The sequence below is a fragment of the Acidisarcina polymorpha genome, from assembly GCF_003330725.1.
Lineage (GTDB): Bacteria > Acidobacteriota > Terriglobia > Terriglobales > Acidobacteriaceae > Acidisarcina > Acidisarcina polymorpha.
Map to the genome: position 1 here is coordinate 6,156,146 of NZ_CP030840.1, position 230,686 is coordinate 6,386,831.

General features: G+C 58.4%; 194 protein-coding genes (2 of these 194 cut by a window edge). 107 read left to right on the forward strand and 87 right to left on the reverse strand.

The features are described 5' to 3' along the window. The 5 genes from ACPOL_RS26220 to ACPOL_RS26240 all read right to left on the reverse strand — a co-directional run. Nucleotides 1-2,140, reverse strand: partial view of an ABC transporter permease gene (locus tag ACPOL_RS26220; RefSeq protein ID WP_114209667.1) — the 5' portion only. Its footprint begins 293 nt before the window's first position; 2,140 of the gene's 2,433 nt are visible here — the first part of the coding sequence; it begins with the start codon at nt 2,138-2,140; its stop codon lies beyond the left edge, outside the window. A 333-nt stretch (nt 2,141-2,473) separates the two neighbouring features. Further along, nucleotides 2,474-3,763 (reverse strand): MFS transporter, encoded by a 1,290-nt coding sequence (locus ACPOL_RS26225; protein WP_114209668.1) that lies wholly within the window; start codon nt 3,761-3,763, stop codon nt 2,474-2,476. Beyond that, nucleotides 3,760-4,089, reverse strand: coding sequence for a hypothetical protein (locus ACPOL_RS26230; RefSeq protein ID WP_114209669.1), 330 nt, complete (start codon nt 4,087-4,089; stop codon nt 3,760-3,762). The genes ACPOL_RS26225 and ACPOL_RS26230 overlap by 4 nt, the downstream gene beginning before the upstream one ends. A gap of 56 nt (nt 4,090-4,145) precedes the next feature. After that, nucleotides 4,146-4,715, reverse strand: coding sequence for a cysteine hydrolase family protein (locus tag ACPOL_RS26235; RefSeq protein ID WP_114209670.1), 570 nt, complete (start codon nt 4,713-4,715; stop codon nt 4,146-4,148). A gap of 54 nt (nt 4,716-4,769) precedes the next feature. Beyond that, entirely contained in the window at nt 4,770-5,219 is a 450-nt protein-coding gene (locus ACPOL_RS26240; protein ID WP_236657049.1) for a MarR family winged helix-turn-helix transcriptional regulator, read from the reverse strand. Nucleotides 5,220-5,433: 214 nt separating this feature from the next. On the opposite strand from ACPOL_RS26240, the gene ACPOL_RS26245 reads away from it, so the two are divergent. From ACPOL_RS26245 to ACPOL_RS26265, 5 genes are all read left to right on the forward strand, one after another. Then, nucleotides 5,434-6,039 (forward strand): RNA polymerase sigma factor, encoded by a 606-nt coding sequence (locus ACPOL_RS26245; RefSeq protein WP_114209671.1) that lies wholly within the window; start codon nt 5,434-5,436, stop codon nt 6,037-6,039. Nucleotides 6,040-6,194: 155 nt separating this feature from the next. Next, nucleotides 6,195-6,809, forward strand: coding sequence for an IS110 family transposase (locus tag ACPOL_RS26250; RefSeq protein WP_114209672.1), 615 nt, complete (start codon nt 6,195-6,197; stop codon nt 6,807-6,809). After that, complete coding sequence (locus ACPOL_RS26255; RefSeq protein ID WP_161557577.1) at nt 6,793-7,116, forward strand: transposase; 324 nt, start codon at nt 6,793-6,795, stop codon at nt 7,114-7,116. Before ACPOL_RS26250 ends, ACPOL_RS26255 begins: the two co-directional genes overlap by 17 nt. Then, nucleotides 7,064-7,258 carry a hypothetical protein gene (locus ACPOL_RS34285; RefSeq protein ID WP_414633322.1) on the forward strand — a complete coding sequence of 65 codons (195 nt, stop codon included), beginning with the start codon at nt 7,064-7,066 and terminating at the stop codon, nt 7,256-7,258. Before ACPOL_RS26255 ends, ACPOL_RS34285 begins: the two co-directional genes overlap by 53 nt. A 248-nt stretch (nt 7,259-7,506) precedes the next feature. Then, nucleotides 7,507-7,833 (forward strand): hypothetical protein, encoded by a 327-nt coding sequence (locus ACPOL_RS26265; protein ID WP_114209675.1) that lies wholly within the window; start codon nt 7,507-7,509, stop codon nt 7,831-7,833. A gap of 88 nt (nt 7,834-7,921) precedes the next feature. Here the strand turns inward: ACPOL_RS26265 and ACPOL_RS26270 are convergent, their stop codons facing one another. Beyond that, nucleotides 7,922-8,437, reverse strand: a complete 516-nt coding sequence (locus ACPOL_RS26270; RefSeq protein ID WP_114209676.1) for a GNAT family N-acetyltransferase — start codon at nt 8,435-8,437, stop codon at nt 7,922-7,924. A 121-nt stretch (nt 8,438-8,558) separates the two neighbouring features. Between ACPOL_RS26270 and ACPOL_RS26275 the strand changes: the two genes are divergently transcribed. The 3 genes from ACPOL_RS26275 to ACPOL_RS26285 all read left to right on the forward strand — a co-directional run bounded on the left by ACPOL_RS26275 (nt 8,559) and on the right by ACPOL_RS26285 (nt 10,295). After that, entirely contained in the window at nt 8,559-9,320 is a 762-nt protein-coding gene (locus tag ACPOL_RS26275; protein WP_114209677.1) for a class I SAM-dependent methyltransferase, read from the forward strand. A gap of 279 nt (nt 9,321-9,599) precedes the next feature. After that, on the forward strand, nt 9,600-9,980 hold the full coding sequence (locus tag ACPOL_RS26280; protein WP_114209678.1) for a response regulator: 381 nt from the start codon (nt 9,600-9,602) through the stop codon (nt 9,978-9,980). A gap of 126 nt (nt 9,981-10,106) precedes the next feature. Beyond that, the gene (locus ACPOL_RS26285) at nt 10,107-10,295 is read left to right on the forward strand and encodes a YqaE/Pmp3 family membrane protein (protein ID WP_114209679.1); all 189 of its coding nucleotides are present in this window, start codon (nt 10,107-10,109) and stop codon (nt 10,293-10,295) included. 91 nt (nt 10,296-10,386) lie between these two features. On the opposite strand, the gene ACPOL_RS26290 is transcribed toward ACPOL_RS26285, so the two are convergent. From ACPOL_RS26290 to rhaT, 9 genes are all read right to left on the reverse strand, one after another. Continuing rightward, entirely contained in the window at nt 10,387-11,250 is an 864-nt protein-coding gene (locus tag ACPOL_RS26290) for a cytochrome c oxidase assembly protein (RefSeq protein WP_114209680.1), read from the reverse strand. Nucleotides 11,251-11,401: 151 nt separating this feature from the next. Beyond that, entirely contained in the window at nt 11,402-12,925 is a 1,524-nt protein-coding gene (locus ACPOL_RS26295) for a cytochrome b N-terminal domain-containing protein (RefSeq protein WP_114209681.1), read from the reverse strand. After that, complete coding sequence (locus tag ACPOL_RS26300) at nt 12,913-13,584, reverse strand: QcrA and Rieske domain-containing protein (RefSeq protein WP_114209682.1); 672 nt, start codon at nt 13,582-13,584, stop codon at nt 12,913-12,915. Before ACPOL_RS26300 ends, ACPOL_RS26295 begins: the two co-directional genes overlap by 13 nt. 14 nt (nt 13,585-13,598) lie before the next feature. After that, on the reverse strand, nt 13,599-14,378 hold the full coding sequence (locus tag ACPOL_RS26305) for a c-type cytochrome (protein WP_114209683.1): 780 nt from the start codon (nt 14,376-14,378) through the stop codon (nt 13,599-13,601). Continuing rightward, nucleotides 14,375-15,277 carry a cytochrome c oxidase subunit 4 gene (locus tag ACPOL_RS26310; RefSeq protein ID WP_236657050.1) on the reverse strand — a complete coding sequence of 301 codons (903 nt, stop codon included), beginning with the start codon at nt 15,275-15,277 and terminating at the stop codon, nt 14,375-14,377. Before ACPOL_RS26310 ends, ACPOL_RS26305 begins: the two co-directional genes overlap by 4 nt. A gap of 9 nt (nt 15,278-15,286) precedes the next feature. Beyond that, a complete protein-coding gene (locus ACPOL_RS26315) occupies nt 15,287-15,883 on the reverse strand; it encodes a cytochrome c oxidase subunit 3 (RefSeq protein WP_114209684.1) in 597 nt (198 codons plus the stop codon). Between the two features lie 39 nt (nt 15,884-15,922). After that, a complete protein-coding gene (gene ctaD, locus ACPOL_RS26320; RefSeq protein ID WP_114209685.1) occupies nt 15,923-17,602 on the reverse strand; it encodes a cytochrome c oxidase subunit I in 1,680 nt (559 codons plus the stop codon). 27 nt (nt 17,603-17,629) lie between these two features. Next, nucleotides 17,630-18,703, reverse strand: a complete 1,074-nt coding sequence (coxB, locus tag ACPOL_RS26325; RefSeq protein ID WP_236657051.1) for a cytochrome c oxidase subunit II — start codon at nt 18,701-18,703, stop codon at nt 17,630-17,632. A 361-nt stretch (nt 18,704-19,064) separates the two neighbouring features. Then, nucleotides 19,065-20,252, reverse strand: a complete 1,188-nt coding sequence (gene rhaT, locus ACPOL_RS26330) for an L-rhamnose/proton symporter RhaT (protein WP_114209686.1) — start codon at nt 20,250-20,252, stop codon at nt 19,065-19,067. Nucleotides 20,253-20,498: 246 nt separating this feature from the next. On the opposite strand from rhaT, the gene ACPOL_RS26335 reads away from it, so the two are divergent. From ACPOL_RS26335 to ACPOL_RS26350, 4 genes are all read left to right on the forward strand, one after another. Further along, on the forward strand, nt 20,499-21,689 hold the full coding sequence (locus tag ACPOL_RS26335) for a sugar isomerase (protein ID WP_114209687.1): 1,191 nt from the start codon (nt 20,499-20,501) through the stop codon (nt 21,687-21,689). Between the two features lie 160 nt (nt 21,690-21,849). Beyond that, a complete protein-coding gene (locus ACPOL_RS26340) occupies nt 21,850-22,923 on the forward strand; it encodes a Gfo/Idh/MocA family oxidoreductase (RefSeq protein ID WP_114209688.1) in 1,074 nt (357 codons plus the stop codon). A 183-nt stretch (nt 22,924-23,106) separates the two neighbouring features. Continuing rightward, complete coding sequence (locus ACPOL_RS26345) at nt 23,107-26,220, forward strand: DUF7948 domain-containing protein (protein WP_114209689.1); 3,114 nt, start codon at nt 23,107-23,109, stop codon at nt 26,218-26,220. 309 nt (nt 26,221-26,529) lie between these two features. After that, nucleotides 26,530-29,538, forward strand: coding sequence for a DUF7948 domain-containing protein (locus tag ACPOL_RS26350; RefSeq protein ID WP_114209690.1), 3,009 nt, complete (start codon nt 26,530-26,532; stop codon nt 29,536-29,538). 79 nt (nt 29,539-29,617) lie between these two features. On the opposite strand, the gene ACPOL_RS26355 is transcribed toward ACPOL_RS26350, so the two are convergent. Together ACPOL_RS26355 and ACPOL_RS26360 are read right to left on the reverse strand one after the other, a co-directional pair. Next, nucleotides 29,618-30,976 carry an inositol-3-phosphate synthase gene (locus ACPOL_RS26355; protein ID WP_236657052.1) on the reverse strand — a complete coding sequence of 453 codons (1,359 nt, stop codon included), beginning with the start codon at nt 30,974-30,976 and terminating at the stop codon, nt 29,618-29,620. Between the two features lie 263 nt (nt 30,977-31,239). Further along, on the reverse strand, nt 31,240-31,878 hold the full coding sequence (locus tag ACPOL_RS26360) for a DedA family protein (RefSeq protein WP_114209691.1): 639 nt from the start codon (nt 31,876-31,878) through the stop codon (nt 31,240-31,242). 123 nt (nt 31,879-32,001) lie between these two features. On the opposite strand from ACPOL_RS26360, the gene nth reads away from it, so the two are divergent. Next, entirely contained in the window at nt 32,002-32,778 is a 777-nt protein-coding gene (gene nth / locus ACPOL_RS26365; RefSeq protein WP_236657053.1) for an endonuclease III, read from the forward strand. 49 nt (nt 32,779-32,827) lie between these two features. Beyond that, on the forward strand, nt 32,828-33,085 hold the full coding sequence (locus tag ACPOL_RS26370; RefSeq protein ID WP_114209692.1) for a PIN domain-containing protein: 258 nt from the start codon (nt 32,828-32,830) through the stop codon (nt 33,083-33,085). Here ACPOL_RS26370 and ACPOL_RS26375 read toward each other — a convergent pair. The 4 genes from ACPOL_RS26375 to ccsA are packed head-to-tail and all read right to left on the reverse strand — an operon-like array spanning nt 33,082 to nt 37,137. Further along, nucleotides 33,082-33,984 carry a uroporphyrinogen-III synthase gene (locus ACPOL_RS26375; protein WP_114209693.1) on the reverse strand — a complete coding sequence of 301 codons (903 nt, stop codon included), beginning with the start codon at nt 33,982-33,984 and terminating at the stop codon, nt 33,082-33,084. The genes ACPOL_RS26370 and ACPOL_RS26375 overlap by 4 nt on opposite strands. Then, a complete protein-coding gene (gene hemC / locus ACPOL_RS26380) occupies nt 33,981-34,904 on the reverse strand; it encodes a hydroxymethylbilane synthase (RefSeq protein ID WP_114209694.1) in 924 nt (307 codons plus the stop codon). Before hemC ends, ACPOL_RS26375 begins: the two co-directional genes overlap by 4 nt. Beyond that, entirely contained in the window at nt 34,901-36,289 is a 1,389-nt protein-coding gene (hemA, locus tag ACPOL_RS26385) for a glutamyl-tRNA reductase (RefSeq protein ID WP_236657054.1), read from the reverse strand. The genes hemC and hemA overlap by 4 nt, the downstream gene beginning before the upstream one ends. Nucleotides 36,290-36,321: 32 nt before the next feature. Continuing rightward, entirely contained in the window at nt 36,322-37,137 is an 816-nt protein-coding gene (ccsA, locus tag ACPOL_RS26390; protein WP_114209696.1) for a cytochrome c biogenesis protein CcsA, read from the reverse strand. Between the two features lie 278 nt (nt 37,138-37,415). On the opposite strand from ccsA, the gene ACPOL_RS26395 reads away from it, so the two are divergent. The 6 genes from ACPOL_RS26395 (at nt 37,416) to ACPOL_RS26420 (ending at nt 45,701) form a co-directional block, all read left to right on the forward strand. Next, a complete protein-coding gene (locus tag ACPOL_RS26395; RefSeq protein WP_114209697.1) occupies nt 37,416-37,685 on the forward strand; it encodes a hypothetical protein in 270 nt (89 codons plus the stop codon). A 336-nt stretch (nt 37,686-38,021) separates the two neighbouring features. Continuing rightward, nucleotides 38,022-40,640, forward strand: coding sequence for a DNA mismatch repair protein MutS (gene mutS, locus ACPOL_RS26400; RefSeq protein WP_114209698.1), 2,619 nt, complete (start codon nt 38,022-38,024; stop codon nt 40,638-40,640). Then, a complete protein-coding gene (nagZ, locus tag ACPOL_RS26405; RefSeq protein ID WP_114209699.1) occupies nt 40,640-41,710 on the forward strand; it encodes a beta-N-acetylhexosaminidase in 1,071 nt (356 codons plus the stop codon). Before mutS ends, nagZ begins: the two co-directional genes overlap by 1 nt. A gap of 33 nt (nt 41,711-41,743) precedes the next feature. Beyond that, nucleotides 41,744-42,925 (forward strand): anhydro-N-acetylmuramic acid kinase, encoded by a 1,182-nt coding sequence (locus ACPOL_RS26410; protein ID WP_236657055.1) that lies wholly within the window; start codon nt 41,744-41,746, stop codon nt 42,923-42,925. Continuing rightward, the gene (locus tag ACPOL_RS26415; RefSeq protein ID WP_236657056.1) at nt 42,918-44,453 is read left to right on the forward strand and encodes an ABC transporter substrate-binding protein; all 1,536 of its coding nucleotides are present in this window, start codon (nt 42,918-42,920) and stop codon (nt 44,451-44,453) included. The genes ACPOL_RS26410 and ACPOL_RS26415 overlap by 8 nt, the downstream gene beginning before the upstream one ends. A 117-nt stretch (nt 44,454-44,570) precedes the next feature. After that, a complete protein-coding gene (locus ACPOL_RS26420; protein ID WP_114209701.1) occupies nt 44,571-45,701 on the forward strand; it encodes a serine/threonine protein kinase in 1,131 nt (376 codons plus the stop codon). Nucleotides 45,702-45,709: 8 nt separating this feature from the next. On the opposite strand, the gene ACPOL_RS26425 is transcribed toward ACPOL_RS26420, so the two are convergent. Beyond that, nucleotides 45,710-46,591, reverse strand: a complete 882-nt coding sequence (locus ACPOL_RS26425) for a c-type heme family protein (protein WP_236657057.1) — start codon at nt 46,589-46,591, stop codon at nt 45,710-45,712. A gap of 177 nt (nt 46,592-46,768) precedes the next feature. Here ACPOL_RS26425 and ACPOL_RS26430 point away from each other — a divergent pair, with 177 nt between their 5' ends. Continuing rightward, nucleotides 46,769-47,551, forward strand: a complete 783-nt coding sequence (locus ACPOL_RS26430) for a 4'-phosphopantetheinyl transferase family protein (protein WP_161557578.1) — start codon at nt 46,769-46,771, stop codon at nt 47,549-47,551. Here the strand turns inward: ACPOL_RS26430 and ACPOL_RS26435 are convergent. Next, nucleotides 47,548-47,928: a winged helix-turn-helix transcriptional regulator gene (locus ACPOL_RS26435; protein ID WP_114209703.1), complete on the reverse strand. Its 381-nt coding sequence runs from the start codon at nt 47,926-47,928 to the stop codon at nt 47,548-47,550. The two genes, ACPOL_RS26430 and ACPOL_RS26435, sit on opposite strands and share 4 nt — an antisense overlap. 207 nt (nt 47,929-48,135) lie before the next feature. On the opposite strand from ACPOL_RS26435, the gene ACPOL_RS26440 reads away from it, so the two are divergent. Then, complete coding sequence (locus ACPOL_RS26440) at nt 48,136-49,005, forward strand: SDR family oxidoreductase (RefSeq protein ID WP_161557579.1); 870 nt, start codon at nt 48,136-48,138, stop codon at nt 49,003-49,005. Between the two features lie 17 nt (nt 49,006-49,022). Further along, nucleotides 49,023-49,445 carry a nuclear transport factor 2 family protein gene (locus tag ACPOL_RS26445; RefSeq protein WP_201758970.1) on the forward strand — a complete coding sequence of 141 codons (423 nt, stop codon included), beginning with the start codon at nt 49,023-49,025 and terminating at the stop codon, nt 49,443-49,445. A 137-nt stretch (nt 49,446-49,582) separates the two neighbouring features. Here ACPOL_RS26445 and ACPOL_RS26450 read toward each other — a convergent pair whose 3' ends face one another. After that, on the reverse strand, nt 49,583-50,104 hold the full coding sequence (locus ACPOL_RS26450) for a hypothetical protein (protein ID WP_114209705.1): 522 nt from the start codon (nt 50,102-50,104) through the stop codon (nt 49,583-49,585). A 93-nt stretch (nt 50,105-50,197) separates the two neighbouring features. Between ACPOL_RS26450 and ACPOL_RS26455 the strand changes: the two genes are divergently transcribed. Continuing rightward, entirely contained in the window at nt 50,198-50,797 is a 600-nt protein-coding gene (locus ACPOL_RS26455) for a TetR/AcrR family transcriptional regulator (RefSeq protein WP_150133139.1), read from the forward strand. Nucleotides 50,798-50,958: 161 nt separating this feature from the next. On the opposite strand, the gene ACPOL_RS26460 is transcribed toward ACPOL_RS26455, so the two are convergent. The 5 genes from ACPOL_RS26460 to ACPOL_RS35085 all read right to left on the reverse strand — a co-directional run bounded on the left by ACPOL_RS26460 (nt 50,959) and on the right by ACPOL_RS35085 (nt 55,485). Next, the gene (locus tag ACPOL_RS26460; protein ID WP_338026804.1) at nt 50,959-52,959 is read right to left on the reverse strand and encodes an Ig-like domain repeat protein; all 2,001 of its coding nucleotides are present in this window, start codon (nt 52,957-52,959) and stop codon (nt 50,959-50,961) included. Further along, entirely contained in the window at nt 52,923-54,137 is a 1,215-nt protein-coding gene (locus tag ACPOL_RS26465) for a DUF7948 domain-containing protein (RefSeq protein WP_114209708.1), read from the reverse strand. The genes ACPOL_RS26460 and ACPOL_RS26465 overlap by 37 nt, the downstream gene beginning before the upstream one ends. A 292-nt stretch (nt 54,138-54,429) precedes the next feature. Beyond that, the gene (locus ACPOL_RS26470; protein WP_114209709.1) at nt 54,430-54,984 is read right to left on the reverse strand and encodes a carbonic anhydrase; all 555 of its coding nucleotides are present in this window, start codon (nt 54,982-54,984) and stop codon (nt 54,430-54,432) included. A gap of 235 nt (nt 54,985-55,219) precedes the next feature. Continuing rightward, nucleotides 55,220-55,351, reverse strand: a complete 132-nt coding sequence (locus ACPOL_RS36570) for a zinc-binding dehydrogenase (protein ID WP_201758971.1) — start codon at nt 55,349-55,351, stop codon at nt 55,220-55,222. After that, nucleotides 55,336-55,485 carry a hypothetical protein gene (locus tag ACPOL_RS35085; protein ID WP_236657058.1) on the reverse strand — a complete coding sequence of 50 codons (150 nt, stop codon included), beginning with the start codon at nt 55,483-55,485 and terminating at the stop codon, nt 55,336-55,338. Before ACPOL_RS35085 ends, ACPOL_RS36570 begins: the two co-directional genes overlap by 16 nt. Before the next feature lie 144 nt (nt 55,486-55,629). Between ACPOL_RS35085 and ACPOL_RS26480 the strand changes: the two genes are divergently transcribed. From ACPOL_RS26480 to ACPOL_RS26500, 4 genes are all read left to right on the forward strand, one after another. After that, nucleotides 55,630-57,813: a hypothetical protein gene (locus tag ACPOL_RS26480; protein WP_236657059.1), complete on the forward strand. Its 2,184-nt coding sequence runs from the start codon at nt 55,630-55,632 to the stop codon at nt 57,811-57,813. Between the two features lie 73 nt (nt 57,814-57,886). Beyond that, complete coding sequence (locus ACPOL_RS26485) at nt 57,887-59,143, forward strand: FtsX-like permease family protein (RefSeq protein WP_114211085.1); 1,257 nt, start codon at nt 57,887-57,889, stop codon at nt 59,141-59,143. A gap of 187 nt (nt 59,144-59,330) precedes the next feature. After that, nucleotides 59,331-60,119 carry an ABC transporter ATP-binding protein gene (locus ACPOL_RS26490; protein ID WP_338026718.1) on the forward strand — a complete coding sequence of 263 codons (789 nt, stop codon included), beginning with the start codon at nt 59,331-59,333 and terminating at the stop codon, nt 60,117-60,119. A gap of 265 nt (nt 60,120-60,384) precedes the next feature. Further along, nucleotides 60,385-62,844 carry an ATP-dependent Clp protease ATP-binding subunit gene (locus ACPOL_RS26500; protein WP_114209711.1) on the forward strand — a complete coding sequence of 820 codons (2,460 nt, stop codon included), beginning with the start codon at nt 60,385-60,387 and terminating at the stop codon, nt 62,842-62,844. A 530-nt stretch (nt 62,845-63,374) separates the two neighbouring features. Here ACPOL_RS26500 and ACPOL_RS26505 read toward each other — a convergent pair. Together ACPOL_RS26505 and ACPOL_RS26510 are read right to left on the reverse strand one after the other, a co-directional pair. Next, nucleotides 63,375-63,713 carry a hypothetical protein gene (locus ACPOL_RS26505; protein WP_114209712.1) on the reverse strand — a complete coding sequence of 113 codons (339 nt, stop codon included), beginning with the start codon at nt 63,711-63,713 and terminating at the stop codon, nt 63,375-63,377. A gap of 147 nt (nt 63,714-63,860) precedes the next feature. Beyond that, complete coding sequence (locus ACPOL_RS26510; RefSeq protein ID WP_114209713.1) at nt 63,861-64,136, reverse strand: YtxH domain-containing protein; 276 nt, start codon at nt 64,134-64,136, stop codon at nt 63,861-63,863. A gap of 119 nt (nt 64,137-64,255) precedes the next feature. On the opposite strand from ACPOL_RS26510, the gene ACPOL_RS26515 reads away from it, so the two are divergent. Next, on the forward strand, nt 64,256-66,874 hold the full coding sequence (locus ACPOL_RS26515) for an AMP-binding protein (protein ID WP_114209714.1): 2,619 nt from the start codon (nt 64,256-64,258) through the stop codon (nt 66,872-66,874). Nucleotides 66,875-66,993: 119 nt separating this feature from the next. Here the strand turns inward: ACPOL_RS26515 and atpB are convergent, their stop codons facing one another. Next, the gene (atpB, locus tag ACPOL_RS26520) at nt 66,994-67,710 is read right to left on the reverse strand and encodes a F0F1 ATP synthase subunit A (RefSeq protein ID WP_114209715.1); all 717 of its coding nucleotides are present in this window, start codon (nt 67,708-67,710) and stop codon (nt 66,994-66,996) included. A gap of 321 nt (nt 67,711-68,031) precedes the next feature. Here atpB and ACPOL_RS26525 point away from each other — a divergent pair, with 321 nt between their 5' ends. From ACPOL_RS26525 to ACPOL_RS26615, 19 genes are all read left to right on the forward strand, one after another. Next, a complete protein-coding gene (locus ACPOL_RS26525; protein ID WP_114209716.1) occupies nt 68,032-68,439 on the forward strand; it encodes an NADH-quinone oxidoreductase subunit A in 408 nt (135 codons plus the stop codon). 3 nt (nt 68,440-68,442) lie between these two features. Then, a complete protein-coding gene (locus tag ACPOL_RS26530) occupies nt 68,443-68,931 on the forward strand; it encodes an NADH-quinone oxidoreductase subunit C (protein ID WP_114209717.1) in 489 nt (162 codons plus the stop codon). Further along, complete coding sequence (nuoD, locus tag ACPOL_RS26535) at nt 68,931-70,154, forward strand: NADH dehydrogenase (quinone) subunit D (RefSeq protein WP_114209718.1); 1,224 nt, start codon at nt 68,931-68,933, stop codon at nt 70,152-70,154. Before ACPOL_RS26530 ends, nuoD begins: the two co-directional genes overlap by 1 nt. After that, the gene (locus tag ACPOL_RS26540) at nt 70,151-70,552 is read left to right on the forward strand and encodes a hypothetical protein (protein ID WP_114209719.1); all 402 of its coding nucleotides are present in this window, start codon (nt 70,151-70,153) and stop codon (nt 70,550-70,552) included. Before nuoD ends, ACPOL_RS26540 begins: the two co-directional genes overlap by 4 nt. Beyond that, entirely contained in the window at nt 70,549-71,079 is a 531-nt protein-coding gene (locus ACPOL_RS26545) for an NADH-quinone oxidoreductase subunit NuoE family protein (protein WP_114209720.1), read from the forward strand. The genes ACPOL_RS26540 and ACPOL_RS26545 overlap by 4 nt, the downstream gene beginning before the upstream one ends. Before the next feature lie 3 nt (nt 71,080-71,082). Further along, nucleotides 71,083-72,396, forward strand: a complete 1,314-nt coding sequence (gene nuoF, locus ACPOL_RS26550; RefSeq protein WP_114209721.1) for an NADH-quinone oxidoreductase subunit NuoF — start codon at nt 71,083-71,085, stop codon at nt 72,394-72,396. After that, nucleotides 72,359-72,544, forward strand: a complete 186-nt coding sequence (locus ACPOL_RS36575) for a type II toxin-antitoxin system HicA family toxin (protein ID WP_414633393.1) — start codon at nt 72,359-72,361, stop codon at nt 72,542-72,544. Before nuoF ends, ACPOL_RS36575 begins: the two co-directional genes overlap by 38 nt. 113 nt (nt 72,545-72,657) lie before the next feature. Next, a complete protein-coding gene (locus tag ACPOL_RS36580; RefSeq protein WP_114209723.1) occupies nt 72,658-72,843 on the forward strand; it encodes a type II toxin-antitoxin system HicA family toxin in 186 nt (61 codons plus the stop codon). Further along, nucleotides 72,840-73,142, forward strand: a complete 303-nt coding sequence (locus ACPOL_RS26565; protein WP_114209724.1) for a type II toxin-antitoxin system HicB family antitoxin — start codon at nt 72,840-72,842, stop codon at nt 73,140-73,142. Before ACPOL_RS36580 ends, ACPOL_RS26565 begins: the two co-directional genes overlap by 4 nt. 11 nt (nt 73,143-73,153) lie before the next feature. Continuing rightward, nucleotides 73,154-75,520 carry an NADH-quinone oxidoreductase subunit NuoG gene (nuoG, locus tag ACPOL_RS26570; RefSeq protein ID WP_114209725.1) on the forward strand — a complete coding sequence of 789 codons (2,367 nt, stop codon included), beginning with the start codon at nt 73,154-73,156 and terminating at the stop codon, nt 75,518-75,520. Between the two features lie 140 nt (nt 75,521-75,660). Then, a complete protein-coding gene (gene nuoH, locus ACPOL_RS26575) occupies nt 75,661-76,710 on the forward strand; it encodes an NADH-quinone oxidoreductase subunit NuoH (RefSeq protein WP_114209726.1) in 1,050 nt (349 codons plus the stop codon). A gap of 91 nt (nt 76,711-76,801) precedes the next feature. Further along, nucleotides 76,802-77,296 carry an NADH-quinone oxidoreductase subunit J family protein gene (locus ACPOL_RS26580; RefSeq protein WP_114209727.1) on the forward strand — a complete coding sequence of 165 codons (495 nt, stop codon included), beginning with the start codon at nt 76,802-76,804 and terminating at the stop codon, nt 77,294-77,296. 1 nt (nt 77,297) lies between these two features. Then, nucleotides 77,298-77,603, forward strand: a complete 306-nt coding sequence (gene nuoK, locus ACPOL_RS26585; RefSeq protein ID WP_114209728.1) for an NADH-quinone oxidoreductase subunit NuoK — start codon at nt 77,298-77,300, stop codon at nt 77,601-77,603. Continuing rightward, entirely contained in the window at nt 77,600-79,660 is a 2,061-nt protein-coding gene (nuoL, locus tag ACPOL_RS26590; protein WP_114209729.1) for an NADH-quinone oxidoreductase subunit L, read from the forward strand. The genes nuoK and nuoL overlap by 4 nt, the downstream gene beginning before the upstream one ends. Before the next feature lie 53 nt (nt 79,661-79,713). Continuing rightward, nucleotides 79,714-81,252 (forward strand): complex I subunit 4 family protein, encoded by a 1,539-nt coding sequence (locus ACPOL_RS26595; RefSeq protein WP_236657060.1) that lies wholly within the window; start codon nt 79,714-79,716, stop codon nt 81,250-81,252. Further along, entirely contained in the window at nt 81,249-82,739 is a 1,491-nt protein-coding gene (locus ACPOL_RS26600; protein ID WP_114209731.1) for an NADH-quinone oxidoreductase subunit N, read from the forward strand. Before ACPOL_RS26595 ends, ACPOL_RS26600 begins: the two co-directional genes overlap by 4 nt. Before the next feature lie 490 nt (nt 82,740-83,229). After that, the gene (locus ACPOL_RS26605; protein WP_114211087.1) at nt 83,230-84,510 is read left to right on the forward strand and encodes an RNA polymerase sigma factor; all 1,281 of its coding nucleotides are present in this window, start codon (nt 83,230-83,232) and stop codon (nt 84,508-84,510) included. Between the two features lie 142 nt (nt 84,511-84,652). After that, the gene (locus tag ACPOL_RS26610; protein ID WP_114209732.1) at nt 84,653-85,021 is read left to right on the forward strand and encodes a YciI family protein; all 369 of its coding nucleotides are present in this window, start codon (nt 84,653-84,655) and stop codon (nt 85,019-85,021) included. A 144-nt stretch (nt 85,022-85,165) separates the two neighbouring features. Further along, nucleotides 85,166-85,567, forward strand: coding sequence for a YciI family protein (locus ACPOL_RS26615; protein ID WP_114209733.1), 402 nt, complete (start codon nt 85,166-85,168; stop codon nt 85,565-85,567). Nucleotides 85,568-85,871: 304 nt separating this feature from the next. Here ACPOL_RS26615 and ACPOL_RS26620 read toward each other — a convergent pair whose 3' ends face one another. The 5 genes from ACPOL_RS26620 to ACPOL_RS26640 form a co-directional block, all read right to left on the reverse strand. Continuing rightward, complete coding sequence (locus ACPOL_RS26620) at nt 85,872-86,672, reverse strand: hypothetical protein (RefSeq protein WP_114209734.1); 801 nt, start codon at nt 86,670-86,672, stop codon at nt 85,872-85,874. A 52-nt stretch (nt 86,673-86,724) separates the two neighbouring features. After that, nucleotides 86,725-87,342, reverse strand: a complete 618-nt coding sequence (locus tag ACPOL_RS26625; protein ID WP_114209735.1) for a class IV adenylate cyclase — start codon at nt 87,340-87,342, stop codon at nt 86,725-86,727. 174 nt (nt 87,343-87,516) lie between these two features. Then, the gene (locus ACPOL_RS26630) at nt 87,517-89,508 is read right to left on the reverse strand and encodes an Ig domain-containing protein (RefSeq protein ID WP_161557581.1); all 1,992 of its coding nucleotides are present in this window, start codon (nt 89,506-89,508) and stop codon (nt 87,517-87,519) included. Nucleotides 89,509-89,710: 202 nt separating this feature from the next. After that, complete coding sequence (locus ACPOL_RS26635) at nt 89,711-90,463, reverse strand: hypothetical protein (protein WP_150133140.1); 753 nt, start codon at nt 90,461-90,463, stop codon at nt 89,711-89,713. Nucleotides 90,464-90,614: 151 nt separating this feature from the next. After that, nucleotides 90,615-91,910 carry a M48 family metallopeptidase gene (locus ACPOL_RS26640; RefSeq protein WP_114209738.1) on the reverse strand — a complete coding sequence of 432 codons (1,296 nt, stop codon included), beginning with the start codon at nt 91,908-91,910 and terminating at the stop codon, nt 90,615-90,617. Nucleotides 91,911-92,235: 325 nt separating this feature from the next. Between ACPOL_RS26640 and ACPOL_RS26645 the strand changes: the two genes are divergently transcribed. Beyond that, nucleotides 92,236-92,682 carry a hypothetical protein gene (locus tag ACPOL_RS26645; RefSeq protein WP_114209739.1) on the forward strand — a complete coding sequence of 149 codons (447 nt, stop codon included), beginning with the start codon at nt 92,236-92,238 and terminating at the stop codon, nt 92,680-92,682. Nucleotides 92,683-92,871: 189 nt separating this feature from the next. Further along, entirely contained in the window at nt 92,872-95,334 is a 2,463-nt protein-coding gene (locus ACPOL_RS26650) for an ABC transporter permease (protein ID WP_114209740.1), read from the forward strand. Between the two features lie 146 nt (nt 95,335-95,480). On the opposite strand, the gene ACPOL_RS26655 is transcribed toward ACPOL_RS26650, so the two are convergent. After that, the gene (locus ACPOL_RS26655; RefSeq protein ID WP_114209741.1) at nt 95,481-97,025 is read right to left on the reverse strand and encodes an Hsp70 family protein; all 1,545 of its coding nucleotides are present in this window, start codon (nt 97,023-97,025) and stop codon (nt 95,481-95,483) included. A gap of 415 nt (nt 97,026-97,440) precedes the next feature. Between ACPOL_RS26655 and ACPOL_RS26660 the strand changes: the two genes are divergently transcribed. From ACPOL_RS26660 to ACPOL_RS26670, 3 genes are read left to right on the forward strand one after another with little or no spacing between them, the layout of a single operon-like run. After that, nucleotides 97,441-98,796, forward strand: coding sequence for an FG-GAP-like repeat-containing protein (locus ACPOL_RS26660; protein WP_114209742.1), 1,356 nt, complete (start codon nt 97,441-97,443; stop codon nt 98,794-98,796). Nucleotides 98,797-98,799: 3 nt separating this feature from the next. Beyond that, a complete protein-coding gene (locus tag ACPOL_RS26665; RefSeq protein WP_161557582.1) occupies nt 98,800-99,042 on the forward strand; it encodes an FG-GAP repeat domain-containing protein in 243 nt (80 codons plus the stop codon). Next, nucleotides 99,039-100,550, forward strand: a complete 1,512-nt coding sequence (locus ACPOL_RS26670) for an Ig-like domain repeat protein (protein ID WP_114209744.1) — start codon at nt 99,039-99,041, stop codon at nt 100,548-100,550. The genes ACPOL_RS26665 and ACPOL_RS26670 overlap by 4 nt, the downstream gene beginning before the upstream one ends. Nucleotides 100,551-100,617: 67 nt before the next feature. Here ACPOL_RS26670 and ACPOL_RS26675 read toward each other — a convergent pair whose 3' ends face one another. Next, the gene (locus tag ACPOL_RS26675) at nt 100,618-101,598 is read right to left on the reverse strand and encodes a bifunctional enoyl-CoA hydratase/phosphate acetyltransferase (RefSeq protein WP_201758975.1); all 981 of its coding nucleotides are present in this window, start codon (nt 101,596-101,598) and stop codon (nt 100,618-100,620) included. A gap of 156 nt (nt 101,599-101,754) precedes the next feature. On the opposite strand from ACPOL_RS26675, the gene ACPOL_RS26680 reads away from it, so the two are divergent. Further along, nucleotides 101,755-102,825 carry an aldo/keto reductase gene (locus ACPOL_RS26680; RefSeq protein WP_114209746.1) on the forward strand — a complete coding sequence of 357 codons (1,071 nt, stop codon included), beginning with the start codon at nt 101,755-101,757 and terminating at the stop codon, nt 102,823-102,825. Between the two features lie 181 nt (nt 102,826-103,006). On the opposite strand, the gene hypF is transcribed toward ACPOL_RS26680, so the two are convergent. Then, the gene (hypF, locus tag ACPOL_RS26685; protein WP_114209747.1) at nt 103,007-105,415 is read right to left on the reverse strand and encodes a carbamoyltransferase HypF; all 2,409 of its coding nucleotides are present in this window, start codon (nt 105,413-105,415) and stop codon (nt 103,007-103,009) included. Nucleotides 105,416-105,586: 171 nt separating this feature from the next. Here hypF and ACPOL_RS26690 point away from each other — a divergent pair, with 171 nt between their 5' ends. From ACPOL_RS26690 to ACPOL_RS26715, 6 genes are read left to right on the forward strand one after another with little or no spacing between them, the layout of a single operon-like run. Then, the gene (locus ACPOL_RS26690) at nt 105,587-106,087 is read left to right on the forward strand and encodes an NAD(P)H-dependent oxidoreductase subunit E (protein WP_201758976.1); all 501 of its coding nucleotides are present in this window, start codon (nt 105,587-105,589) and stop codon (nt 106,085-106,087) included. 10 nt (nt 106,088-106,097) lie between these two features. Then, nucleotides 106,098-107,732, forward strand: coding sequence for a NuoF family protein (locus ACPOL_RS26695; protein WP_275066497.1), 1,635 nt, complete (start codon nt 106,098-106,100; stop codon nt 107,730-107,732). After that, nucleotides 107,729-108,442 (forward strand): bidirectional hydrogenase complex protein HoxU, encoded by a 714-nt coding sequence (gene hoxU, locus ACPOL_RS26700; RefSeq protein ID WP_114209750.1) that lies wholly within the window; start codon nt 107,729-107,731, stop codon nt 108,440-108,442. The genes ACPOL_RS26695 and hoxU overlap by 4 nt, the downstream gene beginning before the upstream one ends. Then, the gene (locus tag ACPOL_RS26705) at nt 108,439-108,972 is read left to right on the forward strand and encodes an NADH-quinone oxidoreductase subunit B family protein (protein ID WP_114209751.1); all 534 of its coding nucleotides are present in this window, start codon (nt 108,439-108,441) and stop codon (nt 108,970-108,972) included. Before hoxU ends, ACPOL_RS26705 begins: the two co-directional genes overlap by 4 nt. 11 nt (nt 108,973-108,983) lie before the next feature. Continuing rightward, nucleotides 108,984-110,405, forward strand: coding sequence for a Ni/Fe hydrogenase subunit alpha (locus ACPOL_RS26710; protein ID WP_114209752.1), 1,422 nt, complete (start codon nt 108,984-108,986; stop codon nt 110,403-110,405). Next, nucleotides 110,402-111,004: a hydrogenase maturation protease gene (locus tag ACPOL_RS26715; protein WP_114209753.1), complete on the forward strand. Its 603-nt coding sequence runs from the start codon at nt 110,402-110,404 to the stop codon at nt 111,002-111,004. The genes ACPOL_RS26710 and ACPOL_RS26715 overlap by 4 nt, the downstream gene beginning before the upstream one ends. A gap of 30 nt (nt 111,005-111,034) precedes the next feature. On the opposite strand, the gene ACPOL_RS26720 is transcribed toward ACPOL_RS26715, so the two are convergent. The 3 genes from ACPOL_RS26720 to nifJ are packed head-to-tail and all read right to left on the reverse strand — an operon-like array spanning nt 111,035 to nt 116,866. Next, nucleotides 111,035-112,132 carry a glycoside hydrolase family 88/105 protein gene (locus ACPOL_RS26720; protein ID WP_114209754.1) on the reverse strand — a complete coding sequence of 366 codons (1,098 nt, stop codon included), beginning with the start codon at nt 112,130-112,132 and terminating at the stop codon, nt 111,035-111,037. A 56-nt stretch (nt 112,133-112,188) separates the two neighbouring features. After that, complete coding sequence (locus tag ACPOL_RS26725) at nt 112,189-113,208, reverse strand: dihydroorotate dehydrogenase-like protein (RefSeq protein WP_114209755.1); 1,020 nt, start codon at nt 113,206-113,208, stop codon at nt 112,189-112,191. A 1-nt stretch (nt 113,209) separates the two neighbouring features. Next, a complete protein-coding gene (nifJ, locus tag ACPOL_RS26730) occupies nt 113,210-116,866 on the reverse strand; it encodes a pyruvate:ferredoxin (flavodoxin) oxidoreductase (protein WP_114209756.1) in 3,657 nt (1,218 codons plus the stop codon). A gap of 221 nt (nt 116,867-117,087) precedes the next feature. Between nifJ and ACPOL_RS26735 the strand changes: the two genes are divergently transcribed. From ACPOL_RS26735 to ACPOL_RS26775, 9 genes are all read left to right on the forward strand, one after another. Next, nucleotides 117,088-117,423: a YciI family protein gene (locus ACPOL_RS26735; protein WP_114209757.1), complete on the forward strand. Its 336-nt coding sequence runs from the start codon at nt 117,088-117,090 to the stop codon at nt 117,421-117,423. A gap of 86 nt (nt 117,424-117,509) precedes the next feature. Further along, nucleotides 117,510-118,082: a DinB family protein gene (locus ACPOL_RS26740; RefSeq protein ID WP_161557583.1), complete on the forward strand. Its 573-nt coding sequence runs from the start codon at nt 117,510-117,512 to the stop codon at nt 118,080-118,082. Nucleotides 118,083-118,116: 34 nt separating this feature from the next. After that, nucleotides 118,117-118,488: a YciI family protein gene (locus ACPOL_RS26745; protein ID WP_114209759.1), complete on the forward strand. Its 372-nt coding sequence runs from the start codon at nt 118,117-118,119 to the stop codon at nt 118,486-118,488. Continuing rightward, nucleotides 118,478-119,728 (forward strand): RNA polymerase sigma factor, encoded by a 1,251-nt coding sequence (locus ACPOL_RS26750; protein WP_114209760.1) that lies wholly within the window; start codon nt 118,478-118,480, stop codon nt 119,726-119,728. The genes ACPOL_RS26745 and ACPOL_RS26750 overlap by 11 nt, the downstream gene beginning before the upstream one ends. 174 nt (nt 119,729-119,902) lie before the next feature. Continuing rightward, on the forward strand, nt 119,903-121,621 hold the full coding sequence (locus tag ACPOL_RS26755; RefSeq protein WP_150133141.1) for a tetratricopeptide repeat protein: 1,719 nt from the start codon (nt 119,903-119,905) through the stop codon (nt 121,619-121,621). Between the two features lie 307 nt (nt 121,622-121,928). Next, nucleotides 121,929-124,142 carry a tetratricopeptide repeat protein gene (locus ACPOL_RS26760; RefSeq protein ID WP_114209762.1) on the forward strand — a complete coding sequence of 738 codons (2,214 nt, stop codon included), beginning with the start codon at nt 121,929-121,931 and terminating at the stop codon, nt 124,140-124,142. Nucleotides 124,143-124,170: 28 nt separating this feature from the next. Continuing rightward, a complete protein-coding gene (locus tag ACPOL_RS26765; protein ID WP_114209763.1) occupies nt 124,171-126,042 on the forward strand; it encodes a CRTAC1 family protein in 1,872 nt (623 codons plus the stop codon). Between the two features lie 2 nt (nt 126,043-126,044). After that, a complete protein-coding gene (locus tag ACPOL_RS26770; protein ID WP_114209764.1) occupies nt 126,045-126,515 on the forward strand; it encodes a hypothetical protein in 471 nt (156 codons plus the stop codon). Nucleotides 126,516-126,764: 249 nt separating this feature from the next. Then, entirely contained in the window at nt 126,765-127,718 is a 954-nt protein-coding gene (locus tag ACPOL_RS26775) for a dienelactone hydrolase family protein (protein WP_114211088.1), read from the forward strand. 165 nt (nt 127,719-127,883) lie between these two features. On the opposite strand, the gene ACPOL_RS26780 is transcribed toward ACPOL_RS26775, so the two are convergent. The 11 genes from ACPOL_RS26780 to ACPOL_RS35090 all read right to left on the reverse strand — a co-directional run bounded on the left by ACPOL_RS26780 (nt 127,884) and on the right by ACPOL_RS35090 (nt 141,198). Then, nucleotides 127,884-128,351, reverse strand: coding sequence for a ferritin-like domain-containing protein (locus ACPOL_RS26780; RefSeq protein ID WP_201758978.1), 468 nt, complete (start codon nt 128,349-128,351; stop codon nt 127,884-127,886). A gap of 79 nt (nt 128,352-128,430) precedes the next feature. Beyond that, nucleotides 128,431-129,936, reverse strand: coding sequence for a glycoside hydrolase family 1 protein (locus ACPOL_RS26785; protein ID WP_114209765.1), 1,506 nt, complete (start codon nt 129,934-129,936; stop codon nt 128,431-128,433). Nucleotides 129,937-130,136: 200 nt separating this feature from the next. Next, nucleotides 130,137-132,248: a glycine--tRNA ligase subunit beta gene (glyS, locus tag ACPOL_RS26790; protein ID WP_114209766.1), complete on the reverse strand. Its 2,112-nt coding sequence runs from the start codon at nt 132,246-132,248 to the stop codon at nt 130,137-130,139. Between the two features lie 31 nt (nt 132,249-132,279). Further along, nucleotides 132,280-133,329, reverse strand: a complete 1,050-nt coding sequence (locus tag ACPOL_RS26795) for a glycine--tRNA ligase subunit alpha (RefSeq protein ID WP_236657061.1) — start codon at nt 133,327-133,329, stop codon at nt 132,280-132,282. An 81-nt stretch (nt 133,330-133,410) separates the two neighbouring features. After that, the gene (gene pstS / locus ACPOL_RS26800) at nt 133,411-134,856 is read right to left on the reverse strand and encodes a phosphate ABC transporter substrate-binding protein PstS (RefSeq protein ID WP_236657062.1); all 1,446 of its coding nucleotides are present in this window, start codon (nt 134,854-134,856) and stop codon (nt 133,411-133,413) included. A 116-nt stretch (nt 134,857-134,972) separates the two neighbouring features. Further along, nucleotides 134,973-136,352: an ankyrin repeat domain-containing protein gene (locus ACPOL_RS26805; protein ID WP_114211092.1), complete on the reverse strand. Its 1,380-nt coding sequence runs from the start codon at nt 136,350-136,352 to the stop codon at nt 134,973-134,975. Between the two features lie 111 nt (nt 136,353-136,463). Then, on the reverse strand, nt 136,464-137,207 hold the full coding sequence (gene recO, locus ACPOL_RS26810) for a DNA repair protein RecO (protein WP_114209767.1): 744 nt from the start codon (nt 137,205-137,207) through the stop codon (nt 136,464-136,466). Nucleotides 137,208-137,370: 163 nt separating this feature from the next. Further along, nucleotides 137,371-138,963, reverse strand: coding sequence for a PQQ-binding-like beta-propeller repeat protein (locus ACPOL_RS26815; RefSeq protein WP_201758979.1), 1,593 nt, complete (start codon nt 138,961-138,963; stop codon nt 137,371-137,373). A 436-nt stretch (nt 138,964-139,399) separates the two neighbouring features. Next, a complete protein-coding gene (locus ACPOL_RS26820; RefSeq protein ID WP_114209769.1) occupies nt 139,400-139,663 on the reverse strand; it encodes a 4Fe-4S dicluster domain-containing protein in 264 nt (87 codons plus the stop codon). Between the two features lie 132 nt (nt 139,664-139,795). Further along, nucleotides 139,796-140,686: an inositol monophosphatase family protein gene (locus ACPOL_RS26825; protein ID WP_114209770.1), complete on the reverse strand. Its 891-nt coding sequence runs from the start codon at nt 140,684-140,686 to the stop codon at nt 139,796-139,798. Beyond that, entirely contained in the window at nt 140,683-141,198 is a 516-nt protein-coding gene (locus tag ACPOL_RS35090; protein ID WP_414633323.1) for an RNA chaperone Hfq, read from the reverse strand. Before ACPOL_RS35090 ends, ACPOL_RS26825 begins: the two co-directional genes overlap by 4 nt. 258 nt (nt 141,199-141,456) lie before the next feature. Between ACPOL_RS35090 and ACPOL_RS26835 the strand changes: the two genes are divergently transcribed. Beyond that, nucleotides 141,457-143,190 (forward strand): glycoside hydrolase family 57 protein, encoded by a 1,734-nt coding sequence (locus tag ACPOL_RS26835; protein WP_114209771.1) that lies wholly within the window; start codon nt 141,457-141,459, stop codon nt 143,188-143,190. A 120-nt stretch (nt 143,191-143,310) separates the two neighbouring features. Here ACPOL_RS26835 and ACPOL_RS26840 read toward each other — a convergent pair whose 3' ends face one another. Beyond that, on the reverse strand, nt 143,311-147,099 hold the full coding sequence (locus tag ACPOL_RS26840; RefSeq protein WP_114209772.1) for a protease pro-enzyme activation domain-containing protein: 3,789 nt from the start codon (nt 147,097-147,099) through the stop codon (nt 143,311-143,313). 10 nt (nt 147,100-147,109) lie between these two features. Between ACPOL_RS26840 and ACPOL_RS26845 the strand changes: the two genes are divergently transcribed. Further along, nucleotides 147,110-147,292, forward strand: a complete 183-nt coding sequence (locus tag ACPOL_RS26845) for a hypothetical protein (RefSeq protein WP_150133142.1) — start codon at nt 147,110-147,112, stop codon at nt 147,290-147,292. A gap of 287 nt (nt 147,293-147,579) precedes the next feature. On the opposite strand, the gene ACPOL_RS26850 is transcribed toward ACPOL_RS26845, so the two are convergent. The 5 genes from ACPOL_RS26850 to ACPOL_RS26870 form a co-directional block, all read right to left on the reverse strand. After that, nucleotides 147,580-149,418, reverse strand: a complete 1,839-nt coding sequence (locus tag ACPOL_RS26850) for an acyl-CoA dehydrogenase family protein (RefSeq protein ID WP_201758980.1) — start codon at nt 149,416-149,418, stop codon at nt 147,580-147,582. Nucleotides 149,419-149,479: 61 nt separating this feature from the next. Beyond that, nucleotides 149,480-149,905, reverse strand: coding sequence for a type II toxin-antitoxin system VapC family toxin (locus ACPOL_RS36585; RefSeq protein ID WP_114209774.1), 426 nt, complete (start codon nt 149,903-149,905; stop codon nt 149,480-149,482). Next, nucleotides 149,902-150,150, reverse strand: a complete 249-nt coding sequence (locus ACPOL_RS26860) for a hypothetical protein (protein ID WP_150133143.1) — start codon at nt 150,148-150,150, stop codon at nt 149,902-149,904. Before ACPOL_RS26860 ends, ACPOL_RS36585 begins: the two co-directional genes overlap by 4 nt. Before the next feature lie 57 nt (nt 150,151-150,207). Further along, nucleotides 150,208-151,386: an acetyl-CoA C-acyltransferase gene (locus ACPOL_RS26865; protein WP_114209776.1), complete on the reverse strand. Its 1,179-nt coding sequence runs from the start codon at nt 151,384-151,386 to the stop codon at nt 150,208-150,210. Nucleotides 151,387-151,442: 56 nt separating this feature from the next. Next, nucleotides 151,443-153,977 (reverse strand): 3-hydroxyacyl-CoA dehydrogenase/enoyl-CoA hydratase family protein, encoded by a 2,535-nt coding sequence (locus ACPOL_RS26870; RefSeq protein WP_114209777.1) that lies wholly within the window; start codon nt 153,975-153,977, stop codon nt 151,443-151,445. 149 nt (nt 153,978-154,126) lie between these two features. Between ACPOL_RS26870 and ACPOL_RS26875 the strand changes: the two genes are divergently transcribed. The 6 genes from ACPOL_RS26875 (at nt 154,127) to ACPOL_RS26900 (ending at nt 164,677) form a co-directional block, all read left to right on the forward strand. Further along, nucleotides 154,127-155,665, forward strand: coding sequence for a M16 family metallopeptidase (locus ACPOL_RS26875; protein WP_114211094.1), 1,539 nt, complete (start codon nt 154,127-154,129; stop codon nt 155,663-155,665). Further along, nucleotides 155,662-157,149 (forward strand): M16 family metallopeptidase, encoded by a 1,488-nt coding sequence (locus ACPOL_RS26880; RefSeq protein WP_114209778.1) that lies wholly within the window; start codon nt 155,662-155,664, stop codon nt 157,147-157,149. Before ACPOL_RS26875 ends, ACPOL_RS26880 begins: the two co-directional genes overlap by 4 nt. Before the next feature lies 1 nt (nt 157,150). After that, the gene (gene glmU, locus ACPOL_RS26885; RefSeq protein WP_114209779.1) at nt 157,151-158,545 is read left to right on the forward strand and encodes a bifunctional UDP-N-acetylglucosamine diphosphorylase/glucosamine-1-phosphate N-acetyltransferase GlmU; all 1,395 of its coding nucleotides are present in this window, start codon (nt 157,151-157,153) and stop codon (nt 158,543-158,545) included. 219 nt (nt 158,546-158,764) lie between these two features. After that, nucleotides 158,765-159,934: a P-loop NTPase family protein gene (locus tag ACPOL_RS26890; RefSeq protein ID WP_114209780.1), complete on the forward strand. Its 1,170-nt coding sequence runs from the start codon at nt 158,765-158,767 to the stop codon at nt 159,932-159,934. Further along, on the forward strand, nt 159,931-161,466 hold the full coding sequence (locus tag ACPOL_RS26895; RefSeq protein WP_114211095.1) for a DNA polymerase Y family protein: 1,536 nt from the start codon (nt 159,931-159,933) through the stop codon (nt 161,464-161,466). Before ACPOL_RS26890 ends, ACPOL_RS26895 begins: the two co-directional genes overlap by 4 nt. Next, entirely contained in the window at nt 161,459-164,677 is a 3,219-nt protein-coding gene (locus tag ACPOL_RS26900) for a DNA polymerase III subunit alpha (RefSeq protein WP_114209781.1), read from the forward strand. Before ACPOL_RS26895 ends, ACPOL_RS26900 begins: the two co-directional genes overlap by 8 nt. Before the next feature lie 23 nt (nt 164,678-164,700). Here the strand turns inward: ACPOL_RS26900 and ACPOL_RS26905 are convergent, their stop codons facing one another. Continuing rightward, nucleotides 164,701-165,612, reverse strand: a complete 912-nt coding sequence (locus ACPOL_RS26905; protein ID WP_114209782.1) for a beta propeller repeat protein — start codon at nt 165,610-165,612, stop codon at nt 164,701-164,703. Nucleotides 165,613-165,683: 71 nt separating this feature from the next. Beyond that, nucleotides 165,684-167,672, reverse strand: a complete 1,989-nt coding sequence (gene uvrB / locus ACPOL_RS26910) for an excinuclease ABC subunit UvrB (RefSeq protein ID WP_114211096.1) — start codon at nt 167,670-167,672, stop codon at nt 165,684-165,686. 122 nt (nt 167,673-167,794) lie between these two features. On the opposite strand from uvrB, the gene ACPOL_RS26915 reads away from it, so the two are divergent. From ACPOL_RS26915 to ACPOL_RS26925, 3 genes are read left to right on the forward strand one after another with little or no spacing between them, the layout of a single operon-like run. Further along, nucleotides 167,795-169,264, forward strand: coding sequence for an ATP-binding protein (locus ACPOL_RS26915; protein WP_114209783.1), 1,470 nt, complete (start codon nt 167,795-167,797; stop codon nt 169,262-169,264). 39 nt (nt 169,265-169,303) lie between these two features. Next, nucleotides 169,304-169,852: a P-loop nucleotide/nucleoside kinase family protein gene (locus tag ACPOL_RS26920; protein ID WP_114209784.1), complete on the forward strand. Its 549-nt coding sequence runs from the start codon at nt 169,304-169,306 to the stop codon at nt 169,850-169,852. Next, nucleotides 169,782-170,336: a nuclear transport factor 2 family protein gene (locus ACPOL_RS26925; protein WP_236657064.1), complete on the forward strand. Its 555-nt coding sequence runs from the start codon at nt 169,782-169,784 to the stop codon at nt 170,334-170,336. Before ACPOL_RS26920 ends, ACPOL_RS26925 begins: the two co-directional genes overlap by 71 nt. Nucleotides 170,337-170,352: 16 nt before the next feature. On the opposite strand, the gene vapC is transcribed toward ACPOL_RS26925, so the two are convergent. Both vapC and ACPOL_RS26935 read right to left on the reverse strand, forming a co-directional pair. Beyond that, the gene (gene vapC, locus ACPOL_RS26930; protein WP_114209786.1) at nt 170,353-170,748 is read right to left on the reverse strand and encodes a type II toxin-antitoxin system VapC family toxin; all 396 of its coding nucleotides are present in this window, start codon (nt 170,746-170,748) and stop codon (nt 170,353-170,355) included. Continuing rightward, nucleotides 170,745-170,963, reverse strand: a complete 219-nt coding sequence (locus ACPOL_RS26935) for a type II toxin-antitoxin system VapB family antitoxin (RefSeq protein ID WP_114211097.1) — start codon at nt 170,961-170,963, stop codon at nt 170,745-170,747. The genes vapC and ACPOL_RS26935 overlap by 4 nt, the downstream gene beginning before the upstream one ends. Nucleotides 170,964-171,058: 95 nt before the next feature. On the opposite strand from ACPOL_RS26935, the gene alaC reads away from it, so the two are divergent. The 10 genes from alaC to kdpC all read left to right on the forward strand — a co-directional run bounded on the left by alaC (nt 171,059) and on the right by kdpC (nt 182,241). After that, nucleotides 171,059-172,255, forward strand: coding sequence for an alanine transaminase (gene alaC, locus ACPOL_RS26940; RefSeq protein ID WP_114209787.1), 1,197 nt, complete (start codon nt 171,059-171,061; stop codon nt 172,253-172,255). Nucleotides 172,256-172,364: 109 nt separating this feature from the next. Beyond that, a complete protein-coding gene (locus ACPOL_RS26945) occupies nt 172,365-174,026 on the forward strand; it encodes an NAD(P)/FAD-dependent oxidoreductase (protein ID WP_114209788.1) in 1,662 nt (553 codons plus the stop codon). 76 nt (nt 174,027-174,102) lie between these two features. Then, complete coding sequence (locus tag ACPOL_RS26950) at nt 174,103-174,942, forward strand: FkbM family methyltransferase (protein WP_114209789.1); 840 nt, start codon at nt 174,103-174,105, stop codon at nt 174,940-174,942. Between the two features lie 80 nt (nt 174,943-175,022). Further along, nucleotides 175,023-176,195: a Gfo/Idh/MocA family protein gene (locus ACPOL_RS26955; RefSeq protein WP_114209790.1), complete on the forward strand. Its 1,173-nt coding sequence runs from the start codon at nt 175,023-175,025 to the stop codon at nt 176,193-176,195. A gap of 104 nt (nt 176,196-176,299) precedes the next feature. Continuing rightward, nucleotides 176,300-176,632 carry an STAS domain-containing protein gene (locus tag ACPOL_RS26960; RefSeq protein WP_114209791.1) on the forward strand — a complete coding sequence of 111 codons (333 nt, stop codon included), beginning with the start codon at nt 176,300-176,302 and terminating at the stop codon, nt 176,630-176,632. A 127-nt stretch (nt 176,633-176,759) separates the two neighbouring features. Further along, nucleotides 176,760-177,449, forward strand: a complete 690-nt coding sequence (locus ACPOL_RS26965; RefSeq protein WP_114209792.1) for a response regulator transcription factor — start codon at nt 176,760-176,762, stop codon at nt 177,447-177,449. A 300-nt stretch (nt 177,450-177,749) separates the two neighbouring features. Further along, the gene (gene kdpF / locus ACPOL_RS36590; RefSeq protein WP_114209793.1) at nt 177,750-177,839 is read left to right on the forward strand and encodes a K(+)-transporting ATPase subunit F; all 90 of its coding nucleotides are present in this window, start codon (nt 177,750-177,752) and stop codon (nt 177,837-177,839) included. Nucleotide 177,840: 1 nt separating this feature from the next. Then, nucleotides 177,841-179,571 carry a potassium-transporting ATPase subunit KdpA gene (kdpA, locus tag ACPOL_RS26975; protein ID WP_114209794.1) on the forward strand — a complete coding sequence of 577 codons (1,731 nt, stop codon included), beginning with the start codon at nt 177,841-177,843 and terminating at the stop codon, nt 179,569-179,571. Nucleotides 179,572-179,593: 22 nt separating this feature from the next. Continuing rightward, complete coding sequence (gene kdpB / locus ACPOL_RS26980; protein ID WP_114209795.1) at nt 179,594-181,630, forward strand: potassium-transporting ATPase subunit KdpB; 2,037 nt, start codon at nt 179,594-179,596, stop codon at nt 181,628-181,630. Between the two features lie 29 nt (nt 181,631-181,659). Next, entirely contained in the window at nt 181,660-182,241 is a 582-nt protein-coding gene (gene kdpC, locus ACPOL_RS26985; protein WP_114209796.1) for a potassium-transporting ATPase subunit KdpC, read from the forward strand. A 16-nt stretch (nt 182,242-182,257) separates the two neighbouring features. Here kdpC and ACPOL_RS26990 read toward each other — a convergent pair whose 3' ends face one another. The 6 genes from ACPOL_RS26990 to pheA form a co-directional block, all read right to left on the reverse strand. Then, entirely contained in the window at nt 182,258-183,166 is a 909-nt protein-coding gene (locus ACPOL_RS26990; protein ID WP_150133145.1) for an NADP-dependent oxidoreductase, read from the reverse strand. A gap of 110 nt (nt 183,167-183,276) precedes the next feature. Beyond that, nucleotides 183,277-184,908: an alpha-L-fucosidase gene (locus ACPOL_RS26995; protein WP_201758981.1), complete on the reverse strand. Its 1,632-nt coding sequence runs from the start codon at nt 184,906-184,908 to the stop codon at nt 183,277-183,279. Nucleotides 184,909-184,963: 55 nt separating this feature from the next. Next, nucleotides 184,964-188,083 carry a DUF3857 domain-containing protein gene (locus ACPOL_RS27000; RefSeq protein WP_161557585.1) on the reverse strand — a complete coding sequence of 1,040 codons (3,120 nt, stop codon included), beginning with the start codon at nt 188,081-188,083 and terminating at the stop codon, nt 184,964-184,966. Nucleotides 188,084-188,364: 281 nt separating this feature from the next. Then, the gene (locus tag ACPOL_RS27005) at nt 188,365-190,539 is read right to left on the reverse strand and encodes a S53 family peptidase (RefSeq protein ID WP_114209799.1); all 2,175 of its coding nucleotides are present in this window, start codon (nt 190,537-190,539) and stop codon (nt 188,365-188,367) included. A 489-nt stretch (nt 190,540-191,028) separates the two neighbouring features. After that, the gene (gene lon / locus ACPOL_RS27010) at nt 191,029-193,473 is read right to left on the reverse strand and encodes an endopeptidase La (protein ID WP_114209800.1); all 2,445 of its coding nucleotides are present in this window, start codon (nt 193,471-193,473) and stop codon (nt 191,029-191,031) included. A 314-nt stretch (nt 193,474-193,787) separates the two neighbouring features. Then, complete coding sequence (gene pheA / locus ACPOL_RS27015; protein ID WP_114209801.1) at nt 193,788-194,657, reverse strand: prephenate dehydratase; 870 nt, start codon at nt 194,655-194,657, stop codon at nt 193,788-193,790. Between the two features lie 106 nt (nt 194,658-194,763). Here pheA and ACPOL_RS27020 point away from each other — a divergent pair, with 106 nt between their 5' ends. After that, nucleotides 194,764-194,916, forward strand: coding sequence for a lmo0937 family membrane protein (locus ACPOL_RS27020; protein ID WP_114209802.1), 153 nt, complete (start codon nt 194,764-194,766; stop codon nt 194,914-194,916). 70 nt (nt 194,917-194,986) lie between these two features. Beyond that, nucleotides 194,987-195,277, forward strand: a complete 291-nt coding sequence (locus ACPOL_RS27025; RefSeq protein WP_114209803.1) for a CsbD family protein — start codon at nt 194,987-194,989, stop codon at nt 195,275-195,277. Nucleotides 195,278-195,421: 144 nt separating this feature from the next. On the opposite strand, the gene ACPOL_RS27030 is transcribed toward ACPOL_RS27025, so the two are convergent. From ACPOL_RS27030 to ACPOL_RS27050, 5 genes are all read right to left on the reverse strand, one after another. Next, nucleotides 195,422-196,297: a UbiA-like polyprenyltransferase gene (locus ACPOL_RS27030; protein WP_114209804.1), complete on the reverse strand. Its 876-nt coding sequence runs from the start codon at nt 196,295-196,297 to the stop codon at nt 195,422-195,424. Nucleotides 196,298-196,465: 168 nt separating this feature from the next. Next, nucleotides 196,466-197,272, reverse strand: coding sequence for a BON domain-containing protein (locus ACPOL_RS27035; protein WP_236657067.1), 807 nt, complete (start codon nt 197,270-197,272; stop codon nt 196,466-196,468). 221 nt (nt 197,273-197,493) lie between these two features. Then, on the reverse strand, nt 197,494-201,726 hold the full coding sequence (locus tag ACPOL_RS27040; RefSeq protein ID WP_114209805.1) for a translocation/assembly module TamB domain-containing protein: 4,233 nt from the start codon (nt 201,724-201,726) through the stop codon (nt 197,494-197,496). Continuing rightward, nucleotides 201,726-202,514 (reverse strand): SurA N-terminal domain-containing protein, encoded by a 789-nt coding sequence (locus ACPOL_RS27045; RefSeq protein ID WP_114209806.1) that lies wholly within the window; start codon nt 202,512-202,514, stop codon nt 201,726-201,728. The genes ACPOL_RS27040 and ACPOL_RS27045 overlap by 1 nt, the downstream gene beginning before the upstream one ends. Then, nucleotides 202,514-205,639 carry a POTRA domain-containing protein gene (locus tag ACPOL_RS27050; protein ID WP_150133146.1) on the reverse strand — a complete coding sequence of 1,042 codons (3,126 nt, stop codon included), beginning with the start codon at nt 205,637-205,639 and terminating at the stop codon, nt 202,514-202,516. Before ACPOL_RS27050 ends, ACPOL_RS27045 begins: the two co-directional genes overlap by 1 nt. Before the next feature lie 334 nt (nt 205,640-205,973). Between ACPOL_RS27050 and ACPOL_RS27055 the strand changes: the two genes are divergently transcribed. The 10 genes from ACPOL_RS27055 to ACPOL_RS35095 all read left to right on the forward strand — a co-directional run bounded on the left by ACPOL_RS27055 (nt 205,974) and on the right by ACPOL_RS35095 (nt 213,884). Next, the gene (locus ACPOL_RS27055) at nt 205,974-207,038 is read left to right on the forward strand and encodes a ThiF family adenylyltransferase (protein WP_114209808.1); all 1,065 of its coding nucleotides are present in this window, start codon (nt 205,974-205,976) and stop codon (nt 207,036-207,038) included. 197 nt (nt 207,039-207,235) lie between these two features. Further along, the gene (locus ACPOL_RS27060; protein WP_236657068.1) at nt 207,236-207,865 is read left to right on the forward strand and encodes an RNA polymerase sigma factor; all 630 of its coding nucleotides are present in this window, start codon (nt 207,236-207,238) and stop codon (nt 207,863-207,865) included. Continuing rightward, entirely contained in the window at nt 207,862-208,176 is a 315-nt protein-coding gene (locus ACPOL_RS27065; protein WP_114209809.1) for an anti-sigma factor, read from the forward strand. Before ACPOL_RS27060 ends, ACPOL_RS27065 begins: the two co-directional genes overlap by 4 nt. A gap of 100 nt (nt 208,177-208,276) precedes the next feature. Further along, nucleotides 208,277-208,846, forward strand: a complete 570-nt coding sequence (locus ACPOL_RS27070; protein WP_161557586.1) for a shikimate kinase — start codon at nt 208,277-208,279, stop codon at nt 208,844-208,846. Between the two features lie 3 nt (nt 208,847-208,849). Then, nucleotides 208,850-209,935 carry an AI-2E family transporter gene (locus tag ACPOL_RS27075; protein ID WP_114209811.1) on the forward strand — a complete coding sequence of 362 codons (1,086 nt, stop codon included), beginning with the start codon at nt 208,850-208,852 and terminating at the stop codon, nt 209,933-209,935. A 210-nt stretch (nt 209,936-210,145) separates the two neighbouring features. Next, on the forward strand, nt 210,146-211,075 hold the full coding sequence (gene cyoE, locus ACPOL_RS27080; RefSeq protein ID WP_114211101.1) for a heme o synthase: 930 nt from the start codon (nt 210,146-210,148) through the stop codon (nt 211,073-211,075). A 10-nt stretch (nt 211,076-211,085) separates the two neighbouring features. Beyond that, a complete protein-coding gene (locus tag ACPOL_RS27085) occupies nt 211,086-212,132 on the forward strand; it encodes an ABC transporter ATP-binding protein (RefSeq protein WP_236657069.1) in 1,047 nt (348 codons plus the stop codon). A gap of 3 nt (nt 212,133-212,135) precedes the next feature. Further along, nucleotides 212,136-212,957 (forward strand): ABC transporter permease, encoded by an 822-nt coding sequence (locus ACPOL_RS27090; RefSeq protein ID WP_114209812.1) that lies wholly within the window; start codon nt 212,136-212,138, stop codon nt 212,955-212,957. Between the two features lie 12 nt (nt 212,958-212,969). Next, nucleotides 212,970-213,524, forward strand: a complete 555-nt coding sequence (locus tag ACPOL_RS27095; RefSeq protein ID WP_114209813.1) for a DUF420 domain-containing protein — start codon at nt 212,970-212,972, stop codon at nt 213,522-213,524. Nucleotides 213,525-213,557: 33 nt separating this feature from the next. Further along, nucleotides 213,558-213,884: a hypothetical protein gene (locus ACPOL_RS35095; protein ID WP_236657070.1), complete on the forward strand. Its 327-nt coding sequence runs from the start codon at nt 213,558-213,560 to the stop codon at nt 213,882-213,884. 27 nt (nt 213,885-213,911) lie between these two features. Here ACPOL_RS35095 and ACPOL_RS27105 read toward each other — a convergent pair whose 3' ends face one another. Then, complete coding sequence (locus ACPOL_RS27105; RefSeq protein WP_114209814.1) at nt 213,912-214,976, reverse strand: zinc-dependent alcohol dehydrogenase; 1,065 nt, start codon at nt 214,974-214,976, stop codon at nt 213,912-213,914. 66 nt (nt 214,977-215,042) lie between these two features. Here ACPOL_RS27105 and ACPOL_RS27110 point away from each other — a divergent pair, with 66 nt between their 5' ends. Both ACPOL_RS27110 and ACPOL_RS27115 read left to right on the forward strand, forming a co-directional pair. Beyond that, complete coding sequence (locus ACPOL_RS27110) at nt 215,043-215,693, forward strand: TetR/AcrR family transcriptional regulator (protein ID WP_150133147.1); 651 nt, start codon at nt 215,043-215,045, stop codon at nt 215,691-215,693. Further along, entirely contained in the window at nt 215,677-216,159 is a 483-nt protein-coding gene (locus tag ACPOL_RS27115; protein ID WP_114209816.1) for a single-stranded DNA-binding protein, read from the forward strand. The genes ACPOL_RS27110 and ACPOL_RS27115 overlap by 17 nt, the downstream gene beginning before the upstream one ends. Nucleotides 216,160-216,204: 45 nt before the next feature. Here ACPOL_RS27115 and ACPOL_RS27120 read toward each other — a convergent pair whose 3' ends face one another. Beyond that, on the reverse strand, nt 216,205-217,131 hold the full coding sequence (locus ACPOL_RS27120) for a hypothetical protein (RefSeq protein ID WP_114209817.1): 927 nt from the start codon (nt 217,129-217,131) through the stop codon (nt 216,205-216,207). A 51-nt stretch (nt 217,132-217,182) separates the two neighbouring features. On the opposite strand from ACPOL_RS27120, the gene cyaY reads away from it, so the two are divergent. Further along, nucleotides 217,183-217,695 (forward strand): iron donor protein CyaY, encoded by a 513-nt coding sequence (cyaY, locus tag ACPOL_RS27125; RefSeq protein WP_338026720.1) that lies wholly within the window; start codon nt 217,183-217,185, stop codon nt 217,693-217,695. 104 nt (nt 217,696-217,799) lie between these two features. On the opposite strand, the gene ACPOL_RS27130 is transcribed toward cyaY, so the two are convergent. From ACPOL_RS27130 to ACPOL_RS27160, 7 genes are all read right to left on the reverse strand, one after another. Then, nucleotides 217,800-218,600 carry a hypothetical protein gene (locus tag ACPOL_RS27130; protein WP_114209818.1) on the reverse strand — a complete coding sequence of 267 codons (801 nt, stop codon included), beginning with the start codon at nt 218,598-218,600 and terminating at the stop codon, nt 217,800-217,802. 149 nt (nt 218,601-218,749) lie between these two features. Then, complete coding sequence (locus ACPOL_RS27135; protein WP_114209819.1) at nt 218,750-219,055, reverse strand: GNAT family N-acetyltransferase; 306 nt, start codon at nt 219,053-219,055, stop codon at nt 218,750-218,752. 112 nt (nt 219,056-219,167) lie between these two features. Beyond that, nucleotides 219,168-219,407, reverse strand: a complete 240-nt coding sequence (locus tag ACPOL_RS27140) for a hypothetical protein (RefSeq protein ID WP_114209820.1) — start codon at nt 219,405-219,407, stop codon at nt 219,168-219,170. A 344-nt stretch (nt 219,408-219,751) separates the two neighbouring features. Next, nucleotides 219,752-221,269, reverse strand: coding sequence for a sugar transferase (locus ACPOL_RS27145; protein WP_114209821.1), 1,518 nt, complete (start codon nt 221,267-221,269; stop codon nt 219,752-219,754). A 512-nt stretch (nt 221,270-221,781) separates the two neighbouring features. Then, nucleotides 221,782-222,621, reverse strand: a complete 840-nt coding sequence (locus ACPOL_RS27150; RefSeq protein ID WP_114209822.1) for a WecB/TagA/CpsF family glycosyltransferase — start codon at nt 222,619-222,621, stop codon at nt 221,782-221,784. Beyond that, a complete protein-coding gene (locus tag ACPOL_RS27155; protein ID WP_114209823.1) occupies nt 222,582-223,571 on the reverse strand; it encodes an NAD-dependent epimerase/dehydratase family protein in 990 nt (329 codons plus the stop codon). The genes ACPOL_RS27150 and ACPOL_RS27155 overlap by 40 nt, the downstream gene beginning before the upstream one ends. Before the next feature lie 375 nt (nt 223,572-223,946). After that, nucleotides 223,947-224,900 carry a UDP-glucuronic acid decarboxylase family protein gene (locus tag ACPOL_RS27160; RefSeq protein WP_114209824.1) on the reverse strand — a complete coding sequence of 318 codons (954 nt, stop codon included), beginning with the start codon at nt 224,898-224,900 and terminating at the stop codon, nt 223,947-223,949. A gap of 107 nt (nt 224,901-225,007) precedes the next feature. Here ACPOL_RS27160 and ACPOL_RS27165 point away from each other — a divergent pair, with 107 nt between their 5' ends. Further along, entirely contained in the window at nt 225,008-226,117 is a 1,110-nt protein-coding gene (locus ACPOL_RS27165) for a LacI family DNA-binding transcriptional regulator (protein WP_114211105.1), read from the forward strand. A 12-nt stretch (nt 226,118-226,129) separates the two neighbouring features. On the opposite strand, the gene ACPOL_RS27170 is transcribed toward ACPOL_RS27165, so the two are convergent. From ACPOL_RS27170 to ACPOL_RS27180, 3 genes are all read right to left on the reverse strand, one after another. After that, entirely contained in the window at nt 226,130-227,488 is a 1,359-nt protein-coding gene (locus tag ACPOL_RS27170; protein ID WP_114209825.1) for a homoserine dehydrogenase, read from the reverse strand. A 141-nt stretch (nt 227,489-227,629) separates the two neighbouring features. Next, nucleotides 227,630-228,175 carry an NUDIX hydrolase gene (locus ACPOL_RS27175; protein ID WP_114209826.1) on the reverse strand — a complete coding sequence of 182 codons (546 nt, stop codon included), beginning with the start codon at nt 228,173-228,175 and terminating at the stop codon, nt 227,630-227,632. Between the two features lie 41 nt (nt 228,176-228,216). Beyond that, nucleotides 228,217-229,275, reverse strand: a complete 1,059-nt coding sequence (locus ACPOL_RS27180) for an aminopeptidase (RefSeq protein ID WP_114209827.1) — start codon at nt 229,273-229,275, stop codon at nt 228,217-228,219. 511 nt (nt 229,276-229,786) lie between these two features. On the opposite strand from ACPOL_RS27180, the gene ACPOL_RS27190 reads away from it, so the two are divergent. After that, on the forward strand, nt 229,787-230,686 hold the 5' portion of the coding sequence (locus ACPOL_RS27190) for an ATP-grasp domain-containing protein (protein WP_114211106.1). Its footprint extends 141 nt past the window's final position; 900 of the gene's 1,041 nt are visible here — the first part of the coding sequence; the start codon lies at nt 229,787-229,789; the stop codon falls past the right edge of the window.

The following is a 230,686-nucleotide window of genomic DNA, read 5'->3' on the forward strand; positions in this document are numbered from 1 at the left end:
GCTTGCTCACTGAATATGCCGCCAGTCCAAAGATGCCGGTGATCGACAGCATGGCGCCCATGATGCCCAGCACGCCGAGCGAAACTGTCGCCATGCGCGAGGGGAACAAAGTTCCTCCCAGTTCTGTGCTCCAGGGCCGAATCGCCAAAACCATGCCGGGGTCGATGTCGCGAAGCACCCCTCTTACCGCCGCGGCAAGTTCCTGGGGGTCGCGGTTTGAACGCACCACCAGCCATGTCCAACTAGCCGGCGACTGCAGAAGAGGCAGGAACATCGCGGGCTTCCGGGCTTCGGTGAGGTTGGCGTATTTTCCGTCTTCGACCAGCCCCACCACCCGCACGCGGGCACCATCCTGCAGCTTGAAATACCGGCCGACCGCGTCTGGTACGGAGCCCAGTATCCTGCGTGCGAACTCGCGGTTCACCACGGCTACGCGCGGGGCATTTGCGTCGTCATGCCAAGAAAAGGCCCTACCCGCCAATAAAGATGTCCCGGATGCGCGGAAGTAGTCTGGAGATATGTTGAACATATTCGGGTCGGCCGCAGCATTCGATGGCCTCAGATCTTCGGTTGTGTCGGTATAGACAAGCCCCTGCCAAGTACCGGGAGGTTCTAACGGCGGATAGTTCACCGATCCTACGGAGTCCACGCCAGGAATCGCTTGCACGGCATCGATCATGCGCCGCTGCATTGCGGGTACTCTGTCGCCGCTGTAGCCGGCCGTGGTCAGATCGGTATCCACCAACATCGCATTCCGCGGCTCAAAACCAAAGTTGCTGTGCATAGCGCGCAAGAGTCCACGCACAGCAACCATCGATGAAGTGACCAGCACGGCACAGATCGCAATCTGGACGACAAGCAATACGTCTCGCACGGTCATTCGGCGTCCGAACGCGCCGGCCGCTCCAGCTTTGACGATCTCGTAGGGATTCGCCCGGAGGATCTGGCGGACTGGAACAATTCCGGAAAGAACTCCGCTGACCAATGCCAGGACGAAAGCTACCAGATAGACGTTCCCATCCGGAGTTACCGGCACATGGAGTGGGTATCGGGGAAATGGCTGCCACACGCTCAGCCGGCGCAATAGCAGGAGGCTTGCCGCGAGTCCGGCTACGCCTCCTGCCAACGAAAGCAGGAAGGATTCGGTGAACAACTGGCGCAAAATGCGATTCCGGCTCGAACCAAGAGCCAGCCGCAAGGCCAATTCGCGAGAACGGTCAGCGGCCCGCGCAGCAAACAGACTGCCCAGGTTGGCACAGGCCGCTAACAGGATCAATACCGAGAGCAGCATCAATCCGGCGAGAAAAGCGCGCGTTGGCCCGTTCAAATAGTCGCCGTGAAGACCTGGCCGCGCCAGCGTATAGGAGCCGTCACTTTCTTCTTTGGGATAGCTTTTCTTAAGATAGGAATTCACGGAGTTCAGATCAGCGGTGGCCTGCGCCGGAGTGACTCCCGGCCTCAGACGCCCCACCATCTCAAACATCCAATGGGCTCCGCGCGCGTTCAATATCGTCGCGTCGCCGGATAACTGCTCGTGATTCAAGATGGGCACGAAGACATCCGATGCGAAGAAGAGAATGGTCCCCTGAAATCCGGGAGGCGCAACGCCAAGGATGGTGAATGGGTGCCTGTTCAGCCGAACAACGCGGCCCACCACACCTCGATCATCCTGAAAATGGCTGTGCCAATATGCGTAGGAGAGGACGATATACGGCGCGCTGTTTGGGCCATGCTCATCGGACGCGTGGAAGAATCGCCCAAGGTAGGGTTGAGTACGCAATACGTCGAAATAGTTTGCGCTGGTCTCGTATTCCCACACATTGGATGGATCGTTGCCGGTATCCAGCCCGGATTGAGAGATAGCAAAGACAGCGACATCGTCGAAGCTCTGATTGCGCTGGCGAAGGTCGCGATAGTCGGGATAGGAGTGTGAGGCGACGTCGCTCCCGTGCTGGATCACGAAAAGCCGCTCGGCCTGAGGCACATTCAGCGGGCGCAGAATGAGGGCATTTAGTACGCCGAAGACGAGGGCATTCGCTCCAATGGCAAGTGCCAGCGTCAACACTGCGGCGATGGCGAAGCCGGGAGACTTGCGCAGTTGGCGTAGGGCGAATCGCAGATCCTGCAGCAGGGTGGTCATGTCAAGCTCCGGTTATCGACTGTCCATTGAGGAAAAGGATGGCAATTCGAGAGCCATAGTGGCTTTGACGCAAGTCTCTGGAAATCGATCGGCTTACGAAATTTAGCAGGCGCATGGGAACCGATCCAGTGTCCGGTTTCACCGAAGAGTGTCCGTGAATGAACCGGGTCGGCGGCGGGGAGGAGAACCATCGGGACGCGAGCGCAAGGTCCGAACCCACTTAAGCAAACGGTCTCACGCAGCACGATGCCCAACACGCCCGGCCATCAGCTGAGGTCCAAATCCCGGTAGTGGATTAGTTCCAAGCAGACCTATGATCCAAGTCCAAGGCACTCAGCGAAGTGGCTGCTGCGGTGTTCCGGAAGCACTTTGTTTGCGTAAGCTGGCGCCTGCATGCTTGTTTCGGCGGGCAAGAACGTAGACTGCTGCGACCAAGGCGGCGGCGAAGCCTGCTGCGGCACCGGCGGCGAGCGACCAACGGGGACCGAAGTGGTTGGCGATCCAACCAACGATGGGAGCGCCCATCGTCATTCCACCGAGGGCAATGCCGACTCGCAGCGCCATGACCCTGCCGCGCATGGAAGGTTCAGTCGAGAGCTGCATGATGCTGTTGGTGCCGTTGGTCAAGGTCAGGACAGCCGCGCCGCTAATTGCGAGTGCGGCCGCAAACCACCAGTATCCGGGTGCGAGCGCACCGAGGGTACAGCCCAGCCCGAAGACGCCGGCGCCGGCCAGCAGAGACGATAAGCCTGGTCGCTTTTGCCCGGCAGCAAACAACCCTCCCGAGAGCGAGCCCACGGCCATGATCGAGGAGAGCAGGCCGAAGGCGCGGGCGCCGGAGTGGAAGACATTCACGGCCATCGTCGAAATGAAGATGGGAAAATTCAGACCAAAGGCGCCGATCAGAAAGAGCATGATGAGGATGGCCCGCAGATCCGGTTTCCGCCACACATAGCGAAGCCCCTCCCGAAATCCTGAGGCGCTGCGGTGGGCTCGAGCGCTTGTACGCAGCTCTGAAAGACGAAAGAACGACATCGAGATGAGAACCGCTGCGAACGAGAGCCCGTTCAGAAGAAAGGCCCAGCCGATGCCAACCTTTGCGATGAGCAAACCGGCAACGGCAGGACCAATCATCTGGGCTGCATTGAACGAAGTTGAATTCAAGGCCACGGCATTGGGGAGGTCTTCGTCACCCACCATCTCCGCGACAAAGGTCTGTCTCACCGGAGCATCGAGCGCCGCGGCGGAGCCGGACAGGAAGGTGAACACATACAAGTGCCAGAGCCGGATGACTCCGGTGATGGTGAGAACTCCCAGGCCGAGCGCCAGCACTCCCATGGTTGCCTGGGTGAACATCAGGAGCTTGCGCTGATTGAGCCGGTCGGCAGCCGAGCCTGTCCAGGGCAGGAACAGAAGCTGCGGCGCGAACTGCAGGCCCATCACGATACCCAGTGCGGACGCATCATGATGGGTCAGCTGGGTCAGCACAAGCCAGTCCTGAGCGACGCGCTGCATCCAGGTACCGACGTTGGAAATCAGGCCGCCTGCCGTCCATAGGCGAAAGTTGAAGCTTCGCAGAGAGCGAAATGTGGAGCGACGGGCGCCGGAGACTGGGATTTTCATGGGCGCGACGACGGGTTGCCTCCATGGAACTGGCCGAAGTGACGCGCCGAAAAGATGCTGATGGGCAGCGCTCCCAGGCCGAACGCAACGATGTGGCTGGTCGTGCGCGGGTGAAATTCACCGACATGCGCGACTAGCAGATAGGCAACTACGGCGTTGAAGAAGCCCCAAACGACATTGACGGTTGACGAGGAGAGCCCTCGGCCGGGCGGTTTTGCGAAGGGACTCTGGAAGGCGCGTCCCATTGTGCCGGCGACAAAGTGAGGGATGGCGTTTGCGGTAAAAACGCCCCCGAAGAAGTACGACACAAGCCATGGCCAATTCATGTGCAGTGGTCCTTTCTTCTGACGAACTCTCCGCCGGTCTTCTGACGAACTCTCCGCTAATCTTCCGACGGGCTCTCCAGCAGCGAAATGATTTCCTGCGTAAAGCCGGTCTCGCCGAGACGGGGAAAGACGTTCTGGATGCTGTAGGCGTGGGTTTCCTCGCGAAGATCGGTCATCGCATCGAGGACGAGGGTCACATTGAATCCCTGCTCGTAGGCCTGGCGGGCGGTGGCTTCGACGCCGACGGATGTCGCCACTCCAGTCACAACAACCTGGGTAGCGCCTCGCTCGCTGAGCTGGCGTTCAAGATCAGTGGTTGCGAAGGATCCCCAGCTTCGCTTGGTGATGACGATGTCGCCCGGCTGCTGATCCAGCTGGGGCAGAAGGTCGGTCCATCCTGCGGGAAACATCTGGCTGCTGCGCGGACGCAGTTCGGTGCGGCCTGATGGCCGGCCCGCTACATTGACTAGCACTACCGGGAGGTTCTTCGCACGGAAGATATCGAGCAATGCCCGCGTCCGATCGATGATCTCGCCGAGCGGATGTAGGAACTTCTGATCGGCTATTCCCTTTTGCAGGTCGACGACGATCAACGCGGTTATGGGATCGAGAGCAGTAAGCGGCATGTTGGTTCTTTCTCCGTGTAAAGGAAGTGGAGGTCGGCTGAAAGGAAGGGCTGACTAATCCTCAGCAAGCCGTTTCAGCAGTTCAAGCGCCTGCTCAAGCTTTTCCTGATCGCGAGCCGAGAGTTTCTGCGAAATAGTTGCAGTCAGCCAATCCTGCCTCGCGGTCCTGCCCTCTTCAAGCCACCTTAGGCATTTTGGCGTGAGAGACATCAGAGTCTGGCGGCCGTCGCCTGGATCAGGCGCGCCGATGACCAAGCCGGCTTGCTGCAGTGGCTTCACCACTGCGCTCATGGACTGCGGGCGCATGCCTTCCACTCGCGCCAGACTTGAAACCGTCGCCGGTCCGTGCTCTTCGAGCCGAAGAATAACCGCGACCTGGGATGGGGTGAGTTCGCTGCGGCCGCCGTATTCGCGTAAGCGCAGCTTGAGCTTGCGGAATATTGCGCGGATCTCGGCAGCCAGTGTCGATGGAAGACTGATCTGGGTAGATGACTTGCGGCTCACCAGATCAATCTCTCATATATGCAGGTAATCTGTAAAGATTGCCTGTTCATATCTATGAGTCTGATTTTCAATTCTTTTGCGCGGGAGGCCCACGTTTGCGGATTCGAATGAAGTGATCACAGAGCTAGACAGTAATCGGCAGGCGAGCCATCTCGCGCCCATAATTATTTGTCGGTGAACCGAACTCTCACTCACTCCGATCTCTCTCTCAAGCATGCGCACGCTAACTCAACGCGAGAAGCCGCCTACCCAGGACCAGACCCTGCTGGTGCTTCTCGCCCAAGCCGGAGACCGGGGCGCGCTGGAACAACTTCTCCATGACACCTATCCTCCGTTGCGTCGCTACATCACCCGCCTCGTCGGCGTCGCTCTCGCCGATGACGTACTCCAGGAGACCTCGCTCCAGATCTTCCGCAAGCTTCCCTTCCTGCGTGAGCCCGCCGTCTTCCGCCCCTGGGCCCTGAGGATCGCCTCGCGCATCGCCTTTGCCCATCTCAAACGTGCACGCCGCTGGCAGCCCCTCGAAGACGCTCCTCCTGAACCCGTCACCACCCTAAGCACCGGCCTCGGCGAGGCGCCCGATGAAGCATTCCTTACCCTGCTCGAGCATGTTTCGCCGGCCAGCCGAGCCGTTCTCCTTCTCCATTACCAGCAGGATTTTTCGCTTGAAGAAAGCGCCGCCATTTTGGAGATTCCGGTCGGCACCGCCAAGTCGCGCCTCCATTACGGAGTCACCACCCTTGTATGTTGCGTTCAGAGGCGTGACGATAGGTTACGTTTCGGCGGAGAGGCCGTTCCCACCCGAGGCCAGCCTTGCTGAGCCTGATGCGAAGATCGGCCGCCGTCCCTCTCTTTTTATGCTGTGGAGAATCGGAGGCCTTTGGAGCCTGCATGTTCAAGGTCAGCAGAAAGAGGAAGCCCGTGGACGCGGACAGGGACGGCTGCTGAAGCCCATCCTAGTGCCGAAGGAGGTCTATGAGCAAGCAGATCGTTGCTCTTGGTAAGCCCGCAGTTTCAACCGAGAAATACCCAGATCGCCAAGTGAAGAAGTTGTTTTGCGGTATTGATATAGGCGCGGAAACTCTGGCGATTGCAGTGATGGAGGTGGACCATCCGTGGGTGCAACGCGAGTTTGCCAACACCGTTGCGGGACACAAGGCGCTGCTCAACTGGCTGGGAAAGATGAAGGCGCCGGTGCGGGTATCGCTGGAGGCCACCGGCATTTATTCGATGGACCTGGCCTTGGCCCTGGATGCGACCGAGTTTGTGGAGGTAGCGGTGCTGAACCCAAAAAGGGTTCACGACTTTGCGCGGACACTTCGCCGGTCCAAAACGGACTCAGCAGATGCTCAGGTGCTGGCAGAGTTCAGTCTGCGCATGCCCTTTGCAGCCTGGCAAAAGCCCAGTCAAAGCGCCCTCGCTCTGCGCGCCATCAGCCGGCATCTGGAGGCGTTGGTGGTCCAGCAAAGGCGGGAAGGTAATCGCCTGCACGCCGCCGAAAGATCGTTAGCCACGCCGCGCTGTGTGATCGCGGACCTGAAGCGTTCGCTGGCCGGAGTTGACCGGGCGCATCGTGAAGCTGCGCCGTGAGGCCCTGACGTTGATCGCCGCTGATGCCCACTTGAGCCAGCGTTTCAGGCTGTTAACAAGCGTTCCGGGCATCGCGGCCGTCAGCGCGTTGCAGATCCTGGGCGAACTGGTCCTGCTGGCCCCAGACATGAAGGTGCGTCAATGGGTCGCGCGCAGCGGGCTCGATCCGGTACACCAAGACTCTGGCACTTCGGTGCATAAAACCATCGCGCATCAGTCGCGCTGGCAGTCGCCACCTGCGCCGGGCGCTTTATATGCCGGCTCTGGCCGCAGTGCGTTGGGACCCACATCTAAAGGCGTTCTATGAAGCCTTGCTTGCGCGGCACAAACGCAAACTGCAGGCACTGATCGCGGTCGCTCGCAAACTGCTTCACGCCATCTACGGCATCTTCGGCAGCCAAACTCCCTACGACGGAAGCAAGCTCTTCCCGCATCTGCTGACCATATAAACGCTACAATCGCCTCATCAAGTGAAACGGAAGCGGGCTCTGCTGGGAAGCAACCATGCCGAGGGATAACTTGGTGGGCTCATCCCGACGATGAACCAACAGCCGAGCGGGGATATCCTCGCTCGGCCCAGACAGGCATCGGAGGGAAAGACCCACCATGCCTTGAAAATCCATTCCATCCCCACCGAAAATGCTTGCACTACAAGAGAGAATCTTCGCAAACACCTCACCCCGGAAAGGAAACCTGTATGAGTCCTGATTACCAGCAGCCCAACTCCGAAAACCCCAACGCGGAGATCGCCTTTGTCCAGCAAGCCCTGGCAGCCGCCGACCGCTCGGAACGGTCCTCCCGCATCATCGTGGGCGTGCTCGCCATTCTCGCCATCGTGGTGTTCGTGTGGATGCATCTTCACATGTTCCCGCCAGAGACCCTGGGCGCGCTTCTGCATTCTCTCCTGCGCGTTGACCTTTTCTTCCTGGTACTGATGTTCGCTATTGCTATGTACCTTCGCCAGGTCATGAACAAGAACACTCGCACCATCCTGCGGGCGCTTGCCAACACCCGCGTACGCTAACTTCATCGCAGGCGAGGCGCGGGCCCGAGGGCCCTCCTGCTCTATGCGCAGGGACGATTCGCATCGTTGATGCGAAAACCCACGTGGGCTAACTCTGAGTGAGGGATCTTTGCATGAGCAGCACGTCCAATGCTCTACCGAATTTCTCGCCGACGCCGCGAAGCAGGCCAACTTCAGCAAAGCCGAGCGAACGATGCAGCGCCACCGAAGCCGTGCTGTTCGAAGGGTCGGCGATGACTGCGATCATTTCCCGCATCCCTGCGGCCGCGCATTGTTCGATCAACTGCCGCATCAGCAGGCGCGCTACACCACGTCTTTGATGGCGTTCTGCGACATAGACCGAATTCTCAACAGTGAAACGATAGGCGGCGCGCGGGCGAAATTGGCTTGCATAGGCATAGCCCGCGATCTCTCCGCCGATCTCCGCAACGATGTAGGGAAGACCAAGATCTAGAACCGCTGCTCTACGCCGTAGCATCTCCGCGGGATCGGGCACAACTGCTTCGAAGGACGCTACGCCGTGAAGCACGTACGGAGCGTAAATGGAAGTGATCGCATTGACGTCTTCTGGCAAAGCCATGCGCACATGTACGTCGACCGGCATCAAGAACGATCATAAAAGCAGAGGAAGTCATGATCGTAGAAGGAAATAGAAGCGTCGGAACCCTCCGCTTTGGGCGGGTTATCGTAAAGGTTGAGGATGTTGATGTGAGGGGGCGAGATTGATGGCGCAGAGTTGGGATGCGGCGCAGTATGCGAGGCAAGGGCGGTTTGTCGCGGACATGGCCGGCGGGGTCTTCGACCTGCTTGCGGCGCAGGCCGGGGAGACAATCCTCGACCTGGGCTGCGGCGATGGCGCGTTGACCGCAAAGATCGCAGCGACCGGAGCGCGCGTGGTGGGCGTCGACAGCTCCGCTTCGATGGTCGAAGCCGCGCGTGGACTTGGGCTGGAGGCTCATCTGTTGCCGGGCGACGAGTTGACATTTGATGGAGAGTTCGACGCGGTGTTTTCGAATGCGGCGCTGCACTGGATGCACAATCAGGACGCGGTGCTGGCCGGAGTCAAACGTGCGCTGAAACCGGGCGGGCGGTTTGTGGCGGAGATGGGCGGCCACGGCAATATCGCTTCCATTCGAGTTGCCCTGGCCGCGGTGTTCGCGGACTGGGGGTTGGACGCCTATGGCATGGATAACAACTTCTTTCCTACGGCGACGGACTATCGCGCCCGGCTCGAGGCGGCGGGATTCTCGGTGGAGACGATCGCGCTCATCCCGCGCCCGACTCCGCTTCCAGAGACAGGGATGCGGGGATGGCTCGAGACCTTTCGCCGGGGATTGCTCGACCGACTGCCGGAGCAACATCGGGAAGCGGCTATTGAGAAGACGGTCGCGCTGCTGAAGCCGGTTTTGCATAGTCCAGAGGAGGGTTGGGTGGCCGACTATGTGCGGCTTCGCTTTGCTGCCTGGGTTTTAGTGGCATCGCCCTGATGGTGGATTCGGTAAGAAGGCATTCGATCGATGCTTTCCTCACCTTTTTTCAAGGGATTGCGACGGTTTAGGTTATGCCCTGAAAATCAATGACAAATCTTCGGTCACTAGTGGCATTGTTACATATGTGCCGATGGTCACAGCGAGGTGGCCTCCGCGGTGTAGGATCGTGTGAACTGTGGCATTTGGCACCCTGTCTTCTCTTTGCGTCGCGCCAATCAGGGAAATCAATATGCATGACCACGAAGTACCTACTCGTACTACGGCAGGGAGCATTTCATGCAAAGGGAGAGCCGACGTGTCCTGGTTGTTGATGATGAGCCGATCATTGCGACGACATTAGCCACAATTCTGCGAATGAATGGATTCTTCGCCACTGCCTTCACCGATCCAGTGAAAGCCCTTGCAAGTGCGCTTGTCGACACGCCAGACCTGCTCATATCGGATATCGTGATGCCGGGTTTGTCGGGGATTGACCTGGCCATTCAGATCAAAGCTCTCTGTCCTAAATGCAAAGTGCTGCTTTTTTCGGGGCAGGCACGCACGGTGAACTTCCTGTACGACGCTGAACGGCTTGGTGAGAACTTCCATATTCTGCCAAAACCGGTGCATCCTATCGACCTGCTGAAGGCCATCCGGGAACAAGGAGCGGAGAACTAGGATCAGAGAACTGGCGCTTGCTTCCCTTGGCTCAGAAGTCCGGTTTTGGAGTCGGATGAGCCGACCCAGACTGGCGTACGAATTTGATCTTTGGTTTAATGATCCCTACAAGGATGTGTACTTGATATGAGGTTGGCGATTGCGATCATCCTTCCCTGGCTGACCTTCTTCACGATTGGGCGGCCGCTGGCGGGAATCCTTTGTCTGATCCTGCAAGTGACGGTGATTGGCTGGATTCCGGCGGCGATTTGGGCGGTCTATGCGCTGAGCCAGTGGAATACCGATCAGAAGATCCGGCACGCGCTGGGCCGATAACGGTCTTGAATTTTCGTCTCTTCCCCTTTGAAAACCCCTCTATTCCGCGCTGAACCGGAGAGTAGCCGGGTCAGAACGCTGCCGTCATTCGTTACCCGACGGTTCGTCCGCGCTGCCCTATGGGAGAGCGGTCGATCTCCATCCTGCCACTGAGCAAATTCAAGGTAAGCAGCACTGCGGGCAGAAGGAAGATCATCGATCCCAGCACCCACATGATGGCTGCTCCGACGACCTGGTCATCGAGCGGGTTGACGTGGAACGGATTGGGGTTCTGCAAGTAATAGCTGTAGACGGGTCGATCGCAGAAGGCGAGGAAGGCCGAGAGCGCGGTGTTGACGAAGTCCGCGGTGATCAGGTAGAGGAGCATTCCCCAGCGGTAGTCGTGATGATGAGCCGGCCATGGCTGAACGACCGGCCACCAGAAGAGCAAAGCGGCGGTGAGGAAGCAGATGTGTTCGACACGATGCCAGCCTTCGTTCCAGAGCGCGAAGTTGTAGGCAGCGGGCGTATGCCAGAGCAGGAAGGTCAGATTCAACGCCAGCCACGCGACCAATGGTTTGGTGAGGAAGCGTCCGATGTTGAGAAGAGGTTTCGACGCAAAGAGCGGGCCCAGGATGACTCGGGTAAAGGCCCGGGGTAGACCGCGGAGGATGGGGACGACCGGCGAACCAAGCAGAACCAGCGGTGGAACCGCGGACATGAGCAGCAGGTGCTGCACCATATGGGCGCTGAGCAGCGCATCGGCAAAGCCGTCGATGGGCGAGGCAATCGACAGCCACAGGGTGGCAAGGCCGGAAAGATAAGCAACGAGGCGCCACTCGGGAAAGAGCTGGGGCCGGGTTTTGCGGATGGCGAGAAAGCCGCGTACGTAGATAGCGGCGAAGACAAGGATGCTGGCGGTGAGCAGCCAGGGCGGGGACCACTCTGCGAGGATGGCATCGGTCGCGCTGTTCATGATTCGCCTCTCAGGAAGAGACGTTCCGGGGTTTCGGGAGATGGGGCCGGGATGGTGGCGTTCCGAGCCAGAATTGGGACGCTCGAATTTGTGCTGCGCTGCTCAATCCCGTGCTTTGGGGAGAGAGTCGATCGCGGTTGGGGTCGCGTGCTTATTTTGGATGTCCTAAGTACTTCGACCGGTCGGCTTCGGCGGAAGGCTTGACGCTGCGAGGATCGGTGAGCTTACCGGAGACATCTTCGGCCGGACTGAGGTCGTTCCCGCGCAAGGTGCTGAGAAAGCCGACCAGGGCGGTGGTTTCGTCGGCATTGAGGGCGTTGCCGTAGGCGGGCATATTGCCGCCTCCCTGGACGACCTGGCGCACGATCTGGTCATAAGTCATGTGGGCGGCGACGGCGTCGAGCGCCGGACCGCGCATGCCGCCGACATTGCCGATGGAGTGACAATTGCGGCACTGCTTGTTCTGAAAGACGATTGCTCCTTGAAGCTGAAGCGGGGTGCGGTCGTGGAGATAGCGGGCGGGGATGGCGTCGCTGCTCCAGGCATTCATGATGGGGCTCCATGGAGTGTAGGTGCCGAGCCGGGTGAAGATGCCGAGGGCGACGGCGATGATGGCGACCATGAGGACGGCGACCGGACGCCGCGACCAGTGCTTCTCTCCCTCAGGAAAGACCAACGGCAGAAGCAGCATGCCGCCGATGGCGAGGACGGGGACGATGAACATCACCGGCGTCTCGATGCTGGGCGGCAGAAAGGCGAGGACGGCGTAGATCCAAAGGAAGGCGAAGTCGGGTTTGGGAGCGGTCTGGATGATGGTCGGATCAGGCTGGCCGGTGGGACCGAAGGGGCCGAAGAAGAGCGCACAGGCGATGACCGCGAGAATGATGGCAGCGGCAAAGACGCCGTCTTTCCAAGCGCCATCGGGAACGAAGGGAATGCCTTCCTTTGCAGTCAAGGAGTGGTATTCGCGCTCGTAGGTAGCCTTGCGAACGATGCGGCCGGGCATCGGCCATTCATTGATGCCGAGGCGAAGGACCATCCAGACATGGACGCCAACGGCGCCGATCAAGATGCCGGGAATGACGAAGACGTGCAGCGCGAAGAAGCGGGAGAGAGTGGCTGCTCCGATGATGGGTCCACCCAGCATCAGGTTGACCGCCGGGCCACCGATGAGGGGCACGCGGCTGAGGATGGAAGCGCCGATGCCGAGGCCCCAATAGGCGTCCTGATCAAAGCGCAGGACCTGGCCGGTGAATGCCATACCCAAAGTCAGCAGGAGCAGGAAGACACCGATGATCCAGGTGAGTTCGCGGGGAAACTTATAAGCGCCGAAGAGGAAGACCTGGCACAGATGAATGAGCACAACGGCGACCATGAAGTCGGAACCCCAGCCGTGAATGGCGCGGAGAAACCAGCCGAGGGCGATGTTGTGATTGAGGAACTGGAGGCTCTTCCAGGCATCGCTGGCGGAGGGCGAGTAGACGAGCGCCAGCAGGATACCGGTGACAACCTGCAGGCCGAGCAGAATGGTGGCGGCGCTGCCAAAGACATACCACCAGCTCTCGGTCTTGACGGGAATGGGGTGGGAGGCGGCTTCGAGGGTTGGCTTGACGAGGCCGAGCCGGTGCTCGAGCCAATCGTAGATGCCGATGGCATTCTGCTTCAGGCTGGCCATGGCTTGCCTCCATCGGGCTGGGTAGATTCGCTGGCGATCTGGACCAGGGGGGCTTGAGCAAGAGGCTTGGCGGCTCCCGGACATTCGGAGACCTTGGTACCGGGACGAGCGAGGGTGGGGAGATCGCCTACGCTGATGATCAGGTTGTTTCCATCGATTTTGTAGGCGTATTCGAAGAGACCGCGTTCGGGCGGCCCGGAGGCGCGAGAGCCATCCTGGTAATAGGCGCCCCCATGGCAGGGACACATGAAGAGCTTCGACTGGGCGAACCAGCGCACCGGGCAACCGAGATGGGCGCAGTTGATGGCGAAGACCTGGAATTGATTTCCGGCTATGCGGCGGACCCAGGCAGGGATATCGCCGGTCTGACCGTCCCAAGGGGTGGTCGAGGGATTGCGGAAGTTGACCAGCCTGGTCTCGCCTTCGGGAAATTGATCGACGGGTCCGAGGCCGACCCAGAAATCGCTATTCTTCTGCTTCTTCATGGCGGGGCCGAGCAGGTAGCCGAGGATCGGCACGGCGAAGATGGCTCCGACCAGACCGTTGGCCGCAATCGAAAGCTTGAAGAGGAAGCGGCGCCGGGAAACTTCTTCAGGCCGCTGGTGCTTCTCCAGTTCTTCTGGCTTGGGACTGTCGGGGGGCAAGGCCGTGGTGGTCATTGGTTATTCGGCTCCTATCGAACGGATGAAGGTTCGTGCTTCACTTTGGTGGAAGCGGCATGTGGGGTATTGGATTCAGGGACGGGGGCGGAGGCGGCGGCCAGAGAACTGGTGCTGCGATGAGAGGCCACCCAGGCCACGACGTCGGTAATGTTCTGGTCAGTGAGGGGATGGTCAGGATCCTGCTCATGGAAGTTAGGCATGTCGGAGGAATGGCCTGCGATGACGATGCTGCGCAGGTTTTGATCGCTGATCAGGTCAAGGAAAGCGGGATCGAAGAGCGCACCGACGACATCCGCGCCCTGGCCGTTATCGCCGTGGCAGTGGGCGCAGTAGGTCACGAATACTTTTTGTCCGGCAGCGGGATCCGGTTTCAGCATGGCCTTGTAGGTCGGCGCATTCAGACCGTCGAGGACCCCGGGTTTGCCCCAGGTCGTGATCAGGCCTTTGGCGAGAACCTCGACCTGCTGCTCGGTGAGCATGCCGCCGCCGACCTGGCCGAAGGCGGGCATGAGGCCGCCGGGAACTCCGTGGTTGAGAACATTTTCTATATTGCTCTCCCCCGCTACGGCAAGATATACAGGGTTCGCGATGGTAATCGCCGGTCCCCGATGCTGGTTGTTTCCGTGACAGGCGATACAGTTTTCCTGGTAAAGCGTGGCGAAGTCGAGGACCCGATCGGGCCGGGGGACTTCGGGTTCAGGGCCGGGTTTGCCCGGTGCGTCGTGGCAGCCGATCGCGGCGAGGGAGGCAGTCGAGAGAAGCCCGAGGAGAAAGAGTCTGAAAGCCCTCATTTGTTCTTGTCCCCTAGTGATTCGTCGACTCGCGGCGCATCGGTATGCAAGCCGGCACGAACGGCGAACGGGAGCGCCCGGAACTGGGGAGTGCGCACCCTGACCTGGAGATTGACGACGAAGCCGGCCACCAGTCCGAAGGCGAACTGCGAGACGATGAACCACAGCCAGTTGATGCGGGCATCGAGGATGGGGCTGAGAATGCCAAGAGACGTGTAGAGCAGACCGGTCCAAAATAGCGGGGCGATAAAACCGGCGGTCAAGATCGGTCTTCTCGGGAACATGGGAAGGATCGCGCCGTATAGCAGGCCTACCAGGACCGAGGAAAATGCGTGGATAGCGAAGCCAGCGAGCAGACCATATAGGTGGAATTGGGCGAGGAAGGCATCGCTTTCACTGGCCCAGCTTACAAAGCCGCCGGCGGCGAGCAGATTGATCGGATACCAGACGCTGTGATATTTGAGCAGCCCGAAGATCGCAGCGGGCACGGTCATGGCGATGCCGCCGGCAATGCCTCCCTTGACGCCGACAAAGAGGCTGTAGCTTTCCAGCGGCAGCACCTGTCGGCGGCCAGTGGTGGCGGCGGAGGGCTCGATCTCCGGCTGCGGCCGGACATGAACGATCCATTCGGTGGATATGGGAACGATCTGGGTGCTGACCGCGACCGGTTCGTGGCGTTCGTGGGGGAAGATCTGGACAAACCAGCCTACGATGGCGGGAAGGACCAGACAGACTCCCAATACGGTGATTGCCCAGTGAGTCACCAACCCGGCCAAGGACAGACTCACGCCCAAGGCAAGGATCAGCGGCCAGATGGTTGGAGCCGGAAGCTGGACAAAGCCTTCCGATTCCGCATGACCGGTTCCGTCGTTATGCGCCATGGCCGCCCTTTCTGACATTTTCTTGATTCATCTTCCCAGCACGTAAACGACGGTAAAGACGACCACCCAAACGGCGTCGACGAAGTGCCAATAGAGGGACAACACTTCGAGCTTTTCGGCATGATGCTCGTTCATTGCTTTGCGCAGCCCGGCGATCAGGGCGACGGTAAGCATGATCAGACCGACGACGACGTGAGTGGCGTGCAGACCGACGAGCGAATAGAAGGTGGTGCCGAAGAGGTTGGTGCGGATGGTCAATCCGTAGTGATAAATGAGTTCGTACCATTCCTTCGCCGTATAGAAGAGGAAGACGAGGGCGAGGAAGATGGTGGCGCCGAGCCATGCGGTGCAGGCACTCACCCGATCTTTGCGGAGCGAAGATACGGCGGCGTGTGCAGTGATGCTGCTGGAAAGCAGGCAGATGGTCGCGACGATGGGAAGTTCCAGCACCTGCTTCGGCGTCGGCCCACTCAGACTCTTGCCGATGTAATAGACATAGGCGACGACGAAGATGATGAAGATGGCCGACTCGGCAAGGATCAGGCATGCCATGCCGACGATGCCGCGGCTGGGCAGCGTCCATGGAGCTTCGCTTACCTCGCGAGTGACGGGGATTGTGCTCATAGAGGCATAACTGCGTCTCTGTCGGCGTTGATGATCAGGCTAGTATTCATAATGGCTATCCACATCTTCGGGATGTTTGAGGTCCCATAGCGGGCGGCGGCTGCTGATCGATGGCGGCACGGCGAAGTTGTAGTCGGGCGGCGGGGACGTGGTCGCCCATTCGAGGGTCCACGCGTCCCATGGATCGGGTCCTGCGACACGGCCGCGGTAGAACGCCCATACCATGTTGACGACGAAGATGACGGTGGCGATCGCCTGGATAAAGCCGCCGGCGCTGACGAGCATGTTCCAGCTGTCCCAGCCTCGTCCTGCCTCGTAGGTATAGATACGGCGAGGCATGCCTAGAATGCCTGGCACATGCATGAGGTCGAAGGTGAGATGGAAGCCGATGACGAAGAGCCAGAAATGCCACTTGCCAAGCCGCTCACTGAGCATGCGTCCGGTCATCTTCGGATACCAGTAGTAGAACGCGGCGAAGAGCGCAAAGAGAATGGCTCCGACGAGCACATAGTGGAAGTGAGCGACGACGAAGTAGGTGTTATTCAACTGCCAATCCATGGGCGCGGAAGAGAGGACGATGCCGGTAAGTCCGGCCCCGAGGAACTGGAAGAGAAAGCCGGTGGCAAAGAGCATGGGGGTTTTGAATTGAATCTTGCCGCCCCACATGGTTGCCAGCCAATTGAAGATCTTGATGCCGGTGGGCACCGAGATGACCATGGTGGCCGCGGTGAAGAAGATGTTCCCTCCCGCACCCAAGCCGTCGATGAACATGTGGTGGGCCCACACGCTGAGGCTGATGAAACCAATCGAGACCGTCGCGGCGACCATGGCGGGATAGCCGAAGATGGCCTTGCGGGAGAAGACGGGAATGATCTCATTCATGAAGCCGAAGGCGGGCATGACGAGGATGTATACCTCGGGATGGCCGAAGATCCAGAAGAAGTGGAACCATAGGATTGCCGAACCGCCGGCCTGGGTATCAAAGAAGTGGGCGCCGAGATAGCGATCGATGGTGATCATGATCTGGGCGGCGGTGAGCGGGCTGACGGCGACGAAGACCAGGAAGCTGGTGACCAGATAAATCCACGGCAGCAATGGCAGGCGAGTCATGGTCATGCCCTTGCACCGCATGGAAAGAATAGTGGCGACGATGTTGATCGCCGTACCGGTAGTACCGATACCGGACAAGAGGATGGAGAAGGTCCAGTAATCGGTGCTATGTCCGGGAGAAAAGACCTTTTCGGTCAGCGGCGCGTAGGCCCACCAGCTGACATCCGGGGCCGAACCAGCGCCGTAGAGTCCACTCCCCCCGACATAGCTGTAATACAGGAGGATTCCACCAAAAGCCGAAATCCAGAAAGAGAAGGCATTCAGCCGGGGAAAGGCCATGTCCCGCGCGCCGATCATCAGCGGGATCAAGTAATTGCCGAAGCCGAAGAGAATCGGCATGCCCACGAAGAAGACCATCGTGGTGCCATGCATGGTGAATAAGCGATTGAATACCTGCGGGGAAAGGAAATGGTTATTGGGCACGGCCAGCTGGATGCGGATCAGCATCGCCATGAATCCGGCGATGACCAAAAAGACAAGCGCATACACGATATACATGATGCCGATCTTTTTGTGATCGACCGTAGTGAGCCAGTCGTGGGCGACCTGGAGCAGAAGCTTCTTTGGTTTGGTCTGGCTGGTCAGATCGACTGCGGTGGTCGTTGCCATAGCTCTCTCCTTTCTGCTGATCCTGTATTAACGCAGCGTGGTTAAGTACTCGGTGACGGCGTTGAGGTCCTTCTCGTTGAGGTGCATGGGCGGCATGAGAGCTCCGGGCTTTAAGGAATCAGGGTTGTCGATCCATTGATGGAGATTCTGCCGATTGTTGGCGAAGGCCCCGGAGCCGAGGGTATCGCGGCTACCCATGTGGGTGAGATCGGGACCGAACTTCCCCTGGGCGCTGGTTCCCTTCACGGTATGGCAATTGGCGCAGGCATTGTGTTCAAAGACCGACTTGCCCTCCAGCTGCTGGGGGCTGAGAGTTGACGGGTCAGCGGCCGGAGCCTGTTGATGCTGGATCCAGGCGGAAAAATCGGCGGGTGAGTCCGCGTAGACACGCAACAACATCTTGGCGTGCTGGGTGCCGCAATATTGCGCGCATTGGCCGAGGTAGAGACCGGCTGCCTGAGGATCGATCCAAATGGTGTTGACCCGATTGGGGATCACGTCGATGCGGCCAGCGAGCCGCGGCACGGAGAAATTATGGGTCACATCGGCCGAGGAGGTGTTGAGGTAAGTGGGGGTGGGATGGGCGGGATCACTGACCGGGACATGAAGTTCATTCGCAGTGACGACGCCGAGTGATGGATAACGATATTCCCACCAGAACTGGTGGCCAATGACGGCGACATCGAGAGCGCCGGCTGGCTTAGGAATACGCTCGGTGCCGAGAATGACGCGCGCCGTGGTGAGAAAGAGCATGAAGACGAGAAGGATCGGGATGACCGTCCACGACAGCTCAATCTGGTTGCTTCCGTAGATCTGGGTTGGCTCGATATTGTCGTCAGTCGCGCGCCCACGATAGCGCAGCACGATAAAGGTCAGAAGGCCGCCGACGACCACGAAGATGCCTAACACCAGGCCGCCTACAAACCAGGTGAGATTAAAGATGGAGCGGGCAGGCGTTCCGGCCGGGTCCAACATGTTTGTCGGAGACAGCGATGCGAGCGGCGGCAGGAAGCGCCAGGCCGCCAAGGTCAAGGATGAAATGGTGCGAAGGGTCATCCAATGAGCCGCGAAATCCGGCATCGCCCACAACCCCGTCACCATAAATGCCTAGACCTCCACCGAAAAGTATGAGCGCTCTCAGGCGCATATGAATCGGAGTTCCATTGCCATGAAGCTAACACAACCAGATTACCCCGATTTGTGACTGAGGACACAGAACTCTACGGCGATCTTTGTTCTATTCCACAGATACGGCTGTTCCGTAATAGGAGCGCGAAATCATGGATTCTTGCGCATGCAGAGTCGATGACTATCGATGAGCAATTCTGCTGCAGTCAGGGAGCAATAGTCAGGGAGCAATCCGGCTACAGTCAGGACAAGGAGGGTGGCAAAGCTATAACAGCGTCGTCAGAGCCGGTGACCATCGCCCGCCCGGCATCTACCCGCGATCCGACGCGGGGCGCTAACGGTTGGTGGCGGAGACGCTGTCTTCGTGGCCCTTCATGTAGTTGCCGTAGCCAACGACCACGGTAGAGAGGACGAGGAAGAAGAGGCCGCCGGCGACCAGGCCGCGGGTGCGGGGGCTGGTGCCGCGCCATTCTTTGAGGAAGATGCCGATGATGGTTGCGAAGATCATGATGCTGGCCATGTGGAGGGTCCAGCTGGAGAAGTCATACTTTCCCATCTTCGTCTGGCCCATGCTGTAGAAGAAGAACTGGAAATACCAGGTGACCCCGGCGAGCGCGGCGAAGGCGTAGTTGAGCGACATGATCCGGGATGCGAGGCGAGGCCGCGGATGGTCGTCCGGATGCGCAAGCTCATCGATTAGCGGCGTGGAGAGCTTCGCCTTGAGAAGATTCTGGCCGCTCTCGCGGGCGGGCGTTCCCAGGTACTGGCCGGCAGAGCGGTTGCGAATGAGAAGGATTGCGCACCAGATGAAGTTGGTCGAGAAGCCACCGAGCATAACCACGATAAGGACGGGCAGGTTTTGCCAGATGTCGGAGCCGCCGTTGGCCAACAGCTGGGCTTTGGCGATCTCGCCGATGGGCTTGCCTGCAGCGAGACCATAGGCGAAACACGCGCTCATGATTCCCGAGAGCACAGCGACGGCAAGCCCTTTGCCGTATTGAAATTCCTGGACCGTCTCTTGCTTCTGGCTCTCGGTCAGCTCATTTTCCTTGGAGCGTCCGGCGAAGCCGCTGAAGAGGATGCCGAGGACGCAGACTGCCAGCCCGAGGAGGATGACGTGACCGGAGTTCTCGCGCAGGATGGCGCTCATGGTCCCGCTGAAAACAGGCGGCATGATGGTGCCGAAGACAGTGCAGAGTCCCAGCACGATAGGATAGCCGAGAGCGAAGCCGAGATAACGGATCGAGAGGCCGCAGGTGAGGCCGCCGATACCCCAGAGGCATCCCCAGAAGTAGGCGAAGAAGAGGCTGGATGAAGGAGCGGCGTGCAGCACCGAGTAGACGTGAGGAACCAGAAGCGAGGCGATGATGATCGGAGCGAGGATCCAGCTAAAGGTACCCTGCACCAGCCAGTAGGTCTCCCAAGACCAGCGTTTGATTCCGCGGAAGGGCAGGTAGCAGCTGGCGGAGGCGAGTCCACCGAGCCAGTGGTAGAAGACGCCCATCAACGGATTGAATTGCAAGGAGCTCCTCCCGGAGGTGCATTGAAGCGACACCATCATAACCAACTGAATGGATACTGGGAAGGAAATGAAATGCCTATTGAATTGCACCGTGGGTTTTCTTGAGGAGAAGCGAGAGGCGATAGTGCTCTGGTTTATATTGCGTTACCGGAGAGGAAGAATCTGCTATGATCTGCAGTCAAGTTTCAATAGAGATTTTGTTCTCACTTTTTCACTATCGATCTGGGCTTGGTCGTGGAGAGCATAATGGCGGACGGGCAGACAAAGGCAGAGCGGATTGCGCGGGCGTTAGACCACTTTTCGATTGAAATTCCCTCCTGGGGATTTGCCAACACCGGAACCCGATTCGGCAAGTTTCTGCAGCCGTCGGCGGCGACCTCGATCGAGGAGAAGTTTGCCGACGCCTCACAGGTGAATGCACTCACCGGGGTCAACCCGACGCTGGCTTTGCATGTGGAATGGGATTTGCCGAATGGCACCGACGATGTTCCGGCGATCCAGCAGTTGGAGCGAAAGTATGGCATTCGCGCCGGGTCGATCAACCCGAATCTGTTTCAGGACCAGGCCTACAAATACGGATCGATCTGCAATCCCGATCCGGAGGTGCGCGAAAAGGCGACAAGCCATATGCTCGATTGCGTTGAGATCGCGAAGCGTCTGGATGCGCGCGATATCTCCCCCTGGGTCTCGGATGGTTCGAATTACCCCGGAACGCAAAGCATTCGCAAGCGGATTGTGTGGATGGAGGAGTCGTTCAGCCGCATTCATGCGGCACTCGGTCCGGCGCAACGCCTGCTGATCGAGTACAAGCCTTTCGAGCCGGCGTTCTATCATACCGACATCGCTGACTGGGGCATGGCGCTTGAGTTGGCGCGCTCGGCGGGCCCGCAGGCGCTGGTGCTGGTCGATACGGGACATCATTACCAGTCGCAGAACATCGAACAGATCGTGGCCTGGCTGCTGCACTTAAAGATGCTCGGCGGCTTCCATTTCAATGACCGGCGCTATGCGGATGACGATCTGACTTTGGGGTCGATTGATCCCTATCAAGTCTTTCGCATCTTTCATCAGATTCTGAGCGACCCCGACCTCAACTCGCTCGAGATTGCTTTCATGATCGACCAGAGTCATAACCTTAAAGGCAAGATGGAGGCCATGGTGCAGACTGTGGCCACGGCAGAAGAGCTCTACGCAAAAGCCGCTCTGGTCGATCTGGAAGAGCTAGAGGTGCTGCAGCAGGGGTGCAAGCTGGTCGAGGCGGAGGAGTGCTTCCGGTCGGCATTCTGGGAGGATGTGCGGCCGATGGTGCGCGATTGGAGGCGGTCGCGGGGGCTTCCCGAAGACCCCCTGCTGGCACTCGCGGAGAGCGGGTATGTGGAGCAGATCACGGCTGAACGGGCGGCGAGAAACATGAAGGCGATTACTTCATACGCGTGATGCTTTCTCTGACTCAGCCCTTTGGACGTGTACTTTGGCTGCGCTCCGTTCACGATGACAACTCTACCGGGCTGTAGTTAGCTTGGGAGAACAAGGTTGCCGACGGCTTCCGGTACGAACACTCGAAGGAACAATAAGGCAGTTGCTGTACCCTGTCTTCATGACAGAACCGATTCGTGCTGCGGTCATTGGCTTCGGCCTTGGTGGACGCGTCTTCCATACGGCATTTATCCATGCGGTCGACGGGCTTCAACTGGCAGCGATTGTGCAGCGCAGGGGCGACGAAGCGGCGCAGGCTTATCCGGACGCGACTATCTACCGTTCGGTCGACGAAATGCTTGCCGACGAGAGCATCCAGCTGGTCGCGGTGACGACCTCGAACCACACCCATTTTGAGCTCGGGCGGCAGGCCCTGCTGGCCGGCAAACACGTGGTGATCGATAAGCCGTTCGCGCTGACTTCGGCCGAAGCGGCGGAGTTGATCCATATCGCACGAGAGCGAAAGCTGGTGCTTTCCGCCTTTCAGAATCGACGCTGGGATGGGGATTTCCGCACGCTTCGCGAGCTAGTCAGCCGCGGTGTGCTGGGGCGCCTGGTTGTCTTCGAATCGCACTATGACCGGTTTCGGCAAGAGCCTCGGCTTAACATGTGGAAGGAAGATGGGGTGACGCCGGGTGGCGGGATGCTCTATGACCTGGGCAGTCACATTATCGACCAGGCGCTGGCGCTCTTCGACGTGCCGGAGACGATTACCGCGGACATTCGGATCGACCGTGATGCAGGCCTGACTGACGATGCATTCGACCTCCGGCTGAGCTATCCGGAGGGGAATGGGAGGAGGCTCACGGTGCTGCTGCGATCGACGATGACGGCGGCGATTCCCGGAGCGCGATTCACGCTGCATGGGACGCAGGGGAGCTTTGTGAAGTTCGGGATCGATCCGCAGGAGGACGCGATCAAGGCGGGGGTGACGATCGGCTCGCCGGGTTGGGGTGAAGAGCCTGAGTCGTTGTGGGGGACCCTCAAGCTGGCGGATGGAAGCGAGAGCCGGATCCGGACCGAAGCTGGGGATTATCGCGGCTACTATGAGAACATTCGCGACGCTATTTTAGGGGAAGCGGCGGTTGCGGTCCCGGGCATAGACGCCTGGCGGACAACGCGCATCATCGAACTGGCGCGGCAGAGCAGCGCGGAGGGACGGACGCTGCCTGTCGAGTTAGGGCCTCTGCCGTAGGCCTTGCCTGGCATTCAGCATAAGTTTGAGTTGACATTCAGGTTGTTTCGGCGCATTGTCGCAGCCGAGATGCATTCGCGTTCCTGAGCGGGTCGATGCATCTTTGCGCCAGTGACAATTCACTAGAGCAGCGGCACGCGAGAACGATGCTGTCCTGCTTCCTTTCCCCCCAAAGGAGCAATCATGAAGGCCCTTCTGCCTGTTACCTTATCTTTGTCTGTCCTTAGTTCCCTCTTCTCATACTCCCAAACAACATCACAAAATCACCAAGTTAATCGGGCATCTGGAGCAGCCGCCGCGGGTGTTACGGCGAACTACGGCAAGCTTCCGCTGACCTTCGAAGAGAACCAAGGGCAGACGGATCCGCGGGTGCGGTTCGCGTCGCGCGGCCAGAACTATTCGCTCTTCCTCACCGACTCGGAGGCCGTGCTTGCCTTGACCAAGCGGGATTCGACTCGTATGAGTTCTGCTAAGACATTTCCCGCGGCGGTGAAGACCGATGTAATTCGGATGGAACTGGCCGGTGCTTCGCATGAGTTGAAGGTAGATGGCGCGGAGGCGCTGCCGGGTAAGGTGAATTACTTTGTCGGCAACGATCCCGCAAAGTGGCATCGCAATGTCCCGACCTTCGCAAAGGTGAAGTATAGCGGTGTTTATGCCGGAGTGGACCTGGTCTACTACGGCAACCAGCGGCAGCTGGAATATGACTTTGTGGTTGCACCGGGCGCCGATCCGAAGATTGTCCGGCTGCATTTCGGGGGCGCGAGCAAATTGACGCTGGGCAGCGGTGGGGATCTCAATATCGCGGCGAAAAACGGCACGGTGGTTTTTCACAAGCCGGTTGTCTATCAGGTGAAGGATGGAGAACGAGAGAGGGTCGATGGCCGATTCCAAATGCTGGCCAAAAACACGGTTGGATTTCAGCTCGGTGCTTTCGATCCTAGCCGGGAGGTAGTGATTGATCCGACGGTGGTTTATTCGACTTATCTGGGCGGCAGCGGGATTGGCTATGACGATGGCGGTGACGGATCTTCTTCCGGGGATGGGATAGGGGGCGTGGTGGTGGATGCCGAGGGCTGCGCCTATGTAACGGGAGCGGCAAATTCGTTGGATTTCCCAGTTACTCCCCACGCGTTCCAAAAAACAAACCCAATCACCAAGCCTGGTTACTATGAACAGGTGACCGAATCGTTTATCACTAAGTTCAACCCGGCCGGCTCCGCCTTGGTCTACTCGACGTACTTTGGGGGAACCGGAACGGATTACACCGATCTCAGTAATGGCATCGGTGACATCGCAATCGACGCTTCTGGAAATGTCTACGCTACGGGTACGGCAAGCACGCTTGATTTTCCAACTACGCCGGTCGCTTACGACCGAGTAGCCAGCCAAGCTGGCAAGGCATTTGTGAGCAAGTTGGATAGCACCGGTTCCACTCTTATCTACTCCACGCTGCTTGGGGGAAGTCAAGGGGAATTCGGTCTCGGTATTGCAGTGAGTCCGGCGGGGAATGCCTATGTCAGCGGAAGGACTTACTCGACTGATTTTCCGATAACGCCAAACGCCTTTCAGAGGGTAGACAAGGCCGCTCGAGGTTCCGCAACCGGTTTTGTCACGGAATTAAACTCGACAGGCTCTGGTCTTATCTACTCCACATTTCTGAGTGGAAGCAGTTACGTCAGCGCTGAAGCTATTTTTCTCGATAAGGCTGGAGACGCCTTCATTGGCGGAACTACCGATTCGACTGATTTTCCGATCACTCCGGGAGCATACGACAGGGTCTTCAAGTTCACGGGAGACAATCTCACGGGCTTTGTGACCAAGCTGAACCCCGAGGGCTCAAAGCTGATCTATTCCACTTATTTCCCCCAGGGTTCGATTGCGGTCGACCCCTCCGGGAATGTTTATGGGGTTGCGACCGCTGGCCCGGTTACCGCTCGCGCTATTCAAAGCAAAGGTGGCGACTGGGTAGGCAAACTCAACGCCAGCGGCACTGCTCTAGTCTATGGTACTTACCTTCTTCCCTCCGATGCCTATGTAGATGGAGAAGATGGTCTAAGTGCGATCGCCGTTGATCCGCTAGGCCATGCGTTTGTTGCCGGCTATGACTCCGCACCCGGTTTTCCGGTGACCCCGGATGCCTTCCAACCTACTTTCAAAGGTGCTTTGAATGAGGAGGGGTCTTATCCGCCCAACGCCGTCTTCGCGGAGCTCAACACGGATGGCACGGCTGTCCTCTATGGCACTTATCTCGGCGGCTCGGGCAGTCTCATCGGCGCGGCGTCGCCCATTGTCCTTGGGGATGGAGCGACGGCAATCGGATTGGATACAGCAGGGAACGCCTATGTTGTAGGAACAACTGCATCCGCTGATTTCCCGGTTACGCGTGGCGCCTTTCAAAGCACGAACCATGCGGCAGCGATAGGCAATGGGTTCATCACCAAATTTGCTCTCCATGGCGGCACCACCACCACTCTTACATCGAACAGCGCTATCTATCAGCGGGGAGAGAACGCGATCCTAACCGCCCACGTGACGCCTCTGACCGGAAGCAGCGTGCCGCCGGGCAACATCGACTTCATCATCAATGGAGCGAGCGCAGCCAAAGTTCCTCTGGATAACACTGGCCGGGCAGTCTATACGACCGATAGCCTGCCGATCGGAGAGAACGCCATTGTGGCCAGCTACTTCGGCGATCTTCCAGAGTATTCGTCCAGCAACGGCGCGATTACGGTTGCGGTCCCTGGCCAGGTGGCTACGCCGACCTTTCCAAAACTTGGAGGGACCTATCCCGCATTATTCCAAGTGGCGATCGAGTGTTCGACGCCCGGGGCGCTTATCTACTACACCACCGACGGTTCCACGCCGGTAGTATCGCCCTACGGGCTCTATACCAACCCCGTATTTATTTTTTATCCGGTGAATACAGTGAAGGCGATCGCGCTGTTGCCAGAGAGCGGCTTTACCCCGAGCGCGGTCGCTACGGCCGTCTACACCATCAATGCGAAAGCTATTCCAACGACAACAACGGTGAAGTCGTTGAGCAATCCGTCGGCGCTGGGAGAGCCAGTGACCTTCGTGGCCACGGTGACTGCGGCTTCCGGTCCGACGCCGACGGGGGCGGTGACCTTCAAGAATGGGGCTGCCTCGGTAGGAACCGCTCCGCTGGTGAAGGGAGTGGCAACCTTCTCGCTGAGCGGGCTTGGCCTTTACGGACATAGCATCACCGCCTACTACACGGGCAGCGCGACTAATACGGCAAGCGCGGTGGGATTTACTCAGGAGGTGACGGAGTAGCGCTCGTGTCCTCTTGGGATTTTCGCTCTCGATTGCGAAAGCTGACGACGGCGATCCATGTGGCTGGCCGTCGTCAGTAAAGAAAGAGATCAAGTCGTAGTATTCACGTCCGAGTTCGTTGATAGTTCCCGAAGCTTAACAGAATGGCATTCTCTTGATCTGGGTAAATTGACATTCTTTTGCATTTGGGTGGACTATCTTTGGCGAAGACGTTTGCTTCTGCCGGACGCACGATCCCGGCTCAGTTGCCCACGCGAGCAGCGGATGCGTAATAATGAATCGTAACTGCTTCCTTTCTAAGGAGCCAATATGAAACACATCCTTCCCTGCAGTCTTGTCGTCGCCTTGAGTCAAGCAGTTGTTTTTGGCCAGTTAACTTTACCCAGCTCTCCGCTCTCTAAACCGACTCCGCCTCCAACCGCGAGCAACAGCGCCGCAACGATGGCGAGCGTTGGCAAATTGCCGCTCAGCTTTGAGGCCAACCAGGGACAGACCGATCCTCGGACAAAGTTCCTGTCCAGAGGTCCGGGGTATTCGCTCTATCTTACGGATACTTCGTCTATTTTGGCCTGGACTAAGGTTGACGGCGACCAGCCAGTGGCCAAGGATCTCCACACCAAAACCGGCATCTTGCGTATGGAACTGGTTAGTCCGAACCGTCTACTACGGGTCAGCGGAAGTGATGAGCTACCAGGAAAGGCGAACTACTTCACCGGCAGCGTCGCGGCTAATTGGCGCGTCAATATTCCGACTTATGCGAAGGTGAAGTATAGCGGTGTTTATCCCGGAGTCGACCTTGTCTACTACGGGAATGAGCGGCAGTTGGAATATGACTTTGTGGTCGCACCCAGGGCTGAGGCGAGACCGATCCGTATCCACTTCGCGGGAGTTAAATCGCTACGACTCACTGAAGGTGGAGATCTGATGGTGGGTGCACCCCACGGTTCTATCGCCTTCCATCGACCAGTTGTTTACCAAATGAAGAACGGTCAACAACAATCCGTCGAGGGAAGATTTTCCCTACTGGCAAGGAACACGGTTGGATTCCGAATTGGCGACTATGACCATAGCCGAGAATTGGTGATTGATCCTGTCTTGGCTTACTCGACTGGTGTCCCCGATTTCGGTCCCTTCCTAGCGATCGACTCGAGCGGGTCTGCCTATACGGCCGCATTTAATGGATCTGGCATACTCGTCTATAAGATCAATCCTGCCGGCACAGCACTGGCTTATTCGAGCTATATAGGTCCGGCTTCTCCATCGGCAATTGCAGTGGACCCGGACGGCAATGCTTACGTTGCCGGCTTTAATGGGCAGGCAGGCTTTCCGATCACGCCCGGCGCTTTTCAACAGTCTTGCAAGACCAAAGCAAGCCCTTGCGTCAGCGGGACTATTACAAAGCTCGATCCCAATGGCTCCGCGCTGATCTTCTCCTCTTACCTGGGCGGCAGTGGAGGAGGGGTGGATTACGATAACCCCTACAACGGATCGAACTCTCCTGATACCCCTACGACAATTGCAGCGGATAAGGAGGGAAATGCTTACGTAGGAGGCTACGCCTACTCCGCTGATTTTCCAGTGACTCCCGGCGCTTATCAGACCACTTTGAGTGATTGCCCGGGTGGTTGCTCGAACGCGTTTGTCACAAAGATCAACCCTGCGGGTACAGCTCTTGCGTATTCAAGTTATATCGGCGGGTCTGGTGGTGCGAGCGTAACCAGCATTGCCGTCGATAGCTCCGGCTCGACATACTTAGCCGGAAGTGCAGGCCCCGCGTTCCCGACGACGCACGGCGCATTTCGGACGACCGCTACACTTAACAGCGGCTTTGTGAGCAAGTTCAATCCAAGCGGCTCGGCTCTGGTTTATTCCACCTATCTTGGAAGTCTCTCTGGCGGCGGCTACGATTACAACGGATTGAATGGGCTTGCCGTCGATTCTTCGGGGAGCGCCTATGTGACTGGTTCGACGTCGTCGACGGATTGGCCGGTCAGCAGCACTGCATTTCAAAAAGTGAACCATGCCGCTTCGAACAACTCCTACAATATGTTTGTTACAAAACTCAATCCTGCGGGTTCTGGTCTATCTTATTCCACTTACCTTGGTGGGTCGGGAGAACCCTTCAATATCTACAATAACCCTACGGGCGATGAGGCAAACAGCATTGCTGTCGATAGTGACGGCAACGCCTCTATCAGCGGACTTGCCGCTTCGTCTGACTTTCCGGTGACCAGCGACGCCTATCAGAAGAAGCTTGCCTCTGGATATCCCTACAGTATTGTTGCTACGAAGCTGAACAGCGAAGGTTCCGCTCTGATCTACTCCACTTACTTTGGTGGCATTAGGAATATCTTATCTAACGAAAGCAGCGCTGTCGCTACAGACAGTCTCGAGAACCTCTACTTCTCAGGATATGGGACTGGTGTTCCATTCACCAAAGACGCTTTGCAGCCATATGGCACGGCATTTCTAGCCAAGTTCGTCTTCAATGGTGCAACTACAACGACCGTCTCTGCCGATGTGCCGAGCCCATACGTTGGCGAACTTGTCACCTTCACCGCACATGTGGAGCCACTTTCCAGCGGAGCGACTCCCGAAGAGACGGTGACTTTTCTGGTGGACGGCACCGTGGCAGGCAATGTCAGTGTGCTGGATGGCGGCTATGCCCTTTTCTACAGCAGCACCCTGACGCCAGGCAGTCATAGCATTGTGGCCAGCTATGAGGGCGAACCGGGTAAATACTCGGCCAGCACCGGAACCTTGACCGAGACAATCCTCGATCAAGTGGCGACGCCAACTTTTCCGCGACTGGGTGGGACATACTCCCTGCCGGTTCCGGTCAAGATTGATACGGCTACAGCCGGTGCGGCAATCCATTACACGGTAAATGGAAGCATGCCGACAGCCTCTTCGCCACTCTATACCGGCCCGGTGACGGTTTTTGGGCCTACGACTACCGTGAAAGCAATCGCTGTCCGCAGCGGCAATACGAATAGCGCCGTGGGCACGGCCGTCTACACCATCCTTCCGCATGCCCTTCCAACCACAATTGCGATTCGATCGCTGAGCAATCCCTCAACCCTGGGGCAGCCAGTGACCTTTGTGGCCACGGTGAAGGGTGAGTCCGGACCCACACCTACGGGCACGGTCATCTTTAAGCATGGTGCCAAGACTGTGGGCAGCGCTCCGCTCGTCGATGGAGTTGCCACCTTCACCATCCCGAATCTGACCCTTCTCGGGCATAGCATCACCGCTGCCTACACGGGCAGCGCGACGAATGCGGCCAGCGCCATCGGCCTGACCCAGGAGGTTGATTGATGAATCTTTCGCCTCACAAGTAAACAAAAACGGCGAGCCTATGAGGCTCGCCGTTTCTGGTGCATTGATGGAACGGGGATCAGTCGTAATACTCGAGTCCGAGGTGGGTGATCAACTCTTCGCCCATGATGTGGCGGAGGGTGTTCTTGAGCTTCATCGACTGGATGAAGAGATCGTGTTCGGGATAAAGACCGGGGGCGGTCATGGGCGACTTGAAGTAGAAGCTGAGCCACTCCTGAATGCCGATGCCGCAAAGGCCGGTGGTGCGCTTGGCGAGGTCGAGGAAGAGGACGAGATCGAGGGCGATCGGAGCGGCGAGGATCGAATCCCGGCAGAGGAAGTCTACCTTGATCTGCATTGGATAGCCGAGCCATCCGAAGATATCGATGTTATCCCATCCCTCTTTGTTATCACCCCTCGGCGGGTAATAGTTAATTCTTACCTTATGGTAGATGTCCTTGTAGAGGTCGGGGTAGAGCTCGGGCTGGAGGATGAAGTCGAGCACGCCTAGCTTCGACTCTTCCTTGGTCTTGAAGGACTCCGGATCGTCGAGGACTTCGCCGTCGCGGTTGCCGAGAATGTTGGTGGAATACCACCCGGCGATGCCGAGCATGCGGGCCTTGAAGGCCGGGGCGAGCACGGTCTTGATGAAGGTCTGTCCGGTCTTGAAGTCCTTGCCGCAGATGGGAGCGAAGTTCTCTTTCGAAAGCTCCTGAATGAAGGGCAGGTCGACGGAGAGGTTCGGAGCGCCATTGGCGAAGGGTACGCCTTCCTTCATGGCCGCGTAGGCGTAGATCATGGATGGAGCGATGTTGATGTGGTCCTCTTCGAGGCCCTTTTCGAAGGCGGCGATGGAGTCGTGGACTTCGGAAGGCTCGAGGAAGATTTCGGTCGACCCGCACCAGATGATGACCACGCGGCTGACGGTCTTCTTAAACGCCTGGATGTCGGCGCGAAGCTGGTTGGCGAGATCCATCTTGTTCTTGCCGGTCTTGATGTTGGTGCCGTTGAGGCGCTTGACGTAGTACTGGTCGAAGACGGCGGGCATCGGCTTGATCGCTTCGAGGTAGGGGCGGATCTGCTCCAGCTGCTCTTTGTCGAGGACCTTAGCGTGGGCGGCGGCTTCGTAGACGTTGTCGTCGAAGATGTCCCAACCGGTGAAGACGATGTCGTTCAGGTCGGCGAGCGGCACGAAATCCTTAATCAGCGGGGTGTTGCCTTCGGTGCGCTTGCCGAGGCGGATGGTGCCCATCTGAGTAAGCGATCCAATGGGCTTGGCCAGTCCCTTGCGGATGGCCTCTACGCCGGCGATGAGAGTGGTGGCGACGGCGCCCAGGCCGACAACCATCACTCCTAGCTTGCCTTTGGCGGGCTGAATCTGGGATGCGGAGGCGGCGCCTTCATTTGCGGAATAGCCGCTGGGGTTTGCTGTGGGCATTGCTGTGGTTCCTTCCTATTGAATCCAAAAATTGCTCGAGCTTGCGATTTGCTCGAAACTGCTATGGGGAAAGTCAAGTTTGACGCCGGTAACTCTTGCGTCCCCTGGCCAGAAGCTGGATATGCCAGGAAGCGCAAAATCAAAACACCTTAGTCTCTCCCCTCGAAGGGACGATACGCAAACCGGCCAGTCCGAAACAGCGGAAAAGGTGCCTCAACGGTCACTACGGATGCTCCGCCAGGTCCATCCTGTGATGTGGTTGGCTAGGCCTCGCTGGTACGGTTGCGCGACTTGAGGTGGGTCCAGAGAAACCATATGATCCCTGCGAGCAGCGCGATCTCGACGGCCAGGTGGAAGCGATGGAATGCCTCTTTGAAGGCCGGGTTAGTGTCCCATTGCTGGCCGAGCTTCATGCCGACGTAGGCGAGCACGAAGCACCAGGGCCAGGAGCCGACAAAGGTATAGATGTGAAAGCGGAGCTGCGACATGCGGGCAATGCCCGCAGGCAGGGCGATAAAGGTGCGCACGACCGGCAGCAGACGGCCGATGAGCACGGTAATGGAGCCGTATTTCTCAAAGAAGCGGGTGGCGCGGTCGAGGTCGTGCACATCAATAAGGACGAATTTTCCGAAGCGCTCGATGAAGGGGCGACCGGCCCATGCGCCAATCCAATAAGCGACGACAGAGCCGAGATTGCAGCCGATCGCGCCCGCGGTGGCCACGAAGAACAGGTTGAAGCGGCCCGTCGAGACGAGGTAACCGGCGAAAGGCATGATGACTTCAGAGGGGAGAGGAATGCAGGCCGACTCGATGGCCATGAGCAGGGCGACGCCCGCATAGCCAGAGACGGAGATGGTGGCCACAATGAAGCTGGCTACTATGGCGAGAATTTTTTCTGTCATGTTTTTGGAGTTGGTGCAGGTTGAGTATACCTTCAGACCATCAATTTCAATGCTGCGACCGGGAGGCAGGTGTCTGCCACTGGGCCCTTTGCTACGATGGCGACGGGAGCGCTTTCCTCAATCATGCTCAGCAAAACTGCGATGCCCGGCAAAACTGCCGCGAAGAAATCCACTAAGAAGTCCGCCGCGAAAGCGACACCAGCTAAGTCAACCATCAAGCCGCGCAAAGCCACCGCCGCCTCGCGCAAGCAGGCGCTCGCTCCGGAGCGCATTCAGACTATCCTCGACTTGCTGGCTGCCGCTTATCCGGGCGCGGAGTGTGCGTTGATTCACAAAGATGCATGGCAGCTGCTGGTCGCAACGATCCTCTCGGCGCAATGCACCGACGCGCGGGTAAATATGGTGACGCCGGTGCTCTTCAAGACCTATCCCACGCCCGCCGATATGGCGGCGGCGCCGATTGATGAGATCAAGGAGATCATTCGCACGACCGGTTTCTACAACAACAAGGCGAAGTCGATCCAGGGCGCCGCGAAGAAGATTCTGACTGACTTCCATGGCAAGGTTCCGCGCAAGATGGAAGAGCTGCTGACGGTTCCCGGAGCGGCGCGGAAGACGGCAAATGTGGTGTTGGGCGTGGCCTATGGGCTGGCCGTTGGGGTGGTGGTCGATACCCATGTGCTGAGGCTCTCGCGGAGATTGGGGCTCACGACCGAGACGACTCCTGAAAAAGTCGAACAGGACCTAATGAAGATTATTCCGAAGGACCGGTGGATTGCTTTCTCGCATGAACTGATCCATCATGGGCGGCTGATTTGTATCGCGCGGAAACCTCGGTGTGTGGATTGTTCGCTCGAGAAGGTTTGTAATTCGGGGGACAAGACCTGGAGCACGCACTAGGAATTCCTAGGTAAGAGCGCTGGGAGTTCCCAGGTAAGATTTGGTAGACATGCGTACAGAAGGCGTCGGACATGACTTCCAGGCTGTTGGAAGCGTCGTTGAGCGAATTCCCGCAGCAGACTATTCCGCTTTCGATGAGGCCGCGATGCGACGCGTCGCAACGCGCGATTCCGACGACTGGCCGGTGTTGGCGATCGCCCTGCTTCTCAAAGCACCCATCTGGACAGAAGACCGGGATTTCTTCGGAACCGGCGTCGCTACGTGGACCACGAACAACGTGGAAATTTATCTGCGGGGTGAGGATTAGTCTTCTGGCTCATTGCTCTGCTCAGATTCCCACCATGTCTCAGCTTCGGCGAGATCTTCCGGGTATCGCAAATATCCTTCCCGTTCGCGCTCTTCCAATATCCTTACCTCTACATACCGAACCGTCGCATCGACCAATCCTTCGACATCGTGTCTCTTTGCCTCACGAGCAGGTTCCCAGCCGTGCTCGCGGAGGGTCTGGCTGGTGATGGGCCCGATCGAGAGGGCGGCGACTTCTTTGGGGATTCCGGAGAAGCCTGCTTCGTTCCAGAGAGTGAAGAAGTTCTTCACCGTGGACGAGCTGGTAAAGGTGATGGCGTCGGGTAGCCTGGCAGGGCTGGCAAAGACTTGCTGGATGCGCTCGATCGAACCTTCGGGGAGGACGGTTCGGTAGGCATCGACGATGTCGACGGTGGCACCTTGACGAGCGAGTGCTTCGGGGATGAGGTCCCGGGCGATGGCAGCGCGGGCGAGCAGGATGCGGCTTCCGGCGACTTGATCGCCCAACGCGCTCACCAGCGACTCGGCGACATATTGTTCGGGGATGAGATCGACTGCGATTCCCTGCTCGCGCATGGCCCTGGCGGTTGCCGAGCCGATTGCTACTTTCTGGGGAGGGTCGAGGGTTGAAGGCGAAAGCTTGAGGACGGCGAGGCGTTCGGCGAGGACACGCACCGTGTTGGCGCTGGTCACGAGGAGCCATTGGTAGTTCGCGATGTTCTTGAGGGCGTCGTCGAGCATCTCGTAGGAGTCGAGCGGAATGGTTTCGATGGTGGGGATTTCGATGACTTCGGCGCCTAACTCCTGTAGCGAGGTGACGAGAGAGCTGGCCTGGGTGCGGGCGCGGGTGACGATGATCCGTCTGCCTTCAAGCAGAGGTTTCGGAGACGGTTCGCTCATGGTTTGTACTGGTTGGCGAAGAGGATGCTTTCTGCGCCGTTTCTGAGCAGCACGGCGGCGAGCGTGCGGCCGAGTTCTTCGGCTTGTGAGCCGGTGGTGCTGGCGGAAATATGGGCTTCGCCGCCTCGGCTACTCCCTGGGTTGCTGGCGACGACTCCGTGGATGCGGAAGGTGTCGCCTTCGCGGCGGCAATAGACGCCGATGGGAACCTGGCAGCCGCCACCGAGGGCGTTGAGGGCGGCGCGTTCGGCGGTAACGGCGAAGCGGGTATCGGGGTGGTCGAGGAAGGCGAGCGCCTGGTGGGTGGCGGCGTCGGCGGCGCGGCATTCAATGGCCAGCGCACCCTGCCCGGGCGCCGGACAGAGCTGCTCAGGATCGAAGCGCTGGCGAATCCACTCCGTGCGACCGAGGCGATCGAGGCCGCTGGCGGCGAGGATGATGGCCTGCGCCTGGCCTTCCTGGAGTTTGCGCAGCCGGGTATCGACGTTGCCGCGAAATTCGATGTATTCGAGATCGTGACGCAGTGTGCGCAGCTGGGTTTGGCGGCGCGGACTGCTACTGCCGACCTTCGCGCCGGCAGGCAGGTCGAAGAAGGAGTGAAAGTCGACGGAGACGAAGGCATCGCGCGGGTCGGCGCGCTCCGGTAGAGCGGCGAGAGTAAATTCAGGCGCGAGCTCGGTGGGCAAATCCTTGAGGCTGTGGACGGCAAGGTCGATGCGCTCGGCGATCAGCGCCTCTTCGATCTCCTTAGTGAACATGCCTTTGGTGCCGACCTCGGCAAAGGTGACCTCTTGCAGCCGGTCGCCGGTGGTGCGGATGATCTCGATCTCGACGTGATGCCCGTTCGCCCGCAATGCTGCGGCGATGTGGTTGGATTGCCAGAGGGCCAGTTGGGAGCCGCGCGAGCCGATCCGGATCAAGATTCCTTCTCCGGATCGGAGGATCGTTCCGGGCGCGCGGACGACTCGGAGTCGACAGAGGCATCTGCAAGCGCGGGCGGAACGGCGTGCGAGGGCAGGTAGGCGGCAGCCCGCTGCACGTCGAAGGTGGAGCGAAAGGTCTCCAGCCGAGCGGTGTCGCCCTCGGCGGCAGCGGCCTTGATGGCCTGGAGCGTGGGGTGCAGGAACTTATTCATCAGCCCGCGGGTCATGGCCTCGACGGCTGCCCACTGAGCGTCAGAGAGTGGCTCGGCGGAGACACTGCGCAAGCGGCTTTCAGCCTTGCGGAGTTCGGACTGGCGCATGGTTTCGGCGGCCTGCTGGAGATTGCGGATGACGGGCACGGCGTCCAGAGTGTTGAGGTGGCGTTGATAGCGTTCGACTTCGAAGGCGATGATGGACTCGGCCTGCTCCGCCTCTCGGACGCGGTCGATCTGGTTGGTCGCCGCCACCGATTGCAGATCGTCGATGTCGTAGAGGAAGATCCCTTCAACCCGGTTCATCTCGGGGTCGACATCGCGGGGTACGGCGATATCGATGAAGAACATCGGCCGGTTGCGACGCCGGTGAATGAACTGGGCTCCGTGCTCGGGACGGAAGATGGGCTGCGGCGATCCGGTCGAGGTGATGATGATGTCGGCGCGATCGGCGGTCGTGTAGAGGTCGTCGAAGCGGATAACCTGTCCGCCAAACTGCGCGGCCAGGCGGATGGCGCGATCGTGAGTGCGGTTGGCAACGTAGATGGAGCTAGCCCCACGCTGGACGAGATGGCGAGCAGCGAGTTCGCTCATTTTGCCGGCGCCGACGAGGAAGACCTTCTTATTTTCGAGCGAACCGAAGATCTTTTCGGCCAGGTCGACGGCTATCGAGGCAATGGAGACGGACGAACTGCCGATCTGGGTTTCGTTCCTGACTCGTTTGGCGACATTAAAGGCGTTCTGGAGCAGCTTTTCGAGGCCGGATTGGACGGCGCCGACGGAGCGGGCGACGGCGTAGGCTTCTTTCACCTGGCCGAGAATTTGGGGTTCGCCGAGGACCATGGAGTCGAGGCTGGAGGCGACGCGGAAGAGGTGCCGGACGGCCTCGTCCTGACGGTACTCGTAGACGTGCGGTTTAAGGAGGGTGTGGTCGACGTCAAAGAAATCGTTGAAGAAGCCGAGCAGGTCGGGCGCTCCGGCCTTTGGACAGACGAGCAACTCAACCCGGTTGCAGGTGGAGAGGATCATCGCCTCGCGCACGCCGGGGGTCTGGACGAGCCAACGGGTGGCCTCGGCGAGGCGGGATTCCGGGATGGCCAACTGCTCGCGCAATTCGACGGGAGCGGTCTTGTGGTTTACCCCAAACAGCAGCAGGCCGCCAGAACTCATACCTGGCTTATCGGGTGGTATGGGGGCGTTCTTCATGGGACGGAAAACCTGTGCACTGAACTGAATAGATTCGCGGCCCAGACAGTGAGCATCACTAAAAAGACCAGACTCGACCAATAAACCGCCCGGCGGCCGCGCAGGCCGGTGCTGCGCCGCACCAGCAGCATGCCGATATAAAGCAGCCACATGGCAAAAGATAAGAGTACTTTAGGATCGAGAAAGTAGGCAGGGCCGACGCTGGACTGGGCCATGATCGAACCGATCAGCAGGCCCGCCGTCATGCAGTGGAAGCCAATGACCAACGCCCGCTGGCCGATCTGGTTGATGGTTTCGAGGGGTGGCAGCCAGGTCAAGAAGGACGGCTTCCGGCGGTCCTTAAGCCTTCGTTCCTGAACGAGATAGAGAAAGCTGGCCAGGAGGCTGAAGAGCAGCGCCGCATAGGCCGCGAGCAAGGCGCAGACGTGGACGATGATCCATCCGTTGCGAACCACCGGCGAGGTGAAGGTGTATCTTTCCAGCCCGATGGCGGGAAAGAGAATCAGCAGCAGCGCCAGCGGCAGGGCGAAGAGTCCGAAGGACAGGGCTCGATAGCGCAGCCAGATCATCAGGAATGCGGCAACGATCAGTAACCCGAGCAGAGACTGCATTTCGCGGGTGCCGACCGGCATCCAGCGATGGGCCTCGCCCAGCATCTCGGCGATCGAAACAAAATGGAAGACGAAACCGGCGGTAGCCGCCATCAGGAAGACGCGGGTCCAGCGAGGCAGGGTATAGAGCACGGCAGGCAGAGCGCAGACGGTCGCTATTCCGTAGCAGAACGCGGCGACCCTGAGCCATAGAATAAACATGCCTGTGTCATGATACTTGGTTTGAGTTCGGGAGGATGGGCCGCGGAGCAGACCCGTGGGTTCGGGAGGCGGCAGGACCGGGGGTTGAAAAAGGGATATAAAAATCAATTCAGATCATTGATTTCACGAATCTTTGCGATTTTACGAATCCTTCGCTTTCTATGTCTCCCTTAATCAGATAAGGTGCATCTCTGTTGGAAGATTTATAAGCGGCGAAGCCGACGCCTCGGCGCGGGTCAGCCAGGAATTCTGAAATTAACGATATGGAGAGATAGACAATGTCAGATTATCGCGTGAAAGCCGGAGAGATTTCGGAAGATCAGATTACCGCCCTTCTTGAGAGCCAAACAGCGAAGTGGCCGACCAGCTTTTTTCTCGGAGCTTCAGTAGCTTCGATGGCTGCTTCCCTCATCTTGAAGGCGCAGAACAAGGACAACCTCTCGTTGTTTGTGGGCCAGTGGGCCGCTCCTTTTCTCCTCCTGGGTATCTACAACAAGATGGTCAAGCAGCATGGTTCGGACGCGTTGACTCGCGACCAGGACGCCTAGATCCTCAAGAACCATCGACTTCGGCGGAGTGCGGTCTCCCTGAGGTTGATGGCCTAGGCAAAAGCTGAAGGACAAATCTTCAGCTGAAGAGCAACTCTTAAGCTGAAGGGCAGATCTTAAGCTGAAGAGCAGATTTTCGGCCAGGACCGGCGCAGATACTGCGCCGGTTTCCCGTCAGGACCAGATCCAATTCTGGTCGATTTTCGGGAACGGGCCCGAGGACCAGAGCAAACAATCCTAGCGGTCGAAACGCCAGTCCGCCGTTCGCGGTATTCTGGCGTTTCCGTGTCTATTCAATCACCAGTTGAAGCCTCCGACGCCTCTCTCACGCCCGCGATGCGTCAGTACGCGGCAGCCAAGCGCCTGCATCCCGATGCTCTGCTGTTTTTCCGGATGGGCGATTTCTACGAATTGTTCTTTGAAGACGCCACGATCGCGTCGCGTGAACTGCAGATCCAGCTGACCTCCCGCGACCGGGAGCGGTCGGTGCCGATGTGCGGAGTTCCCTACCATGCCGCAGAAGGATATCTAGCACGGCTGTTGAGAAAGGGCTACCGGATCGCCATCTGCGAGCAGATGGAGGACCCTAAGCTAACTAAGAAAATTGTCCGCCGCGAGGTGACGCGGGTGCTGACGCCGGGGACGGCGATCGACTCCGGGCTAAGCGCCGAACAGAACAACTTCCTGGCATCGCTGTATCTGGACGAGGGTGTGGCAGCGATCGCGCTGCTCGATCTCTCGACCGGGGAGTTTCGGACGACCGAGTTTACAGGCGCGGCGGCAATCGAGCAGGCGGTCGATGAGCTAACGAAAACCAAGCCGGCGGAGCTGCTCTATGAAGCGGCGCACCCGCTGTTCAACGACGCCGCGAGCGCGGAATCGCTGAAAGCGCTGGCCGGGATCCGCACCAAGACGGCAATTGATGCCTATGCCTTCACGGCGGAGTATGCGATTCCGCTGCTGGAACGGCAGCTGGGAACGCATTCGCTCGATGGCTTTGGACTGACGGGACATGGAGCGGCGGCAATTGCGGCGGGCGCGGTGCTCCACTATGTGCGGAATACCCAGCAGTCGGAGCTGGGGCACATCGACAGCATCCGGTTTTACGAGCGGTCGGAGTGCCTGCAGCTAGACCAGGTCACGGTCCGCAATCTGGAGCTGGTCGACACCCTGTTCAGCGACGGCTCCGCGCAGGCGACCTTGTTCCACGCCCTCGATTGCTGTTGCACACCGATGGGCAAACGGCTGCTCCGCTCGTCACTGCTGCGGCCTCTGGCGGATCGAGGCGAGATTCTGCGCCGCTACGATGCGGTCGAGTCGCTGTGCGCGGAACTGATCATTCGCGAAAAGCTACGCAGCGCTCTGGATGGCATTCTCGATCTGGAACGGCTTTTAGGACGGATCTCGCTCGAGACGGCGAAGCCTCGCGACCTGCTGGCCTTGGCAGTTTCGCTGCGAAAGCTGCCCACCTTGCGTGGTGCGCTCGAGGGGTTGACCGCGGATCTTTGGCGAAGCAATCTCGATCGGCTGGATGCGCTGGAAGACGTCCAGAGCCGGGTGGAATCGACCATTGTGGCGGAGCCGCCGGTGACGCTGGCGGATGGCGGAGTGATTCAGCATGGGGTGCATGCGGAACTCGATGAGCTGCGGGCGATCAGTCACTCGGGACGCGAGTCGATTGCGGCGATCGAGCAGCGGGAGCGGACGCGTACCGGCATTCAGTCCTTGAAGGTCCGGTTCAACTCAGTCTTCGGCTACTACATCGAGATCACCAAGTCACAGCTGGGAAATGTCCCGGACGATTATCAGCGGAAGCAAACTCTGGTGAACGCGGAGAGGTTTACGACTCCCGAACTGAAGGATTTTGAGAGCCGGATCTTGACCGCCCATGAACGCTGCATTGAGATCGAGAAGCAGCTGGCCGAGGAGCTGCGGCAGTTTGTGCTGGCTGCGGGCGGCCGCATTCGCAAGAGCGGGGCGGCGATTGCGGAGATCGATTTGCTGACGAATTTTGCGCACCTGGCTGCGCTCCGCAACTACACTCGGCCGTCGATTGAGGACCGCTGCGTTCTGGAAGTGATTGGCGGGCGGCATCCGGTTGTGGAATGCATGATGGAGGATGCCGGGGAGGGGCGTTTTGTGGCCAACGACCTCTATCTGGACGCAAGCCGGGATGCGGGAGGACCCGCGATTCTGCTGGTGACCGGGCCGAATATGGGCGGCAAGTCGACCTACCTGCGGCAGGCGGCGCTGCTGGTGATTCTGGCGCAGCTCGGGTGTTTCGTTCCCGCGCGAAGCCTGCGGTTTGGGATCGTCGACCGGATCTATACGCGCATCGGCGCGAGCGACAACCTGGCGCGCGGGCGGTCGACCTTTATGGTCGAGATGACGGAGACGGCGACCATTCTGAATACGGCGACGGAGCGCTCGTTGATCCTGCTTGATGAGATGGGCCGGGGGACGGCGACCTTCGATGGGCTCTCGCTGGCCTGGGCGGCGCTCGAGCACCTGCATGCGAAGATCGGCGCCCGAACTCTCTTCGCGACCCACTATCACGAGTTGACGCTGCTCGCCGACCAGCTGCCGCGTTTGAAGAACGTTCGCGTGGGGGTGAAGGAGACGCCGCAAGGCATTGTCTTTCTTCACGCGATTGAAGCAGGGCCGGCAAGCAAGAGCTATGGAATCGAAGTGGCGCGGCTCGCCGGATTGCCGGCCTCGGTGCTGCAGCGGGCGCGCATGGTGCTGAAGCAGCATGAACGCTCGGAGCGGCATAATGTGGCGGTTGAGACCGAAGCGCCCCTGCAGATGACCATGTTTACGCCACTCTCGCAGACGATCGTCGATCGGCTGGAGTCGACGGACATCGACACGCTGACGCCGCTCCAGGCATTGAATTTGCTGGAACAACTGAAAGCGGAGATCCGCGGCTTGCGCGACGGGAAAGGCAGCGGCTGATGATCGCGATTCGCAAACAAGTTGGGCAATTGCTGATCGTCGGTCTCGAAGGCGCGGTGCTTACGGCTTCGGAACGGGGGTGGTTGAAGATCCTCGATCCGGGCGGGGTGATCCTCTTTCGGAGGAACATCGAGACAGTTGAACAGACTCTTCGTCTGCTCGAAGAGGCTAGTTCGGTTGCCAGCACAGTTCTCTTTCGCTGCGTTGATCTGGAGGGCGGACTGGTCGACCGGCTTCGCGATTTGCTTGCGCCGATGCCTTCGGCGGCTGCGGTGGGCGCGGCGAAGAAGAGGTCCGCAGCCGTGAAACATGGCAAGCTGATCGGTCGCGAGGCGAAGATGCTGGGCTTCAACACGGTCTTTGCTCCGGTGCTCGATCTCGGCCTGGAAGAGTCGCGAACGGTGATGCGGACGCGGACGGTTTCGGCCGATCCGGAAGAAGTTGCGGCCTACGCAGATGGCTTTCTGTCAGGCCTTGAACAATGCGAAATAGTGGGCTGCGGGAAGCACTTCCCCGGGCTAGGAGGCGGGACGCTGGACTCGCATCAGGCGACGCCGGTGATCGAGCGCAGCGGGGAGACGCTCTGGAAGAATGATCTCTTCCCTTTTCGCAAGCTCAAGGCGCGGATGCCGCTGGTGATGGTCTCGCACGCATGCTACCCGGCGGCGGGGGAGCAGAAGCCTGCCTCGATCTCACGCTATTGGATCACGGATGTTCTGACGAAGCGGATGGGATATCGCGGCTTGATTCTCTCCGATGACCTGGAGATGGGGGGAGTCCTGAGCGCGTCCTCGATTGAAGAGGCTTCCATTCAGAGCGTACTTGCGGGGACGCATTTGATTGAAATCTGTAAGGAGCCTTCGCTGATTTTCCGGGCCTACGAAGCGCTGCTTTCGGAAGCGGAGAGATCGACGGTGTTTCGGCGCATGGTGGAGGCGGCGTCTCGCAAGATTTCACGGGCAAAGCGCAGACTACTGTCGGCCGCCGCGGTTAAGCCACCGTCACAGTTACAGATGCGCGCAATGGTCGCCGACGTCAATGCATTTCGAGCCAAATATCCTGAGCCGTAGAAACATCTTGAGCCGTAGGCATTTGGAGGGACGATGACCAGGAACGCAACGATCTTGCGACCGATGAATGTGGCGGGCATGATGAGTGGAACATCCGCCGATGGCATCGATGTCGCTATCGTTCGGATAGCGCCGGGGGCGAAGGGGCTCAGAATGAAGCTGCTGGCCCACCATGCTGTTCCCTTCTCAACGAGCGTTCGGGCAGCGGTGCTGGCGGCGATGGATGCCGGCAACATTTCGACGGCTGAACTCGCTCGGCTCAATTGGCGTCTCGGGATCGCCTATGCCGACGCGATCAAAGCGACGCTGGCCGAATATCCGGTCAAGCTTCAGCTGATTGGCTGCCATGGACAAACCATCTACCACCAGGGCGTCCCCGCGAAGTATGCAGGAGTGAAGCTTGCCTGTACCTGGCAGATTGGCGAGATGGCGATGCTGGCGGCAGCGTCTGGAGTTCCGGTGGTGTCGAACTTTCGCCCAGCGGACATGGTGGCCGGCGGACAGGGGGCGCCGCTGGTATCGCTGCTCGATTTTGTGATGTTTCGCCACGCGGGGCGCGGACGCGTTTTGCAGAATCTTGGCGGGATTGGCAACCTGACGGCGATGCCGGCGGGCGCTTCGTTGAACGATCTCATCGCCTTCGACACTGGTCCAGCAAACATGCTGATTGACGCGGTGACCCAGAGCTTGTTCGGTAAGCCGTTCGACAGGCGGGGGGCCATTGCCGCTCGCGGGATGGTTTTGGAAGCCGTCGTGGTATCGGCGTTGAAGCATCCTTTTTTCGGGCGCAAGCCGCCCAAGAGCGCGGGGCGCGAGGAGTTTGGCTCGAGCTTCGCAGCGCAATTTTTGAAGCAATGCAAAGCCGCCAGCCGTCGTCCGGAAGATGCAGTTGCCACTGCCACGGCGTTAACAGCTCGGAGCATCGGCCTTGCCTATTGCCGCTTTGTGCAGGATCGAATGGAGGGCGCGGTCGATTATCTGCTCTCTGGAGGGGGCGCGCACAATGCCACTCTGGTCGAGATGCTGAGCAGTGAACTTGATCCCCTGGGCTGCAAGCTGGGCACGACCGAGGATGCAGGTCTTCCGGCCCAGACGAAGGAGGCAGCGGCGTTCGGACTGCTGGCCTATGAGACCTGGCACCGGCGCCCCGGCAATGTGCCTGCCGCGACCGGCGCGGTGCGTTCGGCAATTCTGGGCGAGATCACCTATGCGTAACCGTCGCTGTAGCTTGTTCCTGACGCCGGTGTGGTTGGGGTTCATTGCCCTGGCGGGTTGCCGACCGGCGCGGAAACCGGCGGGAACGGTGACGATGGTGATCGAGAGCAGTCCGACGAACCTCGACCCGCGGATCGGCACGGATGGACAGTCGGAGCATATCGACGCGCTGATCTTCGACGCGCTAGTGCGGCGCGATGAGCACTTCAACATTCAGCCGTGGCTGGCGCAGAGCTGGGAGACGCCCGATCCGCTGACCGTTGTTTTCCATTTGCGGAGTGGAGTTCATTTTCATGATGGGCGGCCTCTAAGTTCGAAGGACGTGCAATGGACGATTATGTCGATCCTCAATGGCAAGGTTCCGACGGTGAAGTCGCAGGCCTATCGCAATGTCGACCACATTGATACGCCCGACCCGCTGACCGCGGTCTTTCATCTGAAGAAAGCCGACCCCGGGCTGCTGCCTAGTCTTTCGGATGGAGCGATCGGCATTGTTCCTGCCGGGAGCGGACGCGACTTCGGGCTGCATCCGATCGGCAGCGGGCCATTCCGGTTCGTCTCTCAGGAGCAGGACAAGGAAGTGGTGATTGAGCGAAATCCGATGACGTGGGGAACGCCTCCGGCGATCGAGCGGGTGCGCTTCGCCGTAGTGCCCGATTCGATCACCCGGGCGCTTGAGCTGCAGAAGGGTTCGGCGGACATCGGGGTGAACGCGCTCACCGCCGACCAGGTCTACGCGATGCGCAACGATGCTCGGATCGTGGTCGAGAGCGGTCCGGGTACGATCCTGAACTACATCTCCTTCAACACTCGGGATTTTGTTCTCAAGGATGCCCGGGTGCGCCAGGCGATTGCTTTTGCCATCAACCGTCCGCTGATTGTCTCGGCATTGTGGCGCGGTAGGGCGCGTATCGCGGAAAGTCTGCTACCGACGGAGCATTGGGCCTGGTCAAGCAACGTCGATGCGCACGAGTACGATCCGACGCGCGCCAACGCGCTGCTGGATGCGGCCGGATTCAAGCGGGGACGCGACGGCGTCCGCTTTCATCTCACGATCAAAACTTCGACTGACGAAACCGGCCGGACGCTCGCGGTCGTGCTCCAGCAGCAGCTGCGTGCGATCGGTATCGATCTTGAGGTTCGCAGCTTCGAGTTCGCTACCTTTTATGCGGACATCGCCAAAGGCGCTTTTCAGATGTATACGCTGCGCTGGATAGGCGGCAACGAAGATCCGGATATTTTTCGTTATGCCTATGCGACGGCGAGCGCGCCGCCGCATGGCGCGAATCGCGGCTACTACAGTAATCCCGAGTTTGATGCGCTGGTCGCCGAAGCAGCTGTGACTCCGAGCCAGAGCGGCCGCGCGGCGATCTACGCGAAGATGCAGCAGATCGTGGCTAAGGAGCTTCCAGCGATCAACCTCTGGTATCTGGACACGGTGATTGTGCACAACCGGCGATTGCGCAACGTCCATCTTTCCAGCTCGGGAACCTTTGACTTTCTAAGGGAGGCGACGGTCGATCAGTAGGACGGAGTTTGATCCAGCATTGGTTTTGCCTGGGAGACTCTGGATGAATTCCAACTATCAACTCATAAGCGTTCCAGAGCAACGAATTATGATGAATTCTGCAAGCTACAGCCGCCTATGTCGTTTAGCGTTGGAGATCGGATCGGGGAATACGAGGTAGTCGGCACACTAGGTTCCGGTGGGATCGGACAGGTTTACCAGGTGCGGCACGCGATTTCAAACCGGGCCGAGGCGATGAAGGTGCTGTTGACCGATCGCGCAGGAACGGAGGAGATCAGCGAACGCTTTCTTCGCGAGATCCGAGTGCTGGCTTCTCTCGACCATCCCAACATCGCGGGGCTGCATACGGCTTTTCACCACCAGGGCCAGTTGGTGATGATCATGGAGTTCGTCGAAGGGATGACGCTTCGGACGAAGCTCGGGCAGGGCTCCATCATGATGAGCCAGAGCCTGGACTACTTGCGGCAGATCCTGGCTGGGCTGGCGTATGCGCATCGCCGGGGCATCGTTCATCGGGATATCAAGCCAGCAAACATCATGGTCACTCCCGACGAGCGGATCAAGCTGCTCGACTTCGGGCTGGCATTCCAGGGGCTGAGGTCGGATATTACGCGAACCGGTCTGATCCTAGGATCATTGCACTATATGTCTCCCGAACAGGTGATGGGCGAACGGGTGGATGCGCGCTCCGACATTTACTCGGTGGGAGTGACGCTCTATCAGTTGTTGACGGGACGGGTGCCGATCGATGGCTTTGGAGAATATGCGATTGCCAGCGGACATTTAAAGAATACTCCGGAAGACCCGACGAGCATCAACCCGAATATTCCATCTCAGCTTGCGGCCATGGTGATGAAGGCGTTGGCCAAGGCGCCGGAGGAGCGCTTTCAGACCGCGCAGGCCTTCTATGACGCGCTGGGATCGCTGAACAGCGATGAGACGATGTCGCTGCTGCCGACGCCCGCGCTCAACCGGGAGGCACACGACTCTGAGGCAAGAAAGACGGGTGCTACTGCCCAGCCGGCCGGGGCGGCCACCGGGACGAGGACGCTGAGTGGCGCAAGCGTTCTGGCTGCGGTCTCTCGCGAACTCGCCCATTATATTGGACCGATCGCGAAGGTGGTGGTGAATCGCGCCGCCAAACAGGCGGCCACGCTCGACGAGCTTTACGCGCTGATCGGGGGGGAAATTGGGGCCGAGACGGAGCGCAAGACATTCATGGCGACCCGGCAGAAGTACTCCGTGTAAAGCTTGGCTCAGTCTTCGAGCATCTTCATGGCTTTGACCAGGCTCACATACATCCGATTGAAGGAGGCGCCCACTTCGGAAATTTCGTCCTTCCCGCCGTGGACGAATTCCGGCTGGCTGAGGTCGCCTTTGCTGACCAGGTCGGCGGTCACCGCCAGCTTGCGCAGAGGCAGAATGACGATGTAGTAGAGGCCCAGATCGATGACCAGCAGGGTGGCGGCAAATGTACAAGAGAGATACAACAGCAGAGTGCTGAAGGCACGGTGGGCGATGTTCAACGGGACCTCGGTGGGCACCGAGACGATCTGTGCGCCGACGATTTCATTGAGTTTCCAGCCGAAGCCATTGGCACTGCCGTAAGTGCTCAGCTGGGTTTTAGGAGCGGCGGCGGGGACGCTATGACACTCAAGGCAGCCCTCGGCGGCGGCGATCGGCTGGGAGAGATAAATGGAGCTGCCGGTGGCGGTTTGGCGCTCCCCAATCAGCTGAGTTTGGCCGGGATGATTGCGGAAGTAGTTGATGATGTCCGCCTCCCAGTCATCGGCGCGATCGCGGGGGTTGGTCGGGTTCAGCGCCGCCTCTTTGTAGGTGTAGTCGGGATAGTCTTTGCGGAGATGATTGAAGGTGACGGTCGCGGCGTAGAAGGGGATGGTCTGCGGCAGAAAGCGCTCGGCGCTGGCAGGGGTTTTTTCAAGCAGCGGATCGAGCTCTTCTTCGGTGTAATCGCGGGTTGAGCGGGCGCTTGAGATCATGAGTTTGGCCTGCTGGATGGTCTCATCGCGGGCATTGTCCTCGAGAAACCTGCGGGAGAGCTGGGAGACCAGCAACAGGCCGAGGCCGAACAGGATAATAAGCATCAGGTTGAACTTCGCCAACAACTTCAAAGGCATTCCCTCTTTCCATGGACTTGGCTCCAGCAGGAGCACAGTTACTGTAAATGCAAAGGCTCAACCCGGCCGGCCATTTCCTAGTAACTGTACTTCTGGTTGATGGTTAACTCAACGGGACAGAAGCCAGGCAGCGTTCACGATAGTATCAGCGTTCACGGTAGTATCAGGGCTGGACCTATGGCTCCCCGCAACCAGACTCAAGCAGCAGTGTTGTTGTGGCCCGCGCGGCGGCTCCCGTTCGAGATCGGTGCGGGAGAGGTTCATCTGTGGGCGTGGGGATTCGCGGGAAGCTCGACGCTGGCTGGGGAGGACCTTCGCACCGAAGATCTTCGTACCGAGGATCTTCGCATTCTGGACGATCGGGAGCGGGCGCGGACCGCGCGGTTTCACTTTCTGCCGGATCGGATCCGCTATTCGGTTTGCCATGCGAATATGCGGAGGATCCTGGGCAGCTACCTGGATATGCCGCCGGAATCCCTGCTCTTTCGCGAGGGCGCCGGCGGCAAGCCGGAGCTGGACGGTGTGGTGGAGGTCCGCTTCAACCTCAGTCACAGCAAAAGTGTAGCGGTGCTAGGGGTGGCGTTGGGTATGGAGATCGGTGTCGATGTCGAGGACATCCATCCGATCGAGACCGGGGTCGCGGAGAGGTTCTTTTCGGCGGCCGAACTTGCCCGGCTGCGGGGGCTGCGCGGCACGGAGTGGTTGGACGGCTTCTATCGGTGCTGGACGCGCAAGGAGGCAATTCTCAAGGGAGAGGGAGTTGGTCTCCGCATCCCGCTGGATTCCTTTGATGTATCCCTGCTCGCCGATGAACCTACGGCCTTGCTGGCGGCGCGGCCAGAGTCGAAGCTGAGGGTTGGGTGGCGATTGCATGCGCTGGCGGCGGCGGAGGGAACGATGGGTGCGTTAGCCGTGGACCATCCGGATGTTCGCCTGTGTATGAGCTCGTTTTCCGGTTAAGACGCAGCGATAAGGGTTTCAGCATGGTCAACGACGGGCTGTTTTGGACGAGGAAGGCTTGGCAGCATATGGAAATGTTGGCTACCCCAATCACATAGGTTTGCGAGCATTGGAATCAGCCGTTCCCCCTCTGGCTTTAACGAGTAAGTCACGGCGGGCGGCACCGATGGTGTGACATCGCGTTGCACCAGGCCGCCGGCTTCGAGTAATCGAACTTGTTCGGTGAGCACCTTTTCGGTGATCTTTGGCAGCTTCCTTCGGAGTTCGGCAAACCGCAAGGGTTGAAACGAAAGATGCCAAAGGATCTGCACCTTCCATTTGCCTGAAAGCAAGTTGATGGTCGCCTGAACGGGACAGCCGTAGTGTTCTTTCGCCATGGGTGCTCTCCTTTGATCTCTCCTTTTTGATCTCTCCCTTTTGATGTCTTCGCGGAAAATCTCTTTTGCTTTGAATCCCGAGGCACTTACTTCTTTGTGCGTACTTCCGCGCACTGATCCTGGCCTGTACTATACCGCCTTGTGGACCCACCCATGCAGGGTTTCCGGTTGAGAAATCGATCAGACAAGATCACACAAGGAGTAACCATGATTCTCGTCACGGGCGCCTCAGGATCACTGGGGCGGTTTGTACTCGAAGAAGTCCAGAAGAGCGGCGTACCGCATATCGCTCTTTATCGCAGCGAGGAAGATGCCCGCAAAGTTCCTGCCGGGACGAAGGCGGTCTTTGGGGATTTTGCCGACAAAGCCAGCCTTGCCCGGGCCCTCGCTGGGGTCGATTCCCTCTTCCTGGTGTGCTCGCCGATTCCGGCACTGGTGGAACTCGAAAGCAACGTCATCGACGTTGCGAAAGAGAGCGGCGTTCGATTCGTGCTACTCAACTCCGCGCTCGGGGCGGCCGACTATCCCAAGTCGTTCCCGAGCTGGCATCGCGCGGTTGAAGACAAGCTGAAAGGTTCGGGCTTGGAGTACTCCATTCTGCGGCCAAATGCGTTTATGCAGAACATCCTCGCCTATATGGCGCCGAGCATTCGCAAGGAGGGGGCGTTTTATGCGGCGATGGGCGAGGCGAAAACCAGCTTCATCGACGCGCGCGATATTGCTCGAGTGGCAGCGACTATTCTCAATGCCCCTGGCGAACACGCCGGCAAAATCTATGAATTAAATGGGCCGGAAGCGGTCACTAATGGCGAACTTGCAGCCCGCATCAGCCGGGTAGCGAAGCGACCCGTCCAATTTATCGATATACCGGAGTCGGCGCAGCGGGCGAGTATGCTCGGTCTCGGCATGCCCGAATGGCAGGTGGATGCCTTGCTCGACCTGCAGCGCTACTACACTGGCGGCCAGGGCGGTGAAGTCACGGACGTTCTCGAAATGCTGCTGGGAAGAGAACCAACTCGCCTTGATGCGTTCCTGGCCGAGTTTGCAGAGAGCTTTCGCAACGAAGCAGCGAAATAGAGCAGGAGAAGAGCAAAATGAGCGATGTGGCGGAGATAGTAAACCCGAAGACGGGCATGACTCCCAGTGAGATCCGGGAATTTGTTCGGAACCACTTTGAAGAGTTTGTGAACCGGAAAAACCTCGACATCGGCGACATCAATTTTGCGCCTGAATTTGAAGATCACGGCGCGGATGTGCCGCCGGGAATGCCTCCGGGGCCGGCGGGCGCGAAGGCCTATGTGGGCGGAGCCTATAAGAAGTTCCCCGACATCCATGTGGACATTCTCGATTTGATCGCCGACGATGACCGGGTTGTGGTGCGCAACCATTGGACGGGCACCGAAGCGGCAACGGGGACGAAGTATGAATTCTCCGGGATTGTGATCTGGCGAATTGCTCATCGTCAGCTGGTCGAACGCTGGGCGTATCTGACTGCGCCCCAACCGGTCAAGGGATAACCTCCGATTGCGGAACGACAGGGCAAGAACGGTTGGTCCGCTAACCTTGCGAGTTGCAGCGGTTAACGCTGAGACCTTCTCATTGCGTTGACCCTTTCTGTGATCGAAAGTATCGCCAATCAATGTGGCTCGAGAGATCAATAGGTTGGGTTGCCGATGAGGACAGGCGCAGCCTCACGCTGCGGGCGCACCAGCCAGTAGAAAGCGAGCAGATGGGTGATCATCAGCACGGGCACATAGAGAATCGGTATAGCATAGGTGGCGCCCAGCTGCCCAGCCAGCGCAGGAAGACCGAGCTTGACGGCATGATAGTAGTCGAGAAGGATGTCGACCGTTCCCACGAGATTGAACGCGACGACGAGCGACCAAAAAAGCGGACGCACCCTCACGGTGAGAAGGGCCAACATGGCCAGGATCCCCACTGCAAAGTCGCCGTAGGCGGCGAAGGCGGCGAAACCAGCGGGCAGATTAGGGCCGACGACGCCGGGAAGAAGAAAGACGAGCCCGAAGAAGCGGAAGCTGTGCACAGTCGCAATCACCCGTTGCGCATCGAATCGTTCCATTGACTTGAGCCTGGGCAGGAAATACACGCTGAAGCAAAGCAGGCATGCGACATAACCTAGAACCAGCTGCACTTGGAAGAGAGTTTGCGGTGACATTTAGAGCCTCCTGCGCATAGGATTACGTGCATCATCCAATAGATTCAGACTTATTCGAGCAAGCTCACGCGGAGGCGTAGCGACGAGAGATGATTGCCGACATCTTATAATGAAGTCATGCGCTACGGGCCCGAACACAAAGCCGAAATCCACCAGAAGATTGTGAAAGACGCCTCACGGCGGATTCGCGCCGAAGGGATGACGGGTGCCGCGGTTTCCGCCGTCATGCGGGACGCCGGCTTGACCCACGGGGGCTTCTACAAGCATTTCGGAAGCAAGGACGAGCTTCTGATGGAGTCTTTAGGCGAGGCATTTCAGCAAATAGCCGATCGACTTGCTCACGACGCCGAGCAGGCCCACCCCGAGATGGCGTGGAAGGCGATTGTGAAGACCTACCTGAGCCTGGAATATTGCGAACATGTCGAGTCCGGATGCCCCTTGACGGCGCTCGCACCCGAGCTGGCAAGGGCCGATCCAGCGATGAAGCCGTGGATCTTTGAGGAGCTGAAGCAATACAGGAGTCGAATGCTTCCGTTCATGCCAGGACAGCGAACTGCCGACAAAGAGCGCGCTTTTTTTTCCATCTTCTCAACGATGGTTGGGGCGGTTGAGATGGCACGAATGCTGCCCGAGCCGGCGATGCGAGAGAGAGTGCTGGCGAGCGCAAGGGATCTTCTCTTGCGCAGCTTCTAATCTTTAGCGTCGAATGGTTAACCGGATTGGGCTCTTGGCGCCATGCTGCGCGTACCGGAGGAGCATGGAGGAGACAGAGACTTGTTGTAACTGACAGAAGGCCTCCATGCCGAGGCCTTTGCTGTCGAACACAGGATTTCGATTTCCAGTCGAAGGCTTGATTAGGGAGTGACCTCCTGGGTAAGCACGGGAGAGGACGTTTCGGTGTGTGTCGCGTTGCCCGTATAGACCACAGTGATGGAATGACCGAGCGGGGTGAGCGCTGAAGTGGTGAATGCGGCAGTAGAGTAGCTTCCGTGGCTGACCAGCGGCGCAGACCCGAGCGTGCCGGTTCCATGGAGGAAGACCACCGAACCCGTCGGTGCTGGACCGGAGGCCGCAGTTACGGTGGCAGTAAAGGTCACCGGCTGTCCAAAGGCGCTTGGATTGGCCGAAGAGACGAGCGTAATAAATTGGTCCACGATCGCTGCAGTATCGATGTCATAAGCCGCTACGGTGACCGTGCTGGGAGTGCCGCCGCTGGGCACGGCAATTGCTTTGATCGTCTCGCTCGAGGAGACGGTAATCGGTCCGGCATATTTCGTGGACGACTGGGTCGGCGGCGCTCCATTGGTGGTGTAGTAGATGGCCGCGCCGACACTGGGACTGGTTAAGTTCACCTGCTGACTTTTCCGGTAAGTGCCTGGCAGCGGCAGGGCGACGGGTGCTGAGGCGGTGCTGGAGACGGTTTCCTTGAGTGTTGCGCTCGTCGAAGGCGAGTAGATCGTGCTCCCTCGATACTTCGCGATGATGTTGTGGCTTCCGGGAGCGAGGTTGACGTAGGCGACGGCGACGCCAGTAAGCCCAATAAGGCTGGTGCTATCCACCTGAGTGCCATCCACGCTGAAAGTCACTCCTCCACTTAAGAACCCGAAACCATCGTCGGCCGACACATTCGCGAGAAGCGTTATGGCAGTGTTTGCCTTCTGAGGGTTCGGATCTGCAGACAGGGTGGTCGTAGTGGCCAGCGGGCTTGACGGCTGCTCAGCAAATTTCGTTACGAAGGCGTTATCGGTGAACCCGCCGCTCGAAACCAGGTCGAGAGCCTTGTTTTGCTTCTGAAATGCCTTTGCGGTCACCGGAAAATCGGCGGCGTAAGTGGCCCCGGCGACGACTTCCTCGCCAGCCGCTCCTATTGCCAAACCATATGCACCTGCGCTGGGGACCCCCGGATCTGGCGAAGGATGACCACCCAAGTACGTGGAGTAGATCAAGGACGAGGCGTCGGATTTCAATTCGGTGAAGAAGGCATTTGTCGTACCGGGCCTACACGGGCCAGGCGGATCCAATGAACAGTTGTTGGTCCGCTGGAATGCACCGGGGGTGACCGGGAAGTCGAGTGACGAGGTGAAGCCGGCGACGAACACGTGGAGCCCTGCGTCGATGCCAATCGAGGTGACTTCCTCGAAATTCGAGCCTCCGAGGTAAGTGGAAAAAACCAGGGCCGATCCCGCCGGATTCAGCTTGGAAACAAAGCCGGTGAACTCTGAATTTAAATCTCTCGCCTGGACGGCTCCGTCAGTGACAGGAAAATCGCTCGATCCTGCTACTCCGGCAACGTAGGCATTTTCCGCGCTATCTACTGCGATGGCATTGATGCAGTCGGCTTTGGAGCCGGAGGTGGCGCTGGCCGTTCCTCCGAGATACGTTGAGTAATCAAGTCCGCTGCCATCCTCATTGAGTTTCGAGACGAACGCGTTGTTACCAGTCGATGCTTTGTTGACGGTCTGCAGTGCTCCTGGCGTCGTGGGGAAATGCGTCTGCCGCGTGCAACCTGCCACATAGGCATGGCCTGCGCCATCGACTGCAGTTGCGGATCCTTGATCGTCGGGCGAGTCGCCTGCGGAAGATCCCCCTAGATAGGTGGAGTACACCAGAGCGCTTCCAGCCGGGTTGAACTTCATAGCGAAAGCGGAGGAAGTTGAGTTAGGAAGTGTTTTCAGGAAGGCATTCCCAGTTACAGGAAGGCCACCAGAGGTTGCACCGGTGATGTAAGCGTCTCCAGAACTATCCACCGCAATAGCCGAGCTATTGATGTTTTGAGCTCCGATCAGGGTCGAATACTCTAGTGAGGATCCTCCAGGACTTACTTTGGTGATGTAGCCAGTGGGGGTGTCACCAATAGACGTGTCGTAGGCACCGGAGGTTGTCGGAAATTGTCGCCCGAAAAACCGGTCAGGTAAACGGCGCCGCTGCTATCTACGGCGAGTCCATAGACGCGTGTTTCAAATCCTCCGAAATAGGTGGAATAAATCAAGGTCGACAGAGTTGGGTCTAACTCGGTCAGAAAAGCGCCCGGTGTGGCGCCGCCAGTTGGCTCAAGTGCTCCAGCCGTAACCGGAAAGTCGACCGAGAAGGTTTGACCCCCGACATAGATATTGCCGCTAGCATCCACCGCGACGCTCTGGGCGTAGTCTCCAAAGTTTCCCGAGTTTCCGCTTCCGCCAAGATAGGTCGAATACGCCAACACAGGATCGATCACTAACTGCTGGTTATGGTCGTAGGCGCCTAGCTGGAAGGCGACAGTATTCTTCGCCGATACAACGAAGCTGCTGGCAACCGTCTGGCGCTGGCCATCTTTCATCTGATAGGCGATCGGCTTATGGAAGGCTATCTCTCCGCCTTCGGAGAGGATCTGCAGATCCCCATTCCTGGCCAGCTTTAATTGCTGAGCTCCGGTAAAATGCAGCTTTACGGCATGAGTATCGGCATTCCGGGTAATGACAAAGTCATATTCAAGTTGTCGCTGGTTGCCGTAGTACACCAGATCGATACCGGGGTAGACGCTGGAGTACTTCACCCGGGCATAAGTCGGAATGCTGCTGTGCCACTTCGAAGGATCGCTGCCGGTGAAGTAGTTCACCTTACCGGGCAAGGGATCGGTCCCGCTTACCTGTAATCCCCCGGAAGCACCGACCAGTTCCATGCGAACGACCTCGGTCTCGAACTTCTGATCTTTTGCAATGGCGGATGGCAGTGGCCGATCGGAAGAGGCTTTTCCTGGCTGTGGTGTCCTTTTGCTCAGCGCCAGCACCGCTGCATGGCCGGTCAGAAAGAGGGAGTATCCCGGGCCGCGAGAGAGAAAGCGCACCTGCGGGTCAGTCTGACCCTGGTTCGCTTCGAAGCTCAACGGTAGTTGGCTGCGGGTGGCCGATACTGCCGGCGGCGCTGACTGGATGGAGGTCGCTGGCACCGACCGAGATGCGAGCTTACTCGGCAAGTCAGCGGCGACGGTCTGTGAATGCGCGGTGAGGAAAGTCGTCGATAGCAGGCAAGTTGTCAGGAGGAGAGGAACTTTCATGGGGAGTGGCTCCAGGCGGTCAGCCAGCAGAGATCCTGCTTAGAATGCCAACCGCTGTTTAAGATCAGGATTGATAGTCTGGATACATTCACGTGCATCGCAGACAAGCCTTTTCTTTTGCCACAAGAGCCTGGACCAGATTATCGCCGTTGTCAATTCGGAAGATCCCAAGTTGTCCGTACTTTTGGAATCAGTCCCCTGCTCATCCCACTTGCTTTATCGCCTTGCTTTACCTGCATAGTTTCACTCCGCAACACTGCATCTTTCTCCGCGACACTGAAGCACCTGGCTACTAGGCACGGATGGGCTCTGCGGGGATGACGATCTCAGCAAGCCCGGTCGCCACATCATAGACAATGCCGGAAAGGAGCCACTCGCCGGGCAAGGCGGGGATCGCTTTGAGGATTGCCACGTCGACGGCCACCGCTTCGCGAGGATTCATAACTGCCTTCGACGGAAGGTCTTCCTCGGATACCTGAAAATAGTGTGCCAGCATGGCAGGATCGCCACCGAGGCGGGTGATGCCGCAGTCGGTGTGGTGAAGAACGACGAGATGGAATTCGCCACCGCCTCCGGGTATTTTGCCGGCCACCTGGCCGATCCGCCCCAGTAGGCCAATCTGCTCCAGCAGACCCGGCGTGATGCGACCACCGATGTTGCGTATGACAACGGCCTCACCGGGCTGCAATCCGAGGACGAAGGCTGGATCCACGCGCATGTCCGCGCAGCCGATGACAACGGCCTTTACCTTGGGAAGGGAATCCGGCAAAGACAACAGAGTTTTCGCAGCAGACTGCTCCGCTGCGAACTTCTTGTTCCGATCCAAGAACTGATCTAACTGGCTCATCTGATTCCCCTGTCATTGCAGATTTGTAGTCATTGGACGGATTCCGGGAAAGCCGGCCAGGGTTGCTTTACATTCATCATCAAGTCCCCTGGGGGTATGCCACAACCATGCTTCCAACAAATGCGGGTTAATCTTCCATTCGTCCATAGCGGTTCTGCTGTGCTAACTCCGATCTATGGGAACACCCGCGTCAGCAGCCGAACGAGAGTCGAGCGCAGAGTTTCAGGAGGAAGTTTCAGGGAAGAAGGACAACCTTACCTTGCACCGTGCGCGACTCGGCCAACGTCATCGCTGCACTCGCCTCGGCGAGTGGGAATCGCGCCGCGATCGGCGGATTGATGGCCCCCTTGGCTAGAAGGTCACACAACGCGGAGAGGTCTTCGCGCAGCCGGTTGTGGAATGCTTTGGCGCAATGCGGCTGCCGGTCCAGACGTTATAGAAGGTAGCGTAGTGCAAGTTTGGCAGCGCGTTCCATAGAGCGATCTGAGACAGGAACTTCACGAAAACTTTGAACGGAGACTCTCTGCGGTGTTGAGAGCTCGTTGGTTTGCGAACGGCGCTTCGGCGGCGCTTTCACCGCGTGTCTGCAGCGCTCCGCGCCGTTTGAAGCTGGAAGGGAAAGGCTCTAGTAGACTGAACTTCAGCATGTCTCGACCCAGGTTCAGCCTTCAACTTCTTCTTTTTGTTGCATTCGCCCCACTTGCGCAAGGGCAAGGAACGCATCTTTGGACCCAGTCCCGATATGAGGAATTTGAGCGGGGACATCCGCATGGAGCGGCCATCCGGAGCGATGGTTCGATCATTCCAGGGCCCAAGCTTAGCCTGGTCTCGAGTACGCCCTCGACTTATATCTGGGCTTTGGCTGCGGATGGTTCCGGGAATGCGTTTGTCGGGACCGGCTCGCCGGCGACGGTTTTGAAGGTCTCCGCGGATGGCAAATCGACGAAGCTGTTTGAGACCAAGGACCTTTCGGTGCAGGCGGTGCGCGTCGGCGGGGATGGTTCGGTGTACGCCGCGACCCTGCCGAGCGGCAAGGTGTACCGGCTGAAAGCCGATGGGCCGGCGGTCGATGATACCTCGGCGACGGTGGTCTTCGACCCGGCCAAGACGGACGAGAAACCGAAGTACATCTGGGATCTGGCGTTCGACGCCTCAGGGCGGCTCTATGTAGCGACTGGCGGTCCAGCGGCGGTGTACCGGATCGACCTTAAACAGCAGGGCGCGAAGCCGGAGTTGTTCTTCAAGAGCGACGAGCAACATATTCGCTGCCTGGCCTTTGACCATAGCGGCAACCTGCTCGCCGGCTCCGACGGTACCGGGCTGATCTACAGAATTGACAAGAGCGGCAAGGGCTTCATTGTTTACGATGCGCCGAAGCGGGAGATTACTGCGATCACGACTGGCAACGACAGCGGGGGCAAAGAGGTGATCTGGGCAAGCGCGGTTGGGGAACGAAACCGGAGTACCCTGCCCTTGCTGCCGGTGCAAGGCATCGCCGCAGCGACGGCGACGATTACGATCGTCGCGCCGGGATCGGTGCAGGCGTCCAGTTCCAACTCGGTGGTGAGCGACGGCTCCGATATCTACGAGCTTGCCGCAAGCGGCGCGCCTCGCAAGCTCTGGTCCGACAAGGAGACGGTCGTCTACGCGCTGCATTCGACCGACAAGGGATTGCTCGCAGCGACCGGAAATCGCGGCCGCATTTATCGCATTCACCAGAATGGAGAGTTTGAAGACCTGGCCCATCTGGAAGCCTCGCAGGCGGTCGGTTTTGCGGAGACCAAGGAAGGATATTTGATAGGGACCGCCAATAGCGGCAAGCTGTATATGCTCACCCATGCCGCCGATCCAGAGGCGAGTTACGAGAGCGACGTCTTCGATGCGGGCGTCTTCTCGAAGTGGGGGCGGGTGGAGGCGCATTCCACCTCCCATGACTTCGATCTCTATGGACGAGCGGGGAATGTAGAAAACCCGGATCGGGACTGGGGCCCATGGGTGAAGGTGACTCCCAATGCCGGCGACCTCGGCGTAGGCTCGGCCCGATTCGTCCAATGGAAGGCGGCATTGCGGAACAATGCCTCGATTGCTTCGATCGGACTGAACTATTTGCCGGTGAATGTGGCGCCATCGGTCGACGAGATCGTGGTGCAGCCGGGAGCGCGGGTAAATTTTTCGGGACAGGCGCAGCAATCCCAGCAGACGATCAATATATCCTTTCCATCGACGCAGGGCAGCTCGATCAATTACTCGGAAGGCACGAACACGCCGCTTTCAGCGATCCGCGACAAGACGGCGGTGACGGCGCGGTGGGCGGCCCACGATGACAATGGCGATGAGCTTACCTACTCGGTGTATTTTCGCGGCGATGGCGACAGCGACTGGCGGCTGCTCAAAGATGGCGTGACGGAGAAGTATTACTCCTTCGACGCGGCGCTGCTGCCGGATGGCGGCTACCGGATCAGAGTCGTGGCGAGCGACGCGCCCTCGCACAACCCGGGGGATGCGCTGACGTCGGACCGGACGAGCGACCGGTTCTCAATCGATACGGCGCCTCCAGTGATCACCGCTCTCGCTGCCCATCTCGAGGCGGAGAAGGTACACGTTACCGCAACTGCGAGCGACGCGGCGACGCCGATTGGCCATGCCGAGTATTCGGTGGATGCCGGACCGTGGCAATATATCGAGCCGATTGGCCAGCTTTCTGATTCGCTTGAGGAGCATTACGACTTCTCGGCTCCGTTGAAGGCTTCAAGCGGTGAACACCTGGTGACGCTGCGGGTGTATGACCGGTATGAAAACGTGACCGCGGCGAAGACGGTGGTTCGGTAACGGGAATGTCTGGGTGGTCTGGTTCTGTAGCCGGGTCTGGCCCCGAGACGCCGTGCCGGAAAGCAAGTTCACGATGCGTTTTGAATTCTTCATAGCCGCGCGTTACCTGCGGGCGAAACGACGGCAGGCGGTGGTTGGGGTGATCACCGCCATCTCTGTTGCGGGCGTCGCGGTAGGCGTGGCTTCGCTGATTATTGCGCTGGCCATCACCAATGGCATGCGGCGCGATTTGCAGGATCGTCTGCTGAGTTCGACCGCGCATGTGGAGCTGATGCGAGTGCAGGACGACGGCATCCGCGACTGGCGGGCGCTACTGGCCAGGCTGATGCGGCTGCCGCATGTGACGGCGGCCGCCCCGGGGCTGTATGAGCCGGTGCTGATCTCGCGGGGCGCCCGTTCGGGTGGAGCGCTGATCAAGGGCATTCTTCCGGCGCAGGAGAAGACGGTCAGCGACTTGATCCAGCCGACGATCGGCAGCGTGGCTCCGTTGAATCCGGACCCGGGCGACGATGGGCAGACGACACCGTCGGCAAACTCAGCGATCCCTCCGATCCTGATCGGCTATGACCTGGCGGAGACGCTTGATGCCAAGGTAGGTTCGGCGGTGATGGTCATCAGCCCGCAGGGCGAACTGACCCCTTATGGGTTGGAGCCGAAGTATCAGCGTTTCCAGGTGGTTGGAATCTTCCACTCCGGCTTCTACCAATATGACCATGAGATGGCCTTTATCCGGCTGGCTGACGCACAGCGGCTCTTCGGCGAACCGGACATTATCTCGGTGGTTTCTTTTAAGGTCGACGACCTCTATCGCGCCGGGAAGGTCGGCCATGAGATCGAGCAGGCAGCAGGACCGGGATTCTTGACCACGAATTGGATGGAGTCGAACCGGGAGATCTTTCGCGCCCTGGCCCTGGAGCAGATCGTGACCTTCATCGTGATCGGCTTGATCGTCTGCGTGGCGGCGCTTAACATCCTGATTGCCTTGACCATGATGGTGATGGAGAAGACCCGGGACATCGCGGTGCTGATGTCATTCGGAGTGCGGCCGGAACAGATCCGGCGGATCTTCCTGTTCCAGGGCTTGCTGATCAGCGTGGTGGGGACGATTCTGGGTTTGATTCTCGGATACGGAGCGTCCTGGGCGGGCCATCACTACCGGTTTCAGCTGGATCCCCAGGTTTATTCGCTGGATTACCTGCCATTCGCCCCGCGAGCGATGGATGGCGTGATTGTTGCCCTGGTTTCGCTGAGTGTATCGCTGCTGGCGACACTGTACCCTTCTTCGTCGGCGGCGCGGGTCTTGCCGGCGGAGGCGCTCCGGTATGAATGAGGGGCCTGGCCGGCAGCCGTTCCCTTTTCCAGATGCCCGCACCTGCCTGCAAGACCGCTTTCGGTTGGCCAGACTCTCTCAGAAATTGCTCTTTCCTGAAGTGGACTTCTTTACTATCGGGTAACAATCGTGTGACAAGGCGTAACAACTCCCTTCCCTTTCGGGTTTTAGAATGGTAGAGGTAGGTATGGGAATGGACGAGGTCGACGCGGCCGGCGCAAGTCTGGCTCCCTCGGGAGCGATGCTGGCTGACGTGTACGCCCGGTTCCCGGAAGATTCTTCGGAAGTGCTTCGAGTGGAGCGTCTGCGTAAGGAGTACTTGACTGGCCGCGGGCGGTTGGTGCTCTTCGAGGAGATCTCGTTTTCGGTCGCACGGGGCGACCTGCTGGCGATTGTGGGGGAGTCGGGAGCGGGAAAGAGCACGCTTTTGCACATTCTCGGTGCTCTTGATACAGCGACTTCCGGTGACGTATACTTCGCGTCAACGCTATTGAATTTTTCCTCACCCAGGCAGTCCGCGGACTTTCGCAATCGCGAAGTGGGCTATGTCTGGCAGTTTCACTACCTTCTCCCCGAGTTTACCGCCCAGGAAAACGTGGCGATGCCGCTGCTGGCGAGGGGGGAGCCGCGCAAATCCGCTCTGGAAAAAGCGAAACACTGGCTGCATGAGGTTGAGCTCGGGGATCGAGCGGAGCATCGTTCGGGCGAGCTCTCGGGTGGAGAGCAGCAGCGCATCTCGCTGGCAAGGGCGCTGATCACTCAACCGAAAATCCTGTTAGCCGATGAACCGACCGGGGACCTGGATGGGCGGACGGCGGATGTCGTCTTTTCGCTGGTGGAACGCCTGCACCGGAGCCATGGGCTGACATCCTTAATCGTGACTCATAATACCGCGCTGGCGCAGCGATGTAGCCGGGTGCTTCGGTTAGAAAAGGGCCGAATTTACGAGGAATTGCCGGCGGTTGGACGGGCGTAGGAATGAGTTGGAAGCTTTGGTGCGAAGTTGCCTAATCGGGGGGACGGAATCGTTGTGGTCTGAGCGCAGTCTAATCGGTAAGCAGAATTTGGCTGCGGTATGTAGGTCCAAAGCCCAGGACATCGGGTTGGACTGGGGAAAGTCGCCTCACTTTTTGACCGGGATTCGGTCTGAGGAGACGGACAGTATTGAGAGGCCACCGCTGGCCGGTTGAGGGCTGCTTGGGCCCGAGACAATGGCGGCGCAGGCTTCGTTAAGGGGGAACATGTTCGAGCGTTATACAGAGAAGGCACGGCGCGTGATCTTTTTCGCGCGATATGAAGCCAGCCAGTTTGGCTCCCCGTACATTGAAACCGAACACCTGCTCCTCGGCCTGCTGCGCGAAGATAAAGCGTTGACTAATCGCTTTCTGCGCTCGCATGCGTCGGTTGAATCCATCCGGAAACAGATAGAAGGTCATACCACGATTCGAGAGAAGGTTTCGACTTCGGTCGACCTGCCCTTATCGAACGAATGCAAGCGGGTCCTGGCATATGCGGCAGAAGAGGCGGAGCGGCTTTCGCACAAGCACATTGGCACGGAGCATCTGCTGCTGGGCCTGCTTCGCGAGGAGAAGTGCTTTGCGGCGGAGATCCTGCACGAGCGGGGATTGAAGCTGGTGGCGATCCGCGAGGAGCTGGCGCGGGCGACGCAAGAGAAGGCTCCGGCGTCGCAGCAGCGGAGCCGCGAGTCGAGCCTGCTGGCCGAGTTCTCTCGCGACCTCACGCAGGCGGCGATGGATACGCAGCTTGATCCGCTGGTTGGCAGGGACACGGAGCTGGAGCGCGTGATCCAGATCCTTTGCCGCCGGACGAAGAACAATCCGGTCTTGATCGGCGAGCCGGGTGTCGGCAAGACGGCGATCGTCGAAGGCCTGGCGCAGCGCATTTCAGACGGCGAAGTGCCGAGCTTTCTGGCCGACAAGCGGGTGCTGGCGCTCGATCTGTCGCTGATTGTTGCTGGCACGAAATACCGCGGGCAGTTTGAAGAGCGGTTAAAGACGATCATGAAGGAGCTGATGGAAAATCAAAACTCCATCATCTTCATCGATGAGCTGCACACCCTGGTTGGGGCGGGTTCGGCGGAAGGTTCGCTCGATGCCGCGAATATCCTGAAGCCGGCTTTGTCTCGCGGCGAGATCCAGTGCATCGGCGCGACGACCCCGGCGGAGTATCGCAAATCGATCGAGAAGGACCGGTCGCTCGAACGGCGTTTTCAAGCGGTCAAAGTGCCGCCACCGAACGAAGAAGACGCGATCAAGATCATTATGGGAATCAAGGACCGTTATGAGAAATTCCACGCCGTCAGCTACACCGACGACTCGATTTTCTTTGCCGTCTCCCATTCCAACCGGTACATTCCGGACAGGTTCCTTCCCGATAAGGCGATCGATCTGATCGACGAGGCTGGCGCCCGGGTCAAGCTACGCCAGACTTCCCTTCCCGAGGAGATTACCGAGGTCCAGAAGCGGATAAAGTTCATCGTCCACCGGATGGAAAACGCGATTGCGAACCATGAGTTCGAGAAGGCGCGGTTTTATTCGGACGAGGAACGCAAAGAGCGCGAAAACCTGCGTGCTCTGCGGGACAAGTACCATCTTGACGATTCGACCGCCGGCATAGTCACCCGGGAAGACATCGAGGACGTGGTCAGCCGCTGGACGGGCGTACCGATTTTCTCGATCAAGGAAGAAGAGACCCAGAAGCTGCTGCGGGTCGAGGAGGAGCTGCACAAGCGGGTCATCTCGCAAGAGAAGGCGATCTCGGCGCTGGCGAGAGCCATCCGGCGTTCACGCGCCGGCTTGAAATCTCCGCATCGGCCGATTGGGTCGTTCCTCTTCCTGGGACCGACCGGCGTTGGCAAGACGGAAATGGCGCGAACCCTCGCCAACTTCCTCTTTGGCAGCGAGAAGTCGCTGATCCGCTTCGATATGTCGGAGTTCATGGAGAAGCATTCGGTGTCGAAGCTGATTGGTTCGCCTCCGGGATACGTCGGGTACGAGGAAGGTGGCCAGCTGACCGAACGGGTCAAGCGCTCGCCCTACTCGGTGGTGCTGCTCGATGAGATCGAGAAGGCGCACCCGGATGTCTTCAACATTTTGTTGCAGGTCTTTGAAGACGGACAGTTGACCGATGGACTGGGCAATACGGTCGACTTCAAGAACACGATCCTGATCATGACTTCGAACATTGGCGCGCGGCACTTGCAGAGAAAGCAGGGTTTGGGCTTCCAATCGGATCGTGAAGACCATGTGATGGAGAAGATCGAAGAGCTGGTCAAAAATGAGGTGAAGCGAACTTTCAACCCAGAGTTCCTGAACCGTCTTGACGAGGTCATCATCTTCCTGTCGCTCTCGGATGCCGACCTGATCCAGATCCTCGAACTGCTGGTCCAGCAGCTCAACGCGAATCTGGCGCAGAAGGCGATCACCATTTCGGTGACCGAAGAGGCGAAGAAGTGGATTATCGAGAAGACGCTGATCGACCGGACCTACGGGGCGCGTCCTCTACGGAGGGCCTTGCAGCGGTACGTCGAAGATCCGCTGTCGGAGGCGCTGATCGCCGGCGGCATTACCGAACGGCCAGCGTTCCTGGAGGTCTATTTGGAGAACAACCAGCTCTACTATCGTCCGGTAAGTCAGGTGGGCGAGGAGAAGAGCGACGGGGTTCTGCTGTTCAGCGCCTAGCTTTCCGACCCTAGCTTTGGTTGCGTAATCGAGAGAAGTCCTGCCCTCTGGCGGGACTTCTTTTTTGCCCAATCGCTTCACGAACCGCCTGGAGGCTGAACCGATGTCCCCGGACCTTGGCGTTTATCATCGATTCGAACGGTGCCGGATTCTGACATTTAGAGAGATGCCACATGGCGGACGAGGTGATTTTCAGCCTTCTTTTTCATGCGAAACCTGAACGTGCCGAAGAGCTTGGCGATTGACTGAATACGATCGCCAGACTGGCTAAAGAGGAACCCGGCTGCCTTCATTCACGGTCCATTATGTAAAGCGGGATAGGGCGCAATGGCTGGTGTATGAGGTGTGGGGCTCAGAGCATGACTTTCTTACCCGTCGGGAGACGCCAGCCTCGAAGACGCTGAGTGGCGATCTCAGTAGCTTCCTGAGCGGGCCGTCGACCGTCCTGCGGCTGGTCGCTACTTCAAATGCAGAGTGACCCAGACTGGTTCTGGCAGGCGTCGGGATCCCTGGTCGCTGCTGCGTTCGATTTAGTGTCCGCGGCTAGCGGTGTAAGTTGCGAAGATCCAGGCGACGGGGACGATCATCAGGCCTATCGTCGATAATTGACCGACTGAACTGCGAAGCGAGCTAAAGGTTCCTGATAATGCTTCGCTGGTTGTGAGTCTGTCCAGTTTGCGGATCAGCTGATCGGATCCCACATAGAAGGCGGCGACGAGAAGGACCATTACAGCGCAGTCCAGGCGAGTGTGAATATCTCTCCAAGCATGCCTCGTGGTCGCCAGCGGCAGCAGCGCCGCGAAAATACCAAAGACCGGCCGAAGAATTCTATCGACAGCGTCTTGTACATTGTCCAGGTCGCGCCTCATGATTCTCCTCGCCGTGAGTGTCGAACATAGGGAAACATCGTCCGGGTAAAGCGGCGATCTGACTGAAGTGGCTCGAGGATGGTCCCGGCCGAGAAGACACAGCGCCGAGACCATCCCGTTGCGATCCATTCCAAAGATGGAGATTGACTAGATCAGATCAGATACGGTTTTGACGCCGCGGCTGGCTGCTTTGCTGGCGGAGTCGGCGACGTCTTCCCAGACATCCCGACCGCGCTTGGCAGCCTTATCGGCGTAGTCGCCGATGTTTTCGGTAGCGTCTTTGAGGTAGTCGGTGGCGTCTTCGAGCTTGCGCTTGAGCTGCTTGCGGGTCTTGGCTCCGGACTGCGGAGCGTAGATAAGTGCCACGGCCGCGCCGGCAGCCACTCCGATCGAAAAGACCGCCCAAAACTTCAATGCGTCCATATGATCTCTCCTTAGCAAAAGTAACGAATGGAAAAGTAACGAACTTCGATTTTAGAGCATTTTTGCCTCTGACCCCATTGGCTGCATGAAGCAAAGACTCACCCTCTAGACTAGAGACAATGCGGGCAAACCTGGCTACTCTCGTCGAGGATTTCCGCCGCCACGGGGCGCAGACAGCGGTGGTGGTGTATCGCGGCAATCGACGCTATGCGACTTCTTACCGTGAACTGGCGTTGCTAGCGGGCCGCTTCTCAGCCGAGCTCGCCAGGCGCGGAATCGGCCCGGGCGAGCGGGTGGTGCTTTGGGGGGAGAACTCAGCGGAATGGATTGCCGCCTTCTTCGGCTGCCTGTTGCGCGGAGTGATTGCGGTGCCGCTCGACGCGGCCGGTTCGGGCGACTTTGGGGCACGGGTGATTGCGGACGTTGCGCCGCGGCTGATTGCTGGTGACCGCTCGCTGCTGGCCAGAGCAGAGTTGCCGGGTTCCTCGAAGCCGCCCCAACTCTCTTTTCTCGACTTTGCGGATTCCCTCCCTGCGGAGCCTCTGTTCACCGTCGATCCCAGCGTCTCCGACGTGACGCCGCTGCAAATTGTCTTCACGTCGGGCACCACTTCGGAGCCGAAGGGGGTCGTCCATACGCACCGGAACGTGCTGGCGAGCCTGGGGCCGATCGAGCGGGAGATTGGCAAGTACCTCAAGTACGAACGAATCTTTCACCCGCTGCGTTTTCTGCATAGCCTCCCGCTGAGCCATGTTTTTGGGCAGTTCATGGGGCTGTGGGTGCCTCCGCTGCTGGCGGCCGAGGTCCACTTCGAATCGCAGCTGGAGCCATCCCGGCTGATTGCGACGATTCGCAGAGAGCGCATCTCGGTGCTAGCCGCGGTGCCGCGCGTTCTCGAGCCGCTGCGTACGCATCTTCTGGCGTCCGATCCGCGGCTCGCAGAGGAGATGGCGGCTGGGCGCGGGGAGCGGGTGTGGAAGCACTGGTGGAGGTTCCGCGGCATTCATCGGGCGTTTGGCTTCAAGTTCTGGGCGATCGTTTGCGGAGGCGCCTCGTTGCCTCAGGAGCTGGAAGAGTTCTGGAACACTTTGGGTTTTGCGCTGATTCAAGGCTATGGACTCACCGAAACAGCGGCGCTGGTGACGTTGAATCATCCGTTCAAGATCGGTCGCGGGACTATTGGGAAACCATTGCCGGGCCGCGAAGTTCGCCTGGGGGAAAACGGCGAAATCCTGGTGCGGGGCGACATGCTGTCGACCTCAAGCTGGCAAGGCGGCCGTTTGCAGCCGAGGCAGGACGAGTGGCTCGCGACCGGCGACTTGGCGGCGCGGGACGCGTCTGGCGAGCTGCGCTTCGTCGGGCGGCAGAGCGACGTTATCGTCAGCGCTTCGGGCATGAACATTCATGCCGCCGACCTCGAAGCCGCTCTGTGCAAACAGCCGGGGGTGCGGAGCTGCGTGGTGGTCGGCTGCCCGGCTTTGGGCGGCACCGAGCCGTTGGCGGTGGTGATCGATTCAGGGGTAAGCCAAAGTCCGGCGGCAAACGGTATCTCGGCGGCGGACGGGGCCCTGGCGGAGGCGGTGCGCGGCGCCAACCGGGAGCTCGCTGAATTTCAGCAGATACGCCGCTGGGTGCGCTGGCCGGAGATGGAGTTTCCCTATACTCCCACCGGCAAACTGCTGCGCCGGCGGGTCGCCGACTGGGCATGCGCAGCGTTGGCGCGTCCGGATGAGGCTGGCCGGGAAGCCGGCGATGGGGACTGGCTTCTCCGTTTGATTGCCTCGGTGAGCGGGGCGAAGGTGACCGAGGCGAGCGATGCTTCCCTGCTCTCCGAGGACCTCCAGCTCGACAGCCTGGGACGGGTACAGCTGCAATCGGCGCTCGAACAGCAGTTGGGCGTGGAGCTGCCGGATGACGCGATGGAGGGCGTCCGGACGCTGGGCGAGCTGCGTGCGCTGGTGAGCTTGCCCGGCCGCAGGAACGTTGAAGAGCGGGTCGAGCGTAGAGTTCCGGCGCCAGAAACGCCGTCCGACCGGGCAACGAAGCCGGATGATCATCGCTATCCGTTCTGGCCATGGACGACTCCGGTTCGCTGGCTGCGGGTGCTCTTCCTTGAGACGGTCATGCGGCCGCTGGTCTGGCTGCTGGCTGCGCCGCAGGTGATCCGCGACAGCAGCGGCCTTCCCGACGGGCCGCTGCTGATCATTGCCAACCACGTGAGCAGTTATGACGCCGCTCTGGTGCTCTATGCGCTACCGCCGAAGCTGCGGCATCGCGTGGCGGTGGCGATGTCGGGCGAGATGCTGCGCGACTTCCGCGAGGGTCGCAGACAGAGTGAATTCCGGTTTAGCGACTTCGGACCGGTTGCTTATTTCTTGATCACGGCGCTGTTCAATGTCTTTCCGCTGCCGCGATCGATGGGCTTTCGGCGGAGCTTTGCCCATGCTGGTCAGGCGATGGATCGGGGCTATTCGGTGCTGATTTTCCCGGAGGGCCACCGTTCGGAGGATGGGCGGCTGCATCCTTTTCGCAGCGGAATCGGCATTTTGGCGGCGGAGTCCAGAGTGCCCATTTTGCCAGTCGCCCTGAGGGGGGTTGGAGAGATAAAGCAAGCCAAGTCAAAATGGTTCCGTTCCGGGAAGTTGATGATCCATGTTGGGAGGATTCAGTCGATCGACGAAGCAGTCGGACCGGCGGTCTTGACTCAATCGCTCGAAGAGGTGATTCGCGGCATGTGAAGACCTGGGGATGGCTCGAGGCTGCCGGATGGTCGTTATTCCCGGCTTGTAGCAATGACGGGCCGGCTTGTTTGTGGCCGCTCAATAACATTCAGCGAACAGGGGTTCAGTGCGCAGGTTCAATGGCCGGCATTGGCTTCAGCGAGATAGATCAAGGCAAGCAGCATAAAAACGTAGCATTGAATGAGCGCTACTCCGAAATGTAGACCCAGGAAGACGACCGGCAGCCCGATGGGAACGAGCGAAAAGAAGACCAGGGTGAGCAGGTCGCTGGCGTACATATTCGCATAGACACGCACGGTGAGTGAAACATTGCGGTTCAGGTGGGAGATGATTTCGACGGGAAGAATGAGCGGAACCGTCCACCAGATGGGGCCTCCCAGACTCTTCAAGTATCCCAGGACGCCTTGCACGCGAACTGCATGGAATTCGCTGTACAGAAACGTCAGCAAGGCCACGGCGAGCGGCACAGAGGGGGTTGCGGTCGGGGTATGGATTCCCGGCAGAAGGCCAGCCAGATTGCAGCATCCGATGAAAAGCAGAATGGTGGTGACAAAAGGAAGATGAGGTTCGAAGCCGCGGCCCATTATGGCTCCTGCCTGGTTCGTCACGAATTCATGCAGCATCTCGGCAAGGTGCTGAGCAGCGGGCGGCCTCTCGATATCGAGCGTCACTCGTACCGCGATGAAGGACAGAAGGAGGAAGGCTGTCACCAGCAACTCGATGGTCAAGGTGGAGCTGATGAGATGGGCGCGGCTCCCGGTGTGGATGCGCAGGGCTGGAGCAGCGCGAGGATAACTCCACCGAAGATCCGATTCAGCAAGTGGCTTAGCCATACAATCAACGCGCCCATCGAAAGACTCTCCTCTGGAGGCTCCTTTGAGTGAACCGTAGAACTCCGCTCCGTTTGTCCGGAATTGTGGCAGGTCGCTTTGTGGAGCGTCAAGGCCAGCGGTCGTGCCCGCGCAGCCGCGAGGGAGCCAAACTTTATGGCCTTAAAGCAGAGCCGCAATGGGCCGCTGGAAGAACCAATTCGCTTTTACTCCACCATTTCAATGGACCCGTCGTCAACGGCTGTTAGGCTTGACTCTGGAGTGCCTTAAACTTAGAGTCGGAGTAGGGTTACTCCAACGCTTTTCTCACCGTCAGGGGCCTTGATGCACTCGCAAAATTATTTCTGGAACTACCTGCCACTGCTGATTCAAGTAATTGTCGTCGTCGGCATGGGGGTGGGCATGGTGACCGGGTCCTGGTTTATCGGGCGGCACCGGAATACGAAGGCCAAACTGGAAGCCTATGAGTGCGGCATCCCCGTGTTAGGCGATGCGCGGGGCCGCTTCTCAGTGCGCTTCTACATGGTCGCGATGCTGTTCATCCTGTTCGATGTGGAAGCGGTTTTCATGCTGCCGTGGGCGGTGATCTACCGCAAGCTGCCTTCGCTCGGCGTCGGCCGGTTCTTCGGCTTCTGGGAGATGATCGTGTATCTCGGCTTCGTCGCGGTTGGCCTGTTTTACATCTGGCACAAGGGCATTCTGGATTGGTCTTCCGACAAGGCGGACCTCTAACTTATGCCGACCTCGACCAAAGACGCTGTGCTCTCCGAACATGCTGCGAATCCGGGAATCTCCGCCTTGCTGGGGTGGAAGCCGGCGGCCATTGTCGACGCGTTGTGGGACCGCAGTGAGTTGACGTTGACGGTGGCCGTCGATGACATTCGCGAAGCAGCGAAGGTGGTGCGGGACGCCGGATTCAACTTCCTTGAAGACGTGACGGCGGTTGACTGGTATCCGACCGAGCCGCGGTTTCAGGTGAGCTACCACATTCTTTCGCATGGCTTGAAGCAGCGGATCCGGTTGCGGGCTTTCGTGTCGAGCGACGATCCGGTGATCGACAGCATCACTCCGATCTGGCCGTCGGCGAACTTCTATGAGCGCGAGGTCTTCGACCTCTTCGGGATACGCTTCGCGGGGCACCCGAACCTGCGCCGCATCATGATGCCGGACGAATGGGAAGGCCATCCCTTACGCAAGGACTATCCGGTGGAGGGTTACCGCTGATGACAGAATTTGTTGCTACCGGCTCGCTGCTCGAACCGCATGTCGTCGAAGGCTCGGGCGACACGACGATGGTCCTCAACATGGGACCGCAGCACCCCTCGACCCACGGCGTCTTGCGGCTGGTGATTGAGATTGACGGCGAGACCGTGCTCAAGGTCGTCCCCGACATCGGCTATCTGCACACTGGCATTGAAAAGACCTGCGAGGCGAAGTTTTACCAGCAGGTCGTGCCGATGACCGACCGCATCGACTATCTCAGCCCGATGTCGAACAATCTCTGCTACTGCCTGGCGGTCGAGAAGCTGCTGGAGATGGAGATTCCGGAGAAGGCGCAGTGGATGCGCGTTCTACTCAATGAGCTAACCCGGTTGAATTCGCACCTGGTTTGGCTGGGCACGCACGCGATGGACATTGGCGCGCTGACCGTCTTCCTCTATACCTTCCGCGAGCGGGAAGAGATTTTGAGGATCTTCGAGCACGTCTCTGGCCAGCGGATGATGACTTCGTATTTCCGGATCGGCGGTTTGGCGCTCGAGCCTCCGTTCGACTTCTTCGACCGCGTCCAGGCGCTGATCAAGATCCTGCCCGAGAAGATTGATGAGTATCAGAACCTGCTCACGGGCAACCCGATCTGGGTGAGCCGGTTGAAGGGTGTCGGACACTTGAGCGCAGCGGATGGCATTGCGCTGGGAGTGACCGGGCCGCCCTTGCGGGCCAGCGGCGTCGATTTCGACTTGCGGCGGGACATGCCGTATTCGAGCTATGAGAAGTTCCAGTTCAAGGTGCCGGTCTCGAACGATTGCGATGTCTGGGCCCGGTATGTGATTCGCCTCGAAGAGATGCGCGAGTCGGTCAAGATCTGTCAGCAGGCGCTCGATGGGATGCCGGAGGGTCCGATCAAGGCGGATTCGCCGAAGGTGGTTCTGCCCGACCGGGAAAAAATGAAGACCCAGATGGAGTCGCTCATCTACCACTTCAAGATCGTGACCGAGGGCTTCCCGGTCCCGGCAGGCGAGGTCTATCAGGCGATCGAATCGCCGCGCGGCGAGATGGGGTATTACGTGGTTTCGGACGGCACCGCGAAGCCGTACCGGGTGCATATGCGGAATCCGTCGTTCGCGACGTTACAGGCCCTGCAGGTGATGTGCGAAGGCCGGCTGCTGGCAGATGTAGTGGCGGTGATCGGCTCGATCGACATCGTGCTCGGGGAGATCGACCGGTGAGCGCCCCGGTTCCATTCCGATTGACAGCTTTGCGCTCCGACGTTCGCACCGAGTTGTGGCGCTCGTTTGCCTCTTTGCTAAGGTCGTATGCCGCTGCAGCCAGCCTCAATGGGGTGGAGCATGGGGTGCTTGACCTGACACCCGGCTCGCTTGAAATCGTCGTGAAGGGCAGCACATTGAGGGTCGAGTACTATCCGACGCTGGGGCGCGGTGTCTGGTCGCTGACGACCAAGGACAAACAGGAACGAGACAAGCAGGAACGCGGCACCTTCGAATTGAATGCCGACGGCACCGTCGCTCTGGATCGGTCCGAGTTCGACATGGACCACGCGGCGATCCATCTGGTTGGATTGCTGACTACGGCGGCCACTCTCGACAGGATTGAGGTACCGGCATGAGTACGACGATAACGATTTTTTCTCCTGAACTCGCGGCCCGCTTCGACAAGCTGGTGACTGCCTATCCGGTGCGGCGTTCGGCGCTGGTGCCGATGCTGCTCTATGCGCAGGACGAGGTCGGATGCCTCTCGGATGCGGTGATCGAAGAGATTGCAGAACGAGTGCAGTTGAGCCCGCTCGAAGTTCGCAACGTGATCAGCTACTATTCGCTGCTTCACCTGAAGCCGCATGGTAAATTCCACGTCCAGGTGTGCACCAACATCAGCTGCATGCTGCGCGGCGGGAATGAATTGCTCGCCCATTGCAGCCAACGGCTAGGCATCGGCCATAAGGAAACCACCCCGGATGGCGTCTTTTCTTTGGAAGAGGTCGAGTGCATCGGGGCCTGCTGCTGGGCGCCAGCGGTGCAGGTGAACTACGACTTCCATGACAACCTGACGCCCGAGGCGATGGACAAGATACTCGACGAGTACCGGGCCAAAGCGCAATCCGCCCCTAAGGCAGACAGCAACGGAAAGGGAGTTTGAACAATGCCCGAACTGGTCTCCCATCCCGATGAAGTGAAGGTCATCTCCTACCGTTTCGGCCAGGGCGCGGCCAATCTCGACAAGTATGTCGAGTTGGGCGGATACGAATCGCTCAAGAAGTGCATTGCGCAGGGCCCGGAGTGGGTCATCAACGAGATGAAGGCTTCAGGGTTGCGCGGGCGAGGCGGCGCGGGCTTCCCGACCGGGCTGAAATGGTCGTTCGTGCCTAAGCAAAGCGACCGGGCGAAATATGTTCTGGTCAACGGCGACGAAAGCGAGCCGGGCACCTGCAAAGACCACCTGATCTTCCTGCACGACCCGCACGCGATCATCGAAGGGACGATCATCGCCGGTCTCGCGATCGGCGCCAAGACCGGCTTCATCTACCTGCGCGGCGAATACCGCTACTTGCTTCAAATCATGGAGAAGGCGATTGCCGACGCCTATGCCCAAGGCTATCTTGGCAAGAACATCATGGGCACGGGCTTCGACTTCGACGTCATCTCGCATACCGGCGCGGGCGCGTACGAGGTTGGTGAAGAGTCGGCGCTGATGGAGTCGCTCGAGGGGAAGCGCGGTATTCCCCGGATCAAGCCGCCCTTCCCCGCGGTGGTCGGGATCTATGGCGGCCCGACGGTGATCAACAATGCGGAGACGATTGCGGCGGTGCCGAGCATCTTCCGTATCGGCGCGGCGGAGTATGCGAAGCTCGGCTCGGAGCGTAATGGCGGGACGCGCCTCTTCGGCATCTCGGGCCATGTGGAGCGCCCGGGCGTCTACGAGTTGCCGATGGGTTACAACCTAAAGAAGATGATTTACGAGGTCGCCGGCGGCATTAAGGACGGCAAGAAGCTGAAAGCGGTCGTGCCCGGCGGCTCGTCGACGCCGGTGCTCAAGGCGGATGAGATCGATGTCGGCATGGACTTCGATCAGATGGGCAAGGCGGGGACGATGCTCGGTTCGGCGGGCGTAGTAGTGCTCGATGAGTCGGTGTGCATGGTCGAGTTCGCCTTGCGCACGATCAAGTTCTACCAGCATGAGAGCTGCGGCTGGTGTATTCCCTGCCGCGAAGGCACGGATTGGCTGAAGAAGACGCTGACCCGCTTTCACGCAGGCGGCGGCGTGGCCAAGGACATCGACAACATCAAGTACCTGGCGGAGAACATGCTGGGGCGGACGTTCTGTCCGCTGGGCGATGCGGCGGCGATGCCGACGATCGCTTTCGTGAAGAAGTTCCGCGAGGAGTTTGAGGACCATTTGAATGGCAAGCCTTGCCCGTATGCGAAGGCTGGGGTGGGTGAGCTGGTTGGGGTTTGAGGAGCCCGAGGCTATCAAGCTGGTTGAGGCCGATGGTTTGGTCTTAGAAGCGCAAAAAGGTAGTCACATGCGCTTCAGGCATCCAGACAAAGCCGCGACAGCGAGGACTATGACCAGGATGTGGAGTACACGGTCGTTGAATGGCTAAAGTGAGCGTCCCATTATCAAAAGTAAAACCAAGCCGAAGTGGCAGCGGACTGAGGACAAATTCAAGATGCCCCATGTGAGTTTCACCGTAGACGGATTCTTGCCACAAAACCATTGAGACCGCGAGAACTGGTTCGCAGGCTTGAAGCGGATGGTTGGTATCGCACAGGACAAACAGGAAGCCACCGGCACTTCCGTCATCCGACAAAAGAGGGCCTGCTGATCGTTCCGATGCACGCTGGAAAAGAAATCGGCAGAGGGCTGCTTCACAGTATTCTGAAAAAGGCGGGGTTGGAATGAAGCGCGAATATCTGGTCGTTTACGAAAAGGGCCCCGAGAACTGGAGCGCCTTCTCTCCAGACATCGCCGGCTGCGGTTCGCTGGGTGACTCGATCGAGGAAACCCGCTCGAATATGCGCGAAGCAATCGAACTTTACCTGCACGAATGTATGAAAGCTGGAGAACGCCTTCCCGATGCGGCCGCGACCGGAGTTGATTTTGAAGAGTTCGATCCCGGCCACGAGACGAAGCAATATGTAGTCGAATGGCTGGATGTGACGTTGCCCGAGCGCAATCAAGAATTGGCCGCAGCCAGCTAAGAGGATTCAAGATGCCAGATGTAAGTTTCACAGTCGATGGGAAGAAGCTCACCGCGCCGGCAGGGACGCTGTTGATTGATGCCTGCCGGACGGCGGGGATCGAGATTCCCGCGTTTTGTTATTACCCAGGCCTTTCGCTCCAGGCCGCGTGCCGGATGTGCGTGGTGCGTCTGGAGAAGGTGCCGAAGCTCCAAACCGCGTGCACCACTCCGGTGGCCGAGGGCATGATCGTCTACTCCGAAACCGACGAGATCAAGCAGGCGCGGAAGGCGACGATTGAGCTGCTGTTGGGGAACCATCCCCTCGACTGCCCGGTCTGCGATGCCGGCGGCGAGTGCGAATTGCAGGACATGACGTTTAAGTATGGGGCGGCGGAGTCGTTCTATACCGAGGTCAAGCAGCACCGCGAAGAACAGCAGTGGTCGCCAGTAGTCTTCTTCGATCGGCCGCGCTGCATTCTCTGCTACCGCTGCGTCCGCGTTTGCGGCGAAGGCATGGATGTCTGGGCGCTGGGTGTGCAGAACCGGGGCGTCACCTCGGTGATCGCTCCCAATGGCGGCGACCATCTGGAATGTGAAGAATGCGGCATGTGCATCGACATCTGCCCGGTGGGCGCCCTGACCTCGGGCACCTATCGCTACAAGACGCGGCCGTGGGAGATGAACCACGTGGCCACCGTCTGCACCCACTGCGGCGATGGCTGCAAGACGACCCTCGGCGTGCGCCGGGCGGATGAAGGCATGGAGATTGTCCGCGGCGACAACCGCGACAAGAGTGGGATCAACGGCGACTTCCTGTGCATCAAGGGGCGCTACGCCTTCGATTTTGCCAACCACAAAGACCGCTTGACGAAGCCGCTGGTTCGTCAGCCGGATGGCAAGTTTGCCGAGGTCAGCTGGGAGTCGGCGCTCGATTACGCGGGCAAGAAACTGCGCGAGGTGCGCGACACTCGCGGCGGTCAAGCAATCGGCGTCATCGGTTCGAACCGGACGACGAATGAAGAGAATTACCTGCTGCAGAAGTTCGCGCGGACGGTGCTCGGCACCAACAACATCGATCACCACCGGACGGCCGACTACGCGGGCTTTGCCAAGGCTCTGGGCACGAATGCCGGACTGGCGGCTTCGCTGGCCGATGTCGGAAAGGCGCCGGCGATCCTGGTGATCGGCAACGATCCGACAGAACAGCACCCGATGCTGGCGTGGAGTTTGCGCGAGAATGTTCGCCATAACCGCGCCCGGATTTATCTCGTCAACCACGAAGAGATCAAGCTACGCAGGCAGGCGAAGGGATTCCTCGAAGTACCGGCCGATGGCTATGCGGCGGCGATCAACTTTCTGGGTGGCGATGACGGCGCGATTGCAGAAGACGACTCGGCGAAGGCCTTCCGCGAGGGTCTGCGCGGCGAGAAAGAGCTGCTGATCGTCTTTGGCTCGGAGTTCCGCGGACGGGACATTGAGGCATTGGTCAAGTTCGGCCTTGGCTTGCCCAACGTGAAGTTTGCGTGTCTCGGCGACTACGTCAACTCGCGTGGCGCGGCAGACATGGGGCTGCTGCCGGACTTTCTGCCCGGCTATGTTCCGGTCGAGGCGGGCGGCCCGTTTACCGAGGAGTACAGGAGTTCTGGATCGGGACTTTTAGCGGCTCCGGGCATGGACCTGGTTGAGATGTTCGATGCCGCTGGTCGCGGAGAACTGGCGGCCCTCTATGTTGTCGGGTCGAATCCGGTTTCTCGGTACGGGGTGGATGCGGCGGCGCTCAAGAACACTTTTCTGATCGTGCAGGACATGTTCCTGACCGAGACGGCGTTGTTGGCCGACGTGGTCTTGCCGGTCGCGAACCTCTATGAAAAATCCGGCACGGTGACCAACACCTATGGCGACCTGCAGTTGGTGAAGAAGGCGGCGGACCGGGCGGGTGTGCGCACCGACTTTGAGTTGATCGTCCGGCTGGCGGACCGGGCGGGAGTCAATCCGCGGTCCCTGGTTCCTTTTGGGAGCGGGGTTCGCGCCGATATGGGTCAATCGCGCGGAGCACAGTCGGGCGAGGCCGATCGGCATTCTGTCTGGCTGGCGGCGAACCATCTTGAACCGAAGCTGAGCCCCTTTGATCCATTCGCCATCCTCGATGAGATTCAACGGCTGGTGCCGGCTTATGCGACCTCCCGGTTGGAGCTGCTGGCGGGCAATGCGACCCATTCTGACGCGCCTCTGGTCCAGATTGAGAATGCGGGTGCGAGCGCCACGGAACGCCGGGATCTCGTTCTGCCTTCACGCGATACACTATTCACGTCGGGGACGCTTGGACGCTACAGCAACATGTTAGGCGCGGTGGTGGAATCGCATACCAGGCCTCAGGTTGCCGAGGCGGCTGACTAACGCTGGCAAGGATCTGGGCCCTCGGACGGGATCCACGGACTCTAAGCCTTTTGAGAGAAGGTCCCTGGGCCTGCTTTGTAACCGGCGAAAAGCGCAGTATCAAGACCGTTTGAGAACTTGAACACTTTTGGGAAGGCCGAGTGAATATTCTTCTATTTGTGGTCCTGAGCATTCTGAAGGTGTTAGTCGTGCTGGTCATCCTGCTGACAGCGGTGGCCTATACGGTGCTGCTCGAACGGAAGGTGGTCGGCCGCATCCAGAACCGGTGGGGACCCAGCCGGGTAGGGCCATTCGGCCTGCTGCAGCCACTCGCTGACGGCGCCAAGTTATTTCTCAAAGAAGATCTAATGCCTACTGGCGTCTACCGGCCGCTTTACCTTGCCGCGCCGGTCATCGCACTGGCCTGCGCCCTGCTTTCGATTTCGGTCGTGCCATTCGGAGCAAGCACCCTGTTCAAGGGAGTGGACCTCTTCCAAATCGCCGATGTGAACATTGGGCTGCTGGTGATCCTGGGCGTGACCTCGATTGGCGTGTACGGCATCGCGCTGTCTGGTTGGGCTTCGAACAACAAGTATTCGCTGCTCGGTGCACTGAGGGCGAGCGCGCAGTTAATCAGCTACGAACTGGCTTTAGGGCTGTCGCTAGTTGGCGTCGTCTTGCGCACCGGATCGCTGCGGCTGCGCGATATCGTCGATGTGCAGGCGACCCACGGACTTCTTTCCTGGAATGTCTTTGGCGGCTTTCAGTTCGTGGCCTTCTTCATCTATCTGATGGCGGCCTATGCCGAGACTAACCGTTCGCCCTTCGATCTGCCGGAGGCGGAGAGCGAGTTGACTGCGGGGTATCACACCGAATACAGCTCGATGAAGTTCGCCATGTTCTTCATGGCCGAGTACGCCAACATGATCACCGTCGGCTGCGTGGCGACGCTGCTCTTCTTTGGTGGCTGGACGAGCCCGTTTGGCAACCTGCTGCCCGCAATCGGGGGGCCGGTCGTCGCGGCCATCGTGCCGGTCTTCTGGTTTGTCTTCAAGGTGGTTTGCTTCCTTTTTCTCTACATCTGGGTCCGGGGTACGCTGCCTCGCTTCCGCTACGACCAGTTGATGGGCTTCGGCTGGAAGTTCTTGATGCCTCTCGCGATCCTCAACATTGTGGCCACTAGTCTCTGGCTGGCGCTGCGCGGTAGTTAGGACAGCGTTTTGATTTACAATCGCCTTTCGGGTTCGATTCCTGAAGGACTTACGCAGACCCACTTAGCAGCACGGACGAGTTGACACAAGCATGTATCTAGTCTTGTTCTTCATCTTCGGCGGACTCTGCGTGGCAGGCGCTCTCAACCTGCTTCTGCAGCGCCACCCCATCAATAGCGCGCTCTCGCTGATCGTGGTGATGAGTTCGCTGGCGGTGTTGTACCTATTGTTAGGCGCCGAGTTTTTGGCTGCCGCTCAGGTGATCGTCTACTCCGGCGCGATCATGGTGTTGTTCACCTTCGTGATCATGCTTCTGAACGCCGGAAAGGAAGAGCGCACCCATGGCAGCAAGGCGGCATATATCGTCGGCATCCCCGGGGTCGCGGTCCTGGTCTGCTTGCTATCGTTTGTCTTTCTCTCGCAGCGCGGCCATCTGAGCAACGCGCGGCTCGGTGATTATCTGGTAACCACCTCGGACCTGAGCACGGTGCTGTTTCGCGATCTCCTGCTCCCTTTTGAAGTCACCTCGGTGCTCATCCTGGTCGCAATCCTGGGCGCGGTCGCCCTGGCGCGGAGGGAAAACTAGCATGGCGGTGCCGATTGCCTACTACCTGGTGCTGAGTGCGATCCTGTTCTCGATCGGGGTTGGCGCATTCCTGATCAAGCGCAACATCATCACCGTCTTCATGTCGATCGAGTTAATGCTGAATGCGGTCAATCTGACCTTCGTTGCCTTTGCCCATCAATGGCATCAGGTGAGCGGACAGATTTTTGTCTTCTTTGTTATGGTGGTGGCTGCCGCGGAAGCGGCGGTCGGTTTGGCCATCATCATCGCCGTCTTCCGCACGCGGAACACCTTGAATGTCGACTCGGTCGACCTGATGAAACTATGACCGGCGTCCCCTCAATGCATCTGTGGTTGATTCCCATCCTCCCTTTCGTGGGATTTTTGCTGAACGGCCTGCTCGGCCGGAAGCTGCCCAATCCTATTATTTCGATCATCGCCCTGCTGGCGACCGGAACACCTTTTGTGCTGGTCTTGAATATCGCCGCGCATTTCTCGAGCCTCTCACTTCCCTATGTGGAGCGTCTCGGTCCGTGGATCCAGGCAGGCGCGTTTCGCGCCGATTTCGCCTTCTCGCTCGACCAGTTGACGTTGATCATGTTGCTGGTGGTGACTGGGGTCGGGTTCCTGATCCATATCTATTCGATCGGCTACATGGCGCACGAAGAGGGTTTCTGGCGCTTTTTCGCGTATCTGAACCTGTTCATGTTCTTCATGCTGATGCTGGTACTGGCGGAGAATTTCTTGCTTGTATTCGTCGGCTGGGAGGGCGTTGGACTCGCGTCGTATCTGCTGATCGGCTTCTACTTCACGCGTAACTCGGCGGCTAATGCCGGGAAGAAAGCCTTCGTCGTCAACCGGATCGGTGATTTCGGATTCCTGTTGGCGATGTTTCTGGTCATCGCCCATTTCGGAACGTTGAGCTTCCATGAAGTCTTCAGCCAGATCGCCCAGCATCCGGAGTTGCATGGCGGCTTCCTTACCGCGATTGCACTCTGTTTGGTCCTGGGAGCGACGGGTAAGTCGGCGCAAATTCCCCTCTACATATGGCTGCCGGACGCGATGGAAGGCCCGACCCCGGTCTCGGCTTTGATCCACGCCGCGACCATGGTCACCGCCGGTATTTATATGACGGTTCGCTGTCATGCAATCTTCGACCGGTCGCCGCTGGCGCTTTCGGTGGTCGCCATCATTGGCGCGGCAACCGCCCTCTTTGCCGCAACCGTTGGCATTGTTCAGACGGACATCAAGCGGGTGCTGGCCTACTCGACCATCTCGCAACTGGGATACATGTTCATGGCTTGCGGAGTAGCGGCCTATTCGGCAGCCATCTTCCACTTGCTGACCCATGCCTTCTTCAAAGCACTGCTCTTCCTCGCTGCAGGATCGGTCATTCATGCGCTGAATGGCGAACAGGACATGCGCGAGATGGGCGGTCTCAAAAGCAAGATTCCAATCACCTTCTGGACGATGACCGCTGGTGTGGTCGCCATCTCCGGGATCCCGCCCTTTGCCGGATTCGTGAGCAAGGATGAGATCCTTTACCGGACTTTCTCTTCTCCGGGTCTGGGGCCGATCCTCTGGTTCGTTGGGCTCTTCACCGCCTTCCTGACCTCGTTCTACATGTTCCGGCTGTGGTATCTGACCTTCTTCGGCGAGCGCCGCACCAGCCATCAAGGTGCGCATACCCCGGAGCCAGGTCACGGGGCAGACCCTCTCCATAGTGGGCATGGGGTGCACGAAAGCGGCGGTCTGATGTTGTTCCCGCTAGCGGTGCTCGCGATTCTGTCGGTAAGTGGCGGATGGGTGGGCTGGCCAGATGCGCTAGGCGGGGGAAACTGGTTCGGTCACTTCCTGGATCCGGTCATCAGCGCGCAACATTTGTCGTTCGAGCAAGTTACGGTGGCCCTGAACAACGGCTCCTCAGCTGCCGCTTCGAGCACGCCTGAAGGCAACAAGCCGCTCGAACTCGCACTGGCAGCGGTGTCTACCGTGGTCGCGCTCTTTGGCTGGTTTTTGGCTTATGTCTTTTACATCCGCAAGCCGGAGCTGCCGGGCAAACTAGCGAAGCAATTTAGTGCCGTCTATGGTTTGGTCGAGCACAAGTACTGGGTGGATGAGATCTATGCGGCGCTGGTGGTTCGGCCGCTCAATGTTTTTGCACGCATCGGGCTTTGGTGGACTGTCGATCGTGGACTGGTCGATGGAGCTGGGTACGCTGCCGCTGGCAGTGCGGTTGGGCTAGGCGCGATCGCACGCAGGATTCATTCAGGGAATATCCGTTCGTATGCGGGCTGGCTCGCGGGCGGCGCAGCAGCCATCCTGCTGCTGATGTATTTCGGCTTTGGTTCGCACATGTTCGTGTGGTTTGCCGCTTCCAAGTGAGACGCAACCGCTAGTGAGAGTCTGGTAGAGAGAGTCTGGGAAACGCTTTGAACTTGAACGATTCAATCTTGACGTGGATCACGCTCTTACCCGCCGCGGGCGCGGTGGTAGTGGCCCTTTTGCCGCGACGCGGACAGGTGATTCAGTGGTTCACGCTGTTGGTGATGCTGGCGACACTTGGCTTGGCGCTGCATTTGCCTGCTCACTTTGTTCCCGGCCAGGGTGGTTTTCAGTTTGAAGTCAACCGGGCATGGATCGCGAGCCCGAACATTCATTACCACCTCGGGGTGGACGGCATATCGGTGTGGCTGGTCGTGCTGACTGCGTTTCTCGGACCCTTGGCGGTCTTCGCGTCCTGGAAAGCAATTGCGACCCGCACCAAAGAGTTCTACTTCCTCTTGCTGCTGCAGTGGACGGCGATGATCGGCGTCTTCGTCTCGCTTGACCTCTTCCTCTATTACGGATTCTGGGAGCTGTCGCTGGTGCCGATGGCTATCGCGATTGCCATGTTCGGCCGCGACCGCGGACCCCAAGCAGCGCTGAAGTTCTTCGTCTACACCTTCCTGCCGTCGGCGCTCTTCCTGGTGGCCATCTTATGGCTCTATGCGAAGACCGGGAGCTTCGACTTCGTCGTCCTGCAGCAGGCGTTGGCGAGTGGAAACTTGGGCGCGACTCCGCAGGCGCTCACCTGGGTAGCGTTGGCCTTCCTGGTCGCGTTTGCGGTCAAGGTGCCGGTGTTCCCGCTGCACGGCTGGCTGGGCGATGTCATCTCGGAGGCGCCCACGGGCATGGCGATGGTGGTGGCCGGCAAGCTGGGGCTTTACTCCATCCTGCGTTTCAACCTGGGCCTTTTTCCCGCCCAGGCCAAGCAGTTCGCGCCGTGGATGATTGCGCTGGCGGTGATTGGCTTGCTCTACGGAGCGTTGGTCGCGCTGGTGCAGAAGGACCTCAAGCGCCTGGCGGCTTATTCGACGATGAGCGGCCTTAGCTTTTGCACGTTGGGAATTTTCAGCTTCGCAATCGCCGGGATTGATGGATCAATCTACCAGATTCTCAGCCATGAGATCAGCGGCAGTGCACTCCTGGTGCTGCTGGGAATTCTGTATGAGCGTTTCGGCACCTACGACATTGCCTCCTATGGCGGCCTGGCGGCGAAGATGCCGCGGTATGCGACCTTGTTCGTCGTCACCTCCCTGTCGCTGATAGGCTGGCCAATTTTGAATGGATTTGTGGGTGAATTTCTGGTCCTGAGCAGCAGCTATGGAGTGCATGCAGGGTGGGGCGCTGCCGCGACGATCGGCGTGATCCTGAGCGCGGCTTATATGTTGTGGATGGTGCAGCGGGTCTTTTACGGCCCGACCTCCTCGCTGGTCGCCGGCAAAGGGTCGCCCGATCTGCTCTTCCGCGAAGCCATCGCCCTGTGGCCGGTCGCGGTCCTGATGTTCATCATGGGAGTGGCCTCGCCAGCCTGGATCCGGCTGATCGATCCTACGGTGACGGCATTGGTCGGCACGATCGAGCGCGCTCCTTCGCCAAGCTCTTTCCCGCGCACGGTGGCGGCCCAGACGATACCGGGAGGAGAGAAGCGATGAACCAGACTGAGAGTTTCCTTCGCATCCTGCCCGAGGTCATTCTGACGGTGACCGGCGTTGTGGTGATGATGATTGAGGCGGTCCTGCCGCGCGCCAGCAGCCGGAAGCCGCTCGGCTGGATGGCGATTCTAGGGGTACTGGCCGCGCTTTATGCCAGTCTGCGCCAGGCTTTGCTGGTTCCGGGGACTGCCTATAGCGGCTTGATCCAAACCGACGCCTTTAGTGTTTTCTTTCATGTGTTGATTTGCGGCATCGTTCTGGTGACTCTGCTGGTGGCGCTCGACAGCCTGCAAGGCGCAGTCGACAATCAGGGCGAGTTTTTCGCCTTAGTAGCCTTCGGCGCAGTCGGCATGCTGTTAATGACCACCGCCTCGGAGCTGCTGCTGGTCTTTATCGGCTTGGAGATCTCCTCGATCTCCACTTACATCATGGCCGGGCTGAGAAAGCGCGCGGCGAAGGGCCCGGAAGCTGCGATCAAATACTTCCTGCTGGGGTCGTTCGCGACGGCGTTCTTTCTTTACGGAGTCGCGCTCATCTTCGGCGCAACCGGCACCACCAACATCGCTTCACTTGCTTCCCTGCTGCCGCAGAGCCAGACGCCGGTCTTTGCCTTAGTCGGGTTGGCCATGATCCTGATCGGCATCGGCTTCAAGGTATCGGCGGCGCCGTTTCAGGTCTGGACACCGGACGTCTATGAAGGCGCTCCTCCAGCGACGGTGGGGTTGATGTCGACGGCACCGAAGGCGGCTGCTTTCGCCTTCCTGCTGCGCATCCTCTATGGAGCGTTCCCGGCCTATCACGTCCATTGGGTACCGCTGATCTGGATCATGGCGGCGCTCTCGATGACTGTCGGCAACCTAGGAGCGCTTCGGCAGCAAAATGTGAAGCGGATGCTGGCCTATTCCTCGATCGCCCACGCCGGTTATCTGCTGGTCGCCTTCGCAGCGCTCTCTGCGGATGGAGTAGCGGCGGCCAGCTTCTATGCTGCCTCCTATGCAGCGATGAATGTAGGAGTTTTTGCAGTCATCAGCCATGTCGGCGGGCGTGAAGAAAAGATCGTGACGGTGGGCGATTACCGAGGCCTCGCCTACCGCTCTCCACTGCTTGGCGGCATGCTGGCGTTCTTCCTGATCTCGCTGATCGGGATTCCGTTTACGGGCGGATTTTTTGGCAAGTTCTATGTCTTCTCCGCAGCCCTGCATTCGGGTCTGGTCTGGCTGGCGATTTTAGGGCTTTTCAATAGCGGGATTGCCGCTTTCTATTACCTGCGGCTGCTGACTTCAGCTTACTCGAAGCCGAGCGAGACGCAGCCGATGGAGTCGATCGCCCGGGTCACCCCCGCTCTGCTAGTGGCCCTTCTGCTGACCGTCGTCGCCACGCTCATTCTGGGAATCGTGCCGAATCAGGTGCTGGGAAGCGCCAAAGCCGGGGCGATCACCTTCTATCCGGATGCGTCCAATGCCAATGCAATAGCGGTCAAGCACTGAGATATCCAGATCATGGAGCGTTGCTGGTGACCACCTCGGTCACGATGTCGTAACTTTCTACCACCAGCTCTAAGCTGGGTCACGCAACGTGTAGTGTCGAGATGCTGTGTGATTCGGGACTGGCTTGCTTAATTCGGCGAGGCAACGATGTTCCACTTGCTCGATCAGGACGATCAAACAGAGTATCTACCGGTGAGAGGCCAGGCGAGCAACAAACCCTTTCAACCCAACCCATCGACTGATCTCAGCTCTGAGATTTTACGGCCTTGGTCTCGTGATTGCAGCGATGCTAGTAGTACCATCGCGAGTCGTTAGCCGTATGCTTGTTGCGTTTTGGGTGATTACCTTCTATCCGGATGCATCGAACGCAAGTGCATTGGCGGCCCTTAGTCGAATCGATACGTGCGAGCGGACATGACACCGATGAAGCGTCGGTGTGGGAGCTCGAGCGCAGTTGTATTGCGCCACTCCGTTTGCTAGTTTGGCGTACATGCCGCCGCCTGTGCCCGAACAACTCAGCAGGACCATTGAAACTCTCTACCGCACGGAATCGGGGCGGGTTCTAGCGACGCTCGTGCGCCTGCTTGGAGACCTGGATCTGGCCGAAGAGTCGATGCATGAGGCGTTCGCTGCGGCTCTGGAGTCGTGGACGCTGGCTGGCATTCCGGAAAACCCGCGCCCCTGGCTGATTTCAACAGCACGCTTCAAGGCAATCGACGCTATTCGCCGGCGTGTGCGTCTCGATGAAGCACAGAGGGATCTTGTTGCCCATATGGAATCTCGTGCCAACGCCGCTTCCACCGGGTATGAAGAAATTGGCGATGAAGAGATTGAGGACGATCGTCTCCGATTAATATTTACCTGCTGCCATCCCGCTCTGCCTCCGGAAGGACAGGTTGCGCTCACTCTTCGCGAAGTTTGCGGCCTGACGACGGAAGAAATTGCCCGGGCATTTCTGTTGACGCCGGCAGCGCTTGCCCAACGCATCGTGCGCGCCAAGGCGAAGATTCGAGAGACGCCGATTCCCTACGAGGTCCCGGCGCCGCAGGAGTTGCCGGAGCGGCTGGATGCGGTGCTTCAGGTCATCTATCTGGTCTTTAACGAGGGTTACTCGGCTGCGTCGGGAGCGGAGGTCACGCGAGCGGAGCTCACCGGCGAAGCGATTCGATTGGGACGGCTGCTCGCTGAACTCAAGCCGGAGGCATCAAAGCCGGAAACCCCGGAAATCATGGGACTGCTTGCGCTGATGTTGCTCCAGGAATCGCGTCGGGCGGCAAGGACCTCTCCAACCGGAGAATTGATTTTGCTGGAAAATCAAGACCGCTCGCTCTGGAACCGGGAGCAGATCGAGGAGGGAGTCTCCCTGGTGGAGAAAGCCCTGAAGTCCCGCCGCTTCGGCTCCTACACACTGCAGGCTGCGATTGCGGCCGTCCATGCGGAGGCGGAGTCGGTCGCTGCGACTGACTGGCGGCAGATTGTTGCGCTTTACAACCAATTGGCGCGAATTCAGCCTTCGCCGGTCGTCCATCTGAATCGGGCCGTAGCCATTGCCATGCGCGATGGTCCAGAGGCTGGTCTGACGCATATCGATGCGGTCCTGGAGCATGGCGAATTGGCAAATTATTACCTGGCACATTCGGCCCGTGCGGAGATGTACCGCCGGCTGGGCAGGACCGCCGAAGCCCGGTCGTCCTATGAGAAAGCTCTCGCGCTGACCCAACAGGAACCGGAGCGGAAATTCCTGCAGGTGCGGCTTCTGCAGTTGAAATAAAAAACGAGCAGATTGAAAAAAGATAAGAGTGGCTGTCGATTTTCCGTCTTCCCCACGACTATAGGACAAAGGAAGGATGAACCCCTGAGTGAACAGGAACGAGTCATCGGAAACCAGCCATAGGAAGCCAAAAGGAGAGTTCATGCCACAGTATCTAGTTGCCGTTTACCACCCCGACGACTTCGATCCGTCGCTCGTAACCGAAGAAATGATCGAGGAGATCCATGCGCTTAACCGCGAATTGATCGCTGCCGGCGCGAGGAAGTTCGCCTGCGGCATTTCGCCGGTCGCCAACGCCAAGTCGCTGCGGGTAAAGCCCGATGGCAAGGTGCTCGTCACCGACGGGCCGTACACCGAGACCAAGGAACACATGGGCGGTTTCTGGATTCTGGAAGCCGCGGATCTGGACGGGGCGATGTCATGGGCGATGAAGGGGGCCGTTGCCTGCCGGGCGTCGGGCGAGGTGCGCGAGCTTCTTTTTTATCCAGATCCGCGGGGAGCGACGGAATAGCGTCACCCGCCGCGGGCTTAGAACGATGCGATCGTCTTGATCATGGATGGAGCACCGACGGACGTCGTGCCATCCGTGGGGAACCCCGAAACGACCCAGCGCGAGCAACACCGCTGGCCAACCGAAAGGAAAAGGAGAAGAACAGTGAAATACCTCTGTTTTGGCTACTACGACAAAGACAAATTCGATGGTATGACGGAGAGCGAGCGAAACGCCATGTTCGATGCATGTTTTGACTATGACGATCATCTTCGCGCCAACGGGAACTGGGCCGGTGGAGAAGCGCTTCAGGGACCGGAGACCGCCCTGACTCTGTATTGGAAGAACGGCAAGGTGGCAACGACCGATGGTCCCTATGCCGAGACCAAAGAACAACTCGGCGGCCTTCTCGTGCTTGAGGCACGGGACATGAATCATGCTGTCCAGCTGATGGCGCAGCATCCGGCGATGACCTATGGCAACATCTTCGAGATTCGGCCAACCGGGGACATGAACGAAATCATAAAGGCTAGCGAGCAGCGAAGGAGACAGGTCGTCGCATCCTGAAAATGGTTCTAGATTTGCCACGGACGGAATTGACAAGCGCTGGCACGCGGACAAATCGCGGGTCAGCGCTGTAGTGATTTTCCCGGATTGCGAAGTGTCCACTGTTGCCGATAGCCTGATGCGCTCTTCGAACCTCGCCGGGAGTGGTTCGGAGACAATGGCGGCCGACGGGCCCATTGCGATCAAACGATTTGGCGTTGGGTGCGGTGGTCCATAGAACCGTGCCTAGTCATCCCTTGCTAACAGCTTAGGTTTCTGAGCGCTGCGAGTTTAATGGCCAGTTATACGGACAAAATGGTGGATGTTATGGGCCATTCCACTGTAAATCGCAAGCTACTTCGCCTGACTCGTCGGCACAGAAGATGCGGGCGCCATAGCCGTAAACCCTTGGCATCTTTGGCCGAGCCTCAAGCAGATACTTCCGTTGTTGACGACAAGAGATCATGTAAACATACTTGTCCTCTTCGACGTAATTCCCGGAGATTCGAATCCAATCGTCCTTGGTGAAGGGCGGCCCAGAGTAGTACCTATCCAGGCTTTGTCCGGCGCAGATGCTCTTTGCGGCGCCCCTGTCAGCGCTCGCCAGTTGCAAGGCTTTCTTCAAGGAAGCAAAGCGGACAGCGGCAATGCTCTCGTTGCGCGCCACTCGACGCTTGACCAGCGGCTTGGTGATCGCAAGAAGCGCTGGTCCTACGGCTAGACAAAGCCCGAACACGATCCACAAAGCGCCTTTTGCCGCGCCACTCAATAGCGGCCATCTCCGCGCTGCGAGGAAGGCTGCCCTGCTGCCGATCAGCGCTGCACCTGCGGCAGCCGCCGTTCCGATCATGACAACGATGAGAGCATACGACTGTGCGATGCCGTCCGACCAAGGCCACAGAATGACACTGCTCAGCATTCCCGCAAAGGACCCGCCCGCGGTAGCGGCAACGACTGCCGACCACCCTTCCCCTCCCAGCAACAAAACTGAGGCTGCGGAGAGGAAGGCAACCGGCGCGAGCAGAATCCATCGGGGAAAATCAAGGCTCGGCTCGATCCTTGCCGGCCACCAGCAGACCCCCGATCCAACAAATGCCAGGAGGAGCAAGATCCGCGTACGTGTCATCTCGGCCTCACGCCCCAGCTTCCTGCAAACGACAGGGATTATTCCAAGCTCGTTAGCGCAGAGCGTTTTGCTCGATGGCGCTGGGCACCCACGACGTGTTGCCTTCTCCGATCGCTTCGAAGGTGAGATCGTTGGCCGCGCTCTCGGTCTCCTGCTTCCACAGCTCGAAGAGGCGTCCGTAGCTAAGATTCATGAACTCGCTCCGGTGAACTCCCAGGGCTGCTGCGGTGCGGTCGATCCAATCCTCGGGACCTTCGAGTTCGGCGTAGAGGCCGATGGGCGTCTCATCGAGAACACAGTGACCGGTAGCGTCGGACCACTCCGTGCGCCATTTCTCGTAAGTAAATGCGGGCATAAACCCCAGCGACGCAAAGATCTTGGCCACCATATCGCCGTCCCCGACGGTGGTCTCGGTCTCGACGCGCTGCTTATAGGGCCCGGTGTCGCCTTGGACGGGCAGGGCCTTGTGGGTCAGGACCCACTTGTCGCCATATTGCCGGATGCGCAGAATCTGGCGCTCGTTGCGAAGCCGGCGGTCTGGAGTGTCGTAAAGCACGTTGCGCTCGAAGGTTCGAGGGGTCTGGCGCTCGAAACCGGCATGCTGGAGATTTCTTTCCAGATTCATGACGTCGCGGATGCGGAATTTAACTTCCGTTTCTATCGCTCTCATACCTCGAGTACCCTCATGCCCCGAGTACGAGTATATGACAGCAATACTGCCTCCCGTTACGCTCACCTCGGAGCATTTCCGCTATTCGCGCGACTTGCCTCGATGAGAAAGAAGCGACCGAATCGACCCTTGTCTCGTGCAAGAATGCTCTACCGAACGGTAATTCAGAGTGCACTACTCCGGATCGATGACAATCTGCAACGACTTAGTAGCTGACTTGCTCGCGTCCGCGGGGTCCTCGACTTTGATGTGCACCGTTGAAGAGCCGGCCGGCCCGCGAGGCGTTCCCGAGATTTGCCCAGAAGGGCTGATTTCCAAGCCTTCTGGCAATCCGGAGACGGCGCTCCAATTGGCTTTGGGAATAGGTGGATCGACGGTAAGTGGCGGGGTTTCCGGATAAGGCTCTCCTACTTTGCCGCTCGGCAAGGAAGCGGTGACGATGGTTGTCGCTGCACGGTCGCGATCCGAAGGAGGACCAGGAGGAGGGCCTCCGCCGGGGGGAAGGCCGCCGGGGGGCAGCGATGAAGGCTTCGGACTGGTGGTGTCGCTTCCGAGTTTGTCATCGAGCTGATTGAAGAGGTTATCCAGCAGGCGTTCGGAGAAGCCGAAGGCCAGGGCGAGACCCATGACGAGCGGTTTGTGCGGGTCGTCCCATGCCTGCTCGAAGATCTTGCCCAGGATCTGGAATTTGACGGCTACCGAGCAGAATAAAATCCCGGCCCAACCGGCAAGGGCTCCCGTCACGGGACTAAGGAAGACGGTTGTCCAAGATGCTCCGTAGTCGCTCGGGGTATCGGTCCGGTGGAGCGCGCGAGAGAGACGGCTGAGCAATCCGCCGAGTGCGCCGATCAGGAAAAGAGTTCCGTGACCATCACCGATGGTAAGGATCAGGATGAGAAACAATCCGCAACTGACCAGCCAGCCTGCCTTATTCTGCCAGCTGAGCAGCGACGCGTAAGAGGTATCCTCACGGTCGTAGTAGGCGCTGAGCAGCTCGCGCAGCAAGGCCCGGCGACGGCCTGGATCGGCGGTTTTCCCGGTTGCCAGAATCAACTCCGCCTTGACCAGATCGAGCAGGTGGCTGCAGGAGTCTTCACCGGCGAGCTGGCCGACAAGAAATTCAAGCTTGGCAGCAACCCGGTCGTCCGGCAACCAGGTCACCAGTTGCACCATCGCTTGATGGACCCGCTGCCAGCCCGCCAGCTCGTCGCCGCGGGACCAGAGCGCGAAGTCGCCGAAGGAACATTGCCGAGGATCGAAGTCCTTGATGAACTTGTCGCCCACCGAATCCTTGATTGCGGCGATGACGGCGGAGGGTGCGCCGGCCGCCTGGTCCGCATCGATAAGGAGATTGTCGATCTCTGCCTTGAGCAGCTTCCGTGCCCGGAGAGCAATCCGGTTCCATCGCACTGCGGCCATCCCGAGCCAATACAGCAGGCAAGCTATCAAGGCGAAGAGACTCTGCCCGAAGTTCGGAGGGAGATGCTCAAAGAATATGGGTCTGGCGCTGGTTGCGAGCGGGATGAACTGTGGACTGAGCCGGGAATCGCTGACGACGACCAGCAGTCCGTGGGCTGCAAGGAGTCCGCCGGAGGGAGGACTGACCAGCAGGCTGACCGATTCGTGCGAACCGATCTCGGCCGGCGTCGGCCGCTGCACATCGAAGCCGTCGCTTGCGGAGATGCGCTGAATGGCGAGCTTTGCGGAGCTGTTGTTAGTCAACGTGACGGTTTGCGGGGCATCCCCCGAGGAGGAATTCGAGGGGAACGACAAGGATCCGGGATGAACCGAGATTTCGGGGAGATACGCTTGTCCGGTTAAAACAAGCTTGACCGGCTCGGACTCACCCTTGTCGCCCTCGCCGGGCGCATAGTTATATTTCAGCGTCGCCTGCTGTACCTCTCCCGCCGTCCGGGGCGCTCTTGGAGCAAATACTACCCATACCTCGCAGCTGAAGCCGGGCGAGTAGCTCTGGCCGCAACCGTTCCTTTCGATTCGGAAGGCTGAGGAGTCGTCGATCCACACATTGATCTGGAGGTCGTTCTTGCCCGAGTTAGTGAAGAGGATGGGGAGCGGGACAGTGGTAGTGCCAACGTCATGAGCACGGAAGTCGACCGTCGTTGAGGGTGGCTGAACGGTGATCGACGAATTCTCGGCGTGAGCCATCCCTACCAGTACCGCCAAAAGGAGCAAGCTAAGGGGACAAGCCTGCCGTGAAAGCCTGGCATCGAGGAGCAGAAATTTAACTCTCCGGAAGAATCGACGAGCAGTAGAAGCCAGTGATCGGCGAAAGGTCTGCATTGGAGAGGTATCTTCCACCAATGCGAGCCTAGACGCAACACTTTTATGGGGTTGGAAGCGGCGGGGTTTACGGATGGCGGGAGCTCAGAGGCGAGACATAGGCGGCCGGACTATTGGTGTAATGCTGATATGACTCTATGTCGATTTCGTCGGTGAGCGGCTCTGATGGCAGCCTTGCGGCATCGACCTTGAAGATCCACATCCCTCGAGACCCCTGCGTAACGATGTGTCTGGCGATTTGCTCGGTACTGGCTGGCTGCGCAAGATGAATAGCAATCACCTCGTCATTCACGGAGCCAAGGATGCTGCCCGCAAAACCACCGACATTCGGATCGATGGCAGCCCTCATCCAGATGGTTAGCATGATCCCTAGCCCGGTCATGCTCTGACTCAATACTTGGGGAAGGTCGTTGTATTCGTGGGTCAGCCATTCTCTCTGTCGCGGGGCCAGGTCGCCCGCCATAATGACTAGTCCTTTGGCATCCTCTTTCACGGAATAACCAGTACCATCGATTGCTCTGGAGAGAGCGTCAGCCGCGGTGACCTGGTTGAGGTTGTAGGCATGCGGGATGGCCGAAATGGCCTCGGGATGTGTTCCGAGGACGACCCCGATGGGAATGCGAGTTTGTCGACCGACGGCTCGGATCAGATCGATGGCGGTTGCATCCTTGCAACGAAAAGTCACTCGAGCATCTGGGTTCGCTACGAGGCGCGGTTCATTCTCGGGCTGCGGCAGACAGCCCGGCATCTGGAGATTCTGGCCGGATGCCGGTGCGGCGAGAATCCCTACAAAAGCGACAAGTCCGACCAATCGGGTCACGGTGTCTCCTGAGGACTTGACGCCGAAAGAGAAGCCAAAGTCCGCTACAAACAATCTCGTGTAATGGACGAAACTAAGCGATCGAAGGAGACCAGCAGAAAGGCCGCCCTCAGTGGCGGCCTTCCTGTCGACTTAGAGACGAAGCAACTCGTTAGTTGTCGCGCCTGTGGAGGGTGGGCTGATCGTCCCCTTGACCGTCAGTGGTGCTGGTGGTCGAAGCCGAGTTGGGGTTGTTGCCCTGGGTGCTTGGATCTCCGACGGTGGTGCTGGCGCGGCGGAGCGTGGGCTTCGCTCCATTCGATTTATCGTTCAGGCGGCGCTTGTTCTCGATGCGGGCGAGCCTTGCCTTGACGTCATCGAACTCGGAGGTCGTCACCACGTATTCGTCGCGGGGAGGCAGAATCCGGGCGATCTCCTGCTGGGAATGCTCAATCCGGTCGGGCGTCTGGGGGTGGGACGAGAAGGCGCGGGCGACCGCTCCGGGCTTCCGTTTCTCGAGGTTCTGGATCTTTTCAAAGAAGGTCACGAATGCCTGGGGATCGTAGCCGGTGCGGTACATGTATTGGACGCCGAGGTAGTCCGCCTGCGCCTCAAACTCACGCGAGAACTGGAGGAAGGTCAGGGGAATCGCGAGTCCAGACGCCTCGTAGATGCCGTATCCGGCCCAGCCGGGGATAAGGATCATGGAGGCCATGCTGCCGATCTGGGCATAGTTAGCGCGGGTCTGTTCCCGCGCAGCATGGTGGGCGCAGACGTGGGCAGTTTCATGGGCCATCACGCCCGCCAATTCAGCCTCTTCGTCGGCTGCGAGGATCAATCCCGAATTCACGTAGAAAAAGCCCCCGGGAAGGGCCATGGCGTTGACTTCGTCGGAGTCAATGACCTTGATCGTGAAGGGGACCTTGCAGTCGGAATTCTTCACGATGTTTTGGCCGATGCGGTTGACGTATTCGGTGATGACCGGGTCGGTGATGAACTTGGTGCTCTTCTCGATCTCCATCGAGTAGCTCTTGCCCATCTTGATTTCGCTCTCGGTGGAGTACCAGTTGCCCATGCCGCGAGCGCCGATGTCGCGATTGCCAACCGCGCTGACGTCATCGACACTGCCCGGCTTTACGCCCGGCATTTTGCCATCCGTGGGAGGAGCCGGCGGTGCGGTGCCGGGGGCGGCACTCGGGGTCACGGTCGGAGGAGGCAGGGGTCCAGTGGAGTCCGGGGTCGCCGACGTGTTGCCGCCGGCGGACGGCGCAGGGGCCGGTTGAGACGGAGTCTGGCTGGGCGTTGGTTGGGACGGAGGTGATTGGACCGGCGCCTGGGTCACAGCAGGAGGATTCGTCGTTGTTGGGGTCCCCGTCGACTGGGCCCAGCCTGACAACGGAGCAAGAACCAAGCTGGCCGAAAGCGCCAGTTGGAGCGAGTACCGATCCTTTGCCGACAGTTGAAACATAGACCACCTCATCCACAACCCAAAAGGAGCAGAGACGCACTTCACCCTGCTACTACTTTGACGTTAGTATGCGCCTTTTGGATGAAGGCTTCTTTCGAAATTCTCGTGGAACGAAAATAGTTTTCGCGCGCCGGAAACGGCAGCCCTAGCGAGCCCACTATTGGAATAGATCGATGACGGGCATGGCACCCTGTTATCCTTCCATCAAGAATTTGTCAAGCCATCAAGAAGAATCTGCTTAGCCATCAAGAATCTGTCAAGTACGCTGCAGTCGTAGCAGAAAACCGAACACCAATACCATCCTGAGAAACCGGGGACTACTCCGATGCGCGGTACCTGTCTCTTCGCACTGCTTGGAATCCTTCTATGCGGCGGCGCCTCTGCCGTCGCCTCCTCGCATTTGACTTGCGTGAATTCCTACAACGTGCCCAATACCACGCCGGTTGCCTTCAATTTCGACGTGCAAGTTCAAAGCTCTAACTCGGGCGGTAGCGGGGGAGGCGCAGCCAAGGCGGTCTCCAGCCTCGTAGTGGTTCTGCCTTTGAACTCCACCTATGCGGCGCTCTATCACCTTGCTTCGAACAGCCTGCACAGCTCGTCGTGCGTCTTGACCGAGAATCCGAACTCCTCGACCAGCATCGAGATAACGATGAAGGATGTGACCTTCCCTGAGCTCAAAATGCTGAGCGGGGCGTATTTCACCAACGATGTCGCGGGACCGCTCATTCAGCTCACGATTGCCTACGCTTCAATCTCCACACAATTCGACTAGAAGCAAAACGGTTTTCAGTCTTGCGAAGTACGGGGAATACGTCCACTTGTGGACACATAGCTAGCGGGCCCGGACGGATTCTCGCCGGGGTACTCCGCTTGAAATTCGTAAGCAATTTTGAATCCTTCACTTAGCAATACCCACCTTTGGCCACTCTCGTGCTCCACTTTCCTGGAGTATGGAGAAATCATGAACGACCTGATCCATCATCTGCGGTTCGCCATTCGCCAGCTACGCCGCAACCTCGGATTTTCGCTGACGGCCATCTTGACCCTCGCGATCGGCATTGGCGCCACCACCGCCATCTTCTCTATCTTCTATGCGGTCCTGCTCCGTCCGCTTCCCTTCCCCGAACCGGAACGGCTGGCCAAGGTCAGCGTCCTGGCCTTCCCGGCCAACTCCGAACCGCAAGCCGTCGGCGCGCCCGATGATGTCTCCTATCCCGATTTCTTTGACTGGCGTACACAGAGCCATAGCTTTGAGGCGCTGGCCTCCTATCACGAGTTGAATGCGCCGGCGAGTCCCAACGGCTCCGCCCGCATGGTTTCCGGGCTCGCGGTTTCGTCCGACTTCTTCCAGGTGCTGGGCATACATCCTGAGATCGGCCGCGAATTCACTCGAGAGGAAGAGAAGGCTGGGAACCGGAGCGTCATCCTCAGCCACGAATTCTGGACGTCGGACTTCAACGCCGCACCAGACATCGTGGGCCACTCGGTGAGGATCTATGATGAACCGTACACCGTGATCGGGGTGATGCCGAAGGCCTTCAGCTTCCCCATCGAATCCCCCTCGCCAAGCTTTTGGATGACCCCGGCGCGGGATGCGGAGGGTGACGGCCCGTCGACAACGCAACGTGGATGGATGCAGCTCTCGGTGATCGGCCGGCTTAGACGCGGGGTAAGCCTGGACCAGGCGCAAGCCGAGATGACCGCCATTCAAGCGGGTTTGGCGGAGCAGTATCCAACCGACGACCTGAACAATCGCGCCGCCCAAGTGGTTTCTGAGGCGGAGACTGTGGCAGGCGATGCCCGTCCCGCGATGCGGATCCTGTTTGCCGCAGTCTCGGCCCTACTGCTGATTGCGTGCGCCAACGTGGCCGGCCTCTTGCTCGCCCGCGGCTCTGCACGCCAGCCGGAACTTGCGGTGCGGGCGGCGCTTGGCGCCAGCCAGAGCGAGATTGCCTTGCAATTGCTCACGGAATCGCTCTTGCTCGCTCTGCTTGGCGGGGCCGCGGGAACAGCGCTCGCCATCCTCATGCTGAAAGGGCTGCTGCATTTCATCCCTACCGGAGTTCCTCGCGTCGGCGACGCTTCGATCGATGGCATCGTGCTGGCCTTTGCGCTCGGGGTGTCGCTGCTCACCGGCGTTCTCTTTGGCCTGCTCCCCGCCCGGCGTCTCTCTCGCCTCGATCCAGCGCTCGCGCTGCGCGATGGAACTCGCACCTCAACCAGCGGGCGCAAGCAACATCGGCTGCACTCCGGGCTGGTAGTGGTTGAGACTGCGCTCGGGCTGGTGCTGTTGGTGGGTGCCGGGTTGCTGATCCGCAGCTTCCTTCACATCCTCTCCGTCGATCCGGGTTTCCGTCCCGATAATGTCTTGACCTTCCGGGTCGGCTTGTCCCCGAAGCGTTATAAACAAGACGCGGATTCCCTCAACTTCTACCGGCAGCTGTTGACGAAATTGCAGGCGCTGCCGGGGGTCGAGTCGACGACGGCCGGCTTTCCGCTCCCGCTCAGCGGCAGCAACATCAACATCAGCTTCGATATCGAGGGGCGCCCCCATGCGCCAGGAGACTCGCCGGACGCACAGGTAAGCATCGTCGAGCCGTCCTTCTTCCACACTCTCGGCATTCCAATCCTGAAGGGGCGCTCGTTCTCTGACGCCGAAGACCAGCCCAAGGGCAGGCCGGTGGTGATCGTGAACCAGGCATTTGCGCGCAAGTTCTTTCCCGGCGAGGAGGCCCTAGGCAAACGAATCCAGCCGGGGTTGACCGGCGACGACGGGAAGAAACCAATGCGGGAGATCATCGCCATCACGGCGGACGTGAAGCGCTCCGGCTTGACCGACGAGGTGCGACCGGAATATTACGTTCCCTATGCGCCCGCGAACATCACTACACCCTACTTCGCTCTTCGCGTAAAAGGTAGGCCGATGGACTTCGTGAACTCAGCGCGGCTCGCAGTGGCGTCGCTTGACAAGGACGCCCCTATCTATCGAATTCACGCCTTCGACGAGTTGCTCGCGCTCAATACCGCGCAGTCCTGCTTTCAAACAATGCTCTTGGCTGCCTTCGCGGCGATCGCGCTGCTGCTCGCCGGGATCGGTCTCTATGCCGTGCTTTCCTATATGGTGGTGCAGCGAACTCACGAACTGGGTTTGCGCATGGCGCTCGGGGCGCAGCGCCAGAATGTGGTGAAGTTGATCCTGAACCGCGGCATGGTGCTGGCACTGCTTGGCGTCGGAGTCGGCTTAATCGTGTCCGCCGGACTAACGCGTTTTCTGAAGAGCCTGCTCTATGAGGTGAAGCCGCTCGATGCAGTCACCCTCTTTGTCGTGGTAGCCGTGCTCTTGCTGGTATCGGCAACCGCAAGCCTTATTCCCGCGATTCGGGCGGCAAACCTTGATCCGATGGAGACGCTACGAGACCAGTGACGACCCAAAGGGTTCCATTTATGCACTGTTGGTTTGAGTGGGGATCGCTAAATTCAGGAGAGCAAACAGCCGCCGTTCAAGGCCAGATTTGAGGAACCCAGCCCTACCTAAGCCACCGAGAAGGATGTTTTCGGGTATCTACAGCATCACCTCTTCCCGTTGGACTCGTTGCCGTTTGACCAGGAGCCAATGCGGTATTCGCGCACATAGCCGGTGGATTCGGTCGAGACAGTCACCTGGAGGTTGCCGCTGGCGTCGCAGGTGTAATCTTCCTTGACCATAAACCCCTGTGGAGCGGCAAAACGCTCTACCGTCTGAGCGGCAAGGTCCGTCTCCCGCTGCAGATGACGATCGAAGGGGAAGAGGATCTCATCCCACTTGGTAATTTCGCCGGTCGGCTGGCCTTCGGGATCCAGGTGGGTGCATTCCAGGTAGCGGAAGTGGCCGATATTGTGGGCGGGCTGATAAGCGCGCATGCGGTGCAACGGGGGCTCGCCGGGAGACGGCAGTTTGGCGCCGCGCGGGAAGATGAGGTCGAAGGTTATATTGCGGCCGTCGTCGGACTCGCGCCACAGGCCAAAGTTTTCAGTGAACTGCTCGTTCAACCGCTCCGCCTGGGTGCTGGCGCGGATGGCCAGGCCGACGGCGCTGGCGGAGCGCATGTAGGCGGAGCGCTTGACCCGGCGGCCGAAGGTTTCTTTCAAGACGCGGGCGACCGGTGGAAGCTCCGATCCGCCTCCGGTCACATAGAGGGTGTCGAGCGGGTATTGCGGCTGGCTCTCGAGCAGATCCTCGACTACCTTGCGGGTAGATTCAATCAAAGGGCGGCAACGTTCGTAATAAACATCGACAGGAACCGTCACCTCTGGCCAGCCGGGACGAGCCCGTTCGAGATCGATGGTGAGCTTGCGGGTGTTGGGATTCAGCGACTCCTTCTTCTCGCGGCATTCTTCGAGAAGCTGATGCAGCTCAAACGAAGTGAGTGAGCTTGCGGGAGTTCCGGAGAGTTCGAGTGCCAGATTGGCGAGGATGGTGTCGAAGTCTTCCCCGCCAAGATTCGGTATTCCATCCGACGCGATGACGGTGTGTTCCGTCTCGCCGACGGCAACGAGTGAGATGTCGAAGGTGCCGCCGCCAAGGTCGTAGACGGCAAGCCCGCTGTTTCCCCGGCCCTTACGCTCGCCGCTGTTGCGATGAGCGAATTCGAGCGCGGCCGCGGTGGGCTCATTCAGCAGGCCGAGCACTTCGAATCCGGCGATGCGGGCTGCCTCTTCGGTCAGGAAGCGCTGGTTGCTGTTGGCGTTGGCAGGAACTCCGAGCATGGCTTCGAGGACATCGTCCGGCGGAACGCCGAGGTTGGAGCGCTCGCGCAGTTCTCGATGTAGTGCGGCCATGGTCTCTTCCAGCAGCAGCTTCAGCGGCAGGTGCTGCCCATCTATTTCAATCTGAGTATGAGGTCCGGCACTGCGGAGCGAACGCTTCAGCGAGCGAAGGACACTCCACTCCGGTTCATTCTGGCGGGCAACGGCTTCCCAGCCATAGAGCCGCATCTCGCCTTGAACGGCGACCGTAGGAGGAAACCAGTCACGAACTTCGCCATCCGGCGTTTCGAAATTGACTAAGGGGAAGTTGCCGCGATCGGAAGCCGCCACCACAATGCGGGTGGTTCCGAAGTCGATACCTATTTTCATGTCACTTCTAGTTTAGCGTGGGTCACTAAGCCCTGCCCCGTTTGCCATTCGACCCGAAGCCGCACGACAGCCAGCATTGGAGATTGGCATGCGCCAGCATCGCGGACCGTGCAGGCTGACGCGCCGTGAACTCTGCACTCAGCTTCTTCCGCAAGACCTATGCATGAACACGTCGGTGTGAAGGCTTCCCTCCGAATCCCAAGCCCGAAACAACAGTTGCAATTGAATTGGTTTCGGGAGATCTAAATCAAATTTCTGGAGTAATCTTAACCCGGTAACTTTAATTAGAGTGGCATAGAGTGCGCATGCCACCTTGCGCTACGTTGCACTTATGTTGTCGCTGCCTTCTGTCACAGTTTCCCCCTAAACAGCCTAGCCACCGGACCATCGCCTCTCCAGGAGGACAGGAGGAATTGTGAACACCTGCCTTTCATGCACTCGAAGAGGTGCTCTCCTTGCTGGACAACTCCGTCTGCACCTCTTGCCGGTTTTGTGCGTCTTTTTGCTTGCGCCTGGGATTCGCGGCTCCGCCGCGGCCGGCACCGCGACGACGTTGGCGGTTACCTCGGGCGGAAGCGCGACAACCACGGTAGCTGCTGGCAGCGCGATCACCTTGACCGCCAAGGTCACTTCCGGAGCAATGGCGCTGACTACGGGTCAGGTGAACTTCTGCGACGCCAGCGTCCCCTATTGCACGGACATCCATTCGCTGGGAACGGCACAACTGACGAGCGCCGGAACGGCAATAATGAGGCTCATTCCCGGGATCGGCAGCCATAGCTACAAGGTGGTTTTTTCGGGAACGATTGCTTATTCGACGAGCTCCTCAGCTGCATCTTCGCTGGCGGTGACCTTTGCAGGACCATATACCTCGGCCACAACGTTCACATCGAGCGGCAATCCAGGTGGCTACACCCTGACCGCCTCCGTGGTCGGTTCCCCCCGGAGCGCCACGGTTGCGCCGACCGGGGTGATTTCGTTCCTCAACACCACCAGCAACAACCAGGTGGTCACGACCGCAACGCTGACACCAAGTGCACAGCCGTTGAGCTACAGCATGCCCGATCCCGGAGTCTACATTCTCAATCCCTCCGCGATGGTTACCGGGGACTTCAACGAAGACGGGAAGCCGGATCTTCTTCTGAGCGGCATTGATTCTAATTTTCAATCGAGTGGTTTCGCTATGGCGCTGGGGAACGGGGACGGGACATTCACCCACTCTACCGTCGCGAACATCACCGAGAACGAGACTGTTATGGCGGTGGGCGATTTCAATCAGGACGGACACCTGGATGTGGCTGCCCTGGGATCGTCGGGACTCACCATACTGCTGGGCAACGGCGACGGGACATTTAACAATAACGCGATTGTGGTCACGCCATCGGTCCCGGAGTATGCGCTCTGGGTTGCGGGAGATTTCAGTGGCGACGGCATCCTCGATCTGGCTTACACGAATATCCCGCTCCCGGGGGTGACGGTTTTGCTGGGCAACGGGGACGGAACGTTCGCCGCCCCCATCACGGGAACAACCGCTCCTGCCGATGGCGCCCTTGTGACTGGAGACTTCAATGGAGACGGCAAACTCGATCTTGCTTTGAGCAGTCCCGCAAATGGTACGATCACAGTTCTACTCGGCCAGGGGAACGGAACGTTTGTCGCCGCCGCTCCGGTCAGTCTCGTTAATGCCGATCCGATCGTGACCGGTGACTTCAATGGGGACGGGAAGCTGGATCTGGCTGCGGCTAGCTCAGATCAGACCCTTACACTTTAAATTGTGACAGTGTTTCTCGGCAATGGCGATGGGACTTTTACTCCATTACCGGCGACGATTCCCAGTAACACTGGAGGACGCCCGATTGCGGTCGGAGACTTCAACGGCGACGGCAAAGCCGACCTGGTTCTCTCGAACGATGATACTGAAGGCCAATACGACCTTGCCACTGAAACAGTTCTGCTCGGCAAGGGGACGGAACCTTTTCCGTCGGCTCGGTTTCCGGCCTTGTCCCCGCGAGAGTGAATTTACTCGCAATAGCCGACTTCAACGGAGACGGCCTTTCCGATATTGCTGTTAGTAGTGACTATGATGCAGAAGGGCCGGATGTTTTAATTGGGCAACTGTTTCCCGCTACGGCTACGGCCAGCAACGTTTCCGTGGCAGGCACGGGAACACAGCAGGTCACGGCGAGCTATCTGGGCGATAGCACCTACGGCGCGAGCGCCTCCAGCGCTGCAGCCCTGTACGGGACGCCGAGTGCGGCGATCACCTTTGTGGTTCCAAACCATACCTATGGCGACCCGCCATTTACCGTCTCAGCGACCTCGACCTCAACAGGGGCGTTCACCTATTCGGTGCTAAGCGGGCCGGCAACCCTAACGGGTTCGACCGTCACTATTACGGGGGCCGGCATGGTTGTGATGCAGGCTTCGCAGGCCGCAGCGGAGGGCTACGCGGCCGCCACGCAGAGGGCGTCGCTGACCGTAGCCTCCGCCCCGCTTACCGTCATTGCCAACAATCTGGCGCGCGTCTTTGGAGCGTCCAATCCTACCTTCACCGGATCCGTGACCGGCGCGGTCAATGGGGATACGTTCACTGAAACCTTCTCCACCACCGCGACGATCAGCAGCATTGTGGGAAGCTATCCTATCGTGCCGTCGGTCACCGGCGCCAATCTCGCCGACTACACGGTAAACTCCACAAATGGCACTCTCGCCGTGTCGCAGGCGGGAACCGCAACGACCTTCGCGCTTTCGAATGGCAACACGAGCCTGACCGCTACAGTGGCCTCGTTGACCAGCGGGATCCCCACTGGAACCGTCGCCTTCTACGAAGGCCAGATGGAAGTCGGCAGCGGCACCCTCGCGAATGGAACCGCGTCTTATACCGCGAGCGCCTTGCCCTCGGGCGATGTGGTGGTGAGCGCCCAATACAGTGGCGACGCAAATTTCACCCAATCGGCATCGCCTCCCATTCTGGTGTTGTCGGTGGTTCCCGCGAACACATCGGTGACCGTAGCGAACGCCGGCAGCGTGGTGGACCAGGTGAACCTCACTCCGGCCCCTGGCTATACGGGCACAGTACAGCTCTCGTGCAGCGGCCTGCCGCAGAACTCGTCCTGCGACTTCCAACCGGCCTCGGTTGCCTTCACCGGTAGCACCAGCTCGAGCAGTGCTTCGTTGACCATTCAGACAGGAGTCAGCAGCAGCGCGGCGGTGCAACATCCGCATTCGGACGGCCGGGAAGGTCCAGCCGGCACACTGGCAGCGGTCTTCTGGGCACCTGGTCTTTTCCTGGCAACTTTCGTGCGGCGCAGGCGCAGCGTCCGCACTCGTGCCGGTAAGCTTCTTGTGCTGGCCTTCCTGCTTTGCGGCATGGGCGCGGCGTTGGGCGGATGCGGCGGCGGGTCCTCCTCCACCAATCCCGCTCCTACGATGCAAACTCCCGCCGGGACCTATACGGTTCAGCTAGTGACTTCAGGACCAGGCGGCTTTTCACAGACCGCGAGCCTGAATCTCACCGTTCAGTAAGCACGGTCAGCAGCCCGCTAGTGCTTCCTTACCGAAACAAGCGGCAACTGGGTTGGACAAAGCCGCCCTACAGCCAGCATTGGAGATTGGCATGCACCAGCATCGCGGCCACGGCGCAGGAGGCGACTCGGGATTCGGGCAAGTCGGCGCGGCTGGTAAGAATGATCGGCACCTTGGCTCCGAGAACGATGCCGGCCAGATTGGCTCCTCCTAGATATTCAAGCTGCTTGGCTAACATGTTGCCGGACTCCAGATCAGGGACGAGCAGAATATCGGCTTCTCCGGCAACCGGGGATTTCAGGTGCTTCACCAGCGCGGCTTCTTTGCTGACGGCGGTGTCGAAGGCGAGCGGTCCGTCGAGAATGGCCCCGGTAATCTGGCCGCGGTCGGCCATCTTGCAGAGGGCCGCGGCGTCGAGCGTCGAGACGATCTTAGGATTCACGGTCTCGATGGCCGACATGATCGCTACCTTGGGCGTGGCAATTCCGAGGACGTGCGCCAGGTCGATCGCATTCTGCACGATGTCGATTTTGTCTTCAAGGGTGGGATAGATGTTGATGGCCGCATCAGTAATCAGCAAGGCGCGATCGTAGAGCGGCACTTCAAGGATGAAGACATGGCTGATGCGGCGGGAGCTCCGCAGTCCGCCTTCCTTCTGTAGAACGTAGCGCATGAGGACGTCGGTGTGGAGGCTTCCCTTCATCAACGATTTGGTGACTCCGGTTCGACATAGCTCGGTGCTCTTGATCGCTGCTTCCTGTTCCGTGAGTACGTCGACGATTTCATGAGCATCGAGGTCGAGATGGAGACGATCGGCAATGATCTTGATTTCGCGCCGGGCGCCGATGAGCACGGGATCGATCAGACCGGCGGCAGCGGCCTCAAAGGCGCCGGCGAGGGCGACATCGCTGCATGGCCAGCAAACCGCGACGGGGATAGGCTCGCGCTTCTGGCAATCCTCGATCAGCGCGCTGAAGAGCGCCGGAGAAAGCGATTCGGGACGGTGCGACTTAGATCCGAAAATCGAGCCTGGCAGGAAGGTGTTCATGCTGTCTCCTTGGAACGATGGTGTCAGCATACTCCGCGGGCCGCTGTGATTGCGGTCACAAGAGAATGGATTCGTCGATCAAGTGAAGGCCATCGAGCATTCTGGCGGTAGAATAGGCGCGTAGCAAAATCGAATTCATACCGAGGTTCGATCGCAATGAAGCAGGCTAGCTCTCCCGACCGGCGCAGGTTCTTAAAGACGAGCGGCGCAGTTGCCGCGGGACTCCTTACCCAGAGCGCGATCGCCTCGCCTGCCGCGACAATCGCTCTGCCTGCGCTGCCGGCGAATGCCCGCACCCCGGCCGCCATGCCTACCAGGAACCTGGGGAAGACCGGCTACAAAGTTGGCATCTTCAGCCTGGGCGGCCAGGCATCGCTTGAAAAGCCCAATAACTTCGACGTTGCCTTGCCGATTATCAACCGCGCCCTCGATCTCGGGGTGAACTATCTCGACACCTCGTCCATCTATGGCGGCCCGGAGCGGTGGAGCGAACAGTATGTCGGCCGGGTGATGAAGACCCGCCGGCAAGAGGCCTTCCTTGCGACCAAAACCAAGGAGCGCACCCGCGATGGCTCGCTTCGCATGATCGAGAAGTCTCTCCAACTGCTGAATACCGACCACGTGGATCTTTGGCAGCTTCATGACATTGGGTTGCCTGAGGATGTGGAGGCGATCTTCGCCAAGGGCGGCGCCATGGAAGCGCTTACGGAAATGCAGGACCAAAAAGTGGTCCGGTTTTTGGGAGTTACCGGGCACTATCGTCCTGAGGCGCTGATTGATGCCGTGAATCGTCATCCTTTCGACACCATTTTGATGGCTCTCAATGCGGCCGATTCGCACATTCACAGCTTTACCGATGAGTTGCTGCCGGTGGTCGTCGAGAAGCAGATGGGAATTATCGGCATGAAGGTACCGACGCGAGGAAGATTGCTGGCGGGCTGGACTCCACCGCCGCTTGCACAGCAGCAGCATTCGTGGGAAGGGTCAGCGATCGCGACCCAGACCGGCGTGATGAAGATGAAGGACGCCATGAATTTCACGCTTTCGCACCCGGTCAGTACAGTGATCGTTGGCTGTGACAATATCGCGCAACTGGAAGAAAACGTGGAGATTGCTAGAGATTTCACGCCACTATCCAAGGCACAAATGGCGACGCTGAACGAACTGGCTGGTCCGGTGGCGAAGCAGTCGCTGTTCTTCCGCTTCACCGATCGCAGCAAGGGATGAGGAAAGGTTTTTCTCCTAGATCCAAACCGGTTGTTCATGGGTGACGGCAATCACTGCCTCCATTTTACGGGGGCGCTACATTGTAGGGAATGAAGCTGTAGTCAGGGAGCTTCAACCGTGGCAAGTGACGCAAATAGATCTTGCCAGCGCCGATAGGTAGCGCGGCTAAAAGCAGAGAAGCTCAGGGGGCGAGAGATTTCGCATCCTGGGCTTCTTTGCTTTCGCTTGCCATCTGCGCGGCAGCAATGACCGCTTGCCCGTAGCTGAGGCCGCCGTCTCCTGGACTCACCAGCGTCGGCAGGAAGACCTCGAATCCCTTCAGCAGGAGCGTATTCCTGAGCAGATGCGCAAGCAGCTTGTTGTGCAGGACTCCGCCACTGAGACAGACTTGTTGGATACCGGTGCATTCGCGGGCTTGGATGGCGAGTCCACAGTAGGCGTTCGCCACGCCGCGATGGAAGCGATGGCTCATAACGGCGGGCCGTTCGTTTCTCCGTACGTCAGCGAGCAGCTTACGAAACAATGGCGCTGGGTCGAGCTGCCACGGCTTTGAGGCTTCGTCCGCGGTCCCCCATCTCTGTGAGCCGGGCAAGATGTCGACGGAATACGGGATGCCTGGAGAAGCATCGATGGCGGCGCCCTCGAGTTCCATGGCGCCCTGGGCTTCATAGTCGACCCTGCGCCGGCCGAGAATCAACGCTGCTGCTGCATCGAAGAGGCGTCCGCAGCTGGAGGTCAGCGGGCTTTGAAGGCGGCGCGCGATCATGCGCTCGAGGAGCCGCGCTTCCTGCAGCTTGATACCGAGCAGGTCGAGCGTTGCCGGCTCGAAGACCTGCTCGCCGCTAGCAGCGAGCAGGTGACTGAAGGCCATACGCCACGGCTCGCGGATGGCCGCCTCCGAGCCGGGCATCGCGACGTACTTCAGATGGCCGAAGCGTTCGTAGCTCAAGTAAGAAGCGATCAGCACTTCCCCGCCCCAGATATGACCATCCGCGCCATAGCCGGTGCCGTCGAGGGCAATGCCGATGACGCTGCCGGAGAGGTTGTGTTCAGCCATGCAGGCCGCGATATGGGCATGGTGATGCTGGACGCCGATACGGGGCAGGCTCTGGCGGTGCGCCCATTGCGTCGACAAATAGCCGGGATGCAAGTCGTGGACGATGGTCGCCGGTTCAATTTCAAAGGTGCGCTTGAGATGGTCCAGGGCCTGCTCGAAAAACTCCAATCCACTGGGACTTTCGAGGTCGCCGAGGTGCTGGCTTAGATATGCTTCTCTGCCTAAAGCGAGACAGAAGGTGTTCTTCAAATGGCCGCCAACCGCAAGCAAAGGCGGTGCGTTGAATGGCAGAGGGATGGGCAGCGGAACGAATCCGCGCGCGCGCCGAAGAAGCTGTGGCGACTCTTCGACCAGTTGGACCACGGAGTCGTCGCAGCGCTGCAGAATTTCTCGATCGTGCATCAGAAAAGCATCGGCGATCAAACCCAGACGGGTGACGGCTTCAAGATTGTCGATGGCGATCGGTTCGTCGCTGAGGTTCGCGCTGGTCATCACCAGTGCTTCGATCATGCCGCTGGCAAAAAACAGATGATGGAGCGGCGTGTAGGGAAGAAAGACGCCGAGCCACGGAAGTCTGGGAGCGATTGAAGGGGCCAAGCGTACAGGGTTGCGGGTTTTCAGCAGAACGATAGGTCGTTCGACTCGGAGGAGCAGGTCCCTCTCCGCTTCGCCGAGCACAGCATATCTCTCCGCGTCAGAGACATTCTTAAGCATAACGGCGAAGGGCTTGCCGTGGCGGCGTTTGCGCTCGCGCAGCAATCGTACTGCCTCCTCGTTGGTCGCATCGACAGCAAGATGGAAGCCGCCAATTCCTTTGATGGCGACAATCTGGCCGTCTTTCAGGCGTTGAATGGTCTCGGCAATCGGGTCTCCCGTGGCAATCGCCGTCCCGTCTGGAGTGGTGAGCCAGAGGCGCGGCCCGCAGTTCCAGCAGGCATTCGGCTGCGCGTGAAAGCGGCGGTTGGATGGGTCATCGTATTCAGCCCGGCATTGCACGCACATCAGGTAGTTCGCCATCGAAGTCTGGGGACGGTCGTAGGGGATGCGACGGGTGATGGTGAAGCGCGGCCCGCAGTTGGTGCAGTTCGTGAACGGATATCCATACCGGCGATCGGCGGGATTGAAGATCTCGCGGAAGCAGTCGTCGCAGGTAGCGGCATCTGCAGGGATTTGCGTGGCCACCCGGCCGCGGACATCGCTCAACGTGATGCGGAAGTTCTGGTCGCCGATCAGCGCCATTTCTGATGCGGCAATGGCGGAGATATGCGCGAGTGGAGGCGCCTCCATGGGCAGCCGACGCAGAAATGCTTCAATTGCGGAGACCGGGCCTTCCACCTCGATGGTGACGCCACTTGAGTCGTTGAAGACGCTGCCGGTGAGGTGTTCCTCTAGTGCGAGCCGATAGATGTAGGGCCGAAACCCGACTCCCTGGACGACGCCATTCACCAGGATCCGGCGTCGAACCTTAGCCGGATTCGCCTCTGGTAGAGAGACCGACTCCAGTTCTGCCGAGTTTCGCTGCGCGTGGGTCATGGCGCCTCCCCTTCAGAGTAGACGCGAAGCTCTCCGCGTGACGAGCACTGTCACCAACTCCTGGGCGCCGGTCCGCATCGGGAGTGATGGCCATCACCGACGTGTCCTCGTTTCTCGAAGTACAAAGGAGCTGTCCAATCTTCGGACAAACGCCGCAGCGCCGGAGGAACCTTGCCAGTCTACCCAATGCCCCCGCTTCCGTCGGATGACAAACGCTGGAAGATCGTCAACGGGACGATGCGCCGCCACGGCTACGAGCGCAATGCTCTGATCGAGACCCTGCATACCGTCCAGTCTTCCTTCGGGTGCCTGGATGACAACGCAATCCGGTTTGTGGCCCGGGCGCTGCATGTGCCTTTAAGCCAGGCCTTTGGGGTGGCGACTTTTTACAACCACTTCAGCATGAAGCCGCCGGGCAAGCATACCTGCACCATTTGTATTGGAACTGCCTGCTATATCAAAGGCGCCGACCGGCTGCTGGCCGCGGCGGAAAAGCTGTTGCAAATCAAGCCCGGCAAAACAACGCAGGACGGCAATGTTTCCTTAATGACGGCCCGGTGCGTAGGCGCCTGCGGCCGCGCCCCAGTGATGCTTGTGGATGAAGAACTTGTAGGACTTGTGGAACCTGTGCGGATGCTGGAGCAGCTGGAAAGTTGGACTTCCCATGACTAGCGAAGAACTGTTGCAGATCGCCGAGACAGTCAATGCCGAGCATGGGAAGTTCGACCATGAGGTGAATGTATGTGTCGCATTGGGTTGCCTTTCGCAGCATAGCGATCAACTCAAAGATGCCTTGACCAAGGAAGCGGCCGCGTCGGGCAAGCGCTGCCGGGTTCGCCAGACGGGTTGCATGGGGCTCTGCGCGGCTGGTCCGCTGGTGCTGGTCGAGCCGTCTGAGACCCTCTATGGCGGCGTACGCGCCGAAGACGCCAAGGAGTTAATCGACAGCCTCGGGGAGCAGCCGGTCGAGCGGCTCGCCGTTCACCGGGAGAACTACTTCGAACGGCAACAACACATCGTGCTCGAAAACTCCGGGTACATCGATCCGGAAAAAATCGACGAGTACATCGGCCGCGACGGATATCGGGCGCTCGTGAAGGTGCTGACGGAGATGACGCCGGCGGTGGTGATCGAGCAAATCTCAGCGAGCGGACTGCGCGGCCGCGGAGGCGGAGGCTATCCGACCGGCCTGAAATGGAGCACGGTCGCCAAATCTACCGGCGCCCAGAAGTATGTGATCTGCAATGCCGACGAGGGCGATCCCGGAGCGTTCATGGACCGGAGCGTGCTCGAGAGCGACCCGCAGCGGGTCATCGAAGGCATGGCGATTGCCGCCTATGCAGTTGGAGCCACCAAGGGATACATTTACGTCCGAGCAGAGTATCCGCTTGCCGTCAGCCGCCTGACGGTGTCGCTTCGCGAGGCCCGGCGGCGCGGCTTTCTGGGGACAAATATCTGCGGCACGGCGTTTGCCTTCGACATCGAAATCCGTCTCGGCGCGGGCGCGTTTGTATGCGGTGAGGAGACGGCGCTCATCGCCTCGATCGAAGGACTGCGCGGCCAGCCGCGGCCGCGGCCGCCCTATCCCGCCATGTCGGGACTGTTCGGCTCGCCCACGCTGATCAACAACGTCGAGACCTTCGCCAATGTGCCGCCGATCCTTCGCAACGGCGCTGACTGGTACTCGAGCATAGGCGCTGACAAGAGCAAGGGGACCAAGGTCTTCGCCTTAACCGGCAGGATCGCCAACACCGGACTGATCGAGGTGCCAATGGGCATGACCCTGCGCGAGATCGTCTTCGACATCGGCGGCGGCGTCCCCAACGGAGGCAAGTTCAAGGCGGTGCAAACTGGCGGCCCTTCCGGCGGCTGCATTCCCGAGGAGCACCTCGACCTGCCGGTGACCTACGATGCGCTGATCGGCGTGGGTTCGATGATGGGATCGGGCGGCATGATCGTGATGGACGACACCTCCTGCATGGTCAACGTGGCGAGGTTCTTCGTGGAGTTCTGCATGACCGAGTCTTGCGGCAAGTGCATCCCCTGCCGGGCGGGCACGGTGCAGATGTTCCAGCTCCTCACCAAAATCTGCGATGGGGTCGCCACCCACGCCGACCTCGATCTGCTGGTCGACTTGTGCGACGTGATCAAGAACACCAGCCTATGCGGACTGGGCATGACTGCGCCGAATCCGGTGCTGAGCACGCTGCGCTACTTCAAACACGAATACCTGGAGCACATCGAGCAGAAGCATTGCCGCGCCGGGGTGTGCGCTTGCGGCAGCAGAGTGATGGCCGGGGAAGAGGTGACTGCATGACCGTAGCCGCGGATGTCAAGACACTCGTCATCGATGGAAAGCACGTGAGCGCCGGCGGCGATCAGACGGTGCTTGAGGTGGCGCGCGAGAACAATATCTTCATCCCGACGCTCTGCCACCTCGACGGCCTCTCCGACGTAGGCGCATGCCGGTTGTGCCTGGTCGAAGTGAAGAACTCGAATAAGTTGACACCGGCCTGCATGCTCCGCGTGGAAGAAGGCATGGAGGTCACGACCACCTCCGAACGGCTGCGCCACTACCGGCAGACCATCCTTGAGCTGTTGTTTGCCGAACGCAACCACGTCTGTTCGGTCTGCGTCGCCAATGGAAACTGCGAGCTCCAATCTCTCGCGCAATCGCAGGGTCTGACCCATGTGCGGCTTCCCTATCGCAATCCGAAGCTCGACGTCGACGCCTCGCATGAGCGGTTCGTCGCCGACCATAACCGGTGCATTCTTTGCACCCGCTGCGTGCGCGTCTGCGCCGAGGTGGAAGGCGCGCACGTTTGGGATGTGATGGGTCGAGGCGTCGATTCGATGGTCATCACCGACCTGCATCAACCCTGGGGAGAGTCAAGCTGCACCCGCTGCGGCAAGTGCGTGCAAGTCTGCCCGACCGGCGCGCTATCCGACAAAGGCAAGCTGGGCTGGGACCATCCCAAGCATCCCGAGTTCCTGACCTATCTCAACATGATGCGCGAGGCACAATGAGCAAAACCAAGTTGGCGACAGTATGGCTGGACGGCTGCTCCGGGTGCCACATGTCCTTTCTGGATATGGACGAGCGGCTGCTCGACCTTAGCAGTCAATTCGATCTCGTATTCAGCCCTTTGGTCGACTTCAAGGTCTATCCCGATTCGGTGGACGTCGCGCTCGTCGAAGGTGCGATCAGCAGCGTCGAGGACGAACGCAAGATCCACCACATTCGCGAGCACACGAAATTCCTGGTCGCGATGGGCGACTGCGCGGTCGCCGGGAATGTGCCGGCGATGCGAAACCCCTTCGGCACGGCAGCGATCTTGAAACGGGCCTACACTGAGAACGTCTCCGCACAGCCCCAAATTCCCTGCGTGATCGTTCCGGAGCTCCTGGAGAAGGTGCGGCCGGTGCATGAATTCGTCGCCGTGGATATGTATATTCCCGGCTGCCCTCCGTCGGCCGACACCTTCTTCACGGTGCTCACTGAACTGCTAGCTGGACGTACGCCGGACGTTGGGAGCCTGACCCGGTTTGGCGCCTAGGAGAAATGACGATGTCGCAGACGATCACGATCGACCCGGTAACGCGCCTCGAAGGCCATGGGAAGATTACTCTCAAGACCAACGATCAGGGCGAGGTGAGTGAAGCCTTTTTCAGCGTGACCCAGGTGCGTGGCTTCGAGAAATTCACCGAAGGCCGCCCGTTCTATGAGATGCCTGGCCTGATGGCCCGCATCTGCGGCATCTGCCCGGTCAGCCATCTGCTGGCTTCAGCCAAGGCCTGCGAGGCGATCATGTCGGTCGAGATTCCTCCGACTGCCGCGAAGCTGCGGCGTGCGCTCAATATGGCGCAAACCATCCAGTCGCACGCGCTGAGCTTCTTCTATCTGGCCTCGCCGGACCTGCTGCTGGGCATGGACTCAGACCCGGCTGAGCGGAACATCTTCGGCGTGGCAAAGGTCAATCCAGAACTTGGACGAGCGGGCATCGGCCTGCGCCGTTTTGGCCAGCACATCATCGAGCTGCTGGGAAAGAAGCGCATTCATCCCGGATGGGTGGTGCCTGGCGGGGTGACCGAGCCGCTGAGCGCGGTGAAGCGCGATGAGATCCTGGGCCTGATTCCAGAGGCCTATGCGAATATTCACCTGGCCCTGACCTGGTACAAGAAGATCGCGGAACGCTTTCGCGGGGAGGCCGAAAGCTTTGCAAATTTCCGCGGCGCCTTCCTGGGTATGGTGAGCGACGACGATGGTCTCGAGTTCACCGACGGCAAACTGCGGCTGATCGACGCGGACGGCAATGTGCTGTTAGACAACCTCGAGGCGGCGCAGTTCGACGATCACTTTGGGGAAGCGGTCGAGCCATTCTCCTACATGAAGTTTCCGTATTACAAGCCGCTCGGCTATCCCGATGGCGCTTACCGGGTTGGGCCGCTGGCCCGTCTCAACATCGCCAAACATGCGGGCACTCCGTTGGCGGATGCCGAGTTGAAGGAGTTCAAACAACTCGCGAATGGCCCCGTGCTTGGATCCTTCTATTACCATCAGGCGCGACTCATCGATATCCTCTACGGCATCGAGGTCGTTGAGCGGATCTTTACCGATCCAACGATCCTCGATACCCACGTCAGGGCGACCGCGGGAGTCAACCGGCTGGAAGGCTCCGGTGTAGCGGAGGCCCCGCGGGGTACGCTCATGCACCACTACAAAGTTGACGAAAAGGGACAGATGCTCTGGGCCAACCTGGTGATCGCCACAGGGCAAAACAATAACGCCATGAACCGCGGAGTGCTGCAAGCGGCGCAACAATACGTGAAGACCGACAAACTGGTCGACGGCATGCTGAATCGCGTAGAGGCGGTGATTCGAACCTTCGATCCCTGCCTCAGTTGCTCCACCCATGCCTTCGGCCAGATGCCGCTCATCATCGAACTGCTCGCCCCGGATGGCACAATGCTCGATGAGGTACGCCGATGATAGCTGCCGGAGTGATGCCCGGAGGATCGACCGCGGACAACGCGCGTCGCACGATGGTGTTTGCCTGTGGCAACGCCTTGCTCGGAGATGACGGAGTCGGCTGGCGGATTGGCCGAGAAATCAGCGACAATCCCCCGCGCGAAAACGTCTTTGTCGTCTGCACCCAGCAACTGTTGCCGGAACACGCGGAAGCCGTCAGCGATGCGGATCTTGCAGTATTCGTCGACTGCTCGGCGATTACCCCCGCAGGCACTGTCTCTACCACTCCCATCGAAGCCGCCGGAGCTTTGCCAGCGATCTTTACTCATCATCTCGATCCTGCCTCGCTATTGAAGCTGGCCCTCGAATTCTATGGCAAGACTCCGTCTCGGTCAGTTGCAATCACTGTCGGTGGCGAGGATTTCGCATTACGGGAAGTACCCAGCGGGAAGGTGGCCGCAGCTATCCCTGCAGCGCTGCTTGCGGTCAGGCGGGTCATCAGCGAAAGAGACTGCAGGGCCGAGCACGAGGAACCACCAACGGCAACCGGCACCCCAGGAGACATGCCTCTCTCTGATCTGCCGAGCCACGACTTCGAGTCCGATGGGCAGCTTTCCTAAACCGCTTTCCGAAACGCTTCAATGACTGCTTCACCGAAGGAGTGCATTGATCGTCCACAAGATCGGCGCCTGACCGTGGAAGTCGCCGGTGAGCCTTTTGCGCTGCAGATAGTAGTCCACGCTGTTGGTTGCGTTGGTGCCCTGACAGACATTGGTCGCGTCGTAGTTCTGGTCGATATACCCGGCGACCGCGACCCAGCCTCGACGAGCGGCTGGCCCGTAAGTCTTGGCGTCCAGCCAGCCGTGCTTCACCCCGGTAACCATGGCGAATTCGAACATGGCTGATGCCGACGTCTCCGGCCACGCCTCGTCATGGTCGATCAGCTGCCGCCACATGCCGTCTCTTCCCTGATATTTCAGCAGCGCGGCCATCATCAGCCGGTATGCCTCGAGGATGCGTGGCCGTCGAGGATGGTTCTCCGGCAGGTCGGTCAACAACTCCGTCATGCCTGCCGCGACCCAGCCGTTGCCTCTTCCCCAATAGAATGGCGTCTCCAGAGTGTGAAAAAACAGGCCGTCCGGCTGCTGCAGCTTATCGCAGTACACGCTCATCTCAAGCGCCGCGTGGTCGAGGTAAATGCGATCGCCAGTAGCTCGGTAGGCCTCCACCTGCAGGATGGTCATCATGTACATGTCATCGATCCAAAAGCGGGTTTCGATCGAGAGGCCATCGGGACGGGGCGTCTCCCACTGCCGATCGGCCCATTGTTTACCCATCGTCAAATATTTTTTGTTCCCGGTCTGCATGCCGATCTCGAGCGGCACGATGCCCAGCACGCTGAGGTCTTCACTCCGCAGCGCCGTTAATGGAACGAAGTCAGGGCCGCCGGGGAGATAAGGATCGAAACGCCGAATCAGCTCGTCCCGGAGCCCAGCGTCGTGGGTGATCGAAGCAAACGCGAGCGCGCCGTACCAGGTGTCGATCTCCGAGTAGTGCGTGGGATTGTTGTCGTACTGATGAGGGCTGGAGACAAAGCGCTCGGCGACCCGCTTCCCTATCTCCCGGGGAGAATATCCCGGCGGCCAGTCGCGAAAATAGCTGATGTCTTGAGCAGGCGCTGGGATCGACAGCAGGGCAAGCCAGGCAACGGCGAGCAGAATACGAGCGCGGTTCCTCGGTGCTTTCATCGCCACGCCATACTATACGACCCCGCGCCCAATCTCGCGGCGGGACATCGAGAGCGCTAGCGGAAGGCGGGACGCCGCAGGGTATACGAACTCAGCGTCTTAATGTAATTGCCGCGCTCGAAGGGCGACGGATCCGGGACGGCGATCCGGCTGAGCGATCCGCGCATCTGCCGGATGGACTGATATTCATGCTCGACCATCCAGCGAATCAGGTCCGCATGGATGGTGTTCAGGTGCTCGATGCCGTGGATCAAAAGGGCCGACGTCAGCATGGTCACCGACGCACCGGCCATGATTCCTTTCAAGACATCCTTGGCGTAATGCACGCCTCCGGTAATAGCCAGGTCGGCGCGGATACGCCCGTAGAGGATCGCCACCCAGTGCAGCCGGAGCAGCAACTCGTCCGACCGGCTTAGCGAAAGGTGCGGGGTAACCGTCAAGTTCTCGATATCGAAGTCGGGCTGGTAGAAGCGGTTGAAGACGACCAGGCCATTGATGCCGGCGGCATCCAGTTGCACAGCAAGGTTTGGAATGCTGGTGAACTGAGGCGAAAGCTTGACTGCGAGCGGGATGCGAATGCTATGTCGCACCTGGCGGACGAGCTCGACGAGCTGCTGCTCAACTTCGCTACCAGGAATGAGCGGATCGGTGGCCAATGAGTAGGTGTTCAGCTCAAGCGCATCGGCGCCGGCGGCCTCAACATCGCGAGCGAAGCGGACCCACCCGCCCGGAGTGGCGCCGTTGATGCTGGCGATGATTGGGATCGAGACGCTGTGCTTTACCTGGACTAGATGCTCCAGGTAATGGTCCTGATCAGCACGGTAATCGTCGAAGTCGGGCAGGTAGCTGAGCGACTCCGGAAACGAGTCGGTGCCTCGCGACAAATCCCGGTCGAGGGCGTTGCTTTCAAGGTTGAGCTGCTCTTCGAAGAGCGAGCCGAGGACGACGGCGGAAGCGCCAAAGTCCTCCATACGGCGCACGTTTAGTGTCGCTTCGGAGAGCGGATTAGAAGAAACGACCAGCGGATTCTTTAAGGGGATGCCGAGGTATTCTGTCGTGAGATCGAGCGCTTCCATGTCAGTTTTCCCTTCCCGTTCCGTTAGCCGAAGAGGCGAGGAGCGGTTCGTCTTTCTCCGCAGGCGCAATATGGGGCGTCTCACCGCGGCCGGGCATCGCCGCCCGTGCGGAGTAGACCCTCCACTGACGCTCGACGTCATCCTGCGCCTCACGCAGCAATTCTTTGGCGACATCGGGATGGCTGCGCACGAGCATCGTGTAACGCGCTTCCTGATAGGCGTAGTCTTTGAGGGGAATGCTGGGCGCCTTCGAGTCGAGCTGGAACGGGTTCTTTCCTTCGTCGCGAAGGGAGGGGTTGTAGCGCATCAGCGGCCAGTAACCCGACAGCACCGCGGCCTTCTGCTGATCGAGACCGTGGACCAGATCGTAGCCATGGGCGATGCAGTGACTGTAAGCGATGATGATCGACGGCCCATTATGCGCCTCCGCTTCCTGAAAGGCCTTGATGGTTTGCGTGTCGCTTCCGCCGAGAGCCACCCGGGCGACGTAAACCGAACCGTAGCTGACCGCTTCCATGGCGATATCTTTCTTGCTGTTCGGCTTGCCACCGGCGGCGAACTTGGCGACCGCTCCGCGCGGGGTCGACTTCGACATTTGGCCGCCGGTGTTCGAGTAGACTTCGGTGTCGAGCACCAGCACGTTGACGTTTTGGCCGGATGCCAACACATGATCCAGGCCGCCGAAGCCGATGTCGTAGGCCCAGCCGTCTCCTCCGACGATCCAGACGCTTTTGCGAACCAAGGTATCGGCGACTGCAAGCAGATTGCGAATGTCCGGCAGGTCGACGCCGGTGGAGATGGACTCCAGCAGGATCTTCATCCGTCCGACACGCTCGCGCTGTGCATTGATGCCTGCTTCGGTGGACTGGTCCGCGGACAGCACGGCGAGCCCCAGATCCTCACCCATCACCGGGAGCAGCCGGCGAACTAGTTCCTCGGCAAATGACTTTTGCTGATCGACGGCAAACCGCATGCCAAGGCCAAATTCGGCGTTGTCTTCAAAGAGTGAATTCGACCAGGTCGGACCACGGCCTTGTTGGTTCACGGTATACGGCGTTGTAGGTAGATTGCCTCCATAGATCGATGAGCAGCCGGTTGCATTCGCAATATAGAGGCGATCGCCGAAGAGCTGAGTAAGCAGCTTGATATATGGCGTCTCGCCGCATCCCGCGCACGCTCCGGAGAACTCAAAGAGCGGCTCGAGCAGCTGCACGTCCTTCACTTGCCCATGATTGATCCGGCTGCGGTCGAAGCTGGGCAGCGATTCGAAGAACTCCCAGTTCTCCTTCTCTGCGGCCCGGAGCGGCGCTTGCAGCTCCATGTTCAGCGCCTTGTGTTTGGCTTCGCTCTTGCTCTTGACCGGGCAGACCTCGACACACAGACGGCAGCCGGTGCAGTCTTCGGGAGCAACCTGCAGAGAGTAGAGCTCTTGCTCCAAACCACGCCATTTCGGTTTGGCGGTTTTGAAGGTTGGAGGGGCGCCCAAGGCTTGGGCTGGTGCGAAGACTTTGGCGCGGATCACCGCATGCGGGCACACCATCACACATTTGCCGCACTGGATGCACAGGTCTTTGTCCCATACCGGAATTTGCTGGGCGATGTTGCGCTTCTCCCACCGCGCTGTCGCCGTGGGGAATGTGCCGCCCGGAGGCAAAGCGCTCACCGGCAGAAGATCGCCGGAGCCGGCTGCGATGACTCCGAGGACATCGCGAACGAAGTGCGGAGCCGCGCCAGGGATGGCGGGAAGGATGTCGAAGGTGGCTGAGACCGTACCCGGCACATCGACTTTGTGCAGGTGAGCGAGGGCGGCGTCGACTGCATCGAAGTTCTGCTGCACCACCGCATCCCCGCGCTTGCCGTAGGTTTTCTGGATGGCCTTCTTGATCTGCTCGATCGCTTCTTCGCGGGGCAGCACGCCACTGATCGCGAAAAAGCAGGTCTGCATGATGGTGTTGATCCGGTTGCCCATCCCGGCCGCGCGAGCGACCGCATATCCATCAATCACGTAGAACTGCAGCTGCTTCTCGAGGATCGTCGCCTGCGTCTTCCTCGGCAGGTGGCTCCAGATCTCGTCTGGGCCAAAGGGTGTATTCAAGAGGAAGACCGCGTTGGGCGAGGCGGCAACCAGCACGTCCATTCTTTCGAGAAAGGAGAACTGGTGGCAGGCGACGAAGTTTGCCTTGGTGATGAGGTAGGTGGAAGTAATCGGCTCAGGTCCGAAGCGCAGGTGCGAGGTGGTAATTGAGCCCGACTTCTTGGAATCGTAGACAAAGTAGCCTTGCGCGTAGTTGTCGGTTTCGGAGCCGATGATCTTGATGGAGTTTTTGTTCGCGCCCACCGTGCCGTCGGAGCCGAGGCCGTAGAACAGAGCCCGGACCGTACGAGGATCCTCAGTCGAGAACTCCGGATCATAAGGCAGACTGGTATGGGTAACGTCGTCCTCGATGCCGATGGTGAAATGGTTCTTAGGGTTCGGCTTCTTGAGTTCATCGAAGATGCCCTTGACCATGGCGGGCGTGAACTCCTTCGATGAGAGCCCGTAGCGGCCGCCGACGATCCGCGGCTGCTCGAGGAAGTGCGACCTGCCCTCCGCGAAGGCCTCTGCGACCGCAGTGACCGTGTCCTGATACAGAGGCTCTCCGAGACTTCCCGGTTCTTTGGTGCGATCGAGGACGGCAATCGAACGCACCGTCCGCGGCAGCGAGGCCAGAAACGCCGAGCCATCGAAGGGCCGGAAGAGACGCACTTTGAGCACCCCGATTTTTTCGCCCTGAAGAGCAAGGCGGCAGATGGCTTCCTCAGCCGCGCCGGCGCTCGAACCCATCAGGATGATGACCCGCTCGGCATCGAGGGCACCCACATAGTCGAAGAGCTTATACTTGCGTCCGGTTTGCCTGGCAAAGCGGTCCATCGCATCCTGCACGATGGTCGGGGTTGCGAGATAGAAAGGATTGCAGGCCTCCCGCGCCTGGAAGAAGACGTCCGGATTCTGCGCAGTCCCGCGTAGTACCGGGCGGTCCGGGGTGAGGGCGCGTTGTCGGTGGGCGATTACATATTTGTCGTCGAGCAGCGCGCGGATATCGTCATCGCCGATCGCGAGGATCTTATTGACCTCATGCGAGGTGCGGAATCCATCGAAGAAATGCAAAAAAGGAATCCGGGATTCAAGCGAAGCGATGTGGGCGACCAACGCGAGGTCGGCCGCTTCCTGGACCGAGTTCGAGCACAGCATGGCGTAGGCGGTGCTGCGGCAGGCCATGACATCGGAGTGGTCTCCGAAAATCGACAGCGCATGGGTCGCGATCGACCGGGCGGTCACGTGCATGACCGAAGCAGTCAGTTCGCCGGCAATTTTATACATGTTGGGGATCATCAACAGCAGCCCCTGCGAGGCAGTGAAGGTTGTACCCAGCGCCCCGGCCTGCAGGGCGCCATGGAGGGCGCCAGCAGCTCCCCCTTCGCTCTGCATCTCGGCAACCATCGGAACCGAACCCCAGATATTCGGCTTGCCTTCCTCTTTCCACTGATCGGACCACTCACCCATGGGCGAAGACGGAGTGATTGGATAAATCGCGATCACCTCGGATAGGCGATAGGCAACTGAAGCCACCGCTTCATTGGCATCGAGGATCACCGTCTCTTGGGTCTTCACACTCATTCCGCCCCCCGGTCTTTGCTCGTAGCATGTCAACCGCGAGCACTGCCTTAGTGTGAGGCGTTGTCCGCAGATCAGGCTGTGACGTTCGACACACCTCACAATCCAAGTCGGCGGCCTCGCCGTCGGAACGGGGTGGCCGTCGAAGAGTGTCCTGAAATTTCTTTTGCAACTTGTCGAAAACGAGCAAAGCCGGACGTCGTTGTCATAGGAGGAAGACCACCATGCAATATCTACTGCTGATCTACGAGGACCAAAAACGGTTTGAACAGGGTTATGACGAGGGGGAGTTCGCCGAATATGGGGCGTTTGGGCAGAAACATGCTGCCGCGATCAAGGGGGGACAAGCGCTCCAACCGACGACCACGGCGCGGACCGTAAGGGTACGCGACGGCAAGGCGGTCGCCACCGACGGCCCGTTCGCCGAGACGAAGGAACAACTCGGCGGCTACTACCTCGTCGAGGCCGCCGACTCGAACGAGGCGGAGTCCATGGCAGCTGGAATTCCGGCCGCGCGGTTCGGCTCGATCGAGGTGCGGCCCATTATGGTTTTCTCTTAAAGCCCGCAAGCTGCCCGGTCGCGGCAGTCCAAGCGATGCCGCGACGAAACTCTTCTTCACAGACGCGAAGCTACATCGGAGGATCTATGTCCAGTGCTGCTGCAACTGCTGCTGTCGTTCATCCCGAACTGTCGCCCGAAGAGATCGCCGTCGCTGCCCGGTATCTCACCGAGACCCGAGAGGCGCTGATCGGGTGTGTGCATGGTTTGTCGCCTTCACAATGGGTATACAAGCAAGCCGGGGACCGCTGGTCGGTCTTAGAGATTGTCGAGCATCTCGCCCTGATTGAACCCCGGGTCCACTTCACTCTCGGCAGGATAAGCGAAGCGCCTCCGCCGCCTTCGGATTGGCACGCCAGCGAGGTTGAGGCGTTGATCCTCGCCGAAGTGCCCAAGCGGCAGCAACGGATCGATGCTCCTGAACCGATTCGGCCGACCGGTCGATGGTCGGAAGCCGAGGCCCTGCAGGAGTTTCTGCAGAATCGCAGGCGCACGATCAGACTTCTGAACTCAACCTCTCTGCGGGGCCACGTGATTCCCCACCCCATTCTCGGTCCGTGGGATGGCTATCATTGGCTGTTGGCGACTGCCGCTCATACCGCACGGCACGTGGGCCAGATAGACGAGGTGAAGGCCGACTCGAGGTTTACGCTGGCTTAAATGCGCCTCAATCCTGATGTCAGGAGAGACCTGAATGCGTTACATGATGTTGATCTACTCGCAGGAAGATGAGAAGGCGCCAACTGAAGCCGTGGCCGAGGTGGCCGAGGCCCATCGTCAATTGATGACCGAGACCAGACTTCGCGGCGTCTTTCGCGCCGCGGATCCGCTCCAGCGAAGCTCTACCGCCACGACAGTCCGTTCAGAGAACGGCAAGGTCCTGCTCACCGATGGCCCTTATGCCGAGACGAAAGAACAGCTCGCGGGATACTACATCCTCGAGTGCCGGGACCTCGATGAGGCGATCGCCTGGGCGGCAAGGATCCCTACAGCCTGCCTTGGCGGATCGGGATGCGTCGAAGTGCGTCCGCTTCGCGACATGGCAGAATCGATGCATGACGGGTGATCTTCGCGCGGCCATCGAGCGAGTCTTTCGGGAGGAGTCGGGGCGGATACTTGCGGGGCTAATTCGAAGATCGCGGTCGTTCGATCTTGCGGAAGAGGCGATGCAGGACGCTCTCGCCGCGGCTCTCCAGGCCTGGGAGGCAGGCGGTATCCCGGAGAATCCGGGTGCCTGGATCACGGCGGCCGCAAATCGCAAGCTGATCGATTACGTGCGCCGGGAAAAGACCCGGCAATCCCATGAAGAGCAGCTGCTTTACGAGGGACCGCAATGCGCCGTCTTCGACGAAGAAATGAGCGCCGAGGAGGATGACCGCTTGCGGCTTATCTTTACCTGCTGTCACCCCGCGCTCAACCAGGAGGCCCAGATCGGGTTAACGCTGCGCACCCTGGGCGGCTTGACGACGGCAGAGATCGCCCGCGCGTTCCTTGTCCCTGAGACAACCCTGGCGCAGCGCCTGGTACGTGCTCAGCGCAAGATCCAGCAGGCTCGGATTCCCTACCAGGTGCCGCCTCCCGAGCAGCTCGCCGAACGGCTTTCTTCCGTCCAGGCTGTACTTTATCTGATCTTCAATGAGGGTTACACCGTCAGTACAGGAGACAGCCTTCTTCGCAAGGAGCTGTGCGCCGAGGCGATCCGGCTCGCGCGCATTCTCGTCGTATTGATGCCTGGCAATCCGGAGAACATGGGTTTGCTGGCGCTGATGCTGCTCCACGACTCCCGTCGCGACGCCCGCTGTGCACCAGACGGCGAGCTGATCCTGCTGGAAGAGCAGGACCGTTCCCGCTGGCATCATCATCAGATCGCCGAAGGAATCCGCTTAGTTCAGCGCGCCCTCGGACGCCGCAGCCCCGGCAGTTATCAATTGCAGGCAGCGATTGCCGCGGTCCATGCCGAAGCTCAGACGGCTGCCGACACCGACTGGAAACAGATCGCCGCTCTTTATAGCGTCCTCGCGGCTATCGAAACGTCGCCAATCGTCTACCTGAACCAAGCCGTCGCCATCGCCATGAGCGGTGAACTGCAACAAGGGCTCGACTTGATCGATCGGCTTGGGGCGAATCGCGATCTCGATTCTTATCATCTCTACCATGCAGCTCGCGCCGATCTGCTCCGTCGCATGGGCCGAGCTAGGGACGCACTTGAGAGCTACCGGAGCGCCCTCAGGCTGACCACCAACAAGATCGAGCAGCGTTACCTTTGCCGGCGTATTGCGGACATGCAAGGCAATCAAGTCCGATAAAAATGGCTGGTCGCGCTGCCTCATTGCTGCCGGGCGACCCGGGATGTTGGCCAGAGGGAAATCAAGTCCTCCATCGGCCTCCCGATTCTGCGGCCTGCTTTGACATAAACTTACTTTGCCGTGCTTGATCCGCGTTTCCCAACTCGAGCATTCCTGATCGCTCTTGTGGTTCTCTTGGCATTCGCTGGTTCCGCTGCCGCCCAGGAGGTCTCCGCCGCCTTAAAGGAGGCGGACGCCGACTACAAAGCCGGCCAAGCGGCCCTCGCTGCCCACGATCTAAATGGCGCCCGGGTTTATTTTGAGAAGGTCGTCAAGCTGGCGCCGCAAGCCGAACAAGGGCACAGCGCCTTCGGAGCGGTGCTGGTGAGCCTCGGCCAGACACTTGCCGGCATTCGCGAACTGGAGAAGGCGCTTGCCATCAAGCCGGGCGATGAGAGCGCCCAGATCAATCTGGCGCTCGCCTATGAACAAAGTGGCTCGGCCGCCAAAGCGCTTCCCTTCTTCGCCAAGCTCGATGCCGCGGCCCGTGCCGACAAGCACAGCCTTCCGGCTTATGCCCTGGCTGCTTATGCCCGGTGCCTTGCCGCGACTCAACCAGAGTTGGCGATCGCCAAAATGCGAGCGGCCGTCACCGCCGATCCTGGAAACTCCGAGCTGCATGATGAACTGGGCTCGCTCTATGTGCGGCGGCAGGCTTGGCCCGACGCGGAACAGCAGTTCGCCGAAGCCGCCCGCTTGAATCCCGCCTTGGCTTCCGCTCATCTGCATCTTGGCCTGGCGCTGCAGGCGCAGCAGAAACCCGGCGCTCTCGCCGAGCTGAGCAGCGCCTCGCAACTGGCCCCGGATGACCCCACCATTGGCGTCGAGTTCGGGAAAGCGCTCAGCGCCTCCGACCAGGATGCGCAGGCGATTGCCATCTATCGCCACCTGCTTGATTTGCATCGGGGCTCTGCGCAAGTCGAATATCAGTTGGCCCTCGCCCTGCAAAGGACCAACAACGTCGAAGCCGCGCTCCCACTCTTCGAGAAGGTTGTGACCGCCGACCCCAACAACGCCGAAGCGCTGACGAATCTTGGTCTCGCGCTCACCCAGGTCCAGCGAGCCAAAGATGCGGTTCCTCGGCTGCAGCAGGCAGTGACGCTATCGCCCGGCATGGTTACGGCTCACCAGAACCTGGCTGGCGCTTATATCCAGCTGAATCAGATCGCCGATGCGATCATCCAACTGCGAATTGCATTGAAGTTAGCGCCGGAGTCGCCCCAACTCCACTACAACCTCGGGCTCGCCTTCAAGATGCAGGATGACGCCGGCTCGGCCATCCCAGAGTTGGAGATAGCGGAGAAAGAGAATCCGTCCGCACCCGAGCCGCCGTACGTGCTCGGCGTACTCTACATGCAATCCGGCCGCTATGCCGATGCGGCAGCGGAACTGGATCGATCGCTCAAGCTACAGCCCACGAACGGAGACGGATGGGCGACCCTTGGCAGTGTCGACGCAAAGCTGGAGAAGCTGCCGGAGGCCGCGGCGGCGCTCGAGGAAGCCATCCGCCAATGCCCTCAGCAGCCTGACCCGCACCTCACGCTGGCTACGGTTCTGGCTAAACAAGGTCAGACCGCGGAGGCCACCGCCGAGCGCAAGAAGGCCGCAGATCTGATGCGGGCAAACTCCAACCGTCAGCGTGCCGAGGTCGCGACCCATTCGGCGGATAGCCTGGTCGCGAACGGAAAGTTCGTCGACGCCGTCGCACTTTTCAAGGAGGCGCTCAGCTACGATCCAGACTATCCTGAAGCCCATCGCGGATTGGCAACCGCACTTGAAAAGCAGGGAGATGCAGCCGCGGCCGCCGTCGAGTTGCAGAAAGCTGCCGATCTGGAGAATGCCGCCAAGCCTTAAATCGGGCATCACACAGCGGAATCTCGATCCCAGCGAAACGCCCAACCATGCGCTGTTGCTCGCTGGCCCACTCTTGCTTTGGTTTGTTTCTGGCTGGAGAATCTTCCGTCATCTTGAGCAAAGTGAGCTTCAGACTAACCCCTGCTTGCTCCTTATATACAGCCGTTGAAGCGATTCGCTATAGTTTACGGGATGAGCGCCAGGCCCATACGCTGTAGCCTGGTAACCGGTTTGGCAGCCAGGCGGCCGGTGCGAATAGGCGATCTTTCAACGATCAAAACGGTAGATTAGTGGCGCCGCGCGCAAAATGAATACCTGCTTCCGACGACTGTTCATCGTATTCCTGCTGCTGGTGGGAGCCTCTGCGTTTGTATGGCGGGAGACTTCGGGCGAGGTCGACGCGCGAGCCGATGAAGCGCTTCGCCGCAAACTTTATGCTGACAATATCAGGAAGACTTATAGCTACTCCTTCGAAAAGGGCAACATCTCTCTCCCCGGAAATGCCGCCGTTGCCGGCAACGACTTTCTCGAGCCGGACGCTTTTCCGGACGCGGCCTATTGCGGGCATTGTCATCAGGAGGCCTATAGTGAGTGGCGTCAGGCGCTCCATTCAAACTCCTTCCGTACCCCTTTCTACCGGACCAGCGTCAACGTGCTGATACGGACCAAAGGCATCGATTTCGCTCGTCATTGCGATAGTTGCCACAACCCGGTCGGCGTTCTCGCCGGCGCTCTCGATCCCAACTCGACTATGGACCGGTCCTTTGACCGCGACGGCTTGACCTGCATGACCTGCCACTCCATTCAAAGCGTTCGACCGCTGCTTGGCAACGGGAGTTTTACCATGGGCGTCCCTGCCGTGATGGTCGACGAACAGGGCAATCGCATCCCCGGCAAGGTACCCGATGCGGAGATCCTCGCGCACACCGACCGGCACTCTCAAGCAGTCATGCAGGACATCTACAAGAGTCCCGAATTTTGCTCCGCCTGCCACAAAGCGAACCTGCCGCCTATGTTGAACGGCTATAAGTGGATTCGCGCTTTTACCACTTATGACGAATGGCAGAACTCGAAGTTCTCGCAGCGGAACCCGCTCACCTTTTACTCGGCCGACTTTACCACTTGCCAGAACTGCCACATGAAGCGCGCGCCGATCACTCTTCCCGATTATGGCGCCAAACACGGCATGATGGCCTCCCATCGCTGGCTCGCCGGCAACACGGCGGTCCCGTTCTACTATGGATTCGATCAGCAGCTCACCAAGACGGTCGAGTTCCTGAAGAGTGACAACTTTCTCAACGTTGACCTCTTCGCGCTCAAAGAAGCAGGGAGCAATGCTCCGATCACCCCGCTGGGGACTGATCCCGTGAACATCCGGCCGGATGAAACTCTGGATGCCTACGTCGTCATTCAGAACAAGAATATCGGCCACTCGCTGATTCCTGAGGTTCGCGATCTTTACGAGGCATGGGCCCAATTCACGGTGAAAGATGCTGCGGGCGACGTTCTCTACCAGAGCGGATACCTGAACCCGGATGGTTCGCTCGACAAGCGCGCTCATAGCTTCACCAACCGGCCGGTCAATGTCATCGGAGATTTCGTCGACAATCATATGGTTTGGACGATTCATTCGATGGCCTACGATGATTCGATCCAGGCAGGCCGCTCCGCCTTGGTGCGCTACCAGTTCCATCTCCCCGCGGACATTAAAGGACCAGTTACTATTACCGTTTCCGTCAACTATCGTCACTTACGCCAGAGCTACCTCAACAATGTTCTCGGCAAAGACCATGTAGCTTATCCTGTGGTCGAGATTGCGTCCCGCAGCCGCACTCTCAACCTCGGCGACAATGCGCCGACTGCTCCGGCAGCCGCCGACAACCCCGACTGGATGCGATGGAACAACCTTGGTATTGGCTACCTCGATCAATTGCAGCATGAGGACGCCATTCACGCCTTTGAACAAGTCGTCCACCTGCGCCCAGACTATAAAGACGGTTATATCAATCTAGGATTGACTTACATCGATTGGGAGAAGTACGAGCAGGCTCGACCGCCACTGGAGAAGGCGCTCAGCCTTCATCCCGACGATGCCCGCGCGCTCTATTACCTCGCCTTTGTGGAGCGTCGTCAACGCCACTCGGATGCTGAGATAGCCGACCTGCGCAAGGTCGTTGAGCAGTTCCCGCAGTCGCGCGATGCACGCCGGGAGTTAGGCATCTCCTATTACCAGCAGCATCGCGCCGACGAGGCGATGGAGCAGTTCAAGGCACTGCAGGCCATCGATCCCGATGACCTTGCCGCCCACTACAACCTGGCGATCCTCTATCGTAGGCAAGGGATGAAAGAGCAGGCCGCTCAGGAAGCGGCCAAGTACACGATCAAGAGGGTCGATCCCGGAGCGCCGACTTACTCGCTCGAATATTTGCGTAAGCATCCTGAGATATCAACCGAAAGTGTGCCTTGGCATATGCATACTGACTTACCACCAGCAGCGCCCGCAACCGGCGGACAACCATGAACCAGAACGGCAGACCAGGCGGTATGAATTGAATCGCAGAAGATTTATCCGGTCCCTGAGCAGGACCGCCTTAGTCCTGCCCTTTGCCGATGTCGTGGCCCTGGCGGCGACAGGGCGGCAGCAGACCCAGCCGGCGCAAAAGATCGGTCCTACCGAGCGCAGCTACGACGCCAAGCCTGCGCCACCTCCGGCTGGACCTAAGTCGCCGATCGAAGGGACGCCTCTCGGAGTTAGCTTTGTCGACGTGCAGAAGGAATCCGGACTCAACCTTAAGACGATCTATGGCGGCGAGTTCAAGAACAAGTATCTACTCGAAACCACCGGATGCGGCCTTGCCTTCTATGACTATGACAATGATGGATGGGTCGACCTCTTCCTCGTAAATGGCTGGCGTCTCGAAGGTTTCCCCGCGGGACAAGAGCCGCACTGTCATCTTTTCAAGAACAACCGTGACGGCACGTTTACAGATGTAACCATCGGCTCGGGCTTGGAACACCGCACCGGTTGGGGGCAAGCCTGTTGCGTCGGCGACTACGACAATGACGGGCAGGACGACCTCTTTGTCACTTACTACGGCCAGAATGCACTCTACCGCAACCACGGCAATGGCACCTTCACTGATGTTACCGAGCAGGCTGGGTTGATCCAACCCGGACCAAAGATTCGATGGAACTCCGGCTGTACCTTCGTCGATTATGATCGCGACGGGCATCTGGACCTATTCGTCGCGAACTATGTCGACTTCGATCTGAAGACAGCGCCGCTACCCGAGGATGGTCCTTGCACTTACAAAGGAATCCTCGTTGCCTGCGGACCTCCGGGACTTCCTGGCGGCAGGAACATCCTTTATCACAACAATGGCGACGGTACATTCAAGGACGTAAGTGAAAAATCCGGCATGTGGACGGCGGTCGGCACTTATGGTCTGAGCGTCGCCGCATCTGATCTCGACAATGATGGCTGGCCGGACATCTATGTCGCCAATGATTCCGCGCCTGCTACCTTGTATCTCAACCAGAAGGATGGCACCTTCCGCGATGTCGCGATCGAGGCTGGCGCCGCATTGTCGGCCGAGGCCAAGCCGCAAGCCGGCATGGGCGTTTCGATCGGCGACTACAACCGCGACGGCACCATGGATGTAGTCAAAACCAACTTTGCCGGCGACACTGACTCGCTCTATACCAACCTAGGCGATGCAACCTTCGAAGACCGCACTTATCCCGGCGGACTGGGAGTCAACACCCGCTTGCTCGGTTGGGGTGTCGGCTTTTTCGATATGGATAACGATGGCTGGCTCGATGTCCTGATGTCCAATGGACATGTCTATCCCGAGGTCGACAAATCGAAGGCCGACCTGAAGTATGCCGAGCATAAGTATCTCTACCGCAATTTACGAAATGGACGCTTTGAAGAAGTCACCTCTCAGGGCGGTCCGGGCATTATGGAAGATGCACCAGCTCGCGGCTGTGCCTTCGGCGACTACAACAACGATGGCAATATGGATGTCGCGGTTAACTGCATCAATGCCGTACCTCAGCTGCTGCGCTGCGATTCGACGCTCAAGCGCAATTGGATCAAGATCAAGCTGGTCGGCGTCAAAGCCAACCGAAGCGGCATCGGCAGCCGCGTGGTGGTGATTTCGAAGACCACTCCCGATGCGGAGAAGCCGCTCGTCCAGATCGAAGAATTGCGCAGCGGAGGAAGTTACTTCTCGCAGAATGACCTCCGCATGCACTTCGGCCTCGACCAGGCGAAGAAAGTCGATCTGGTAGAGATTCGCTGGCTGAGCGGTCAGGTCGACCAACTCAAAGATCTGGATGTCAATCGTCTCTACGTGATCCAGGAGGGCGGAAAGATCCTGAAGTCGGAGCTACTCAAACCCGCCAGGGCGAAGGCTTAGTGATGAGCAGACTCGCGTTTCTCGCGACAGTCACTCTCTTCCTCTTCGTCTTCGAAGCACAATCCAAAGCCGCGTCCATGTGTCCATGGCTGACGCAAGGAAGCGTCGCCCATGTTCTCGGGGGCGATGTCTCCGCTTTGTTTACACCTTCCACCGAAACGGAGGGCTCCTGTATCTTCTCTCGCGAGCAGTCCGCCGCAAGTTACGTGCTGAAGGTGGCTGTCGATAAGAACCGATTGGAAGGATGTCCAGCAGGCAGTCAGCAAGTCAGCGGGATCGGTAATGAGGCGGTGCGGTGCCGCATACAAGGCCCTGCGGCTCAAACCACGGAGCGAGTAAGCAGCCGTGTCCGTGACTTGTTTTTTACCGTAGACCTGACCACGACCGCTGCTCGAAAGAGCGCCATGACCCTCGAGCAGCAACAGAGCGAGGCCGCTCAGATCGCCGAGCAAGTCGCCGGCAATCTCTTCTAGCGCGTGAGTTTAAATATTCGTGAAACGATCTCCTATCATCCTGAGCAAAGCCGGGTGCCCCCAATTTACGCCATCTGCTTGAGTGGGATGGCAACTTCCAAAGGGCTGCAGACGAGGAGCAAACCCAAGCGACCAAATCAGAAATATCCTCGATCCGGTAGAACGTCAACACCGCACTTGCAGAATTTCGCAATTTCATCTTGCGCCCTTGTGGGGAAGCTCTGCCCCTAATAGACTTTGTTCGTGATCATGACGATTCTCCACGCCCGCCGACTTCTCGCCTCCGCTCTCCTGCTCTCTTTCGCAACTCTCTCTCATGCTCAGGACTGGGCCAAGGCGCGTCTCGACACATCGCCGCGCCATCACGAATACGTGCCGCTCAAACATGGCAGCCGGACCGTCCAGGCGTTCGTCGTCTACCCTGAAGTCAAAACAAAGGCGCCGGTCGTCGTCCTGATCCACGAGATCTTCGGCCTGAGCGACTGGGCCAAAGAGATGGCCGATGAGTTGGCGGCGCAAGGCTTCATCGTGGTCGCGCCTGACCTGCTCTCCGGCTTTGGCCCGAATGGCGGCGGCTCCAGCGAATTTCCAAGTCAGGACGCAACCGTCAAGGCCGTCTCCGCGCTGGATGCCGATGTCGTCACCGCCGACCTCGATGCGGCTGCCGATTATGCCAAAAAGATCCCGGCCGGGAACGGAAAGCTTGCGGTCGTTGGTTTCTGCTGGGGCGGCGGCAAATCATTCGCCTTTGCCACGCACCGGAAAGACCTGTCCGCCGACTTCGTCTTCTACGGCCCCGGTCCGGCGGATGTCACTCCCATCACCGCGCCAGTCTATGGCTTCTACGCCGGGAACGACTCGCGCATCGGCGCGACCCTGCCCGCCACCACCGCGGCTATGAAGGCGGCCGGGAAGAAATTCGAGCCAGTCACCTATGAGAACGCCGGCCACGGCTTCATGCGCGCCGGAGAAGATCCCAACAACACCGTGCCTGGAAATAAGACCGCTCGCGAACAAGCTTTCACTCGGCTGGTTAGCTTGCTCCAGCAGATGAAGAGCGCACCGGTCGCCAGTTCATCCGCCGCCAGTTCACTCAAAGAGGGCCAACGAGAAGATCAGTCCGGAACGCTGGCGAAATCGGCGCCCGCCATCGTGGCTTGCCATGACGCCAACTCCACTCGCCATGCGGCCGCCTCCATGTAGCTGGCTGTCGCACTTCGCCGTCACGGTTGCCGCTACACCTTGGCGCTCAGACGGAAGCGCATCTCACCTGGTGTCGATCATCGGCTTGAGCGGAGCAGAAAGCAGCCTGGTACGCTCTTTCGGCTAGAGCGAACCAGGCGGGGGCAATGCGGGTTGATTGGCGGGTCAATCTGCGATGCCAGGATTGGGTGGATCAATCCCCAAGGCGGTCGCCAGAGCGATAAGGTGGTCCTGCTCCTGGACGATGATGTTGCGCAAGCTTTCAGCAATTGCGAACTCATTCAGATCGTCGGCCTGGCGAATGCGGCGGCGATATTCACGAATGGTTTCCTTTTCATTTTCCAAATCGAACTGAAGCATCTCCTCGGCCTTCTCTGAGGTTTTGACCGGCTTCGGCACGACTGCCGGCATCCCGCCGAGGTAGTCGATGTGGTTTGCGACTTGAAGCGCATGGCTCAACTCCTCGGTGGCATGGACGGCGAGCTCGTCGGCGATGTTCATGTAGGCCGCGCCTTTGAGTACCTGGGAGTAATTCACGTAAGCGATGATGGCCTGGTACTCACGCGAGAGGTCTTCGTTGAGGGCGTCGATGAATTTTTCGCGGGTGATCGGTGTTTCTACAGCAGTGGGCATACGTTCTCCAATCAACTCTAAATATTCGATGCTTATAGTTAAGATGCTACTCGCGTCAGTCGTTAACCCGATGCCGAGTCTACAGGCTTGCTCCGTTGGTTTGAATGATTTCCTTGTACCGGAAGGCGGAGTCTTTCACAATACGTTTCTGGGTATTGCGATCGACGTAAATCAGTCCGAAGCGCTCCAGGTAGCCTTGACTAAATTCCCAGTTGTCGAGGAGCGACCAATGGAAGTAGCCGGCGAGTGGGACTCCTTCCTGGTGGGCACGCTTGAACGCCCCAAGATAACTGTTCAGAAAGGCGGTCCGCTGGGGATCATGCACCTTTCCGTCGGCAGCCGGCGCGTCGGCGAGTGAAATGCCATTCTCGGTGATAAGGACAGGCTTTTTATAGCGTTCAGCAAGGAACTTCGGCGCCCAATAGAGCAGCTCCGGAGTAATCGCCCAGCCATAGTGCGAGCGAGGCGCATTGGGGGAATCCGGTACCAGCTCCGGCTTGCCGTCGGCACCGGCTTTCACGGTCGGCGCAAAGTAGAGATTTATGGCGCAGTAGTCGACCGGCTGGTGGATCAGGCGCATGTCTGCCGGGGTGGCCAGTTTTTCTGCGCTCGGAAAGAGCTTGTAGCCCTCCGTTGGATAGTGGCCGAGATAGATAGGATCGAGCCACCAGGAGTTGTTCATCATTATCATCGCCGGCTGCAGGGGAATGATCGCTCGCTTTTCCACTGAGAATGAGGCATTGCGGGCGGCCGCAATATCCTGCGCGGAGTTGCTGGCGGGCAGTGAGAGCGTTCCCGCGAACGGCAAACCAACCTTGACCGGCTTCTTCGCAGCGGCGCGGATCGCTTGCACGGATCGTCCGTGGCCGAGCAGCAGGTTGTGACAGCCTTGCGCGAGCTGCGCACTCTCCAGCTTGAGAGCTGGTGGCATGGCGCCCGCTTCCGCCCCAAATCCCCACAAAATATTCGGCTCATTGATCGTCAGCCAATTACTTACCCGGTCGGAAAAACGGGATGCAACAAGGTGCGCGTAATCGGCGAGCCACTTGGAGCTATCGGCGTTGAGCCATCCCCCTTGCTGCTGCAGAGCATCGGGGTAATCGAAATGGTAGACGGTGACAAATGGCGTGATCTTCGCGGCAAGCAAAGCATCGATCAGCTTGTCATAATAAGCAAGGGCGGCTTCGTTCGGCTGCCCCTTCCCCTGAGGAAGCACACGCGGCCAACTGATCGAAAAGCGGTAGGCATTGATGTCCAGTTCGCTCATGTGGCCGATATCTTCGGCATAGCGGTGGTACTCGTCGTCCGCAACCCAGTTGGTGCTGCCATCCTTGATGTTGCCGGATACGGCCTCGTAGGCGGCCCAGATAGACCGGCCGCCACCGTCGGCGTAGGGCGAACCCTCGACCTGCATGGCAGAGGTGGAGGCGCCCCAATGAAAGCCTCTGGGAAAGGCGTTGGTCTCCCCCGGTCCAGGGACGCGGCTGGTGGCAGATAGGGGCGTGTGATGGAGAGCTGGCATGGCACAGAGAGTGGCAGCCTGAGCTGAAGTACGCAAGAAGGTTCGGCGGTTCCAGGTTGTCATTCTTGGCTGTGTTGACCTCGTCGTGCGGCGAAACTAGCACTATAGATGCTGCGATCAAGCTTCGCAAACGCAATTCTCTTCAGCAGCCAGCCATCTCTGCCTCAGAGAGCATGCCGGGGATAGGGCGGTTCTCTAAACATCAACCTCATCGGCTCGTATTGCTTCCAGCAAGAGATATCGGGTTTGCTGTTAGACGACCACTAAGCGACCACGATTTCGGAGAAGTCGGCTATCTTTGAGAATTCGCGCAAGACGGTCGCGATCAAAGCGATCCGATTTTGACGAATTTCGGGTTCGGGCGCCATCACCATTACCGTGTCAAAGAAGCGGTCGACGCCGGGACGAAGCGTCGCTATCTGCTCCAGAGCTTCGGTGTATCTCTGCGCGACGCGGAGTTTTTCTACGGCTGCGGCAAGTTGAATAGCTTCGGCATAAAGCGCCTTCTCGGCGTCATCGGAAAGCAGGCCCTCATCGACTTCCGACGGCAGCGGCCCGGCTTGTTTTTCAGCGGCCTGGCGAAGAATGTTCTTGATTCGTTTGAACGCCGACGAGATTGCGTTGAAATCCTGAGAGCCGCGGACAGCGGTGAGCGCCTGACCGCGAGCGATGGCGTCTGGAATGTCGCTGTCAGCGGCAGCCAGCGTGGCGGCGACGACGTCATAGGCAAAGTTGCGGTTCTCGCGGAGGTAGAACTCGAGGCGTTCGCGGAGAAACTGCCTGACCGGCTGGAGATTTGCTGAGGCGTTCGCCTGCCCTGAGGCCTGGGTCGCTATCTTGCATACATCGGCTAAAGAGAGTGGCAATTCTCCCTCGGCAAGGATCTTGACGACCCCGCTAGCCGCGCGGCGCAGGGCAAAGGGATCTTTTGATCCCGTCGGCTTAAGGTCGATCGCGAACATGTCGACGATGGAATTAATGCGATCGGCAACTCCGAGTATCTGCCCCTCGACCGACGGAGGGATCGGATCCTCGCCCGAAGCAGGCCGGTATTGCCAGTAGATCGCCGAGCTGACCACTTCGCCCAGGCCCTGGGCGCGAGCATAAAGACCGCCTACGACCCCTTGCAGCTCAGTGAATTCCTTCACGAGCTCGGCGGTAAGGTCGGCCTTCGCCAGTCGAACCGCCATCAGCAGCGCTGGCTTGTCGAGCGTAGCTCCGCGAAGCAGGGCCACGTCGGCGAGCATCCCCGCAACAATCGTGTTCGATTCGGTCTTGGCGAAGTAGCTGCCGAGGTCTTTCTGAAAGGTGACCGACTTCAACATCTCGATGCGATCGACGAGCGGGACCCGTTGATCGAAGTCCCAGAAGAACTGGGCGTCATTGAACCTAGCGCGGAGGACCCGTTCGTTGCCGTGGCGAATAATAGCTTCGCCTTCTGCGTTGGCTTCGGTGTTCAACACCGTCAGAAAATAGGGGGCGAGCTTTCCCGACGAGTCTTCGAGCGCGAAATACTTTTGATGGTCGCGCATCACGGTCACCAGCACCTCTTCCGGAAGGGAGAGGTATTCAACTTCGAAGCAGCCGAGCAGCACGCTGGGCCACTCGGTTAGGTGAGTTACGGTGTCGACCAGCGGGTGGTCCTCGCGCCACCGAATGCCTGGAACACTGCGCGCCGCGCTATCGAGTGCCTTGCGGATTTTGTGGCGCCGAGCCTCCACATCAGGGAGGACATAGGCGGCTTCGAGCTTCTCCAGGTAGTCGACCCCGTTTGCGATCTCTATTGGGACATCGCCGTAAAGGATACGATGACCGTAAGAGTAGTGGCTCGCCGCAATTCCCCCAAACTCAACCGGAATGATCTCTCCATCCAACAGGGCGAGCAGCCAGCGAAGAGGGCGGACAAAGCGTTCCGGCTTCCCTGCCCGCCAGTACATATTCTTAGGCCAGTACAACGCGGCCAATTCTCTAGGAAGCTGACCGGCGAGGACGGCGATTGCAGCCTCTCCCTTGCGATGCACCTTAGCAGCAACGTACTCGCCCTTGGGAGTCACCGTTGTGGTGAGCTGGGAGAGCTCGACGCCTGCTTTTTTGGCGAAAGCGTGAGCCGCCGGGGTTGGTTCTCCGCCCTTATAGGCGATCGCTACAGCCGGACCAGTGAGCGTCTCCTCCAGATCGGGTTGCTGCGGGAGTACGCCGCTCATCCGGAGCGCGAGGCGGCGAGGGGTGGAATAGCGATCGAGTGCAAATTCAGGATTCAGGAGCTTTTCGCGGGTAAGCAGAGCTTGCAACCGGTCAGCGAGTTCCACCTCTGCCGCAGCGATCATACGAGCCGGAATTTCCTCAAGCCCTACTTCAAGTATTAGTTCTGGCATATTGATATAAATCGAGCTTACCCCGATACGTTCAATTGAATTGCTGGCTGTAGGCCTGAGCGGTGGCGACGGCAAGCGTACGAATTCTATTAATAATCCCTACTCGTTCGGTGACTGAGATGGCGCCTCTTGCGTCGAGCAGGTTGAAGAGGTGGGAACATTTCAAGCACAAGTCGTAGGCGGGAAGAACTGGAAATCTCCGTCGCGCCTCGTAAATGTCTCTTTCTGCCATGGGCTCGCTCTCTGAAATGGCCGTCTCTCCGTCGTGGATCACGCGATCGTGAATCTTCTCCTGCCGTTCGGCTTTCTTAAGAGAGCCGGGAGCAAATTCGGTCTTGAACTCGGAGAGAAGCGCCTGGCACTCGGACTCGTAAAGCCGCAGGTGCTCCCAAAGCTTCTCCACATCTGCCGCCTCAAAGTTGTAGACCGAGAACTGCAACTCTTCGCGCAAGCGGACTTCCCCGTAGGTGACCTTCTCGCCAGTCACTGGATTCACCGCCCAGACGATGTCATAGATGGAGTCGACATCCTGCAGAAACGCCGCGAGACGCTCCAGGCCGTAGGTGATCTCCCCGGAGATCGGATCGAGGTCGATCCCCCCGCACTGCTGAAAGTAGGTAAATTGGGTAATCTCCAGGCCATCCAGCATAACCTGCCAACCGATACCCCAGGCGCCCAGGGTGGGAGACTCCCAATTGTCTTCTTCGAACTTCAGGTCGTGTTCGCGAAGATCGATGCCAATGGCCGCGAGCGACTCGAGATAGATCTCCTGAATACCGGCGGGAGGGGGCTTGAGGATCACTTGGAACTGGGTGTGTTTGAAGAGGCGATTCGGGTTCTCGCCATAGCGCCCGTCGGCCGGCCTGCGCGATGGTTGGGCATAAGCGATGCTGATCGGCCTGGGTCCGAGGACACGCAGGAAGGTATCCGGCGACATGGTCCCGGCGCCCACCTCCACATCGTAGGGCTGCTGGAGAACGCACCCGCGCTCGGCCCAGAAACTCTGCAGGCGAAATAGCAGTTGCTGGAAAGTAAGCGGTTCCGGCCGGATAGGCGCTTCAATGGTCGAGGTCAAAGACAAACTAGGCTCACAAGTTGGAGTATCTCTCGTAGTCTAACAAGGTGTGGGAGTTTTCCAGTGGATCGAGCGCGGGCAGAGAGTTCATTTCAAGGTGGACAAGGATTCCAGCTGTCGACTGGCCACGCTGCGGGGCAATGGAGCATAGCCCAGTGCGGACGATTGTTTCTGGCCATTGGTCAGCATCCATCGCAGCATATCGGTAATCGGCCCGCGGTTCTTCAGCGGAATGGGATTGGGTAAGACGATCCAGGTGAATGAGGCGATAGGGTAAGCGGCTTTACCGGCCGCATTCGTGATCGACGCAGCCGCGTCGCCAGCGGACTCTGCCGCTGTGGCGACGCTTTCGAGATTCGCTGTGACGAAGGCGCCCGACGCGTTGCGTACTGACCCGAAGCTCAACTCATGCTGAATCGCGTAAGTCAACTCAACATAGCCGATTGAATTGGGAATCTGCTGCACTTGAGTGGCGACTCCGTTGTTGCCGGTCGCTTCATGACCAACCAACCACCGAACGCTGCCGCCTGTTCCGATGGACGCCTTCCACTCAGGGCTGGTTCTGCTCAGGAAATCGGTGAAGGCATAGGTGGTGCCGCTGCCGTCGGAACGATGGATAACCGTGATCGCGGCATCCGGGAGATTCAGACCGCGATTGCTGGCGCGGAGCAGCGGATCGTTCCAGCGAGTGATCTTCCCCAGAAAAATGTTGGCCAGGATCTCCGGCGTGAAACGAACGGAACGTTCTAAGCCTTGCAGGTTATAGATGGGGACGACGGCGCCAAGCACGGTGGCTATCCGCTGCAGGCTCGTATCTGTCTCAGCGACTGGAATATCGGAGGCAGCGAAGTCGATCTGTTGAGCAAGAAGGCTACGTATTCCTTGTTCCGATCCGACCGGATCATAGGTGACCTGAAGTTCCGGGTGAAGCTGATGGAAGGACTCGATCCATGACTGGTAGAGCGGTGCGGGAAAGGTCCCACCTGCCCCTTTGAGCACCTGATGGGTTTGATCCGGCGTTGAAACGCTCTCGTTAGATGGTGCCCCGCTGCCCTTCTCGTGAACTACCGCAGAGAGCAGGAGTTTGGCGCCGTGGCTGGCGAGGTTGGAGGTGATGGCGCCGGAAAAAGATCCAGCCGGAGTGACGAGGTACGACCATAATGCCTGCCCTTGGCTTCCTTCGAGGGTGAGCGATAGATATCCGCTGTAGATTGGGCTCCGGCTGCTCTCGTTTGCGCGAGGATTTGTGCTGATATAGCCGGTCGTCCAAATTTCGCCATTTCCCTTGAGCACTGCGTCGGATTGATCGACACTCGAGACGATCATCAACGATGGATCGTGCTTGAGCAATCCGATGATGTCACTGCGAATCTCACCAGCACCACGCTTCCCGCTGAATGGCTCGACATAGATCCTTCGGACATTCGCGAGCGCTGCCGCAGTCTGGGCGCGCAATGGAGTGAAACTCAGTAGCGCCATGCCGATGAGAGATAAAAAGACGAAGAAGCGGCGTTGGGAGGATCGATCTGACATGTGCAAGCAGATGAACAGCCCAAACTGCTAAACAGCCTGGATTGCGAGATCATAGCAGCAGTCGTTTGCTGGCGTGTTTCATCCCTGCTCACGGCTTGTTTCAGGCAGTGAGCCCGCTATGGCAGAGACTCTCTCAGTTTGCTCAAGAGTTCATCGATCTCCCTGTAGCCGGACGGATACTGTGCCTTCATCGCAGAAGCTCCAGCGTCGAGCAGCATGCGTACCGATTCAGGCGATCGCCATTCGGCCCAATGAGAATCGACACAAGCGCGGACGGCCAACTCCAAGGGTGTTCGGCCTTTGCTGTCCAGGGCGTCAACCGGAGCGCCGCGTTCGAGCAGCAACTTGACTACGGCGTGGCGCATACGCCAAGCTGCGAAATGAAGCGCGGTGCTTTGCCTGGCAATGTCGAAGTAATTGTCGCCCTCCGCATACCGGGCCGCGATCTCGACGCCTAGATCGAGAAGCAGACGCGAGCCTTCGACGTTTCCGTTGCTGGCGAATCCGGCGAGGAGCGTTCCACCCTCCTCGATCACTTGAGGAACGAGTTGTGGTTGTCGTGCAGCGAGTGCCTGGACGGCGGTGGCATCGCCTTTTGCACAGACGGCAATCAGTTCGTTCACCCCTTGCAGCCCCAAAGCGAGACCGCGTCGCTCGATAGACCGAAGCACATCCCCGCGTCCCTTGCGTGCGGCAATCGCAGAGGACGAACGGCCATCACGTTCGCTCCCTAGAGCCGTGTTCGCGCCATGATCGAGCAACGTATCGATGATGTGGATGTCGTTGTCACGGCGCAAGGCGAATTGGAGGGCAGTGTCATGCCCCCCTTCCCTCCGGTTGGGGTCGGCGCCGTGAGCCAGCAGGTACCTAATCCCTTCCAGATCGTGCCAGTCGGACTTTCGCAGCAAGAGCGTAGTGAGACTATCGTGGTTGAGCTTACCGCTTTCGACGAGAACCTTGAGCGCACTGAGGTCGTATCCTTCCGCCGCGTGATATGGAGTTTCCCCATCATTTGGGTCGGCTCCGCGATCCAGTAAGAGAGCAGTCATTTCTGCATGATGGGCAATGCCGGCTGCGCCATAAATCGCGCTTTCCCATGTGGGAGTAGGCCGGTGGCCGCTTTGATACCACCCCGTATTCGGGCTAGCGCCGGCGTCAAGCAGTGCCCGCGCCGTCCGCACAAGGCTGTCGGAGCGTCCGTGGTCGATACGCAGATAACGGGAGAAACAAAGATAGGTGAGAGGATCCCAATTGCGCGGACCTCCTTTCGCGGTGGCAAGGCTGCTATTCAACAAAAGAAAACGCTGAACCGCAGCCAGTTCGCCGACGACCGCGGCCGCATAGATACTGCTCGTTACCACTTCAGGATCATTTGAGAGGATGGCATTCGCAGCCTCGAGGGTTCCTGAACTGTGCGATTCGTCGAGGGGCACACACGCTGCCTCGATGAACGCAGCCTCAGATAGGTCTTCAAGAGGATGGATAGCTCCCGACATGCTATTTGAAGTGCCCGCAAAATTCGTCCAGAAGATGCAGTCCCCGTTCGCGAGATGGATGCGCCCTTTGCGTCGAGGCAAAGAGTAGCGGCCAAGCGACCGGAAGTCAACTCATTGGCTCAGCCGATGCAGAGCCGTTGCACTCTTCAGCCGTCGATCGATATGACGCTCCAGGGCTTGCATGCCAAACCGGCGCAGGTCGGCGGCGCGGGTACGAGGCCAGGGCTCGGCGGCAAGTACCGGCACGGGCGAACGGAGGATCCGGTGAGCCAGCGACTGCGACTCGACGGAAAGCATCGAGGAGCCGGGTGGCCGGTGTGCCTGGCAAAAGAGTCCATCGTTTTGCTGGTGGTACCAGGCAGAGCTTCCCGCAAAGGGCGTTCCGCAATGCACACACGCGGTTAAATCGGGAAGCCAGCCCATGAGCCGCGTCGTCCAGATCGTGAAGTAAGTGATGGGCATCCAGATGGATTCAATTCGCGTATGGGCAAGTACGGCCACCAGCAGCCGAAAGACCGCGTCCTGAGGGTCGTGATCGGGGAGCGTTTCTTCGAGGACTTCGGCGTAGAAGGCGAGAGCGCTGGCGCGGCCATAGTCGACCGCCTGAGAAAGTGGCGAGGTCACGATGTCGAACGAGTCGAGCCGAACCAGTTCCTGCCTAGGCTTTTCCGCATAGCTGGCGCGGACGTGAGTCATCGGTTCAAGAGCGCCGCCGAATCGTCTGCGAGAGCGGGCTGCGGACTTGGCTACTCCCTTGATCTTGCCGTAATCGCGAGTGAAGAGCGAGACGATCTGGTCGGCCTCGTGGATGGGCCAGGTGCGGAGCACAATGGCCTCAACCTGATGCGCGATCACTTGCCGATCTTCCCTCCTCTGCTAAGCATAGCGCGAGGATCGCGGCGGTGAGGACTGTATCGACGGGGAAGCACCGCCTGAATCGTAGGATTCAGGCGGTTTCTCCGGGCGACGAGAGAAACCAGGCTAGTGCGAATGGTACAGAATTCAGGTGCTTCGTGAATTACTTCGAGAGCACGCCAAAGATGGCGACGCCCGTGGTCGTTCCAACGTAGACACGTCCGTCTGCGATCGTGGGTGTGCCGAAATGAGCTGCGTTTCCGAAGGAATCGCGACTGCCGGCCTGACCGCTGTCGTAGTATTTGTCGGCGAGGTCTTCCGCGTTGTATGCGTAGAGTACGGAAGGAGAAGCGTGGGAGACGGTCCACACAATGCCGTTCCTATTGCCGTTTGAGGAGATCGAGGGGGTAGTGCCAGGATAGGTAAAGGTTACGGCACTGCGGCTTGACGGTGTGCTTACCAGTTTCGCATTCGAGATGGAGAAAGCCTTCAGCGTGTCATCGACTCCACCGTAATAGATCTTGTTGTCGAAGTAAGCGGGAGCCGACCACGCACCATTGGGAAGGGCGTTGCTCACGACCTGGTAAATCGACCCGCCATTCGGGTGATACTTGCCGAGATTGAGCCGGTTGACGACGTAGATGTTGTGATCTTTGCCGGCGCCCACCGCGAGGTAATGGGTGTTCCCGCTGTTGTCCAGGATCTCCGGGAGCAGCACAATTCCGCCTGAGCCGAGATCGACGTCCGAATTCGACTGTTGGACCGTCGTGTCCGTGGCGTAATAGTCGTGCACCTTAACGGCAGCCCCGTCCTGGCTCAAGGAAATAAGGGAATTACCGAAGTCCTGATGAATCGGCATCTGCCCTGCATCCAGAGTTGTGTCGAAGGTGCCGTTGGCGTCCAGGAAGTACATGTACGAGCCGTTCTGCGCCGGCGCAGCTCCGCTCATCCAGATTGATCCTTCACTGCCATTGGGAGTGACATTGAGGACCGCATTTTGTTTTAGGGTGGTCGCGCTATAGCCGATGATCCATCCGGTGTAAGGGCGAATATCGCAATGCGAGGTCCAGGTCGTGTATATGGTTCCGTTCCACTCGAGTAGACCAGCGCGTTCGGCATACTGAGCAGGATCAAACACCACCTGACCGCCGCTGCTGTTTTCACCGGTGCCGGGGTAGTGCGCCTCTATCTCGGTTGGGCCGCCGAATACCTGCGCTCCAGTTACGAGGTCGAGGGCGTTGATACGCTGGTGATAATTGCCAGAGCTATCTTTTGACATATTAACGACATAGATAACGCCGTGGGGTCCCTTAGCAAGATCAATGACGGGTGTGGAAGTGATGCCGATCTCCGGGGTGATCTGACTGCAGCTGTGGTTGTCGCTGGGGGTCTCACCCGAGAGCAGAAGGGACTTCGACCAAAGCTTTGCACCGCTTTTAGCGTCGAAGGCGTACACGGTGTCATGCTCAGAGGCCGCATAAACCACGTTGTGTATGCCCCCGTTAATCTTCAAGCCAGGGACGTGGAGGGGTTGAGCATCGACCAAGCCATCTGTTGAAACAAAGCCGACCTTTCCGAAGTTCGCAAAATTGACTGTGGAATGGTTCAACAATTGCTCATTGGGGTTGTGTCCAGTGCGGTCGTTATTGCCATGCCAAGTAAGCACGGCCTGATCTTCCGCATGAAGTGAAGGGCTCTGGATGAACGGGATGGCGAGCATAGACATAGTAATTACCAGGTTACTTTTAAAATTCATTGGCATGATCCTTTGGACGGTGAGATGCACCAAACTAGAGGAAATCGCGTAATTCTTCAGTTACGTCCAATAAATTTAACCTGGAATACAACTTTAGTACTTTAATCCCGACATTACTTTAGTTTCTTGCCAGTGACTTTGGTCTCCATCTCGAGAGACGCAGTTCTGCGCCCAATTTGAAGATTCTCTTCTGCAAAGAGGTGGCTTCCACTTGCACATATCAGCAATCTTGAGTGTGCACAGGGGATTGTTGCTGAGTGCAGAAAATGCTTCCGGTGCGTAAAGCCTCCGGAGACATCTCGCTCGGATGAACCACGAGTGAGTAACAGAATTGTGGTGTTTGTTTAGGGGGAAAGGACAGGATCGGTTCGAGAGGGACGAAATCAGGAGGCAGATGAGGAGTCGAACCGACCCCTCTCATGAATTTGAAGAAGCCTCAGCGGCCGAAATATTCGGCGTTTTTCTGCGTGAAACTGGTCCATTTCTCCGGCAAGTCGTCCGCGGCGTAGATGGCGGAGACGGGGCAAACCGGCACGCATGCGCCGCAGTCGATGCATTCGACCGGATCGATGAAAAGCATATCGGTCGCCGCAAACTTGCTGGCATCGTCCTTCTTGGGATGAATGCAGTCTACCGGGCAGGCATCGACGCAGGCTGAGTCTTTGGTGCCGATGCAGGGTTCTGCGATTACGTAAGCCATAAAACACTTCTCCGACTATGGGTTAAGAGTGGTGAACCAAACCTGATTGTAGCAGCAAAGGAAGGTGCCAATCCGGAGGGACTTCCGTCCAGGAAAGCCCCGGCGGCCATCGACGCAGCCTGCAAAAGCTGGCTACTTCCTTCCGGTTTGCGTGGACGCGAACGCTTCCGGCGCAACCAGCGGCGTGATATTTCTCCCGGCGAACAGGTCCTCGAAAACGCCCATCATTTCGCTTAATAACAGTCCATTCGTCGCCAGCACCTCTTTGCTGGCAAGCGCAAAGGGCGATCCATCGAAGCAGGTGACCGTGCCTCCGGCCTCGGTGACTAACAAGAATCCGGCAGAGGTATCCCAGGGATTCAAATTGAACTCCCAATATCCGTCAAAACGCCCGCAAGCAGTGTAAGCAAGATCAAGGGCAGCGGAGCCCGCGCGACGAACCCCATGGGAGCGCAAGGTGATCTCCTGGTAAAAGTGAACGTTGGGACTTTCGTGTCGCTTTCTCGATGGGAAGCCAGTAGCCAGCAGAGCTTCAGCCATCGTTGCTGTGCTGGACGCATGGATGCGACGGCCATTCAAGTAGGCGCCGCTGCCCTTTTCGGCGACGAAGAGCTCATTGCGAGTCGGATCGTAGATGACGGCTGCAACCATCTCGCCGTCCTGATCAGCAGCCAGTCCGGGCGAGCGACGCTCCAGTCCCATGGAGACGCAGAAGACCGGGTAACCGTGAGCGAAGTTGGTGGTCCCGTCGACCGGATCGATGTACCACCGGTATTCCGCATCCATCTGTCCCCGGCTTCCCTCTTCCCCGAAGACGCCGTGTGACGGAAAGCGGGTATTGAGGCGCTCCACAATCAGGCGTTCGCTGGCGCGGTCGGCTTCAGTGACAAGGTCGGCGTCACCCTTGTACTCGGTGGCGACTCCGTTTTCAAAGTAGCCTCGAATGAGCGCACCGGCCTCCATGGCAATGGCTGCTGCGGGCCCGGCGAAAGGAAGATCCACTTGGGTTGGCAGAATATTCATGAACCGCTTTGACCGTTCCGGTAGCTCGTTCGCATGGCTGTGCCGTCCATTGCTGTTCCGTTATGACCGTGGCTGTCCTCATTGTTCTCCGAAGACAGTACGCTGCGAATCGCAGGAGCGGAGACTTCCAGGACAGAGGATACCGGCGTTGATTCAGACGCCGAGCCTGCCAACTCGGGGATGCCGGCGGGCAATAAGGCAGGCTGCTTAGCTCCAGTGGAGCGATTTCGATCGCGACGCCTTGCCTCAATATTACGAACGCTCTCGCTGATGGTACGAATCTGATTCTTATAGATGAAGAGGTTGGGCTTTCCTTCGCGCGTCAGACGAATCATACGATCATCAAAATATTCAATCCAGCCATAAACCGCCTCACCATCGCGAAGCTTCACGGTCACCGGGACCTGCTTCTCGCTTAAAAATCGGAGGTAAAGCGTCTCCTGTCCGGTTTCCCCGGGAGGCGGGCTTTTTGTCCGTTGGCGGCCTAAATTGCGAGGAGGCATAGTTTGCATATTGTAATGAATCCCGAGGCGCTGCTAACAGGAAATGTGTCCGGCGCCCCGCCTTTAGTTCGCCGTAGGAGCTGTAGTAAGGTTGGAGATACAAGGCCGCCCGTCGATGCTGGAGCATCTTTCGCCGGGCGCAACTTGAGTTTTACTCTTCGGGTGCAATTCGTCGCAGCCTTTTTTGCTTAGCCTTTTGACTCCAACTTTTTCCTTCGAGTGAAGGATAGCAGCCCCTTCGTTTTTGAGTTTAAAGAGATCCACCCTATGAAGAACGGCAAGCCATCGGCGTACCTGTCTTTCACCCTCCACGCGCACTTGCCCTATGTGCTTCACCACGGGACCTGGCCGCACGGATTGGAATGGCTGCACGAGGCGGCCGCTGAGACCTACCTGCCGCTGCTCGGCGTGCTGCGGAGGCTGGAGCGCGACGGACTCGCGCTCAAGGCAAACCTGAGCTTGTCCCCGGTTTTGATGGAGCAGCTACGTCACCCGACATTCAAGGAAGAGTTTCCGAAATACATCGAACGAAAGATGATTTCAGCCCGGGAAGACGAAAATTATTTTCGTCAGAATGGAGAGTTTGATTTCGCAGAGACCGCGGTCTTCTGGGAGAGCTTCTTCGAGCGGACGCTGAAGGATTTCTACGATCTTGACCGTGACATCGTCTCCGGACTTCGTTACTTCAACGACACCGGATCGATCGAGATCCTCGCCTGCGCGGCGACCCACGGCTACTTGCCGCTGTTGGGCACTGACGAGAGTGTGGTTGCGCAGATCCGCGCCGGAGTGGCGGCGCACGAGCGCCACCTGGGCAAGAAACCGCACGGGTTCTGGGTTCCAGAGTGTGGGTATCGCCCCGCCGGGCTGTGGCAGACCCCCATTGTGGCAAGCGGAGAAGAGGGGCCACGATCGCCATTCCGGCGGATCGGGGTGGAAGAGGCGCTGGCCGAAGCGGGTATCGAGTATTTCTTCGTCGATACCCACCTTGTCGAGGAGTCTATCCTCTTCACGCCCTACAAAATGATGTCAGGGGACCTCGGTCTTCGGCTGCACAACCTGCCTGCCCATGAATTGAAGAGGAAGGGCGATCTGAAATCCATCTATCGTCCTTATCTCGTTGAAGGACCGTTGGCACATGCTCATCCAGTCACCATCTTCCCTCGCGATCCGCAGACCGGGCTGCAGGTATGGAGTGGTGACACCGGGTACCCCGCTGACGGCAACTATCTCGACTTTCACAAGAAGCGCTGGCCCGGCGGCCATCAGTATTGGCGGGTCACCGAAGCACAGTCGGACATGGCGCTGAAGGCACCCTATTTTCCACAAGAGGCGCTGGCGCGCACCCATGTCCATGCCGAGCACTTTACCCGCCTGGTGCAAAGCGCACTCGAGGACGGCTACAGCCAGGAGCGTCCGCCCATCCTGTCGTCCCTGTTCGATGCGGAGCTCTTCGGCCACTGGTGGTTCGAGGGCCCAGTGTGGCTGGAACAGGTAGTCAGAATTTTCGCCCAGGACGATGTAGGGATCGAGCTGACAACTGGAAGCCAATATCTTTCGCAATTTGCACCGGAAGTGTTTCTGGATCTCGGCGAAGGATCGTGGGGCAAGAACGGGAACAATGAGGTATGGCTCAACGATCAGACCAGCTGGACATGGTCGGACATCTACCGGGCTGAGGAGGTCATGCGCGAGATTGCTACGCAGGGCCGGTGGCGCGACGACGGATGGGGGCTACGAATTGCCAAGCAGATGGCGCGGGAGCTCTTGCTGCTCGAGTCTTCCGACTGGCAATTTCTAATCACCACAGCGGCGGCGCGGGATTATGCGGAAAAGCGCTTCCGTGGTCATCTGGAACAGTTCATTGAGCTGGAAATGCTCTGGGCTGAGTTCGTCTCCAATGGAGGGCTTTCGCCGTCTGCCGAGCAGTGGCTAGCAGAGCTTGAAGAGCGCGACTGCCTCTTCGCGGAGATCGATCCGGGACTCTGGGCCAGACGCTGAACTTCGTTAACCCCGATGAGCTTTGCCAGTCCCGGTGAGCTTTGCCAGGTCAGGATCAATGCAATAAAAAGGGGGCCATAATCCGACTGGATTGTGGCCCCCTTTTATTGAGTCAGGCAGTTATTCGACGGTGACTGTAACGAGTGCGTTTGCGGTCTTTGTTGCGGTGACCGAATCGGTACCCGTGACCGTGAAGGTGTACGTCCCGGCGGTGGTTCCGGGAGTTCCGGAGTTGTGATTGTTGCCGCTGCCTCCGCCGCAACCAACTCCAGCCATGGCGACAAGGAAGATCAACAGGCTAAGCATCGATTTCCAGCTGCGACGCCTTGCCGGGATACCGACAAAGAGCAAGCAAGCCAGTGCCGCTCCTCCAGCGGCGGTATACCAGCGATTTGTCTGAGGAAAAGCCAACGCTCCGCTCGTCGGAGCAGTCGTGGCAAAGGTTGCCGTGACTGTCCCAGCGCTCGTGGAAGTAATCTTCACCGAGCTAGCGGCCAGGGAACACGTGGGGTTGTAGGTCGCATTGGCACCCGTCGGCGAGCTGGTCAGCGCACAGGTGAGATTGACGGTCCCGGTATAGCCGCTAGCCGGGGTGATGGTCACCGTAGAGGTAGCGGATTGGCCTGGTGAGCTCACTGTTGCTCCCGTAGACGCAAGCGCGAAGCCCGGCTGCGCCGGCATGGCCGATGAGGTGACCGTCGTCGTTCCCGTGGAAGCTACATAGTTGGTGTCCCCGCTGTAGGAGGAAGTGATGGTATTGGCCCCGGATGCCAGCGCGCTGACATTGACGGTGATCGTCACTGAGCCTAGAGATGCGCCGGTAGTGGGGTCCTGTGTCCCAGTAACGGCGCCTGTGCCGATCGTCGTTCCGTTGGCCGTCAGGGTGATGGTTCCGGTTGGACTGGTGGCAAAGGAAGCCGGATTGGGCGTTACCACAGAAGTCACCGTAAAGGTGCCGCTGCTCACCGAGGTCGCGCTTGGCGAGACACTATCCGCGGTTGGCGCCTGAGTGATGGTGAATGCCAATGGGCCGGCGGTGCTCGAGTTCAAGCTGTTATCGCCGCTGTAGCTGGCGCTGACCGAATGCGAGGCAGGCGGCCAGTAGTAGACCGGCAGCTCGGCGAAGCCCTGGCTGGTGATTTGCACGACCCCGGCGGCGGAACCTGACAGGCTGCCGGGCAGAGTGGCGGCGGTGTCGGTGAAGGTGACCGTTCCGGTAGCAGAGGCCGGCGTCTGAGAATTAACCTGGGACACGCCAACCGGCGATGCGTCCACTCCGAAGAATGTCCCGTAAGGAAAGCTTCCTGGTGTCAACGCGGTAGGATTATTATTCGTATCCAGCGAATAGAGGCCGAGGTTAAGGACGCTGTTTTCCTTGGCAACGTTGACTTGAACGCCGGGGTTCGCCTGGCTCTGAGCGAAGTTGATGTCGCCGCCATAGTATGCCGAGACGGTGTAGGAGCCGCCTGGCAAGTTGGCGTAGGTGACTGCCCCGGTGGCGCCGTTGTTGAGGGTGACAAATCCGAGCCCATCCCCCAAATAATTAGCACTAGCCTGTTCGTTGGAGTTGGTGACGAAGCCCACATCGCCGCTTGGGGTGCCCCCGGCACCCGCTACGCTGGCGTTGAAGGTGACGGTTTGGCCATGGGTGATGTTGACTGCGGAAGTGCCGCCGTTGATGGTGAAGGTTGTGGTCGTCGGTGTGAAGACGGCGCTCGACCAGCTCTTGATCAATTGGCTGACATCCACGCTACCCAGACCGGAGGCCAGATCATATTCAGTGCCTGCGTCGTAGCCGGTCAGGAAGCTATTCGTCCCGCAATCAGAAGTGCCGCTAAGGCAATACATCGAATTGTTTCCGGTGGTTACGTCGTGAAACACCGAACCATACAATCCGGCCTGATTGGCCAGGTTGTAGAGGACGTAATTCGCTTGGCCCAACCGTACGTTGCCGAGGCTCTGGCTGACCAGGGCAAGCATACCGGCGAAGGCCGGCGCTGAAGCCGAAGTGCCGCCGAAGCCCTGGAGCGGAATGTTCCCCTGGCTATCGGGAACGCAGTCCGCGATCGGATTGCCATTCGCATCGAAATCATTGCCGCACACTACCCAGGTCGCACTATAGAAGCCATTGCCGGCGAGGAAGGAGACATCCGGAAGATCGCGCACTCCATCATTCGGAATATTGATATTCCCGCCCGTCTGAAATGGCGGTTTTGCCCACCCGGTGATCGTGCCGGTCGTGGCCTCACAGATCAAGTTATTGTTTACATCATAGGACGGCATGACGCAGCTGCTCGCCCCGCCTCCCGCACCTACGATGTTGGTCTGATTATTGTTCTGAGAATCCATGAACGGCGTGTTGCTGGCGAGAGGACCATTGGAAGAAGTCGAATTGTTCCATGGCTCCTCGGGAATGTAGCCGCGAGCCGACCCATAAGTGGAGTTGTTCAAGGCGGCGACATAGGTGAGGAAGCTGGTGGCGCTGGAGTTCAGCACGTCAAAATCGGTTCCACCCACCGCGATGTTAAAGGGGGTGGAAGCCAGCCCGTTCACATTGAGACCGAATTGCGCCTGAGTCTCCGTACTATTATTGTCGCAGCCCGCCGAGCCGGAGTCTCCGGTCGAAACGGTCACTGTGATACCTTGGGCGGCGGCTTGCTCCCAATTCGTAAAGATCGTTTGGTTGGCGGTGCCCTGGTTGATCTCGCAGCCGCCGAAACTCACATTGAGAATGCTGACTGCATTGTCGTCCAGAGCGCGGGTAATCGCCAGGTCGAGACCGTCTTCAAGGATAGTGTCGGCCGCAGTGTAAAAAATGATGTTGGCGCCTGGCGCGACGCCGCCCGAAACTTCAAGGTCGAGGAGCGCCTCATCCGTATCTCCGTTAATGCCAGGATCGTTGCCATCGACAACCACCGTCGGCGTATTGTTCGAGAGACCGAACAACGACCGGAACGTGCTCACGTCCGAAGTCACAATATTGGCGTCGCCGGCGACTCCGATGGTGACCCCGCTACCATCGTAGGTCGTGCCCCCGCTGAAGTTGCTGTTCAGTTTGCTCGGTGTGTCATAGATGGTGGCCGCATCGCTCGGCCCGACGTACAAAAAGTAGCCGCTATTCGCATCCCCTGCCGTAAGTTGAGGAACATACTTCTTCGACTTGGCGTCATAGGTGGCGTGGGTCGGCGGGGTATGCTGCGATTTCGGGAAGAAGTTGTTCAAATGAGAGATGCCTACGACCACCGGCGCTAGAGCGGTCGGGATCTGGGGATCGGAGAGATTGGTGAGATGCTTTTCGCCATTCACCTCGACGTTGTGAATCTGGGTATGAAAGGCCGTCTCGATCTGGCCCATGGAGCCTGAGAATTCAATGATCGTCTTCGCCTTATTGACCCCATTGACCTTGAAGCCCTCGCTCTCCAGCCAGGTACTCACCGCTTGAATATCGGCGTCGGCAACGCCATACTGCGCCCCGAACTGCTCCGGTGTCAGCCACTTGCGAAATTGAGAAGAATTCTTGTCTTGCAGCGCGCCCAAAAACTGGCGCAAGGCGATCTCCTGAGACGGGCTCCGCCTTAAGATCAACTGCATCCGGTTCGCCGCTAAAGAGGAATCGGCCGCGCCCTTGTCATTGGCCTTTCGGGCAAGCGGATGTACATTGCCCTTCAACTTCGTCAACTTCGAATTGTCGACGGCCTCGGTGATGCGAGCAGGATTGGCCGGAACGGCCTGCGAAATCTCCTGGGCCTGGCTCGAGGTGGAGAGAGCCAGCGGCGCTGCCATCAGGACAGCCAGGGTCATTGCCACCTGCATCGAGGAGCGGACCACTCGAGAGATACCTTGGCGGAAGCCGGCGACGCACTCAGAGCGCGACGGCGAAGATGCGGGAGAGGGGAATTTGGGAAACATGGGCCATCCTATGGAAGTAAACCATCATGGTTGCGAGACTCTCTTCGAGGCACTGGGAGGAGTTTTTGACGGATACACGAATCAAGAACGTCGCGGCCTCAACTGGATTGTCGGTTTGAAACTGACGCGGAAAACGCAAACTGCGCCGTATCACCTCTTTGCTGCCGGCGGGGAAAACGTCGCCGACCCTTAAACGCGAATTCTTCTGCGCAGCTTGGTTTTATGACACCGAGGAGAGTGTGTCAAGAGTGATGTTGCTTTATCTGCTAACGCGGATTCTATCGAAAAAATTGCAGAGAAGCAGGGTTTCAGCGTCCGCCTAAAAGTCCGCAGACGATCGATTGGGTCTTCAAATCGAAGCTGCAGTGATGATCAGGAGAGCGCTCGCGAGAGTCGACCTTGCTCGCCAATGCGGGAATTTTAAACCATCTTTGTAGGAGCTTGAAACCATCTTTGTTCAGCAGAGTGAGAAGAAAGTCACTATCCGAAAGACATTCCGCCCTGCAGGACATGGGTAGCGACTGCCCGGCTGAGCAGGATAGTATTCGCAGGTTCATGTTTCGCAAGGCGGCGCAGGATCGCCAGTTGAATGCGAAGGGCATCCCCTTCAGCAACCGTGGCGAGGATGCGGCGTGCCGCTTTTTCGATGATGCTCATAGCGTTTGCCGCGTACACCTGAGTCATCGCCACGGTGTGTTGATGACTCCCAAGCTTCCGCGTCCGTAGCAAAGCCGATTCCAAGGCATAGACTTCTATAACGATGTCGGCAATATCAGCCATGATCTCCTGCTGATCGGCGAGAGCGGTCATATATTTCTGCGAGGCCGCACCGGCGGTGAGCAGTGCAATCTTTTTGGCGGAGGCGAGCATAGCGGATTCGCGGGCCAGCAGATCGTCAGGGCGCTCATCGGCATCGCCGAAGGCCGGCGGCGACATCACCTCATCCATGAGCTTCTGGATCGCCGGTAGTAGCGGCAACGCGCCCGACAAGGCACGCTTCATCAAGAATCCGGTAATGATGAGGCGGTTGATCTCGTTGGTGCCTTCGAAAATCCGGTTGATGCGAGAGTCCCGGTAGGCACGTTCGGCCGGATACTCCTCGACATAGCCGTATCCGGCGTAGATCTGGACGATGTGATCGACAACAGCGTCCAGCATCTCGGAGCCCCAGATTTTAAGGATTGAACACTCGACCGCATATTCCTCGATGTGTCTTTGGATTTGCTTCGAGTCCTGCGCCTGTTCGGGATCGATGCCGGCGAGAGCCTCATCGATCATGCCGACTGTGCGGTAGGCCATGCTCTCTCCCACGTAGATTCGCACGGCGCAGTCGGCAAGCTTCTGCTGGATCAATCCAAACTCCGAAATGGATTTGCCGAAGGCCTTGCGCTCCTTGGCGTAGCGGATGCCATTGCCAAGCGCAGTGCGCGCTCCCCCAACGCAGGCCGCGCCGAGTTTGAAGCGGCCAATATTGAGGATATTGAAGGCGATATGATGGCCCTTGCCGACCTCGCCGAGTAGATTGGCGGATGGAACTATGCAGTCCGACAGAATCAATGGACAGGTCGACGAGCCGCGGATCCCAAGCTTATGCTCCTCCGCCCCGACAGTAAGGCCGGGAGTATCGCGTTCGATGAGGAACGCGGAGAATTTAGCTTTTTCTGCACTGGCATCTGCGGGGTCTGTCACTTTGGCGAAGACGGTGAAGAGGTCCGCGAATCCGGCGTTGGTGATCCACATCTTTTCGCCATTCAGGACGTAATGCGAGCCATCTTCGGAGATTGTGGCGCGGGTGCGGATGTTCATGGCGTCCGAGCCCGAGGTGGCTTCGGAGAGCGCGTAGGCGCCCAACCACTCCCCGGTCGCGAGCCTGGGCAGGTACTTCTCTTTCTGCTCGGGGGTGCCATACCAAACAATCGGCAGGGTGCCGATACCGACGTGCGCGCTGAAGGCAACCGAAAAACTGGCAAGCTGCGACAGGTGGTCGGCAACGATCGCCGAGGTCACCTTGTCCATTGCCAGGCCGCCGTACTCTTCGGGGATGTCGACAGCCATGAGTCCAAGTTCGCCAGCCTTGCGGAGGAGCGCCCGGGTGACGGTAAAGTTCTTGGCCTCGATCTGGCCGGCAGCCGGCAAAACTTCGTTCGCAGCGAACTGATCGGCGGTTTCCGCGATCTGCCGCTGCTCCTCGGTAAAATCTTCGGGAGTAAAGATGTCCTCGGGGCCGAGATCGTGAATGAGGAAGCTGCCGCCCTTGATTTCATTCCTGCCTGGCTTCGACACCGGGGAAGGGGCGCTTGGTGGTGCGATAGTCGCCATTCAGCTTAGCTCCTGAAACTAGCTTGCTCACCGCGATAGTACTCTGATTTCGCCGCGCGGATCAGGATACTTGGAGACCTAGGGCTTTCGCCATTTTGGCTTGGCGTTCGTCAAATGTCCAGAATTCGATCGATCCAAGTTCGAACGCTGACGCAATGTGCAGCGTATCGAAAGATCTCGTTCCGTAGCTTGCAACCTGGGTTCGCGCTAAGGCAATTCCCCCCTGAAAGGTTCCGACCGGCAGCTTGACGATTTCCCAAATGAAGTCTGTGCAATCCTGGTCGAATCTCTCAAATATAATCGCTGCCTCTGATGCAGAAAGATTCCCCCGGAAGACCTGCTGCGCTATGGCGTGAGAAAATTCAAGCCTGTGAAGTGGCGTCAGCCAGACGCGAGGCCGGCGGCTCATCCGGCGCAACGCCTCAACTGAGTGCCGGTCGCGAACATATACGGCGACAATAAAGCTAGAATCGGCGTAGACGTTCAATAGCGCCCGCGGTCATCAAGAAAGTCCTCGACGGCGTTCAGAACGCGATCCCCGAAGATCGTCTTCTGCCGTGCCTCGAAATCGGGCCAGTTTAGATTCTCGCTTTTCGGACGATCCTTGGAAACTTCTCCGGCACTTGGCAAGATGCGCCCGATCACGCGATCCCGGTCACGAAGCTCAATCGGCTCGCCCGCCATCAACCATTCTTTGATCTGGCGAGTGTCGCGAAGCTGGCGGAGATTCACGGATGGCACATTAGCATTGTGACACAAAACGCGACACGGCCTGTAAACTCGCGAAGGCTAGTTCAGATTCTCGAAGATGCCGGCAGCGCCCATACCCCCGCCAACGCACATGGTGACCATGCCGTAGCGACAGTTTTGGCGCCTCATCTCATAGATTAATGTTGCCGTCAGTTTGGCTCCGGTGCAGCCGAGAGGATGTCCTAACGCGATCGCGCCGCCATTGACGTTGACCTTGGCTGGGTCAAGTCCAGCCAGCTTGATCACCGCCAGCGACTGGGCAGCGAAGGCCTCGTTGAGTTCAATGAGATCAATATCGTTGAGCGTCAGTCCTGCCAGCTTGAGGGCTTTGGGGATGGCGAAGACGGGACCGATGCCCATCTCCTCAGGCAGCGTTCCGGCGGTGGCAAAGGCGACGAAGCGCGCTAGGGGGCGGATCCCTAACTGCTGCGCTCGTTCCGCGGACATCACAATCGCGACCGCGGCACCATCAGAGGTTTGAGACGAATTGCCTGCGGTCACCTGGCCCTGCGCGTGAAATACCGGCTTGAGCTTGGCGAGCGCTTCCATCGAGGTGTCGGCGCGAGGGCCTTCATCAGTATTGAAATCAATGGTGCGAACCTCAGGCTTGGCAGGATTCTTAGTTGCCGTTGTAGTTGTCACCGGAACCGGCACAATCTCTTCTTGAAATTTCCCTGCAGCAGCGAGCGCCTTCCGGTGGCTCGCATAGGCGAACTCGTCGGCCTCTTCACGGGTAATTTCGTAATGCTTCGCGACCCGCTCAGCCGTAAGTCCCATGGTCAAATAGGAATCGGCATAATGGTCAATCAGCCACGGATTCACGCTGATCTTGTTGCCGCCCATGGGCACCATGCTCATTGATTCGGTCCCGCCCGCCAGAATGGTATCGGCGCCGGCGCCGCGAATACGCTCGGCGGCTATCGCAATCGACTGCAAGCCCGAAGCGCAGTAACGATTGACGGTCATCGCCGAGCAATCGACCGGCAGCCCGGCGCGAAGGCTGGCGATGCGAGCTACGTTCATCCCTTGTTCCGCCTCAGGCATGGCGCAACCGAGAATGACATCATCGATCTCCCTTACATCAAGCGCGGGAACCCTGCCGAGCGCTCCTCGGATTGCCGTCGCCGCTAGGTCGTCGGGACGGGTTGTCGACAGACTGCCCTTCCCGGATTTTCCAACCGGTGTGCGAACCGCGCTGATAATGACTGCTTCTCTCATGTAGCTCCGTAGGTTCACTTCGAAAAGCAAAATCGCGATCCGGATCAGCCTTCCCGTTAGTTGCGAAGCGGCTTTCCGGTCTTCAGCGTGAAGCTTATTCGTTCCAAAGTCTTGCGTTCTCCACAAAGCGAGAGAAATGCCTGCCGTTCGAGATCAAGCAGGTATTGCTCGCTTACCAAGGATCCCGGCGTGAGGCTCCCGCCGCACAGAATATTGGCGACATGGTGCGCGACGATTACGTCATGATCGCTGATGTAGCCGCCTTCACGCATGAAATGAACACCGAGCTTTAAGGTTGCGAGCACGGCTTCGCCCGCCATTGGAATCTGGGTGCGAGGGAGAGGCGGCGCATATCCATCCTCGGTGAGGGCGATGACAGACTGTTTGGCATCACTAAGGACGCGGTCGCGATTGGCCGTAATCATGTCGTTTGAGCTAAGCAGGCCTAGTGTGCGAGCCTCGGCGGCAGAGGTGGAAACCTTAGCCAGAGCTATGGTTTCGAAGCGGGTCTTCAACGAATCCAGAACTTCGCTCGATTGTGCGAACCGGGCTGGCGCCGTAACAGGGCTTATGCCTGACGCTGCTGTGGCGGCGTCGAGCCCGCGGAGGACCATCTCTTTCGTTCCACCGCCGCCCGGAACGAGGCCCACTCCGGTCTCAACCAATCCCATGTACAGCTCGGCGTGCGGCCGCCGTTGAGCGGCATGGAGGGAGATCTCCGCGCCGCCCCCCAGGCACATGCCGTAGGTCGCAACTACCACCGGGCGAGGACAGAATTTGATCGCCGCAGTCATTCCCTGAAAAGCCCGTATCGCAAGGTCGACCTCGTCCCATTCGCCCTCTTGCGCGGCCAGCAGCAGTTGCATGAGATTCGCGCCCACGGAAAAATTGGTTCCATCGCCCGAGATGACAAATCCACGAAAGTTATGGACTGCATCGCTCTCCGACTTGAGGGTTTGAGTGATTAGCCGGACGATGTCATCGCCGATCGCGTCTTTTTTCGAATGAAGCTCGATGCAGGCGACATCGTCGCCGATGTCCACCAGGGACGCGCCAGGATTATGCCGCACGATCCCGTTCGCTGCGCGAAAGTGCGCGATCGAGGCAATGCCCTTTGGCAGTTCGACCGGCCGCATCTCTCCGGCAATTGGATCGAAGAATCGGCGACCAGAGGGCACCGTCGGATCGTCGGTGTACCAGGCAGAAAATCCAGCCTTCAGAAGTTGAGCTACGCTTCCAGGAGTATCCAAGGAAGTATCGAAGGCAATGGTGTCCGCAGCACCCGGGTGTCGAACGCCGACTGCATCCCACATCTCGAATGGCCCCAACTCCCAGTTGAATCCAGTGCGCATCGCGCGGTCGATCGAGACCACATTGTCGGCGATTTCAGGAAGACAAGTAGCGGCGTAGTTCCATATCTCGGTCAGCAGCGGGCGATAAAAGGCGGCTGCCTTGTCTTTGCGAGGATCTCCTGCAAGCAGCATGCGCAGGCGCTCAGGCAAGCTCTCGGCATTCTTGGCCATTTCGAGCGAAGGAAATTTAGGTCTGCCGGCAAGATGATAATCAAGCGTCTTCCAGTCAAGCGCGAGGCGAATATCCCTTCCCTGCTCATCCTTTCCAGTTTTCTTGTAAAACCCCTGACCGATCTTGTCGCCCAACCATCCGCGTCCGAGCACGGTCTCGATCCATCCCGGCAATTCAAGGGCTGGGCTGTCGCTCGATCGCGTGCGATTGAAATTGCGGATGACATGCGCGAGCACGTCGATGCCAACCATATCAGCGAGCCGAAACGTCCCGGTCCGGGGCCAACCGATTGCCGATCCGGTGAGCGCGTCGACCTCCTCGATGCTTAAATCCTGCTCTTGCATCAGCCGGACCGTGGTCAGCATGGCAAATGTTCCGATCCGATTGGCAATGAAGTTCGGCGTATCCCGGGCGTAGACGACCGATTTGCCGAGACGCCGGTCGGCAAAATCGGCGATTGCCGAGACTGCGGCTGGATCCGACTCCGCCGTCGGAATAATCTCCAGGAGGCGCATGTGACGCGGGGGATTAAAAAAATGCGTTCCGAACCAACGCTCGCGAAATTTTAGCGGCATTCCGGCAGCGATGGCGGCGATCGACAGGCCGCTGGTATTCGTCGTCACAATTGCATTCGAGTCGAGATGGGAGGCTATCCGGCTCAGCAGCCCCAGTTTTACGGCAAGATCTTCTGAAACCGCTTCGATGACCCAATCGCAGTCAGAGAGCAGACCCAGGTCGTCTACGAGATTGCCAATTGTTATGCGGCGGGCGACCGAGGGCTCATAGAATGCAGCCGGCTTGGCCTTAAGCAGAGCTTCCAGGGCGCGGGCGGCCAATTGGCCGCGAGATGCCCGGCTATCCGCGGCATCGGCGGGCACAATATCCAGCAGAATAACCGGCAAACCCGCATTCGCCAGATGGGCAGCGATCCGCGAGCCCATCGTGCCCGCTCCCAGGACTGCGGCACGACGCAACAGCGGAGTTGCGTCCTTTTTGCGTTTCGACCAGGAGGCAAAACCGCCGTCGGACAGGGTGGGAGAGACGACTGTACTCCCGGATGTACTCATCGCTAAGCTCCACAGACGAGACGAGCTTAGTGAATGGCTCTTACGCCGTCAAGGCAAACGCCCGTTTGACACTGCCGAAGGTCGCGGATAGCTTCGAAACAAGACTCCCATATTGTTTTGAGGAGTCTGGATTGAGGTTGGTCACGTTTATGCCGGTAAGCTGCAAGTGTTTAGGACGGTTCCTAGTGCTGCTGCTCTCGACAGCAGTGGTCGTGCATGCGCAGGATCTGGCAAGTTTCGAGAAACGTATCACTGTCAAAGTGCTGCCAAATGGCCTCACCTTGATCGTTTGCGAACGGCCGGAAGCTCCCGTTTTCTCCTTCTATACCAGCGTTGATGCCGGCGATGCGAACGATCCCGGCGGTCAGTCCGGCTTGGCGCACATGTTCGAGCACCTGGCCTTTAAAGGAACGAAAGATATTGGCACAACTAATTATCCGGCAGAGAAGGTCGCTTTAGACAAGGTGGAAAAGGCGTACGCCGCCTACGATCTCGAATACCGAAAGCGGGTGGGACGGGATGAGGCAAAGATCAAGGAACTGAAAGCCGCTTTTGATGCTGCGGTGAAAGATGCGGAGCAATACGTCATTCCTAACCAGTTCACAGAAATTGCCGAGGCCAACGGGGCGGTAGGTGTGAACGCTTCCACCTCCCTCGATACCACTCAATACTTCTGGAGCATGCCTGCCAACCGCTTTGAGCTGTGGGCATACATGGAGAGTGATCGCATTGCCAATCCAGTTCCACGGGAGTTCTACAAGGAGCGCGACGTGGTAATGGAAGAGCGCCGCATGAGAGTCGATTCCAGTCCCATCGGGAAGCTGGTCGAACAGTTTCTGGCAGCGGCGTACGTGGCCCACCCTTACCATCGCCCGAACGTCGGTTGGGAATCTGAGTTAAGTCAGATCAACGCTACCGAGGCTGCTGCCTTCCACGCAAAATACTATGTGCCTTCGAACATCGTCGTCGCTGTGGCAGGCGATCTAAAAACAGCCGAGGTGATGCCGGTGCTTGAGAAATACTTCGGACCCATCCCCGCTGGACCACCACCTGAGGCCATGGCAACGATCGAACCTCCTCAGGTGGCGGAAAAAACCATTGTCTTAAAACAGCGGACCCAGCCCCTCTACCTGGAGGGCTACCATAAGCCCGATTATCGTGACCCAGACGACGCCGTCTATGACGCAATTACCGATATCTTTTCAAATGGACGTACATCGCGGCTCTACCGCAGCCTGGTCCGCGATCAACAGATTGCCGCCCAAGTAGAAGGTTTCAGCGGCTTTCCCGGTGACAAATATCCTGGCCTATTTGTCTTCTTTGCCGTTCCGCTGCCCGGGCACACACCCGAGCAAATGCGCGACTCCATCCATAAAGAGATCGATAAGCTGAAGACTGCGGATGTTACCGATGACGAGCTACGGATGTTCAAGACACGCAGCCGGGCGGACCTGCTGCGCGGTCTCGGAGATAATGAAGGGCTGGCCACTCAGTTAGCTGTCTATCAACAACGTTACGGCGACTGGCGCGAACTCTTCCGCCAGCTCGATAAGATCGACAAGGTTTCGAAAGCAGATATAAGACGAGTGGCTAATAAAATATTCATTGATACAAACCGAACTATAGGCATTGTGCAAACCCAGCAGGCAACAAATGGAACCCAGACGTCCAACGGGGGTGCGGAATGAACGCCAAATCCCTCCTGCTCGTCGGACTGCTAACTGCCTCAGTCTCAGCCGTTGCTCAAAGTGGCGCTAACGTTCCTAGCTCGAACCAGCCGCAGCCATGGAAGTCCATCCCCATTCCCCCGCTGGCAACCTTTCATCCCGTGCAACCGAAAAGGATCGCGCTCAAGAACGGGGTAGTGATCTTCCTTGCCGAAGATCATGAACTGCCCTTCATCACCGGCTTCATCGAGATAAAAGGCGGATCACGCGATGAACCGGCCGCGAAGGCCGGCCTTGTCTCGCTCTACGGCGACGCATGGCGAACCAGCGGCACCACCACTCAAGATGGAGACAAACTCGACGACATCCTTGAAGCCAAAGCCGCGAAGGTGGAGACGAGTGGCGATATCGACTCGACATCGGTCAGTTGGAACTGCCTGAAACAGGATGAAGATCAAGTCTTCGGTATTGCCAGCGACCTTCTCATGCATCCGGCCTTCAATGAGGAAAAGCTGACGCTGTCCAAGCAGCAGATGGCTGCCGGGATCGTACGGCGCAATGATGAAGCCGCGCAAATTGCCAGCCGCGAGGCATCCATCCTCATCTACGGCAAGAACAGCCCTTATGCGCGAGAGCCGGAAATTGCTACGGTAATGTCGGTTACCGTGGCTGATCTCAAAGCCTGGCATGATCGCACTGTTATCCCAAATGGCATGATCATCGGCGTCTCCGGCGATTTTGATTCCACGGCCATGGAACAGAAGCTGCGGGGAGTCTTTGATTCCCTGCCCCCGGGCGCCCCGATTCAAACGGCAAAACAAGAGTTCCCCGGACCTAAGCCCGGCGTCTACTTCGTGGATAAGAGCGATGTCAATCAAAGTAACATTCGGATCGTCGGTCTTGGGACAGAGAGAAAAAACCCCGATTTCTATGCGCTCTCGGTTATGAACGAAATATTCAGCGGTGGTTTTGGATCGCGGCTTTTTCAGGATGTTCGCACCAAACGCGGGCTCGCTTACTCGGTAGGCGGCGCCTATGGCGCCTCCTATGACCACCCGGGCACCTTCTACGTAGCTGCCTCCACCAAAAGCACAACTACCGTGGATGCCACACAAGCCATGCTTGATGAAATCAACGACCTGAAGACCGTTCCATTCACCGAAGACGAATTGAAGCGCGCTAAAGATGAGGTCCTGAATTCCTTCATCTTCCGCTACGACTCCGTCGAGAAGGTACTTGACGAGCAGGCCAAGCTTGAGTTTTATGGCTATCCACTGGATTATCTCGACAAGTATCGGGACGCGGTCGAAAAGGTAACGACAGCCGATCTTGAGCGAGTCGCCAAGAAATACGTCGATTCTTCGAAGCTGGCGATCCTGGTAGTCGGCAACTCTTCCGAAATGGGCACCCCACTCTCCAAGCTCGGGACCGTTCAACCTTTGGACATTACCATCCCTATGCCGCCTGGCATGGCTGGGCCGCAAGGTCCTGGAGGAGATCAATAACATGAGCCTGGCGATTGCGATCATGGCCGCGGGCAAGGGGACCCGGCTCAAGTCAAAACGCCCTAAGGTTCTGCACGAGATCGGCGGCAAATCACTGCTTGAGCATGTGATTGCCGCGGCAGCACAGATTGTTCTACCTAAGGACATTTACGTCATAGTTGGTCACGAGGCGGAGCGAGTCAAAGCCTCCGTCGCTGCCAACGAAGTCCAGTTTGTTCTCCAGACCGAGCAGCGCGGCACCGGCCACGCCATCCAGTGCGCCCGGGAGCAAATCAAGGGATATGACAGCCTGATAGTCCTTTCGGGAGACGCGCCGCTCATTCGTCCCGAAACAATTGCGAGGATGCGTGATTTTCACATCGAACAACAAGCGGCAATGACTGTCTTGACTGCTTGCCCTCAGGAGCCGCAAGGATATGGCCGGATTCTACGGCGCAGCGCCAATTCCCCTGAGATTACAGCGATCATTGAGCAAAAAGCACTCACTCCCGACCAATTGAAAATACCGGAGATTAATTCTGGTATTTACGCTTTTGCAACTGCTCCCCTGTTGGCCAGTCTAGACTCTCTCCAACCGAACAATTCACAAGGAGAGCTCTATCTTACCGACATGGCGGGGCAGTTGGTTGCGGCTGGGCAGCGTGTCGTGGCTATTCAATCTACCAACTCCACCGAGGTTCTTGGAGCCAACACGATTGCCGAAATGATGCAGTTGGATGCAGCCATGCGTGCCGATGCGACCCGCAAACTCATGGCCTCAGGTGTCACGATTTTCCGCCCTGAAACCGTGACTATCGATGCCGGCGTCACTGTCGGCGCCGATACCATCATTGAGCCCTTCGTGCAGTTACTCGGGCAATCAAAGATTGGTACGGATTGCCGTATTCGCTCCTATTCCGTGATTGAGAATTCAACGGTTGCTGATGGTGTACTCGTTCGGCAAGGTTGCATTATCGGAGACTCAATCATTGACACTGGCGCGATGATCGGCCCCTACGCTCACATTCGTCCGGGAAGTGAAATTGGCGAAGGCGCTCACGTTGGGAATTTCGTCGAGACCAAGAAAGTGAAGCTGGGGAAAGGCTCAAAGGCAAACCATCTAACTTATCTTGGCGATGCCGATATTGGTCCCGGTACCAACATAGGAGCCGGCACCATTACCTGCAACTATGACGGAGTCGACAAGCACAAGACCATAATTGGGAATGGCGTCTTCGTTGGCAGCGACTCGACCCTGGTGGCGCCGATCTCGATTGGCGATGGGGCCTTTATCGGGGCGGGTTCCTGTATTACCGAAGACGTTCCAGCCGACGCGCTCGCACTTGGACGCGGACGGCAGGTCATCAAGGCTGACTGGGCTAAGACAAAAGGTCCTCATTGCAAGGTGAGAACTTAGTTGACTCCTCTGCCAAGGCAGCGCCGCATTATCATCATCACTACTCCTGCCAATACAGCCATCTAGCCTCCTCCTTCTTCAAATACTTGAAATAGTTTATTTGCCCTAGCAGCAACCAATTACGAGGATTTCTGCCTTAATTATGAGGCAACATCCTTTCTCTATCCATTGCATCCACCCCTCGATTAGGCGAATATAAGGCGAAGACGGTGCCGTCAAATGCCTTTAGCAGCTCAAATCCGCGCAGAAATCGAAGCCAGTTTAGCTGCGCGAATTCCTTCAGCTTTGACCCCTGTTTCACGCATCATCCGGACGGTTGCTGCTACTGGCATAAGTGCAGTTGATGAGCTCTTAGATGGAGGTCTCCAAGTTGGAGCAATCACTGAAATAGTAGGCCCGGAATGCTCCGGACGAACGAGTCTGGCGCTGGCCTTTTTGGCGCAAATGACCAGTGTCGGAAGAGTCTGCGCCTGGGTGGATGTGTCGGACACATTGCATCCAGAATCGGCTGCCGCAGCAGGCATCGACCTCGACCATTTGTTATGGGTGAGGTGTGGCGGCCCGGGAACACAGTCATTAAGTAAGACTCATGATCCGCAGCCATTGATGACGGCGACGCAGACCACCCGGGTGCAGTTAGGAGGGAATAGTCCGCATCCCCGCACCGAGAGTAAGGGATTACCTACAGCGATCAGTGATTTACTGGGAGCAAAAGTAAAGTATAGGCGCGATCGGATCACTGGCACTCCCGGTGCTCCGAATCGTCCACTCAGTAGCATCGCCGAGGTTCGTCACGATGTACAAGTCGCTTCCGATAGGCTGCCGGCTCGCCGGGGTTCTTATGTGCTGCTGCAGCGTGAGGCTTATGAGCCGCGATGCGCAGAACCACAGAGAAAACAGCGCCCACAAAAAAAGAATATCGAACGCGTCGGAGTAACTCCTGAGACAAAGAATAGATATACCTCATCACTAGTCAAACCATGGGCACGACTTGACCAGGCATTGAGAGTAACTGACCTGTTACTTCAGGCTGGGGGTTTTAGTGCGGTCGTACTGGACATGGGCAGCATTGGGGGTGAATACGCATTGCGGGTCCCCTTGGCTACCTGGTTCCGCTACCGCGCCGCTGCCGAGCGGACGCAATGCAGCTTGCTGTTATTGACTCAGCTTCCCTGCGCCAAAAGTAGTGCTGGAACGCTTTTGCACCTGGATGCCGCTACCCCGATTGAGGAGGGTGCTACTGTTTTTGCTGGATTCACGAATCATATTGAATTGTCGCGCAGGCGATTCGACCAGCAATCTGAAAATGTTGTTCCCATCCGAAAGCCACCGCAACGAAGCAACGCCGCCGAGTGGCGTAACCAAACCACATGGGCGGGGATGCGATGAGCAGCGAAGTCTATGTCTGCGTTTATGCCAAGGAATTTCCTGCCCAAGCATTGCTGCGACTCCGCCCAGAAATGCGCAGTAAAGCCATTGCTGTGATGGATGGTGATCCACCTTTTCAGCGGGTTTGTTCGCTCAACAAATATGCTCGGGAACTAGGAGTGGTGACAGGAATGAGCCGCTCTGAACTGGAAGGCTTCCCTTCTATCAACATTCTCAAGCGGTCACCACGCGAGGAACAAACAACCTGTTTCGGTTTACTGGAATGTGCTTGGACTTATTCGCCGCGCATTGAAGAGATACATAGCGATGCTGCCTTTTGTTGTGTATTGGATATGTCCGGAAGCGAAAAGCTGTTCGGCCCTCCTCAAATCGCAGCGTCTCGTATCCAAGAAGCTTTCGCGGCTCTCGGACTCAGTTGCAGTGCGGCGGTAAGCTCCAACTTCCATGCTGCTGTTTGTCTGGCGCGAGGCTCCAGGTCATGTCAAACTCCGGTCATTGCTCCCACTGGTGCTGAGCGACAATCATTGGCACGTCTACCTTTAGCAGTGCTCGATGTTAGCGAGGAAGATACTGAAACATTCATGCAATGGGGAATCACCACCTTGGGAGAGCTGGCGGTGTTACCTGAAAAAGACCTGATCGCGCGATTGGGTCAAGAGGGTAAACAGCTGCGGCAGCTCGCAAGGGGAGAATATCCTCATCTCTTCCTTCCAGTTGAACCAATCATTGAACTCAAAGAATATCTTGAACTGGATTCACCAGTCGACGTGCTCGATTCTCTGCTTTTCGGCGCTGGTGTGATGCTGGAGCAGCTGATTGAACGAGCGAAGGCGCGAGTGCTCTGCTTAGCTGCCGTCATAGCTGAACTGGGTGTCGAAGGCGGGGGCATTCATACCCGTATCATACGACCTGCCATTCCATCGAACGATAAGAAGTTATGGCTAAAACTACTTCATCTGGATTGGATTTCTTATCCCCCGCAAGCAGCAATTATCTCGATGTCACTTACGGCTGAGACCGGTCAGGCCGGGACCCTGCAGCTAGGATTATTTTCACCTCAACTCCCAGAGCCAGAGCGGCTGGATGTCACACTTGCGCGCATCCGTGCTGTTGTCGGAGAAGAGCGGGTTGGGAGTATAGAACTCAAAGACTCTCACCATCCGGATGAGTTCCATGTGAAGCCTTTCACGCTGACTGGCAAGCCAGACCGCCATGATCGGGAAGTAAAGATGCCTGCCACGGTCATGCGCTGCATTCGTCCGCCGGAGACAGTGACGATGGTCTCAAGGAACCATGTTCCCCATATTTTTTATTTTCGCGGTATTGCCTATGAGGCAGAAAACGTTTATGGGCCGTGGCGAGCTGCCGGTGGATGGTGGTCCGATGGTCATTGGTCTATCGAAGAGTGGGACATCATAGCTCGCTTACGCGATAGCATATCTACCTACCCACCTAAGGACAACCTCCTCTGCTGCTGTATGACTCGCGAAATTAACACTGATATCTGGCAGGTCTCAGCTCTTTATGACTGAGTCTTACATAGAGCTTCATGCATCGAGTGCCTTCAGCTTTCTCGAGAGCGCTTCACTCCCCGAGGTTCTGATCGAGCGTGCGGCAGAGTTAGAGATGCCTTCCATGGCGCTGCTCGACCGCAATGGTTTGTATGGCTCGGCGCGTTTTCATACCCACGGGATCAAAACCAAGATCAACGCTCACATTGGCGCGGAGATCTCCGTCGCCGATCTTGGTTCCAGGTTAACTCCTCCCGGCTGGTTGCCCCACCAATACTCTACCGAACCGGCACGATTGCCTTTACTGTGCACGTCGCGCGCCGGCTATCAAAATCTATGTCAGCTGATCACGCAGTTCAAAATGCGCGAGTCAATCAAGTGTGAAGGCGCGGCCAGCATCGCTGATTTAGAAGAATTCTCCGCTGGCTTAATTTGCATGACTGGAGGAGACGAAGGACCTCTTGCTGCCGCATTGGTGAATGGAGGTGAAAAAGCCGGCGTCCGGGCAGTCGAACGACTCATCTCCATCTTCGGCCGCGAAAATGTTTATGTCGAGATACAGCGCCATCAGGAACGCGAAGAAGAATGGCGGAATCAGGCGGCGATTCGCATCGCCCGATCGCTTAAGCTGCCGATTTTAGCGACCAATGGCGTCCGCTATGCGACCGCCTACGATCGCGAAGTTTTGGATATCTTTACCGCTATCCGCCACCATACCGATCTCGATCACGCCGGAAGGCTGCTAGCCATCAATGCGGAGCGCCACCTGCGTTCCGCCAAGGAAATGCAGGCGATCTTCAACGATGTTCCGCAAGCCATAAACAATACCTTGGAGCTCTCGCAGCGGCTGCTCTTTCAATTAAATGACCTTGGCTACGAATTCCCCCGATATCCCGTTCCCGATGGAGAGTCGATGGATAGCTTCCTCCGCAAGCGCGTCGCCGAAGGAGTTATCAACCGCTATGGAATCAAGGCCAATCCCGAACTCCTCGCCAAAGTCAAAAAGCAGGTCGAACGAGAGCTTGCGCTGATTGCACAACTCGGCTTCGCGGGATATTTCCTGATCGTGTGGGACATCGTCCAATATTGCAAAAGCAATGGAATTCTGATTCAAGGTCGTGGGAGCGCGGCCAACTCGGTCGTCTGCTATGCGCTTGAAATTACCGCAATCGATCCGGTTGGCATGGAGTTACTCTTCGAACGCTTCTTGAGTGAGAGCCGCGGCGAATGGCCCGATGTCGATCTCGATCTTCCCTCCGGCGAGAAGCGCGAGCAGGCCATTCAATATGTCTATCAGCGTTACGGCGAACTGGGCGCCGCCATGACCGCGAATGTGATCACTTATCGTGGCAAGTCCGCGGCGCGCGAAGTAGGCAAGGCGCTTGGCTTCGATGAAGAAGCGCTCGGCCGGCTATCCAGCCTGGTCGGGCATTGGGAGTGGCGCGGTCCGAACGACACCATGGCCCACAGCTTTCATCATGCCGGTTTCGACCTCCAGCATCCTCGCATCGCAAAATATTTGGAGCTGTCTCTGCGCTTGCAAGACCTTCCTCGACACTTAGGCCAGCACTCGGGCGGCATGGTCATCTGTCAAGGTCAATTAAACCGTGTTGTTCCTATCGAACGTGCCTCAATGCCAGGCCGGACCGTTGTGCAATGGGACAAAGAAGACTGCTCCGACATGGGGTTGATCAAGGTCGACCTGCTGGGGCTGGGCATGATGGCGGTGATGAATGATTGCCTCGATCTGATCCCTCGTCACTACGGAAAGACTGAAGATCTGGCGCAGTTGCCCGAGAACGATCCGAAGGTGTACGAGACCCTTCAACGCGCAGATACCGTGGGCATGTTTCAGGTAGAGAGCCGCGCACAGATGGCCTCCCTGCCCCGCAATCGGCCGACCAAATTTTATGACATCGTCGTTCAGGTGGCGATCATTCGCCCCGGCCCTATTGTGGGCGGCAATATGAATCCCTACATGCGCCGCCGGCAAGGCAAGGAGGAAGTCACCTACCTTCATGATTCCTTGAAACCGGTATTGGAGCGCACCCTCGGAGTACCGCTCTTCCAGGAGCAACTGTTACGAATTGCGATGACCGTGGCCGGCTTTACCGGAGCAGAGGCAGAGGAGCTGCGCCGCGCCGTCGGCATGAAACGCTCCATGGCCCGCATGAAAGAGCTGGAAGTGAAACTCCGCAAAGGCATGACCGAGCGAAATCTTGACGCCGCAACTCAAGACCGTATCGTCCAGGGAATATCCTCTTTCGCGCTCTATGGATTTCCCGAATCGCACGCCGCCAGCTTCGCGCTCATCGCCTATGCTTCGGCTTATTTCAAGGTGCATTACCTGGCGGCATTTACCTGCGCCATGCTCAACAATCAGCCTATGGGTTTTTACATGCCCGCGGTTTTGGTGAAAGACGCGCAGCGGCATGGATTGCGGGTCCGCGTAATTGACATCCTGCATTCCGACTGGCAGTGCACTATCGAGCGGGGGCTGGACGATAGCCTCTCTCTGCGCATGGGCCTGCTGTATGTCAAGGGATTGAGGCAGCAAGCCGCAATGGCAATTGTCGAGGCGCGTGAGCGGGATGGTCCGTTCCACTCCGCTGACGATCTGGCCTTGCGGGTGCCTCTTCTCAATCCGCGCGAGCTGAAACAACTGGCGCGCGTCGGCGCACTGAACAGCCTTGGCGGAGTCGAACATCGCCGTGATGCGCTCTGGCAGGTAGAGCAAGCGGGACGACCCGTCGGCCCTTTATTGCGGCGGCAAGATGTAGCTCCCGTTAGTGAAGATGAATCGCCGCTGCGCCAGATGACAACCGAGGAACGGTTAGTCGCTGACTACTCCGGCACCGGCGTGACCGTCGGCCGCCATCCGATGGCTTACCGCCGCGACGAACTACGGCACCGCCGAATTCTTTCCGCCCAGGAGTTACAGGTTCATCGTGACGGCACGTATGTGCGCGCAGCAGGCTGCGTAATCGCAAGACAACGCCCAGGAACGGCGAAAGGATTCATCTTCTTATCGATGGAAGACGAAACTGGAATTATGAACGTCATTATCGGCCCAGAGCTTTATGAGAAAGAGCGTGTGCTAATCACGCGGGGAAAGTTCCTGTTAGTGGAGGGTAAGTTACAAAATCAAGATACGGTCGTGCATGTGCGCGCGGACCGGGTGTTGCAGTTAGAGGCGGTAAATATGGAAGTTCAGTCCCACGACTTTCATTGAGAAGGTGCCACTAGCGTTCTCGTTCAGAGAAGCAATAATCCACTAGAGTAGGGAAGGCCTTTCGCGATGCATTCCCAGCCACGCGATCCTGACTGCGAGAGCCACAGATTGCCCCCTCCATCGAGGATTGCAGCTTGGTCTTTGCCGGTGGTAATCCAATTTGAATCGACTTTGCCATCCAGCCATTCCGGCAGTCCGTCACGAACTTGCTCCAGATGATCGCTTCCCAACTTCCAGCGCCATATCTGCGAGCGTTTCGCAAAAGGACCATCCTGGATGCTGAACAATACCTCGTCTTCGAGCACACCCACGGCAAGGGAGTTCGTGATTTCTAAACCATCAGAGAAGGTCCGCCAGGTTTGCCCATGATCCTGGCTGACGCACAATCCAACCGCGCAGGCGGCGGCCACCAGGTGTGGTCTCGATGGGTGTGCACGCACCTCGTGCACATCGAACATTACAGGAATTGTGGGCAACCAGCTATCGCCTCGGTCGATAGAGAACGGAATGCCACCGACGTGCACCGCTGCGAAGATGACTCTGCCATCGGCAGTCACCGTCAAGCCACGAACACCCAACGGCAGACCTATTGCAAGCCATTGCTCGCGTCCGGGGACATGATCAAAGCTTGCTAGTCGCTCCACTTCACCGGATGGAGAGACCCGAAGGACGGCCGCTTCGTTCATGGCGCCCGCGAATATGGTGGCCCCTGCACCCACGATCGACTGCAATGGAATACCGGCGTCAGCTACAATCGACCATTCTCCGGCATAGTTCCTCTGCCAAATGTGCTGATGATCGACGACCGCGAGACCTAGACTCCCGAACTCCTGAGAAATAGCCGAGATGGGATGCCCGACGAGCTCGGCATCGGCCTCGCCATCGCGGGCGAAACTTCGGATTCCTGAGCCGGTTGCTACCAATACTTTTGCCATAGTTTCTCGTATGAAGACCGAGGTCCCTCCACTTCGCTGCGCTCCCGCCGGCCTGACAAAGCTTAAGTAGCTTAGCCGAACAAGAACTCCTTCGTCCGCAAATCCTTCACCAGATCGCGCAGCTTCGCGGCCTTCTCAAACTCGAACTTCTTCGCCGCCTCGCGCATATCCGATTCGAGATTGGCAATATAGGCGTCGAGCTCAAGCTGGTTCTTGAACTCAGGCATCGTCGCTTCCTGGTCGGTCAAATCGGCGTATTCGGCTTTGAGGATCTGGGCGAGCGACATATCCACGGCGCGAATGATCGAGGTTGGCGTGATCCCGTGCTCTTCGTTATATTCCACCTGTACTTCGCGGCGACGGTTGGTTTCATCGATCGCTTGCTTCATCGAATCGGTCATCTTGTCCGCATAGAGAATTGCCCGGCCATGCACATTGCGGGCCGCGCGGCCGATGGTCTGGATCAGCGAACCTGAACTGCGCAGAAAGCCCTCTTTATCCGCATCGAGAATCGCGACCAGCGAGACCTCCGGCAAGTCAAGCCCTTCGCGTAACAGATTGATGCCGATGAGCACGTCGTACTCACCCTTCCGCAGGTCGCGCAGAATGCGAATGCGCTCGAGCGTCTCAATCTCCGAGTGCATGTAGCGGCAGCGGACCCCGACCTCGGTATAGTAGCCAGCCAGGTCTTCCGCCATCCGCTTGGTGAGCGTCGTCACCAGCACGCGCTCATTTTTCTTCGCACGAATGCGGATCTCGGCCAGCAAATCGTCAATCTGGCCGCGGATCGGGCGAATCTCGATCTCCGGATCGACCAGCCCCGTCGGCCGAATGATCTGCTCGACGACCACCCCTGAAGACTTCGTCAGCTCATAAGCGCTCGGCGTCGCCGAGACATAAATAATCTGACCGGTGCGGCTTTCAAACTCCTCAAATTTCAACGGACGGTTGTCCATCGCCGAGGGCAGGCGGAAGCCGTAATCGACCAGGTTCTGTTTGCGCGAGCGGTCCCCATGCCACATTCCATGCAGCTGCGGAACCGTCACATGCGACTCATCGATGAAGAGTAGAAAGTCACGAGGAAAATAATCGAGCAGCGTCGGGGGAGGCTCGCCCGGCAGCCGTCCCGAGAAGTGGCGGGAGTAATTCTCAATGCCGTGGCAGTAGCCCATCGACTTGATCATTTCGAGGTCGAACCGCGTCCGCTGATGAATCCGCTGCGACTCCACCAGACGACCCTGGTTCTCGAGGTCCTTCTCCCACCATTCCAGCTCTTCGAGAATGGTGCCGATCGCGGTCGACTTGCGCTCTGGCTGAACGACATAGTGGGACTTGGGATAAATCGGCAGCCGTGCATACTTCTGCCGGACGGTGCCAAAGAGCGGATCGATCTGCGCGAGCGAATCGATTTCGTCGCCAAAAAGCTCGATGCGAAAGGCATTTTCGTCGTAAGTCGGAAAGACCTCGATGACATCGCCGCGTACCCGAAAAGTGCCACGGCGAAAATCGGAGTCATTGCGTTCGTAAAGGATCTCGACCAGCCGCCGGGTAATGTCTTCGCGGCGGATCTTCTGGCCTTTTTCAAGCAACATCAACATGCCGTAGTAGGCTTCCGGCGAACCGAGGCCGTAGATGCACGAAACCGACGAAACAATGATGGCGTCGCGTCGTTCGAAGAGCGAGCGCGTCGCTGAGAGCCGCAGCTTGTCGAGCTCTTCATTGATGGTCGCTTCCTTCTCGATATACAGGTCGCCAGCCGGAATGTAGGCCTCCGGCTGGTAATAATCGTAGTAGGAGACAAAGTACTCGACCGCATTGGAGGGGAAAAACTGCTTGAACTCGTGAAAGAGCTGGGCGGCGAGCGTCTTGTTGTGAGCAAGGATCAGCGCTGGCCGGTTCAGCGCCTCAATGATCTTGGCCATGGTGAAAGTCTTGCCCGAACCGGTCACGCCAAGCAGCGTCTGATGCTGCTCGCCCGCCGCAATGCCGGAGATAAGTTCGTCGATGGCGCGGGGTTGGTCGCCTCTAGGTTTGTAGTCGCTGACTAGCTGAAAATCCATGTTTGCCTGCTTTGATGGTAAATGCAGCGGTGGCGGCGCGGTCTGCCTTCTGCCGGCCGAAACTCCTGGAGCCTGTATCATCGGCCTGTTGCGCTGATTTCCTGTTGCGGTGACTTCTTTCGATGACATCTGAATCGCCCTCCTGGCGGCTGACGGCGGCCCGTTATACCCTGATCACCTTGGTCGCCCTGCTGCTGGTGGCCGTGTATCGCCGCGTTCTCCACGTGAACCAGACAACTGTCGCCCTCACCTTCTTGGTCTTGATTATGTTGGTGGCGACACGCTGGCGTCTCGCTTACTCGGTCTACCTCTCGGCGCTCTGCACGGTGCTCTACAACTTTTTCTTCCTGCCGCCTATCGGTACTCTGACCATTGCCGACCCGCAAAACTGGGTGACCCTCGTTGCCTTTCTCATGGCTAGCGTGCTCGTCAGTCACTTGGCCGACGGTGAGCGCAAAGCAGCGGCGCAATCGGAGCGGCGCCGCGGCGAGGTCGAACGGCTCTTCGAGTTCAGCGAGCAGTTGCTGCTTTATGACGACCTGCGCGCGCTCGCTCGCACCGCCCCCTCGCTCATCGCCACCATCTTCAAGCTGCGCGCCGTCGCGCTCTACATCCGGGAACAAGATCGGGCCTACTATTCCGACCCCGAGAACGAACTGCTTCCCGCCGAGCGGCTCCGGGCTGTCGCCGAAGAGACCGATGCGGCCGCCCTCTCTTCGAATCATGTGCGCCTCCTGCCCCTGGCGCTCGGGATGCAATCGAGCGGAGCGCTCGCGATGACGGAAAGCAGCTACCCCGAAGGCATGTACGCAGCCATCGCCGGGCTGATGGCCATCGCCCTCGAACGCGCCTCTGCCCTCGAGCGTTTCAGCCACATCGAGGCTTCCCGCGAAGGAGAGCGGCTCCGGGGCGCGTTGTTGGATTCGGTGACCCACGAACTGCGCACTCCGTTGACCGCCATCCGCGCCGCCGCCACCATGCTCCTCAGCCAGCCCTCGCTCGCCGACGCCGACCGCCAAGAGATGTACGCGATCGTCGATGAAGAGAGCTCAAGGCTCGACCGGCTCATCGGCCAGGCCGTTGAGATGGCGCAGCTCGATTCGGAAAGCCTTCAAGTCAGGCCGCAGCCGCAGCAGTTGCGCGAGGTCATCGACCTGGCGCTCGAAGACATTCGCCAACTCCTCAAAAATCGTTCCGTCGAGGTCCTGGTGCCCGACGATCAGCCAGCAGTCTCGATGGACCGTGAGCTGGTTCGACGGGTCTTGCGCCAGCTGATCGAAAACGCGGCCAAATATTCGCCCCGCGATCTCCCCATCACCCTGTCCAGCAAACTCACCGAAGACCGGCTGCTGGTCACGGTCAGCGACCGCGGCCCCGGCATCGACGAGTCCGATCAGCCGTTTGTCTTCGACAAGTTTTTTAGGGGAAAGCAGCGCGAAAGGGTCCAGGGTTCCGGGATGGGCCTGGCAATAGCCCGGGCCATCTTGCGCGCCCACGGCGGCGGCATCGACGTCAAAAGCAGCCCTCAGTCCGGAACTTCCTTCACCTTCTGGCTGCCGCTCACAATCCAGCCCGCTTCCATGGAAACATAGCTTTCTGGATCCGTATCACGACCAAGGGAACAACTATCGATGAAGACGACCTACATCCTCATGGCCGGCCTGCCCGGAACCGGCAAAACCACTTTAGCCGAGGCTCTTGCCGCTGAGCTGGACGCAGCAGTCCTGAACAAAGACGTGGTGCGCGCCGCGCTGTTTCCGGGCCGTTTCACCGACTACACCCGGGAACAGGACGACCTCTGCTTCGACGCCCTCCTTGAAGCAGCCAATTACCTTGCGCGCCAGGGACGCACCCGGTTTATCTTCCTCGACGGACGGACCTTCTCCCGCCGATTTCAGATCGAACAGGCAGTGCGAGCAGCCGAGGCGGCCGGCTGTTCTTGGAAAATCCTCCATACCGTCTGTCCCGTGCCGATCGCCGAAGCCAGGCTGCTCAAGGACCGCGGCAGCCACGTCGCCCTCAACCGTACCGTCGAGATGTACCGTGAAGTGAAGGCGCGATTCGAACCGATCCTCTACCCGCACTGCGAAATCGATACCTCGCAGCCCCTTGCCTCGTCTTTGCGCCAGGCCACCCAATACCTTGCCGCTGCCACCATGGAACAACCGCCAATGTCATAATGGCGGCATGAACCTGCTCCCGCATCGGGCCGTCCTCTCCATCTCTACCGCACTGCTCTGCGGCGCTTTCACCTTCGGGCAGGCGAACCAGCTACCACAGCGGGTCAAGCGCGCCACGCCCGAGGCCGTCGTCGCCGAACACCTGGCCGCCTTCAACGCCTGCGACTGGAAGCGGCTGATGGCCCAATTCCCCGATAACGTGGAATTTTTCTCCCCCAACGGCGAAGTCGTGCGAGGCCGCCAGGCGCTTGGAGAGATGTTCGCCAAAGTCGTCAAGCCCCCGGCCGAGGGCGGAACCTGCGGTCTCCACGTGGTCGCCGAACACACCTTCGTAGTCGGCGACGTCGTCAACGTCCAATGGCGCGCCGACGCGCCCTTCCTCGCCGAGCCCTACCGGGGAGCAGATGCCTACGAGACCAAAGACGGTCTGATGGCTGCTCAGGTGACCACCTTCGATGCCGCCGCGTTGAAGATGAAACGCTAAGAAAGCCCTATAACGGTCAAGGATGAACCACTTGCAAACCGAAGTGTTTTTCATACGGATCGAAGTCCCGATCGCGATGCAGGAGAGCGTGCCCGTTCCATAGGCAGAAGGTGGCGATGAGGCAATCGACCGACTTACGCACTGTCACCCCTTGAGCCCGAAGGTTCCGGTAGTTTTGCGCCGCAGCTATGGCTATTTCTTCGCCGCCGCCGTTAAATAATTGGAACTTCGACAACTCACGATGCACACGCCTAAAGGTAGCGTCGCCGCGCACTCCCTGCAAGACTTCATACAGGATCAGGTCGGTGAGTCCTAGCCGCCGAACGGCGAGTTCTCGATCGAGCCAGTCGGTGTGAGGATTAATGGTTCCTCCGAGATAATCGATCCAGACGGTGCTATCGACGAGGATCAAGGCCGGTCATCGCCGCGCAAACCATCCAGCGGCTTCGACTCCTCAAGGTTCGCGTCCCACTGCACCTTGCCGCGAAGTTTGCGGATCGAAGTCTGCGCGTGGGTCTCGACCAGCAATCGGAGAGCGGCATCGACGACCGCGCGCTTCGTCGGGGCGCCGGTGCTGCGCATCGCCTTCTCCACCAGTTCGTCGTCTAGCTCGATATTCGTGCGCATGGCATCGACCTCGATGTGTAAGAATCTCACATTTGCGTGTATTGGAACAGCTGTATGCTGTGCCAGCGTGCCACTTCCCATAGAATGAAAGAGCTATGGAAGAATTCCCCCGGCTCACCCGGCTGCCTGCCTATGTCTTCAACATCACCAGCGAACTGAAAGCCACTGCCCGCCGCCGTGGCGAGGACATCATCGATTTCGGCATGGGCAATCCCGACGGGGCCACGCCGAAACACATCGTCGACAAGATGTGCGAGGCCGCCCAGAAGCCCGTCACCCATCGCTATTCCGTCTCCAAGGGCCTGCCCCGCTTGCGCAAGGCGATCTGCGGCTGGTATGACCGCCGCTACGGAGTCTCGCTCGATCCCGAGACGGAGGCCATCGTCACCATCGGCTCGAAAGAGGGCATCGCCCATCTCTGCCTCGCGACCCTCGACCGCGGCGATGTCGTTGTCGTGCCCAATCCGAGTTATCCGATCCACATCTACGGACCGATCATCGCCGGCGCGAACGTGCGCAGCGTTGCCGTGCACAACACTGACGAATTTCTTGCGGAGCTCGAGCACTCCATTCCGCTCATGTACCCGCGGCCCAAGATGCTGATCCTGAACTTCCCCGCCAACCCGACCACCCAATGCGTCGATCTGGCCTTCTTCGAGCGGGTGGTCGCTTTATGCCGGGAGCACGGCATCTATCTGGTCCACGATCTCGCGTATGCTGACATCGTCTTTGACGGCTACCGCGCCCCGTCGATCCTCGAAGTACCCGGAGCAAAAGACATAGCGGTCGAGTTCTTTACTCTTTCGAAAAGCTACAACATGCCCGGATGGCGGGTCGGCTTTATGGTCGGCAACCGCAAGTTGGTGTCGGCCCTCGGGCGGTTGAAGAGCTACTTTGACTACGGCACCTTTACGCCGATCCAGGTCGCCTCCATTCTTGCGCTCGAGGGGCCGCAGGAATGCGTTGCCGAAATCACCGAGAACTACCGCTGCCGTCGCGACGTACTGGTCCAGGGCTTGAATAAAGCCGGTTGGGAGGTACAAAACCCGAAAGCGACCATGTTTGTTTGGGCCAGTATTCCCGAGCCGTACCGGCATCTCGGTTCGCTTGAGTTCTCCCGCAAGCTCCTGCTTGACGCGAAAACGGCGGTCAGCCCCGGCATTGGCTTTGGAGAGTTCGGCGATCAACACGTTCGTTTTTCTCTCATCGAGAATGAGGAACGCACGCGCCAGGCGCTCCGCTCCATCCGTCAGATGTTCACCCGCGACGGAGTCATGGCAACCGCGCTTTGACCGCCAGGCACCGGAATACTAAACAACTGGTGCACTGGATCCGTCCAATTCTTCAGTAGCCTATGCAATTGCAAGTGGGGCCGGTAAGCTTAGTTCTGATTTTCAATCCATGCCGCGTGGCGGGGTTGACGATCTGCAGGATGGAATGAAGAAAACCGCTATTATCATCGGAGCAGGTCCGGCCGGCCTCACCGCCGCCTATGAGCTGCTCACCCGCAGCGATATCCATCCGATCGTCCTTGAGAAAAGCGCCGCCATGGGCGGCATCTCCCGCACCATCAACTACAAGGGCAACCGCATCGACATTGGCGGTCACCGCTTCTTTTCGAAGAGCGACCGGGTCATGGACTGGTGGCTCAGCCACATGCCGATCGAGGCGCCGGCCGCCGGTAGTCAGCAGATCTCCTACCATGGCCAGAGCCGCGAAGTGGACGGTCCCGCCGCCAGCAGTGACGATGCGGTCATGCTGATCCGCCAGCGGAAGTCGCGAATTTATTTTCTGCGCCGCTTCTTCGACTATCCGATCCGTCTCAGCGCCCAGACCTTGTGGAAGCTGGGCCTGTTCAGGACCGTCAAAATCGCCTTCAGCTATCTGCGAACGGTGGTCTTCCCTCCGAAAAAAGTCGAGAATCTCGAAGACTTCTTCATCAGCCGCTTTGGCCGCGAGCTCTACTTGACGTTTTTCAAGTCCTATACCGAAAAAGTGTGGGGAATGCCGTGCGATAAAATCAGCGCGGAATGGGGGGCACAGCGGATCAAAGGCCTCTCCATCACCAAAAGCCTGCTTCATTTCCTGAAAACCGTCACTACCAGGAAGGCAGCCGATGTTGGCCAGAAAAACACTGAGACCAGCCTCATCGAGAACTTCATGTATCCCCGGCTCGGCCCCGGTCAATTGTGGGAACTGGTGGCCGATAAGATCCTGGCCATGGGCGGCGAGATCGTCACCGGTGTCGACGTGGATCGAATCCATTGCGTCGGCAACGATGTCGTCAGCATCTCTGGTGTCGATGCGGCCGGCGCTGCACGCGAGTTCCGTGGCGACTACTTCTTTTCGACCATGCCCATCCAGGAGCTTGTTCGCGCCATTGATGTGTCCGTGCCGCCAAGGATCAAGGAGATCAGTGAAGGCCTCCAGTATCGCGACTTCATCACCGTCGGACTTCTGGCGAGCAAGTTGAGCGTTCAGGACAAAGCCGCTAAGTCCTCAGCTAACTCGACGGATGGCAACTTACATATCAAAGATAACTGGATCTACATTCAAGAGCCGGATGTTACTGCCGGCAGATTGCAAATCTTCAACAACTGGAGCCCATTTTTAGTTCGTGACCAGAATACAGTCTGGATTGGCGTCGAGTACTTTTGTTACGACACCGATCCCATCTGGAGCCAGCCGGACGAGCAGATCGCCGCCCTCGCCAAACGCGAGCTCGAGCAGATCGGCATCTTGAAACAAGCGGATGTGCTCGATGCCACAGTCATTCGCGTTCCCAAGACTTACCCTGCCTACTTCGGCGCATACGAACATTTCGACGAACTCCGCCGGTACCTGGACGAGTTCCCCAATCTCTTCCTTGTCGGCCGCAATGGAATGCACAAATACAACAACCAGGACCATTCCATGCTCACCGCGATGACCGCCGTGGATAACATCCTGCTAGGGCGAGAAGATAAGGAAAATATCTGGGCTGTCAATACAGAAATGGAATACCACGAAAAACGCTCTGAGAGTAAAAGCGAGGCCGAGGTTCCCGTAGCCGTCCGCGCCTAGCCTGTTCGACCGCGGCCGCCCTCATTGTGGAGACGTTGCCCTTAGCTGTAAAAGATATTGACGAGCAAGGAGACCCATGCCCGGTTTGCTTCGTTCTATCGTTCGGAGCTACGTTCGGCACTCGCCCATCGAAAAAGGCAAGTACCATGTCGTTCAGGCTATGCGAAGGATCGACCCGCCGAAGAAAGTGGTTTCCCTAGTCGCCGGCCGCTATCTCATGGAACTCGACCTCTCCGAATATCTTCAAGGACAGCTTTACTACTTCGGCTATTTTGAGAAGGAGCTCACCCGGCTCATCGAAGCAAGCCTTCAACCAGGATCGGTAATGGTCGATGCCGGCGCCAACATCGGAACGTTTTCGCTGCTGGCGGCGAGTCTTGGAGCAACCTGTCACGCCTTCGAAGCCGCTCCGGACAACTGTGCTGCGCTGCGTCGCAACATGGCGCTCAACCAGTTCACCAGCATAGAGGTCCACGAGTGCGCGCTCTCGGACCACTCTGGAGAAGCGACTTTCTATTTGTATGAAGAGACCGGCGAGCGAAACATGTGCGGTCAGAATGCACTCTTTAAGCGGGGACACGGCCGCGAAATTCGAGAGCCGACGGCGACCCTAGATTCAGCCCTCAGCGATCTTCCCCGGATTGATTTCATCAAGAGCGATGTTGAGGGCGCGGACTTCCTGGTGTTGCGAGGCGCGCGCGGCATCCTGGATAAATTCCACCCGTTGGTTGTCGTTGAAGCGGCAGAGGAACTTGCCTCAAAGCTCGGCGGCAGTGTCCAAGACATCCTCAAGATCCTGGGGGAGCACGGCTATCGGGTGAGCGAACTCACCCGGTCGGGATTGGTGCCGATCGATCCCTCCACTCGGCCGATCGAGTTCGCGACCCTCGTCGCCCGTTTTCCTCGTCCCTCTTAGCGGCGATGTTATCGTTCCCGCTTTTGGTCGCTGGCTTTAGTTTTGCTCGCTGGCTTTAGTTTTGCTCTAAGATGGTCGGCATGTCTTTCGCACCCAATCGTCGCAGCTTTCTGATCGCGGGCGGTTTGACCGCTCTAGCCTCCACCCGGGTTCTCGGCGCCAACGACACGCTGCGCATAGGAGTCATTGGCGCTGGCGGGCGGATGCGCAACCTTCTCGACGCCGCCGACAAAGTCGGTCCCTATCAAATTGTCGCCGTCAGCGATGTTTATGGCCCGCATCGCGACGCCGTCAAAGAGCGCTCGAACGGCCTGGCCACCACTCATCTCGATTATCACGAAGTGCTCGCAAAGGATGTCGATGCGGTGCTCATTGCGGCGCCTGATCATTGGCACGTGCGCATGGCGGTTGACGCGCTCGGCGCCGGCAAAGACGTCTACCTGGAGAAACCGGTCACTCACACTATCGAAGAGGGTGCGACGCTCGCGCACGCGGTCCACGCCAGCAAACAAGTCCTGCAATGCGGCATGCAGCAGCGCAGTTGGACCCACTTCCGCAATGCCGTCGATCTGATCCAGGCCGGAAGCCTCGGGCGAGTGCTTCAGGTGAGGACCTACTGGTGGCAGAACTACAACGTTAGCTGGGTCCCCAAGCCGATGGAGGTCGAGGCACTCGATTGGAAGCAGTGGCTCGGGGGCGCACCCGACCAGCCTTTCAGCCTGGAAAAATACTACCGCTGGCGCTGGTTCTGGAACTTCGGCGGAGGCGCCATGACCGATCTCTTCAGTCATTGGATCGATGTTGTGCATTGGGCCATGAAGGCAGATCAGCCGCGGGAGGCGCAGATGCTGGCCGACAAATACGTCTTCGACCAATGGGACTGTCCCGACACCATCCAGGCCGCGCTCCGTTATCCAGGATTCGATGTCGTCTACGAAGGCATGATGGCGTCCTCGATCGACGACGGAGGCCTGGAGTTTCGCGGCACCGACGCGACCCTCAAACTCGACCGCAGCGGCATGAGCGTCTACCGCGAAGGCGTACCCAGCAAAGAAAATCCGGTGCTCACCGAACGCAGCTTTCGAGATGGCACAATCACGCACATGCAGAATTTCTTCGACTGCATCAAGTCGCGAAAGGAACCCAATGCCCCGGTCGAAGCAGGCATCGCCGCCGCTCGAGCCGGACATATCGCGAACCTTGCATACAAACACGGCGGCCAGATCTCCTGGCCTCCGAAAGGTACTGCCTAAGGCCAAAAACGCAGTTCCGGAGCTATCACGATTTTGTTTAGAACCGATTCCGTAGCCTGACTAAATTTTGCTATGCTGCCGAATACAAAGGAGATCGACCGGAAATGACGACGGATCCTGGATTCCATTATGAGATTGAGAAGACGCAAGACGACATTAAGGGCAGGATCACCACGGTCACCTGTCACGGCAGACTAACCAGTGAGAAAGCCTCGAAGTTCAAGGAAGCGATCAAGCCGATCATCGCCGACGGCGGCAAGATCATCGTCGATTTCGCGGACGTCAGCTACCTCGATAGCTCTGGCCTAGGCGCCTTAGTCGGCGTGAAGGTCTCGGCTCTCCACAAAGGACTTTGTACCCTTGATTTAATCAACATCTCTGATCGAATCAAGGATTTGCTGCGCCTCGCCAATCTCACCAAGTTATTCTCCTCTTGAGTCACCTCCGGCCATAAGCCCTTGGCCGGTTTCAAGCGCTGAATCGAAGAAAGCGAGAGCGTTGTAGGGGCTTGTTGCCTTGCTTTGATCCCACCTGTTGCTTCGGTGTTATGTTGGAACAGGCAACATGGCGGAACGAATCCTGATTCTTGACGATGAAGCGCAGATAACCCGGGTTTTGCGGGCCGCGCTCTCGGCGCAGGCATACGATGTGAGGATTGCGAACGATCCCGAAGAGGCCTTGCGGCTCTTCGAAGATTGGGCACCGGACTTGATCATCACGGACTTGATGATGCCAGGAATCAGTGGCATAGAGGTCTGCAGGAGCATCCGAAAGAAAGCATCGACGCCCATCATCGTTCTTTCTGTTCGCGACCAGGAGCGGTCCAAAGTGGAGGCGCTCGATGCCGGCGCCGACGATTATGTGACCAAGCCATTTAGCATTCAAGAGCTTCTGGCGCGGGTTCGGGCCCACTTGCGCCGGGCTCCGGAACGCAACTCCGATCAGGCAGTAGAGATTGGAGACTTCAGTGTCAACCCTGAAGCGCATACCGTTACGGTTAGCGGGCGGGGCGTTCATCTGACCCCAAAAGAGTTTGATTTGCTGCTGCATTTCGCCCGCAACTCCGGCAAGGTCCTCACCCATCGGGCTTTGCTGACCGCGGTATGGGGAGCCCAGTCTGCCCATCAGCCCGAATATTTACGGGTCTTCATCGGGCAACTTCGGCGAAAGCTCGAGAATGGGAGCGGAAAGCAGTATTTCCAAACCGAGCCCTGGGTAGGCTATCGCTTCCTGCCAGATGGTCTTCCCGAGTAGCTTCTGCATCACTTCGTCCCCAGACTACTTCATCCCTCCAGCACAGCGTGAAGACAGTTCAAGGCCCTCTTCGTTGTCTATCTCAGACGTGTCCTTATGACTTCTTTATGAAGCGCTTACGGGGAGCTTAGTGCTGCGCCTGTCTACTTGGATAGATGGGCGCTACTCCGGGTAGATAACGGGGATAGCCTTCTGGAGAGAAAAACCATGTGGGACATGCTTGCTCTCATTTTGACAATCGCTTTTTTTGCGATCGCACTCTGGTACGTGCAGGGTTGCGAGAAGCTGAGGTAACCGGCCATGGATATCACGACCGCCGTCGTCGTTGTGCTTACGGTTCTATTACTTGCCTACTTGTTTGCGACCCTTTTGCGGCCGGAGAAATTTTAAAATGACTTGGAACGGATGGCTGCAGTTTGCCGTGTTTTTCGGAGTGGTCCTTGCACTCATGCGTCCGCTTGGTATTTATATCGCCAAGGTGCTTGAAGGGCAGAAGACTTTTCTTGACCCGGTTCTTAGGCCAATTGAAAAGCTCGTCTACCGCGTCAGCGGGGTGGATGCGAAGGAGGAGATGAACTGGCGGCAGTACTCCGTCGCCATGCTGCTCTTCAGCTTCGTCTCTTTGTTCCTGACCTACCTCATTGAGCGAGCTCAACACTTTCTACCTTGGAATCCACAAGGATTGCCGGGCGTCACACCAGATCTGGCGTGGAACACTGCCGCGTCTTTCACGACCAATACAAATTGGCAGTCGTATGTGCCTGAAGCAGTGATGAGCTACTTCACCGAGATGGTCGGGCTTGCCTACCACAACTTCCTCAGCGCGGCGGTCGGCATCGCGGTTGCCATTGCCCTGGTCAGGGGCATTGCTCGTAAACAGTCCGGGACCATCGGGAACTTCTGGGTCGACTCGACCAGGACAATCCTTTGGATCCTGCTGCCGATTTGCCTGGTCGTCTCGCCAATCTTGATCCAACAGGGCGTTCCTCAGAACCTGAAGGCGTATACGGTCGCCACGACGCTGGAGAAGTCTCCGGCGCCGCAGACCATCGGCCAGGGGCCAGTCGCTTCGCAGGAAGCCATCAAGATGCTGGGCACCAATGGCGGCGGCTTCTTCAACACCAACAGCGCGCATCCCTACGAAAATCCAACGCCATTAACCAACTTTATCGAGATGCTGCTGATGTTCCTGATTCCCGCGGCGCTCACGGTGACGCTGGGCAGACTGACCGGCTCTCCAGGCCATGGATGGGCGGTCTTCGGCACCATGGCTGCACTCTTCGTCATCGGATTTGTCGGAATTTATGCGGCAGAGTCGCAGGCCCACCCGCTCTTGCACAATGTCTCGCAGCATGCCACGGCGCTGCAATCGGGCGGCAATATGGAGGGCAAGGAGGTGCGCTTCGGCGTCTCTCAGTCGGCGCTCTTCTCCGCCATCACTACGGATGAAAGCTGCGGCGCGGTCAATGCAATGCACGACTCTTACATGCCACTCGGCGGAATGATCCCGCTGATTAATATCATGCTTGGCGAGATCGTCTTCGGCGGGGTCGGCTCCGGGCTCTATGGAGTTCTGATCTATGTGGTGCTCGCGGTCTTTATCGCCGGGCTGATGGTCGGGCGCACGCCGGAGTATCTCGGCAAGAAGATCGAAGCCTTCGATGTGAAGATGGCGATGCTCTACATCCTCATCTTTCCTCTGCTGATCCTTGTGTTCACAGCCATTTCCGTCCTGTCCCCCAACATGGGTCTGAGCGCGCTCGCGAACAACGGTCCGCATGGACTCACCGAAATTCTCTATGCGTTTACCTCATCGGCGGGCAACAATGGATCCGCCTTCGCAGGCGTCAGCGTCAATACTCATTGGTATAACGTCACCCTCGGCATCACCATGCTGGCTGGCCGTTTCCTGATGATGATCCCGATGCTGGCGATCGCCGGGAATCTGGCCACGAAGAAAAGCGTGCCGCCTTCACCCGGAACATTCCCTGTGAATACGACCCTGTTCTCGGTGCTGCTCGGCGGCGTAATCGTCATCGTGGGCGCCTTGACTTTCTTTCCGGCGTTGAGCCTTGGCCCAATCCTCGAACACTTGCTGCTCCGGTCCGGGCAGCTGTTCTAACTAACGAGAGCAGAGAAGGAATATGGCTACCGAAAAATTAAGCCTTTGGAATCCGGGCATTCTGCGACAGGCGTTCGTGGGCGCGTTCACGAAACTCAACCCCCGCCTGATGGTCAAGAATCCCGTCATGTTCGTCGTCGAAGTGGGCAGTGTGCTGACCACCGCGCTCTTCATCCAGGATCTGATACAGCATAAGCCAGGGATCAGCTTCAATTTGCAGATCACGCTCTGGCTGTGGTTCACAGTATTATTCGCGAACTTCGCCGAGGCTATGGCCGAGGGGCGCGGCAAGGCGCAAGCCGACACGCTCCGCAAGGCCAAAGGGGAAACAATGGCCTATCGTTTCCGCGCCGACGGCACGATCGAGGCAGTATCGAGTTCCCAGCTCCGCACCGGTGACGTGATTGAAGTCAAAGCCGGTCAGTCCATCGCAGGCGATGGCGAAGTGATCGAGGGAGTCGCCTCGGTCGATGAATCAGCGATCACCGGCGAATCGGCTCCCGTGATTCGCGAGGCTGGCGGTGATCGGTCGGCGGTGACCGGCGGCACGAGAGTGCTCTCCGATTGGGTCAAGATCAAGATCACCTCCAATCCGGGAGAGACCTTTCTGGACCGCATGATTGCGCTCGTCGAGGGCGCGGAGCGGCAGAAGACGCCGAATGAAATTGCCTTAAGCATTCTGCTTTCCGGACTTACGATCGTCTTCCTGCTCGCGGTCGCGACACTGCAGCCCTTCGCGATTTACTCGCATGCGCCGCAGACAGTCTTCGTGCTGGTCTCGCTGCTGGTCTGCCTCATTCCGACCACAATTGGAGGACTGCTGTCGGCAATCGGGATCGCGGGCATGGACCGGCTGGTGCAATATAACGTCCTGGCGATGTCCGGCCGCGCGGTAGAGGCAGCTGGGGACGTGAACACGCTGCTGCTCGACAAGACCGGCACCATCACCCTCGGCAATCGCCAAGCGACTGAATTCTTCCCCGCTCCGGAGATCAGTACCGAGCGACTCGCGGACGCAGCGCAACTCGCTTCGTTCTCCGATGAAACCCCCGAAGGTCGATCGATCGTCGTGCTCGCGAAAGAGAAGTACAACTTGCGCGGACGCGACCTGACTGGGATGCACGCCGAGTTCGTGCCTTTTACCGCACAGACCCGCATGTCCGGCATCGATCTGCCCGGAACGAAGATCCGCAAAGGCTCCGCCGACGCGATTGCAAAGTATCTCGAGTCGCTCGGCTCCTCGATGCCCCGTAAGGTGACCGACAAGGTGGAGGAGATTGCCCGTCTCGGTGGCACTCCGCTCGTCGTGGTCGAGAACAACACCGCGCTTGGCGTCGTCTACTTGAAAGACATTGTGAAGGGCGGCTTAAAAGACCGGCTGGCGCGGCTGCGCGCGATGGGCATTCGCACCATCATGATTACCGGCGACAATCCATTGACCGCGGCGGTGATCGCGCGCGAAGCCGGCGTCGACGACTTCCTCGCGGAAGCGAAGCCGAAAGACAAGATGGATCTGATTAAGCGCGAGCAGGCCAAGGGCAAGCTGGTGGCGATGACCGGCGACGGCACCAACGATGCTCCCGCCCTAGCCCAGGCCGACGTCGGAGTCGCGATGAACTCAGGGACTCAAGCCGCGAAAGAAGCGGGCAATATGGTCGACCTCGACTCCAATCCCACCAAGCTGATCGAGATCGTCGAGATCGGCAAGCAATTATTGATGACGCGAGGGGCGCTCACAACCTTCTCCATCGCCAACGACGTCGCCAAATATTTCGCCATCATTCCAGCCATGTTCGCCGGCGTGTTTCCCGTTCTCAATGCACTGAACATCATGCACTTGAAGACGCCGCACTCGGCGATTCTGTCGGCGGTCATCTTCAACGCGTTGATCATCATCGCGCTGGTGCCGCTCGCGCTCAAAGGTGTTAAGTATGAACCGAAGTCGGCGCAGGCGCTGTTGCAGCGCAATCTCCTGATCTATGGAGTTGGCGGCATCATCGTGCCGTTTCTCGGGATCAAAGTCATCGACGTCCTTCTGACCACCTTACATCTGGCTTAAGAGGAACACTGGGCCGCAAAGGAATTCACATGTTCGGATCGTCCTTAAAGATCGCCATTCGCTTTACGCTCTGCACCACACTGTTGCTTGGTCTCGCCTATCCGCTCCTGGTAACCGGCTTCGCTCAACTCGTCTTGAGACATCAAGCAAACGGCGGCCTGGTCTCTCGCGACGGTACAGTCATCGGATCGCAGCTGATTGGGCAGAATTTTTCCTCGGAAAAGTACTTCCACAGCCGTCCCTCCGCTGCCGGGAACGGCTATGACGCCAGCAACTCGAGCGGGTCGAACCTGGCTGCCTCGAGCCAGAAGCTGGTGACGCGGATCCAAGGAGATGTCGCCAAGGCCAGCACCGACAATCCGTCGCAACCGGTTCCTATCGATCTGGTGACAGCCTCTGCTTCCGGGCTCGATCCGGACATTACACCCGCGGCAGCGAATTATCAGATCCACCGTATAGCCCAGGCGAGGAAACTCAGCGACGACGCAGTCGCCAAGCTTGTCAGCACCCATATCACTCCCCGTCAATTCGGATTTCTGGGAGAGCCCCGCGTCAATGTACTTGAATTGAACCTCGCCTTGGATGAGATGTCCAAGACAACTCAGGAATAGACCTAGGCGATCACGATCAAGGGGTCAGAACTATTTTGCCACGAACGCCGCCGGCCTCTGCCAGATGGTGCGCCTCGCGAATCTCTGAAAGTTTCATGACTTTGGCAACGGGTATTTTGAGGCGGTTCGCCGCCACCTCTGCAGCTAGCTGAGAAAGCCGGGCAGCATCTGGCTGCGAGTAGACTGCTTCGGCATGGATGTCGTAATTCTTGGCCTCCTCCGGGACGCCAACAACCGACGCATAAACGGCCCCCGAGCGAAGATACTTGAAGAGCTTGGCGGCGACGGCCCCGCCGATCGTATCGGCGAAAGCATCAATCTGCTGGAACGCTGACAGGCCTTCCTCATCTTCCAGCGCGACTAGAGCCAGAGTGCCAAGTGCTTCCGCTTCGGCCATCTGGCTGGAACGAACTGCCGCAATCACCTGGCCGTGGTGCTGCATGGCCACAAAGATGGCAGTACGCCCTACACCGCCCAGGCCGCCAGTGATGATGACCGATTGACCTTGCTTGATCTTTACACCGCGCTCGATCAACTGCGCTCCTGTCAGGGTAACAAGCGGCAACGCGGCCGCCTGTTCGAAGCTTAAGCCATCAGGAATCGCCGCCACTAACTCACCCTTGACGGTCGCATATTCGGCGTAGGTGTTGTTTGCGAGCGCCAAAACCCGTTGGCCGATGTGCAATCCAGCGACACCCTCCCCCAGCTCGGCTACTTCCCCGGCAAGGTCGCGGCCAAGAATCGTTGGCAACTGCAGCGGCATTTGCGCCTTCATCGCGCCGCTTCTCAACTTAAAGTCGATTGGGTTGATGCTGGTTGCGGCGATTCGAACTAGTACCTCCCCGGCGCCAGGCTTCGGTTTTTCTACCTCTTCATAGATCAGCTGATCAACATCGCCATACGCCTTCAAAACGACTGCCTTCATAGATTGCTCCCAACTGAATTGCTTTGCGAAGAATGATGCGGTCACCAGTATTCGATGCCCGCCGGAGCCGAGGAGTCCCTCGCGCTGCGCGGCCGCCACCTGACAGCTTACTATTTCGCAAAGGTGATCTGGTAAGCATAGGCGAATTTGCCTGGCGCTTGCGCTGGAACTTTGATGTGCAGGCCGTCGGCTTTCTGCTGAAAGCTCACGGGGTCGGTTGATCCCAAGAGTGACACTGCCTCGATTGGCTTCCTTCCGGTGACTGGGTGGAGCGTATGAATCACTGCATCGCCATCGGAGGGCCAACCCAGTTCAATCGCGTACAGGGTATCCCCCTTGGTGGTGAAACGAAAATCCTCTGCGGTGAAGTTCCCTGCCGCGGTGTCGTTGAACGAACCTTCAACGACTTTGGTTGGACCCTCCCCATAAGTCGTCCACGCGCGGGTGCCGTAGATGGCATCGCCATTGACCTTGAGCCATGACCCTACCGAGAGCAAGACCTGCTGCACTTCTTCAGGGATGGTCCCGTCGGAGCGTGGTCCAATGTTCATCAGCAAGTTGCCATTCTTGCTGACGATATCAACTAACTGGTGGACGATGAACTCGGGCGACTTGAATGTATCGTGCTCGATGTAACCCCAGGACTTATTGCTCACCGAAGTATCTGTCTGCCAGTAGAGCGGGCGTATGTCGCCTAGCTGACCGCGTTCGATATCTAAGACTGCCGCATGGGAATCCATCGCATAATCTTTGTAGTTGATGACGCCGACATGGTCGCCGTACTTCAGTGAAGCATTGTAGTAGTAAGCGGCAAAGGTTGTAAGTTGATGGCGCAACCCAGGCTGACCAATCCACCAGTCGAAGTACATGATATCGGGATGATACTTCTGGACAATCTCCGCCGAGCGCGCGAGCCAGTCGTTTCCATATGCGTCCGAGAGATAAGTGAAGTCGTTCATCAGCGGAGTGTGGTCCATGTTCTCGATCCACGCGTGGGCGGGCCCATAGAAGCCGGCGTATTTCGGATCGTTGACGTCGGAGGGAAAGGTCCGGCCCATACCCAGAAAGAAGTTGTGCTCGACCCGGTGCGATGAAGCTCCCAAGTGCAGACCTTCGGCACGGACTGCCTTGGCGAGCTCGCCGCCAGTGTCGCGGTGCGGCCCCATCTTGGCAGCCGTCCAGTCGGAGAGGCCGCTGTCGTACATGGCGAAGCCGTCGTGATGCTCAAAGACGGGGACGACATACTTCGCGCCGGACTCTTTGAACAGATGGGCCCACGCGGCTGGATCGAACTTCTCCGCCTTGAACATAGGGATGAAGTCTTTGTAACCGAACTGGGTCTGCGGCCCGTAGGTCGCAACCTGATGCTTGAAGATGTCGCTTCCGGGAATATACATTTCACGCGGGTACCATTCGCTGCCATAGGCCGGCACCGAGTAGACGCCCCAATGGATGAAGATGCCAAACTTCGCGTCCTTGTACCATTCGGGAGCAGCGTACTTGTCTAGCGATTCATAGTCGGGCCGATAGGGACCATCGTGGCTGACCCGGTCGACTTCCTCCAGAACCTTCTTACGCTGTCCGTCATATTTGCTGTTTCCCGCCATCCACTGCTGGTCGAGCACCACAGGATCGGTGCCAGCGGTGGGGGCGGTCTGGGCGCTGGTGGAAGTTAAGGCGATCATCGCGAACGCGAGGGCGATGGTGGCTGCGCGGAAATGAGCTAGGAGTTTGCGTGTCATGTCACGCGCAATAGTAAACGGTTAAGTAAGCCCTGTCGAGATCACTCAGGCTCGGCTAGTCGCGGCGCACGCTTTCTGGAGGAAGCATGGTGAATTGGCAGGCCTTCGAGACATCCGAACAAGAAAGAATGCCGCGCCGGACGATCCTCGCTCCGGAGCCGGGAGGGAATGGGACATCAAAGGCTCCCTTTTTCAAGAGCGCTGTCGAGGGTCGTAGCGCTTCTTCTCCATGCAGGAATTGCACCTCCTCGACATGGCCTGGGGAGAACAAGACGAAGAGGTCCGCGGAACCCGCCTTCTTCGTTGGCAGCGAAATTTGAATCGACTGGAGGTGGCCCAGTTCTCCACTCAGCTTACTCTTCTCCACAGGAGAAAGATCGGAGAGCGCCAGCGACTTGAGACGGGTACGCGCGTCGTCAACACCATTGCTATCGGGCACGGTAGCGGATGCAATCGCGAATTGGTACGACTTGATCGCCTCTGCTTTCTTGCCTAACTTCTCGTATATCTGGCCGAGGTGGGTAGCAATGGCCGGACGTTGATCAAGCATCCATGCTGCCTGCCCGTACTTGAGGGCGTTGTTGAATTCACCCTGGCGGTAAAGGATCCAGGCCATTGTGTCCCAAGTGGCAGCAAGTCCCGCCATGTGGCGTAGATTGTCGTCGGTGATCGCGGTCAGAGTGAGCTTCGAGGTCTCTTCGTCGAGCAACCGTAAAGCTTTTTCGCAGGACGCTCTTGCCAGCGGCAACTCGACTCCGGCATTTGCTAACAAGTAAGATGCGTCGTTCAGGGTGCCTTGATCGCTCGCCGATGACAAGAGTTGGCGGAGTGTCGCTGTGCCCTTCTCTTTTTCGCCAGCCAGAAGCTCGGTGCTGCCGAGCATCACCTGTAGATTCTGTTTGCCGGGCGCCAATGCCACTGCTTCCTGGAGAATTGGCGTCGCCTCTGCAAACCGCTTCTGGCGCACCAGCAACCCAGCTAGTTGCTGGTGACCTTCTACGTCTGTGGGAGCCGCTTGCAGCAGTGCGCGGTCGGTCGCCACCGCCTCGTCTTCATGTTTTGCTCGGAATTGAATCCAGGCGAGTCCACGGTAGGCACCCAGGTTTTCCGGGTGATTCTTCAGCTCGTTCTTGTACGCCTCGATTCCCTCTTCATCGCGGTGTTGCATCAAGTCGATGTAGCCATACTCCGCCCAAACACCGGCCTCTGTAGGGTTAAGACTCTTGGCTCGGTCAAGCTTTTCTCGAGCGGCGTCATAATTATGGAGACGAATTTCAGCGGAAGCTTGCTGCACTAAGTCGGCAGCCTCAGGATTACTCGCCGCCAGGTTATCGGGCGTCTTCGCGCCTGCGCCGATCAGCTGGATGTAGGTCCCTTCATCGGCGACAACCGCTTTCTCAAATTTGATGTACTCGTCCCATTGCGCGGCGGGCAGCTCTCGGGGAATGATATGGATCACTCGATCGACGACCAGCTTGCCGTCATTTTGCGAATAGGCTGTGGAATAGCTGCCGAAGCTGGTTTGCAGTTTCACCGCCGGCGGAAGCTCCGCACGGTATTCGTGGGGAAGGACGATGGCGGTACGCAGATCGAAGTTCGCCGGGCCGCCTAGAAGGATCGTCTCCGCGGGCTTGGGATCGTCTTCGCTGTAGGCAAAGGTATAAGGCGGCATCAACGGCAGAATGCGCCGATTTGACCAATCGGCAAACTCCTTCCGCGTGTAGTCGTATGAGACTTCAAAGGGCTGCGCGAGCTTCTCGGGACTGCTGGCGTCGACGTTGCTGGTGGTTCCGGAGAATCCCGACGCGTAGGAGACATTCTGAATAAGGGTGTTCCACTGCACCCGCGGAACCTGGTGAAAGCCGATCCGGTAGAGAAGTTCGTCGTCGCCTCGGAGCGACACCTTGAAGTGTGCGTTGAGGGTGCCATCACTCGCGAGTGTTCCTTCAGCGTCAAATTTGTCGAAGGGCTCGAAGGGCGGGTTCGCCGGTGTCTTCATCAACACGGGCGTAGAGTTGTTGGGGATGCCGAGGACCTGTTTATCGCGCAGTCCGGAAAACAGCATGCGAAAAGGCGCGACTTCGGAGGTTGAGTCCATCCAGAGAACGGATTTGTTGAGGGTGACGGCGGTGATCACGTGATCGAATTGTCCGGGCGACGGAACGTTCGACTGTAGGACATGTTGCGAGCCGACCAACACCGGCCAGGCATCATACCCTGCCGCTTTCAGCAAGGACGCGAGCAGGGTGTGCTTGTCTTTGCAGTCGCCATATTGGTTCTGCATCACGTCATCGGCGGAATGCGGCTGATAGCGTCCAATGCCAAAGGCCACTCCGATGTAGCGGTACTGGGTGGAGACGTAGGTGTAGATCGCGGCTATCTTGTCTTCCTCGGTCGTTACTCCCTTCACAAGCTCATTGGCTTTGGCTTGGATGGACGGAGTTACGGCGACCCTGTCCTTCTGCAGATCGCCGTACCACCGGCCTACCTCTTCCCAGCTCTTGAAGGTCGTGACAGCGATCGATGGGGGCGGTTCAACGATGACCGGCTTCTTGGCCTTGTCGTCCGGAGCCTTGGTTTTCTCGAGCTGGGTGCTCTTCCAGCGATAGATCTTTTGGTCCCCGGTTTCGCTGATTGCCGGCTTGTTGTCGGGAGATTCCACCTGAACATACTTCTGCTTGGGAACGGTCAGCGAAACCGTCTCCTCGAGCACCACAGCATCTTTGAGAAAATTCTGCGTAAACCAGAAGTGTCCGGGAGCAGCGGGTACGGTCCTCACCTGGCGCACTTGGTATTCGAGCCGGTCGCCGACGGAGAGCGATTTGACCGGAAGCTGCTTGTTGCGAATATCACTGTAAAAGGGAGCCTGGCGAGTGACCTCGGCGGGTTGGTCCTGGGCGTCGGCGTCGGAGGTGGCGATGAGAGTTCCATCGGCTTTGCGGACGCGTACGTAAACAAAATCAAGGTGCTCGTTGCGCGATTCGTAAGGGAATTCCAGTACGCCGAATTGACGAACGGCGGCTTCGGATTGCACCTTGACCTGCACGGTGATGATGCGCTCACCGGTGCCATCGGCGGCGTAGGTAATGTCGGTCGCATACCTCTGTATGACGTAGCTTTCAGGGGAGTAGTCGAGGACGCTGCTACTTCCCGAAGCAGGCGTGGAAGCCGTCACAATTGGTGACGCTTTTTGCGGCAGTGCTGAAGGCAGAGGCAAAAAGAGGAGCAGGCAGAACGAAAGGGTCGCTCTCAGAGGCATGAGGTAAGTATGAAGGGAGTCATTAGGATATTGCAGCAGATTTCTTGAGACACAATGTTCGTGAGAAGGGCTGTCAAGTATCCTTCTCCAGTCTATTTCTCTGGCAAATATAAATCTGGACCGGCCCAATTAAGATAATCGATGTGTGCCGGATCATGAAACGATCCGGCACACATCAGGTGCAGGTTAAGGAGCTTCTACTTCGCTCCCGGCGCGAGGTCTGCGACGAGCCCGGGAAGCCATGGCACGCCCAGGCCGGTGACATTGTCGAAGCCCGCTTTGGTCAGGAGGCTCGAGTCGCCGCCCACGATCCAGCCGGTATCCTGACTATTTGGATCGGTCGGAACCATGTTGATGCCCACCCCGCCAAAGCCTATGCCATTGCCGGCATACACTTCCTCATCGATCAGGGCAAAAGGATGTTTCAGCGGGATTACATCCTGGATCGGCGCGGCTGTTCCAAGCCCTCCTACCTTCAGCTTGTAGATCGCGGGGTTCGCGAACCCGAGCAACGATTTTCCGGCCGAGAGGCGAGCGGAGTTAATCACCGCCACCACACCTGCGAAAAGCGGCGACGCAACGCTCGTTCCACCCTGGGGAAACGTGCAGTACTCAGCATTCGCGGGCTTGCTGATCGCACTGCAGCCGGGGTCCAATACTCCCGCTGTGCCCTCATACATCGTTTCTCCCTGTAAAAATCCAGTGTAAGGATCGGCAAGCATGCTGACGTCGGGCACTACCCGATTCGGCGCGCCCAGGTTGATCGATGCCGCTTCCATGGTGTTGATATGCTCCGACAGCGATGCCGGAACGATCCCCTTTTGATACGACGGCTGCGGCCAGAACAGGCTCGTGCCTCCGCCGCCGCCGCCATCAAAGAACCAGCCCTCCCAGCCCAATGCCTCAAGCTGGAACGGACCTGTCCAAAGAACGCCGTCGTAAGTGGAATCAAAATAAGTTCCCCATCCGGTTTCGATCTTGCTGCCGGCGCCATTCCTGTTGAGCAGCAGCGAGGTGCCGCCGACCGCGGTCGCCCATGGGCTGGATGCCGGCCAAGAGGTCTGTGCAATGTCGGCGCCGGGGCCGAATGCATTCCCTTGAAGGCCGTCGGCGTTGTCGCCGCTGGAGAACATGACGGTGATCCCCAGGCTGGCGGCCTCTTTCAGTTCCTGATTATCGGCATCTTCCTGCGCGGTCTCGACATCAATCTCCGGTATTCCGAAGCTACCGCTGATAACGTCCACGAGTCCGTTATCGATGGCTTGATACAAGACCTGCATCGGGATCGCGTAGTTTACGTTGCAGGCATCGCCGAGGAAAACGATGTCGGCCTGGGGCGCGATTGCGTGTGCCGCCTCGACGTCAAGCGTCGATTCAACGGCCCAGTCAGCCGTCCCACAAGAATCGTCATCGGAGGTGTTCAGTCCGGGAGGATAGATCTCCTGGAAGTTCGCATAGGTGATCTTGGGCAGGTTGAACATCGCGGAGTACTGGTTGAGGTCCTGCTTCAGTGTACTGGGCAGATATAGATCAGCCAGCCCGATGCGAATTCCCTTCCCTTCCCACTTGACCTGATCGACCCCGTAAGCCTGCCGCAGCTGGGCTGGCACATAACCGCAGTTGGTGAAGTCCACCTTTGGCGAGGTCGTGTAGACAGCGGGAGAGACCGTGCCTGCAACTGGGTTTAGGTAGTCTACGTTGCACGGGCTTCGCTGCGAGCTTCCTCCATTCACCGGAGGATCGGAATCAGGTCCGGCGTGAGCCGAGACTGCCTTGCCGGGACGATTCGTCACAAAGGCGGTGACGAACTGCTTGGTGTCTTCCAATCCGGCAATATGCAAGACCAGCGGAGCAATGCTCTTCGGAAGAGAGGGAACTTCGGCATGAGAGCGTACCGTCTTGCCATTAACGCGGTAAAGATCCTGGGTGACATGAAAGGCGCTCTTGACCTGAGCGACTGTGCCGGTGACGGTGATATAGAGACCGCCAGCGGGGGCATCCACAATCCTGAAGCCCATCTGCACCAGCTCGGTCTTCACCTTAGCCGAGTCCTCGGGAAGGGGTGAATATCTCTCGTGGAACTCTTCCGGGGTGAGGAACTTCTGATAACGGGGACTGTTTGGATTCTGTTGATCCTCGATTAACTTATCGAGATCTGCGGTGTTGCGGAACTTCAAATAAACGGCGAGCGTGACCATTTGCGAGTCAGGCGCGGAGCCAGTGCGAACAGCGTTGGTAAGCAGACGCGGTTTGCTGCCTTCAAGGTTGGTCTGAGCGAGCGCAGTAACGGCCGTAGCCGCCAAAGTGCAAACGCCGGTAAGAGCGGCTGCATGTAAAAGTGCGGTAGCTTTGCGACGAAAGCTCCTAGGCATGGATGGGAATCCTTTCGAGAAGTTGGTAGGTACAGCTTCAGACAGGGGAGGATCTCACGCGACGGCGCTGTACGGATGGAGCAAGATCGCAGATGCGGCTCTGCTGCGCACGGACGTAAGTGCCCGAAGCAATACCGTCTCCTTGATAGGCCGGCAAAGGAAATGCTGACTTGGTGATCTGCGTGTTTCCTGATTATGGAGGCGACCGATGATTCGTGCAACAACTAAATCGAGTTAGACGGGGTCAAGACACGCTACAGGTTAGGCTTTATCGGTTGAATTCGGAGGCGGCTCGTTGCCAGACAAAGTCTGAAAGGATTAACTGAATGGCTGTTTGGAGTGCAAAGGAACGAAGGCTTCCGCCGGAGAGTTCGCGGCGATCAGAGAATTTCTTGACCGCGGAAGGCAGAAGGACCGCGCGGTCTTATGGACATAAAGAAAGGCCCGCTGGTTGGCGGGCCTTTCTTTGACTTCAGCGAAGCTCAGAGCTTAAGCGTCGGCGTGAGCCAGCACTTCTTCGCGGATCTCCTCATCGTGATGCTTCTCGCCTTCGTCCTTGGGAAGCGCCACAGCAAGCACATCTTCGATACGGCTGGCGTAGTGGATGGTCACGCCGTCGATCTGGTCCGGAGTGAGGTCTTCTTCGACGTTTTGCCGGTTTTCGGCCGGCAGGATCACGTCCTTGACTCCCGCACGTTTAGCCGCGAGGAACTTCTCCTTGATACCGCCGACCGGAAGCACGTTGCCGCTGAGAGTGATCTCGCCAGTCATCGCGGTTAGCGGATGGACTGGTTTATCAGTCAACAACGAGACCAGCGTGGTGGCCATGGTGACACCGGCGGAGGGACCATCCTTGGGGATCGCGCCTGCAGGCACATGGATGTGCAGGTCAATCTCCTTGGTAAAGTCTTCATCCAGGCCGAGCATCTTTGAGTTGGAGCGGACCCAGGTCAACGCAGCCTGCATGGATTCCTGCATGACCTCGCCGATCTGACCGGTCATCGTAAAGCCACCCTTGCCCTTCATCCGGTTGGCCTCGATGAAGAGGATGTCGCCACCGGCCGGGGTCCAGGCGAGGCCGACGGCGACACCGGCACGTTGCGTGCGCTCGGCGATCTCGGTATCGACCCGAACCTTGATGCCGCCGAGGAACTCCTGAATGATCTCCTTGGTGACCACCAGCTTCTCGGGATTGCCCTCGGCGATCCGTCTGGCTTGTTTGCGGCAGACGGTGCCGATGAGCTGCTCGAGCTTGCGGACACCGGCTTCCCGGGTGTAGTGGCGCACGATGTAACCGATGCTCTCCTCGGGAAAGTCGATGTTGTCCGGCTGGATGCCGTTCTCCTTGATCTGCCGGGGTATCAGGTAGCGGAAGGCAATGTGCCGCTTCTCTTCCTCGGTGTAGCCGGAGAGGTCGATGATCTCCATACGATCGCGCAGCGGCTCGGGGATTGGATCGAGCATGTTCGCGGTGCAGATGAAGAGCACCTTCGAGAGATCAAATTGCACATCGAGATAGTTGTCCCGGAAGGTGTTGTTCTGTTCCGGATCGAGAATCTCGAGCAACGCCGAGGAGGGATCGCCGCGGAAGTCCCGGCCGAGCTTGTCGATCTCGTCGAGCATAAAGACGGGATCGTTGGTCTCGGCGCGGCGCAGGTTCTGGATGATCTGCCCCGGCAAGGCGCCAATGTAGGTACGGCGATGGCCGCGGAGTTCGGCCTCATCGTGCATGCCGCCGAGTGAAATGCGCTGGAACTTGCGTCCGAGCGAACGGGCGATCGAGCGGCCGAGCGAGGTTTTCCCGACGCCTGGAGGTCCGACAAAGCAGAGGATCGGGCCTTTCATGTCCGGCTTGAGGCGGCGGACACTCAGGTAGTCAAGGATGCGGTCCTTCACCTTCTTCAGGTCGTAGTGATCTTCGTCGAGGATCTCCTTGGCCTTGACGATGTCCACTTCCTGGCCGGAGGATTTCGCCCACGGCAGGACGGCGAGCCACTCGATGTAGTTGCGCGTGAGCGAATAGTCGGCGGCCATCGGGGACATTCTTGAAAGCCGGTTGAGTTCCTTGACGGCTTCTTTCTTGGTGTCCTCCGGCATACCCGCGTTCTCGATCTTCTGACGCAGCTCTTCGATGTCCTTCTGGCCCTCGTCCATCTCACCGAGTTCCTTTTGGATGGCCTTCAGCTGCTCGCGAAGATAATAGTCACGCTGCGACTGCTGCACCTGGTCCTGGACTTCGGACTGGATCTTGTTACGCAGTTGCTGGACTTCAAGCTCCTTGGCAAGGTGCTTGTTGATGCGCTCGAGGCGTGCGCCGACGTCCGGGGTCTCGAGCAGCTCCTGCTTATCGGTGGTTGCGAGGAACGGCAGCGACGAGGCGATGAAGTCGACCAGCCGGCCAGGCTCTTCAATATTAAGGGCGATGGTCTGGAGCTCGTCGGAGAGCGTCGGCGAGGCGGTGACGATCGCTTGGAATTCGGAGTGGACGTTGCGCAGCAGCGCTTCGAGCTCGCTCCCCTTTGCGGGCTGCACGTCGGCCACAGGCTCAATGCTGGCCGTCATGAAGGGTTCTATTTGAGAGAATTCGCCCAATTTCACACGCTCAGTGCCTTCAGTGAAGACAAAGAGGCTTTGATTGGGCATCTTCACCACTTTGTGGACGGTTGCGAGCGTACCGATGGTATGCAGATCGCTCGGCTGTGGGGAATCCATGCGGGCGTCGCGCTGGGCTACGACGACGATGGTCTTCTCTTCCCCAAGTGATTGAATTAATTGAATCGAGCTCTCGCGACCTACGGTCAGCGGCAGCACAGCATGGGGAAATAAGACGGTGTCGCGGACCGGCAAAACAGGAAGAACGCGCTGCGTCGCGCCTTCGCCACGCTTGGTGGCGGGATCGCTGGGATGTATAACACTTAGAAAATCGCTAGCCATGAGTATCCTTCTATCAAGTTATCAGATATTAGACGCAGCACATGTTCGAAAGTCGCAGCAGTTTTTGGCGCCGCTGCGCAGATGACTCCTCGCAATTTTGCCCCCAGCCCAGGTGCGTCCCTTGACTTTCATTCTTTTTGATGATACTCCCTGCCTTTTCAACCCTACAGGATGCACGACGAAACCAGGATCCTGCGGAAGGGTTATCGGCCCATGCCGCTCCGAAGTTCATCCCAAATGGACGTGACTTTTGCCCGCTAGCTCGGGAGAGCTCAAGGCGGAAAATCAATGAAGAAACATTAAGATGAGGGACGTTAATTAGTCTGATTGTCGAAATTCATGGGCGCCGAGCGATACCGTCCAAGCTCTTTTACCATCGAACAGGAACGGCGAAGCGCAGCCAGAATCGTATCGGCGCTAGCGGCTGTCGCCATCTGATAATCCACATAAAACACATATTGCCAAGGCCTACCCTGAACCGGGCGGGACTCTATCTTGGTCAGGTTGGTGCCTTCGACAGCAAAGATCCGAAGCGCTTCTACCAGGGTGCCGGGACGATTTTCCACGGTGAAGGCAAGCGAGACTTTGTCGGCCTCTCGATCGGGTCGAACCAAATCGGCGCGGCGAACCAGAAAAAACCGGGTGAAGTTGGCCGCATTGTCTTCGATATCAGCCGCAAGGATGTGCGCGCCGTAATGATCGGCCGCCTGGCGGCTGGCAATCGCTGCGGCGCTCAGCTCCCCTTTTTCGATCACCGTCTTGACGCTTCCTGCAGTATCGTAAAACGGCACCGCCAGGATCTCCGGGTGGGATTCGAGGAAGCGGCGGCACTGGGCAAGGGCGACGGGATGCGACGAGACGCGTTTGATCCTAGCGAGGGTTGCCGAGGGTAGACCGATCAGATTATGACGAATCCTTAGCTGGGACTCACTTTCAATAGCAACCTCCTCCTTGAGAAGTAGGTCGAAATGCTCGGCGACGGGACCAGCTAAAGAATTCTCTATCGGGATGACGGCGGCATCAACTGTTCCCTCCACGACCAACCGGAAGACATCGGGAGAGTGGAAGCAGGGCACGATCTGAATATCCTCGCTACCGGAATTGCCGGGTTCGAGCCCGTTCGCCATGCGGAGTGCAGCCTCATGGCTGAAGGAACCCAATTCCCCTTGAATTGCTATCTGCATTTATCAGGGTCGTCCTAATTTTCGTATCGTTGAACGGCAACCTTCGCCGTCCAGTGCGCAACATAACACAGTGTAGAGACGGAAGGAATTTCGGGGGATAGCAAAGATGCTTTGGACGATTTTTGTGGTGCTGTTGGTTCTTTGGCTGGTTGGGTTTATCGGCTTCCATGTGGTTGCCTGGTACATCCATGTTCTGCTCGTCATCGCCCTTGTGGTACTGCTGATCCAGTTGATCGGCGGTCGTCGATCGGTAGTTTGATCCGATTGGGTTGCATCCATCCAAGGCTGTACTGAACGTATCAAGAACTGCAATACGGAAAGGAGTTTTTATGAACTCAGATCAGGTTAGCGGTAAGTTCGATCAGGTAGCGGGAAAAGTAAAGCAAGGCATTGGCGAAGCGGTTGGAAATGATCGCCTTGCGAACGAGGGCGTGGCCGATCAGGTGAAGGGCTCCGCTAAGGAAGTTTGGGGCAATGCGAAAGATGCCGTCCATCAGAGTGCGGAGAATGAACGTCTTGCAGCTGAAGAGCACGCCAACAGCGCCCGCGCTGGCGTGGTCGACAAGGTGGACGCTTCGCGGGATTATGCTAACGATGTCATCTCCAGCCGGAAGCCGTAGTTTTCCGCCACATCTTCTCTAGCTATCTGCTCCGAAAGCCCTGCGCTGTGCGCGGGGCTTTCTGTTTCTCCACATCATTAGAAAAGGGATTTGGCTTAAGCCGGGGTCTGAAGTCTTTCGCGTCAGTCTTCCGCGTCGAGCGAGCTATCTTCTCAACAGCAAGTCTGCCGCCACGAAAATAAAGAAGAGAATGGAGATCACTCCATTCATGGTGAAAAACGCGGCGTTCAACCGGCGCAGGTCCTGCGGTGACACGATCAGGTGTTCGTAGAGGAGCAGGCCTCCCACGACAGCAATCCCAAACCAAGCGGCGGGTCCGAGTGAGAAGGCCCTCGCCAGGGCAATCAGTAGTCCAATCATGAGGGCATGCATGGCATGCGATACCAGGAAAGCTGCCGGTATTCCGATGGCGGCGGGAATACTGTTCAGACCGACGGTACGATCGTGCTGAAAATCCTGGCATGCATACAGTACGTCGAATCCGGCACCCCAGAAGAGTACCGCGGCGGTCAGGATGAGGATCCTGGGATCGAGGTTCCCGCGTACCGCAACCCAGGCTGCCGAAGGCGCTATGCCCATCGCCAGGCCCAGAAACACGTGGGACCAGCGGGTAAACCGCTTGGTGTAGGAGTAGCTGAGAACAATAGCCAGCGCGATTGGCGACAGGAGTAAGCTGGCTCGATTGAGCTGGGCCGCGCCGAGGATGAAAACCGCGGCACTCACCAGCGTAAACCCACCGACGAAACCGCGACTCAGCAGACCGGCGGGAATCGCGCGACCAGCGGTGCGCGGATTGGCCGCGTCGATAGCGGCATCCGCCCAACGATTAAAAGCCATCGCCGCGGAGCGCGCCGACACCATGCAGACAATGATCCACAGCAGCTTGACGAGCGGCGGCCAACCACCCGCAGCGAGCATCGCCCCCACCATGGCAAAAGGCAGCACAAAGATAGAGTGCTCCCACTTGATCATTTCGAGTGTGGTCCCAATTTTTCTGAAGAAACCCAATTCAACCCACATTTCTAGGCAAAATGACGGCGGAGCGCCGGCGGTTGCTGCACATAGGCAAGAGGAATGTCCTCTCGTCCTCTCGGCACTCACCTAGTATCTAGTCTATCGGGAGACACCAGAGGCAAAAAGCCCCCGCTTCAATCGCATGAAGCGGGGGCCCTTAAAGCGTCTTTCAGATTACTTGTTTTCAGCAGGCTGGCCGGCTACCTGGAGTTCGTTTTTTACACTGAATACTCCGGGAACTCCATTGGCGCGAATGCCTGCGGCATCCTTGTCGGCCTTACTATCGACTACGCCGAACAAGGTTACGTTCCCATTCTGCACGGAAATGCGGATTGGCTTCGCCGGGTCGATGGCGTACTTGTTCAGCGAGGGGAATCCATAAACAGCGCGGAACACCGCGAGCCGAATACGATCGTCCATCGGCGAAACCGGATCTACCTGAATCTCATCAACCACGTCCTTGACGCCAGGTGTGTAAGAAGCGTCGGCGACTGCTGAGGACTTGTCGACCGGCCCATACGCCGTTCCCGATAGCGTGACCACACCATTTTGAACATTGACCCCGATCGCATTGAAGGCGGTTGTGCCGTAGCCGACCCGGTCATAAGAGATCTTCTTGATGATTGTCTGCTGAAGCTCTTGATCGGAAACCTGGGTTTCCCCGGAGCCCACCTCGATGTCATTCCGGACTGCCGCAACATCCTTAATGCGGCGCACTCGCTTGTCGGCCTCCTCCTTATCGGCGAAGACCTTTACGCTTCCCGTCAGATCGACTACGCCATTGCTCACCGTCGACTGAACACCCGAAAACTGTTTCTTGTTTAAGGCTTTCGTTACTTCGGCTTGAATTTTCGCGTCGTTCGCATTCGACGTTTGTGCAATAACCGAGATAGCGGATCCCATGGATAGTAGAGACGCCACGATCATCAACGCACTTAGCTTCGAAGATTCAGCAAACTTCCCTTTCGACAGCTTATTCATTGAAATTCTCCTTGATCTTTCATCGGTGAATCAATTTCAGGGCCGCCTGAATAACAAGTCCGTGCCACCTGCATTCCCTATGACTCTTGGCAGCGCAGACATTTGCCGCATATATAGACACCAAATCGTTAGATTGGATGCCCGTCCCCGCACAGCCACATGAAATTTTGCAGCATGGATGGCGGGAAAACAAGCGGCAACTGCAAGAGAAGGCTTTTTCTCTATCGGCGACGCTGGTGGATCTTGAGAACCAAGCTGAAGACCCCGGACTCGTCCCTCTGAGCAACGACAGAGACGTTCTGAGTCAGATAGAGCTGACCCGCAATTAACTGTTGTGCGGTCGAGTTTACATTGGTGGCATACGTGACAGTGACGTTCTTCCCAATCTTCTCCTGGACCGTGATGCGCGCGGTCGAGTTGCCTAGATTGCCGACAAAGGTGGGGTCAATCTTCACGCTGCCGGCGCCGAAGAGCTTTGAGACGCGATTGCTCACGGTGGCATTCAAGGCGCCACCCAGCAACGCGTCGGCCGTCGAGTTGACCCCCGCGGCCTGCTGTTCCTGAGAATATATCTGCTGCTCCTCCTGGGTGCGGCCGAGGGCGAGGAGCGCAAAAACGTCAGCTTCGGGGAGCGGCGGCTCCGAGCGATATGTCAGGCCGAGCTTGCTGAGCGTGCCATGCACGCCGATCTCGATGTCGTAATCTTCCACCCTCGCGGTGGCATCGAGATCGATGACCGGGTCGATGTGGATGGGATTGCTGAAGTAGATCTCTCCCCGCTGCAGTTGATAGGTAGTGCCTGCAAAGGTGGCGCTTCCATCGGTGATACTGATGTGACCGAGCAGGGACGGGTCAGCCACGGTGCCCCGGATCCGCAGATCGACATCGCCGGCCAGCTTGGCGAAAGAGTTCTGAAAGTTCAGCTCCGGTGCTGAGGTAATATGCACATCCAGCCGAACATGATTGGAAGGCGAATTGGGATCGGGCAGCGGTCCGGCGGCGGTGGCGGATTTGAGCGACGCCAGATCGAGGTTAGGACTAATCGAGAAACGGGTGACCAGCACATTACCACTTAGCAGCAGGTTCGTCTCTGTGCCTTGGAGGCGAAGGCTTGCGTTGGCCATCGAGCTGACACCTTGGGGATAGCGGATGCGAATATCTTTGCCGGTTGCAGTCAGATCTCCGTAAATGCCCTGCTGGTAGGTGATCGAACCGCCGATCTGCAATCGTCCACCTCCTGTCACGGCTGAAAGCTGCTGCACGGTGAGCCGGTCTTGATCGAAAACGAGTGTGCCGTTCATCTGGCTCAACCCATTCGGCAGATCGCCGAGCGACATGGCGACATTCGTGAATTTGACCTGTCCACCAAGATTGGGGCGCTGCAGGGTGCCGGTGGCATCAACAAAGAAGTCGACGTGGCCTGACGACGTAATATTCGGATCGAAGCTTTGCGCCAACCTCAGGTTGACGGAACCGCTGGCATGAAGATCAAGCGACCGTGACTCTTCAAAGATCGCGACCGACCCAAGTGCCTTCATGTTGGTGTCGTCGCCTAGAATTTGCAGAGGGTCGAGATGAAGCACGCCGTTGTGCAGCTGCGCGCTGACGTTCGAAGCGCTGCGCAGTGCGACTCCCCCGACGGAAACCTCGAAGGGGTCCAGATTGAAACTTCCCTCCATCAGCTTTGGCTGCTTTGCCGGTCCGCTGATCGTGGCCTGGAGCGACATCACCGAACGGCTCGAGACATCGGTCACATTGAAAAGGCGGAACAAGCGGTCCAGGTGCAGCTGATTCGCCCTCAGATAGGCCTGGGTTGGGTAATTGCCGATCAGCTCAGTTTTGCCGGTAAGCTGAAAGGCCGCCAGATCAATCCCGGAATTCGCCCGGTAATTGAGAGTCTTGCGATCCAGATTTGCATGAGCATCGAGGGACCCTCGAAATTCGTGGTCGATGAGCAGCTGCACAACGTGCAGATCGGCCTCGCCTACGAGATTCTGCACCGGCCCTGAGCCGCTGGCCTCGAAGTCGAGCATACCGCCGATCGAAAGTTTCGCCGACTGCAGCTGCGGGAGGTGAGCGAGATCAAAACCGCTGCCAGCAGCTTTGAAATGCACGGTTTTATGGCGAAGATCGTAGCCTCCATCCCCGGAGATTCGACCTCCATCCTGCAGAAATATGAGATTCGTGGCATCGAGCTCCTGACCGTTGAAACGGAGGTCGGTGTTCAGACTGCGATAGTCTTCCCCATAAATCTGGCCGCCCAGGATAGCGACATGGCCGCCGCCGTTGAAGTTGTTCAGCGATCCCCCGATCCTGGCCTGGAGCGTCAATGTCCCCGAGACCGGCGTCGTCACGCCCGCAATCTTGAGCAAGTCGGTGATGGCGGCATTCTGCATGGAGACGTTAGCGTCGATCGACGAGTCATCGTCGTAGCTGCTGTGGCGAGCGACCTGGTGGGCATGCAGCTGCCCGCTGACGTGGATTGTGGTCTGGCCGCGGAGCAGCGTGGCTTCCTGCACGGAGATGACTTCGGGAGTGTATTCAGCTTGCGTGTCGAGATGGTCCCAGTGGATGTCGGTTGTCTTGATTGGAGTTGTTTCAGAAGCTGGGGACGCCGGTAGAGGGCTCGTCCCACTGGAAACCTGTGTTGAGGCCGCCACCGCTGCTGGAGGAGCAGCTGGGCCGACATAGTCAAAGACGGTGTCGAAATTGTTTGCGGTCAGATGACCTTTCACATCGGGCTTCATGAGACTCCCGGTGACCGTCCCATGGAATTCTGCTTCCCCATGCAACTGGACTGGAATCGCCTGCACGCCAGTCTGCTTACCGTGCATTCCTGTAGTCGAGACTCCAAGATCGGCGAGAGTCTTATCGAACTCTCCCAGGTTCGTCGTGACCAGGTCCGCCTGAATGGCGGAATCGCGATTGAGAGGATAAACACCCAGCGAACCCTGCACCTGGATGTGACTGCCAGGTGTCTGCGCGAGCAGGTGGCGGATGTCGACCGCCCCACGCCGGTTATAGTAGGTCGCGTCGAGCGAACCACCGAGCGGTGCGCCATAACGGCCATCTCCTGCGGCCATGGTCACGTTGGCGGAGACCTTCAAATCGGCTGCCGTGCCGGCCCAGTCCACCGCAACCAATCCGCTGGCGGCGGTGTCGAAACCAAGATCGTGATAGCCCGGCGGGGCCGTCATCTCCATGACGCTGCGCAAACTGACTCGGTCGATCTTGGCGCGAATGATGCCGGTCATTGTGGCCGGCGGCGCGGGTAAATTCTGGACCTTCTTTGCTGCGGTAGAAACCGCCGCTTTCATCGCCGGAGCAGCCGGAGCTGGCGCCAGCCAGTTGAGCAGATGGAGCTCTCCATCCACGCTGCCGCCATCAGGCAAACGTGCCTTGAGCGAAGTCAGAGCAATCTCATCCTGGGTAAGATGGATGTTGGTTGAGCCGTTGACGCCGCTGACTCGAACCTCGGGAATACGATATTCAGCGCCGGTGATTTTAGCCTGTCCGTCGACGACGAAGGCGCTCAGGTTGCCCTTGCCCTGAATTTGCAGCCCGGCGACACCACTCAGGCCGGGCACAGCCGTCAGCGCCTCTACTTCGCGGACGTCAATGTTGCCCTTTAGCTTTAATTCGAATTGAGGATTCGCGTAGTCGTTCAGCGAACCAGATGCTTCTAGAACAGAAGCTTGCCTGGGGTTATCCCCGGTTTGTAACTTCAGCTGCGACATGACGGCATTGGTCCGGGAAAGGTCCGCGGTCAGCTCCAGTTGCGAGTGGACTGGGGGCAGCTTTGCGCGTTCCGCGCTGATGTCCGCCGCTCGCACCTTTGCCAGGTAGTGGTCAAGAGTTGGGTCGTAAGTAATGAGGACGCCAAGGTCGTTTGCTGATAATTCGAACGGAATCGCCTGCTGATTTATTCGCACAAGCCCATGAGTGACCTGCGTGTGGTCGACCGCGAGGTCGAAGAGGGTGTCGGTCACCGAACCGTGATGGCTGACGGTCTTCGGCTTCGGCTGATTGGTCGCGCCGTCTGGATAGACAATCAGGTGAAAGACCGGGGAATCCCCTTCCAGGGAATTGAGCCCGATCTTTGCCTCCCACAGGTTCCTGATCTTAGCCCGTAAAAAGAGTCGGTCAATATGCGCGTAGGGGACCTCGCCTGGAGCTTCAAGGCCATGGATCGTGAGGTTGTCGGCCTCGAATTCCAGGTGAAGAAGACGCCAGTGAAAGGCGCCAAGTTCGACTCGTCCGCCCGTCGCCTTTTCCAGCGTCGTAACGAGCCGGTTCCTCACGATGGCTTCAAAGGAGGGGGTGGTGGCATACCAGCTTGCCGCACCGACGGCCAGCGCGATCAAGGCCAAACACACGAGCATCGTCCAAAAAAGCGGCCGAGGATTTCGCGGAGAGGTCGAGGACGCCGACTGAAGATCTTGATCCGCGGACATCAGGCGCCTCCATCGTCGTCGTTGTCCGGGCTAGGATTGCTTTGGCCAAGACTCGGGTCAAGGATGATGAGGCTTCCCTGGTCGCGCAGACTCTTGAGCCAATCCTGCAGTAACAGGGTGACATGCTGCTGTAACAAGACCTCGGCGATGCGATCGGATACCGCATCGAGGGGCGGCGGTTTGTCCATTTGGGACTTGAACTGCGGCACAAAGGTCTTGTTGTAGTACTCGGCTATCTCCTGTTTCGAAATGCGAACACCGGTGCGAAAGCGGGTATCGATGAAGCTCAGGATCTGCATCCGTTGCCGCCAGCGTTCGTTCACTTCTTCCGAGGTGAGGTTATGCGCGTTCAAAAACTTTGCCCATCCTGCATCTGTCTGGCATTGATACTGGATACAGACCGGGATCTGCTTCTTGAGCGCATCGAGGTCTTTCTCGACTTCCTCGTTGCTGACCTCCTTCACCATTCCCTGACTCTGCATCTGCTGCAGAATCAGGACGCGGTTGATAAGCCGCTCTGCGACTCGCCGCTCGAAGCCCTTGCCGGCGGGGACGCTTAACGGCTGCAGCGCAGCCATGTCTTCTTCACTTTGCAGATCGCTCTGGAGCAGCACATCGCCGTTGACCACGGCGATGACGCGATCGAGCACAACCGGCGTGGAATTCAGTCCCTGTTGTGGAGGAGAGGGATTGGCAACGGACTGGGCCTCCACGCACAACAAGGCGCTGGTTATTGTGAACCAGACCGAGACGGCGGCGGCACGCAGATAACGTTGGCGAAGTACCATCAGAAGCTCTGCCCAATGCTGAAAAAGAAGTTGAAATAGCCCGAATTGCTATGGTAAGGCGGCGTGGAAACCGCTGTCGACGAGGACGCCGCATAGGTGATGAACACCGGATAATACGATGGATCCAGATTCACAGCGAGATCGAAACGGATTGGCCCGATCGGCGTACGGTAGCGAAGACCTAGGCCTACCGCATGAGAGAAATAGTTGAAGCTGCACTTACCGCTGGTCAGCGTACCGCTCTCAACCGGGGGCGTGGAGGTGTCCTTGCACGTCGCCACATCGGGTTGATGAAACCGGAGGAAGCTGGGGCCGATATCGGAGGTTTGGTTGAAGACATTTCCCATATCGTGGAATAGAACAAAGCCGAGATTGTTGCCGACAAACGGCAAAGTTGGATTTGGAAGCCGCAGCTCGAGACTGTTGACAAAGACTCCATAGCCGCCGATGGGGAAACCGGTCTCCTCGTCGCGCGGGCCAGCCTGATTGATGCCAAAGCCGCGTTGGGACTGAGCACCGCCGGCATAGAGCCTCTCGGGAAGCGGGATAGTCAGAAACGATGGAGATCCGAAGCTCTCCTCCGTACCAAAACGAGTGCTCCGGGCGATCACCCATTTGCGCTTCCCGACCGTGTAGTAAGTGGAATTGGTCATGTCAAGGCGGTTGAAGTTGGCTTGCGACCCAAAGCTGGAGTCGGCAAGAAAATCCTGGATCGTGGTGTAGGTGCCGCGATGAGCGTCGAGGGTATTGTCGCGAGTATCTCGGATCCAGGTGATGCCCGGTCCCCCGACACGCACCGGCTGCGAGTAGAGCGGCACCAGGTTCGGGGCCACTTGTACGCTCGCGACCTTCACCCGCCGGTAACTGAATTCGTAGATGAGGGTGTTGCGGCGGTCGGGTCGTTCCGTAACCCGGACGGAGCCTTCCAGCCGAGAAGAGGAATAGGTGGTCACATCCTGGGAGTTGATGTATCCGCCGGAGAGGGATCCGTCAAACTTCTGCAATCCGAACAGATGAGGAAACTGGTAGATCAGCGTGGCGCGCTGTTCAAGCGTACCGTATGCGGTGCGGAGGGTGGCCGATTGGTTCGTGCCGCGGACATTGGTTCGAGTCACTTCAAAAAGCACCGCGGGGCTGACTCCGGTGTTGCCGTTGGTGCCGCAGTGATAAGTGGCCGGATTGATTCCCAATATGATCAACGTCTGATAACTAAGGCATGTATTGGTCGGATTACCGGTCTGCACTTCGAAGCCAAAGCCGTAATTGAAGTCCCACCGTTTCGCCTCGGTAAGCTGCAGTAGGACATTCTTGCGCAATTCGTCGCCGTTCGGATTCTGGACCGCGGTATTTACTTCGTTGAACAAGGCGAGGTCGTAGAGTCGACGCTGAGTGTTCAGCAGCGCGGTTTGGTTCAACGGGTCGCCCGGATGGACGCTTACCAACTGATCGACGGTCTTTGGACGAGTGTGTTCAAGTCCCGAAACCAGGACCTGTCTTACAAAGATCTCGTCGCCTTCGGTGATGTTGAAAGTCACATTAACCAGCTGCTTGTCCGCAGGGTCGTCCTGTTGAACCACGCTGACCTGTGCCTGTCCGAAGCCGTGATCGAGGTAGTAGCCAAGAACTGCGTCCCGATCTCCGGCGACGTTTTCTGCTGAATACGGCTGCCCTCCCTGAGTATTGAGCAGCGGGGTGAGTGTTGAAAGCGGCACCTTACTCGCGCCGGTGATTTCGAATCTTCCGATCTTTTGCTGAACGCCTTCATCAATCAGGTACTTAACGGCGATAGACCCGACCTTTGCGCTTTTTCCCGGGGCCTCTTCGTCGCTCGAGGTGATTTCCGGCGATACCGTGATGTTGCTGAAGCCATTGCTTTGATAGAGAGCTTTGATGGCTCCCACATCGGTATTGACCAGGGCTTGGCTGTAAAGGCCCGTGTGCTGGAAGATGTCTGCCTTCTGGACGCTCAGTCGCTCCAAGATGGTTTCGGAGCTGAAGTACTTATTGCCCACGATCGAGACATTCACCACGCGATGCCTTAATCCGCGATCCACGGTATACACAATGTCAGCCCGGTCGGCAGTGTGGACCTGGTTCTGATGGTTGATCTTCACGTCAAAATATCCAGCACGCTGGTAGTAGTCGCGGAGGTTACGGTCGCCTTCGTTCAATAGATCTTCGTCGACTGCACCCTCCTCATACACGGGAATCAGCCGCTTGATGATGGTCTTGCTGAGCTTCGCGCCGTCGACTACGACGCTGACGATTGGCCCTCGGTCCACGCCGAAGGAATAATTGACGTGGTTTGATGGCGGCTGGTATGCCTTCGACTGGAGGTCGACATTGGACGCCAGGCGCTGCTGCTTCTGGTAAACCTTCCTGAGGCCGCTCAATGCGCGGTCGCTGGTATCCCGAGTCACTTTGCTGTTGAGCTTGAGTTTGGCTTTCTTGCGAAACTCTTCGATTGACATGCCGCTGTTGCCGTCGACATGAACATCCCCGACACGGGCGCTCTTGCCCAGCCCTACGATGTAAGTGATGTTCATCTGCGAGTTGGGCTGATCGGCCTGGGTCTGTACCGTGACGGTGGGTTGGAAGTACCCATTCTGCTCGAGGAACTGCTTGATGAGTTCCTCGCCGCGGTCCAGTTTGGTCTGGGAATAAGTGGTGCCCGGATCCAGTTTTGTCGCCCTCTGGAGCTGCGAGGTAAGCCGGTCATCCTTGACACCGCGAACACTGACCGTGCCGATGAAAACTCGCGGCTCGCCGGTAAAAATAATCGTCACCTCATTACCGGAGCGTGTGCCTTCGACGACGATCGTATCGTAGAGGCCGGTGGCATACAGGCGGCGGAGACTGTCGCGCAGTTTGTCGCTGACCAGCGCCATGCCGGGCTGCAGCGCCAAGCCCGCTGGCAATGGGTCGAGCGTGGTCGTCCCCACTCCGCGGAATTGAATGGCTGCGATTTTCAAGCCTTCCCAGGCCCGCAAGCCCGGAACCTGAGCCTTCGGCGCCAGCGTCGCGGAACTCGCAGTAAGAGGAGTCGAGGCCTGCCCGGCAGCGGGGCTTTGGCTCGAGGTCGTCGATGGCCGGTTCGCCGAACCTGTACTGGATCCCGTACCCATGGGCGTCGTCTGGGCTGACGCCGAAAGGATAAGGAATTGGCTAAGGAAGAGGACTACCGCCCATCGAGCGCTCTCTTTCCGCGCATTTCGCAAGCATCGCCAACTCTTTTGTCCCGATTTCCTTGAGAAAGACAATCAATCCCTCGTGCTCATTCTGAATGCTGTGTTCGAAGGAACCCAGGGCAAATCTTCAGACTGCTCAGATACGACACTGCGCCCACCCGGCAGACCCCCGAGGGCGCGCTTGTCACGCACGAAAGACGATCGACTGCGCTTCAATTTGGACAATTCCTCGTGAAGACCTCAGGCACTCTTATACTAACTAGTGGACACCATGCCGTCATTGAATAGCTGCGGGGTCAGTCAGCCGGACCACGCTGGTAATCCGTTGGACGAGCGCTACTCGCGCCAGGTCCTGTTTTCCGGGATTGGACCGGCAGGGCAGCACAAGCTCGCCGCGTCACACGTCGCAATCGCCGGCTGCGGGGCGACCGGCGCCGCAGCCGCAAGCCTGCTTGCCCGCGCCGGAGTCGGCACTTTAACTCTCATCGACCGCGACTATGTCGAGGAGAGCAATCTGCAACGCCAGGTGCTCTTCGACGAGGATGACGCACAGTCGGCCCTGCCTAAAGCCGAGGCAGCACGGCGCAAGATTGCTTTATTTAATCGTGCAGTAAGGGTGAAGGCGGAGGTCGCCGATCTCGTTCCCCGCAATATTCACCAGCTTCTCAGCGGCGCTGACGTCATTCTCGATGGAACCGATAATTTCGAGACCCGCTACCTGATCAACGATTATTCGATCGAAATGCAGCGGCCATGGATCTACGCTGCTGCCGTCGGCGCCTATGGGGCGACGATGAACATTTTGCCCGGCGAGACTGCCTGTCTCGCCTGCATCTTCCCTCATCCGCCCTCAGGGCCGGTCGATACCTGCGATACCGCGGGTATTCTCAACACAGCGGTCAATCTTACCGCGTCGATCCAGGTGACCGAAGCGCTGAAGTTGCTGGCTGGCGCACGCGACGCCATGCGACGATCGTTCCTGGCGGTCGATCTATGGACGAACGATCGCTCCGAGATATCGACAGCCGCACCCCGGACAGGTTGCGAGGTCTGCGGCAAACGGGACTTCACCTATCTCCGCGGCGACGGCCGCCCTCATATCACCCTCTGCGGACGAAACTCCGTGCAAATTCATGAGCACAACCGGCCCGTGGATCTTGCTGCCATGCAGCTCCGTCTGGAGCCGCATGGGACTGTTCGACGAAATGAGATGTTGCTCCGCTTTCAGCGTGGAGAACACACGATCACGCTTTTCACCGACGGCCGGGCGCTGATTCAGGGCACGACGGATACGGCCGTGGCCAGATCCCTGTATGCTCGGTTCATCGGCTCCTAGGGGTGGACTGCGGGGTGGAATGCCGCTAACTCATTTCTGGAAGCAACTTTTCCCGGCATTGTAGCTTCATACGTGGGAATACAGACGCAACAGGTACAAAGAAGGTCTCTCCCGATATGGCTAAGATCCTCTGCCTCAATCCCACACCCGTTGGAGTACGAGAAAATGGCGTTTTTGATAAAGCGGAGGAAGCACGGATGAGCGCCTCTCAGACGGAACCAAAGCCGGCCAACCAGCACATGCGTCGCAATCCTCCGATTGCAGGCGAAGCAGAAGCCATTCAGGCCGCCCAGTCCGGCGACGCAAAATCCTTTGAATTTCTGTATGCCCTTCACAAGCGGCGCGTCTATTCGCTGTGTCTCCGCATGTTGAGCAATGTGGCAGAGGCGGAAGACCTAACCCAGGAAGCATTTCTGCAGCTGTATCGGAAGATTGGCACATTCCGGGGTGATTCAGCCTTTTCAACCTGGCTTCATCGTCTGGCGGTCAACGTCGTGCTGATGCACCTTAGGAAGAAGGGCCTTCCACAAGTCTCCCTCGAGGAGACGCTGGAACCCTCCCAGGAAGATGGACCACGGCGCGATATTGGCGCGCGCGACCTGACGCTGTCGGGGTCGATCGATCGCGTCACCCTGGAGCGGGCGGTGGAAAACCTGCCTCCGGGATACCGTTTGGTCTTTGTGCTTCACGATGTCGAAGGCTATGAGCATAATGAGATCGCGGGGATGCTGGATTGCTCCATCGGCAACAGCAAATCCCAACTGCATAAGGCAAGAATGAAGCTGCGCGACCTCCTGCACTCCGGACAACGCAAGGAAGTAGCATGATGATCCAGATGCGGGAGCGCGAAGAAGGGTCGGCACTTGCCGCCCGGAATGGCCGAGGCATGACCTGCGAAGAGTTTCAGGACCAGATGAAGGATTTAATCGGCGATGATATCCGCGATCACGAGCACTTGAAGACTTGTGACCGCTGCACCGCCCTTCTAGAAGAGCTGGAATACATCGTCGACATCGCCAAGGGTCTGCTGCCTTCCTATGAACCCAGCGACAAGGTATGGCAGAAGATCACAGGCTCTCTGCATCAAGAAGAGGAATCCGGTGCGGGTGATTTCAAGCCGCAACCTCCAAAGAATTAGCGCTCCTTGCTAAGAAGCAGGCGATATCTGTCCCGCGTACGCGTCCGGTTGAGTTCGCTGTCGTTATAATGCAACCCAGCGAATGGAGCCGGAACGCCTTATGCCGAGAGAGATCTTTCGTATTGTCCTCGTAGGGTTTATGGGCGCGGGGAAATCGACGGCGGGCCCTCTTCTGGCTGAGCGGCTGGGGTGGGAGTTCATGGACGCTGACCAATGTCTCGCCCGCAGAACCGGACAGACGATCGCAGAACTCTTTGAAGGTCAGGGCGAGGCCGGCTTCAGGGAGATGGAAGCGACGATCATTGCCGAGCTTCACGAACGACAGGAAGTCGTACTTGCACTCGGAGGAGGCGCCATCGAAACCGACTCGACGCGTCGCTTGTTATCGGAGTCGACTGGCACTTGCGTAGTTTTCCTGAACGCGCCACTCGCTGTCTTGATCGAGCGGTGCGAAAGCCAGCCGGGTGCCGCAGTTCGGCCCATCTTACAACAGCGTGAAACGTTGAGCGAGCGATTCCATTCCCGTCTTCAACACTATGAACGCGCCCACGTGACAATCGACACCCACGGACTCTCTCCTGAAACGGTAGCTGATCGGATCATGGACCGGCTACGTGACGGTCCGTTTCATTTGTCCTCCCTTGCTGGTCACTCCTCCGGAAAGCGATAGCCTTTGACCTCGACCGCTCCTGACAAAGCACCCGCCGTCCGCCACTCTGCGCGTGCCGACATCACGTTTACATTCGCCCTCGCAATCGGCCTCTACCTGGCATGGTTGGTGCGCAATGTACTCCTGATTGTCTATGTGAGCGCCCTTTTTGCTGTGGTGTTGCTGCCGGTGGTTAACGGCATTCGCCGGGTTCGTCTCGGGCAGTGGCATCCCAACCGGGTGATCGCCATCCTGGTGCTTTTTCTAATTGTGGGCGGGGCTGCTGCTCTCTTCTTCACATTTGCCGTTCCTCCGGTGGTAAGCGATTTGCGGCAGTTCGCCGGAGAATTACCCACCCGCGGACCGCAACTTCTACTTCGCGCTCAACAACTTCCTTTCATCAGGCACGTGGATTTGAGCGCCCTGAACGCCAAGATTCAAGACGTCGCCTCGAACTCCGCGAGTTATCTGCTGGTATCGCTCACCAACTGGGCTAGCAAAATATTCGACCTGTTGACCGGAGTCATCCTCACCGTCTACTTCATGCTCGAGGGCGAACATGCTTACGAATGGTTTCTTTCGTTCGTTCCCCTCGATCAGCGCGATCGGCTGAACCGTACCCTGCAGCGGGCTGAGGTCAGAATGGGAAAATGGCTGCTCGGCCAGGGGCTGCTCATGCTGATCCTGGGCGTAACCAGCACCGTGGTCTTCGTCCTGCTGAAGATTCGCTACGCCTATGCGTTAGGCGTGCTCATGGGGATTTTCAACATCATTCCCATCGTGGGAGCTCTGATTACCGTATCGCTGGCTCTGGTTGTCGCAGCGATCGACTCCTGGGGGCGGGTGCTTGGCGTGTTGATCTTCTACATGATCTATGCCCAACTGGAGAATTCATTGTTGACGCCGCGTATCATGAAATCGAGTGTTGATTTGGCCGGACTGGCGGTCTTGATCGCATTACTGCTGGGCGCCGCCTTAGCTGGCGTCACGGGAGCCTTGGTCTCTGTGCCGACCGCTGTTTTGGTTGCCGTACTTCTCGAGGAGTACTTCGTCAAGACCAAGGATCCCGTCCCTGAAACCGCCCCACAGAGCCCGTTTCCAAAGGCTTAGCCGCCCGAGAGTCGGTTCGCGCGCTGTCAACAGCACGGCCGCAGAAGCTGGATGAAGTTGTTATCATCGAGAGGTGAGATCCCACCCCCACCTAAAAAAGTCGACCGCTTGCACGACTTTGCGCCCGAGGATGATCGCCCAGTGACGCCCGTGGCCTCATCAAGCCCGGCTCCAGCCTTTGCGGATGAGACGACCCCTTCGACTCTTCCGATGGCCCAGGCGACGACTGCCGACCATAGCGACGTAGCCTCCAGGCTTGCGGATTATCGAGAATTGTTCAAGGTGCGGGTGACTACGATGGTCGTCATCACGGCGTGGGCAGGGTTCTACCTTGGATCGATGCGGTCGGGGATCAGTAGTGTTCAACCAGGCCTGATCGAGACCCTGGTGGGCATTGGACTAGTATCAGCCGGATCGAGCGCGTTGAACCAAGCCCTGGAGCGGAAGTCGGATGCAAAGATGATTCGCACCTCCGACCGCCCCCTGCCTTCAGGAAGGATCAATCTGGCTCACGGCATCCTGCTGGGGCTCTTAGCCATTGCCATCGGCGCGGTGTGGCTTACCTTGCGAGCGAACCTGCTCACCGGCACGTTGACGCTGCTCACCGCCTTCAGCTACGTCGCGATCTATACGCCGTTGAAGCGCTACACCCCTTTGGCAACATTCATCGGCGCATTCCCCGGCGCGATGCCTCCGCTGATTGGCTGGGTCGCCGCGCGTGGGATGATCGAGTGGCCGGCGGTGGCTCTGTTTGCAATTCTTTTTGTTTGGCAGTTCCCGCATTTCATGGCGATCGCCTGGCTCTACCGAGAGGATTATGGAAGAGCGGGCATCAAAATGCTTCCAGTCGTTCAACCCGACGGCTGGTCGACCGTGCTCGAAGCATTGGTCTACGCGGTGCTTTTGATTCCGGTCAGCTTGCTTCCGGTGTATCTGCATATTGCCGGGCACCTTTACGGCGCGGCCGCATTGTTGCTGGGTATTTTTTATCTGATCTACACTATCCGTTTCGCTCGCATCACCAAGGCGCAAACTGTGCTCGAATCAAGAAGGTACGCGCGCGACTTGCTCAAGGTCAGCGTGATTTATCTTCCGCTTCTGCTCACCGCGATGATGCTCAACGCTATAGGAAAATTTTGACAGGACAGCAATGATGGCAACCGTCAGTGAGTCTCCGGCAAGTCCACCTTCCACCCGCTTCCAACGCGGCGCCTTTGCACCGATTGTGCTCGATAGATTGACTCACAGTTACGGCGACCGCCGGGCGCTGGATGATCTCAGCTTCGAGGTGAAGGCCGGAGAGATTTTCGGGCTCCTCGGTCCGAACGGCAGCGGCAAGACGACCTTGTTTCGCATCCTGTCGACGCTGATGACGCCGACCGGCGGCCGTGCCAGCATCCAGGGCTTTGATGTGGCGCGGGAGCCGAACAAAGTCCGGCAGCAGATCGGCATTGTCTTCCAGGCCCGCAGCCTCGACATGAAGCTGACAGTGGCCGAGAACCTGAAACACCAGGGCAATCTCTATGGCTTGCAAGGCGCTCTTTTGAGAACACGCATCCACGATGTGCTCGGCAGGGTCGGACTGCTCGACCGCGCGCATGATTTCGCCGAAACGCTATCCGGAGGGATGCAGCGTCGAGTCGAACTGGCGAAGGGGTTGATTCATTCCCCATCCATTCTGCTACTGGACGAGCCCTCGACTGGGCTCGATCCGGGCGCGCGACGCGACCTCTGGCAGTACCTTGAGACGCTGCGCGATGAGGAAGAAGTAGCCATTCTGGTGACCACTCATCTCATGGAAGAGGCAGAGCATTGCGACCGTCTGGCAATTCTGAACGACGGCCATCTGGTGGCTCTGGGATCGCCATTTGAGTTGAAATCGCAGATTGGCGGCGATGTGGTCCTCTTCGAGACCAGATCTCCGGAGGCAGCGGAGACGTTGTCCTTGCGATTAGCGCAACGCTTCACCGCAGAAGCAGCCGTTCTTGGCAGTTCGGTCCGTCTGGAACATAACCAGGGTCACCGGTTCGTGACCTCCGTCGTCGAGGCATTCCCGGGGATGGTTGAAGCAGTCACTGTCTCCAAACCAAGCCTCGAAGATGTATTCATTCGACGAACCGGCCACCGCTTCTGGACTGATGTCGCCGCTGGAGATCTCGCGCCGGTGCAGAGTTCCCGCGCCGGAAAGGGGCATTAAGTTATGGCGACCATGACCGCGACCGCACCTCGACTTGCGAACACCGCGAAGCCCGGCGTTTGGCTACCCGCCTATTCGCTCTGGCAGCGCGAGATTGTTCGTTTTTATCGGCAAAAAGCCCGCGTTGTGGGCGTGATCGCCTCCCCATTGATCTTCTGGCTGGTGCTTGGCTCAGGCTTTGCCCATAGCTTCCAATCGGGAAGCAGCTCCGGGCACTACCTCGGCTACTTCTTTCCTGGTTCGGTCGCGATGATCGTGCTTTTTACGGCGATCTTCAGCATGATGTCTCTGATCCAGGACCGCAATGAGGGATTTCTGCTATCCGTGCTGGCCGCACCGGTCAGGCGTTCGGCGATCGTTCTAGGCAAGGTCCTCGGCGGCGCAAGCCTGGCAGCGATTCAGGGAATTGTCTTTCTGGTCTTCGCTCCCTTTGTCGGCGTTCATCCCACCTTTGCCTCGGTTGGCGTGGCTATTCTGGTCATCGTGATGATCAGCTTTGAGCTGACCGCCCTGGGCTTTGCGGTCGCGTGGCCGATGGATTCAACTCAGGCTTTCCATGCGATCGTGAACATCATCCTGCTGCCGCTGTGGATGCTCTCTGGCGCGCTCTTCCCCGCCAGTGGAGCCTCGGGATGGCTGCGCCTCTGTATGCGCCTCAATCCCCTCAGCTATGGCGTGGACGCATTGCGGAATGCGCTTTTCCCGACCGCCGCCACCGATTTTTCTTTGACCACCAACCTTGCCGTCACGCTTGGCTTCTGCCTGTTGACGTTCGCCGCTTCCTGGGCGATCGTGAACCGGCGGACCCACCAACCGGCAGCCTGAGGAAGCACCACCATGCAAGCCGCTCGAGCAAACACTCCTACGACGAACACCACGACGGCGCCCGTAGCCGTAATCCTTGCCGTCAGCGCCGTTGCCACGCTCTTTCTGTTCTGGCTGATCTACGTGCATCCGGCAGCCGACGCCAACGGAACTCAATTCACTTTTCTACCGAACCTGAATGCCCTGCTGAACGGTCTCAGCGCGGTCGCCCTGCTGGTTGGCTTCTATTTCATTAAGCATCGCCGGATTGCCGCCCACCGCGCCAGCATGATGACTGCATTTGTCTTTTCATCGCTGTTCCTCGTCTCTTACATCGTGAACCACGCGCTGCATGGCGACCAGAGATACCCGGTTCATGACACCGTCTACCACATCTACATACCGCTGCTGATCAGCCATATCGTGCTTGCCGTCGTCGCCCTTCCCGTCGTGTTGATTACGTTCTACCTTTCGCTGAGCGGTAGAATTCCCGCGCACCGCCGTGTAGCAAGGTATACCTTTCCGCTGTGGCTCTACGTCTCGGTGACTGGAGTGATCGTGCGGCTGATGCTGGTTGCGGCAAGGTAAGCGAAATTAGAAAGAGAAGGTCAGCGAAAAACCTTGGCTCCTGCAACCCAACCCGTGCCGATCAAACCGCCAGTGAACGCCCGGAGAGAGGCTGACGCGCTGGCGCAGAAGCCGGCGAGGCTCACGCCAACTTCTGCGGACGACGGCACCCACCAGCTGCTGAAGTGGGGCGGATCAACGTTGGCCGTCGGCATACTATGTGCCTTGCTGACGAGGACGGTTTTCGGGGGCATTGGTCCCCAGGGGCCGCACACCAACAGCGGCTGGATGGCTCTCATCGTGACCATGATGTGCCTGCCGTTCGGCTTCCTGCTGTTTCTGCTGGGAGCGTTGAAGTGGCTGCGCAACCGACGACGCTAAACCACGTACATTCGAAAAGGATCTCGATCACGGCTTGACGACCGTCATGTTCAATCCTTTCCCGGCACTTGCGTCATCGATAGCTTCTTCAATCTGATCGAGCCTGAAGGATTTGATCTTGATCTTCGAGAGGTCCAGCGTTCCGGCCAGGACCATCTGCAGCAGATCCCCCGGAGCTTCGCGGGGATACATGAAGTTGCCCCGCAGCGTTAGTTCGTTGAACATGATCTGCGAGTAAGGAATCGGCAGGGTCGCCTGCACCCCGCCCATAAAGACAGCCGTTCCGCCACGCCGCAGAGCTCCGATCGCCGCCATGATCGGAGTGGGATCCGGCGCCGCTCCCGTCATGTCGAAGTAGGTGTCGATCGGTCCCCCCGCCGCCTTAATCCGCGCCGTCAGGGCCTCTACATCGCCGCCCTCCAGCGCAACTGCGACCACACGTCTGGAGTCAAGCGCCTCCAGCTCGGCCAAGCCTTTGCTGTCGCGGCCCAGAGCAATGACCCTGCTCGCGCCCATGGCCAGCGCTACCATCACTGCGCCAGCACCAATGTTTCCGGTCGCCCCTCCGATCATGATCGTCTTTCCAGCTCGCAAACCGGTTTTTAAAAGGCCTCCGTATGGAATCGCAAGCCGGGTCAGCGCGGCCAGCCGCTCCGCACCAAGGCTCTTGGCTTCATCGAAAACCGTGAGTGTCTCTGCCGGGACGAGCGCTCGTTCCGCGAAGGTGCCGTCATGCCACAGATCGAACATTCTGCCTGAGACGGCGGAGAGACCCGTGAGACCGATCAGAATGTCGTCATATTCGCCCCCATTCGTCCGTGACCCTACATATGGATCCATGAACACCAGCTGGCCCGGTTTGAAGTCGAAGACGTCGTCGGCAACTTCGACTACCTCACCAATACCGGCATTGCCGGGGATGAAGGGCAGAGGCATAGAGTATCCCAGCTTGCCAGTGACCACCTGACGCATATAGGAAAGCACGGGCGCGCTCTTCACCTGGACGATGGCGCCACCAGCGCGGAGTCGAGGTTCAGGAACATCTTTCACAAGCAAAGGCTTATTGGTCGCTTGGAGGTAGACTGCTTTCATGATGGCGCCCTCCGGTGGCGCGCTGATTATTCGAGACGATACGTATCGTCTAAGTTGCACGGAGGATTGTTAATTTTGATAACGCACGGCAGGCAGCGAAGTCAGCGCTCCGAAACCCTCATTCTCAGGGCGGTTGGCAGACTGCTCGCAAAAGATGGGTATGCAGCGCTCTCGATCGAAGGTGTCGCCAGGGAGGCAGGCGTCGGAAAAGCCACCATTTACCGCTGGTGGTCAGGAAAGGCCCACCTTGTGCTCGATTATTACTGCGCCGCTCCAAGTCCAGTACCGACTCCGGACAGCGGCGCGCTTGAGCCGGATTTAAATACCTTCCTCAACGACACCTTCAAAGCGCTGACTTCGACACATGCGGGAGCTACGATGGCTTCCTTAATGGCAGAGAGCCAGACCAATCCGGAGTTTGGGGCGGAGCTTCGGGAAAGATTCATCTCGACCAGGCGTGAGGCTCTGCGATCGATCCTTCAAGCTGGACAGAAGCGACGCGAGATCGCTGCCGACACTGACCTCGACGTCACGATCGACCTCCTCTACGGAGCCATGTGGTACCGGCTCCTCAATCGTCATGCTCCACTCGATGCCAGATTTGCCACTCGCCTCATCCGGCAGATTCTTGGTGGCATTCGCGGCAGCGATGCCGCGCCGCTTTCTGCTATCCTCTCCTTTAACCGAAAAGAGAGTCAGCATGGCGAAGAGCGTTAATAAAGTAATTCTGTTAGGCAACGTAGGCAAGGACCCGGAGTTCAAAATGCTGCCCAGCGGTCAGGGAGTAGCAAACTTCTCAATCGCTACAGCCGAGCGTTTCAAGGACAAGGGCGGCGAATGGCAGGAGCGTACCGAATGGCATAATCTGGTCGCCTATGCGCGATTGGCCGAGATCATCCGCGACTATGTCAAAAAAGGCACAAAGCTTTACGTGGAGGGGCGGCTTACGACTCGCTCCTGGGACGACAAGGAAAGCGGCAAGAAAGTTTATCGTACCGAAGTGGTGATGAGCGAACTCTCGCTTCTCTCCGGGCGCGGCGAGGGCGATGGGGGAAGCGGCGGCAACTACTCCCGCTCCAGCAGTTCAGCTGCAAGCAGCAGTTCGTTCGACCAGCGGCCGTCAGGCTCGCCCGACGATTACGCCCACTCAACCGAGATCACCGACGACGACATCCCGTTCTAGCGCCGGAAAGCACCGTTGAAGTCAGTTACCACAAAGACTTCCCTGCTACTTGAAAGCCAGACCGTCCGGAGAGTTTGAACGATCATCTCCCCCAAGGCTGGCTGCGGCGCCTGTTTGGATGACAGGGGGGCCGCCATGTATCTGGACCTGGTTGAGCATAACCTCTGCCCCCTGCAGGTCCAGGTTGGAAGGAACCTGACGGAAGTCCGACCGCACTTCGTCCTGATCCTTGCCAATATTTTTAAGTAGGATGACATGCCCGCTGATATGTACGTTCAACACTCGCGTCTTCCAATTGCCAGTGGTCACTTCAAGGCGCTCCATATCGAAAGTGCCGCCTTTATCGAGACGGCCGAGGAGGCCATAGCCAAAGTCAACGTTCGCTATAAGCTGGCCCTGAAGGCGGCGTAGTCGCTTCTCGCGCAGATCGATCCACAGAGTGCCCGCCATTCCATGAAAGACCCGCGCTTCGTAGGTTGGAGGACGGAAACTAGGATTCGGCTGGTATTTGAGCCTGATCTCCCCACCCTCGATCCCATCGTATCGATATAGAAATCCATCCGGGAGCAGGCCGATGATTCGCGCTATCCGGTCTTCGTCGCCCTGGTAATCACGCTGAAGCTTCTGTTGCTGGCCCGTATCATGAAGCAAATTCTGTAGCCGCCGCGATTCTTCCCGCTGCTCTTCATCGGTCAATGGATGTCCATCTTGCTCCAGCATCCGATTGACGCGCCCACCCCGGGTTTCCACCTCGGCTTTCACCAAGGTTTGCTGTCCGATTCGCTTGCAATCCAGGTATTCAAAGAAAGCATGATGCTGGTGGTCGCTCAGCTCATTGAAGACGACATCCTTGATCAGCTGTTCTGGAGGCATCAGTTGCTCGGGACTTGGCGAGGGGTCAGCCGCGAGCGCAGCTGGGACTCCACAAGTCAAGGCGATCGCTGCGAGTGTCAGGATACCGCGCATTGGCATCGTCTACTCCAACTCTCCAGAATTGAGACCACTGCAAGGAGAGTGCCACGAATGCGGGGCATGGAGAGCAAGCGCCGCGTGAATTTGCGTGAAAACCGGGATGTTCCCACACTGGCAAGTGGATCCAAAATCTCGATTGAATTTACGAGCTTTCGATCATCGCTTCCCGGATTTTGCCTCGGAATGTGCCCCAGCGTCAACCGCGATGCGCGTTGGTACACTGTCATTATGCTTGATGAACTGACTTTCCGCCGACATGCCGATGCTGCCCTTGAAGCTCTGAAGAAAAGCTTGATCTCCGCGGAAGAGGGGGGAGAGTTTGAGGTGGAAGAGAATAGCGGCGCCTTGAACGTGCTCTTCGAGGAACCCCCGGGGAAGTTTGTCATCACCCCGAATGCACCCGTACGCCAGATCTGGATCTCCGCCCTCTCCACCAGTTTCAAGCTTGAGTGGTCGGAGCAGGCGGGAGACTTCGTTCTGGTAAAAGACAATATTGGTTTTCGACCCTTGGTGGCGAGGCTGATTAATCAGCATCTGGGTTCAGATACGGTGGTGTTGACCTAGCTATCTGCCGGCTTGCAAAAAACAACGCGCAATTGCCAGAACTCTGGCAACTGCGCGTTTCTTCTGCTCGCAAGCTATTGGATCTGATTCGATCCGGGGGGAATCTAAAGACGAAGTGACGAGCTGAGCGTAAAGGTGAGCGGTGTCTCAGCCGGGATCTCGATCTGCTTGTTCCCGGTGAACGCTCCTCCAAGCACTCCGGCGCCTGCACCCGCGCCTGCGCCGATCAGTGCTCCCTTCCCACCACCCGCGATACCTCCGATGAGAGCGCCTAAACCAGCGCCGCCGCCGGTAGTCACTGCGGTTCTTTTGCCCTTACCCTTCAGAGTCTGGTCGAGGGTGGCCGTCTCGATCGGGTAAGAACGCCCGCGAACGGTAATCGACGTAAGGCGGATCGACAGATCGCCTTCTCCCTTGAACTTGCCTCTTTCTCTAGCGTCAACCACCACGCCGTTCACGGTCGAACCAGCGGGGATTAGGGTCTCCCCTCTCACCCGGATGGAGTGGGTGAGCGTTCCCTGGAAAGCATCTCCTGGATGGGAGATCTTCGAACCCAAGGTGGTGGAAACACGGACGGTCAAGCTGGTTCCCGCTGGCACGACGGGCGGCGGAGGGGGTGGTGGCGGGGGGGTCGGAGCCACTGCAGGAGCAGCTGGCGCTGCAGCCGTCGCGGGTGCGGGCGTTGCCGCCGGCACAGGAGCCGTAGACGGTGCCGGTGTCGCGGATGGGGTCTGTGCAGGAGCTGCAGGGGTCGGCGCCGCGGTTGCACTTTGGTCAGGAGCGGGGGCTGGAGCCGCAGCCGATTGATCCGGAGCGGGAGCGGCGTTGTTTTCCGCAGACTTCGATTTGCAACCAACCAGAGTCAGGCTGAGGAGCACAAGACCTAGAGCGAACTTCGATTTCATGACATTTCCTCGTAAGTACGACGTTCGACTTACCGCTGATCACTTTGTATGAAACTGTACATCGCTGATCTAAATTCTCCAAGCAATTCGCGTCGATCTATGACCATTCAGAGGGACACCAAGGCCTCAAGCAGAGGGACGCCAGAGCCTTAAGCGAGATGAGCTGGCCGTTTCGCATCTACCAGGTCGACGTACTCCGGATGCCGCTCTACGTAGGCTGCCACAAATGGACATTGCGGTACGATCTTGATGCCCTGACTCCGGGCATATTCGACTGCTGCCTTGGCCAAGCTGGAAGCGATCCCTTGTCCCTGGAGCGGCGGCGGTACGCCAGTATGAACAAGGACTAGCTGGCCGCCGGTTTGCTCATAATCGAGCACCGACGTGCCTTCGTCGTGAAGGACCTCAAAGCGGCTCTGCGGCTCATTATGTTTAACAGGAAAGTCGGCGCTCATACATTATGGGATGCACCTGGAGCGGCCTTTGGATCGACTTTCTAGAGGGTAGGGCACGTCTCCGCCGATGACACCAGCCGGCGGAGCCGACCGAGCAGCTGCGAATTACCCTTTACTCTCCAGATACAGGAGACTGACGGGACTTGTCATCGAACTGATCCATCGGGAACGAGACGAGGTTCGATGCAGCCGCGAATTTCGAAGATCTGCTGTTCCTATCCAGCAGCACGAAGGCCAGGAACCGAAGGCAGAAGACAGCCCCGCTGATGACCCAAAACCATAGGACAATCCCAACCGCAGCTCGCGCCCAGGCGTATAGCGTTACAGACCAATTTGAGATGAATTCGTGCATTTCTCCTCCGCCAGCCGCCCCAGCGATTGGACGCATCCACAAGACTGGATGTCACCCAAACCCGCGACGTCTTCTAACTACTCGACCACTTGCAGAGGCTTTCCACATTGGAGCCGAATGGACCCTAGCGCGCCTTGACAACAGTAGGTCAACGAACGAGCAAGTATCGCATCCCGAAACAACGATTGGGAAGGCTTTGTGTCGGCTATTGATGCACTTTTTCGTAATGAGAAAAGGATTACCGCAGTAACTAATCAGATACCACTCTGCCAAACGACAGAATTGGCTGCCGTACTGCAGGTACGTAGCATGCCCTGTGGACCGCTCAACCTGAGCGGATGAGCTTAGGCACCGGTTCCGCGCATAACCGCCCCCGCGGTCTGGACAATGATTTTCAGGTCCAACCAGAAGCTCCAGTTTTCCACATAAGCGGTATCCAGAGCGATATACCGTTCAAACGATGGATCCTGACGCGCCCTTACCTGCCACAAGCCGGTAAGACCTGGTAACACCTCCAGACGCCGGAAATGATCGATCTCATATTTGGCTACTTCGCTGGCGATCGGGGGACGCGGACCGACGATGCTCATATCCCCTTGAAGCACGTTGAAGAGCTGCGGGAGCTCATCGAGACTGTATTTCCGGAGGAACCTGCCGACCCTGGTGATTCGAGGATCATTCTTCATCTTGAAGAGAATTCCTGCTCGCTCGTTCTGCTCCGCCAGTTGAGCCTTGATCTTGTCGGCGTTGAGTACCATGGAGCGGAACTTGTAGCACGGGAATACGGTGGCTTTCTTTCCTACACGTTCAGAGACATAGAAAATCGGGCCGCCGTCTTGCATGCGGATTGCAATGGCCATGGCGATCATTATGGGCGCGGCGGCGATCAGCGCACTCAGAGAGAGAGCAATATCAAAGACCCGCTTCAGCGCCATCGCAAAGACGGGTACGTGGCCGCGATGGAGGGCCACTACCGGGAAATCTCCCAGATACTCAATCGGAGCGTCGGCGGTTACGGACTCGTAATAGCCAGGGAGCACGCGGACATCCATATCGATTTCACGAGCTTCCTCAAGGATCGATATGACCTGTTCCACGGAGCACGGTTCCGCAATCACCAACTCATCGATGAAATATTGCTTGGCAATCTGGCGAATCTGGTCGACTCCACCAAGCACCTCGTCTTGAACGCTGGACGGATCGTGGCAACCGGGCAACTTCAAGAAACCGCGGAAGGTGTAGCCAAGATGAATGCGGCGGGAGATGTGCTCTTTCAAGGCGACGCTGATGTGATTCGAGCCCAGGATCACAAGATTACGAGTATTCACGCCGCGCTCATATTCCCGATAGGTAATGACCCGGGCGACGAGACGACGGGCGCACAGGATAACCGCCGTAAAACACACAAGGAACAGAACTAAAGATCGCGAGACATGATATCCCTCAGTGAGATAGAGGCCGCCTGATAACAAAAGACCGGCGGTCAGGCAGGCCTGGGCAGTCATCCGTTGCTCGTGGAGGGCGGTGCGTAGCTGGATGGGACCGTACAAACCGTAATGCCAACTCACTACCAGCAGGGTCACGACGAACCACACCAAGTAGCCAAGGCCGCCAGAGTTCGAGATACCGGCCACCGTCATGATGTGGCGCAAGCCAGAAGTCGCAGGCGCGGTATGCGAACCGACATACAGAGAGACGATCAACGCGAGCAACACGGCAAACACGTCGGAGGTCATCATCAATGCCGATGACACGATTGCCCGACCCGCTCTGCGTGAACTGCCATCCCCTGCCGCCATTACCCCCACTCTCATCTTTCGGTCGGATCCGGTAAGATCGCGAATCAAGTCTGAACTAGCCATGACTGCTTCTCCTTAGGTCAGCTTGCTGAGATTAGGATCGGGAGCGCTGAGCCGGGGAAGAGAACCGAAGTTCAGCGATTCTCAAACAGCTCTACGCTGATCTTATACAGATTGGACACGCCTTTTAGGGCGCCTTGGCAAATCAATTCCGCAGCGGGGAGCAAGTTTTGTCAATCCTGGGCCATCTGGATAGTGGCTTTTCGGTCCATCAACAACCGAAGTGTACCATCCGCGGAGTCGAGAGGTGTGCATTTTCCGTAAATGTATTACTGCAACTGCCCCTGGGACTCTATCGCGCATTCCGCAGCCGGCTGAAACCCTCATATCGCACCACCTACCCATTCTACCGAGGACCACGTTCGACGCTCAAGAGCGGCCGTCACAACCGTCATCATTGGTGAGCCCCCGTCCGCCCGAACAATGACAACGCCACCTACCTTGCTTCCGCATGAACGAGGCTAAGGCCTTTGCCAGACACAGTGAACGAACCCGACCGACAGGGGAAAGTTTTGTCAGACGGGAAACGCCGGAGATTTTGTCGCCCGGGAGAGCAGATCCGCTTCTAAAGGCGGTAGCTCCCTCCGGTAACGAAGGAGCAGCCATGCCAGCCTGCGGGCTGCCCAATAGCGGGGCACATAATCCTTGGGCCGCCAGAGGCACCGAAACAACCACCCCAATGCCAACCGATCGGCTACTTCCGGGATATACACCTGGTCGCCGCTCCGAAACGCGATCGCTGCCCCGATGCAATGAATTGACGGCATGTAGTCCAACGAACGCTTGATGTAAAGACCGAGTCTTTCCTGGACTCCGCCGCCAATCGTGATCACGACATGTTTTGGACGGAGCGCAGTGATCTGTTTAAGTAGAGTACGATCGGCGACGCCATTTTCGTATTGAGGAGCAACGTATACCAATTCCGGAGGAACTATGATGCCTCGGCGCTGCAGCCAGGCACGATTCCGGTGGGCGCTTTCAGCACTGGCCATCACGTAAAGGACCGCTCCTGTTTGGCGGAATTCCTCGTCCCGGATCAGCTCGCAGAAATATTGCAGGCCCGAAAGCCGTCGAATCGGTTCACCCTCCAGCAGGTTCCACAGCAGAACCATAAACGAGCTGTCAGTAATTGCCATGTCGGCCTCCAGCAAGGCTTCTCGATATTCGGAGTCGAATGGCAGACTGGCGAGAGCGGGCGCCGCTGGGACGACCAGCAAGCCGCCCCTTCGCATCCGGACCACTGCATCGGCGGCCTTACCTGAAAAAAAATCGATACCAAGAATTCGGCTTGACCGGAGCGCCTTCAGTCGGGACGCTATGGTCGAACGGACGCCATCATTTGAGACTCGATCCATTCGTAGGTCCTTGTGAGGCCGGCATAAAGCGGGATCGAGGGTTCCCACTGGAGATAAGCCAAGATCTTGGTGTTGTCACTGTTGCGACCATTGACACCCCTCGGTGCGTCGAGTCTATAAGTTCTCTCCAAGGTCACGCCAGCAATATTTTGCACGATGTCAACCAGTTGATTAATGGTCACAAGCTCACTGCTTCCCAGATTGATCGGATCAGAACTCTCGCCCTCAAGGATGGCGAGAGTTCCCCAGAGGCAATCGTCGATGTAGGTGAAGCTGCGTGCCTGGCTGCCGTCGCCCCAGATCTCAATCTGATTGCTTCCCGAGGCTTTCGCTTCAATCACCTTGCGGCAGATGGCTGCGGGAGCTTTCTCGCGGCCTCCGTCGTACGTGCCGTATGGCCCATAGACATTGTGGAAACGCGCCACTCGGCATTCGAGGCCGAAGTCCTCCTGAAAATGCCGGCACATCCTCTCACTGAAAAGCTTCTCCCATCCATAGCCATCCTCGGGCATGGCGGGATAGGCGTCTTCTTCCTTGAGGGGGACTACATCGGCATTCTTCTGTTTCTCCGCGTTATAGACACACGCCGATGAAGCGTAGAAGAAACGTTGAACCCCGCTGTCTCGGGAGGCCATCAGCATGTGGGTGTTAATGAGCACACTCAACATACAGAGCGCCTTGTTGTTCTGGATGAAGCCCATTCCACCCATGTCCGCAGCCAGTTGAAAAACGATGTCCACATGGCGGGTCGACCGGCGGCACGCATCCAGCTCACCCAGATCGGCGACGAGGTTCTCCACTTGAGGCGATGATTGGTGCCAGTCCGCGAGCGGCTTGATGTCAACTGCCCGGACCACATTGACGCCTTGATTTAGAAGATAGTTAACTAGGTGACCGCCGATGAAGCCTCCAGCGCCACAGACCAGAACTCGTTGGTCCTTCAGTTTCATCCGCAATGCCTCCGGACCTTCTTCGGAATCGGACAACGAGCATTTGCATCTCTAACCAGGCTTTCTAAACAGATGCACCGCAACGCAACGACACACGCCGGTGCAAGCGGGCAAGGTGTAGAGAGACTGTGGCTTCTCTTGAGCTTGCGTCAAAACTATGAGCGTTCCGGGTGGACTCGGATGCGTATTGAGGTTTTGTTCGAACGAATAATATCCCTTGAAAGTATTAGCAGCCCGATGGGCCGTCAAGTCAGAATTTATGCGGCAGTATGCGGAAGCGCTGAAGAATTGCACATATCATGGCGGCCGTTACCTCAACAAGTCGCAAAACCAATTAGACTCATGTGCTAAAACAGCAGGCACGGCCAGGAGGTCCTAACCGGTCTTTGCCGCGGTCTCTTGCTCGATCAGATTCCGGAAATATTCAAGGGAAAGCTGGAGGCCCTGGCGAAGATCGATCGATGGATGCCAATCAAGCAGGGCGTTTGCCTTCGAAATGTCCGGGCGGCGGCGCGTAGGGTCATCCTGAGGCAATGCCTCGTGTCTGATCTTGCTGCGCGAGTTGGTGGCCGCGAGCACTTCCATCGCGCACTCGAGCACTGTCATCTCGTGGGGATTGCCGATGTTGACCGGCAGATGTTCGGAAGACCGTGAAAGCCGCAGGATCCCGTCGATTAGGTCAGAGACGTAGCAGAAACTACGCGTCTGTTGACCGTCGCCATAGACAGTCAAATCTTCGCCGCGCAGCGCCTGGGCGATAAAGTTGGACACGACGCGGCCGTCTCCGACGCTCAGCCGGGGGCCATAGGTGTTGAAGATACGAACCAAATGGGTGTTAACGCCGTGATAGCGGTAGTAGGCCATGGTCAACGCCTCGGCGTAACGCTTGGACTCGTCGTAAACAGAACGCGGCCCCACCGGGTTTACGTTCCCCCAGTAGTCTTCCCGTTGCGGATGGACCAATGGATCCCCGTAACACTCCGAGGTCGATGCCTGAAGGAAACCGGCATCGTATTTCCGGGCGAGTTCCAACACATTCAAAGTGCCGTGGGAGCCGACCATTAAGGTCTCAATGCCCAGCCGCATGTATTCCCCTGGGCTGGCTGGCGAGGCAAAGTTGAAGATGTAGTCGACCCGTCCGAGGTCAAACGGGTGAGTTATATCATGCTCAACAAATTTGAAATGGGGGTCGTCGATGAAGTCGGTCAGGTTCTCGCGTTTTCCCGTAGAGAAGTTGTCAATGCCCGTGACTATATGGTCATCGGCCAATAACGCTTGAGTTAAATGCGATCCCAAAAAGCCGGCCGCTCCCGTGACTAAGCAATGCATAATCTTTGAAGTAGTACCCCCATCGTGAATGAAACTGGTTCGACTCGTTGTTGCCCGCAAGCCGAAAAAATCGCGCTAAAGCGCGGACAACGTGTTACAACTCGCTCATGGGAAAACGAACGACAGAAAGCGAATCTGGTACGGAGCGCGTCAATCTAAAGACGCTGGCCGAACTACTGCAACTTTCCCAGACTACCATTTCTCTAGTCCTCAACGACTCGCCGGCTGCAAAGTCTATCCCGGCTCCGACCCGGGAACGGGTCTTTGAAGCCGCTCGCAAATTCAACTACCGTCCGAATTACTTCGCCCGCTCCCTGCGCCAGAGCCGCAGCATGTCGATCGCCGTGCTCGCCCCGGATCTTAGCGAAGGCTACTTTACCCTGGTCATGAATGGCGTGCAGGCTGCTCTGATCGAGGCCCATTATTTCTACTTCACGGCGAGCCACTACTGGCAGCCCGAGTTGATTAAGGAATATCCCCGCAGGATGATGGAGCGAGCGGTGGATGGTTTTCTACTGCTGAACACTCATCCGGATTTTCAGACCCCCCTGCCGGTCGTGGCGATCTCCGCCCACACCCCTTCCGCCGGAGTTACCAACCTGGTGCTGGATCATCGCCGCGGCGCCGAATTGGCCCTGGCCCATCTCCATGACCTTGGACACCGGCAAATCGCGATGATGAAGGGTCCCGAGATCATTCCCGACTCGGAATACCGGTGGTCGGCGATGCTTGAGGTGGCGCAACGGTACGGAATAGAAACCGGTCCGGAGTTGCAGCTCCAGATTCCCGCTTACAATGGCTCGCCGGAGTCAGGATATCTGCCGGTAGCGCGGCTGCTGGAGAGGACAACGAACTTCACTGCCATCTTCTGCTTCAACGACATCGCGGCCATCGGCGCGATCCGCGCGCTCAAGGACGCCGGGTTGCGTGTCCCTGAAGACGTTTCGGTCATTGGCTTCGACGACATCTTGGGAGCCTCTTATCACACCCCCAGTCTCACGACGGTTCGTCAACCGCTCGAAGAAATGGGGCGGGAAGGAGCGCGGATGCTTCTCCAACGCATCGCGAATCCCGCACAGGAATTTCCGGACGAGATCGTGCTTCAGCCCCAGTTGATTGCCCGCGAGTCTACCGGCGCCGTCAAGCGGGAATTCCCCGCCGGCAAGACCAGCAATCCAGGAAAAACGGAGACCTCGAAGCAGGAGCTTCTAGTCTGACAGAATGACCGTTCAACTGCCACTTGTCTCGGGTTCCAGAATTTGAAGATCGAGTGGCGGCTCGATCAGGCAATCGATACGGCCTATTTCACTGAGCGCCCTCTGGAGCGCTGATGTGGCGCAGGGTTCGACGGTCACGACGAAGGGCAGCCTCTCACCCGAGTGGCCCGGGCGTTGCAGTAATGCCCCTATGTTGATGCCTTGCCTGGCCAATCCGCCAGCAATCTCAGCGACAATGCCGGGACGATCCCGAACGATGAACCGGATATAGTGCCGCAAGAGCAAGTCCCCGCTAACGCCGGCCCGGTGGCTGACGATGCCGGGAGTCTTCGAGCCGCGAGCGACCGCCAGCAGATCAGAGACCACCGCGACGGCAGTCGGATGCCCTCCAGCGCCATGCCCCGAAAAGACGGTATCCCCACCGTATTTGCCAGTGACGATCACCATGTTTTCGGTGCCGCGGGACCATGCAAAGGGCGACGCCTGCGGAACCAGCATGGGACCTACGGTTGCTTTGACCTCAAGCTTGCCGGCGGCATCATAGCCAAGCTGAGCGCGAGAGATCTGGCGGATCGTGCAGTTCAATTCATGTGCATAAGCGAAGTCGATGGCCGAGATCGGCACGATCGAACCGGCGGGAATCCCGGTCAACTCGATCTCCGCCGCCAGTGCGATGCGGGCAAGGATGGCAAGTTTGGCGCGAGCGTCGAAGCCGCCAACATCTTCGGTCGGATCGGCTTCCGCATAGCCAAGCAGCTGGGCTTCAGCGAGGGCGTCGGCGAACTCGGCCCCCGACTCCATTTTGCTCAGGATGAAGTTGCATGTGCCGTTAAGGATGCCTTCAATCCGATGACAACTGTCGCCAGCCAGCCCCTGCTGGAGACCTGGAATCACGGGGATGCCGCCAGCGACTGCGGCTCCATAGAACAGCTGGCAGTTGCGGCTCCTCGCCAGCTGCTCGAGTTCGACCCCCTGTGCTGCGATCAGCTTCTTGTTCGCCGTCACGACTGACTTCCCTGCCTCCAGGGCCGTCCGCACCCATTGGCCGGCAGGATCAAGCCCTCCCGCCAGCTCGACCACGATATCGATGCCGGAGGACAACACCTCCTCTGGATTCTCCGACCACACAATGGGACAAGTGAGCCAATCGACTCGCTTTCGGGCAACGTTGCGGTTGACGATGTGGGTGAGCTCCAGACCGGCGGGCTTCAGATCGCAGAGGATGCGGGCTACCGAAGAGCCAACCGTCCCAAATCCGAAGATGGCGACCTTGAGAGCTGCGGCGGAGGCCGCTGGCTCCAAGAGACCAGAGGGTAGAACGGAGGGGAGAACAGAGGCGAGAACGGAGGAGGGTGATTTACTTTCTGCCATAGGACTTTGATCACTTCCAGGAATTTCTCTATCGGATGGATGTTTGTGTATGAGCATGATATCCCGCGGCGCGCTGGTTGCTCACATCGAGCTCAAAGGAGCTTAAGCAAGCCTCCTAGGCCTCGATCGCCCGCCCCGGCTCTAAAGCAGGTCCTGACGCGCCTTGAGCAACGCCCATGCGGCAATAGTGGCCGAATCCTTAATGACGTTGTCTCTGCATAGCGCTTCGAATTCGGCTACGCTGAACCGCTTCACCAACAGGTCCTGTTCCGTATGCTCGAGCATGGCGACGCCTTGAACCAGCTCGGTTGCCCGATAAAGATGAAATCCCTGGCTGCTCATCCCGTAGGCAAAATAAAGAAAGCCAAGGTGATCCATGCGCCCGGCGATAAGTCCCGTTTCCTCCCGCAGCTCACCCCGAGCGAGGTCAAGTGGTTCAGCGTCCGGATTATCCTCCCAGGCGCCGGCGGGAAACTCCAGATAGCGCTCCCTCACTGGATAGCGAAACTGTTCGATCAGGTAAAGATGACCGTTCTCCATGGAGCCTTCCAAAGGAATGATCATCGCCGCCGTCGGTTTGTCGATCACCGCGTAAATACCTGGAGATCCGTCCGCACGCTGTACCTGGTCCTCGCGGACACTCATCCATCGATTTCTGTAAACAATACGGCTGGCGATTGTTTTCATCGGGATCTCTTCATGATCTTCGGAAGCGTGAGGCAGAAAGATTAAGCATGGATCAAAAATCGTCCGTCTTGCATGATGTGCTCTTCCCCATCCGGCGTGCCCAGCCAAATGTTGAATTGCAGTCCGACCACATCGATGTGGGTTGAGGAGGTCCAGGGAGCGCCGGTATGTTCACTATAAGGATTACCGAAGGCGATATGGATACCAGGAAATTTTTCATCCTGAAGAATATTGCCGATCACTCTCTCCAGGCCCAGATTGGTTCCTATCGCGAACTCGCCGACCCGGTCGGAGTTCTCGTCCGTATGGGTGTACCCCCAGAATTCATCTTCGAGCGCCTTGTTCTCGGAGTGGCAGGTGGTGATGCGATTCTCCTTGATTTCAATCGTGAGCGGATTTTCATGGAGCAGGCCATAATGCGCGCAGAGGTAATCGCCAACCACTCCATCAACCACATAGGTCCCGTTGACCTCCCCGGGAGTGGTGAAGATCTCGCCGCCGGGCAGGTTCCCCCATTTATCGCGTGAGATGATACCGGAGGTCTTGACCCACTTGAAGTTCGGACTAAGATCGGCGCGGATGTCGGTGCCGTTTGCGGTGGTCGCACGGATGTAGCTGGCCTTACGGACCTTCTCGATGAGCTTTTGGCTGAGACGGTCCACCTGATGGAAGTCGGCCCGCATCCCCTCGCACATGATTTGCGGGGTGATATTGACCATGTGGGCGTGACGCATGCGGCGACGGTTGACCACGCTGGTCATCTGCATCCGCGAATGGAGTTCGTTGCGTTGAACATTGACGGCAAAGATGCTGATATCGGAGGTTTCCATATCCTGCAGGACTGCATCGGGCATGTCGACCAGCGGCCGGGGCGCCAGCTCCTCGAGGATGAAACCATCCCATCTGCAACCATTCGCAGTCAGTTCGGCTGCCAGAGAGCCGGCGATTGCCGCCGTCGCGTGGTCGGTAATCAGGGTCACTTTTTCCTCGGGTTGGATACGCAGGCAGGTCTCAACGGCGCTGTGCGCACCGGCGGTGAATTCCATGGGAAACGGCGTAGACAAGATCGATTGGGCCTGAGATGAGAGGTGGCTGTTCATTTTGCGGACTGGTCTCCTCCAGAGGCCGGCGAGGCGGCATATTCCGTTAGAGTATCGTGAATCGACGTCGTTTCTTTCACTCGAATATGTTTTCAGCGACAACACAAGAGGACCTGGCACTTGACCAACCGCCGACTCGCCCTCTGCATCTTTCTATTCAGCAAACGGTTAGATCAAGCCGTTTGGAGACTGCATCCTCTCTGGAGGCTGTAGGAATCAGTGCAGGCAGAGGAGCGGGTTTTCGCGATTTCCTCCGCTTGTCGCCGGCGCAGGAGAATCGCGTCAGCCGGCGGACTCTGCCCGCGCCTGACCCAACAGATGTATTCGCACCTCTCTCCTCCGTGAACACGCTTGTCTTCTGGATGGTCAGCTTCGCGCCGGCCGAGTAAATTTCCCTTCTGACTTTGCATCCGACGAACATTCTGGGCTAAGGTGGGGCAAAGACCTTGGCGGAAACGCACATGCCGCTTTCCGTATGTCTACCATCTCAATCGTTCCGAAAGGGATTCTCGTGAAAAAGATCGGCGTTCTTTTTGGCATGGAAAATACCTTCCCCGGTGCGCTCGTTGAGCGGATCAACTCGATGAACATCGATGGAATTACCGCAGAATTCGTCCATACGGGTGCGGTACAGCTCTCGAAGCCTCCCGCTTATGCGGTGATTGTGGACCGTATCTCTCACGACATCCCGTTCTACCGGGCCTTCCTCAAACATGCCGTTCTGAATGGCGCAATTGTGATCAATAACCCCTTCTGGTGGTCGGCGGATGACAAATTCTTTAACTATTCCCTGGCCGACAAGCTAGGAGTCGCAGTTCCCCCAACCGTCATTCTGCCGCACAAGCACTTCCCTCCCGGAACCAACGAGCGCTCGATGCGGAACCTGGAATTCCCGTTGAACTGGGAGAGCGTCTTCGAGTACGTCGGCTTTCCTTCTTTTCTAAAACCTGTCAATGGAGGCGGTTGGCGCGACGTCTATCATGTTCACAATCGGGAGGAGTTCTTCCACGCCTACGATTGCAGTCGCGACTTGTGCATGCTTTTTCAAAAGGCCGTGAATTTCCAGGAGTATTTCCGCTGTTATGTGGTTGGACAGGAGAAGGTCCGCATCATGCCATACGATCCGCGGCGCCCGTATGCGGAACGCTACCTCCTCGACCCGCCGGCATACGACAAAAAGCTCTTGAAGCAGGTCGAGAAAGACTCGCTCACCCTGTGCAAGGCGCTCGGCTATGACCTGAACACGGTCGAGTTTGCAGTGGAAAATGGAATCCCATATGCGATTGACTTCATGAACCCCGCGCCTGATGCCGACCTGCATTCAGTCGGAGCGGCGAGCTTCGAGTGGATCGTGCAAGCGATGGCGGAACTGGCAGTGAAGAAGGCGAAAAAGGGACCATCGGTCGCCGAT

What these genes read in the sequence shown, in the direction of transcription:
- ACPOL_RS26225 (WP_114209668.1), bottom strand. Translation starts at nt 3,763, where the DNA reads ATGAAAATCCCAGTCTCCGGCGCCCGTCGCTCCACATTTCGCTCTCTG.
- ACPOL_RS26230 (WP_114209669.1), bottom strand. Translation starts at nt 4,089, where the DNA reads ATGAATTGGCCATGGCTTGTGTCGTACTTCTTCGGGGGCGTTTTTACC.
- ACPOL_RS26235 (WP_114209670.1), bottom strand. Translation starts at nt 4,715, where the DNA reads ATGCCGCTTACTGCTCTCGATCCCATAACCGCGTTGATCGTCGTCGAC.
- ACPOL_RS26245 (WP_114209671.1), top strand. Translation starts at nt 5,434, where the DNA reads ATGCGCACGCTAACTCAACGCGAGAAGCCGCCTACCCAGGACCAGACC.
- ACPOL_RS26250 (WP_114209672.1), top strand. Translation starts at nt 6,195, where the DNA reads ATGAGCAAGCAGATCGTTGCTCTTGGTAAGCCCGCAGTTTCAACCGAG.
- ACPOL_RS34285 (WP_414633322.1), top strand. Translation starts at nt 7,064, where the DNA reads ATGCCGGCTCTGGCCGCAGTGCGTTGGGACCCACATCTAAAGGCGTTC.
- ACPOL_RS26265 (WP_114209675.1), top strand. Translation starts at nt 7,507, where the DNA reads ATGAGTCCTGATTACCAGCAGCCCAACTCCGAAAACCCCAACGCGGAG.
- ACPOL_RS26270 (WP_114209676.1), bottom strand. Translation starts at nt 8,437, where the DNA reads ATGCCGGTCGACGTACATGTGCGCATGGCTTTGCCAGAAGACGTCAAT.
- ACPOL_RS26275 (WP_114209677.1), top strand. Translation starts at nt 8,559, where the DNA reads ATGGCGCAGAGTTGGGATGCGGCGCAGTATGCGAGGCAAGGGCGGTTT.
- ACPOL_RS26280 (WP_114209678.1), top strand. Translation starts at nt 9,600, where the DNA reads ATGCAAAGGGAGAGCCGACGTGTCCTGGTTGTTGATGATGAGCCGATC.
- ACPOL_RS26285 (WP_114209679.1), top strand. Translation starts at nt 10,107, where the DNA reads ATGAGGTTGGCGATTGCGATCATCCTTCCCTGGCTGACCTTCTTCACG.
- ACPOL_RS26290 (WP_114209680.1), bottom strand. Translation starts at nt 11,250, where the DNA reads ATGAACAGCGCGACCGATGCCATCCTCGCAGAGTGGTCCCCGCCCTGG.
- ACPOL_RS26295 (WP_114209681.1), bottom strand. Translation starts at nt 12,925, where the DNA reads ATGGCCAGCCTGAAGCAGAATGCCATCGGCATCTACGATTGGCTCGAG.
- ACPOL_RS26300 (WP_114209682.1), bottom strand. Translation starts at nt 13,584, where the DNA reads ATGACCACCACGGCCTTGCCCCCCGACAGTCCCAAGCCAGAAGAACTG.
- ACPOL_RS26305 (WP_114209683.1), bottom strand. Translation starts at nt 14,378, where the DNA reads ATGAGGGCTTTCAGACTCTTTCTCCTCGGGCTTCTCTCGACTGCCTCC.
- ACPOL_RS26310 (WP_236657050.1), bottom strand. Translation starts at nt 15,277, where the DNA reads ATGTCAGAAAGGGCGGCCATGGCGCATAACGACGGAACCGGTCATGCG.
- ACPOL_RS26315 (WP_114209684.1), bottom strand. Translation starts at nt 15,883, where the DNA reads ATGAGCACAATCCCCGTCACTCGCGAGGTAAGCGAAGCTCCATGGACG.
- ctaD (WP_114209685.1), bottom strand. Translation starts at nt 17,602, where the DNA reads ATGGCAACGACCACCGCAGTCGATCTGACCAGCCAGACCAAACCAAAG.
- coxB (WP_236657051.1), bottom strand. Translation starts at nt 18,703, where the DNA reads ATGGTGACGGGGTTGTGGGCGATGCCGGATTTCGCGGCTCATTGGATG.
- ACPOL_RS26335 (WP_114209687.1), top strand. Translation starts at nt 20,499, where the DNA reads ATGGCGGACGGGCAGACAAAGGCAGAGCGGATTGCGCGGGCGTTAGAC.
- ACPOL_RS26340 (WP_114209688.1), top strand. Translation starts at nt 21,850, where the DNA reads ATGACAGAACCGATTCGTGCTGCGGTCATTGGCTTCGGCCTTGGTGGA.
- ACPOL_RS26345 (WP_114209689.1), top strand. Translation starts at nt 23,107, where the DNA reads ATGAAGGCCCTTCTGCCTGTTACCTTATCTTTGTCTGTCCTTAGTTCC.
- ACPOL_RS26350 (WP_114209690.1), top strand. Translation starts at nt 26,530, where the DNA reads ATGAAACACATCCTTCCCTGCAGTCTTGTCGTCGCCTTGAGTCAAGCA.
- ACPOL_RS26355 (WP_236657052.1), bottom strand. Translation starts at nt 30,976, where the DNA reads ATGCCCACAGCAAACCCCAGCGGCTATTCCGCAAATGAAGGCGCCGCC.
- ACPOL_RS26360 (WP_114209691.1), bottom strand. Translation starts at nt 31,878, where the DNA reads ATGACAGAAAAAATTCTCGCCATAGTAGCCAGCTTCATTGTGGCCACC.
- nth (WP_236657053.1), top strand. Translation starts at nt 32,002, where the DNA reads ATGCTCAGCAAAACTGCGATGCCCGGCAAAACTGCCGCGAAGAAATCC.
- ACPOL_RS26370 (WP_114209692.1), top strand. Translation starts at nt 32,828, where the DNA reads ATGCGTACAGAAGGCGTCGGACATGACTTCCAGGCTGTTGGAAGCGTC.
- ACPOL_RS26375 (WP_114209693.1), bottom strand. Translation starts at nt 33,984, where the DNA reads ATGAGCGAACCGTCTCCGAAACCTCTGCTTGAAGGCAGACGGATCATC.
- hemA (WP_236657054.1), bottom strand. Translation starts at nt 36,289, where the DNA reads ATGAGTTCTGGCGGCCTGCTGCTGTTTGGGGTAAACCACAAGACCGCT.
- ccsA (WP_114209696.1), bottom strand. Translation starts at nt 37,137, where the DNA reads ATGTTTATTCTATGGCTCAGGGTCGCCGCGTTCTGCTACGGAATAGCG.
- ACPOL_RS26395 (WP_114209697.1), top strand. Translation starts at nt 37,416, where the DNA reads ATGTCAGATTATCGCGTGAAAGCCGGAGAGATTTCGGAAGATCAGATT.
- mutS (WP_114209698.1), top strand. Translation starts at nt 38,022, where the DNA reads ATGCGTCAGTACGCGGCAGCCAAGCGCCTGCATCCCGATGCTCTGCTG.
- nagZ (WP_114209699.1), top strand. Translation starts at nt 40,640, where the DNA reads ATGATCGCGATTCGCAAACAAGTTGGGCAATTGCTGATCGTCGGTCTC.
- ACPOL_RS26410 (WP_236657055.1), top strand. Translation starts at nt 41,744, where the DNA reads ATGACCAGGAACGCAACGATCTTGCGACCGATGAATGTGGCGGGCATG.
- ACPOL_RS26415 (WP_236657056.1), top strand. Translation starts at nt 42,918, where the DNA reads ATGCGTAACCGTCGCTGTAGCTTGTTCCTGACGCCGGTGTGGTTGGGG.
- ACPOL_RS26420 (WP_114209701.1), top strand. Translation starts at nt 44,571, where the DNA reads ATGTCGTTTAGCGTTGGAGATCGGATCGGGGAATACGAGGTAGTCGGC.
- ACPOL_RS26425 (WP_236657057.1), bottom strand. Translation starts at nt 46,591, where the DNA reads ATGCCTTTGAAGTTGTTGGCGAAGTTCAACCTGATGCTTATTATCCTG.
- ACPOL_RS26430 (WP_161557578.1), top strand. Translation starts at nt 46,769, where the DNA reads ATGGCTCCCCGCAACCAGACTCAAGCAGCAGTGTTGTTGTGGCCCGCG.
- ACPOL_RS26435 (WP_114209703.1), bottom strand. Translation starts at nt 47,928, where the DNA reads ATGGCGAAAGAACACTACGGCTGTCCCGTTCAGGCGACCATCAACTTG.
- ACPOL_RS26440 (WP_161557579.1), top strand. Translation starts at nt 48,136, where the DNA reads ATGATTCTCGTCACGGGCGCCTCAGGATCACTGGGGCGGTTTGTACTC.
- ACPOL_RS26445 (WP_201758970.1), top strand. Translation starts at nt 49,023, where the DNA reads ATGAGCGATGTGGCGGAGATAGTAAACCCGAAGACGGGCATGACTCCC.
- ACPOL_RS26450 (WP_114209705.1), bottom strand. Translation starts at nt 50,104, where the DNA reads ATGTCACCGCAAACTCTCTTCCAAGTGCAGCTGGTTCTAGGTTATGTC.
- ACPOL_RS26465 (WP_114209708.1), bottom strand. Translation starts at nt 54,137, where the DNA reads ATGAAAGTTCCTCTCCTCCTGACAACTTGCCTGCTATCGACGACTTTC.
- ACPOL_RS26470 (WP_114209709.1), bottom strand. Translation starts at nt 54,984, where the DNA reads ATGAGCCAGTTAGATCAGTTCTTGGATCGGAACAAGAAGTTCGCAGCG.
- ACPOL_RS26480 (WP_236657059.1), top strand. Translation starts at nt 55,630, where the DNA reads ATGTCTCGACCCAGGTTCAGCCTTCAACTTCTTCTTTTTGTTGCATTC.
- ACPOL_RS26485 (WP_114211085.1), top strand. Translation starts at nt 57,887, where the DNA reads ATGCGTTTTGAATTCTTCATAGCCGCGCGTTACCTGCGGGCGAAACGA.
- ACPOL_RS26490 (WP_338026718.1), top strand. Translation starts at nt 59,331, where the DNA reads ATGGGAATGGACGAGGTCGACGCGGCCGGCGCAAGTCTGGCTCCCTCG.
- ACPOL_RS26500 (WP_114209711.1), top strand. Translation starts at nt 60,385, where the DNA reads ATGTTCGAGCGTTATACAGAGAAGGCACGGCGCGTGATCTTTTTCGCG.
- ACPOL_RS26505 (WP_114209712.1), bottom strand. Translation starts at nt 63,713, where the DNA reads ATGAGGCGCGACCTGGACAATGTACAAGACGCTGTCGATAGAATTCTT.
- ACPOL_RS26510 (WP_114209713.1), bottom strand. Translation starts at nt 64,136, where the DNA reads ATGGACGCATTGAAGTTTTGGGCGGTCTTTTCGATCGGAGTGGCTGCC.
- ACPOL_RS26515 (WP_114209714.1), top strand. Translation starts at nt 64,256, where the DNA reads ATGCGGGCAAACCTGGCTACTCTCGTCGAGGATTTCCGCCGCCACGGG.
- atpB (WP_114209715.1), bottom strand. Translation starts at nt 67,710, where the DNA reads ATGGCTAAGCCACTTGCTGAATCGGATCTTCGGTGGAGTTATCCTCGC.
- ACPOL_RS26525 (WP_114209716.1), top strand. Translation starts at nt 68,032, where the DNA reads ATGCACTCGCAAAATTATTTCTGGAACTACCTGCCACTGCTGATTCAA.
- ACPOL_RS26530 (WP_114209717.1), top strand. Translation starts at nt 68,443, where the DNA reads ATGCCGACCTCGACCAAAGACGCTGTGCTCTCCGAACATGCTGCGAAT.
- nuoD (WP_114209718.1), top strand. Translation starts at nt 68,931, where the DNA reads ATGACAGAATTTGTTGCTACCGGCTCGCTGCTCGAACCGCATGTCGTC.
- ACPOL_RS26545 (WP_114209720.1), top strand. Translation starts at nt 70,549, where the DNA reads ATGAGTACGACGATAACGATTTTTTCTCCTGAACTCGCGGCCCGCTTC.
- nuoF (WP_114209721.1), top strand. Translation starts at nt 71,083, where the DNA reads ATGCCCGAACTGGTCTCCCATCCCGATGAAGTGAAGGTCATCTCCTAC.
- ACPOL_RS36575 (WP_414633393.1), top strand. Translation starts at nt 72,359, where the DNA reads ATGCGAAGGCTGGGGTGGGTGAGCTGGTTGGGGTTTGAGGAGCCCGAG.
- ACPOL_RS26565 (WP_114209724.1), top strand. Translation starts at nt 72,840, where the DNA reads ATGAAGCGCGAATATCTGGTCGTTTACGAAAAGGGCCCCGAGAACTGG.
- nuoG (WP_114209725.1), top strand. Translation starts at nt 73,154, where the DNA reads ATGCCAGATGTAAGTTTCACAGTCGATGGGAAGAAGCTCACCGCGCCG.
- ACPOL_RS26580 (WP_114209727.1), top strand. Translation starts at nt 76,802, where the DNA reads ATGTATCTAGTCTTGTTCTTCATCTTCGGCGGACTCTGCGTGGCAGGC.
- nuoK (WP_114209728.1), top strand. Translation starts at nt 77,298, where the DNA reads ATGGCGGTGCCGATTGCCTACTACCTGGTGCTGAGTGCGATCCTGTTC.
- nuoL (WP_114209729.1), top strand. Translation starts at nt 77,600, where the DNA reads ATGACCGGCGTCCCCTCAATGCATCTGTGGTTGATTCCCATCCTCCCT.
- ACPOL_RS26600 (WP_114209731.1), top strand. Translation starts at nt 81,249, where the DNA reads ATGAACCAGACTGAGAGTTTCCTTCGCATCCTGCCCGAGGTCATTCTG.
- ACPOL_RS26605 (WP_114211087.1), top strand. Translation starts at nt 83,230, where the DNA reads ATGCCGCCGCCTGTGCCCGAACAACTCAGCAGGACCATTGAAACTCTC.
- ACPOL_RS26610 (WP_114209732.1), top strand. Translation starts at nt 84,653, where the DNA reads ATGCCACAGTATCTAGTTGCCGTTTACCACCCCGACGACTTCGATCCG.
- ACPOL_RS26620 (WP_114209734.1), bottom strand. Translation starts at nt 86,672, where the DNA reads ATGACACGTACGCGGATCTTGCTCCTCCTGGCATTTGTTGGATCGGGG.
- ACPOL_RS26625 (WP_114209735.1), bottom strand. Translation starts at nt 87,342, where the DNA reads ATGAGAGCGATAGAAACGGAAGTTAAATTCCGCATCCGCGACGTCATG.
- ACPOL_RS26630 (WP_161557581.1), bottom strand. Translation starts at nt 89,508, where the DNA reads ATGGCTCACGCCGAGAATTCGTCGATCACCGTTCAGCCACCCTCAACG.
- ACPOL_RS26640 (WP_114209738.1), bottom strand. Translation starts at nt 91,910, where the DNA reads ATGTTTCAACTGTCGGCAAAGGATCGGTACTCGCTCCAACTGGCGCTT.
- ACPOL_RS26645 (WP_114209739.1), top strand. Translation starts at nt 92,236, where the DNA reads ATGCGCGGTACCTGTCTCTTCGCACTGCTTGGAATCCTTCTATGCGGC.
- ACPOL_RS26650 (WP_114209740.1), top strand. Translation starts at nt 92,872, where the DNA reads ATGAACGACCTGATCCATCATCTGCGGTTCGCCATTCGCCAGCTACGC.
- ACPOL_RS26655 (WP_114209741.1), bottom strand. Translation starts at nt 97,025, where the DNA reads ATGAAAATAGGTATCGACTTCGGAACCACCCGCATTGTGGTGGCGGCT.
- ACPOL_RS26675 (WP_201758975.1), bottom strand. Translation starts at nt 101,598, where the DNA reads ATGAACACCTTCCTGCCAGGCTCGATTTTCGGATCTAAGTCGCACCGT.
- ACPOL_RS26680 (WP_114209746.1), top strand. Translation starts at nt 101,755, where the DNA reads ATGAAGCAGGCTAGCTCTCCCGACCGGCGCAGGTTCTTAAAGACGAGC.
- hypF (WP_114209747.1), bottom strand. Translation starts at nt 105,415, where the DNA reads ATGACCCACGCGCAGCGAAACTCGGCAGAACTGGAGTCGGTCTCTCTA.
- hoxU (WP_114209750.1), top strand. Translation starts at nt 107,729, where the DNA reads ATGACCGTAGCCGCGGATGTCAAGACACTCGTCATCGATGGAAAGCAC.
- ACPOL_RS26705 (WP_114209751.1), top strand. Translation starts at nt 108,439, where the DNA reads ATGAGCAAAACCAAGTTGGCGACAGTATGGCTGGACGGCTGCTCCGGG.
- ACPOL_RS26710 (WP_114209752.1), top strand. Translation starts at nt 108,984, where the DNA reads ATGTCGCAGACGATCACGATCGACCCGGTAACGCGCCTCGAAGGCCAT.
- ACPOL_RS26715 (WP_114209753.1), top strand. Translation starts at nt 110,402, where the DNA reads ATGATAGCTGCCGGAGTGATGCCCGGAGGATCGACCGCGGACAACGCG.
- ACPOL_RS26720 (WP_114209754.1), bottom strand. Translation starts at nt 112,132, where the DNA reads ATGAAAGCACCGAGGAACCGCGCTCGTATTCTGCTCGCCGTTGCCTGG.
- ACPOL_RS26725 (WP_114209755.1), bottom strand. Translation starts at nt 113,208, where the DNA reads ATGGAAGCGCTCGATCTCACGACAGAATACCTCGGCATCCCCTTAAAG.
- nifJ (WP_114209756.1), bottom strand. Translation starts at nt 116,866, where the DNA reads ATGAGTGTGAAGACCCAAGAGACGGTGATCCTCGATGCCAATGAAGCG.
- ACPOL_RS26735 (WP_114209757.1), top strand. Translation starts at nt 117,088, where the DNA reads ATGCAATATCTACTGCTGATCTACGAGGACCAAAAACGGTTTGAACAG.
- ACPOL_RS26740 (WP_161557583.1), top strand. Translation starts at nt 117,510, where the DNA reads ATGTCCAGTGCTGCTGCAACTGCTGCTGTCGTTCATCCCGAACTGTCG.
- ACPOL_RS26745 (WP_114209759.1), top strand. Translation starts at nt 118,117, where the DNA reads ATGCGTTACATGATGTTGATCTACTCGCAGGAAGATGAGAAGGCGCCA.
- ACPOL_RS26750 (WP_114209760.1), top strand. Translation starts at nt 118,478, where the DNA reads ATGACGGGTGATCTTCGCGCGGCCATCGAGCGAGTCTTTCGGGAGGAG.
- ACPOL_RS26760 (WP_114209762.1), top strand. Translation starts at nt 121,929, where the DNA reads ATGAATACCTGCTTCCGACGACTGTTCATCGTATTCCTGCTGCTGGTG.
- ACPOL_RS26770 (WP_114209764.1), top strand. Translation starts at nt 126,045, where the DNA reads ATGAGCAGACTCGCGTTTCTCGCGACAGTCACTCTCTTCCTCTTCGTC.
- ACPOL_RS26775 (WP_114211088.1), top strand. Translation starts at nt 126,765, where the DNA reads ATGACGATTCTCCACGCCCGCCGACTTCTCGCCTCCGCTCTCCTGCTC.
- ACPOL_RS26780 (WP_201758978.1), bottom strand. Translation starts at nt 128,351, where the DNA reads ATGCCCACTGCTGTAGAAACACCGATCACCCGCGAAAAATTCATCGAC.
- ACPOL_RS26785 (WP_114209765.1), bottom strand. Translation starts at nt 129,936, where the DNA reads ATGACAACCTGGAACCGCCGAACCTTCTTGCGTACTTCAGCTCAGGCT.
- glyS (WP_114209766.1), bottom strand. Translation starts at nt 132,248, where the DNA reads ATGCCAGAACTAATACTTGAAGTAGGGCTTGAGGAAATTCCGGCTCGT.
- pstS (WP_236657062.1), bottom strand. Translation starts at nt 134,856, where the DNA reads ATGTCAGATCGATCCTCCCAACGCCGCTTCTTCGTCTTTTTATCTCTC.
- ACPOL_RS26805 (WP_114211092.1), bottom strand. Translation starts at nt 136,352, where the DNA reads ATGTCGGGAGCTATCCATCCTCTTGAAGACCTATCTGAGGCTGCGTTC.
- ACPOL_RS26815 (WP_201758979.1), bottom strand. Translation starts at nt 138,963, where the DNA reads ATGAATTTTAAAAGTAACCTGGTAATTACTATGTCTATGCTCGCCATC.
- ACPOL_RS26820 (WP_114209769.1), bottom strand. Translation starts at nt 139,663, where the DNA reads ATGGCTTACGTAATCGCAGAACCCTGCATCGGCACCAAAGACTCAGCC.
- ACPOL_RS26825 (WP_114209770.1), bottom strand. Translation starts at nt 140,686, where the DNA reads ATGAATATTCTGCCAACCCAAGTGGATCTTCCTTTCGCCGGGCCCGCA.
- ACPOL_RS35090 (WP_414633323.1), bottom strand. Translation starts at nt 141,198, where the DNA reads ATGCAAACTATGCCTCCTCGCAATTTAGGCCGCCAACGGACAAAAAGC.
- ACPOL_RS26835 (WP_114209771.1), top strand. Translation starts at nt 141,457, where the DNA reads ATGAAGAACGGCAAGCCATCGGCGTACCTGTCTTTCACCCTCCACGCG.
- ACPOL_RS26840 (WP_114209772.1), bottom strand. Translation starts at nt 147,099, where the DNA reads ATGTTTCCCAAATTCCCCTCTCCCGCATCTTCGCCGTCGCGCTCTGAG.
- ACPOL_RS26845 (WP_150133142.1), top strand. Translation starts at nt 147,110, where the DNA reads ATGGAAGTAAACCATCATGGTTGCGAGACTCTCTTCGAGGCACTGGGA.
- ACPOL_RS26850 (WP_201758980.1), bottom strand. Translation starts at nt 149,418, where the DNA reads ATGGCGACTATCGCACCACCAAGCGCCCCTTCCCCGGTGTCGAAGCCA.
- ACPOL_RS26865 (WP_114209776.1), bottom strand. Translation starts at nt 151,386, where the DNA reads ATGAGAGAAGCAGTCATTATCAGCGCGGTTCGCACACCGGTTGGAAAA.
- ACPOL_RS26870 (WP_114209777.1), bottom strand. Translation starts at nt 153,977, where the DNA reads ATGAGTACATCCGGGAGTACAGTCGTCTCTCCCACCCTGTCCGACGGC.
- ACPOL_RS26875 (WP_114211094.1), top strand. Translation starts at nt 154,127, where the DNA reads ATGCCGGTAAGCTGCAAGTGTTTAGGACGGTTCCTAGTGCTGCTGCTC.
- ACPOL_RS26880 (WP_114209778.1), top strand. Translation starts at nt 155,662, where the DNA reads ATGAACGCCAAATCCCTCCTGCTCGTCGGACTGCTAACTGCCTCAGTC.
- glmU (WP_114209779.1), top strand. Translation starts at nt 157,151, where the DNA reads ATGAGCCTGGCGATTGCGATCATGGCCGCGGGCAAGGGGACCCGGCTC.
- ACPOL_RS26890 (WP_114209780.1), top strand. Translation starts at nt 158,765, where the DNA reads ATGCCTTTAGCAGCTCAAATCCGCGCAGAAATCGAAGCCAGTTTAGCT.
- ACPOL_RS26895 (WP_114211095.1), top strand. Translation starts at nt 159,931, where the DNA reads ATGAGCAGCGAAGTCTATGTCTGCGTTTATGCCAAGGAATTTCCTGCC.
- ACPOL_RS26900 (WP_114209781.1), top strand. Translation starts at nt 161,459, where the DNA reads ATGACTGAGTCTTACATAGAGCTTCATGCATCGAGTGCCTTCAGCTTT.
- ACPOL_RS26905 (WP_114209782.1), bottom strand. Translation starts at nt 165,612, where the DNA reads ATGGCAAAAGTATTGGTAGCAACCGGCTCAGGAATCCGAAGTTTCGCC.
- uvrB (WP_114211096.1), bottom strand. Translation starts at nt 167,672, where the DNA reads ATGGATTTTCAGCTAGTCAGCGACTACAAACCTAGAGGCGACCAACCC.
- ACPOL_RS26915 (WP_114209783.1), top strand. Translation starts at nt 167,795, where the DNA reads ATGACATCTGAATCGCCCTCCTGGCGGCTGACGGCGGCCCGTTATACC.
- ACPOL_RS26920 (WP_114209784.1), top strand. Translation starts at nt 169,304, where the DNA reads ATGAAGACGACCTACATCCTCATGGCCGGCCTGCCCGGAACCGGCAAA.
- ACPOL_RS26935 (WP_114211097.1), bottom strand. Translation starts at nt 170,963, where the DNA reads ATGCGCACGAATATCGAGCTAGACGACGAACTGGTGGAGAAGGCGATG.
- alaC (WP_114209787.1), top strand. Translation starts at nt 171,059, where the DNA reads ATGGAAGAATTCCCCCGGCTCACCCGGCTGCCTGCCTATGTCTTCAAC.
- ACPOL_RS26945 (WP_114209788.1), top strand. Translation starts at nt 172,365, where the DNA reads ATGCCGCGTGGCGGGGTTGACGATCTGCAGGATGGAATGAAGAAAACC.
- ACPOL_RS26950 (WP_114209789.1), top strand. Translation starts at nt 174,103, where the DNA reads ATGCCCGGTTTGCTTCGTTCTATCGTTCGGAGCTACGTTCGGCACTCG.
- ACPOL_RS26955 (WP_114209790.1), top strand. Translation starts at nt 175,023, where the DNA reads ATGTCTTTCGCACCCAATCGTCGCAGCTTTCTGATCGCGGGCGGTTTG.
- ACPOL_RS26960 (WP_114209791.1), top strand. Translation starts at nt 176,300, where the DNA reads ATGACGACGGATCCTGGATTCCATTATGAGATTGAGAAGACGCAAGAC.
- ACPOL_RS26965 (WP_114209792.1), top strand. Translation starts at nt 176,760, where the DNA reads ATGGCGGAACGAATCCTGATTCTTGACGATGAAGCGCAGATAACCCGG.
- kdpF (WP_114209793.1), top strand. Translation starts at nt 177,750, where the DNA reads ATGGATATCACGACCGCCGTCGTCGTTGTGCTTACGGTTCTATTACTT.
- kdpA (WP_114209794.1), top strand. Translation starts at nt 177,841, where the DNA reads ATGACTTGGAACGGATGGCTGCAGTTTGCCGTGTTTTTCGGAGTGGTC.
- kdpB (WP_114209795.1), top strand. Translation starts at nt 179,594, where the DNA reads ATGGCTACCGAAAAATTAAGCCTTTGGAATCCGGGCATTCTGCGACAG.
- kdpC (WP_114209796.1), top strand. Translation starts at nt 181,660, where the DNA reads ATGTTCGGATCGTCCTTAAAGATCGCCATTCGCTTTACGCTCTGCACC.
- ACPOL_RS26990 (WP_150133145.1), bottom strand. Translation starts at nt 183,166, where the DNA reads ATGAAGGCAGTCGTTTTGAAGGCGTATGGCGATGTTGATCAGCTGATC.
- ACPOL_RS26995 (WP_201758981.1), bottom strand. Translation starts at nt 184,908, where the DNA reads ATGACACGCAAACTCCTAGCTCATTTCCGCGCAGCCACCATCGCCCTC.
- ACPOL_RS27005 (WP_114209799.1), bottom strand. Translation starts at nt 190,539, where the DNA reads ATGCCTAGGAGCTTTCGTCGCAAAGCTACCGCACTTTTACATGCAGCC.
- lon (WP_114209800.1), bottom strand. Translation starts at nt 193,473, where the DNA reads ATGGCTAGCGATTTTCTAAGTGTTATACATCCCAGCGATCCCGCCACC.
- pheA (WP_114209801.1), bottom strand. Translation starts at nt 194,657, where the DNA reads ATGCAGATAGCAATTCAAGGGGAATTGGGTTCCTTCAGCCATGAGGCT.
- ACPOL_RS27020 (WP_114209802.1), top strand. Translation starts at nt 194,764, where the DNA reads ATGCTTTGGACGATTTTTGTGGTGCTGTTGGTTCTTTGGCTGGTTGGG.
- ACPOL_RS27025 (WP_114209803.1), top strand. Translation starts at nt 194,987, where the DNA reads ATGAACTCAGATCAGGTTAGCGGTAAGTTCGATCAGGTAGCGGGAAAA.
- ACPOL_RS27030 (WP_114209804.1), bottom strand. Translation starts at nt 196,297, where the DNA reads ATGTGGGTTGAATTGGGTTTCTTCAGAAAAATTGGGACCACACTCGAA.
- ACPOL_RS27035 (WP_236657067.1), bottom strand. Translation starts at nt 197,272, where the DNA reads ATGAATAAGCTGTCGAAAGGGAAGTTTGCTGAATCTTCGAAGCTAAGT.
- ACPOL_RS27040 (WP_114209805.1), bottom strand. Translation starts at nt 201,726, where the DNA reads ATGTCCGCGGATCAAGATCTTCAGTCGGCGTCCTCGACCTCTCCGCGA.
- ACPOL_RS27045 (WP_114209806.1), bottom strand. Translation starts at nt 202,514, where the DNA reads ATGGTACTTCGCCAACGTTATCTGCGTGCCGCCGCCGTCTCGGTCTGG.
- ACPOL_RS27050 (WP_150133146.1), bottom strand. Translation starts at nt 205,639, where the DNA reads ATGGGTACGGGATCCAGTACAGGTTCGGCGAACCGGCCATCGACGACC.
- ACPOL_RS27055 (WP_114209808.1), top strand. Translation starts at nt 205,974, where the DNA reads ATGCCGTCATTGAATAGCTGCGGGGTCAGTCAGCCGGACCACGCTGGT.
- ACPOL_RS27060 (WP_236657068.1), top strand. Translation starts at nt 207,236, where the DNA reads ATGAGCGCCTCTCAGACGGAACCAAAGCCGGCCAACCAGCACATGCGT.
- ACPOL_RS27065 (WP_114209809.1), top strand. Translation starts at nt 207,862, where the DNA reads ATGATGATCCAGATGCGGGAGCGCGAAGAAGGGTCGGCACTTGCCGCC.
- ACPOL_RS27070 (WP_161557586.1), top strand. Translation starts at nt 208,277, where the DNA reads ATGCCGAGAGAGATCTTTCGTATTGTCCTCGTAGGGTTTATGGGCGCG.
- cyoE (WP_114211101.1), top strand. Translation starts at nt 210,146, where the DNA reads ATGGCCCAGGCGACGACTGCCGACCATAGCGACGTAGCCTCCAGGCTT.
- ACPOL_RS27085 (WP_236657069.1), top strand. Translation starts at nt 211,086, where the DNA reads ATGATGGCAACCGTCAGTGAGTCTCCGGCAAGTCCACCTTCCACCCGC.
- ACPOL_RS27090 (WP_114209812.1), top strand. Translation starts at nt 212,136, where the DNA reads ATGGCGACCATGACCGCGACCGCACCTCGACTTGCGAACACCGCGAAG.
- ACPOL_RS27095 (WP_114209813.1), top strand. Translation starts at nt 212,970, where the DNA reads ATGCAAGCCGCTCGAGCAAACACTCCTACGACGAACACCACGACGGCG.
- ACPOL_RS27105 (WP_114209814.1), bottom strand. Translation starts at nt 214,976, where the DNA reads ATGAAAGCAGTCTACCTCCAAGCGACCAATAAGCCTTTGCTTGTGAAA.
- ACPOL_RS27115 (WP_114209816.1), top strand. Translation starts at nt 215,677, where the DNA reads ATGGCGAAGAGCGTTAATAAAGTAATTCTGTTAGGCAACGTAGGCAAG.
- ACPOL_RS27120 (WP_114209817.1), bottom strand. Translation starts at nt 217,131, where the DNA reads ATGCCAATGCGCGGTATCCTGACACTCGCAGCGATCGCCTTGACTTGT.
- cyaY (WP_338026720.1), top strand. Translation starts at nt 217,183, where the DNA reads ATGCGGGGCATGGAGAGCAAGCGCCGCGTGAATTTGCGTGAAAACCGG.
- ACPOL_RS27130 (WP_114209818.1), bottom strand. Translation starts at nt 218,600, where the DNA reads ATGAAATCGAAGTTCGCTCTAGGTCTTGTGCTCCTCAGCCTGACTCTG.
- ACPOL_RS27135 (WP_114209819.1), bottom strand. Translation starts at nt 219,055, where the DNA reads ATGAGCGCCGACTTTCCTGTTAAACATAATGAGCCGCAGAGCCGCTTT.
- ACPOL_RS27140 (WP_114209820.1), bottom strand. Translation starts at nt 219,407, where the DNA reads ATGCACGAATTCATCTCAAATTGGTCTGTAACGCTATACGCCTGGGCG.
- ACPOL_RS27145 (WP_114209821.1), bottom strand. Translation starts at nt 221,269, where the DNA reads ATGGCTAGTTCAGACTTGATTCGCGATCTTACCGGATCCGACCGAAAG.
- ACPOL_RS27150 (WP_114209822.1), bottom strand. Translation starts at nt 222,621, where the DNA reads ATGGATCGAGTCTCAAATGATGGCGTCCGTTCGACCATAGCGTCCCGA.
- ACPOL_RS27155 (WP_114209823.1), bottom strand. Translation starts at nt 223,571, where the DNA reads ATGAAACTGAAGGACCAACGAGTTCTGGTCTGTGGCGCTGGAGGCTTC.
- ACPOL_RS27160 (WP_114209824.1), bottom strand. Translation starts at nt 224,900, where the DNA reads ATGCATTGCTTAGTCACGGGAGCGGCCGGCTTTTTGGGATCGCATTTA.
- ACPOL_RS27165 (WP_114211105.1), top strand. Translation starts at nt 225,008, where the DNA reads ATGGGAAAACGAACGACAGAAAGCGAATCTGGTACGGAGCGCGTCAAT.
- ACPOL_RS27170 (WP_114209825.1), bottom strand. Translation starts at nt 227,488, where the DNA reads ATGGCAGAAAGTAAATCACCCTCCTCCGTTCTCGCCTCTGTTCTCCCC.
- ACPOL_RS27175 (WP_114209826.1), bottom strand. Translation starts at nt 228,175, where the DNA reads ATGAAAACAATCGCCAGCCGTATTGTTTACAGAAATCGATGGATGAGT.
- ACPOL_RS27180 (WP_114209827.1), bottom strand. Translation starts at nt 229,275, where the DNA reads ATGAACAGCCACCTCTCATCTCAGGCCCAATCGATCTTGTCTACGCCG.